Source organism: Actinomyces culturomici (assembly GCF_900499005.1).
GTDB classification, from domain to species: Bacteria; Actinomycetota; Actinomycetes; order Actinomycetales; family Actinomycetaceae; genus Pauljensenia; species Pauljensenia culturomici.
The window spans coordinates 1-230,686 of sequence record NZ_LS991316.1 but is presented as its reverse complement, the minus strand read 5'-3'; the positions used below and the strand labels follow the sequence as shown (position 1 = coordinate 230,686).

The 230,686-nt window shown below is 69.0% G+C and carries 194 protein-coding genes, 4 tRNA genes, 2 pseudogenes and 1 riboswitch (1 of these 201 cut by a window edge); of the genes and pseudogenes, 56 read left to right on the top strand and 144 right to left on the bottom strand.

What is annotated here, in order from left to right; translation table 11 throughout:
* The 9 genes from DY157_RS01010 to DY157_RS00970 form a co-directional block, all read right to left on the bottom strand.
* Positions 1-1,163 carry the 5' portion of a fumarate reductase/succinate dehydrogenase flavoprotein subunit gene (locus DY157_RS01010; RefSeq protein ID WP_115726811.1) on the bottom strand. 817 nt of this gene lie to the left of the window's left edge, so only the first 1,163 of its 1,980 coding nucleotides appear in the window; the start codon lies at positions 1,161-1,163; the stop codon falls past the left edge of the window.
* A 15-nt stretch (positions 1,164-1,178) separates the two neighbouring features.
* Positions 1,179-1,880: a succinate dehydrogenase cytochrome b subunit gene (locus DY157_RS01005; protein WP_115726809.1), complete on the bottom strand. Its 702-nt coding sequence runs from the start codon at positions 1,878-1,880 to the stop codon at positions 1,179-1,181.
* A gap of 190 nt (positions 1,881-2,070) precedes the next feature.
* Positions 2,071-2,622, bottom strand: coding sequence for a ribosomal protein S18-alanine N-acetyltransferase (gene rimI, locus DY157_RS01000; RefSeq protein ID WP_235827028.1), 552 nt, complete (start codon positions 2,620-2,622; stop codon positions 2,071-2,073).
* Positions 2,619-3,314 carry a tRNA (adenosine(37)-N6)-threonylcarbamoyltransferase complex dimerization subunit type 1 TsaB gene (tsaB, locus tag DY157_RS00995; RefSeq protein ID WP_115726808.1) on the bottom strand — a complete coding sequence of 232 codons (696 nt, stop codon included), beginning with the start codon at positions 3,312-3,314 and terminating at the stop codon, positions 2,619-2,621. The genes rimI and tsaB overlap by 4 nt, the downstream gene beginning before the upstream one ends.
* 10 nt (positions 3,315-3,324) lie before the next feature.
* A complete protein-coding gene (gene tsaE / locus DY157_RS00990; RefSeq protein ID WP_115726807.1) occupies positions 3,325-3,906 on the bottom strand; it encodes a tRNA (adenosine(37)-N6)-threonylcarbamoyltransferase complex ATPase subunit type 1 TsaE in 582 nt (193 codons plus the stop codon).
* Positions 3,903-5,228 carry an alanine racemase gene (gene alr, locus DY157_RS00985; RefSeq protein ID WP_115726805.1) on the bottom strand — a complete coding sequence of 442 codons (1,326 nt, stop codon included), beginning with the start codon at positions 5,226-5,228 and terminating at the stop codon, positions 3,903-3,905. Before alr ends, tsaE begins: the two co-directional genes overlap by 4 nt.
* A gap of 8 nt (positions 5,229-5,236) precedes the next feature.
* Positions 5,237-6,919: a bifunctional ADP-dependent NAD(P)H-hydrate dehydratase/NAD(P)H-hydrate epimerase gene (locus DY157_RS00980; protein ID WP_115726803.1), complete on the bottom strand. Its 1,683-nt coding sequence runs from the start codon at positions 6,917-6,919 to the stop codon at positions 5,237-5,239.
* 146 nt (positions 6,920-7,065) lie between these two features.
* Complete coding sequence (locus DY157_RS00975; RefSeq protein ID WP_115726802.1) at positions 7,066-8,274, bottom strand: IS110 family RNA-guided transposase; 1,209 nt, start codon at positions 8,272-8,274, stop codon at positions 7,066-7,068.
* A 652-nt stretch (positions 8,275-8,926) separates the two neighbouring features.
* Entirely contained in the window at positions 8,927-9,973 is a 1,047-nt protein-coding gene (locus DY157_RS00970; protein ID WP_235827027.1) for a hypothetical protein, read from the bottom strand.
* A 129-nt stretch (positions 9,974-10,102) separates the two neighbouring features.
* Between DY157_RS00970 and DY157_RS00965 the strand changes: the two genes are divergently transcribed.
* The 3 genes and pseudogenes from DY157_RS00965 to DY157_RS11930 all read left to right on the top strand — a co-directional run.
* A complete protein-coding gene (locus DY157_RS00965) occupies positions 10,103-10,480 on the top strand; it encodes a sterol carrier family protein (RefSeq protein WP_115726800.1) in 378 nt (125 codons plus the stop codon).
* Positions 10,381-10,998: an NAD(P)-binding protein gene (locus tag DY157_RS11935; RefSeq protein WP_407923449.1), complete on the top strand. Its 618-nt coding sequence runs from the start codon at positions 10,381-10,383 to the stop codon at positions 10,996-10,998. The genes DY157_RS00965 and DY157_RS11935 overlap by 100 nt, the downstream gene beginning before the upstream one ends.
* Positions 10,902-11,171: pseudogene (locus DY157_RS11930) on the top strand (NAD(P)-binding domain-containing protein); the annotation flags it as partial. The gene DY157_RS11935 and the pseudogene DY157_RS11930, both read left to right, overlap by 97 nt.
* A gap of 556 nt (positions 11,172-11,727) precedes the next feature.
* Here the strand turns inward: DY157_RS11930 and DY157_RS00950 are convergent.
* Positions 11,728-11,985, bottom strand: a complete 258-nt coding sequence (locus DY157_RS00950) for a DUF4235 domain-containing protein (RefSeq protein WP_115726796.1) — start codon at positions 11,983-11,985, stop codon at positions 11,728-11,730.
* A gap of 141 nt (positions 11,986-12,126) precedes the next feature.
* On the opposite strand from DY157_RS00950, the gene DY157_RS00945 reads away from it, so the two are divergent.
* The 3 genes from DY157_RS00945 (at position 12,127) to DY157_RS00935 (ending at position 14,483) form a co-directional block, all read left to right on the top strand.
* Positions 12,127-13,254 (top strand): type 2 periplasmic-binding domain-containing protein, encoded by a 1,128-nt coding sequence (locus tag DY157_RS00945; RefSeq protein ID WP_115726794.1) that lies wholly within the window; start codon positions 12,127-12,129, stop codon positions 13,252-13,254.
* 81 nt (positions 13,255-13,335) lie between these two features.
* A complete protein-coding gene (locus DY157_RS00940) occupies positions 13,336-13,782 on the top strand; it encodes a hypothetical protein (protein WP_115726793.1) in 447 nt (148 codons plus the stop codon).
* Entirely contained in the window at positions 13,782-14,483 is a 702-nt protein-coding gene (locus DY157_RS00935; RefSeq protein ID WP_115726791.1) for a hypothetical protein, read from the top strand. Before DY157_RS00940 ends, DY157_RS00935 begins: the two co-directional genes overlap by 1 nt.
* A 16-nt stretch (positions 14,484-14,499) precedes the next feature.
* On the opposite strand, the gene DY157_RS00930 is transcribed toward DY157_RS00935, so the two are convergent.
* A complete protein-coding gene (locus tag DY157_RS00930) occupies positions 14,500-15,819 on the bottom strand; it encodes a DUF4921 family protein (RefSeq protein WP_115726789.1) in 1,320 nt (439 codons plus the stop codon).
* 65 nt (positions 15,820-15,884) lie between these two features.
* Here DY157_RS00930 and DY157_RS00925 point away from each other — a divergent pair, with 65 nt between their 5' ends.
* A complete protein-coding gene (locus DY157_RS00925; RefSeq protein ID WP_115726786.1) occupies positions 15,885-17,009 on the top strand; it encodes an oxidoreductase in 1,125 nt (374 codons plus the stop codon).
* A 54-nt stretch (positions 17,010-17,063) separates the two neighbouring features.
* Here DY157_RS00925 and DY157_RS00920 read toward each other — a convergent pair whose 3' ends face one another.
* The 4 genes from DY157_RS00920 to DY157_RS00905 form a co-directional block, all read right to left on the bottom strand.
* A complete protein-coding gene (locus DY157_RS00920) occupies positions 17,064-17,474 on the bottom strand; it encodes an ACT domain-containing protein (protein WP_115726785.1) in 411 nt (136 codons plus the stop codon).
* Positions 17,475-17,590: 116 nt separating this feature from the next.
* A complete protein-coding gene (locus tag DY157_RS00915; protein ID WP_115726783.1) occupies positions 17,591-18,439 on the bottom strand; it encodes an aldo/keto reductase in 849 nt (282 codons plus the stop codon).
* 197 nt (positions 18,440-18,636) lie between these two features.
* Positions 18,637-20,637 (bottom strand): ABC transporter ATP-binding protein, encoded by a 2,001-nt coding sequence (locus tag DY157_RS00910; RefSeq protein WP_115726781.1) that lies wholly within the window; start codon positions 20,635-20,637, stop codon positions 18,637-18,639.
* A complete protein-coding gene (locus DY157_RS00905; RefSeq protein WP_115726780.1) occupies positions 20,634-22,373 on the bottom strand; it encodes an ABC transporter ATP-binding protein in 1,740 nt (579 codons plus the stop codon). Before DY157_RS00905 ends, DY157_RS00910 begins: the two co-directional genes overlap by 4 nt.
* Positions 22,374-22,503: 130 nt before the next feature.
* Here DY157_RS00905 and DY157_RS00900 point away from each other — a divergent pair, with 130 nt between their 5' ends.
* From DY157_RS00900 to DY157_RS00890, 3 genes are all read left to right on the top strand, one after another.
* Positions 22,504-23,157 (top strand): hypothetical protein, encoded by a 654-nt coding sequence (locus tag DY157_RS00900; RefSeq protein ID WP_115726778.1) that lies wholly within the window; start codon positions 22,504-22,506, stop codon positions 23,155-23,157.
* Positions 23,158-23,535: 378 nt separating this feature from the next.
* Positions 23,536-24,135 (top strand): PadR family transcriptional regulator, encoded by a 600-nt coding sequence (locus DY157_RS00895; RefSeq protein WP_115726777.1) that lies wholly within the window; start codon positions 23,536-23,538, stop codon positions 24,133-24,135.
* Positions 24,132-24,845, top strand: a complete 714-nt coding sequence (locus DY157_RS00890; RefSeq protein WP_115726775.1) for an ABC transporter ATP-binding protein — start codon at positions 24,132-24,134, stop codon at positions 24,843-24,845. Before DY157_RS00895 ends, DY157_RS00890 begins: the two co-directional genes overlap by 4 nt.
* A gap of 2,983 nt (positions 24,846-27,828) precedes the next feature.
* Here the strand turns inward: DY157_RS00890 and DY157_RS00885 are convergent.
* From DY157_RS00885 to glmS, 5 genes are all read right to left on the bottom strand, one after another.
* Positions 27,829-28,383, bottom strand: a complete 555-nt coding sequence (locus tag DY157_RS00885; protein WP_115726773.1) for an RNA-binding S4 domain-containing protein — start codon at positions 28,381-28,383, stop codon at positions 27,829-27,831.
* Positions 28,384-28,711: 328 nt separating this feature from the next.
* On the bottom strand, positions 28,712-29,581 hold the full coding sequence (locus tag DY157_RS00875; protein WP_115726770.1) for a MerR family transcriptional regulator: 870 nt from the start codon (positions 29,579-29,581) through the stop codon (positions 28,712-28,714).
* A 119-nt stretch (positions 29,582-29,700) separates the two neighbouring features.
* Positions 29,701-30,540, bottom strand: coding sequence for a sulfite exporter TauE/SafE family protein (locus DY157_RS00870; RefSeq protein ID WP_218938032.1), 840 nt, complete (start codon positions 30,538-30,540; stop codon positions 29,701-29,703).
* A gap of 875 nt (positions 30,541-31,415) precedes the next feature.
* The gene (locus DY157_RS00865; protein ID WP_115726769.1) at positions 31,416-32,315 is read right to left on the bottom strand and encodes a GRP family sugar transporter; all 900 of its coding nucleotides are present in this window, start codon (positions 32,313-32,315) and stop codon (positions 31,416-31,418) included.
* Between the two features lie 288 nt (positions 32,316-32,603).
* Positions 32,604-34,517 (bottom strand): glutamine--fructose-6-phosphate transaminase (isomerizing), encoded by a 1,914-nt coding sequence (gene glmS, locus DY157_RS00860; RefSeq protein WP_115726767.1) that lies wholly within the window; start codon positions 34,515-34,517, stop codon positions 32,604-32,606.
* Between the two features lie 267 nt (positions 34,518-34,784).
* Between glmS and coaA the strand changes: the two genes are divergently transcribed.
* Positions 34,785-35,777: a type I pantothenate kinase gene (coaA, locus tag DY157_RS00855; protein WP_115726766.1), complete on the top strand. Its 993-nt coding sequence runs from the start codon at positions 34,785-34,787 to the stop codon at positions 35,775-35,777.
* A gap of 253 nt (positions 35,778-36,030) precedes the next feature.
* Here coaA and glmM read toward each other — a convergent pair whose 3' ends face one another.
* From glmM to rpsL, 47 genes are all read right to left on the bottom strand, one after another.
* Positions 36,031-37,392 (bottom strand): phosphoglucosamine mutase, encoded by a 1,362-nt coding sequence (glmM, locus tag DY157_RS00850; RefSeq protein WP_115726764.1) that lies wholly within the window; start codon positions 37,390-37,392, stop codon positions 36,031-36,033.
* Positions 37,393-37,755: 363 nt separating this feature from the next.
* Complete coding sequence (gene rpsI, locus DY157_RS00845) at positions 37,756-38,247, bottom strand: 30S ribosomal protein S9 (RefSeq protein WP_115726762.1); 492 nt, start codon at positions 38,245-38,247, stop codon at positions 37,756-37,758.
* A 44-nt stretch (positions 38,248-38,291) separates the two neighbouring features.
* Positions 38,292-38,735: a 50S ribosomal protein L13 gene (gene rplM, locus DY157_RS00840; protein WP_115726760.1), complete on the bottom strand. Its 444-nt coding sequence runs from the start codon at positions 38,733-38,735 to the stop codon at positions 38,292-38,294.
* Between the two features lie 276 nt (positions 38,736-39,011).
* On the bottom strand, positions 39,012-39,989 hold the full coding sequence (gene truA / locus DY157_RS00835; RefSeq protein WP_115726758.1) for a tRNA pseudouridine(38-40) synthase TruA: 978 nt from the start codon (positions 39,987-39,989) through the stop codon (positions 39,012-39,014).
* On the bottom strand, positions 39,977-40,726 hold the full coding sequence (locus DY157_RS00830) for an ROK family protein (protein WP_115726756.1): 750 nt from the start codon (positions 40,724-40,726) through the stop codon (positions 39,977-39,979). The genes truA and DY157_RS00830 overlap by 13 nt, the downstream gene beginning before the upstream one ends.
* A 79-nt stretch (positions 40,727-40,805) precedes the next feature.
* A complete protein-coding gene (locus tag DY157_RS00825) occupies positions 40,806-41,852 on the bottom strand; it encodes a LacI family DNA-binding transcriptional regulator (RefSeq protein WP_115726754.1) in 1,047 nt (348 codons plus the stop codon).
* The gene (locus DY157_RS00820) at positions 41,849-43,219 is read right to left on the bottom strand and encodes a glycoside hydrolase family 13 protein (RefSeq protein ID WP_115726752.1); all 1,371 of its coding nucleotides are present in this window, start codon (positions 43,217-43,219) and stop codon (positions 41,849-41,851) included. Before DY157_RS00820 ends, DY157_RS00825 begins: the two co-directional genes overlap by 4 nt.
* 1 nt (position 43,220) lies before the next feature.
* Positions 43,221-44,057: a carbohydrate ABC transporter permease gene (locus DY157_RS00815; RefSeq protein ID WP_115726751.1), complete on the bottom strand. Its 837-nt coding sequence runs from the start codon at positions 44,055-44,057 to the stop codon at positions 43,221-43,223.
* On the bottom strand, positions 44,054-44,938 hold the full coding sequence (locus tag DY157_RS00810) for a carbohydrate ABC transporter permease (protein WP_115726749.1): 885 nt from the start codon (positions 44,936-44,938) through the stop codon (positions 44,054-44,056). The genes DY157_RS00815 and DY157_RS00810 overlap by 4 nt, the downstream gene beginning before the upstream one ends.
* A 29-nt stretch (positions 44,939-44,967) precedes the next feature.
* The gene (locus DY157_RS00805) at positions 44,968-46,242 is read right to left on the bottom strand and encodes an ABC transporter substrate-binding protein (protein ID WP_235827024.1); all 1,275 of its coding nucleotides are present in this window, start codon (positions 46,240-46,242) and stop codon (positions 44,968-44,970) included.
* Positions 46,243-46,335: 93 nt separating this feature from the next.
* Positions 46,336-48,009: a glycoside hydrolase family 13 protein gene (locus DY157_RS00800; protein WP_218938031.1), complete on the bottom strand. Its 1,674-nt coding sequence runs from the start codon at positions 48,007-48,009 to the stop codon at positions 46,336-46,338.
* 351 nt (positions 48,010-48,360) lie between these two features.
* Entirely contained in the window at positions 48,361-48,870 is a 510-nt protein-coding gene (rplQ, locus tag DY157_RS00795; protein ID WP_115726746.1) for a 50S ribosomal protein L17, read from the bottom strand.
* A 42-nt stretch (positions 48,871-48,912) separates the two neighbouring features.
* Complete coding sequence (locus DY157_RS00790) at positions 48,913-49,911, bottom strand: DNA-directed RNA polymerase subunit alpha (protein WP_115726745.1); 999 nt, start codon at positions 49,909-49,911, stop codon at positions 48,913-48,915.
* 189 nt (positions 49,912-50,100) lie between these two features.
* Positions 50,101-50,511: a 30S ribosomal protein S11 gene (rpsK, locus tag DY157_RS00785; protein ID WP_115726743.1), complete on the bottom strand. Its 411-nt coding sequence runs from the start codon at positions 50,509-50,511 to the stop codon at positions 50,101-50,103.
* A 61-nt stretch (positions 50,512-50,572) separates the two neighbouring features.
* The gene (rpsM, locus tag DY157_RS00780; protein ID WP_115726742.1) at positions 50,573-50,947 is read right to left on the bottom strand and encodes a 30S ribosomal protein S13; all 375 of its coding nucleotides are present in this window, start codon (positions 50,945-50,947) and stop codon (positions 50,573-50,575) included.
* Between the two features lie 148 nt (positions 50,948-51,095).
* Positions 51,096-51,209 carry a 50S ribosomal protein L36 gene (gene rpmJ / locus DY157_RS00775; protein ID WP_003790577.1) on the bottom strand — a complete coding sequence of 38 codons (114 nt, stop codon included), beginning with the start codon at positions 51,207-51,209 and terminating at the stop codon, positions 51,096-51,098.
* Between the two features lie 41 nt (positions 51,210-51,250).
* Complete coding sequence (gene infA, locus DY157_RS00770) at positions 51,251-51,472, bottom strand: translation initiation factor IF-1 (RefSeq protein WP_115726740.1); 222 nt, start codon at positions 51,470-51,472, stop codon at positions 51,251-51,253.
* A gap of 904 nt (positions 51,473-52,376) precedes the next feature.
* On the bottom strand, positions 52,377-53,288 hold the full coding sequence (locus DY157_RS00765; protein ID WP_115726739.1) for a type I methionyl aminopeptidase: 912 nt from the start codon (positions 53,286-53,288) through the stop codon (positions 52,377-52,379).
* A gap of 1 nt (position 53,289) precedes the next feature.
* Positions 53,290-53,889 (bottom strand): adenylate kinase, encoded by a 600-nt coding sequence (locus DY157_RS00760; RefSeq protein ID WP_115726737.1) that lies wholly within the window; start codon positions 53,887-53,889, stop codon positions 53,290-53,292.
* Positions 53,886-55,178: a preprotein translocase subunit SecY gene (secY, locus tag DY157_RS00755; protein ID WP_115726736.1), complete on the bottom strand. Its 1,293-nt coding sequence runs from the start codon at positions 55,176-55,178 to the stop codon at positions 53,886-53,888. Before secY ends, DY157_RS00760 begins: the two co-directional genes overlap by 4 nt.
* 204 nt (positions 55,179-55,382) lie before the next feature.
* Complete coding sequence (rplO, locus tag DY157_RS00750; RefSeq protein ID WP_115726734.1) at positions 55,383-55,859, bottom strand: 50S ribosomal protein L15; 477 nt, start codon at positions 55,857-55,859, stop codon at positions 55,383-55,385.
* Between the two features lie 2 nt (positions 55,860-55,861).
* On the bottom strand, positions 55,862-56,047 hold the full coding sequence (gene rpmD, locus DY157_RS00745) for a 50S ribosomal protein L30 (protein WP_268876479.1): 186 nt from the start codon (positions 56,045-56,047) through the stop codon (positions 55,862-55,864).
* Positions 56,044-56,739: a 30S ribosomal protein S5 gene (gene rpsE, locus DY157_RS00740; protein WP_115726731.1), complete on the bottom strand. Its 696-nt coding sequence runs from the start codon at positions 56,737-56,739 to the stop codon at positions 56,044-56,046. Before rpsE ends, rpmD begins: the two co-directional genes overlap by 4 nt.
* 29 nt (positions 56,740-56,768) lie before the next feature.
* Positions 56,769-57,140, bottom strand: coding sequence for a 50S ribosomal protein L18 (gene rplR, locus DY157_RS00735; RefSeq protein ID WP_115726729.1), 372 nt, complete (start codon positions 57,138-57,140; stop codon positions 56,769-56,771).
* A complete protein-coding gene (rplF, locus tag DY157_RS00730; RefSeq protein ID WP_115726728.1) occupies positions 57,140-57,676 on the bottom strand; it encodes a 50S ribosomal protein L6 in 537 nt (178 codons plus the stop codon). The genes rplR and rplF overlap by 1 nt, the downstream gene beginning before the upstream one ends.
* Positions 57,677-57,691: 15 nt before the next feature.
* Positions 57,692-58,090: a 30S ribosomal protein S8 gene (gene rpsH / locus DY157_RS00725; protein ID WP_115726727.1), complete on the bottom strand. Its 399-nt coding sequence runs from the start codon at positions 58,088-58,090 to the stop codon at positions 57,692-57,694.
* Between the two features lie 63 nt (positions 58,091-58,153).
* The gene (locus DY157_RS00720) at positions 58,154-58,339 is read right to left on the bottom strand and encodes a type Z 30S ribosomal protein S14 (protein WP_005962231.1); all 186 of its coding nucleotides are present in this window, start codon (positions 58,337-58,339) and stop codon (positions 58,154-58,156) included.
* A gap of 3 nt (positions 58,340-58,342) precedes the next feature.
* Positions 58,343-58,888, bottom strand: a complete 546-nt coding sequence (gene rplE, locus DY157_RS00715; RefSeq protein WP_115726725.1) for a 50S ribosomal protein L5 — start codon at positions 58,886-58,888, stop codon at positions 58,343-58,345.
* A gap of 2 nt (positions 58,889-58,890) precedes the next feature.
* Positions 58,891-59,325, bottom strand: a complete 435-nt coding sequence (rplX, locus tag DY157_RS00710; RefSeq protein WP_115726723.1) for a 50S ribosomal protein L24 — start codon at positions 59,323-59,325, stop codon at positions 58,891-58,893.
* Complete coding sequence (gene rplN, locus DY157_RS00705) at positions 59,325-59,693, bottom strand: 50S ribosomal protein L14 (RefSeq protein ID WP_115726722.1); 369 nt, start codon at positions 59,691-59,693, stop codon at positions 59,325-59,327. The genes rplX and rplN overlap by 1 nt, the downstream gene beginning before the upstream one ends.
* Positions 59,694-60,592: 899 nt before the next feature.
* The gene (gene rpsQ / locus DY157_RS00700; RefSeq protein WP_115726721.1) at positions 60,593-60,859 is read right to left on the bottom strand and encodes a 30S ribosomal protein S17; all 267 of its coding nucleotides are present in this window, start codon (positions 60,857-60,859) and stop codon (positions 60,593-60,595) included.
* Positions 60,860-60,864: 5 nt separating this feature from the next.
* Complete coding sequence (gene rpmC / locus DY157_RS00695; RefSeq protein WP_115726720.1) at positions 60,865-61,098, bottom strand: 50S ribosomal protein L29; 234 nt, start codon at positions 61,096-61,098, stop codon at positions 60,865-60,867.
* Positions 61,098-61,517: a 50S ribosomal protein L16 gene (gene rplP, locus DY157_RS00690; protein ID WP_115726719.1), complete on the bottom strand. Its 420-nt coding sequence runs from the start codon at positions 61,515-61,517 to the stop codon at positions 61,098-61,100. Before rplP ends, rpmC begins: the two co-directional genes overlap by 1 nt.
* A 5-nt stretch (positions 61,518-61,522) precedes the next feature.
* Positions 61,523-62,323 (bottom strand): 30S ribosomal protein S3, encoded by an 801-nt coding sequence (gene rpsC, locus DY157_RS00685; protein WP_115726718.1) that lies wholly within the window; start codon positions 62,321-62,323, stop codon positions 61,523-61,525.
* A 1-nt stretch (position 62,324) separates the two neighbouring features.
* On the bottom strand, positions 62,325-62,696 hold the full coding sequence (gene rplV, locus DY157_RS00680) for a 50S ribosomal protein L22 (RefSeq protein WP_115726717.1): 372 nt from the start codon (positions 62,694-62,696) through the stop codon (positions 62,325-62,327).
* A 29-nt stretch (positions 62,697-62,725) separates the two neighbouring features.
* On the bottom strand, positions 62,726-63,007 hold the full coding sequence (rpsS, locus tag DY157_RS00675) for a 30S ribosomal protein S19 (protein WP_005962242.1): 282 nt from the start codon (positions 63,005-63,007) through the stop codon (positions 62,726-62,728).
* A 16-nt stretch (positions 63,008-63,023) separates the two neighbouring features.
* Positions 63,024-63,860 (bottom strand): 50S ribosomal protein L2, encoded by an 837-nt coding sequence (rplB, locus tag DY157_RS00670; RefSeq protein WP_115726716.1) that lies wholly within the window; start codon positions 63,858-63,860, stop codon positions 63,024-63,026.
* 24 nt (positions 63,861-63,884) lie between these two features.
* Positions 63,885-64,190, bottom strand: a complete 306-nt coding sequence (gene rplW, locus DY157_RS00665; protein WP_115726715.1) for a 50S ribosomal protein L23 — start codon at positions 64,188-64,190, stop codon at positions 63,885-63,887.
* Complete coding sequence (rplD, locus tag DY157_RS00660; RefSeq protein ID WP_115726714.1) at positions 64,187-64,831, bottom strand: 50S ribosomal protein L4; 645 nt, start codon at positions 64,829-64,831, stop codon at positions 64,187-64,189. The genes rplW and rplD overlap by 4 nt, the downstream gene beginning before the upstream one ends.
* Before the next feature lies 1 nt (position 64,832).
* Positions 64,833-65,495, bottom strand: coding sequence for a 50S ribosomal protein L3 (rplC, locus tag DY157_RS00655; protein WP_115726713.1), 663 nt, complete (start codon positions 65,493-65,495; stop codon positions 64,833-64,835).
* An 11-nt stretch (positions 65,496-65,506) separates the two neighbouring features.
* Positions 65,507-65,815, bottom strand: a complete 309-nt coding sequence (gene rpsJ / locus DY157_RS00650) for a 30S ribosomal protein S10 (protein ID WP_003790631.1) — start codon at positions 65,813-65,815, stop codon at positions 65,507-65,509.
* Between the two features lie 467 nt (positions 65,816-66,282).
* Complete coding sequence (locus DY157_RS00645) at positions 66,283-69,270, bottom strand: hypothetical protein (RefSeq protein WP_115726712.1); 2,988 nt, start codon at positions 69,268-69,270, stop codon at positions 66,283-66,285.
* A 152-nt stretch (positions 69,271-69,422) separates the two neighbouring features.
* Entirely contained in the window at positions 69,423-74,906 is a 5,484-nt protein-coding gene (locus DY157_RS00640; protein WP_160159385.1) for an MSCRAMM family protein, read from the bottom strand.
* Between the two features lie 353 nt (positions 74,907-75,259).
* Positions 75,260-76,447: an elongation factor Tu gene (gene tuf / locus DY157_RS00635; protein WP_115726710.1), complete on the bottom strand. Its 1,188-nt coding sequence runs from the start codon at positions 76,445-76,447 to the stop codon at positions 75,260-75,262.
* A 161-nt stretch (positions 76,448-76,608) separates the two neighbouring features.
* Complete coding sequence (gene fusA / locus DY157_RS00630; RefSeq protein ID WP_115726709.1) at positions 76,609-78,732, bottom strand: elongation factor G; 2,124 nt, start codon at positions 78,730-78,732, stop codon at positions 76,609-76,611.
* A gap of 91 nt (positions 78,733-78,823) precedes the next feature.
* Complete coding sequence (gene rpsG, locus DY157_RS00625; RefSeq protein WP_115726708.1) at positions 78,824-79,294, bottom strand: 30S ribosomal protein S7; 471 nt, start codon at positions 79,292-79,294, stop codon at positions 78,824-78,826.
* Positions 79,294-79,668 (bottom strand): 30S ribosomal protein S12, encoded by a 375-nt coding sequence (gene rpsL, locus DY157_RS00620; RefSeq protein ID WP_026460007.1) that lies wholly within the window; start codon positions 79,666-79,668, stop codon positions 79,294-79,296. Before rpsL ends, rpsG begins: the two co-directional genes overlap by 1 nt.
* 1,131 nt (positions 79,669-80,799) lie before the next feature.
* Between rpsL and DY157_RS00615 the strand changes: the two genes are divergently transcribed.
* The gene (locus DY157_RS00615; RefSeq protein WP_115726707.1) at positions 80,800-81,846 is read left to right on the top strand and encodes an endonuclease domain-containing protein; all 1,047 of its coding nucleotides are present in this window, start codon (positions 80,800-80,802) and stop codon (positions 81,844-81,846) included.
* A gap of 402 nt (positions 81,847-82,248) precedes the next feature.
* On the opposite strand, the gene DY157_RS00610 is transcribed toward DY157_RS00615, so the two are convergent.
* The 12 genes from DY157_RS00610 to DY157_RS00555 form a co-directional block, all read right to left on the bottom strand.
* Entirely contained in the window at positions 82,249-86,148 is a 3,900-nt protein-coding gene (locus DY157_RS00610) for a DNA-directed RNA polymerase subunit beta' (protein ID WP_115727857.1), read from the bottom strand.
* Between the two features lie 15 nt (positions 86,149-86,163).
* Positions 86,164-89,640 carry a DNA-directed RNA polymerase subunit beta gene (gene rpoB, locus DY157_RS00605; protein ID WP_115726706.1) on the bottom strand — a complete coding sequence of 1,159 codons (3,477 nt, stop codon included), beginning with the start codon at positions 89,638-89,640 and terminating at the stop codon, positions 86,164-86,166.
* 332 nt (positions 89,641-89,972) lie between these two features.
* Positions 89,973-90,049: transfer RNA gene (locus DY157_RS00600), tRNA-Ile, on the bottom strand.
* A 270-nt stretch (positions 90,050-90,319) separates the two neighbouring features.
* The gene (locus DY157_RS00595; RefSeq protein WP_115726705.1) at positions 90,320-91,033 is read right to left on the bottom strand and encodes a DNA alkylation repair protein; all 714 of its coding nucleotides are present in this window, start codon (positions 91,031-91,033) and stop codon (positions 90,320-90,322) included.
* A gap of 352 nt (positions 91,034-91,385) precedes the next feature.
* The gene (locus DY157_RS00590) at positions 91,386-92,666 is read right to left on the bottom strand and encodes an MFS transporter (RefSeq protein WP_115727856.1); all 1,281 of its coding nucleotides are present in this window, start codon (positions 92,664-92,666) and stop codon (positions 91,386-91,388) included.
* Between the two features lie 223 nt (positions 92,667-92,889).
* Positions 92,890-93,330 carry a CPBP family glutamic-type intramembrane protease gene (locus DY157_RS11260; RefSeq protein ID WP_160159384.1) on the bottom strand — a complete coding sequence of 147 codons (441 nt, stop codon included), beginning with the start codon at positions 93,328-93,330 and terminating at the stop codon, positions 92,890-92,892.
* A gap of 291 nt (positions 93,331-93,621) precedes the next feature.
* A complete protein-coding gene (locus DY157_RS00580; protein WP_115726703.1) occupies positions 93,622-94,131 on the bottom strand; it encodes a MarR family winged helix-turn-helix transcriptional regulator in 510 nt (169 codons plus the stop codon).
* A gap of 254 nt (positions 94,132-94,385) precedes the next feature.
* A tRNA-Ala gene (locus DY157_RS00575) sits at positions 94,386-94,461 on the bottom strand.
* Positions 94,462-94,525: 64 nt separating this feature from the next.
* Entirely contained in the window at positions 94,526-95,629 is a 1,104-nt protein-coding gene (locus tag DY157_RS00570; RefSeq protein WP_115726702.1) for a hypothetical protein, read from the bottom strand.
* A gap of 124 nt (positions 95,630-95,753) precedes the next feature.
* On the bottom strand, positions 95,754-96,617 hold the full coding sequence (locus DY157_RS00565; RefSeq protein ID WP_328587393.1) for a GNAT family N-acetyltransferase: 864 nt from the start codon (positions 96,615-96,617) through the stop codon (positions 95,754-95,756).
* Between the two features lies 1 nt (position 96,618).
* Positions 96,619-97,848 carry a molybdopterin molybdotransferase MoeA gene (locus DY157_RS00560; protein WP_115726701.1) on the bottom strand — a complete coding sequence of 410 codons (1,230 nt, stop codon included), beginning with the start codon at positions 97,846-97,848 and terminating at the stop codon, positions 96,619-96,621.
* The gene (locus DY157_RS00555) at positions 97,848-98,774 is read right to left on the bottom strand and encodes a UTP--glucose-1-phosphate uridylyltransferase (RefSeq protein ID WP_115727854.1); all 927 of its coding nucleotides are present in this window, start codon (positions 98,772-98,774) and stop codon (positions 97,848-97,850) included. The genes DY157_RS00560 and DY157_RS00555 overlap by 1 nt, the downstream gene beginning before the upstream one ends.
* 35 nt (positions 98,775-98,809) lie before the next feature.
* On the opposite strand from DY157_RS00555, the gene DY157_RS11625 reads away from it, so the two are divergent.
* Positions 98,810-99,727: a 5-formyltetrahydrofolate cyclo-ligase gene (locus DY157_RS11625; protein WP_235827022.1), complete on the top strand. Its 918-nt coding sequence runs from the start codon at positions 98,810-98,812 to the stop codon at positions 99,725-99,727.
* Between the two features lie 1,007 nt (positions 99,728-100,734).
* Here the strand turns inward: DY157_RS11625 and mscL are convergent.
* From mscL to DY157_RS00495, 10 genes are all read right to left on the bottom strand, one after another.
* The gene (gene mscL / locus DY157_RS00545; RefSeq protein ID WP_115726700.1) at positions 100,735-101,130 is read right to left on the bottom strand and encodes a large conductance mechanosensitive channel protein MscL; all 396 of its coding nucleotides are present in this window, start codon (positions 101,128-101,130) and stop codon (positions 100,735-100,737) included.
* Between the two features lie 30 nt (positions 101,131-101,160).
* On the bottom strand, positions 101,161-101,784 hold the full coding sequence (locus DY157_RS00540; RefSeq protein WP_115726699.1) for a CpaB family protein: 624 nt from the start codon (positions 101,782-101,784) through the stop codon (positions 101,161-101,163).
* 286 nt (positions 101,785-102,070) lie between these two features.
* A complete protein-coding gene (locus DY157_RS00535) occupies positions 102,071-102,316 on the bottom strand; it encodes a toxin (protein WP_115727852.1) in 246 nt (81 codons plus the stop codon).
* Positions 102,317-102,420: 104 nt separating this feature from the next.
* The gene (locus DY157_RS00530) at positions 102,421-106,512 is read right to left on the bottom strand and encodes a prevent-host-death family protein (RefSeq protein ID WP_115726698.1); all 4,092 of its coding nucleotides are present in this window, start codon (positions 106,510-106,512) and stop codon (positions 102,421-102,423) included.
* Between the two features lie 948 nt (positions 106,513-107,460).
* Positions 107,461-107,533, bottom strand: a tRNA-Arg gene (locus tag DY157_RS00520).
* 90 nt (positions 107,534-107,623) lie between these two features.
* A complete protein-coding gene (locus DY157_RS00515) occupies positions 107,624-108,484 on the bottom strand; it encodes a purine-nucleoside phosphorylase (RefSeq protein WP_115726696.1) in 861 nt (286 codons plus the stop codon).
* Positions 108,477-109,952: a purine-cytosine permease family protein gene (locus DY157_RS00510; protein ID WP_115726695.1), complete on the bottom strand. Its 1,476-nt coding sequence runs from the start codon at positions 109,950-109,952 to the stop codon at positions 108,477-108,479. Before DY157_RS00510 ends, DY157_RS00515 begins: the two co-directional genes overlap by 8 nt.
* A gap of 224 nt (positions 109,953-110,176) precedes the next feature.
* Positions 110,177-111,109 carry a universal stress protein gene (locus DY157_RS00505; RefSeq protein ID WP_115726694.1) on the bottom strand — a complete coding sequence of 311 codons (933 nt, stop codon included), beginning with the start codon at positions 111,107-111,109 and terminating at the stop codon, positions 110,177-110,179.
* 130 nt (positions 111,110-111,239) lie between these two features.
* Entirely contained in the window at positions 111,240-112,013 is a 774-nt protein-coding gene (locus DY157_RS00500; protein ID WP_115726693.1) for a C40 family peptidase, read from the bottom strand.
* A 7-nt stretch (positions 112,014-112,020) separates the two neighbouring features.
* Positions 112,021-112,182: riboswitch (cyclic di-AMP (ydaO/yuaA leader) on the bottom strand.
* Positions 112,183-112,311: 129 nt separating this feature from the next.
* A complete protein-coding gene (locus DY157_RS00495; protein ID WP_115726692.1) occupies positions 112,312-112,989 on the bottom strand; it encodes a metal-dependent transcriptional regulator in 678 nt (225 codons plus the stop codon).
* A gap of 263 nt (positions 112,990-113,252) precedes the next feature.
* Between DY157_RS00495 and serC the strand changes: the two genes are divergently transcribed.
* The 3 genes from serC to DY157_RS00480 all read left to right on the top strand — a co-directional run bounded on the left by serC (position 113,253) and on the right by DY157_RS00480 (position 117,331).
* A complete protein-coding gene (gene serC / locus DY157_RS00490; RefSeq protein WP_115726691.1) occupies positions 113,253-114,386 on the top strand; it encodes a phosphoserine transaminase in 1,134 nt (377 codons plus the stop codon).
* 255 nt (positions 114,387-114,641) lie between these two features.
* Positions 114,642-115,505, top strand: coding sequence for a TetR/AcrR family transcriptional regulator (locus DY157_RS00485; RefSeq protein WP_115726690.1), 864 nt, complete (start codon positions 114,642-114,644; stop codon positions 115,503-115,505).
* Positions 115,506-115,519: 14 nt separating this feature from the next.
* Positions 115,520-117,331 (top strand): MDR family MFS transporter, encoded by a 1,812-nt coding sequence (locus tag DY157_RS00480; RefSeq protein WP_115726689.1) that lies wholly within the window; start codon positions 115,520-115,522, stop codon positions 117,329-117,331.
* Between the two features lie 344 nt (positions 117,332-117,675).
* Here the strand turns inward: DY157_RS00480 and DY157_RS00475 are convergent.
* The 5 genes and pseudogenes from DY157_RS00475 to DY157_RS00455 form a co-directional block, all read right to left on the bottom strand.
* Positions 117,676-118,965 (bottom strand): annotated as a pseudogene (locus DY157_RS00475) (IS3 family transposase).
* 630 nt (positions 118,966-119,595) lie between these two features.
* Complete coding sequence (locus DY157_RS00470) at positions 119,596-120,912, bottom strand: MFS transporter (RefSeq protein ID WP_115726688.1); 1,317 nt, start codon at positions 120,910-120,912, stop codon at positions 119,596-119,598.
* A 165-nt stretch (positions 120,913-121,077) separates the two neighbouring features.
* Positions 121,078-122,541: an NCS2 family permease gene (locus DY157_RS00465; RefSeq protein WP_115726687.1), complete on the bottom strand. Its 1,464-nt coding sequence runs from the start codon at positions 122,539-122,541 to the stop codon at positions 121,078-121,080.
* Positions 122,542-122,653: 112 nt separating this feature from the next.
* Positions 122,654-123,529: a DUF3027 domain-containing protein gene (locus DY157_RS00460; protein WP_115726686.1), complete on the bottom strand. Its 876-nt coding sequence runs from the start codon at positions 123,527-123,529 to the stop codon at positions 122,654-122,656.
* The gene (locus DY157_RS00455; RefSeq protein WP_115726685.1) at positions 123,522-123,899 is read right to left on the bottom strand and encodes a cold-shock protein; all 378 of its coding nucleotides are present in this window, start codon (positions 123,897-123,899) and stop codon (positions 123,522-123,524) included. Before DY157_RS00455 ends, DY157_RS00460 begins: the two co-directional genes overlap by 8 nt.
* A gap of 277 nt (positions 123,900-124,176) precedes the next feature.
* Between DY157_RS00455 and DY157_RS00450 the strand changes: the two genes are divergently transcribed.
* Both DY157_RS00450 and DY157_RS00445 read left to right on the top strand, forming a co-directional pair.
* On the top strand, positions 124,177-126,120 hold the full coding sequence (locus DY157_RS00450) for a TPM domain-containing protein (protein ID WP_115726684.1): 1,944 nt from the start codon (positions 124,177-124,179) through the stop codon (positions 126,118-126,120).
* A gap of 142 nt (positions 126,121-126,262) precedes the next feature.
* A complete protein-coding gene (locus DY157_RS00445; protein WP_115726683.1) occupies positions 126,263-126,979 on the top strand; it encodes a PspA/IM30 family protein in 717 nt (238 codons plus the stop codon).
* Positions 126,980-127,057: 78 nt separating this feature from the next.
* Here DY157_RS00445 and DY157_RS00440 read toward each other — a convergent pair whose 3' ends face one another.
* The 3 genes from DY157_RS00440 to DY157_RS00430 form a co-directional block, all read right to left on the bottom strand.
* Positions 127,058-127,630 carry an NYN domain-containing protein gene (locus DY157_RS00440; RefSeq protein ID WP_115726682.1) on the bottom strand — a complete coding sequence of 191 codons (573 nt, stop codon included), beginning with the start codon at positions 127,628-127,630 and terminating at the stop codon, positions 127,058-127,060.
* Positions 127,631-127,785: 155 nt separating this feature from the next.
* On the bottom strand, positions 127,786-129,312 hold the full coding sequence (gene glpK, locus DY157_RS00435) for a glycerol kinase GlpK (protein ID WP_115726681.1): 1,527 nt from the start codon (positions 129,310-129,312) through the stop codon (positions 127,786-127,788).
* 99 nt (positions 129,313-129,411) lie between these two features.
* Positions 129,412-130,194 (bottom strand): MIP/aquaporin family protein, encoded by a 783-nt coding sequence (locus tag DY157_RS00430; protein WP_115726680.1) that lies wholly within the window; start codon positions 130,192-130,194, stop codon positions 129,412-129,414.
* A 423-nt stretch (positions 130,195-130,617) separates the two neighbouring features.
* On the opposite strand from DY157_RS00430, the gene DY157_RS11460 reads away from it, so the two are divergent.
* The 5 genes from DY157_RS11460 (at position 130,618) to DY157_RS00410 (ending at position 135,258) form a co-directional block, all read left to right on the top strand.
* Positions 130,618-131,562 carry a sugar-binding transcriptional regulator gene (locus DY157_RS11460; RefSeq protein ID WP_115726679.1) on the top strand — a complete coding sequence of 315 codons (945 nt, stop codon included), beginning with the start codon at positions 130,618-130,620 and terminating at the stop codon, positions 131,560-131,562.
* The gene (locus tag DY157_RS11455) at positions 131,559-132,080 is read left to right on the top strand and encodes an amino-acid N-acetyltransferase (RefSeq protein ID WP_174232107.1); all 522 of its coding nucleotides are present in this window, start codon (positions 131,559-131,561) and stop codon (positions 132,078-132,080) included. Before DY157_RS11460 ends, DY157_RS11455 begins: the two co-directional genes overlap by 4 nt.
* A 141-nt stretch (positions 132,081-132,221) precedes the next feature.
* Positions 132,222-133,010 (top strand): (Fe-S)-binding protein, encoded by a 789-nt coding sequence (locus tag DY157_RS00420; RefSeq protein ID WP_115726678.1) that lies wholly within the window; start codon positions 132,222-132,224, stop codon positions 133,008-133,010.
* Entirely contained in the window at positions 133,010-134,599 is a 1,590-nt protein-coding gene (locus tag DY157_RS00415; RefSeq protein WP_115726677.1) for a LutB/LldF family L-lactate oxidation iron-sulfur protein, read from the top strand. Before DY157_RS00420 ends, DY157_RS00415 begins: the two co-directional genes overlap by 1 nt.
* A complete protein-coding gene (locus DY157_RS00410; RefSeq protein ID WP_115726676.1) occupies positions 134,596-135,258 on the top strand; it encodes a LutC/YkgG family protein in 663 nt (220 codons plus the stop codon). Before DY157_RS00415 ends, DY157_RS00410 begins: the two co-directional genes overlap by 4 nt.
* 26 nt (positions 135,259-135,284) lie before the next feature.
* Here the strand turns inward: DY157_RS00410 and DY157_RS00405 are convergent, their stop codons facing one another.
* Entirely contained in the window at positions 135,285-136,019 is a 735-nt protein-coding gene (locus tag DY157_RS00405) for a TetR/AcrR family transcriptional regulator (protein ID WP_115726675.1), read from the bottom strand.
* A 132-nt stretch (positions 136,020-136,151) separates the two neighbouring features.
* On the opposite strand from DY157_RS00405, the gene DY157_RS00400 reads away from it, so the two are divergent.
* Complete coding sequence (locus DY157_RS00400) at positions 136,152-136,805, top strand: uridine kinase family protein (RefSeq protein WP_175578446.1); 654 nt, start codon at positions 136,152-136,154, stop codon at positions 136,803-136,805.
* A gap of 132 nt (positions 136,806-136,937) precedes the next feature.
* Here the strand turns inward: DY157_RS00400 and DY157_RS00395 are convergent, their stop codons facing one another.
* The 3 genes from DY157_RS00395 to DY157_RS11250 form a co-directional block, all read right to left on the bottom strand.
* Positions 136,938-138,530 carry a lysine--tRNA ligase gene (locus DY157_RS00395; protein WP_115726674.1) on the bottom strand — a complete coding sequence of 531 codons (1,593 nt, stop codon included), beginning with the start codon at positions 138,528-138,530 and terminating at the stop codon, positions 136,938-136,940.
* A gap of 81 nt (positions 138,531-138,611) precedes the next feature.
* Positions 138,612-139,592 carry a hypothetical protein gene (locus DY157_RS00390; RefSeq protein ID WP_160159383.1) on the bottom strand — a complete coding sequence of 327 codons (981 nt, stop codon included), beginning with the start codon at positions 139,590-139,592 and terminating at the stop codon, positions 138,612-138,614.
* 417 nt (positions 139,593-140,009) lie between these two features.
* On the bottom strand, positions 140,010-140,831 hold the full coding sequence (locus DY157_RS11250) for a hypothetical protein (RefSeq protein ID WP_160159382.1): 822 nt from the start codon (positions 140,829-140,831) through the stop codon (positions 140,010-140,012).
* Between the two features lie 402 nt (positions 140,832-141,233).
* Here DY157_RS11250 and DY157_RS00380 point away from each other — a divergent pair, with 402 nt between their 5' ends.
* The gene (locus tag DY157_RS00380) at positions 141,234-142,205 is read left to right on the top strand and encodes an ATP-binding protein (RefSeq protein ID WP_115726671.1); all 972 of its coding nucleotides are present in this window, start codon (positions 141,234-141,236) and stop codon (positions 142,203-142,205) included.
* A gap of 190 nt (positions 142,206-142,395) precedes the next feature.
* On the opposite strand, the gene panD is transcribed toward DY157_RS00380, so the two are convergent.
* The 5 genes from panD to DY157_RS00355 all read right to left on the bottom strand — a co-directional run bounded on the left by panD (position 142,396) and on the right by DY157_RS00355 (position 146,935).
* Positions 142,396-142,830 carry an aspartate 1-decarboxylase gene (gene panD / locus DY157_RS00375; protein WP_115726670.1) on the bottom strand — a complete coding sequence of 145 codons (435 nt, stop codon included), beginning with the start codon at positions 142,828-142,830 and terminating at the stop codon, positions 142,396-142,398.
* Complete coding sequence (gene panC, locus DY157_RS00370) at positions 142,827-143,747, bottom strand: pantoate--beta-alanine ligase (protein WP_115726669.1); 921 nt, start codon at positions 143,745-143,747, stop codon at positions 142,827-142,829. Before panC ends, panD begins: the two co-directional genes overlap by 4 nt.
* A 169-nt stretch (positions 143,748-143,916) precedes the next feature.
* Positions 143,917-144,849: a Rossmann-like and DUF2520 domain-containing protein gene (locus tag DY157_RS00365; RefSeq protein ID WP_115726668.1), complete on the bottom strand. Its 933-nt coding sequence runs from the start codon at positions 144,847-144,849 to the stop codon at positions 143,917-143,919.
* Positions 144,846-146,456 (bottom strand): PH domain-containing protein, encoded by a 1,611-nt coding sequence (locus DY157_RS00360; protein WP_115726667.1) that lies wholly within the window; start codon positions 146,454-146,456, stop codon positions 144,846-144,848. Before DY157_RS00360 ends, DY157_RS00365 begins: the two co-directional genes overlap by 4 nt.
* Positions 146,453-146,935, bottom strand: a complete 483-nt coding sequence (locus tag DY157_RS00355; protein WP_115727851.1) for a PH domain-containing protein — start codon at positions 146,933-146,935, stop codon at positions 146,453-146,455. The genes DY157_RS00360 and DY157_RS00355 overlap by 4 nt, the downstream gene beginning before the upstream one ends.
* A 146-nt stretch (positions 146,936-147,081) precedes the next feature.
* Between DY157_RS00355 and DY157_RS00350 the strand changes: the two genes are divergently transcribed.
* From DY157_RS00350 to DY157_RS00330, 5 genes are all read left to right on the top strand, one after another.
* Entirely contained in the window at positions 147,082-147,792 is a 711-nt protein-coding gene (locus DY157_RS00350) for a response regulator transcription factor (RefSeq protein WP_115726666.1), read from the top strand.
* Positions 147,793-147,795: 3 nt separating this feature from the next.
* Positions 147,796-149,415: a sensor histidine kinase gene (locus DY157_RS00345; protein ID WP_115726665.1), complete on the top strand. Its 1,620-nt coding sequence runs from the start codon at positions 147,796-147,798 to the stop codon at positions 149,413-149,415.
* 78 nt (positions 149,416-149,493) lie between these two features.
* Positions 149,494-150,468 carry an HD domain-containing protein gene (locus tag DY157_RS00340; protein ID WP_115726664.1) on the top strand — a complete coding sequence of 325 codons (975 nt, stop codon included), beginning with the start codon at positions 149,494-149,496 and terminating at the stop codon, positions 150,466-150,468.
* A 730-nt stretch (positions 150,469-151,198) separates the two neighbouring features.
* Positions 151,199-151,489: a WXG100 family type VII secretion target gene (locus DY157_RS00335; protein ID WP_115726663.1), complete on the top strand. Its 291-nt coding sequence runs from the start codon at positions 151,199-151,201 to the stop codon at positions 151,487-151,489.
* Positions 151,490-151,580: 91 nt separating this feature from the next.
* Positions 151,581-152,096: a nucleoside triphosphate pyrophosphohydrolase family protein gene (locus DY157_RS00330; RefSeq protein ID WP_160159381.1), complete on the top strand. Its 516-nt coding sequence runs from the start codon at positions 151,581-151,583 to the stop codon at positions 152,094-152,096.
* 306 nt (positions 152,097-152,402) lie between these two features.
* Here DY157_RS00330 and groL read toward each other — a convergent pair whose 3' ends face one another.
* Both groL and DY157_RS00320 read right to left on the bottom strand, forming a co-directional pair.
* On the bottom strand, positions 152,403-154,028 hold the full coding sequence (gene groL, locus DY157_RS00325; RefSeq protein WP_115726661.1) for a chaperonin GroEL: 1,626 nt from the start codon (positions 154,026-154,028) through the stop codon (positions 152,403-152,405).
* A gap of 359 nt (positions 154,029-154,387) precedes the next feature.
* Positions 154,388-155,008, bottom strand: coding sequence for a LytR C-terminal domain-containing protein (locus DY157_RS00320; RefSeq protein WP_235827021.1), 621 nt, complete (start codon positions 155,006-155,008; stop codon positions 154,388-154,390).
* A 111-nt stretch (positions 155,009-155,119) separates the two neighbouring features.
* Between DY157_RS00320 and DY157_RS00315 the strand changes: the two genes are divergently transcribed.
* The gene (locus DY157_RS00315) at positions 155,120-155,818 is read left to right on the top strand and encodes a uracil-DNA glycosylase (protein WP_115726659.1); all 699 of its coding nucleotides are present in this window, start codon (positions 155,120-155,122) and stop codon (positions 155,816-155,818) included.
* A 175-nt stretch (positions 155,819-155,993) separates the two neighbouring features.
* Here the strand turns inward: DY157_RS00315 and DY157_RS00310 are convergent, their stop codons facing one another.
* The 9 genes from DY157_RS00310 to DY157_RS00270 form a co-directional block, all read right to left on the bottom strand.
* Positions 155,994-157,034, bottom strand: a complete 1,041-nt coding sequence (locus DY157_RS00310; RefSeq protein ID WP_115727850.1) for an alcohol dehydrogenase catalytic domain-containing protein — start codon at positions 157,032-157,034, stop codon at positions 155,994-155,996.
* Between the two features lie 161 nt (positions 157,035-157,195).
* Entirely contained in the window at positions 157,196-158,389 is a 1,194-nt protein-coding gene (locus DY157_RS00305; protein WP_115726658.1) for a thermonuclease family protein, read from the bottom strand.
* Between the two features lie 433 nt (positions 158,390-158,822).
* Positions 158,823-161,147 carry an alpha-galactosidase gene (locus DY157_RS00300; RefSeq protein WP_115726657.1) on the bottom strand — a complete coding sequence of 775 codons (2,325 nt, stop codon included), beginning with the start codon at positions 161,145-161,147 and terminating at the stop codon, positions 158,823-158,825.
* A gap of 10 nt (positions 161,148-161,157) precedes the next feature.
* Positions 161,158-162,618, bottom strand: a complete 1,461-nt coding sequence (locus DY157_RS00295) for a glycoside-pentoside-hexuronide (GPH):cation symporter (RefSeq protein WP_115726656.1) — start codon at positions 162,616-162,618, stop codon at positions 161,158-161,160.
* The gene (locus tag DY157_RS00290) at positions 162,609-165,065 is read right to left on the bottom strand and encodes a glycoside hydrolase family 2 protein (RefSeq protein WP_115726655.1); all 2,457 of its coding nucleotides are present in this window, start codon (positions 165,063-165,065) and stop codon (positions 162,609-162,611) included. The genes DY157_RS00295 and DY157_RS00290 overlap by 10 nt, the downstream gene beginning before the upstream one ends.
* Positions 165,062-165,658, bottom strand: a complete 597-nt coding sequence (locus DY157_RS00285; RefSeq protein WP_160159380.1) for a TetR/AcrR family transcriptional regulator — start codon at positions 165,656-165,658, stop codon at positions 165,062-165,064. The genes DY157_RS00290 and DY157_RS00285 overlap by 4 nt, the downstream gene beginning before the upstream one ends.
* Before the next feature lie 679 nt (positions 165,659-166,337).
* A tRNA-Thr gene (locus DY157_RS00280) sits at positions 166,338-166,413 on the bottom strand.
* Between the two features lie 80 nt (positions 166,414-166,493).
* Positions 166,494-167,351: a DsbA family protein gene (locus tag DY157_RS00275; protein WP_115726653.1), complete on the bottom strand. Its 858-nt coding sequence runs from the start codon at positions 167,349-167,351 to the stop codon at positions 166,494-166,496.
* 62 nt (positions 167,352-167,413) lie between these two features.
* Positions 167,414-169,477 carry a serine/threonine-protein kinase gene (locus DY157_RS00270; protein ID WP_235827095.1) on the bottom strand — a complete coding sequence of 688 codons (2,064 nt, stop codon included), beginning with the start codon at positions 169,475-169,477 and terminating at the stop codon, positions 167,414-167,416.
* 195 nt (positions 169,478-169,672) lie between these two features.
* On the opposite strand from DY157_RS00270, the gene DY157_RS00265 reads away from it, so the two are divergent.
* The 3 genes from DY157_RS00265 (at position 169,673) to DY157_RS00255 (ending at position 173,033) form a co-directional block, all read left to right on the top strand.
* On the top strand, positions 169,673-170,803 hold the full coding sequence (locus DY157_RS00265) for an ABC transporter ATP-binding protein (RefSeq protein WP_115726651.1): 1,131 nt from the start codon (positions 169,673-169,675) through the stop codon (positions 170,801-170,803).
* A 90-nt stretch (positions 170,804-170,893) separates the two neighbouring features.
* Positions 170,894-172,150: a DUF4032 domain-containing protein gene (locus DY157_RS00260; protein WP_115726650.1), complete on the top strand. Its 1,257-nt coding sequence runs from the start codon at positions 170,894-170,896 to the stop codon at positions 172,148-172,150.
* Positions 172,151-172,280: 130 nt separating this feature from the next.
* Entirely contained in the window at positions 172,281-173,033 is a 753-nt protein-coding gene (locus DY157_RS00255) for a glycerophosphoryl diester phosphodiesterase (RefSeq protein ID WP_115726649.1), read from the top strand.
* Positions 173,034-173,174: 141 nt separating this feature from the next.
* Here DY157_RS00255 and DY157_RS00250 read toward each other — a convergent pair whose 3' ends face one another.
* The 6 genes from DY157_RS00250 to DY157_RS00225 form a co-directional block, all read right to left on the bottom strand.
* Complete coding sequence (locus tag DY157_RS00250) at positions 173,175-174,365, bottom strand: hypothetical protein (protein WP_115727849.1); 1,191 nt, start codon at positions 174,363-174,365, stop codon at positions 173,175-173,177.
* 235 nt (positions 174,366-174,600) lie between these two features.
* Positions 174,601-176,307: a glycoside hydrolase family 13 protein gene (locus tag DY157_RS00245; protein ID WP_115726648.1), complete on the bottom strand. Its 1,707-nt coding sequence runs from the start codon at positions 176,305-176,307 to the stop codon at positions 174,601-174,603.
* Positions 176,308-176,310: 3 nt separating this feature from the next.
* The gene (locus DY157_RS00240) at positions 176,311-178,506 is read right to left on the bottom strand and encodes a glycoside hydrolase family 31 protein (protein WP_115726647.1); all 2,196 of its coding nucleotides are present in this window, start codon (positions 178,504-178,506) and stop codon (positions 176,311-176,313) included.
* Between the two features lie 97 nt (positions 178,507-178,603).
* Entirely contained in the window at positions 178,604-179,869 is a 1,266-nt protein-coding gene (locus DY157_RS00235) for an ABC transporter substrate-binding protein (RefSeq protein ID WP_115726646.1), read from the bottom strand.
* Positions 179,870-179,903: 34 nt separating this feature from the next.
* On the bottom strand, positions 179,904-180,725 hold the full coding sequence (locus DY157_RS00230) for a carbohydrate ABC transporter permease (protein WP_115726645.1): 822 nt from the start codon (positions 180,723-180,725) through the stop codon (positions 179,904-179,906).
* Complete coding sequence (locus DY157_RS00225) at positions 180,718-181,623, bottom strand: carbohydrate ABC transporter permease (RefSeq protein ID WP_235827020.1); 906 nt, start codon at positions 181,621-181,623, stop codon at positions 180,718-180,720. Before DY157_RS00225 ends, DY157_RS00230 begins: the two co-directional genes overlap by 8 nt.
* 137 nt (positions 181,624-181,760) lie before the next feature.
* Here DY157_RS00225 and DY157_RS00220 point away from each other — a divergent pair, with 137 nt between their 5' ends.
* Together DY157_RS00220 and DY157_RS11925 are read left to right on the top strand one after the other, a co-directional pair.
* Positions 181,761-182,897, top strand: a complete 1,137-nt coding sequence (locus DY157_RS00220) for an ROK family transcriptional regulator (protein WP_115726644.1) — start codon at positions 181,761-181,763, stop codon at positions 182,895-182,897.
* A gap of 98 nt (positions 182,898-182,995) precedes the next feature.
* Positions 182,996-183,385: a hypothetical protein gene (locus DY157_RS11925; protein ID WP_115726643.1), complete on the top strand. Its 390-nt coding sequence runs from the start codon at positions 182,996-182,998 to the stop codon at positions 183,383-183,385.
* Here the strand turns inward: DY157_RS11925 and DY157_RS00210 are convergent.
* From DY157_RS00210 to DY157_RS00200, 3 genes are all read right to left on the bottom strand, one after another.
* Positions 183,352-183,963, bottom strand: a complete 612-nt coding sequence (locus tag DY157_RS00210; protein WP_115726642.1) for a class I SAM-dependent methyltransferase — start codon at positions 183,961-183,963, stop codon at positions 183,352-183,354. The two genes, DY157_RS11925 and DY157_RS00210, sit on opposite strands and share 34 nt — an antisense overlap.
* Positions 183,964-184,394: 431 nt before the next feature.
* A complete protein-coding gene (fbaA, locus tag DY157_RS00205; RefSeq protein ID WP_115726641.1) occupies positions 184,395-185,411 on the bottom strand; it encodes a class II fructose-bisphosphate aldolase in 1,017 nt (338 codons plus the stop codon).
* 134 nt (positions 185,412-185,545) lie between these two features.
* Entirely contained in the window at positions 185,546-186,247 is a 702-nt protein-coding gene (locus DY157_RS00200) for a TrmH family RNA methyltransferase (RefSeq protein WP_407923448.1), read from the bottom strand.
* Between the two features lie 46 nt (positions 186,248-186,293).
* Between DY157_RS00200 and DY157_RS00195 the strand changes: the two genes are divergently transcribed.
* The 4 genes from DY157_RS00195 to DY157_RS00180 all read left to right on the top strand — a co-directional run bounded on the left by DY157_RS00195 (position 186,294) and on the right by DY157_RS00180 (position 189,862).
* Entirely contained in the window at positions 186,294-186,812 is a 519-nt protein-coding gene (locus DY157_RS00195) for a PH domain-containing protein (protein WP_115726639.1), read from the top strand.
* Positions 186,813-187,059: 247 nt separating this feature from the next.
* Positions 187,060-187,884 (top strand): HAD-IIA family hydrolase, encoded by an 825-nt coding sequence (locus DY157_RS00190; protein ID WP_115726638.1) that lies wholly within the window; start codon positions 187,060-187,062, stop codon positions 187,882-187,884.
* 115 nt (positions 187,885-187,999) lie between these two features.
* Positions 188,000-188,569, top strand: coding sequence for an orotate phosphoribosyltransferase (gene pyrE, locus DY157_RS00185; RefSeq protein WP_115726637.1), 570 nt, complete (start codon positions 188,000-188,002; stop codon positions 188,567-188,569).
* Between the two features lie 237 nt (positions 188,570-188,806).
* Entirely contained in the window at positions 188,807-189,862 is a 1,056-nt protein-coding gene (locus DY157_RS00180) for a DUF559 domain-containing protein (RefSeq protein WP_115726636.1), read from the top strand.
* A gap of 99 nt (positions 189,863-189,961) precedes the next feature.
* Here the strand turns inward: DY157_RS00180 and DY157_RS00175 are convergent, their stop codons facing one another.
* Positions 189,962-190,735 carry an SDR family NAD(P)-dependent oxidoreductase gene (locus DY157_RS00175; protein WP_115726635.1) on the bottom strand — a complete coding sequence of 258 codons (774 nt, stop codon included), beginning with the start codon at positions 190,733-190,735 and terminating at the stop codon, positions 189,962-189,964.
* 165 nt (positions 190,736-190,900) lie between these two features.
* Between DY157_RS00175 and DY157_RS00170 the strand changes: the two genes are divergently transcribed.
* Both DY157_RS00170 and DY157_RS00165 read left to right on the top strand, forming a co-directional pair.
* A complete protein-coding gene (locus DY157_RS00170; protein WP_115726634.1) occupies positions 190,901-193,783 on the top strand; it encodes a hypothetical protein in 2,883 nt (960 codons plus the stop codon).
* Between the two features lie 4 nt (positions 193,784-193,787).
* Positions 193,788-194,585, top strand: coding sequence for an exodeoxyribonuclease III (locus tag DY157_RS00165; RefSeq protein ID WP_115726633.1), 798 nt, complete (start codon positions 193,788-193,790; stop codon positions 194,583-194,585).
* Between the two features lie 30 nt (positions 194,586-194,615).
* Here the strand turns inward: DY157_RS00165 and DY157_RS00160 are convergent, their stop codons facing one another.
* The 5 genes from DY157_RS00160 to DY157_RS00140 all read right to left on the bottom strand — a co-directional run bounded on the left by DY157_RS00160 (position 194,616) and on the right by DY157_RS00140 (position 200,579).
* Positions 194,616-195,416 carry a serine hydrolase domain-containing protein gene (locus tag DY157_RS00160; RefSeq protein WP_115726632.1) on the bottom strand — a complete coding sequence of 267 codons (801 nt, stop codon included), beginning with the start codon at positions 195,414-195,416 and terminating at the stop codon, positions 194,616-194,618.
* A gap of 279 nt (positions 195,417-195,695) precedes the next feature.
* Positions 195,696-198,344, bottom strand: coding sequence for an ATP-dependent chaperone ClpB (gene clpB / locus DY157_RS00155; protein ID WP_115726631.1), 2,649 nt, complete (start codon positions 198,342-198,344; stop codon positions 195,696-195,698).
* A 462-nt stretch (positions 198,345-198,806) separates the two neighbouring features.
* Complete coding sequence (locus DY157_RS00150) at positions 198,807-199,412, bottom strand: type III secretion system chaperone family protein (RefSeq protein WP_115726630.1); 606 nt, start codon at positions 199,410-199,412, stop codon at positions 198,807-198,809.
* Positions 199,409-199,876 (bottom strand): type III secretion system chaperone family protein, encoded by a 468-nt coding sequence (locus DY157_RS00145; protein ID WP_115727847.1) that lies wholly within the window; start codon positions 199,874-199,876, stop codon positions 199,409-199,411. Before DY157_RS00145 ends, DY157_RS00150 begins: the two co-directional genes overlap by 4 nt.
* A gap of 82 nt (positions 199,877-199,958) precedes the next feature.
* On the bottom strand, positions 199,959-200,579 hold the full coding sequence (locus DY157_RS00140; RefSeq protein ID WP_235827019.1) for a DUF4287 domain-containing protein: 621 nt from the start codon (positions 200,577-200,579) through the stop codon (positions 199,959-199,961).
* Positions 200,580-200,854: 275 nt separating this feature from the next.
* Between DY157_RS00140 and DY157_RS00135 the strand changes: the two genes are divergently transcribed.
* Positions 200,855-203,119, top strand: a complete 2,265-nt coding sequence (locus DY157_RS00135) for a prolyl oligopeptidase family serine peptidase (protein ID WP_115727845.1) — start codon at positions 200,855-200,857, stop codon at positions 203,117-203,119.
* Between the two features lie 221 nt (positions 203,120-203,340).
* On the opposite strand, the gene DY157_RS00130 is transcribed toward DY157_RS00135, so the two are convergent.
* The 3 genes from DY157_RS00130 to DY157_RS00120 all read right to left on the bottom strand — a co-directional run bounded on the left by DY157_RS00130 (position 203,341) and on the right by DY157_RS00120 (position 206,550).
* Positions 203,341-204,303, bottom strand: coding sequence for a hypothetical protein (locus tag DY157_RS00130; RefSeq protein ID WP_115726629.1), 963 nt, complete (start codon positions 204,301-204,303; stop codon positions 203,341-203,343).
* A 175-nt stretch (positions 204,304-204,478) separates the two neighbouring features.
* Entirely contained in the window at positions 204,479-205,216 is a 738-nt protein-coding gene (locus DY157_RS00125; protein WP_115726628.1) for a type 1 glutamine amidotransferase, read from the bottom strand.
* Complete coding sequence (locus DY157_RS00120) at positions 205,213-206,550, bottom strand: MurT ligase domain-containing protein (RefSeq protein WP_174232105.1); 1,338 nt, start codon at positions 206,548-206,550, stop codon at positions 205,213-205,215. The genes DY157_RS00125 and DY157_RS00120 overlap by 4 nt, the downstream gene beginning before the upstream one ends.
* Before the next feature lie 111 nt (positions 206,551-206,661).
* Between DY157_RS00120 and DY157_RS00115 the strand changes: the two genes are divergently transcribed.
* Positions 206,662-207,360, top strand: a complete 699-nt coding sequence (locus DY157_RS00115; protein WP_115726627.1) for a hypothetical protein — start codon at positions 206,662-206,664, stop codon at positions 207,358-207,360.
* 44 nt (positions 207,361-207,404) lie between these two features.
* On the opposite strand, the gene DY157_RS00110 is transcribed toward DY157_RS00115, so the two are convergent.
* The 4 genes from DY157_RS00110 to dnaK form a co-directional block, all read right to left on the bottom strand.
* Positions 207,405-207,950, bottom strand: coding sequence for a heat shock protein transcriptional repressor HspR (locus DY157_RS00110; protein ID WP_115726626.1), 546 nt, complete (start codon positions 207,948-207,950; stop codon positions 207,405-207,407).
* Between the two features lie 2 nt (positions 207,951-207,952).
* Positions 207,953-208,975: a DnaJ C-terminal domain-containing protein gene (locus DY157_RS00105; RefSeq protein ID WP_115726625.1), complete on the bottom strand. Its 1,023-nt coding sequence runs from the start codon at positions 208,973-208,975 to the stop codon at positions 207,953-207,955.
* Positions 208,976-209,054: 79 nt separating this feature from the next.
* Entirely contained in the window at positions 209,055-209,726 is a 672-nt protein-coding gene (locus DY157_RS00100) for a nucleotide exchange factor GrpE (protein WP_235827018.1), read from the bottom strand.
* Positions 209,723-211,576, bottom strand: a complete 1,854-nt coding sequence (gene dnaK, locus DY157_RS00095; protein WP_115726624.1) for a molecular chaperone DnaK — start codon at positions 211,574-211,576, stop codon at positions 209,723-209,725. Before dnaK ends, DY157_RS00100 begins: the two co-directional genes overlap by 4 nt.
* 303 nt (positions 211,577-211,879) lie before the next feature.
* Here dnaK and DY157_RS00090 point away from each other — a divergent pair, with 303 nt between their 5' ends.
* From DY157_RS00090 to DY157_RS00055, 8 genes are all read left to right on the top strand, one after another.
* Entirely contained in the window at positions 211,880-213,049 is a 1,170-nt protein-coding gene (locus tag DY157_RS00090; protein WP_115726623.1) for a methyltransferase domain-containing protein, read from the top strand.
* Between the two features lie 20 nt (positions 213,050-213,069).
* Positions 213,070-213,657 carry an HD domain-containing protein gene (locus DY157_RS00085; protein WP_115726622.1) on the top strand — a complete coding sequence of 196 codons (588 nt, stop codon included), beginning with the start codon at positions 213,070-213,072 and terminating at the stop codon, positions 213,655-213,657.
* Positions 213,658-213,742: 85 nt separating this feature from the next.
* Positions 213,743-214,216 carry a GtrA family protein gene (locus DY157_RS00080; protein WP_115726621.1) on the top strand — a complete coding sequence of 158 codons (474 nt, stop codon included), beginning with the start codon at positions 213,743-213,745 and terminating at the stop codon, positions 214,214-214,216.
* Between the two features lie 52 nt (positions 214,217-214,268).
* Entirely contained in the window at positions 214,269-214,814 is a 546-nt protein-coding gene (locus DY157_RS00075; protein ID WP_115726620.1) for a shikimate dehydrogenase family protein, read from the top strand.
* Positions 214,814-215,302, top strand: a complete 489-nt coding sequence (locus DY157_RS00070; protein WP_160159379.1) for a heme-binding protein — start codon at positions 214,814-214,816, stop codon at positions 215,300-215,302. Before DY157_RS00075 ends, DY157_RS00070 begins: the two co-directional genes overlap by 1 nt.
* A gap of 171 nt (positions 215,303-215,473) precedes the next feature.
* The gene (locus DY157_RS00065; protein WP_115726618.1) at positions 215,474-216,616 is read left to right on the top strand and encodes a phosphodiester glycosidase family protein; all 1,143 of its coding nucleotides are present in this window, start codon (positions 215,474-215,476) and stop codon (positions 216,614-216,616) included.
* Positions 216,613-217,854, top strand: a complete 1,242-nt coding sequence (locus DY157_RS00060) for a bifunctional glycosyltransferase family 2/GtrA family protein (protein ID WP_174232103.1) — start codon at positions 216,613-216,615, stop codon at positions 217,852-217,854. Before DY157_RS00065 ends, DY157_RS00060 begins: the two co-directional genes overlap by 4 nt.
* 54 nt (positions 217,855-217,908) lie before the next feature.
* Positions 217,909-218,361 (top strand): GNAT family N-acetyltransferase, encoded by a 453-nt coding sequence (locus DY157_RS00055; protein ID WP_115726617.1) that lies wholly within the window; start codon positions 217,909-217,911, stop codon positions 218,359-218,361.
* An 87-nt stretch (positions 218,362-218,448) separates the two neighbouring features.
* Here DY157_RS00055 and DY157_RS00050 read toward each other — a convergent pair whose 3' ends face one another.
* A complete protein-coding gene (locus DY157_RS00050) occupies positions 218,449-219,297 on the bottom strand; it encodes an aldo/keto reductase (protein WP_115727842.1) in 849 nt (282 codons plus the stop codon).
* Positions 219,298-219,333: 36 nt separating this feature from the next.
* On the opposite strand from DY157_RS00050, the gene DY157_RS00045 reads away from it, so the two are divergent.
* Positions 219,334-220,632: a M18 family aminopeptidase gene (locus DY157_RS00045; RefSeq protein ID WP_115727841.1), complete on the top strand. Its 1,299-nt coding sequence runs from the start codon at positions 219,334-219,336 to the stop codon at positions 220,630-220,632.
* A 138-nt stretch (positions 220,633-220,770) separates the two neighbouring features.
* Here the strand turns inward: DY157_RS00045 and DY157_RS00040 are convergent, their stop codons facing one another.
* The 3 genes from DY157_RS00040 to DY157_RS00030 all read right to left on the bottom strand — a co-directional run bounded on the left by DY157_RS00040 (position 220,771) and on the right by DY157_RS00030 (position 223,563).
* The gene (locus DY157_RS00040) at positions 220,771-221,208 is read right to left on the bottom strand and encodes an Ohr family peroxiredoxin (protein WP_115727840.1); all 438 of its coding nucleotides are present in this window, start codon (positions 221,206-221,208) and stop codon (positions 220,771-220,773) included.
* 151 nt (positions 221,209-221,359) lie between these two features.
* Positions 221,360-221,899, bottom strand: a complete 540-nt coding sequence (locus DY157_RS00035) for an NUDIX hydrolase (RefSeq protein WP_115726616.1) — start codon at positions 221,897-221,899, stop codon at positions 221,360-221,362.
* A gap of 95 nt (positions 221,900-221,994) precedes the next feature.
* On the bottom strand, positions 221,995-223,563 hold the full coding sequence (locus DY157_RS00030; RefSeq protein ID WP_115726615.1) for an aspartate:alanine exchanger family transporter: 1,569 nt from the start codon (positions 223,561-223,563) through the stop codon (positions 221,995-221,997).
* Positions 223,564-223,682: 119 nt separating this feature from the next.
* Between DY157_RS00030 and DY157_RS00025 the strand changes: the two genes are divergently transcribed.
* A complete protein-coding gene (locus DY157_RS00025; RefSeq protein WP_115726614.1) occupies positions 223,683-224,624 on the top strand; it encodes a hypothetical protein in 942 nt (313 codons plus the stop codon).
* A 3-nt stretch (positions 224,625-224,627) separates the two neighbouring features.
* Here the strand turns inward: DY157_RS00025 and DY157_RS11545 are convergent, their stop codons facing one another.
* A complete protein-coding gene (locus tag DY157_RS11545) occupies positions 224,628-225,365 on the bottom strand; it encodes a TetR/AcrR family transcriptional regulator (protein ID WP_160159378.1) in 738 nt (245 codons plus the stop codon).
* Between the two features lie 112 nt (positions 225,366-225,477).
* Here DY157_RS11545 and DY157_RS00010 point away from each other — a divergent pair, with 112 nt between their 5' ends.
* Together DY157_RS00010 and DY157_RS00005 are read left to right on the top strand one after the other, a co-directional pair.
* On the top strand, positions 225,478-228,267 hold the full coding sequence (locus tag DY157_RS00010; RefSeq protein WP_115726612.1) for an MMPL family transporter: 2,790 nt from the start codon (positions 225,478-225,480) through the stop codon (positions 228,265-228,267).
* Entirely contained in the window at positions 228,264-230,681 is a 2,418-nt protein-coding gene (locus tag DY157_RS00005) for a YhgE/Pip domain-containing protein (protein WP_115726611.1), read from the top strand. The genes DY157_RS00010 and DY157_RS00005 overlap by 4 nt, the downstream gene beginning before the upstream one ends.
* Positions 230,682-230,686: the final 5 nt, after the last annotated feature.

Below are 230,686 nucleotides of genomic sequence, written 5' to 3'. Positions count from 1 at the left end.
GCCTTGCCCATGCGCCCGATCGCCTCGGCGAAGTCGAGGTAGACGCCGCGGGCGACGCCGTTGATCTTCGGGCCGACGCCGCGGCCCTCGTCGCACATGTTCTTCGCCTGGCGGCTCGCGATGTCGCGGGGCACGAGGTTGCCGAACGAGGGGTAGATGCGCTCGAGGTAGTAGTCGCGGTCCTCCTCGGGGATCTCGCGCGGATCCTTCGAGCAGTCCTCGGCCTTCTTCGGCACCCAGATGCGGCCGTCGTTGCGGAGCGACTCGGACATGAGGGTGAGCTTCGACTGCTGATCGCCGTGCTGCGGGATACAGGTCGGGTGGATCTGCGTGAAGCAGGGGTTGCCGAAGTAGGCGCCCTTGCGGTGCGCGCGCCAGATGGCGGTCGCGTTGCAGCCCATGGCGTTCGTCGAGAGGAAGAAGACGTTGCCGTAGCCGCCGGTCGCGAGGACGACGGCGTCGGCGACGTAGGTCTCGAGTTCGCCGGTCGCCATGTTGCGGGCGATGATGCCGCGGGCGCGCCCGTCGGACACGATGAGCTCGACCATCTCGTGGCGCGAGTGCTCCTTGACGGTGCCCGCCGCGACCTGGCGCTCGAGCGCCTGGTAGGCGCCGATGAGGAGCTGCTGCCCGGTCTGGCCGCGCGCGTAGAAGGTGCGGGAGACCTGGACGCCGCCGAAGGAGCGGTTGTCGAGGAGGCCGCCGTACTCGCGGGCGAAGGGGACGCCCTGGGCGACGCACTGGTCGATGATGTTCGCGCTGACCTCGGCGAGGCGGTAGACGTTCGTCTCGCGGGCGCGGTAGTCGCCGCCCTTGACCGTGTCGTAGAAGAGGCGGTAGACGGAGTCGTTGTCGTTGCGGTAGTTCTTCGCCGCGTTGATGCCGCCCTGGGCGGCGATCGAGTGGGCTCGGCGGGCCGAGTCCTGGTAGAAGAACACGTCGACGTTGTAGCCCATCTCGCCGAGCGAGGCTGCGGCCGCGCCGCCGGCGAGGCCGGTGCCGACGATGATGACGCGCAGCTTGCGGCGGTTCGCGGGGTTGACGAGGGCCGCGGAGAACTTGCGCTGCTCCCAGCACTGGGAGATCGGGACGTCGAGGGGCGCCTTGGTGTCGGCGATCTTCTCGCCCTCGCGGTAGAGGCCCTGGATGAGGGTGTCACTCATTGTTTTCGACCTTCCTCAGGAGATGAATCCGGCGGCGATGGCGAGCGGCGGAGCCATGAACATCACGAAGATGATCGCGCCGACGATGCCGGAGAGGACGAGCATGAACTTCCGCGTCCCGGGGCGCACCCAGCCGAGGGTCTGGAACATCGACCAGAAGCCGTGCGACACGTGGAGGCAGGCGAGGCCGACGAACAGGGCGTAGACGATGACGAGGAGCGGCGACTGGAACGACGCGACCATGCGCTCGTACGGCGTGGAGTCGGCGGTGAAGCCGGTCTTCACGGTACCGGTCGTGAAGTGCAGGATGTGGAAGATGAAGATGAGGAGGATGAGGACGCCCGACATGCGCATGGTGCGCGCGGCGTAGGAGTCGGTGACCGACTTCTTCACGACGTAGCGGCTCGTGCGGGCCCTGCGCGAACGCTTCCAGGTGTAGGCCGCCGCGAACAGGTGGATGACGAGCATGAGGATCATCGCGGCGCGGAAGACCCAGATGAATCCGCCGTGCGGGAAGATCGGCACGAACGCCTCGTTCTTCAGCCAGTGGGCGTAGTTGTCGTACGCCTCCTGTCCGAGGAACATCTTGAGGTTGCCGTAGGAGTGGAAGAGGAGGAAGAAGACGAACACGAAGCCCGAGATGGCCATCAGCTGCTTCACGAACACGCTGGTGGTCCACGCACGGCGCCTCTTCGTCGCGACGTTTGTTGTGGCCATGTTGCACAGCTTATGCGCGAGGACTTCCGGCCCTCTGGGACTCAGGACCGAGGACCCTGGCCCGTTTCGGGACGCGGTGTCGTTTTCCGCGTGATCGCGCGATTTCCCGCGAATGCGACGCGCGCCACGAATGTCCTCCCCGATCCGCTTCGAGAGCCCCGCCGAGGTGCGCGCGCAGATGTTTTCACCATCACATGTTTGCGGATTTCGCGGAACCGTCCGACGGCGCCGTTCCGCACCGATCGACGAGGCCGGCGCGCATCGCGATCGCGTCCTCGGTCGGGCGGCGGAAGTACCGGCGGATCCGCCCGACCTCGACGAATCCGGCGCGCTCGTAGAGGCGTCGGGCGGGCCCGTTCGATTCGCGCACCTCGAGGAAGCAGGCGGACGCCCCGCGCGCGGCGGCGAGGTCGAGGAGGCGCTCGAGGATCGCGGCCCCGAGGCCCCGCCCGCGCGATTCGGGCACGACGCCGATCGTCATGATGTCGGCGCCCTCGCCGACGATCCTCACTCCCCCGTATCCGCACACCGCACCGGCCTCGTCGATCCCGGATCCGGGCGGCGCGGCGGCGTCGCCTTCGAGCGCGAGGAGGTAGACGGAGTAGGCGGAGGCGAGTTCCTCGCGGATCATCGCGGCGGTCCACGGATCCTCGGGGAAAAGCGTCTCCTCGAGGGCGAGGAGCGTCGCCGCGTCGCCGGGTCCGGCGGGGATGAGACGGATCCCGGCGGGCGAGAGCGTCACATGCGCTCCATGGGCTGCCCTTGAATCTCCGGGCGGCGCAGGTAGAGGGGCTCGGTGCCGAGGACGGACTCCTCGCCGCGGGCGAGGCGGGCGTCGACGATGCGCGTGAGGATCGCGGGGTCGAGTTCGACCTCGGGGCCGCGCGGGACCTGCGCGAGGACCTGCTCGGAGTGCGCGGGCGCGGGTCCGGCGGACACGAGGAGCGCGTCGATGTCGCGCATCGAGTTGACGAGGGTCTGCGCGGTTCCGACCTCGAGGCGGTCGACGAGGCGCACGTCGTCGGGGCCCTCGGCGACGAAGTGGCCCCAGTAGAGCTCCTTGCGGCGCGCGTCGGAGATCGCGACGACGTGCGCGTCGGGGGCGAGGAGGTCGAGGGCGGCGCGGGCGACGAGGTCGAGGCTCGAGGCGCCGTAGACGGGGACGGAGCAGGCGCGCGCGAGGACGCGCGCGGAGACGAGTCCGGCGCGCAGGCCCGTGAAGGGGGCGGGGCCGGTGCCGACGAGGACGCGGTCGAGTCCGGCGACGTCCGCCTGCGCGGGCAGGCCGGCGGCCTCGAGGGCCTCGCGGACGAAGACGGTGATCGACTCGGCGTGGTGGCGCGAGGAGTCGTTGCGGGCGCGTCCGAGGACCTCGCCGTCGCGCACGACGGCGACGACGGTGGCGGCGGAGGTGTCGAGGGTCAGATCAGTCACGGTGCGGATCCTACTCGGGGTCGGCGTCGGCGCCCTGCGCGGCGGAGTCGTACTGCCGGGCGAGTTCGGCGGCACGTGCGAGGACCGGCTCGAGGACGCCGTCCCAGCGCGAGCCGTGGGGGTGGAGTTCGAGGACGCGCGCTCCGTCGTCCATGGTTTCGAGGTCGACGGCCCCGTCCTCGTGGGCGATGTCGCCGCCGGTGGCGCGCACGACGTCGATCTCGAGACGCTCGTCGGACATCGCCTCGGTCTTGCCCTCGCCCCATTCGACGACGGTGACGGAGCCGGCGAGCGAGGAGTCGAGGTCGAGGGTCTCGAGGTCCTCGAGGTCGCGGATCCGGTAGGCGTCGGCGTGGATGAGGTCCGGTCCGCCGTGGGTGCTCGGGTGGACGCGGGCGACGATGAAGGTCGGAGAGGCGACGCGGCCGCGCACGCCCATCCCCTCGCCGATGCCCTGAGTGAGTGTCGTCTTGCCGGCGCCGAGGCCGCCACGCAGCATGACGAGGTCGCCGGCCTTCAGGACCTCGCCGAGCGCGCGCCCGAGGGCGCGGGTCTCGTCGGCCGAGGAGGTCGGCATGGACAGTGCGGTCATCGCAGGGTCTCCTTCGAGGGGTCGTCGTTCGCGGCTGCGTCGTCGAGAGGGGCGCCGGCGGAATCGTCCCCGGTGTCGGGCCGCGTCCGCGCCGCGGGCAGGTGCGTACGGGGGATCCGCTCCCCCAGTCGCGAGACGACCTCGTAGTTGATCGTCCCCGCCTTCGCCGCCCACTCGTCGGCGAGCGGCGCGCCCGCCGCGGGATCGCCGAAGAGGACCGCGAGGTCGCCGACGCGGGCGGGCGGCTCGGGCGTCCGGGCCGTCGGTGTGCCGGGCTCGGCGTCGGCGGGCCCGAGGTCGATGATGAACTGGTCCATGCAGATCCGCCCGACGACGCTCGTGCGGATCGGCCCCTCGGGGGAATCGACGAGGACGGGGGCGCCGTTCGATCCGGCGCGGAGGATCCCGTCGGCGTAGCCGAGAGGAACGAGCCCGAGCCAGCGGCGCGAGGGCGTCCGCCAGGTGCCGCCGTAGGAGGCGGGGACGTCGGCCTCGACGACCTTCACCGAGGTGAGGGGCGCCTGCAGGGTCATCGCCGGGCGAAGGCCGAGCTCGGCGGCGGTCGCGACCGACGGGTCGGGGCTGAGGCCGTACATGCCGATGCCGGCGCGGACCATGTCGAAGTGGGCCTCGGGGTGCCAGAGGATCCCGGAGGTCGCCGACAGGTGACGGATCCGAGGGGTGACGCCGGCGGCCGCGAGGACCTCGAGACCGCGGGTGAAGATCTCGACGTGGGAGGCGGTCGAGGCGTTGCCCTCGGGGCTCGGGTCGTCGCCGCGCGAGAGGTGGCTCCAGACGCCGACGACCTCGACGAGGCCCGCGTCGGAGGCCGTGCGGACGGCGGCGGCGAGGGCGGGCAGGTCGGCCGGGGTCGATCCAGCGCGCGACATTCCGGTGTCGATCTTCACGTGGATACGGGCGCGGATCCCCGTCTCGCGCGCGGCGGCGCAGATCTCGGCGAGCACCCAGGTCCAGGAGACCGACAGGTCGATGCCGGCGCGCAGGGCCTCGCCCCAGTCGGCACCGCTCGGGGCGATCCACGCGAGGATCGGGGCGGCCTCGCGAGTGATACCGGCGGCGTCGAGTCCGGCGCGCAGTTCGAGGGCCTCGGCGAGCTGCGCGACGCCGAGCCATTCGGATCCGGCCTCGAGCGCGGTGAGGGCGACGGGGAGGATGCCGTGGCCGTAGGCGTCCGCCTTGACGACCGCCATCTGCAGGGAGCGCGGAGCTGCGGCGCGCAGGACCGCGAGGTTGTCGGCGATCGCGCCGAGGTCGACGATCGCGCGTCCCGGATAGGCCGAGGGGGTGTGGACGGAGGGCATCACGCGACTCAGTATCCCACCGGCTCCACGGCCTCGTCGGCCCCGGCCAGAAAGCGGCCGATGACGGCGGGGACGGCGCCGGCGATCTCGTGCGCGCCGATGGGCGCGCCGAGGGGCCCGTGGCGCCGGGCCGCGAACGCACCGGCCTTCGCGTGAAGAAGAGCGCCGACGGCGAGGACGGTCGCGAAGTCGGCGTGCGGGCGATCGCTTTCGACGCGGGCGCGCCAAGTGGCGGCGAGACCGGTGAGGAGACCCGCGAGGACGTCTCCGGCGCCGGCGACCCCCGTCCAGCCGAGCCCCGCGGGGATCGCGACGAGCGAGCCGTCCGGGGAGGCGAGGACGCAGGCCGCGCCCTTGAGAAGGACGCGCGCGCCGGTCGCCGACGCGATGATCCGCGTGGCCTCGGCGGGGTTCTCCTCGATCCACCAGCGCGGCCGCGACTCCCCGAGGGCGGAGAGGAGCGCCGCGGCCTCCCCCGCGTGCGGCGTGAGGACGCAGGTGTCCGCGAGCCCGGTGCGCGCGAACTCGGGGACGAGGGCGAGGGCGCCCGCGTCGACGACGAGGGGAAGGCCCGAGCTCAGGCAGAATCGGGCGAGGTCGCGGACCGATTGCTCGCGGGTCTCGTCCATGCCAGGGCCGACGAGCCCCGCCTGGATGCGCCCGCCCTCGGTGACGATCCCGGGGATGCGGGCGAGCGCGAGGTCCTCGACGCGTCCGGGCGCGTCGAGGCGGATCATGCCGGGGCCCGCCGCCTGCGCACCGAGGCACGCGAGGACGCCCGCGCCCGGGTAGGAGTCGGAGCCCGCGACGAGGCCGGCGACGCCGCGCGTGTACTTGTGGTCCGAGGGGTCCGGCACGCCGAGGACCTCGGCGACATCGGCGTCCTCGACGACCCGGACCGTCGAGTCCGGAAGGTCGAGCCCGAGGTCGTGGACGGTCACCGCGCCCGCCCTGTGGAGGGCGGGCGGCAGGACGAGCGCGGACTTGAGACCGCCCATCGTCACCGTGCGGTCGGCGGCGAGGACGGGTTCGGTGACGGCGCCCTCGTCGGACAGGGCGCCGGAGGGGACATCGACGGCGACGACGCGGGCGCCCTTGGCGATGCGGAGCGCCTCGAGTTCTCGGATCCAGGAGCGCGCGGGCTCGCGCGGCGCGCCCTCGAGCCCGGTGCCGAGGATCCCGTCGATCCACACTCCGGCCCGCAGGGCCGCCGCGATCCGCGGGTCGTCGGCGAGCGCGGGGACGAGGGCGGACCCGGACCCCGACGAGGCACGCGACGCGACGGCGCCGTCCTGCTCGGCGGTGTCGTCCTGCTCGGCGGTGTCGTCCGAATCGGTCCGCGCGCCCGGAACGGGCGCGCGCAGGATCTCGACGCCGGCCTCGCGCGCGGCCGCACTCGCCCGCTCGTGGATGCGCTTGTGGAGGCCGAGCGCGATGCAGGGGATCCCCGATTCGGCGAGGAAGGAGGCGGCATAGAGCGCGTCCCCGCCGTTGTCCCCGCCTCCGGCGAGCGCGAGGACGGCCGGGGAGCCGTGAGAGCGGGGGTCGTCTCCGAGCGCGTCGAGGACCGCGTCGGCGACGGCGCGGGCGGCCGAGCGCATGAAGTGGTCGGGGTCGCCGGCACTCGCCGCCTCGGCGACGAGGGCGGATTCGGCGGTGCGGACGAGCGCGCGCGGGTAGGCGGGGATCATGCCCCGATCCTCTCACCCCCGCCCGCCGAGAGCATCACCTTGCTCCGCCGAGAGCATCACCTTTGGGCGCCGAGAGCATCACCTTGCTCCGCCGAGGGGATCTCTTTGCTGACACGAGCGAAGGGGGGTGCCCCCTATGTGGTGTGTCAAGCGGCTGTTGGCAGGTGTGTTGTCGGGTTGGGGTTGTAGAGGGCTCCGTCTCGGATCATGGCGTGGAGTGTGAGGATGCGTCGGTGGGCGAGGGCGATGAGGGCTTGGTTGTGGCGTTTGCCTTGGGTGATCTTGCGGTCGTAGTAGGCCCTTGAGGTGGGGTCTGAGCGTAGGGATGCGAAGGCGGACAGGAACATTGCTCGTTTGAGTCGTTTGTTGCCTGCGTGGGAAACGTATTCGCCTCGGATGGAGGATCCTGATCTGCGGGTGACTGGTGTGAGGCCTGCGTAGGAGGCCAGGTGGGCTCCGGTTTCGAAGGTGCGCCCGAGGGTCTCGGCGATGAAGACGGCGGCGGTCCTGACCCCGATGCCGGGCATGGAGGTCAGGACCTCGTAAAGAGGGTGGGCCTCCACCAGGGCCTCAACCTTCGCGGCGACGTCCGCCCTCTGGGCGTGCAGGGCTGCGAGCTGGCGCGCCAGGTGCGGGAGCACCACGCCAGCGGCGTCGGTGCCGACGACCACCACGCTCTGGGAGTCCAGGGCGTCGATGATGGCGTTCGCCCAGGTGGTGTGGCGTCTGGCGCCGTGGGCCTCGAGCTTGGCGTCCACGCTGCCTCGTCCGGCCTTGCGCAGGGCGGCGGGGGTGGGCCAGGAGGCGATGACCTCCAGGACGGCGTCGTGCTCGAGCCAGGGCCCCAGGACCTTCTCCAGGGCGGGGTGGATCTGGGTGTACAGGCCCCGGATCCGGTTAGAGATCTGGTTGACCTGACGGGCCAGGTCCAGGTCGAAGCCCGTGAGCATACCCAAGGCCGCGGCGTCCTCGTCCGAGGAGCTGATCGCTCGCAAGGTATGGGGCATGGTGCGGGCCGCCTCGGCGATGACCGCGGCGTCCCTCGCGTCGGTCTTGGCATTGCCCGGAGTCAGGTCGGCGATCCTGCGCATGGACAGGCCCGGCAGGTAGCCCACCGCCAAGCCCTCGTCCTGGGCGACAGCGACGGCCAGGGCGCCGATGGTGGCGGGCTGGTCCACCACCACCAGCACCCGCCCATGGGAGCCGAGACGGTCGTAAAGATCACGCAGGCGGGCCTCGTCGTTAGGGAGAGCCCGATCAAAGAGCTTCTTCCCGTCTCGGGTCAAGGCGGTCGCCCAGTGGTCGGACTTGCCCACGTCGATGCCGATGAACACGTCGATGTCGTCGGTGACCATGTCGTCATCCCGTCCGTCGTAGGGGTGGACGGCCAGCGTCCCTTGAGCTGGTCGCCCCGCACCCACGTTACGAAAGACCTCGACAGTCACGTCTTCGGGGCGTTCCCCTGATCAGCGGTCACCACCAGCCGCGCGGATGGTCGGTGACAACACCCCCGGATCATTGAGTAGACAGGGGCAAGACATCATGCCGACCACCGCTGGCCCAGCCGCCAACACTTCNACTCGACGCCCGTGCCCGCCCACAGAGCGCGCCGAGACGGCGAAGTAGGTCATGCGGGCCGCCGATTCCGGGCGCTGGGCGACTTGGATCGCACACTCGACGCCCGTGCCCGCCCACAGAGCGCGCCGAGACGGCGATGCAGGTTGTGCGGGCCGCCGATTCCGGGCGCTGGGCGACTTGGATCGCACACTCGACGCCCGTGCCCGCCCACAGAGCGCGCCGAGACGGCGATGTAGGTCGTACGGGGCAGCAGCAGCCGAGTACACCCCCAACTGGGAAGAGCCAGTAGTGCTCTCGGCGGACAAAGGTAATGCTCTCGGCGGACGAAGGTGATGCTCTCGGCGGGCGGGGAGATCCCCTCGGCGAGCGAAGGGGATGCTCTCGGCGGGAGGGGCGCGGGGGGGGGTGCGAGCGCAGGGCCGGAGAGAGTCAGGCGACCGCGACGAGCTCGCGAGCGACGACGACATCGCGACGCCAGCGCGCGGCCTCGAGGCCGATCGCCCCGATGATCATCGCGCCGACGAACACGAGGACGCTCGGCGGGCAGTCCTTCCCGTGCGCCATGAAGTAGACGTAGGGCGCGAGGAAGGTGACGACCGTGACGACGAGGCCGGCGATCCGGGTGAGGACGGTGCGCCCCGCGACCATGGCGAGCACGCCCCAGGTGTAGGGGATCGCCGTGACGACGTCGATCGTCCAGAGGACCCACACGCGGCCGGTGAAGCCCGGGACGAGCGCGACGGGCAGGGCCCGCAGCGCCGAGTAGACGAAGACGACGAGGTAGGCGAGGAAGCGCGGATCGATGGCGAGGCGCGCGAGGCGCGAGCGCTCGCGGATCGCGACGCCCGCCCGGCGCAGCGCGTCGACGACGGCTCTCGGCGCGCGCAGCGAGTCCGCGTCGTGGAGGATGCGCCGAAGGAACGCGGCGCGCTCCGGATCGGCGGACCAGGCCTCGACGAGGCGCAGCGGATTGAGGGCGACCGGGATCGAGCCGTCCGGGCCGGGCGCTCCGGCGACCGCGACGGCGCCCTCGCCGAGAAGGTCGGAGAGCCGGGGGAGCGAGGCGGGGGAGGCGGTCGAGAGCCACAGCGGGCAGCGGGGTTCGACGGCGTCGCGCAGGCGGTGCCCGAGGGCGCGCCCCCAGGCGCTCGGGCGCTGGAGGCAGTCGCGGGACTCCTGGGCGAATTCGTCGAGCCCCTCGATGAAGGAGACCTTGCCGGCGGGGATCTCGCCGACCCGGTCGGCGCCCGCGAGCTCGCGGAGGACGTCGGGGTCCCAGGAGGCGGAGCGCGCCTCGGGGAAGTCGGCGAGCGATCCGGCGACGAGGAGGCGCTCGTGGAACGGGAGCCGCCCGCGCGCGAGGCGGGCGGGCGCGCCGATCGACGGCCCGCGGGTGGTCGGGCGCGCGAGGGGCTCTTCGGCGCCCGCCGTTCCGGTCGCCCGTTCGTGCGAATGCGCCGCCACGACCTCGTTCATGCCCCTCCTTCGCCGTCCGACGGCGCCGCGGGAACGGCGCCCCTCCCACTCTGCCGGAGCGCAGGGCAACAGCATATGGGGGAGGACCCGCATTCTCCCCGGAACCCGCGACGCGCCTACGATCGTGGCATGCCGAAGAGACGAATCCCCGCCGCCGAGGGGCTCGGCGCGCTCGCGACCTGGGCGCGCGAGGGGGCGCAGACCCCGCGGCCGGTGCTCCTCGCCGCCGTGCGCTTCACCCTCGAGGAGATCGGCGCTCTCCATCCGGGCCGATCGGTCGAGGTGCGCGTGCCCCCGGCGGGCGCCGTCCAGATCCTTCCGGGCACGACCCACCGGCGCGGGACGCCGCCCGCGGTCGTCGAGACGACGATGGAGACGTGGCTCGGCCTCGTCACCGGCGCCGTCACGTGGGAGGAGGCCGCCGGGGACGGCCGCGTCCAGGCGTCCGGCGAGCGGGCCGACCTCTCGCCCTACTTCCCCTTCCTCGCGCCTCGGGTCGTCCCGTGAGTGAGGGGCTCCCGGTGAGCGGGGCCGGGGCGCGGATTCCCGACCCCATCGACCTGGTCGTCATCGGCGCCGGTCAGGCGGGCCTCGCCGCCGCGGGCGAGCTCGTCCATCGCGGGATGCGCCCGAGCGTCGACTTCCTCGTGCTCGACGCCGAGGAGGGGCCGGGCGGCGCGTGGCGCCATCGCTGGGACTCGCTCACGGTCGGGAAGGCGCATCGATCTCCGACCTCCCGCACCTCAATGCCGGCCCGATGGACGAGGATCGCCCGTCCTCGCAGGTCGCCGCCGAGTACTACGGCCGCTACGAGGAGGCCTTCGACCTCGCCGTCGTCCGGCCGGTGCGCGTGCGCTCCGTCCGCTCCTCCGCCGTGCTCGCGACGCCGCTCGTCCTCGGGTCCTCGTCGATCGACGAGGCCGGGGCGGTGCGCCCGCCGGAGGGGATTCGTCGCGACACCCTCCTCGAGATCGAGTGGGAGCGCGCGGACACGGGGGAGACGGGGCTCCTGCGCGCCCGGATGATCGTCAACGCGACGGGCACGTGGACCCGCCCGTACCGGCCGTCGATTCCCGGCGCCGACTCGTTCCGGGGCCGGGTCCTCGATACGACGCAGTACGTGAGGGCGCAGGATTTCGCGGACGAGCGGGTCCTCGTCGTCGGCGGCGGCCTGTCCGCCGTCCAGTTCCTCCTCGAACTCGCGCCGGTCGCGGCGTCGACGGCGTGGGCGACCCGCAGGCCGCCGAACTTCACGGCCCTCGACTTCGACGCCGTGTGGGGCGCGGAGGTCGAGAGGGCGGTCGACGAGAGGACGGCGACCGGGGCGGCGCCCGCCTCGGTCGTGCGGACGACCGGCATTCCGAGACTCCCCGAGTACCTCGAGGGCGTCCGCTCCGGGGTGTTCGTCAGCCGCGGGATGTTCGACCTCATCGGCGCGTCCGGCGTGAGGTTCTCGCCGCGCGCGACCCTGTCGGACCCCGGGGCGCTCGGGCCGAGCGGGCGCAGAGCTCCCTCCGGCGGGCTCGTCGAACCGGACTCGTGGAGGCCCTTTCCGACGGACACGTGGGTCGAGGTCGACACGATCTTCTGGAATACCGGGTTCCGCGCGTGCTCCTCGTCGGCTACGGTTCGGGGGCGTCGACCTTCGGCGCGACGCGCGCCGGGCGCGAGGCGGGACGGATCGCGATGGCCCGGCTCACGGGCGCGGCGAAGCGCGCCCTCTGAGAGAGCGCGCTATCGGGAGATCCGGGGCCTCAGGCCTCGAGCTTCTTCGGGGCGGGTCCGTACCACTTCTTCGCCGAGCGGATCGCGTAGCGCTGCGCCACCGCGACGATGGCGGCGGAGGCTGCGGCGAAGAGGATGAGCGAGACGAGCGCGACTTCGTCGTCGTCTTCGCGGGGGATGTCGCGTCCGGTGACGAGCTTCCATCCGGCCTCGGCGACCTTGCCCGCGCCCATCGCGGAGATCGCCATCGCGCCGGCGCTCGCGAGCTTCCAGCCGAGATCCTCCATGGTGCACTCCCTCCTCGGTTCGGGGCGACGCGCCCCACTCGTCCCATCATGCCGTACGCGGGGCTCGCCCCGCAGGTCCGGCCGCTCAACTCGTCGCGCCTTAGACTGAATCGAGTTCCGCCCGCCCTCGAAGGAGCGCCCATGTCGTCGATCCACCGGCCCGCGGCGATGGCCGCGGCCCTCGCCGCGACGGGCCTTCTCGCCGCCTGCACGCCGTCCGTCGGAGCCTCGACGGGCGCCGACCCCTTCGCCGAGCCGATCGTCCCGACGGGAGCCGTCGACGAGGTCCAGTCGGCCATGCCCGGCGCGCTCGGCGCCCCGGAGCCCGACCGCGGATCGGGGACGGTGAAGGTCGCGGTTCTCGACGGCGCCCAGCTCCCGACGGAGGTCGTCGACGCCTTCTACCGGGCGACGGGCTTCGACCTCGACCAGGACGCGGTCTCCTCTGCCTCCGAGATCTCGGGAGTCGGAGCGGATGTCGCCCTCGGGCTCGGCGCGGGCGACGTCCTCGCCGCGAAGGACGCCCTCGCGGCCTCGGCCCCCTTCGAGGTCTCCGCCCCCGAGGGAACGGCGATCGCCGGTGTCGACTCGGAGATCGCCTTCGGGCGCGACGACGTCTGCGTCCTCGCCGACAAGGCGTGGATGTCGGCGAACAAGCGCGCCCTCCCGACGAGCCTCGGCGACCTCGCGAAGGCGGAGAACGCCTCCCTCCTCTCGATCCCCGATCCGCGGTCCTCCCGCGTCGGAGCCCTCTTCGTCGAGGGCGCGGCCGAGCGCCTCGGCGAGGGCCTCGGCGAATGGGCGAAGGCGCTGAAGTCCGGCCAGGCGCTCATCGCGGACTCCGCAACGGCGAACTCGGCGTGGACGGCGCTCGAGGCGCCCCAGTCCGGCGACTCGAGCGCCGCGAACCGGCCCCTCCTCGTCGCGCCGATGAGCGCGATCTCCCGGACGACCTCCGAGCCGGGCGTCGAGGCCTCGGCCGAGGCGCTCGCCGGCACCTGCGTCCAGCGCGTCCTCTACGCCGCGCCCGCCGCGGGCGCGAAGAACGAGGACGGGGCGCGGGCCCTCCTCGCCTGGCTGCTCTCCTGGGAGGGGCAGCACGATCTCGCGAGCGCGGGCCTCGTCTACCCGCTGGACGGCACGGCGCTCGAGGGGACCGCGGCCCACTGGTTCCTCGCGCCCCTGGCCGATGCGCAGGCGATCTCCGAGGACGCCCTCGCCGCGTCCGCCGAGCGGATCGCGATGTGGGAGGCCGGGCTTCAGGGCTGATGCCGTCCGGCGCGGCCGTCCGCGGAACTCGGTGTCAATAAAATATTGACACTAGATCATGCGTCAAGATATTCTTGACGCATGGAGATCGCCGATCCCGCCGCCGGGGCGGGCCGAGCGGATTCCGCAGGCGACCCGGCGTCTCAGAGCCCCTCCTCGGCGGGCTCGCCCGCCGAGGGCTCCCGCGCCTCGGGGCGCGCCGCGCGCCCGGAGGAGTCGCGGATCCTCTACTCGTCGACCGCGGCGCCCGCGTCCTCCTCGCGGCCCCTCGCCCTCGCCGGGGGACTGATCGCCGTCCTCGGAGGGCTCGTCGCCGTCCTCGCCGCGCTCATCCCCCTCCTCTCCTCGCCCGACCGCGACGCCTTCTCTCTCGGGCTCGGCATCGGCGCGGGATTCGTCATCGGGATCGTCCTCGTCGCCATCGCGGCGTCCGTCGCGAAGTCGAAGTCCTCGTCGCGGAAGGACTCCGCGACCGCGGCAGCGGGCGCGGACGACGCAGACGCCGATCACGGGACCGAGGGCGCCTGATGAGCGCCGAACGGAACGCGGCGCCCGAATCCGCCGACTCCTCGCGCTTCGACGAGGGCGTCCGCGCCCGCGTCCACGAGGAGCTCGCCGCCCTCGTCGCGCGCCTCGACCCCGCGCTCCTCGCGCGCCTCGACGACCCCGAGGCGCGCGGGGAATCCGGGACCGACCTCGTGCGGGCGACCGGCGTCGTCGCCGACGAGGCCCAGGAGCTGCTGCGCTCCGCCGTCGCCGCCGCCCGCGACACCGGCGCCTCCTGGGCGACGATCGGCCGGGTCCTCGGCATCTCCCGCCAGGCCGCGCAGCAGCGCTTCGGCAAGGAGGAGGACGCACGCAGCGCGCCCCCCTCGAGCGGCTCCGGCGAGTCCGACGCCCCTGCCCCGACCTCGTCGATGAACGACCCCTGGACCGCGGACGACGGACGGATCTGGAGGATGACCCCCGTCGACGCCTTCGACGAGCTGCCCCGACTCGAACGGGCCGGGCGGCGCGGCTGGCGCTCGATCGGCTACGGGATCCTCTACCACGACCTCGTTCACACGGACGTCCAGTGGGAGCACAAGCGCGTCACCGCGCTCAACAACCCGCGCGCCCGACTCGAGGCCGAGGGATGGCGGGTCATCGGGACGAGCTGGTTCCCGTGGGTCTACTACGCGCGGCCGACCGATCGGCCCGCCGAGGGCGACGGGTCGATCCCCGAGTAACCCGAACAGGCGGCGCTCAGTCCTCGAGCATCTCCGGGGTCACGCGGCACTCGGCGCCGATCCGCATCGGCGCGATCCGGCCGGAGGCGCGCATCTCCTCGAGCCGCGGCACGAGCTTGTCGACCACGGTCCACGGATCGATCGTGTTGAGGTAGATGCGGGTGCCGCCCTCGAAGCCGGCGAGCGTCGAGATCCTCCACTTGAGGAGGATCCTCCACCGCATCGGCGTGCGGACCGTCGGCGGACGGTGGTACCACTCCTCGTTGCACGGGACGTCCGTGCCGGTCGCCGCGTGCATCGCGTGGAGGAGGTCGGAGACCGCGCGCATCTGCTCGGGCGAGACCTCCCACGGGTTGCGCGGCGCGTGAAGCGGCCAGATCGCGACGCCGGGGAAGCGATGGCCGAACCCGGCCATCGCGAAGGCGTGGTCGTTCTGCGCGATGAGCAGCTTGCGCGTCGCCCCGACCTTGAGGATCTCGTCGTAGATGTCCGGCTGGGAGCGCAGGCGGTCGAGCTCGGCCTCCGTCTGCACGGAGAAATCGTCGATCGCGACGAGCTGCTTGTGGAGGTGGTCGAAGGACGCGCCCGCCGGCTTCAGCCAGTTCTGGAAAGTCGCGACGTAGCGGACGTGACGGTCGAGCCCGTAGAGGTCCTCCATCGTCCGCGCCGTGAAGTCCGTGTACCGGTAGTGCTCCTCGGGGGTGAGCGTCCCCGAACCGGCGAGGTCGGTCGTGTCGCGCGCCCCATCGACGAAGTGCCGCTTCGCGACGATGAGGTCGTGCCCGCCGGAGAAGAAGCCGTTCGCCTGCTGGAGCTTCTCCGAATCCGTCATCGCGTCGAAGTCGGCGTCCGAGACGCCCGACGCCCTGAGGCGCGCGTGAACGACCCGCATGATGTGGTCGTAGCCCTTGGGGGAGGCGAGGTACTCCGCCATCCGGCGGTGCTCCGCCTCGGAGGGCATGTGCCCGTGATTGAGGTGCCAGTAGTTGTAGGAGACGATCTCGAAGAGGTTCGGGATCCTCCGGAACTCGGCGGTCGTGTCCGACAGCTTCTCCGCCGGCAGCCCGGAGAGTTCGCGCCAGGCCCCGTCCTCGTCGATGACGAGGCGCGACTTCTCCGGCGGCGTCTCAAGGTAGCGCTTCTCGCAGAACGCGCAATGGCAGCCGTCCTGCGAGTGATCGATCGGACGGGGATCGGGGTGCGGGGCGGAGAGCGGGCGATTGCCGCGCCCGGGAACGGTCCACACCTCGGTTCCGGTCAAGAGGTTCTGCTGTTTGACGGTGCCGTCCGCCAGCCTGACGATCGCGCGATCCGTCCGCGAGAGCTCCTTTGCCATAGGGACCATCGTACCCTCCGACCTGCTCGGAAGCGCCCCGCCGAACCTGGGGATACCCTGGGCGCATGACCGCTCCGCGCCTGTTCGCGCCCCTGAAGGTCGGCTCCGTCGAGGCGCCGAACCGCCTGTGGATGCCCCCGATGTGCCAGTACTCCGCCGCCCCCGCGGGCGACGGCCTCGGCCGCCCGACCGACTGGCACCTCGTCCACTACGGCGCCCGCGCCCTCGGCGGCGTCGGCGCGGTGATCGTCGAAGCGACCGGCGTCGTCCCCGAGGGCCGCATCTCCGTCGGCTGCCTCTCGCTCCACGAGGACTCGCGGATCCCCGACTTCGCGCGCCTCGCCGACGTCGTTCACGAGGGCGGGGCGAAGGCCTTCATCCAGCTCAATCATGCGGGCCGCAAGGGGTCGAGCCGAGTCCAGTGGGAATCGGACCGCGGACCCGCTCCGGTCGACGAGGGCGGGTGGGAGACCGTCGCGCCCTCGCCGATCCCCTTCGGACCGGACGATCCTTCGCCGCGGGCGCTCGAGGCCGAGGAGATCGAGGGGATCACCGACGCATTCGCGGCCGCCGCCCGCCGGGCCGTCGACGCCGGATTCGACGGCGTCCAGATCCACGGGGCGCACGGGTACCTCCTCCACCAGTTCCTCTCCCCGGACTCGAACCGCCGGTCCGACGAGTGGGGCGGCTCCTTCGAGGGGCGCTCGCGCCTCATCCGGGAGGTCGTGAGACGGGTCCGCGACTCTATCGGAGACGCGGCGCTCCTCGTGCGCCTCTCGGCGACGGACTGGCTCGAGGACGACGCGCGGCCGGGCGCGCGCTCGTGGACGCTCGCCGACACGACGCGCCTCGCGCCGCTCCTCGTCGGCGACGGCGCCGACATGCTCTGCCTCTCGACCGGCGGGAACGCGCTCGCCCCCATGCCGATCGGCCCGGGCTACCAGGTCTTCGCAGCTCGCGCGGTGCGCCGGGCGCTCGCGGACGCCGGGCTCTCCGCGCCGGTGTCGACGGTCGGACTCATCCGGTCGGCAGAGCAGGCCGAGCAGATCCTCCTCGACGGGTCCGCCGACGTCGTCGAGATCGGCCGGGACCTCCTCGCCGACCCCATGCTCCCGCGGCTCTGGGCGGCGCGGCTCCGCGCCGAACTCCCGATGCCCCCGCAGTACAACCGGGCGCATCCGCGCCGATAGCGCTCGCGGCCGTCGACCCGGGGGTCGACGGCCGCGCGAGGTGAATGCGGGGACTCAGTTCTTCGGGAGCCACCCGCGCGCGTTGCGGCCGAGATCGGCGAGGAGCTGGGCGGCCTCGTCGGCGCGATCGGCCTGAACGAAGAAGTGGTCGTGGCGCGCGCACGCGATCGGGTTCGCGACGATCGAGCGGGCCGAGAGGATCTGGGCGATCGTCGCGGTGACGCCGATGGAGTCGAGGTCGGCCTGGAGGCCGAGCGAGAGATGCGCGTAGGTCTTGTCGACGGGAAGGCCCGCCGCCTCGGCCTCGGACTTCTCGAGGACGACGGTGAGCTTGTCCTCGTCGCGGATGACGGCGAAGGGGTGCGTCCCCGCCGGCACCTCGTCGACGAGGGCGAAGACGTACTCGCCCTGCGGAGTCGGGGCGAGGGTGGCGAGCATCTGATCAAGGGCCTGAGGATCGGACATAGGGGCGAGCGTAGACCCCCGCCGCCCGCCGGTCACCCGCCGTCCTCCACGTGGACACCGCGAAAACCGCCGGATTCAGCCGATCCGCTGACGGAGTCGGCGGCCGGCGGCGCGTCTCACACGAGGTTCTTCCGATTCGGGTGCGATCCGGTGCGCCCGGCCTCGCCCTCGTCGAGGGCGTCGACGAGCGCCATCTCGGCGGGGGAGAGGACGAAGTCGAAGACGTCGAGATTCTCTCGCTGGCGCGAGGGGGTGACGGACTTCGGGAAGACGACGTCGCCGCGCTGGAGCGCCCAGCGCAGGGCGACCTGGGCGGCCGAAGCTCCGTAGGGCTCGCCGATGCGGGCGAGCGTCGGATCCTTCGCCGCGCGGCCGCGGGCGAGCGGGGACCACGCCTCGACGACCATGCCGAGCGTGCGGGCGTGCTCGCGCACCGCGTTGTTCGGGAGGAAGGGGTGGGCCTCGATCTGGAGGACGTGCGGCGGGACCTTCGCGATGTCGAGGACCTTCTCGATGTGGGCGATCTCGTAGTTCGACAGGCCGATCGCGCGGGCGCGGCCCTGGGCGAAGAACTCCTCGAGGACGGGCCAGGGGAGGGCGACGTCGCCGCCGTAGCTCGCGGGCAGCGGCCAGTGGATGAGGAAAAGGTCGACGTAGTCGGTCCGCAGGTCATCGAGGGTCCGCTCGAAGGAGGCGCGGGCGACGTCCGGCTCGTGGTTGCCGTTGTCGAGCTTCGAGGTGAGGAAGACGTCCTCGCGCGGGATCCCGGACTCGGCGATCGCGCGGCCGACCTCGGCCTCGTTGCCGTACATCTGCGCGGTGTCGATGTGACGGTAGCCGAGTTCGAGGGCGGAGGACACGGCCTCGTAGACGCCCTCGGTCACCTTGAAGGTGCCGAAGCCGAACTGGGGGATGGGGTTCCCGGTCGGCAGGAGAAGGTCGGGGATCTCGGTCGCGGCGTTCACGGTGCTCCTTCTCGACGGCGCCCCAGCCGGGGCGATGCGGGACCATCCTCCCACGCGCCGCCGCGCTCCGCGCGCGTCCCGCGGACTGCGCGCCTCCCGCGGACAGCGCGCACGAGGCCGGGGCGGTGGGCCCGAGGAACGGGGGAGCCGCCCGCGGGGACTCCCCACGGGCGGCTCGCCGAAGCGGCTGGGCGCCGTCAGATCGCGTCGGCCTCCTCGGGGCCGGCGAACTGCGCGTTGTAGAGGCGCGCGTAGGCGCCGTCCTTCGCGAGGAGCTCCTCGTGGCGGCCCATCTCGACGACGTCGCCCTGCTCCATCACGAGGATGAGGTCGGCGTCGCGGATCGTCGAGAGGCGGTGGGCGATGACGAAGGCCGTGCGGCCCTCGCGCAGCGCGTCCATCGCCCGCTGGACGAGGACCTCGGTACGGGTGTCGACCGAGGAGGTCGCCTCGTCGAGGATGAGGATGTCCGGGCGCGACACGAAGGCGCGAGCGATCGTGAGGAGCTGGCGCTCGCCCTGCGAGATGACGTCCGCCGAGTCGGAGACGTGCGTCTCGTAGCCCTTGGGGAGCTGGCGGATGAGGCGGTGCGAGGCCGTGGCCCGCGCGGCCTCGACGACCTCGTCGTGGGTCGTCCCGTCGGCGCCGAAGGCGATGTTCTCCTCGATCGACCCGTCGAAGAGCCACGTGTCCTGGAGGACCATGCCCATGTGCGAGCGGAGGACGTCCTTGTCGAGGTCGGCGATGTCGGCCCCGTCGAGGGTGATCCGCCCGGAGTCGAGCTCGTAGAACCGCATGAGGAGGTTGACGAGCGTCGTCTTGCCGGCGCCCGTCGGCCCGATGATCGCGACCATCTGACCGGGCTCCACCGTGAGGGAGAGGTCCTTGATGATCGGCGTGCCCTCGACGTAGGAGAAGCGGACGTGATCGAAGACGACGCGACCCGAGACGCGCTCGTCGTCGACGAGGGCGTCGCGGGAGGTCTCGCCGCGCGAGCCCGCGAGGGACTTCGCGCCGTTCTCGGGCGCCATCTCCTCGGCGTCGAGGAACTCGAAGACGCGCTCGGCCGAGGCGACGCCCGACTGGAGGGAGTTCGCCATCGAGGCGAGCTGGCCGACCGGCTGGGTGAACTGGCGCGAGTACTGGATGAAGGCCTGGACGTCGCCGAGGGTCATCGTGCCGCCGGCGACCATGAGGCCGCCGCCGACCGCGACGATGACGTAGGAGATGTTCGAGACCATGTTCATCAGCGGCATCACGAGGTTCGAGATGAACTGGGCGATGAAGCTCGACCGGTAGAGCGACGAGTTCGACTTCTCGAAGTCGGTGTCGAAGCGGGAGTCGAGTCCGTAGAGGGCGAGGACCTCGTGGCCCGAGATCGTCTCCTCGACGAGGTCGGAGACCTCGCCGGTGGAGCGCCACTGCTCGCGGAACTGCGGCTGCGCCTTCCCCATGAGGACGCCCGCGAGCGCGGCGCCGAGGGGGATGACGACGAGGGCGAGGAGCGTGAGCTTCCATGAGAGGGTGAGCATCATGACGAAGATGCCGACGATCGTGAGAATCGCCTGGAACAGCTGCGAGAGCGTCTGGTTCATGATCTGGGCGACGTTGTCGACGTCGTTCGAGACCCTCGACATGAGGTCGCCGCGCGAGTGGGAGTCGAGGTAGGAGAGCGGGAGCCGCTCGATCTTCGACTGGACCTTGTCGCGCAGGCGCCACCCGAGGTTCTGGACGGCGACCCGCAGCACCCAGCCCCCGAGGAAGGAGACGAGGGCGGAGGCGGCGTAGATGCCGACGCAGAGGAGGAGCACCTTGCCGAGGGCGTCGAAGTCGATGCCCTGGCCGGGGGTGACGTCCATCGAGCTCAGCATTGTCGCGAGGTCGTCCTGGCCCTTCGCCTGGAGCGCGGCGACCGCCGCTTCCTTCGACGGGGCCTTCGCGATCATCTTCCCGATGACGCCGTTGAAGATGAGGTCGGTGCCGCGGCCGAGGACGCGCGGGGCCGCGACGTTGAATCCGACGGAGATCGCGGCGCCGAGGAGGGCGAGGGCGACGAGCCACTTGTCGGGGCGGAGCTCCCCGATGAGTCGCTTGAGGGAGCCCTTGAAGTTCTTCGACTTCTCGACGGGGCGGCCCATGCCGCCGTGGGGGCCGTGGCCGCGCGGGGCGGTGCGCAGTCGTGCGTCTCGGGTGCTCATGCGGCCTCCTCCTCGCTCATCTGGGACGCGACGATCTCCTTGTAGGTCTCGCACGAGGCGAGGAGTTCGGCGTGGGTGCCGCGGCCGACGATCCGGCCCTCGTCGAGGACGAGGATCTCGTCGGCGTGGCGGATCGTCGCGACGCGCTGGGCGACGATGAGGACCGCCGCGCCCTCGGTGTAGCGCGGGAGCGCGAGACGGAGCTTCGCGTCGGTCGCGTAGTCGAGCGCGGAGAACGAGTCGTCGAACACGTAGAGGTCGGCGGCGCGGTAGAGCGCGCGGGCGATCGCGAGGCGCTGGCGCTGGCCGCCCGAGAAGTTCGAGCCGCCGGGCTCGACCTCGTGATCGATGCCGTCGGCGAGGGCCGAGACGAACTCGGTCGCCTGCGCGCCGTCGAGCGCCCACTGAACGCGCTCGCGCTGGGCGGCGTCGGGCTCGGCGACGCCGGCGACGGTCGAGGCGATCGTGCCGGAGAAGAGGTAGGCGTGCTGGGGGATCATCGCGATGCGCTCGCGGACCGTCTTGACCGGCAGGTCGCGCAGGTCGACGCCGGAGGCGCTGATCCGCCCGCCGGTCGGGTCCATCATGCGGGGGAGGAGGTTGACGAGGGTCGTCTTGCCGGAGGCGGTCGCGCCGATGACGGCGGTCGTCGTGCCTGGGGCGAGATCGAGGTCGACGTCCTCGAGGACGGCCTCCTCGGCGCCCGGGTAGCGCAGGGACGCGCCCTCGAGCGCGAACTCCCAGCGGCCGGCGGGGGCCTGCGCGGGCGACTTCGGATCGGTGATCGTCCACTCGTGATCGAGGATCGCGGCGACGCGGCCGGCGGCGACGTTCGCGCGCGGGATCATGATGAAGATCATCGCGGCCATCATGACCGCCTGGGAGATCATCGCGACGTAGTTGATGTAGGCGATCATCGCGCCGATCTGGAGGTCGCCGGAGTCGATGAGCCGCGAGCCGTACCAGAGGACGCCGACCGTGCCGACGGAGATGACGACCATGACGGCCGGGAACATGAGGGCGAACCACGTGCCGATCGACAGGGCGACGGAACGGAGGCGGTCGTTCGCGTTCGTGTAGCGGTCGCGGATGAAACCCTGACGGATGAACGCGCGGATGACGCGGATGCCGGTGAGCTCCTCGCGCAGCGCCGTGTTCATCGTGTCGATGCGGGTCTGCTGGACGGCGAAGAGGGGCGAGAGACGGCCCATGATGAGGCCGACGACGAGCGCGAGCGTCGGGACAAGCACGAGGAGGACGACGGAGAGCTTGACGTCCTGGCGCAGGGCCATGATGACGCCGCCGACGCCCATGATCGGCGCGCCGATCATGACGGAGAAGGAGAGCATCATCGTCATCTGGATCTGCTGGACGTCGTTCGTCGAGCGGGTGATGAGCGAGGACGCCCCGAACTCGTGGAAGTCCTGGGCGGCGAAGCCGTGGATGTGCTGGAAGAGGCCGGAGCGCAGGTGCGCGCCGAGGGACATCGCGAGGCGGGCGCCGAGGTAGACGGCGACGGCCGTACATACCATCTGGACGGCGGCGATGGCGAGCATCTCGCCGCCGAGGCGCCAGATGAGGGCGGTGTCGCCGGCGGCGACGCCCTCGTCGATGATGCGGGCGTTGAGATCGGGGAGTTCGAGTGCGGCGATCGTCGCGGCCGTCTGAAGGACGACGACGGCGAGGACCTCCCACACTCGCGCCTTGAAGTGGCGCCATGCGAGGGAGAAGAGCATTGAGCCCTCTCTTCGAAGAAGTATTTTCAGGTTCCTGAAAAGCGTAGGGTGGGAGGTGATACCGTGTCTTCTCCAGCACCCGGAAAGGGTGGGAGTTCACAGCCGCGCGCCTCCCGCATACAGTGGCGGCATGGCCCCCGCACCGAAGCCCCGCACCGCGGCGTTCACGCCCGAGCAGATCGCCGCGGGCTTCTGGCTCATCGCCTCCGCCGTCCACGAGCGCCGACTCGAGATCGACGAGGACCGGACCGACGAGGCACTGCTCGCCGAACTCGAACCGCTCGTCGGCGCGCACGGCCTGCGCCTCCTCGACGTCAAACGCGCTATCCCCCGGATCCTCGCCGCCCGCGAGGCCGCCGAGCGCCACGAGCTCCCGACGGTCGCGGCCGCGAAGTGCGACGCCGCGCGCGCCCGCATCCTCTCCGACCGGGGCGCCGAGTCCTCCAAGGGGGCGCTGCTGTGGCCGACGGCGTCGCGCACGATCGCCGTGCGCCTCGGCGGCGGCAATTGGAACGCGGCGCTCGCCTCGCTCGGGCTCGCCCCCGCGGGTCGCGGGCGCGCGCAGGGCTCGGGCCGCTTCGACGAATCCGGGGTCGCCGCCGTCCTCGCCGAGTACGTCGCCTCCCGCGAGGCCGCGGGAGCGGCCGCCACCATTGGGGGCTACGGGGAGTGGGCGAGGGCCCGGCGCGCCGAGGGCCGCACCGACGTCCCCTCGGCCGCGACGATCCGCCAGCGCTACGGCGCCTGGGGGCGCGCCCTCGAGGCCGCGGCCGCCGCCGACTGAACCGCCTGAACCGCGCGCCTCCCGCGCGCCGGCGCTCGCCCTCCCCGCGCGTCCCCCAGCGCTCGCCTCGCGCCCGCCGAAAGTAATGCTCTCGGCGCGCGAACGTGATGCTCTCGGCGCGCAAAGGTAATGCTCTCGGCGAAGATCGGCGAGAGCATTACCCGACTTCCGCCGACGGCATTCCCCCTCCTTCACCGAGAGCATCACCTTGCTCGATCGAGGGGATGCGTTCTCCCCTCCTGCAACGCACCGCCTCGCCCTCGTCGATCCCGCGCGAAGGGCGGAAATGTGGCGAAGCGCACGCGACAGCGCGCCCCGGGCGGAGAAGAGTTCCGGGTCAGTAGGGGCGCCCGCCCCGCCGTCGTTCATTGGAGCAGCATGTCCGTTCGCAACGCCCTCCTCGCACTCGTCGCCCAGCAGCCCGCCGGGGTCTACCGCCTCAAGCAGATGTTCGAGGACCAGACCTGCGGCGCCTGGCCGCTCAACATCGGCCAGGTCTACCAGACGATGCAGCGGCTCGAGCGCGACGGCTCGGTCGTCTCCCACCAGGAGACCAACGCGGGATGCGACTCCGAAGTCTTCGAGATCACCGAGGCCGGCCTCGCGATCCTCGACGAGTGGTGGGCGTCCCCCGTCGCCCGCGAGAACCCCGAGCGCGACGAGCTCGTCATGAAGCTCGCCGTCGCCGCCGCGGACCCGACCGTCGACGTCACCGCGCTCATCCAGACGCAGCGCCGCTCCACCCTCTCCGCTCTCCGCGACGTCACCCGCCTCAAGGCCGGCGCCGACGAGGACGAGCTCGCGTGGAAGCTCATCCTCGAGCGCCACATCTTCGACCTCGAGGCCGAGCTCAACTGGCTCGACCACATCGAGTCCGGCGCCATCTCCGAGGCCGCGCGCAGCGCCGCCTTCGCCGCCTCCAAGAAGCGCGCACCGCGTCAGCTCGCCAAGAAGACCGCGGGTACCCGAGTGCGATGAGCCTCGGCCCCGCTCCGGTGAGGCTGGTCGGCGTCAGTCACGGCTACGGCGCCGGCAACACGAGGGTCCAGGCCCTGAAGAGCGTCGACCTCGAAGTCGGGGTCGGCGAGCTCGTCGCGATCATGGGGCCCTCCGGCTCCGGGAAGTCGACCTTCCTCGCCATCGCCGGCGGACTCGAACGCCCCGACGAGGGCGCCGTCCTCATCCACGGGGCCGACATCTCGACCCTCGACGCCGCCGAGCGCGCCGCCGTGCGCCGCCGCTCGATCGGCTACGTCTTCCAGGACTTCAACCTCATCCCGACCCTGACGGCCCTCGAGAACGTCGCCATGCCCCTCGAACTCGACGGGGCGCCCGGGAAGAAGGCGCGCCTCGCCGCCCGCGCCGCCCTCGAGGAGGCCGGCGCCTCCGACATCGCCGACCGATTCCCCGACGGCCTGTCCGGGGGCGAGCAGCAGCGCATCGCCATCGCCCGCGCCCTCGTCGGTCGCCGCTCGATCATTATGGCGGACGAACCGACCGGAGCCCTCGATTCGAACTCCGGCGAGAAGGTGATGCTCGCGCTGCGCAACCGCATCGACTCCGGCGTCGCCGGCATCCTCGTCACCCACGAGGCGCGCTTCGCCGCATGGGCCGACCGCACCGTGTTCCTCCGCGACGGACGGATCATCGACTCCTCTCGCTCCGACCGCGTCGAGGACCTCCTATGAGCCGACGGACGCCGCGCGTCCTCGAGACCTTCCTCGAGGCGCGGCGCCGCTGGAGAGTCGCCAGGCGCATCGCCCGACGGACGATCCGCGTCGACGTGAAGCGCTCGATCGCGGCCGTCGCCATCATCGCCCTACCGGTCGTCCTCATCATCACCGGCGTCACCGCCTGGACCATCACCTCGTCCCCGCGCTACGTCGCCGCCCAGTGGCTCGGCGACCGTCCGACCACGCAGGCTGTCGCGGTCCGCATCGCCCGCTCGTCCATCGCCCAGGATCCGCTCGGCTCCATGAACTCCTCTCTCGGTGGGAAGGACGTGACCGACGACGACGTGGCGGAGACCCTCGAGGCGTGGGTCCCGAACGGGGACCGGCTCGAGATCGTCGAGACCGTGCATCGGGCGAGCGTCACCCGCGTCGGCGCCGCGAAGTCGACATCGGTCGAGGACGTCCTCCAGACCGCCTCCCTCGACGCCCCCGAAGTCGGCGTGCCCGGCGGGACCGGGAAGCTCGCGGCCGGGCGGGCGGCGATCAGCGACGACCTCGCCGACGAACTCGGCGTGTCGGTCGGCTCCTCCCTCGTCGTCTCGACCGCGGCGAACGCCGCCGACGGCGCGTCCACGCAGAAGGCGAGCGTCGTCGTCGACTCGGTGTTCGAGGGCGAGCGGCGCCTCGTCATCGGGGAGGGCACCCTCGACCTCGCAACCTACCCGGTCGGCGGCGGATCGACGAGCGCCTTCTACGTCGTCGGGAGCGCGCCCGTCACCTGGGAGAAGGTCCTCGCGCTCAACTCCTCCGGGTTCCTCGTCATCTCGCGAGCCGTCCTCGCCGATCCTCCCGCGCACTTCGCCCTCGAAGGACAGGAGCCGGCCCTCGCGCGGTCCGAGATGTGGCGGCCCTTCGTCATCGTCGTCGGCTCGCTCCTCGTCCTCATCGAACTCGTCCTCCTCGTCACCCCGATCTTCGCCGTAGCCCAGAACCGAGCGATCCGAACCGCCGCGACGATCCTCGCGATCGGCGGAGACCACGCCGACCAGGGGCGCCTCACGACGGCGATCGGGCAAAGGATCGGACTCCTCTCGTCCGCGGTCGCAGTCGTCCTCGTGGCGATCGCCGACCTCGCATTCGGGTTCGGCTACGGCCTCGGATTCTCGATCGTCCCCTGGCAGTCGCTCGCCGCCGCGGCCCTCCTCCCGCTCGTGCTGTCGATCGTCGCGTCGATCTCACCGGCACGCGACCTCGCCGCGATCGATTCGGTCGCCGTCATCATGGGGAAGGCGCGAGCGCCCTCGAAGCTCGTCCGCCGCACGCCCGTCTACCCGATCGCCCTCCTCCTCGCCGTGCCGACGACGATCGCCGCCGCGATCATCGGCTCGCTCATCCTCCTCGCCCTCGGCGTCGGGCTTCTCGAGGCCGGCCTCATCGGGTCGGCCCCGTACGCGATCTCGAAGCGCTGGCGGGTGAGGGACGCGACTCCGATCGGCGTGCGCCTCGCCCTGCGCGACGCCGTCCGCAACGGGCACCGCACCCTGCCCGCGATGGCGTCCCTCATGACGACGACCTTCATCGCCGCGGGACTCCTCATCACCCTCACCTCCGCGAACGAGGCCGCCTGGAACGCCGAGGCCCACCTCGGCCCGCGCGGCTCCGTCCTCGTATCCGACGCGGACGCCTCGGACTCGACCGTGCAGGCGCGCGCGAAGCAGAACGCGGCGGCCGCCGCGGTCGCCGACGAACGGAGCGTCAAGGACTCGGCGACGCTCAGGGGCATGCCGTGGGCGTCGAGTACGAGCAACGGCCCCGCCCTCGTCGTCGAGGCCGTGTCGCCCAACGGCGGTGAATCGCTCTCGCTCAACGTCGCGAACCCGGCGATCGCCGAGATGGACCTCGCCTACATCGTCGACGACGGCACCTTCCTCGCGACCTCGGGGATCCTCTCCGACGACGCGATGGTGCGCGCGGTGACGACGCTGACCGCCGGCGGGGCGATCCTCCCCGACGAGAGGTACATCGACTCCGACGGGACCGCCGAGCTGCGCGCCCACGACATGACCGACGCGCTCGCCGCCGAGTCGAACGGGGATCCCGACGCCCCCGACCCGACGATCACCGCGACGACGCGCGTGCCCGCGACCGCGCGGTCGGAGGTCGACGTCATCGTCCTCTCGCCGAAGGCCGCGGCCGCCCTCAGCCTTCCCGCGAAGCCGATCGGGGAGCTCCTCGTCCTCGACCGCCCCGTGAGCGCCTTCAGCGCCCAGGCCCTCTCGGCCCGCGTCGCGAAGGCGGTGCCGGGCACGACGGCCCGCGTCATCCAGCAGCCGGTCGGCCCTGCTCATTCCGCGCATCGCGGCCTTCGTCGCCCTCATCGCCGCCGCGGGCACGGTCGCTCTCGTCGTCGTCCTCTCCGCGACCGACATGCGCCCCGACTTCGAGACCCTCGAGGCCATGGGCGCGACCTCCGAGCTGCGCTCGCGCGTGAGCGCCTACCAGGGCATCGGGCTCGCGGTCGCGTGCGTCCCGGTCTCCGTGCTGTCCGGTCTCTTCGCGGGAGTGCTCGCCGTCGTCGCGATCGCCCGTTCGGGCGCCTTCCCCGAACTCGTCGGCCTGTCCCCGGTGATCCCCTGGGCCGAACTCGTGCTCGTCCTCGTCGGCGCGCCGCTCGTCGCCGTCGTCGTCGCACGCGCGGTGACCCCGCGGGGTGCGGCGAAGCGGGAACGGGTGCTCTGAGCGAGGCGCCGGTCGTCGGACGGGGCGCCGGTCGTCGGACGGGGCGCCGGGCGGGGCGTCCGCCGCGTTCACGCCGCGTTCGCGACAAGTGGAGGGGTTCGCGTCAAGTGGAGGGGTTCGCGTCAAGTGGAGGGGTTCGCGTCAAGTGGAGGGGTTCGCGTCAAGTGGAGGGCCCATACCCCCTCCGATTGTCGTCAACCACTCCAATGACGAACCGGGACCCAGCCGCGCGACGCCCCTCCCGATCCCGGCGCGCGGATCACTCCTCGAAGTCGAACCCGAGATCGCCCGCCCGATCGAGGCGCGCGTGGTCGTGGGAGTCGCGTCCGCGCAGGCGGTCGAGTTCTCGCCGCTCCTTCTTCGAAGGGCGGCCCGTCCCGCGTTCGCGCTGCGCGACGGGGATGACGACGCGGGGCCGCTCGGGAGTGAGGTCCTCGTAGCAGACGCGCGCCTGTGGGGCCCCGACCCGCTTGACGAGGAGCCGCCGAACGACGAGCACCTGGTCGAATCCCCCGACGCGGAGCCTGACCTCGTCGCCGACTCGCACCTTCTGCGCCGCCTTGACCGTGTCGCCGTTGATCTTGACGTGCCCGGCGCGCGCGGCCGAGGTCGCCTGCGACCGTGACTTCGTCCGCCTGATCGCCCACAGCCAGGTGTCGACGCGCACCGAGTCCGAGTCGGCGAGCGCCCCGCGCGGGATCTCGGGCTCCGGCTCGCCCGGGTGCGCGAGGCCACCCGCCGCGGGCGTTCCGCCGTCGGCTTCCGCGCTCGTCGGTAGGGGGATGGACGAGGTCGGGGCGGTGGAGTCGGTCATGGGGTAGATGCTAGGCGCGGGCATCCGATCGGGCGACCTTCCGCGCGCAGTCATGCGCCTCGCGCGGCGAGGTCACGCGCCGTGGGCCGCGAAATCATACGAGTCCCGACGCGACGTCATGCGCTGAGATCCCCTCGGCGGGCGAAGGTGATGCTTTCGATGAGGAAAGGTAATGCTTTCGGTGAGGGGGGACTCAACGAGAGGCGGCCAGCACTCGGACTGCCAGCACTCGGACTGCCAGCACTCGGACTGCCAGTACCCGGACTGCCAGCACTCGGACTGCCAGTACCCGGACTGCCAGCACCCGCAGGGCTGGCCGCCCGGCGGCTCAGGCCCAGGCGGCCGTCTCGGGGTCGACGCCGTGGGCGAGCGCGTTCGCGTCGATGATCGCCTTGAGGTACTCCGCGAGTCCGGGCGCGACCGCCTCGTAGCGGGCGTGGAATCGCGGATCCGATACGTACATGCGCGCGAGGATCGCATGCTTGCCGGGCGTCACCTCGAACCAGTCGAGGGCCGCGCGGTGCGCGTCGGCGAGCGCGTTGGCCTTCTCGGTGCCGGGCTCGACGCCGGCGCGCATGGCGTCGGCGATGCGGGCCTCGACCTCCTCGAGGCGCTTCGCGGCCGCGGCCTCGCCCTCGGGACCCCTGGCGGAGCGGCGACGCTGAGACTCCGCCCAGTCGTCGGTCTCGCCGTAGCGGTCCTTCGCCTCCTCGTAGTACGGGTCCTCGGTCCAGTCGCGGCCGAGGATCGTCGATCGTTCTTCGGGGCTCATGGTCATGTCCTTCTCCTCCTTGTCGATGAGCGCGTCCACGGAGCCGACCATCGCCTCGAGCCGGGCGATGCGTTCGACGAGGAGCGCGCGCTGCCTGCGCAGATGCTGCGCCGGGGCGTCGAGCGAGTCGAGCGCCTCGGCGATGTCCGCGAGCCCCATCCCCGTCTCCCGATAGACGAGCGCGCGCTGGAGGCGCGCGACGTCCTCGGCGGAGTAGAGGCGGTAGCCCGCGGGCGAGCGCCGCGACGGGACGACCACGCGCTCGCGCTCCCAGTGGTGGAGCGTGCGCACGGTGACACCGACGAGGTCCGCGACCTCGCCGATGGTGTAGAGCGACGAGGCCGGGGCTCCGGCCCCGATCGGTCGGGGGACGTCCGGGCTCCCGGTCCGCTGCGTCGTCTCGTCCTCGCTTCGTCCGGCGTTCATGGGATCATCGTGCGCCCTGACGTCGCGTGAGGGTCAAGTCGTGGGCGATGGGGAGTTCGGTCCGCGGGGCGGCGGCTCATCGGTCGTCCTTCTCGGGGAGCGGCTCCGGCCTCGTGCGCCTAGGCGACGAGCTGCGAGGCGAGCTTGACGAGGAGCGCGAGGACGACGATGACGAGGACGCGGCGGATGAAGCGGGCTCCGAGGCGGGTCGCCCAGCGGGCGCCGGTGTAGCCGCCCGCCATGTTCGCGGCGGCCATCGCGAGCCCGAGCGGCCAGTCGATCGCGCCGTGCGCGCCGAAGAAGAGGAGCGCGCCGAGGTTCGTCGCGGAATTGACGATCTTCGTCAGCGCGGTCGCGCGCAGGACGTCCATCTGGGCGGCGCCGATGAACGCCATGAGGAGGAACGAGCCCGTCCCCGGCCCGAGGAGCCCGTCGTAGAGGCCGACGATTCCTCCGAATGGGACGGTGCGCGCGATCAGGGCGCCGATCGGCAGTCCGGAGCGCTTCGAGGCGAAGAGCTGCGGCTTCGCGATCGTGAGGACGAGGACGACGAGGAGCGCGCCGATGACGAGCGGGGTGAAGGAGTTCTTCGGGATCCTCGAGGCGAGGCCCGCGCCCCCGGACGCGGCGAGGAACGCGAGGAGCGCGGTCGGGGCGGCGATGCGCAGGTCGGAGCCGATCCTCCGCGAGTAGGCGACGGCGGCCGTGCCGGTTCCGGCGAAGCTCGCGAGCTTGTTCGTCGCGAGCGCGGTGACCGGTGCGATGCCCGGGACGAGGAGGACGGCCGGAAGCTGGATGAGTCCGCCGCCGCCGACGACGGCGTCGACGGCGCCGGCGAGGAAGGCGGCGCCCAGAAGGACGAGGAGGTGCGGGGCGACGCCGAGCGAGCCGAGCGTCGGCACCGTCTCGACGGCGATGCGCTCGATCGAATCGATGAGGGCGGCGGGGTCGAACGGCACGATGAGACTCTAGTCCGCCCCGTGGGCGCTTCCGTCCTGCGTCCGCCCCCCATTCGCCGAGAGCATTACCCGACCCCCGCCGACGGCATTACCCGGTTCCCGCCGACGGCATTACCCGGCCCCGCCGAGAGCATCACCTTCGCGCGCCGAGGGGATCTCTTTGCTGACACGAGCGACGGGGGCGCCGCCCGCCCCTCATTTGCCGAAGGCATTACCCGACCAGCACCGAGAGCATTACCGGCTCTTCGCAGTCGGGGGTGTAGCCGGTTGTCAGTGCCCTACACGACCTGCATCGCCGTCTCGGCGCGCGTGGTGGGTGGGGAGGGGCGTCGAGTGTGCGATCCACGTCGCCGCACGCCCGGGAGCGGTGGCCCGCACGACCTGCATCGCCGTCTCGGCGCGCGTGGTGGGTGGGGTGGGGCGTCGAGTGTGCGATCCACGTCGCCGCACGCCCGGAATCAATGGCCCGCACGACCTGCATCGCCGTCTCGGCGTGGATGGTGGGCGGGGAGGGGCGTCGAGTGTGCGATCCAAGTCGCTCTGCGCACGGGATCGGTGGCCCGCATGACCTGCATCGCCGTCTCGACCTGCTTCGGTGGGCTTCCGTCGGAGTGCTCGGCGGCTTTCACGACGTTTGATGGCGTTCGGCGCCGTTCGGCGGCGAAATCCCGGCGCCTCGTATCGCCGCCGAACATGAGGAAAGCCACCACACGCGCCGAGAAGGACCGCAGCACCGGGAGGCTCCAGACCGCCGCCTCACCCGACCACACCCCCAGATCGTGAAGAGCCGCATTACCCGACCCCCGCCGACGGGATCTCCCCCCTCGATCCGGCGCGCCGCCCCGACCTCGTCGATCGGGAGAAGGAGCGGAAACTCAGGCGGCGTCGATCGCCTTCGCCGCGCCCGCGAGGAACGCGCCGAGGATGACGAGCGCGACGCCCATCGCCGTCCAGCGCAGCTCGCGTTTCGTGCGGTGCTCGCCGAGCAGGAGGATCCCCGCCGGAGTCGAGATGAGGATGCCGAGCTGCGAGAGCGTGAACCCGGTCGCCACGCCGACGCGCCCCGCGGAGACCTGGAGGATGAGGACGGCGCCGCCCCACATCATGCCGGGGAGCAGCTGACGCAGAGTCGTCCTCGACCATCGAGTATCCGCCGGCCCGTCCCACGGGGTGAAGCGCGGCGAGGTGAGGACGAGCGCGACCGTCATGTACCCCAGCGCCTGCGGAAGCAGCGCGGTCTGGCCGTCGACGCCGAACCAGCGGACGAAGAGGAGGTAGACGACGAGCCCGAAGGTCGACGTGAGGAGCAGTCGAAGCCCGCGCCCCCAGTCGAGGTCGAGGGCGTCCTCGGCGGAGCGGGCCTCGTGGCGGGAGACGAGCCACACGCCGAGGACCAGCGCGAGGATCGCCGCACCGCCGTAGAGCGGGGACGCGCCGCGGCGCCACTCGCCGAAGAGGAGGACCCCGCCGAGCGACATCGCGACGAGCTGCATGCCCGTCGAGGTCGGCATCGTCCGCGAGACTCCGAGGACGCGCAGGCAGATCGTCTGGTCGAACAGGCCCCACCCGAGGAGCAGGCCGGAGAGGTAGGCGACGACGACCGACTGGGGCGTCCAGTGGACGTGGAGGAAGGGCGTCGCGATGAGGGCGGTGACGAACCCGCCGGCCATGAGCCCGAGAATCCGCTGCCGGTCGTCGCCGCCGAGGACGACGAGCAGGACGGACATCGTCCCGAAGACGAGTGAGGAGCTCAGAGCGAGGAGGAGGTCGGCCACGGGGAAAGCGTAGCGGCGCGGGCGGGGCTCCCCCGCATCCGGTCGTCGCGCCCGCGGTGAGTTCGCGCACGAGGCCGGGGCGGGGCGCTCGCCGCGAGGAGTCGATGCGCGCTCGTCGACCGACGAGGCCGGGGCGGGGCGCTCACCGGGAGGAGTCGATGCGCGCTCGTCGACCGACGAGGCCGGGGCGGGGCGCTCGCCGCGAGGAGAAGGGACGGGCCCGCGGGTTCGACGAGAAGGCGCCCGCCCCGTTCCCCGGGGCGGGCGCCTCTCAACCGATCGAGGCCGTCACTCGACGGTGACGGACTTCGCGAGGTTGCGCGGCTGGTCGACGTCGAGGCCCTTCACGGTCGCGAGCTCGCAGGCGAAGATCTGGAGGGGGACGACGGTGAGGAGCGGCGCGTAGAGCGTCGGGATCGGCGGGACGCGGAAGACGACCTCGGCGAACTCGTCGACCGAGTGGTCGCCCTCCTCCGCGACGACGATCGTGCGTGCGCCGCGGGCGCGGACCTCCTGGATGTTCGCGAGGACCTTGTTGTGGAGTTCGGGGCGACGCGGGGTCGGGACGATGATGATGACCGGCTGGCCGTCGTCGACGAGGGCGATCGGCCCGTGCTTGAGCTCGCCGGCGGCGAAGCCCTCGGCGTGGATGTAGCAGATCTCCTTGAGCTTGAGCGCGCCCTCGAGGGCGACGGGGAAGCCGACGTGACGGCCGAGGTAGATGACCGAGGTCGCGTCCGACATCGTGCGGGCGAACTGACGCACGGTCTCGCCCTGGTCGAGGACCTGCTGGATCTTCGCGGGAGCCTCGGCGAGCTTGTCCATGTAGTCGGCGATCTCGTCGGAGTACTTGTTCCCGCGGACCTGGGCGAGGTAGAGGCCGAGGATGTAGCAGGCGGTGACCTGCGAGGTGAAGGCCTTCGTCGAGGCGACCGCGATCTCCGGGCCGGCGTGCGTGAGGAGGACCGCGTCGGACTCGCGCGAGATCGTCGAGCCGGGGGTGTTGACGATCGCGACGACCTTCGCGCCCTGCTCGCGGGCGTGGCGGATCGCCTGGATGGTGTCCATGGTCTCGCCGGACTGGGAGATGGCGACGACGAGGGTTTTCTCGGTGACGACGGGGTCGCGGTAGCGGAACTCGGAGGAGAGTTCGACCTCGACGGGGATGCGGCACCAGTGCTCGATCGCGTAGCGGGCAACCTGCCCGGCGTAGGAGGCGGTGCCGCAGCCGATCATGATGATCTTGTCGATGCCGCGGAGGACCGATTCGGGGATGCGGACCTCGTCGAGGGCGAGGCGCCCGTTCGAGTCGACGCGGTCGGCGAGCGTGTCGGCGACGCCGCGGGGCTGCTCGTGGATCTCCTTCTCCATGAAGGTCGGCCACCCGGCCTTGGTCGCGCGGTCGGACGCGAAGTCGACCTCGTACTCCTTGAGGGGGACGGGGTCGCCGTCGTGGCCGATGACGACGACGCCCTTCGCGGTGACGAGGACGGTCTGGTCCTGGTCGATCTCGACGGCGCGCGAGGTGTGCTCGACGAAGGCGAGGACGTCGGATCCGAGGAAGTTCTCGTTCTCGCCGAGTCCGATGACGAGCGGCGAGGACCGGCGCGCCGCGACGATCGCGTCGGGCGCGTCGGCGGAGACGACGAGGAGTGTGAAGGTGCCCTGGAGGCGCGCGGTGACGGCTCGGAGGGCCGCGACGAGGCGGCGGGCCGCGCGGGCGGCGTCGCCTTCGAGGCCGGCGGCGTCGCCGTCCCATTCGGCGAGGTCGGCGGAGTCGTAGGCCCTCTGGACGAGGTGGACGACGACCTCGGTGTCGGTGTCGGAGGCGAAGTTCACGCCGGCGGCGCGCAGCTCGGCGCGCAGGGCGTCGGCGTTCTCGATGATGCCGTTGTGGACGAGGGCGAAGCGGCCGTCCTCGGACGAGTGGGGGTGGGCGTTCGCCTCGGTCGGGCGGCCGTGGGTCGCCCAGCGGGTGTGGCCGATGCCGGCGGTGGCGTCGGCGGGGGCGTCCGCCGCGATGGCGTCGGCGAGGTTGGTGAGTTTGCCGACCGCGCGGACGACGTCGAGCCCGTCCTCGGTGACGAGGGCGATCCCGGCGGAGTCGTATCCGCGGTATTCGAGGCGGGCGAGGCCGCCCATGACGACCTCGCGCGAGCGCTGCGAGGCCTGGCATCCGATGTGTCCGACGATTCCGCACATGGCGCCAATTCCACCACACGCGCGCCTCCGCCGCCCGTCCCACGGCCCCTTCTCCCCGACTTTGCGCGCTTGTTCACGCTCGACGGATCCACACTCCCCGCAATTCCGCACACAGTTTCGGCGCTGCCGACGCCCGACGAGCAGGGCCTCGCACCAAAAGTCCTGGTCACAGGGTTTCGATGCGGGCAACGGTCAAGAAACTGTGTGCGTTTCTGCGGGTCGGCGACGGGAGGGCCGGGGCTCGGGCGCCCGCGAGGGCCCGGTTCGATGCGAGAACGACGCCGAGTGCGGCACAATGCGGCAGTGACCTCCCGTACGGACCTTCGCGCCATCAGCCCCTTCGCCCGCTTCGAACGCGCGGAGTGGGACCGCCTCGCCGATCGCACTCCCCTGCCGCTCACGCAGGCGGACATCGACCGGATCGCCTCGCTCGGCGACCCGATCGACATGTCGGAGGTCGACGCGATCTACCGTCCGCTGTCGGCGCTCCTCCAGCTCTACGTCGATGGCCGCCGCCGCACGGCCCGCGAGCGCCGCGACTTCCTCGGCGAGGACCGCGCGGTCGACACGCCCTTCGTCATCGGGATCGCGGGTTCGGTCGCGGTCGGCAAGTCGACGGTCGCGCGCCTCCTCCAGCTGCTCCTCCAGCGCTGGGCGCACACGCCGCGCGTCGACCTCGTGACGACGGACGGTTTTCTCTACCCGAATGCGGTCCTCGAGTCGAAGGGCATCCTCGCGCGGAAGGGCTTCCCCGAGTCCTACGACCGCCCCGCGCTCCTCGAGTTCCTCGCGGCCGTGAAGTCAGGAGCGCCGGAGCTCGAGGTCCCGGTCTACTCCCACGTCGTCTACGACATCGTCGAGGGCGAGACGCTGAAGATCCAGTCCCCCGACATCCTCATCGTCGAGGGCCTCAACGTCCTCCAGCCGCCGCGCGTCCACCCGGGGGCGCGCGGCGTCGCGGTGTCGGACTACTTCGACTTCTCGATCTACGTGGACGCCGAGGAGCCGGACATCGAGCAGTGGTACGTCGACCGCTTCCTCGAGTTGCGCCGCACGGCATTCTCGCGCGAGGACTCGTTCTTCCGCACCTACGCGGGCCTCACGGACGAGGAGGCGGAGACGACCGCCCGCATGGTGTGGTCGGCGATCAACCTGCCGAACCTGCGCGAGAACATCGCGCCGACGCGCGAGCGCGCGACGATGATCTTCAAGAAGGACCGCTCCCACCGGGTCGAGTCGCTGCTCCTCCGCAAGGACTGACCTCCCCTTCGCCGTCCCCCTCGCCTCGCCCTACTCCGTCCCCTCCCCTCGCCGAGAGCATTACTTTCGCGCGCCGAAAGCATCACCTTGCTCCGTCGAGGGGATGCGGCGCCCGCCCTCAGCGCACGCGACGCCCGCCCGGCGCCTTCCCACGTCCGCTCCCGATCGACGAGGACGCGGCCCCGCCCTCGTCGATGGGAAAACGGAAGCGGCGCCGCCCCGCAGGGCGACGCCGCGAACCGGGGGTCGGATCTCAGAGGGAGAGGTTCTCCTTGACGACGTCCGCGAGGCGCTGGGCGACGCCGTCGGCCTGCTCCTGGGTGGCGGCCTCGACCATGACGCGGACGAGGGGCTCGGTGCCCGAGGGGCGCAGGAGGACGCGGCCGGTCTCGCCGAGCTCCGCTTCGGCGGCGGCGACCGCCGACTGAACGGCGGAGTTCGTTCCGGCGGCGGCCTTGTCGACGCCCTTGACGTTGATGAGCGTCTGCGGGAGACGGGTGACGATCGAGGCGAGTTCGGCGAGCGACTTGCCGGTCCGCTTCATGCGGGCCGCGACGCGCAGCGAGGTGAGGACGCCGTCGCCAGTCGTCGCATGGAGCGAATCGATGACGTGGCCGGACTGCTCGCCGCCGAGCGTGTAGCCGCCCTGAAGCATCTTCTCGAGGACGTAGCGGTCGCCGACGCCGGTCTGGACGGTGCGGATGCCGTGCTCCTTCATCGCGAGGATGAGGCCGAGGTTCGACATGACGGTGACGACGAGCGTGTCGGAGCCGAGCGTGCCGTCCTCCTTCATGCCGAGCGCGAGGAGGCCCATGATCTGGTCGCCGTCGACGAGGTTGCCCTCGGCGTCGACCGCGAGGCACCGGTCGGCGTCGCCGTCGTAGGCGACGCCCATGTCCGCGTGGACGGAGACGACGTAGTTCTGGAGCTGCTCGGGGTGGGTCGAGCCGCAGTCGGCGTTGATGTTGAGGCCGTCCGGGGAGGCGTTGATGACGATGACCTCGGCGCCGGCGGCGCGCAGGGCCGCCGGGCCCACGGAGGACGCGGCGCCGTTCGAGGCGTCGACGACGATGCGCAGTCCCGACAGGTCGGTGGCGACCGAGTCGACGAGGTGGTTGATGTAGTTCTGGTCGGCGACGGTCTCGCCCTTGATGACACGGCCGACGCCGGCACCGGTCGGGAGGTCGTCGACTGTGCCGAGGAGCGCCTCGATCTCGTCCTCGAGCGCGTCGTCGAGCTTATAGCCGCCGCGCGCGAAGAACTTGATGCCGTTGTCCTGGAAGGGGTTGTGCGACGCCGAGATGACGACGCCGAGGTCGATGTCCTGCGTCGCGGTGAGGTGCGCGATGGCGGGGGTCGGCAGGACGCCGACGCGGGTGACGTCGACGCCGGAGGAGGCGAGGCCCGCCGAGATCGCGTGGTCGAGGAACTCGCCGCTCGCGCGGGTGTCGCGGCCGACGATGGCGCGCGGCCGCCCGGAGCGCGAGCGCTTGCCCGCGGGCACGTCGCGCGTGAGGACGCGCGCCGCCGCCTGTCCCAGCTGGACCGCGAGCGCGGGGGTGAGGAGGTCGTTCGCGAGTCCGCGCACGCCGTCGGTGCCGAACATTCGAGCCATATGTCGTCCTTACTCGTGACTGGTCAGTCGCCGACGGCCGGGCCCCGAAGCCCGCGCCGGGCACTGCGCCCAGCCTACCCGCCCGGCCCGGCGATCGGCCCGTTGGTCGACGGGCGTCCTCCGCCGTCGCGCTCCTCATCGACGATCGACGAGGCCGGGGCGGTGTGTTGCAGGAGGGGAGAACACGTCCCCTCGATCGAGCAAGGTGATGCTCTCGGCGAAGACCGCCGAGAGCATCACCTTGCCCCGTCGAAAGCATCACCTTGCCCCGTCGAGAGCATCACCTTTCCCACGGAAACAGACCGCGGCCCCGCCCTCGTGAATCCGAGGAGCGGGGCCGCAGGTGCAGGAATCGGGCGCCGATCAGCGCTTCGAGTACTGCGGGGCCTTGCGGGCCTTCTTGAGGCCGGCCTTCTTGCGCTCGATGGCGCGCGCGTCGCGGGTCAGGAAGCCCGCCTTCTTGAGCGCGGGGCGGTTGGCGTCGCGGTCGATCTCGTTGAGAGCGCGCGAGATGCCGAGGCGCAGGGCGCCCGCCTGGCCGGAAATGCCGCCGCCGTTGATGCGGGCGATGACGTCGAAGCGGCCTTCGAGGTCGAGAAGGACGAAGGGCGACTTCACGAGCTGCTGGTGGAGCTTGTTCGGGAAGTAGTCCTCGAGGGTGCGTCCGTTGATCTTCCACTCGCCGGTTCCGGGAACCAGGCGAACGCGGGCGACGGCCTCCTTGCGGCGGCCCAGGCCCGCGCCGGGCGCGGTGATGGACTGGCCGGCGCCGACGGGCGCCGTCTCGGTCTCGGTCGTGTACGAGCTGGGGGCGTTCTCCTCATCCAGCTCGACGATTTCGGTGGTCTCAGCCACGGTTCTCCTCAGTGCTTATGTCGGTGCTCAGCGGCGCGAGGCGCTCACTGGGCCACCTGGGTGATCTCGTAGGGAACCGGCGACTGGCCGGCGTGCGGGTGCTCAGCGCCGACGTAGACGTGCAGCTTCTTGAACTGCGCGCGGCCGAGGCTGTTGTGGGGAAGCATGCCGCGGACGGCCTTCTCGACCGCGCGCTCAGGCGCCTTGGCCATGAGGTCGCGGTAGGAGGTCGCGGTCAGACCGCCGGGACGCCCGGAGTGGCGGTACGCCATCTTCTGCTCGAGCTTCTTACCGGTCAGAACGACCTTGTCCGCATTGATGATGATGACGTTGTCGCCCATGTCCATGTGAGGGGCGAACGTCGGCTTGTGCTTCCCACGGAGAATGGCGGCAACCTGGGCCGCCAGGCGGCCGAGGACGACATCGGTGGCGTCGATGACGTACCACTTCTTGTCCGCGTCCCCGGGCTTGGGTGAATAGGTGCGCACGGGCGTAACCTTCAATTCTTTCGGTCATGGAGCTGCGGACCTGATGTTCGATCCGCGCTCACGATGAAACGGTTCGCGCGAGGCGTCGGCCGCTGCTCGACGGCGAGTGGGAGACACCGAAGGAGCTGCTGACGCACAGCGTCAATCAGTCTATCCGGGGCGCGCCCGGCCGGTCAAAGCGCCGTGGGCACTGTGTCGGATCACTCAGAGGCGCTTCGGGGACGATGGCGGGGCGCGGAGCCGCATGACCGCCGCGCGCCGACGCGGACGCGCGGATCAGCCGCAACAGCCTCCGACTTCATCCCTGCGGGCGCGCGCACGGAGCGCCCTCGCCGCCCATTCCGCCTCGGGCGGATAGTCGACGCCCTCGAGGCTCAGTCCGTGCGCGGGCGCGATCGGCGCCGCCGAGATCCGGGAGCAGCCCGCCAGGAGCTCCCCCATCCACTCGGGGGCGCGCCTGCCGCGCCCGACTTCGAGGGCCGCCCCGACGAGCGAACGGACCATCGAGTGGCAGAAGGCGTCCGCCTCGACGCGGCATTCGATGATGCGCTCCGTGCGCGTGAACTCGAAGCGCGTGAGGGTCCGGATCGTCGTCGCGCCCTCACGGGGGCGGCAGTAGGAGAGGAAGTCGTGCTCGCCGAGCAGAAGGCGCGCGCCGGCGTTCATCGCCGCCGTGTCCAGCCCCCCGGGCGCGCTCAGCACATTGCGGCGCCGCTGAGGATCGGGCGCCCCGTCGGCCAGCCGGTAGCAGTAGCGCCTGCCGAGGGCGGAGAAGCGCGCGTCGAAGGCGGCGCTGACCGGGGTCGCGCTCACGATCACCGCATCCGAGGATCCGTGAGGCTCACGCAGGCCGTGCGCGCGCGCCCAGCGGGCGCGCGCCTGCCCCAGCAGAACGTTGAGCCTTCGCACCAGGCCCTCGCCGATCGCAGCCCCGTCGCCCGGCTGAGCCCGGCGCGGCACGAGGGCGCGCCACGCCTCCACCGGGAGGTCCATGTGCGCGACCTGGTGCCGGGCGTGAACGCCCGCGTCGGTGCGCCCCGCCACCGTCAAAGCGACGGGCCCACGAAGAACGAGGGCGAGGGCGGCTTCGAGTTCTCCTTGAACTGTACGGAGCCCGGGTTGTGCGGCCCATCCGTGGAAGTCCGTGCCGTCATAGGCGAGGTCGAGGCGGACGCGCAGGCTCGTCCCCTCCCCTTGGCCGAACGGAGTCCCGCCCTCGTCCCCCGGGATCGCCGTGACCGTCACTTCTCCCATGCGCGCACTCCCCCGATGATCCCCGCGTCGTTCGGGACGATGACGACGTCGTCGCCCAGCCTCGCCCGGTTCGCGGCGGTGATGCGCTTCGAATTGCCGCCGCCGATGTAAAGGCGGTCCCACATGTACATCGGGCGCAGACCGTCGACGATGCGACGCACGCGCCGCGACCAGTGGGCGTCGCCGAGCCGGAGGCGCTCATGCTCGCCGATGTAGTCGTCGTAGGTGAGGCCCCAACGGACGAAACCCTGGGAGACCTCGACGTGCGGGGCGAGGGCGCCCGCGTCGAAGACGGCGTTGCCCAGCCCCGTGCCCAGGGTGATGATCATTTCCAGGCCGGTGCCGGTGATGACGCCCGCACCGGCGACCTCCGCGTCGTTCCATACCTTCGTCGGCAGGCCGAGGCTGCGGCCGATCGCCCTCCCCATGTCGAAGTTCTTCCACTCCTCGACGAGTTCGGGCACGACCTTGGAGCGCGGGCCGGATCTCGTGATGTAGTGGGGCGTCGCGATGACGATGCCGTGCCGGATCATTCCCGGCATGCCCATCGTCACGCGGTCCGCGGCGGGCAGGCGCTCGGCTAGCCCGCGGACGGTGTCGACGAGCAGCGACGGCGGCAGCGGATACGGGGTCGGCACTCTGAGGGGCTTGGCGACCATCGTCCCGCGCGGATCGAGGACGGATCCCTTGATGCCGCCTCCGCCGCAATCGATGGCGAGGGTCATGGGTTCGGACATGCCCCCATGCTATCGGCGTGCGCGCCGATCCCCTCCTTTTCCTTTGCGCTTCAGCGTCCGCTCGCCGCACCTCGGGTTCTCAGGCGGCAGGTCCGGTCGAGTCCCTCACCAGAAGGGTCGTTTCAAGGACCTCTCGACGGGATCTTCCCTCTTCCCGGGACATCTCCTCAACGAGGAACTCCGCGGCGAGGCGCCCCTTGGTGATGATCGCCTGATGCACGGTCGTCAGTCCTGGCCGGACCGTCAGTGCTTCCCCGATGTCATCGAATCCGGAAACCGACACCTGTCCGGGCACGTCGACTCCCGCGCGGTGCGCCGCGTCGAGGACTCCGAGGGCGATGATGTCGCTGAAGGCGACGATCGCCGTGGGGCGATCGGTGCCGTTCCGTATTCTCTCGAAGGCTCGGACGCCGCCTTCGCGAGTCGAGGGGACTTGCAGAACCGAAATGCCTGGGGAGCGCAGCCCCATCCCTTCACTGCGGAGCACATCGGCGATCGCGTCGATCCTCTTCTTCACGGCGCCCCGCCATCGCGATTCATCGTCTCCCCGATCGGTGTCGATGACGAGGAATGCGAAACGCCGGTGCCCGAGGCGGAGGAGGTGCTCCATCAGCTGGCGGGTGCCCGATTCCTCATCGACGCCGATCGACGGGAATCCCTCGTGATCCTCCCCATCCACCATGACGGTCGGGATCCCCCTCTGCCGGAGGGCCTGCACCTCGCCGCGATCCTCCTCAAGACCGCAAACGATGAACCCGTCCACTGCAGCATAGGGAATCGCCTTGAGCATCGATCCCTTCAGCGGCGGAACAAGGAGCAGCGTACGGCCTTCACGCTGGCAGATCGTCCCCACTCCCTGGAGGAACATCGCGTAATAGGGGTTCTCGAGGGCGCGGTCGATCTGCTGCGGCAGGAGGACGCCGAAGGAGTCCGTGCGACGGGTCCGCAGCATCCGTGCGGCGGGATCCTGGGAGTACCCCAGCTCGCGGGCGGCCTCCATCACGCGTTCCACGGTGCTCTCCGAGAGCTGTTTGGAATCCCTGAAGGCGAGGGAGACCGTCGACTTCGAGACTCCGACGCGGTCGGCGATGTCCTTGTAGGTCGGGCGTTTCTGAGTCCGTCTCATCGCGCCCTCCCCCGTTTGAGGAATCGAGATCCCGCTCCTTGGAAGGTGACGCCGCCCTCGTGCAGCTCGCCCGAGTCTTCATCCGTCCAGGGCCCCGAATCGGCACTGGGCAATTCTCGGAGATCCACGCGCGTGCCGTGCCCGCGATGGACCAGAACAGCGAAATCTTCCTCCGCATGGCGCCTCATGATGACAAGGGTATCGGCATCGATCGCATGGAGACCCTGTTCGCCCCGGCGCAGAGCGATGCTGCGTCCTCTCATGCGCCCCAGGAAACGCACATGATCGAGGATCTTCGTGTTCCACTGAGCGATGTCCCAGACCATTCCTCCTCGGCATCCGGGGTCGTTCGCTCCGAGCATCCCCACTTCGTCGCCGTAGTAGAGCATCGGCGCGCCCTGGCAGGCGTACATGATGTCGTAGGCGATCAGTTCGGAGTCGGCATCGAGGCCGTGCCGGGTGAGGAGGCGCTCCGTGTCGTGGCTGCCCAAGAGGTTGAGCATTCCGTGATGGAATCCCTCGGGGATCCGATCGCGCAATTCATTGAGCCCCTTCGCGAGGGCGAAGGCGTCGACGCTCCGATCCGCGGTGAAGCCGAGGACCAGGTCGCGCAGGGTGTAATTCATCGTCCCGTCGGCGGTGTCACCGGCGAGCCAGGGTTCGGGCTCGCGCCATTCCTCGGCGACGATGTACAGGTCGTCGCACTTCGCCTTCACGGTCTGACGGAAGCGGCGCCAGAAGTTCATGTTGATGAAGTAGGGGACGTCGAGGCGCCACCCGTCGATCCCCCTGTCGATCCAGTACTCGGCGACGGAGAGGTGATGCCGCCGCACATCGGGATGATGGACATTCCACTTCGGCAGGTATTCGCATCCCGAGCAGGTCCGATAATTCGGTGTCGGCGCGTTCACGACGGGGAAGTCCTCGATGTAGTACCAATCGACGTACTCCGAGTCGGCTTCGCGCTCGACGGCGTCTAGGAAATAGGGGTGCGTCTTCCCGCAGTGATTGAGGACGGCATCGAGAACGACGCGGATCCCCCGTCGGTGGGCCGCCTCGATGAGGGAGGTGAAGGCGGCTTCGCCCCCGAGAGCGGGATCGATGGAGAAGTAGTCCTCGGCGTCGTAGCGGTGGTTGGTGCGGGCCTTGAAGATCGGCGTGAGGTAGAGGGCGTTGACCCCGAGCTCGCTGAGATGATCGAGCTTGCGGGTGATACCCGCGAGGTCTCCTCCGAAGAAGTTGTCCGGGGTCGGTTCGCTGTCCCAGGGGACGACTCCTCGCGGGTCGATGGAGGGATCGCCGTTGGCGAATCGTTCCGGGAAGATCTGATAGAAGACTGCATCATGAAGCCAATCGGGGGCGCTCATGTCACTCCTTCATTCCTGAGGCGGCGATGCCGCGGATGAGTGCTTTTTGGAAGAAGAGGAAGACGATCACTGTCGGGAGCGTAGCGGTGAGAGTCCCGGCCATGAGGTAGTTCCACGAGGTTCCGTACCGCCCGACGAATGCTTGCAAGCCGATCTGGATCGTCCGGTGCTCGTCCGTATTCGTGACGAGGAGGGGCCAGAGGAAGTCGTTCCAGGCGAAGAGGAAGCTGAAGATCGCGAGGGTCGCGAGCGCCGGACGGGACAGCGGGATGATGATCCGGCAGAAGACGGACAGGCGGCTGCATCCGTCGATGCGCGCGGCTTCCTCCAGCTCAACGGGTATCGAGGTGAAGAACTGCCTCAGAAGGATGATCCCGAAGACGTCTGCGAGGCGCGGGACGACGAGCGCCGTCATCGTATCGATCCAGCCGAGATTCGCCACGAGCGAGTACAGGGGGATCACCGTGACGAAGCTCGGGACCATGAGAAGGGCGAGGAATCCGACGAAGATCGCATCCTTCGCCGGGAAGCGAAGGCGCGCGAAGGCGTAGGCGGCCATCGAGTCGAAGGCCAAGTGGCCGATGACGATGCCGAGCGCCATCAGCGCGGAGTTGAGGTAGTACTGCGCGAATGGAGCGGCATCCCACGCCTTCGCATAGTTCTCCCAGTGCCACGAGGTCGGAAGGATCGAGGCATTCGTGTAGGTCTCGGCTCGGGTCTGCAACGAGGTTGTGAACATCCAGAGGAACGGCACGAGGACCGTTGCCGAACCGAGGATGAGCGCGGCGTGGCGGGCGAGGCGCCCGAGGATCGGTTTCTTGGAGCTATCGACGCTCATCGTTCCTCCTTCGAGGTGACCCGCCATTGGATCGCGGTGACCGCGAGCACGAGGGCGAGGGAGACGAAGGAGATCGCCGCTCCGTACCCGAAGCCATCGAGGCGGAATGCTTGTCGGTACATCAGCATGCCGAGCACATCGGTCCCGCCTCTGGGGCCGCCCTCGGTGAATACATACGCCAGGTCGAAGGACTGGAAGGCGGTGATGAGGGACTGGATCGAGACGAAGAATGTCATGGGCCGCAGGAGCGGAACTGTGATCCGCGTGAAGCTCTGCCATGCCGAGGCCCCGTCGAGTTGAGCGGCTTCATATACGGATACGGGGAGGGCCTGCATCGCCGTCAGGTAGAGGATCGCGTTGAATCCGATGTTCTTCCAGACTGTGAGAATCGTGAGGAGAAGCAGGGCGAGCCAGCGGTTCTGCAGCCAGTCGACCCCTCCGACTCCGACTGCGTCGAGGAGTTTGTTGACCAGTCCGGCGTCGTCGAACATGTACTTCCAGACGATCGCCGCCGCAGCCGATGAGGTGACGACCGGGAGGAAGAAGATCGTCCGGTAGATCGCTCGTCCTCGAATCGGGGCGTCCAGGAGCGCCGCGACCGTCAGGCCGGAGATGATGCTGAGGATGCAGACGCCGAAGGCGTAAACGATGGTGACGAGAAGACTGTTCTGGAATTCCGGGTCTGCGGCGAGCCTGGTGTAGTTGCCCAGGCCGATGAATTCCTTCGACGGCGTGAGCCCGTTCCAGGAGGTCAGGCTGAGGTAGCCGGCTGAGAGGATCGGATAGAGGGTGAATATCGCGAGAATGATGGTCGCTGGTGTGAGCAGACCCGCTGCGGTCACCGCTTCGTCCCGCCGAAATGCGTCGTGGCGAGCTTTCATTTCGTTCCTCCTCTCAGCCGGCTTCGGATTCAGCCGTTCGCGATCACGTCGTTGACTGCGCGCTCGGCGTTATCGAGGGCCTCCTGCGGAGTCGCTTCTCCGGCGAAGGCCTTCTCCATCTCCTTCGCGAAGGCGTAGGAGATCTTCGGGTACAGGGGCGTGTTCGGGCGCGTCCGCGCGTACTCCATCTGCTCGACGTAGGGCATGAGTCGGGGCTCGTTCTCCTTGACCCATGAGAGGTAGTCGTCGCTGGAGGCCATCGACTGGGTGACGGGGAGCATGCCGGTCGTCGTGCTCCAGTTCATGACCTGTTCGTCCTGCAGGAACCACTCGAGGAATGCCGCTGCTCCTTTCGCCTTGTCCGCCGAGTTGTTGAAGACGACCGCCTGTTCGCCTCCGAGGTTCGTCGCCTGGACGCCGCCCTCGGGAATGGGCAGCGGAGCGACGTCGAAGGCGAAGGGCGGATCGGGCGCCCAGATTCCGACCATCCAGGAGCCTTCCTGGGCGGAGCCTCCTGCTCCCTTCTCGAATTCTCCCCACCCCGCGTAGCGGCTCACTCCGGAATCGATGAGCGACTTCCAGAATTCGACGGCTTTCAAGCCCTCCGCGGTGTTGAAGGCAGCGGCGGAGTTGTCCTTCGTGAGGAATTCTCCTCCGGCCTGCCACAGGCTGACCTGGAAGTTCCAGGTGAGGCCCTCACCGTTGTCACCGGCCTCCGTCAAGAGGTCGTAGCCCGGCAGTCCCGTCTTCTCGGCGATGACGGCTCCTTGCTTCGCGAGCTCCTCCCAGGTCGTCGGCGGATCATCAGGATCGAGGCCCGCCCGGGTGAAGACGTCCCGGTTGTACATGTAGGCGAGATTGTTGGCGGAAACGGGCAGCGACACCTGTTTGCCCTCGATGCTGCCGTATTCGCGCAGGGCGGGGTTCACGTCGTCGATCACCGCGGAATCGACGAGGGGGGCGAGGTCTGCGAGTTCGCCGATCTGGGCCATCTGGGGGATCCACACGAGATCGCCGATGGCGATGTCGGGCAGGGAATTCGAGGAGGCCGAGGTCTTCAGCTTCGTGAGGAAGTCGGCGTTGGGCACGTTGGAGGTCGTCACTCGAACTGCGTCCTGGGAGTCGTTGTACTTCTGGACGAGCGCGTCGAAGGCGTCGGCGTTCGCGCCGTCCCAGTAGTGCCAGACCGTCACCTCCACGGGAGCGCCGTCGGCAGTCGACGTTGACTGCGCCGTGCCGCTGGTCGTGGTGCAGCCCGTCGCGAGGGCGAGAAGGGCCGCCGTTCCCGCGATGGCTGGAATCATGCGTTTCATGGTGCTCATCTTTCTTGTCGTGAATGTGTGGGAGATGCGCCGATCATGAGGATCGACTGCGGTGGTCGTCGATAAGCAGGCGGATCAGCTCTCGGCGGGGAGGCGTTCGAACCAGACGGTCGAGTCGCCTTCGACGAGGTCGCGCTCGGAGTCGTCGCTTCGGGCGATCACGCCTCCGAGTCCGCCGATCCGCTCGAAGGGGATCGGCGTGGAGCCGGTGTTCGTCACGCAGACGAAGGCCCCGTTGTCGAATGCGAGAGCATCCGTCTGCTCGAGGGGAAGCCATTCGAGATGGGTGATGCTGTGACGGTGTTCGTTCCGCGCCCGCAGGAAGCGCCGGTAGAGGGCGAGCATTGAGTGGGGGTTCAGGGCCTCCTCATCCCTCGTCATTCCTTCGTAGGTCTTGGGCTGGGGCAGCCAGGGATGCTTCCTCGCCTGCTCGGAGAATCCGAGCGAGGGCGCGCCGCGCTTCCAGGGCATGGGGATCCGGCATCCGTCGCGCCCGATCTGCATGCCGCCGGTCCGGTACCAGATCGGGTCTTGTCGTTCGTTCGGCGCGAGCTCGAGGTGCTCGGTCAATCCGAGCTCTTCGCCCTGGTAGACGTAGATGGTCCCCGGCAGGGCGGCCATGAGCGCCAGGGCCGCTCCGGCGCGCTTCGTTCCGAGGGTGAGGTCGACGGGTCCGGTTTTGCGGGCCGAGGCGAGCATGTCATCGGGAACGGGTTCCTCATTGACTTGCTCCTGCCCGTAGCGGGTGACTGCTCGGTGCACATCGTGATTCGCCAGGGTCCATGCGGGTCCTTCGACTTCGGATGCGAGTCCGATGCCCTTGTCGATGGCGCGGCGCAGTCTGCCGGCGATCCAGGGTTGAACGAGGAAATCGAAGGCGAAGGCCTGATGCAGTTCATCCTCAGCGGTGTAGTGCCGGAAGGAGCGGGGATCCGCCACCCACACTTCGCCGATCAGGTATCGCTTGGGCTCGTAAGCATTCGCGATCCCCCTCCAGCGCCGGTAGACCTCGTGCACTTCGGGTTGATTCCACAGCCCTTCCGCCGTTCCCGAGCTCGAGACTTCGCCCCGTGGAATCGGATCGGCTTTGACGAGTCCGTGCGCGACGTCGATGCGGAAGCCATCGACACCGCGGTCGAACCACCATTTGAGGACCGAGTTGAATTCCTCTCGGACTTCCTCGTTCCGCCAGTTGAAGTCCGGTTGCGAGGAGTCGAAGGCGTGGAGGTACCACTCCCCGTCGGCGCTTCCGGGGACACGGCTCCATGCGGGGCCTCCGAAAACGGACTGCCAGCTGTTCGGCGCTCCTTCGCCTCTTGCGCCGCGACCGGATTCGAAGTGAAAACGGCGTCGCGCAGGCGATCCGGCCTCCGCTCGAATCGCTTCCTGGAACCAGCGGTGCTGATCCGAGCAGTGGTTCGGAACGATGTCCATGAGGACCTTCAGCCCCAGGGAGTGCGCATCTTCGAGGAGACGGTCGAAGTCTTCGAGGGTTCCGTACATCGGATCGATGTCGCGGTAGTCGGCGATGTCGTATCCATGGTCGCGCTGGGGGGAACGGAAAATGGGGTTGAGCCATATCGCATCGCACCCCAGAGCCGCGATATGCCCGAGCCCTTCCCGGAGCCCATTGATATCCCCATTCCCGTCCCCGTCTGTGTCCTTGAAGGAGCGCAGATATACCTGGTAGACACAGGCGTTGCGCCACCAGTCGACTCCTGTCGAGGTCTCGATCGTCCGAGCCATCATCGCCGCACCCGTTCCTTCACGATTTCCTTCCTTCGCTCCGCACTTCCTCATGCGAAGCGGGACTGCAATCCTTCAGGAGTCGCGCGCGGCTCTGCGACGCGCCACCCTCCCGTCTTCGCTGACGATCAGGAGCTCGAATGTCTACTGGATCGATTTAATCATCTTGTGCACTCCAGGTCAAGAGGGAACGAAGATTCATGCGGGGAGATTCGGATCCGAACAACAACCCCTCCCGCAGGGCACGACGAAAGGGCGGGGAGGGAACATTCCCTCCCCGCCCTCGTCCGCCCTCAGGGGGCGATCAGCGGATCATCGCGTCCGGTTATGTGCGCCGAGCCGGACGCGGGTCGATCACTCGGCCTTCTCAGCCTCGGTCGTCTCCTCGGCAGCGGTCTCCTCGGCGGGAGCCTCGGCCGCTTCCTCGACCGGAGCCTCTTCGACCTTCTCCGCGGCCTTGGCGGCGGTGGTCTCAGCGGCCTTCACGACGGCCTTCTTCTCAAGCTTCTCGAGGACGATCTCGATGCGCATGAGAGGGGCGTTGTCGCCCTTGCGGTTGCCGACGCGGATCAGACGGGTGTAGCCGCCCTGACGCTCGGAGTCGATCGCCGGAGCGATCTCGTCGAAGAGCAGGTAAACGGCTTCCTTCGACGTAATCTTCTTGGCGACCGTGCGGCGGGCGTGCATGTCGCCGCGCTTGGCCTTGGTGACGAGCTTCTCGAAGTAGGGCTGGAGAAGCTTGGCCTTGGCCTCGGTCGTGGTGATCGCGCGGTGCTCGATGAGCTGGGTCGCGAGGTTCGCGAGGATCAGCTTCTGGTGCGCCGGGCTGCCGCCCAGGCGGGCGCCCTTCTTGGGAGTGGGCATTGTGTCTCCTACGGATTATTCGCGTCCATCGGACGCTCGGGGTCAGATGGACTGTTCGTCGCTGAACGTGATCGAGCCGGAGTCGGGCTCCCCGTACGACGGCATGACGGAGTCCTTGAGGGTCATGCCGAGCGCGGCGAGCGCGTCCTTGATCTCTTCGATCGACTTCGTTCCGAAGTTGCGGATGTCGAGAAGATCGGCCTCGGAGTGGGCGACGAGCTCGCCCACGGTGAGGATGCCACGACGGCGCAGCGCGTTGTACGAGCGCGACTGCAGGTTGAGGCTCTCGATCGGCAGGGCGAGGTCCGCGGCGAGGGTCGCATCCGTCGTGGACGGTCCGACCTCGATGCCTTCGGCTTCCTCGTTGAGCTCGCGCATGAGGCCGAAGAGCTCGACGAGGGTCTTGCCCGCGGAAGCGAGGGCGTCGCGCGGCGTGATCGCCGGCTTCGTCTCCACGTCGATGACGAGGCGATCGAAGTCGGTGCGCTGCTCGACGCGGGTCGCCTCGACCTTGTAGGTCACCTTGACGACGGGCGAGTAGATCGAGTCGATCGGGATCCGCGAGAGCTCGGCCTGCGGGTCCTTGTTCTGAGCGGCGGACACGTAGCCGCGTCCGCGCTCGACGGTCAGTTCGATCTCGATTCGGCCCTTGTCGTTCAGGGTGGCGAGGTGGAGCTCCGGGTTGTGGATCTCCACGCCGGCCGGGGGCTGGATGTCGCCGGCGAGAACCTCGCCGGGACCCGCCTTGCGCAGGTACATCACGACAGGCTCGTCCATCTCCGAGGAGAGGACGATCTGCTTGATGTTGAGGATGATCTCAGCGACATCCTCCTTCACGCCTTCGATCGTGCGGAACTCGTGCGCGACGCCGTCGATGCGGATCGAGGTGACCGCCGCGCCGGGGATCGACGACAGGAGGGTGCGACGAAGGGAGTTGCCCAGGGTGTAGCCGAATCCGGGCTCGAGGGGCTCGAGCGTGAAGCGCGAGCGGAATTCGCTGACCTTCTCCTCAGTGAGGATGGGTCGCTCTGCAATGAGCACGTCGTGGTCCTTTCTTCCCGGCGCCCGCCATATGACGCCGGACAGTCGTTCCCGCCTTCGCGGGACAGGGGGTGCGAGCCTGCCGATCGGCCGACTCGGACGTGGGGCGGGCGTTCACCCGGCTGCCCGTGGGCTCCTCGCGGATGCCCCTGGGCGTCGAGGGCGAAGCAGCCTGCCCGATGCGACGGATCAGACGCGGCGGCGCTTCGGGGGGCGGGCGCCGTTGTGGGCCTGGGGCGTGACGTCCTGGATCGAGCCGACCTCGAGGCCGGCGGCCTGGAGGGAGCGGATCGCAGTCTCACGGCCGGAGCCGGGGCCCTTGACGAAGACGTCGACCTTCTTCATGCCGTGCTCCTGGGCGCGACGAGCCGCCGCCTCGGCCGCGAGCTGCGCGGCGAAGGGGGTGGACTTACGGGAGCCCTTGAAACCGACCTGGCCGGAGGAGGCCCAGGCGATGACGGCGCCGGTCGTGTCGGTGAGGGACACGATGGTGTTGTTGAACGTCGACTTGATGTAGGCGTGCCCGTGGGTGACGTTCTTCGAGATCTTCCGGCGCGGCTTGCGAGCGGCACCGGAGCGCGAGGTCTTTGCAGCTGCCATGTTGCTTTACAGTTCCTTCTTCAGTCGTGTTCGGGCCCGTCGGGGGACGGGCCCCGAGGCCTTACTTGGCCTTCTTCTTGCCTGCGACGGTGCGCTTCGGGCCCTTGCGGGTGCGGGCGTTGGTCTTGGTGCGCTGACCGTGGACCGGCAGGCCACGACGGTGACGGAGGCCCTGGTAGGAGCCGATTTCGATCTTGCGGCGAATATCGGCCTGAACCTCGCGGCGGAGGTCGCCCTCGACCTTGAAGTTCGCTTCGATGTATTCGCGGAGCTTGACGAGATCCTCTTCGGTCGCGTCCTTGACGCGGACGTCCGGGCTGACGCCCGTGGCGGCGAGGGTCTCGGCGGCGCGGGTGCGGCCGACTCCGTAGATGTAGGTAAGCGCGATCTCCAGTCGCTTTTCACGAGGGAGGTCGACACCGGCAATACGTGCCATGTTGTTGGTGCTCCAGTTGTTCCTCGGAGGTCGTCATCGCGTCTTCCGGGTGAGCCACCCGGCCCCGGCCTCCGAACCGGGGGTCGCCTTGCGGCGGTCGACGTGATGCTGTCGGGCTATGGGCCCGTGGGTCGCCAGCGCGCGGGGCTCAGCCCTGACGCTGCTTGTGCCTGGGGTTGTCGCAGATGACCATGACGTTGCCGTGGCGACGAATCACCTTGCACTTGTCACAGATCTTCTTGACACTCGGCTTGACCTTCATGGTGGTTCCTCCACCGCCCGAGGGCGGTCAGTGTCGGTTTCTTACTTGTAGCGGTAGACGATACGGCCTCGGGAGAGGTCGTAGGGGCTGAGCTCGACGACGACCCGGTCCTCGGGGAGGATCCGGATGTAGTGCTGTCGCATCTTCCCCGCGATGTGGCCGAGAACAACGTGCCCGTTGTTCAGCTCCACGCGGAACATCGCATTGGGCAGGGCCTCGACGACCGTGCCTTCCATTTCGATGACGCCGTCCTTCTTCGCCATATCCTCCGTCTGTCCTCTACGTTCATCGGATGATGCGCGTCCCATGAGGGGCGCGGGGCGCTCGTCGGCGTACGGTGAAGCCCGGCGGCGACACGCCCGAGGATCAACCTTACGGGAAAGCGCCCCCGACGTGGTAGTCGAAGGGGCTGTCGACTGCCTCACCTTCGGCTCGTTCGTGCGTCGTTCGCGGATCGACGAGGCCGGGGCCGGGCGTCCACTCGAGGGAAGCGACTCGTCCCTGCGCCTCAACAGCAGGCCGTCCGAGCCTCGCCCACTTCGCCTGGAAAACGCCGCCCGAACAGGACGCCGTGTCGAGCTCGCCCTCCTGCGCCCTGAGACCGCGCCCGAACCGCACACCGCCCTGGCATCCCGTCCAACACGCGTTTGGCGGGTTTCCTGACGTTTGGCGGCGCAGATAGGCCCAAATATCGCCGCCAAACACCCACAAAGCCGCCAAACACGGACAGAGCACCACACTTCCCCAGTGGAGGAGTTCGCGACACGTGGAGGACCTCACCGGCCTCACCCCCACCCATTCCCGCTCCACACTTACCGAGTGGAGGAGTTCGCGACACGTGGAGGACCTACACCCCCTCCTCTTGTCGCCAACCCCTCCACCAGGCACCGGGCCCACCCATCCGCCCCGACATCCCGTCCAACACGCGTTTGGCGTGTTTCCCGACATTTGGCGGCGCAAATAGGCCCAAATATCGCCGCCAAACACCAACAACGCCGCCAAACACCAACAACGCCGCCACATGCGTGTTCACGAGGCCGCGGCCGGGAGTCCGATCGAGGGAGGTGGGCGGGCCTCCCCCACCGGATCCGCCGGCCCGTCCCCTCCGCCTGAACAGCGCGCTGCCCCGCCCTCGTCGATGAACGAGGACGGGGCGGTGGAGTGTCGTCAGTCGAGGCTGATCGGCGTGATGCCGTAGGGAGCGAGGCCCGCGGCGCCGGAGTCGGGCGCCGTGAGGACGGAGATCCCGTCGGGAAGGATCGCGATGGTGTGCTCCCAGTGGGCGGCATCGGATCCGTCGATGGTGCGGACGGTCCAGTCGTCCACCTCGGTGAGGGTGTCGATGCCGCCGGCGGTGAGCATCGGCTCGACGGCGAGGACCATGCCCGGCTTGAGCTTGGCGGAGATCCCGCGGGCGTTGAAGTTCAGCACCTCGGGGTCCTGGTGCATGGCGGTGCCGATGCCGTGGCCGGTGTACTCCTCGATGATGCCAGCCTCCCAGCCGTACTCCTCGGCGCGAGCGGCGACGACGTCTTCGACGGCGCAGCCGACGGCCGAAACGCGCCGTGCGCCCGACAGAGCGGCGAGCGCCGCCCACAGGGATTCGCGGGTGACGGCGTCGAGCTCGCGGCGGCGCCGCATCGCGGCATCCGAGACGCCGTCCGGGGTGCGTCCGATCCCCCGGACCCCCGCGGCGAAGTCCGCGTCGGAGACGAACTCGTCGCCGACGACGACGGAGAACGCGGCATCGCCGTGCCACTGGCGGCCGCCCTGCGGGATCCAGGCGCCGCAGTCGAAGCTCACGAGGTCGCCGGGCTCGAGGGGCCTCGAGTCCGGGATGCCGTGGACGACGACGTCGTTGACGGAGATGCACACCGTCGCCGGGTAGCCGTTGTAGTGGAGGAAGTTCGAGTGGGCGCCCCCGCGCGCGATGGCGTCCGCGGATACCTCGTCGAGCTCCTTCGTCGTGATGCCCGGGCGGACGGTGGCGCGCAGTGAGGCGTGGATATCGGCGACGACGAGGCCGGCGCGGCGCATCCACCGCATCTGCTCGACGCTCTTGAGTTCGATGCGGGCCATGTCAGCGCTCGGCGGACGAGGCGGCCGCGCCAGCAAGCGCGTCGAGGACCGCGAAGATCCGCTCCGTGACCTCGTCGATCGATCCGTTGCCGTCGACGACCTCGAGGAGGTCGGTGTCGGCGTAGTAGGCGGCGACCGGTTCGGTCTGGGCGTGGTAGACCTCGAGGCGGTGGCGCATGACGGGCTCGGTGTCGTCGGTGCGGTGCTGCTCCTGGGCGCGCTTGAGCATGCGGTCGACGACCTCGTCCTCATCGACCTCGATCTCGAGCACGAGGTCGACCTGCGTGCCGAGGTCCTCGCAGAAGTGCGCGAGCTCGTGGGCCTGCTCGACCGTGCGCGGGTAGCCGTCGAGGAGGAAGCCGCCCTGCGCGTCGGGCGCGGAGAGGCGGGCCTTCACCATCGCGTTCGTCACCGAGTCGGGGACGAACTCGCCGCGGTCCATGTAGGCGCGGGCCTGCTTGCCGATCTCGGTGCCCTCGGCCATGTTGGTCCGGAAGATCTCGCCGGTGGAGATCGCCGGGATTCCCAGTCGAGCGGCGATCCGAGTGGCCTGGGTGCCCTTGCCCGCTCCGGGAGGGCCGAGAAGAACGATGACTGTCATCGCAGGAATCCTTCGTAGTGGTGCTGCTGCAGCTGCGTGTTGATCTCCTTCACCGTCTGCAGGCCGACGCCCACGATGATGAGGAGGGTCGTCCCGCCGAACGGCATCTGATTGGACGACAGCTTGAGGGGGATGATGAGCAGCGACGGCAGGAGGGCGATGACGACGAGGTAGAGGGATCCGGCCGTCGTGATCCGGTTGATCACGTAGGTGAGGAACTCGGCCGTGGGACGGCCGGCGCGGTACCCGGGGATGAATCCGCCGTAGCGCTTCATGTTGTCGGCGACCTCTTCGGGGTTGAAGGTGATCGTCGTGTAGAAGAACGTGAAGAAGAGGATGAGGATCGCGTAGCAGGTGAGGTAGAACCACGAGCCCTGGTGGAAGTGCCCGGAGATCCACTGGACCCAGCCGTCGGTCGTCTGGCCGAACTGGGCGATCATCATGGGGAGCGCGAGGATCGACGACGCGAAGATGACGGGGATGACGCCCGACATGTTGATCTTCAGCGGGATGTACGTCGTGGTGCCGCCGTACTGGCGCCGGCCGACCATGCGCTTCGCGTACTGGACGGGGATGCGGCGCTGCGCCTGCTCGATGTAGACGACGGCGAGCGTGACGGCGAGGAGGAGCACGAGGATCGCGAGGACGGAGCCCCACTTGCCGGCCTGGCCGATGGCGAGCATCTGGGAGGGGAGGCGGGCGGCGATCGACGTGAAGATGAGGAGGGACATGCCGTTGCCGATGCCGCGCTCGGTGATGAGCTCGCCGAGCCACATGACGACGCCGGTGCCGGCCATCATGATGACGATCATGATGAGGAACATCCACCAGGAGTCGTCGGCGACGATCTTCGCGGTGCAGCCGGAGAACATGCGGCCCGAGCGCGCGAGCGTGAGGGTCGTCGTCGCCTGGAGGACGCCAAGGAAGATCGTGAGGTAGCGCGTGTACTGCGTGAGCTTCGCCTGGCCGGTCTGGCCCTCCTGGTGGAGGTCGTCGAAGCGCGGGATGACGACGCGGAGGAGCTGGATGATGATCGACGCGGTGATGTAGGGCATGATGCCGAGCGCGAAGATCGAGAGCTGGAGGAGCGCGCCGCCGGAGAAAAGGTTGACGAGGTCGAGCAGATTCGCCTCTGACTGCTGCGCGAGACAGGTCTGGATGGCCTTCGAGTCGACGCCGGGCGTGGGGATGTACGAGCCGAGTCGGAACATCGCCATGATGAACAGCGTGAACAGCAGCTTGCGGCGCAGGTCAGGCGTACGGAACGCCTGGGCGAATGCACTGAGCAAGACTTCCTCCTACTGGTGACGGGCATGCGGGGGCGCGAGCCCCTGCGACCGTGCCAGACTACCCGAACCTTCGGGCGCCTCGGCGCGCGGTCTTCCGATTGACGAGGGCGGGGCCGTCATTCCTGCTGGTCGGAGGGGATGGGCCCCGGTGTGGTGGGGACGCGAAGGGGGGTGGTCCGATTTTCGGACCACCCCCCGATCGTGTCAGCGGGCGGAGATGGTTCCGCCGGCCGCGGCGATCTTCTCGGCGGCGGAGGCCGACCAGGAGTCGACCTCGACCTCGAGCTTGACGGTGAGCTCGCCGGTGCCGAGCACCTTAACGGGCGCGCCGTCGCGAACCGCGTGCTTCGCGACGAGGTCCTCGACCGTCACCTTGCCGCCCTCGGGGAAGAGCTCCCCGAGCTTGGCGACGTTGACGACCTGGTACTCGACGCGGAAGGGGTTCTTAAAGCCGCGGAGCTTCGGCAGGCGCATGTGGATCGGCATCTGGCCGCCCTCGAAGCCTGCGGAAACCTGGTAGCGGGCCTTGGTGCCCTTGGTGCCGCGTCCAGCGGTCTTACCCTTCGAGCCCTCGCCTCGGCCGACGCGGGTCTTGGCCGTCTTGGCCCCGGGAGCCGGGCGGAGATGGTGCAGCTTGACGATCTGCGCCTTCTCGCCGGCGGCGTTCTTCGAGTCCGCCATGGTCAGTCGACCTCCTCAACGGTGACCAGGTGACGCACCGTGAGGATGGCGCCACGCACGGTGTCGCTGTCCTCGCGGACGACGGACTGGCCGATCTTGCGCAGCCCGAGGGTGCGCAGGGTGTCCTTCATGTTCTGCTTGGCGCCGATCGACGACTTGGTCTGCGTGATCTTGAGGTTCGCCATCACTCATTCACCCCCGCGGAGGCCTTCTCGGCCTCGGCCTGCTCGGCAGCGGCGCGCTTCTCGGCCTCGCCCTCCGCGCGGGCGCGGAGCATGGAGGCCGGGGCGACGCGCTCGAGCGAGAGGCCGCGGCGGGCCGCGACGGCCTCGGGCTGCTCGAGCTGCTTGAGCGCGTCCACCGTCGCGTGGACGATGTTGATCGCGTTGTCGGAGCCGAGGGACTTCGTGAGCACGTCGTGCACGCCCGCGGCCTCGAGGACGGCGCGGACCGGGCCGCCGGCGATAACGCCGGTTCCCGGGGCGGCCGGGCGCAGGAGGACGACGCCGGCGGCGTCGCGGCCCTGCACGAGGTGCGTGATCGTGCGGCGGATCATCGGGACGCGAATGAAGTTCTTCTTCGCCTCCTCGACGCCCTTGGAAATGGCCTGGGGAACTTCCTTGGCCTTTCCGTAGCCGACGCCGACGGTGCCCTCACCGTCGCCCACGACGACCAGGGCGGTGAAGGAGAAACGACGTCCGCCCTTCACGACCTTGGACACGCGGTTGATGGTGACGACGCGCTCGATGTATTCGTTCTTCTCATTGCCGCGACGGTTGTCGCGGTCGTTGCCGCGTCCGTTGCGGCGGTCGCGACGCTCGCCGTCGCCCGAACGCTCAGAGCCTTCCTGACCGTTCCTGGTTCGCTGCGGTGCAGCCATCAGTTGATCTCTCTTTCCTTCGATCCCGGTCAGAGCTCGAGGCCGGCCTCGCGGGCGGCTTCGGCGACGGCCGCGACGCGGCCGAAGTACTTGTTGCCGCCGCGGTCGAAGACGACCGCGGTGATGCCGACGGCCTTCGCGCGCTCGGCGATGAGCTCGCCGACCTTGCGGGCCTTGTCGGTCTTGGTGCCGTCCGCGTTCGCGAGCTCGGCCTCCATGTCCGACGCGGAGACGAGCGTGTGACCCACGGTGTCGTCGATGACCTGGGCGACCATGTGGCGGTTCGACCGGGTGACGACGAGGCGGGGGCGCTCGGCGGTGCCGTTGACCTTCTTGCGCAGGCGGAGGTGACGACGCTTGCGAGCGACGAACTTGCCCTTGCCCTTGACGGTGTAAGCCATCACTTACCAGCCTTTCCGACCTTGCGACGGATCGTTTCACCCACGTAGTGGATGCCCTTGCCCTTGTAGGGCTCCGGCTTCTTCAGCTTGCGGATGCGAGCGGCCGTCTCGCCGACGAGCTGCTTGTCGATGCCGTGGACCGTGAACTTGGTCTGCGACTCGACGGTGAACTCGATGCCCTCGGGGGGCACGACGGGGACGGTGTGCGAGAAGCCGAGGGAGAACTCGAGGTCCTTGCCCTTGGCGACGACGCGGTAGCCGGTGCCCGTGATCTCGAGTTCCTTCTTGTAGCCCTCGGTCACGCCGACGACCATGTTCGCGATGAGCGTGCGGGTGAGGCCGTGGAGCGAGCGCGAGGCGCGCTCGTCGTCCGGACGGGTGACGACGATCTGGCCGTCCTCGACCGCGACTTCGATCGGGGCGGCGACGACGTGCGTGAGCTCGCCCTTCTTGCCCTTCACGGTGACGTTGGAGCCGTCGATGACGACGTCGACGCCCGCCGGGATGGCGATGGGGTTCCTACCGATACGCGACATTGTTCAGCCTCCTGTTCACCAGATGTAGGCGAGGACTTCCCCGCCTACACCCTTGTCGGCCGCCTGGCGGTCGGTGAGCAAGCCGGAGGACGTGGAGAGGATCGCCACGCCGAGGCCGCCGCGGACCTTAGGCAGGTTGGTGGACTTGGCGTACACGCGCAGACCGGGCTTGGAGACGCGCTGCAGACCCTGGATGGCGGCCTCGCGGTGCGAGCCGTACTTGAGGGTCAGGGTGAGGGTCTTGCCCACTCGGGCGTCCTCGACGGAGGTCGAGGCAATGTAGCCCTCCTCGACCAGCATGTTCGCGATCGCGTTCTTGAGCTTCGAGTACGGCATGGAGACCGTGTCGTGGTGCGCGTGGTTCGCGTTGCGCAGACGCGTGAGCATGTCTGCGATGGGATCGGTCATTGTCATTTGGGGAGTCTCCCCTTCCTCGTCGCGGTTTCTCCGGTTCCCGGGACCTGCGACGTCAGATTCTTACCAGCTGCTCTTGGTGACGCCGGGGAGCTCGCCGCGGAGGGCGAGTTCGCGCAGGCACACGCGGCACAGTCCGAACTTGCGGTACACGGAGCGGGGGCGGCCGCAGCGGTTGCACCGGGTGTAGCCGCGAACGCCGAACTTCGGGGCGCGGGCGGCCTTGATCTTCAGGGACGTCTTGGCCATGTGTCAGTCCTCCTTGAACGGGAAGCCGAGGTGACGGAGGAGGGCGCGGCCCTCGTCGTCGGTGGCGGCCGAGGTGACGACCGTGATGTCCATGCCGCGGACGCGGTCGATGGAGTCCTGATCGATCTCGTGGAACATCGACTGCTCCGTGAGGCCGAAGGTGTAGTTGCCGCGTCCGTCGAACTGCTTGGCGGAGAGGCCGCGGAAGTCGCGGATTCGCGGAAGCGCGGTCGAGAGGAGGCGGTCGAGGAACTCCCACATGCGGTCGCCGCGGAGCGTGACGTGAGCGCCGATGGCCTGGCCCTCGCGGAGCTTGAACTGCGCGATGGACTTCTTGGCCTTGGTGGTCACGGGCTTCTGGCCGGTGATCGCGGTGAGGTCGCGGATGGCGCCCTCGAGAGCCTTCGAGTCGCGAGCCGCCTCGCCGACGCCCATGTTGACGACGATCTTGGTGAGGCCGCCGACCTGCATGATGTTCTCGTGCTTGAACTCGGCGCGGAGGGCGTCGCGGATCTCCGAGACGTACTTTTCCTTGAGACGCGGGGCCATGCTCAGATCTCCTTGCCCTGCTCGATGCCGCGCTTGGCGCCGCCGCGGGTCACGCGGACGCGGACCGTGCGGGTGCGGCCGTCCCGCTCGACGGTGTCCTCGCGGAAACCGACGCGCACGCGCTTCTTGGTGTCGGGATCGACGAGGGCGACCTTGGCGAGGGAGATCGGGGCTTCGATGGTCTCGATGCCGCCGGCCTGGCCCTGGGTCTGGCCCTGACGAACGTGACGGGTCTTGAGGTTGATGCCCTCGACGAGGACCTTGCCCTCGGCGGAGAAGACCTTGATGACGCGTCCCTGCTTGCCCTTGTCGCCGGGCTTGAGGGGCTCGAGCCCCTCGGCGGCGCGACGGGCGTTGCGCTCGGCGAGCTTCTTCTCGTCGGACGAGCGGCCGCGCACGACCTCGACGAGATCGCCCTTACGGATCTTGGCTGCCATCAGATCACCTCCGGGGCGAGCGAGACGATTCGCATGAACTTCTTGTCGCGCAGCTCGCGGCCCACGGGGCCGAAGATGCGGGTTCCGCGCGGTTCGCCGTTCGAGTTGATGATGACGGCCGCGTTCTCGTCGAAGCGGATGTAGGAACCGTCGGGACGGCGCGTTTCCTTGCGCGTGCGAACGACGACGGCCTTGACGACGTCGCCCTTCTTCACGGTGCCGCCGGGGATGGCGTCCTTGACGGTGGCGACGATGGTGTCGCCGATTCCCGCGTAGCGGCGAGCGGAGCCGCCGAGCACACGGATGGTGAGAATTTCCTTCGCCCCCGTGTTGTCGGCGACCTTCAGTCGCGACTCCTGCTGGATCATTTTCTATTGACTCCTGTCGTCGAGCCGGTTCTCTTGGGAGCATTACTTCCCGCGAGCCTTGCCGAACGTGCATTGACTATTGCGCATCGTTGCCGACAACAGTTCGAACGCACCACAGGTCGTGATGTTGCTCGCTCGCACTATCGACGACGGATGCAGTGCACCGCCGTCACGCAACCCGACTAGCCTACCGCCTCGGCGCAGGTGCGCGAAACCGCGATTCCGGTGATCTCCCCCATGCTCCCGGGCACCGAAACAGGGCGCCCGCCTCGGCAGAGCTTGCGACCGCGCATCGACAGGGCGCCCGCCTCGGCAGAGCTTGCGACCGCGCATTGACAGGGCGCCCGCCTCGGCAGAGCTTGCGCCCGCGCATCGACAGGGCGCCCGCCTCGGCAGAGCTTGCGACCGCGCATCGACAGGGCGCCCCGCTGCGTCCGTCCCCTCCCCCAACACGCGTTTGGCGGCTTTCCTGACGTTTGGCAGGTCAGGATCGCCGATTTTGCGCCGCCAAACACTCGAAAAGCCGCCAAACACCGCCATACCCGCCAAACACCGGCAAACCCGCCAAACGCGTGTTCCGGTTCGCCGATGACGGCGCCGAGAGAGCCGCGCCGCGCACCCTCTCCCGACCAATCGCCCGTCCCTATGCCTTCTCCCGAGCAATCACCCTTCCCTATTCCCTCTTATGGCGCAGCGCCGAGCCCACGTTCACCGCTACTACCTGGATCGCCGTCTCGGCGTACTCCCCGAGCGCCAACCCCCACCGAGTGTGCGATCCAGGTACCGCCAACGGACGAGGACGGGGCGGGGCGCCGACTTCGAGGGGAAAACGAAAGGGCCCGGCCCCCAGAAGGGGAACCGGGCCCGATCAGCCGATCAGTCGCGCCGAAGCGCGAGGATCACTTGGCCTTCTCGATGATCTCGACGACGCGCCAGTGCTTGGTCGCCGAGAGCGGACGAGTCTCCATGATGAGAACGAGGTCGCCAACGCCGCACTCGTTGTTCTCGTCGTGGACCTTGACCTTCTTGTTCTTGCGCATGACCTTGCCGTAGAGGGCGTGCTTCACGCGGTCCTCGATCTGGACGACGACGGTCTTGTCCATCTTGTCGGAAACGACGTAGCCACGACGGACCTTGCGGTCGTTGCGCGCGGTGGATTCTGCCATGTCGATCACTCCTCGGTGCTCGGGGCGGTGCGGTAGCCGAGCTCCCGCTCACGCGCGATCGTGTAGATACGGGCGATGTCGCGGCGCACGGTCTTCATGCGGCCGTGATCCTCGAGGGAGCCGACGGCCTGCGCGAAACGCAGGTTGAAGAGCTCGGCCTTGGCCTTCTCGAGTTCCTTGGACAGCTGGGCGTCGTCCATGGCATCGAGGTCGGAAGCGGTCAGACCCTTTTCCGCCATCAGATGTCACCACCCTCTCGGACCACGAAACGGGTCTTCATCGGAAGCTTGTGCTGGGCGCGGCGCATGGCCTCGCGGGCGAGGGACTCGTCGACGCCGCCCAGCTCGAACAGGATTCGGCCCGGCTTGACGGGGGCGACCCACCACTCCGGGGCGCCCTTACCGGAACCCATTCGGGTTTCGGCGGGCTTCTTGGTGAGCGGGCGGTCCGGGAAGATGTTGATCCACACCTTGCCGCCGCGCTTGATGTGACGCGTCATGGCGATACGCGCCGCCTCGATCTGGCGGTTGGTCACGTACGCGCCGGTGAGCGCCTGGATGCCGTAATCGCCGAACGCCAGCTCGGTGCCGCCGGAGGCGTTACCGGTGCGGTGCGGGCGGTGCTGACGGCGCCACTTGGTACGACGGGGAATGAGCATCGGGCTCAGGCCTCCGTTCCGGTTTCAGTAGCGGCGGGCGCGGCCTCGACCGGCGCCTGCTGCTGAGCGGTCTCCTGGTTCGGGCGTCCGCCGCGGCGCGGGCCGCGACGATCTCCGCGGCGACCGCCGCGGTTGGCCTGCTCGGCCTGCTGACGAGCGAACTCGCGCTCGGTGATGTCGCCCTTGTAGATCCACACCTTGACGCCGATGCGACCGAAGGTCGTGCGGGCCTCGTGGAATCCGTAGTCGATGTTCGCGCGGAGGGTGTGAAGCGGAACGCGGCCCTCGCGGTAGAACTCGGAGCGGCTCATCTCGGCGCCGCCGAGGCGGCCCGAAACCTGCACGCGGATGCCCTTGGCGCCGGCGCGCTGCGCGGACTGAATGCCCTTGCGCATGGCGCGGCGGAAGGAGACGCGGGCCGCGAGCTGCTCGGCGATGCCCTGCGCGACGAGCTGGGCATCCATGTCGGGGTTCTTCACCTCGAGGATGTTGAGCTGAACCTGCTTGCCGGTGAGCTTCTCGAGGTTCTGGCGAAGGCGATCGGCCTCGGCGCCGCGGCGGCCGATGACGATGCCCGGACGTGCGGTGTGGAGGTCGACGCGCACGCGGTCACGGGTGCGCTCGATGTCGACCTTCGAGATGCCAGCGCGCTCGAGGTTGTCGGTGAGATTCTTGCGGATCGCGACGTCCTCGGCCACGTAGTCCGAGTAGCGCTGTCCCTTGGTCGTCGAGTCGGAGAACCAGCGGGAGCGGTGATCCGTGGTGATTCCCAGGCGGAACCCGGTGGGGTTGACCTTCTGGCCCATGTCAGCGGTCTCCCTTCTTCTTGTCTTCCTTGGTGCCGACCACGACGGTGATGTGGCTCGTGCGCTTGAGGATGCGGCCTGCGCGTCCCTGAGCACGCGGGCGGAACCGCTTCATGGTCGGACCCTCGTCGACGTAGGCCTCGATGACCTGAAGATCGCCCTCGTTGAAGGTCTCCCCGGCCAGTTCGGCCTTGACCTTCGAGTTGGCGACGGCGCTGAGGAGCACCTTGCGGACATCGGCGGCGACGGCCTGCGGAGCGAACCGCAGGATATCGGCGGCCTCCAGGGCGGCCTTGCCACGAACCTCGTTCACGACACGGCGGGCCTTCTGGGGCGTGACGCGGACATAACGCGCCTGCGCCTTGGCTTCCATTGAATCTGCCTCTTCTTCCCAGGACCGGCTCAGCGCCGGCGTCCCTTTCGATCGTCCTTGTCGTGGCTGCGGAAAGTGCGCGTGGGAGCGAACTCGCCGAGCTTGTGGCCCACCATCGATTCGGTGACGAAGACGGGGACGTGCTTGCGGCCGTCGTGGACCGCGAAGGTCAGACCCAGGAAGTCCGGGGTGATGACCGAGCGGCGCGACCAGGTCTTGATGACGTTCTTCGAGCCGGATTCGTTCGCGGCGTCGACCTTCTTGAGCAGGTGGTCGTCGACGAACGGGCCCTTCTTCAAACTGCGCGGCATGCTAATCGACTCCTACTCAGCGGTTCTTGCCGGTCTTGCGACGGCGAACGATCAGGCGATCGCTGTCCTTGTTCGGACGGCGGGTGCGGCCCTCGGGCTTGCCCCACGGGCTGACCGGGTGACGGCCGCCGGAGGTGCGGCCCTCGCCACCGCCGTGCGGGTGGTCGACCGGGTTCATGACGACGCCGCGGACGTGCGGGCGCTTGCCCTTCCAGCGCATGCGGCCGGCCTTGCCCCAGTTGATGTTCGACTGCTCGGCGTTGCCGACCTCGCCGACCGTGGCCCGGCAGGTGATCTCGACGTTGCGGATCTCACCGGACGGCATGCGGAGCTGCGCGAAGCGGCCCTCCTTGGCGACGAGCTGGACGGACGAGCCGGCCGAGCGGGCGATCTTGGCGCCGCCGCCGGGCTTGAGCTCGACCGCGTGCACGACGGTGCCGAGGGGGATGTTGCGGAGCGGGAGGTTGTTGCCGGGCTTGATGTCGGCGCCGGCGCCGGCCTCGATGCGGTCGCCCTGGTTGAGCTTCGCCGGGGCGAGGATGTAGCGCTTCTCGCCGTCCGCGTAGTGGAGGAGGGCGATGCGGGCGGTGCGGTTGGGGTCGTACTCGATGTGAGCGACGACCGCGGGCACGCCGTCCTTGTCGTGGCGACGGAAGTCGATGACGCGGTACTGGCGCTTGTGGCCGCCGCCGCGGTGGCGGGAGGTCACGCGGCCGTTCGAGTTACGACCACCGGTCTTGTGCAGGGGGCGGACCAGCGACTTCTCGGGCTCGGAGCGGGTGATCTCGACGAAATCGGAGACCGACGCGCCGCGACGACCCGGGGTCGTGGGCTTGTACTTGCGGATTCCCATGTTTGTCCTCTACCTCTCCGGGTTTCAGGCCTGATCGCCGAAGATGTCGATGGCGCCTTCGCGCAGGGTCACGATCGCTCGCTTGACGTCCTTGCGCTTGCCCTGACCCGTGCGGGTCCGGTAGGTCTTGCCCTTACGGTTCTGAGTGGCCACCTGGCCGACCTTGACACCGAAGATCGCCTCGATGGCGACCTTGATCTCGGTCTTGTTGGCGCGCGGGTCGACCTCGAAGGTGTACTTGCCCTCATCCATGAGGATGGAGGACTTCTCGGTGACGACGGGCTTCAGGATGATGTCGCGAGGGTTCTTGCTCGCTTCGAGGGTGCTCACTTGGTCTCCTCCTTGGTGCCGAGGAAGGACTCGAGGGCGGCCTGCGTGAACACGATGTCGTCGGCGTCGAGGACGTCGTACGTGTTGAGCTGGTCGGCCCAGAGGACGTGGACCTCGGGGACGTTGCGCAGGGAGAGAGCGGTGAGCTCGTCCCCGCGGTCGAGGACGACGAGGGCCTGGCGGTCCTCGACGAGGGCGCGCAGCGCCTTGAGGGCGATCTTCGTCTTCGGGGTCTCGCCCTCGATGAGGGCGGTGACGACGTGGATGCGGCCGGCGCGGGCGCGGTCGGAGAGAGCGGAGCGGAGAGCGCCCTGCTTCATCTTCTTGGGGGTCCGCTGGTCGTAGTCACGGGGCTGCGGGCCGTGGACGATGCCGCCGCCGGTGAAGTGCGGGGCGCGGATCGAGCCCTGGCGGGCGTTGCCGGTGCCCTTCTGGCGGAACGGCTTCTTGCCGCCGCCGGAGACCATGCCGCGCGTCTTGGTGGCGTGCGTGCCCTGTCGGGCGGCGGCCAGCTGGCCGACGACGACCTGGTGCATCAGCGGAATGTTCGTGGGGACGTCGAAGATCTCGGCGGGAAGGTCGACCGTGGCGGTCTTCTTGCCCTGGAGATCGAGGACGTCGAGGGTCTGGACGTCAGACATTTCACGCACCCTTCACGGAGGAGCGAACCAGGACCACGCCGTTCTTCGGACCCGGGATGGCGCCGCTGATGAGCAGCAGGCCCTTCTCGGTGTCGACGGCCTGAACCTTGAGGTTCTGGACGGTACGACGGACGCCACCCATGTGGCCGGCCATGCGGAGGCCCTTGAAGATGCGTCCGGGGGTGGCGCAGGCGCCGATCGAGCCGGGCTTGCGGTGGTTGCGGTGCGCGCCGTGGGAGGCGGAGACGCCAGCGAAGCCGTGACGCTTCATGACGCCGGCGAAGCCCTTGCCCTTGGTGTTGCCGGAGACGTCGACCGAGGCGCCGGCCTCGAAGGTGTCGGCGGCGAGCTCCTGGCCGAGCTCGAAGGAGTCGGCCTCCGAGGTGCGGATCTCGGTGAGGTGGCGGCGCGGCTCGACGCCAGCCTTGGCGAAGTGGCCGGCGAGGGGCTTGGTGACCTTGCGGGCCGGGATCTCGCCGAAGCCGATCTGGACGGCGGTGTAGCCGTCGACGTCCTCGGTGCGGACCTGGGTGACGACGTTGGTGCCGACCTGCACGACGGTGAGGGGCACGAGGCGGCCGTCGGCATCCCAGACCTGGGTCATGCCGAGCTTGCGGCCGAGCAGCGCCTTGACGGGCGCGTGCTGCGTGTTGTCAGTAGTCATTGCAGATGTCCTCAGAGCTTGATCTCGATGTTGACGTCCGCGGGCAGATCGAGGCGCATGAGCGAGTCGACGGCCTTCGGAGTCGGGTCGATGATGTCGATGAGCCGCTTGTGAGTGCGCATCTCGAAGTGCTCGCGGCTGTCCTTGTACTTGTGGGGCGACCGAATGACGACGAACACGTTCTTCTCGGTCGGCAGCGGCACCGGGCCCACCACGGTGGCGCCCGCTCGCTGCACGGTGTCCACGATCTTGCGCGCGGAGCTGTCGATGACCTCGTGGTCATACGACTTCAGCCGGATGCGGATCTTCTGTCCCGCCATGCCGTCTTACCTCTTCTCGTACAGATTCGACCGGTCCCCGCGCTCGGGCGTGTCGCCTTTTCGGCGGCAGTCTTGCGCGGTTCCCCCTCTGGCGGAGGCGGACCGTTGTCTTGTCCAAAGATCACGGGCGTGAAGCCCGGTCCGCAGAAGTCCTGCGGAACCGCCCCGCGGGGTCGCGGGGCAACCGTTCCAGTCTGGCAGATTCGCGCGAGCCGCGGCAAGTTCGTCGCCCGCCGCGGGCGTGTGAATCCTCCGACATCGTCCGGATGATCGTTCGTCGCTCCCGTTCCGATTGACGAGGCCGGGGCCTCGCGCGTGCCGAGCGGGAGCGGCACCGGGTGACGAGTGTACCCGCACTCGGGCGTGTCGTCCAAGACGGGCATGTGAGAGCGTGAAGTACGTGTGGGGCACCGACTCAGGTCGATGCCCCACACGCGCGTGAGCGTTCAACAGAGACGCAGAGTGCCTCAGTCGCGCTTCTGGCGAACCGCAACTGCGCCAGCTGCAGCCAAGAGCAGCCCGAGTCCACCGACGAGTGCGCCGCTAAAGCCGGTCTTAGCGAGCGTTCGCGGCGTCGAAGGCGTCTTCGTCGTGTTCTTCGTGGGTTCAGTCGGCGTGGTCGGCTCGACCGGCTTGGTCGGCCCGACCGGGGCGGCCTTGTACTTCACGGTGTACGTGATACCCGGCTGAGTCTTCGCATCCCCAAGCCCAGTCTTCTGCTCACCAGTCCACGTGAAGTTGAACTGAATCTCACGACCACCCGTCGCAGCCGACTTCGACGCCAACGCAGCAAACGAACCCGACACCGAACCCTTCACGGTGTACTCCGTATCCGCCGACGACGCCGACGTGAACACCACACCAGCAACCGTCACCTGCAACGGAGACGCCACCGCATCAACGAGCGCCTTCAGATCCGCATACGTCCTCACCTTCGCCTTCGCCGCATCAGTCAGCGCGAACTTCACAGTCGCCGTCTGACCCGACACCACGACACTCGACACCTTGAAGTCATCCGACCCCGACAGCGTCGCAGACTTCGACGCATCCGTGTACGCCATACCCTCCGGCAACGTCAGCACAGCCTCGAAACCGAAATCCACATTCGACAAGGCAATATTCGCGAAATCAGGATTCGTCTGCGAATACTGCGTCTCAACTGCCGCCATCTGATCCTTGATCGGATCCGTGTACAACGCACCCGTCAACGACACAGGCGACGACTGACCCGCAGCCACCGCCACAGCATCATGCTCAGTATCAACAGCACCCGAATCAACAGCACCCAACAAATCCACAGGCAACGTCCCCGCCTGCGACACAGTGGTCGGCCCGACCGGGGCGGCCTTGTACTTCACGGTGTACGTGATACCCGGCTGAGTCTTCGCATCCCCAAGCCCAGTCTTCTGCTCACCAGTCCACGTGAAGTTGAACTGAATCTCACGACCACCCGTCGCAGCCGACTTCGACGCCAACGCAGCAAACGAACCCGACACCGAACCCTTCACGGTGTACTCCGTATCCGCCGACGACGCCGACGTGAACACCACACCAGCAACCGTCACCTGCAACGGAGACGCCACCGCATCAACGAGCGCCTTCAGATCCGCATACGTCCTCACCTTCGCCTTCGCCGCATCAGTCAGCGCGAACTTCACAGTCGCCGTCTGACCCGACACCACGACACTCGACACCTTGAAGTCATCCGACCCCGACAGCGTCGCAGACTTCGACGCATCCGTGTACGCCATACCCTCCGGCAACGTCAGCACAGCCTCGAAACCGAAATCCACATTCGACAAGGCAATATTCGCGAAATCAGGATTCGTCTGCGAATACTGCGTCTCAACTGCCGCCATCTGATCCTTGATCGGATCCGTGTACAACGCACCCGTCAACGACACAGGCGACGACTGACCCGCAGCCACCGCCACAGCATCATGCTCAGTATCAACAGCACCCGAATCAACAGCACCCAACAAATCCACAGGCAACGTCCCCGCCTGCGACACAGTGGTCGGCCCGACCGGGGCGGCCTTGTACTTCACGGTGTACGTGATACCCGGCTGAGTCTTCGCATCCCCAAGCCCAGTCTTCTGCTCACCAGTCCACGTGAAGTTGAACTGAATCTCACGACCACCCGTCGCAGCCGACTTCGACGCCAACGCAGCAAACGAACCCGACACCGAACCCTTCACGGTGTACTCCGTATCCGCCGACGACGCCGACGTGAACACCACACCAGCAACCGTCACCTGCAACGGAGACGCCACCGCATCAACGAGCGCCTTCAGATCCGCATACGTCCTCACCTTCGCCTTCGCCGCATCAGTCAGCGCGAACTTCACAGTCGCCGTCTGACCCGACACCACGACACTCGACACCTTGAAGTCATCCGACCCCGACAGCGTCGCAGACTTCGACGCATCCGTGTACGCCATACCCTCCGGCAACGTCAGCACAGCCTCGAAACCGAAATCCACATTCGACAAGGCAATATTCGCGAAATCAGGATTCGTCTGCGAATACTGCGTCTCAACTGCCGCCATCTGATCCTTGATCGGATCCGTGTACAACGCACCCGTCAACGACACAGGCGACGACTGACCCGCAGCCACCGCCACAGCATCATGCTCAGTATCAACAGCACCCGAATCAACAGCACCCAACAAATCCACAGGCAACGTCCCCGCCTGCGACACAGTGGTCGGCCCGACCGGGGCCGCGGGTGTCAAGCACGGGAGAGCGCTCATGTCGGAAGCAACCGGCGCGCTGAACGCGTCCATGCTGAAGGTCTGCAGGCCCATGCCCAACAGTCCATAGGTGCGGGACGGGTAGAATGAGACGGAGCCAGTGGCGGTGACATTCCTCGCAGCGATTGCTTTGGCTTCATCGGCCGAATTGGCGGCGATGGAGTAGGGAATCGTCACGTCGACCGTGTGAGCCGACGGGTTGGACGTATCCTGCTCGTAGGCCGCGTAGATCTCGGCCCAATTTACGTCGTTGAGCTTGATCTTGAATGTGTGGGTAAGGGAGTCGGAGCTCACCGCAGATTCAGTCACCGACGCGATCATCGACGAGGACTCCGAGGCACTCGCGGCCTGAACCGTCGTTCCCTGCGGGAAGGTCACGGTGTAGTAGAACGAGGCACTCGTCGACACCGTCTCCTTGTCCCACGGGAAGCGACCGGCATCTGCCTCGCTCTTCACCTGGGTTTCGAAGGGCTTGAGCAGCTCGGTCATTTGAAGCTTCGCGGCGAACGTGCCGGTGTACGTCGCCGGGGCCTGCTCGTTTGCTGCGCACGCACCCGAACCCGATACCGATGCGAACTGCGCGGCCGGCAGATCGGTTGCAGCGTGCGCGGCATCTCCTACCGTCGTCCAGCCGAGCGCAGCAAGCGCACCGACGCACGCCATCGCCACTCGCCGCCGCCAGGCGGGTTTTGTGATGTTCATGATTTCTCCTCGTTGATGTTCCTGCGGTCTATGGCTGGCGGATTGCGCTACTCGGCGAAAGCACGCCCAAGGGCTTCCCGCACTGTATTGATGACTGTGTCGGAGGGCACGCGCCACCGTGCTGGGTACTCCGCATGCCCTCCGAGCGGTGATTACGAAACTCGCCTGCGTCTGACACCGAGCAGAATACCTACTCCGATCGCGCCCACAAGACCTGCCAATCTCACAACTTCGGCGTCCATTCCGGTTCGCGCCAAGGCGGACTGGTCGACGACGAACTGATTCTCAATCGTCCCCGCATCGACAAACACGCCGTTTTGCGAGACCACAGCCGTGAGTCGGGTTTCAGAGAGTGCGTATCCGCGAGGCGCTCGCTCCTCGCGAATCGTGTAGGTTCCGTATTCGACGTCTTTGAAGGTAACGAGTCCGTCGGCGTCGGAGGTCGCCGTCGCGATCTGCTGACCTTCACGTTCAAGAGCAAACGTTGCTCCGGCGAGACCCGCGTGCGTTTGAGAATCGACCTTATGGGCGATGATGTCAGCGCGAATACGTTCGTTGTTCACGCGCCCCGCGTCAACGACTTGCCCGTCTGCACTGACCTTTGCCGAGATGGTGTCGGTGGATACCAGCCAGCCGGTGGGTGCGTTCGTTTCACGGATTTCATAATCGCCGACGGTGAGGTTTTCAAACGAGACGATGCCGTCTGCACCGCTGACCTGCGTATCGTTCGGTTCTTCGGCCACGGTTCCGTCCTCTTCGACTCGATAGATCGCGAAGGTCGCACCCGCAAGCGGATCGCCAGTCTTCGCATCGGTCTTGAGAAGCCGGATCGCACCACGCTCGGCGGTGTTGACAACCTGGCCGAGGTCAATCGTCGCTCCATCTGCGGTGACGACGACGCCAAGAGGCTTTTCCATCGTCAGGTACCCGGGCAGGCCCTTTGTCTCACGTAGTTCGTACATTCCGTAGCGCACGGAATCAAAGGAGACAAGGCCGTTGGCGTCGGACAGAGCCCGCATCGCGGGAACGTCTGCGACCGTCGTTGAACCGTCGGGTCCCTTGGTCACCGGGTAGAGGGCGAACTCGACGTCTGCAAGTGGCGTGCCGTCGTCTGAGGTCTTGGTGAGGATGACCTTGCCTGTGATCGGTCGGTCGGTGACGGTACCCGCTGCGACCGTCAGGTGTTGGGCGTCAACCGTCACGGTCAGCGCCGTATCAGACAGCGTGTAGCCTTCCGGCGCGGACGTCTCCTTGACCTGATATACGCCCCAGTGGACGTTCGTGAAGGTCGCGACCCCATCGGATCCGCTTGTGGCACTCATGACCGGCACCGACGCAGCGACGCCGGACGTATCAACCGGGAACAGACCGAAGGTCGCCCCTGCGAGAGCATCACCGGTTTCGTCGACCTTCTTTACCGACACCGTACCGTCGATCCGTTTGTTGACGACCGTACCGGCGTCAAAGCTGGGGCCTCCAAGCTCGAACGTCTTGAGATCGCCTTCGGCCTTGACGTATCCATCCTTTCCGGAAAGCTCCCGAAGGACGTACTTCGCCCACGGAACGTTGGTGAACTGGACTCGACCATCGTCACCTGTTGTTGCGTTGAACGCCGGAGTCGATGCGGTAGTACCGTTCGCGTCAACGGGGAAGAGGCCGAAAACGACTCCTGCGAGCGACTGCTGGTAGTCGTCGGTCTTCTTCACCGTCACCGTCCCCTCGGCGCGAGGATCGGCAATGGCAAGTGCGATGGGAGAAACAACGCCTCCGGTAATGGTGGCTCCCTCCGCGTCAATAGTGACGGTCTGATCCGCCACCCGCGCATAGCCCGTGAGCGGTTCGCCTTCGTGGAGGGTGTACGTGCCGTACGGCAGGTTTGCGAATGTGAGCGCGCCGTTCGCGTCGGTTGTTCCCGTCCACTGTGTCTGAGCCGGGTTAACGGTCTGCGTCGGCGCCTCTGAATCCAACCAGTCTTTGAATGTCAGAGTGAAGGCGACGCCCTCTTGGGCCTGCCCTGTGTCTTGTGCTGTCTTCGTGATCTCAAGATCACGCGTGCCAACAACTCCGGCGTATCTCGTTGCCGTGCGGGTCACGGGGTTGAGATCGAAGAGGTCCGTGCGTCCGTTCTCGTCCGCCGAGTTGACGACCGTTGCGTCACCCGGTGAGGTCGGCTTCGGCGACCAGCTCATCGCGTCGGGCTTGGTGAACGCGAGGGCATAGCTGCCACGCGGGTACACCGGCGATGAAGACAGTTCCGGATCGGCGAGTTGCAGGGTCGGGTCTGTGGAGGTGTGTGATCCGACGATAGTCACCGGCGCGGCGACGTCAACGGTCGTGTTCGGCGCTTCCTTGGCTTCGCGTCCGGGATTGGACGCCTCGGAACCGTCGTCCTTGACCAAGGTCCAGGACTGGTCCGGGAGGAAGCGCTCGCCAGCGTCCTTCACGCCGTTCGCGTTGAGGTCACGGAACACGGCACCGCGCGCACTGTAGCGATCCGTCGAGACGGTGACCTCGTTCGCCTCCAGATATGAGGCGCCTGAACCCGCGAGGGCGACGGAGGCCACAGCCAACTTTCCGTCCTTGAAGTTCGAGTTGAGCGTGGTCGCAGGTTGGACCGGAATCCGAGCCGGCAGGATGACCCGCAGCGTCTCCTTGGAGTCGAGCGCCTCCCCCGGCTTCAGGTCCGCCTTCACCGCGGTCACCGCAGTCCATCCTCCGTGCTCGGGGATCTCCTCAGCGGTGTACCACTGAGCATTGACGACCGAAGCAAGGTCAGTCCCCTGCTCTGTCACCGAATACAGAACAGTCACCCGGTCGGAAGCGTCTTTCGTGACCGTCCCGCTTTCGACGAGGACCTTAGAGGCAGGACCTGTCAGCGGCGTGCGGAACGCGGAGGAATGTCCGCTCAGCGCCGTCTCGCCGTCGGTCGCCGTCGACTCCCAGTCGCGGTGAGCATATGTGCCGTCCCTGTCGGAAACGATCTTGTGGTCTGTCGTACTGGGCAGGACGGAGAGCAAGCTCACCGTCGAAGTTGGCGTCAACGAGTTGTTCATGACGCTCAGCCGGTAGTAAACGGGCGAACCCAGATCCTGTGCCGGCGCCGACAGCGTCCAGTCCGATTCTCCGTTGAGAGAGGTCTCCATCTTGCCGATGATCTCCGACGGCGCGATGAGCCGTACTCCGTACGTCGTGTGCGATACCTTGTCATCGGTCGCACCGTCGTCATCGAAATCACGGGAATCGATGAGAGCCGTGTCGGCCGTCGGTTGAACGGACTCTGGTCCGTCCCACACCGTGTATGCGTCGAAGGTGTTGACACCGAAGTTCGCATAGAGGGTCATATCGACGGTGACGAAGGTCGCCACGCTGTTCGCGAGCCCGTAGTCGGGCTGCGTGTAGTCGATGTCGCCGTAGGAGTAGATGAGCGCCGTCCGACCCGTGCCCTTGTAATCCTTCACGATCTTCGGTGTTCGCGCGGTCGCGTCCAGATCGCGCGCGATCTGGGTGCTGTCAGTGCGGACGTAGTTGACTCCGGGGGGAAGGAGAAGGACTTGGCGAACATTCTTCAGAGTGCGCGTCACGCTTCCCCAGTCTGGCTTCGGATAACTGGAAATCTGAAGATTCTTCAGTCGAGAGCATGTCTTCGGGGTGAGGTTGTCGGCTGCCACGCCGTTGCAGCGCGAATACGTCGCCTCTCCATCATCCGTCGTCCACCACGGGCCGCTCCACCAATCGGGGTCCCCGTTGCTGGGCGGATTGACGTCCGCACGCGCAGGCGTCCTAAGCGTAGTGCCGACTTTGGGCGTGAGCGGCCACACGACGGCGTTGTTGTCCGACTTCTGACTGTCCCACATTTCGGCGCCGTCTTTCAGGGACTGCACGACCTGACCGTCGGCGCTCCCCTGTGTGACGGTCGACGACATGTCATTCGCGTACAGTTGCTTCTCGGTGTAGTAGCCGCTGTTCCACTTCGCCAGCTCCGCATCCGTTGGGAACGCCCTGACGTAGAAAAAGGCGCGATAGTTGTCCAGTTCGAGCGGGGTATCGAAGACCAGTCGGAGCTTGGCGTACTCGCGGGCGGTGTCATTGATCGCGACGCGGTCGCCGTAGTCGAGGTCCTTTGCGATCTCCACCTCGGTGCCGTCCCGTTTGACGCCGTAGAGGTGGTTGCTGGTGGCATTGATCCGGGCTTTGATTTCATCCACGGTCAGCGCGGATTCGCCGCAATACAAGATATTCCTAGCATCTTGACGCGTGCTAAAGAAATCGAACTGCTGGTAATACAGACGCGGGTCGAGGTCCGTGTCGACGACCTCGTGGACGAAGTGGTGCGTTCCTCCGGTCTTATCCGCGTAGCCGGTACCATTATTGGACTGGCGGACGTCGAGTGCCCAGCGAAAGCCCGGGAGATCTTCAGGATACTCATCGGAGGCCATGACTCCGGGCGCGACACCCGTCACCTTGGACATCCGCGTGAGCAACCTGCCGCCCCAAGTGTAGTCGATAGTGTCGCCATCAATCGTCAGATGGCCGTCTGAGGCATTGTCGTAGTGCCAGTTCTCGTAGCTATGCCCAAAAAGCGCCTTACTTTGAAGAACGCTGGATGTCCCGTTGAAGGGGACGACCTGTTCGACGAAGATGTGGCTCAGCTGCGCGGTACCGGCGTCCTTCTCCGTCGCCAGTCCCATGTCGGCCGTGGCATGAACGACAGGTGTGTAACGATGAGCACTGCCATCAGCGTCGACGGTGGGTGCGTTCCTATAGATCAGCTCGTAGTCCCAATGATCATTATTCTTCTCGCACACCCACCAGTTACTATCGTACGAGCGAATAAGGCGTATGACCCGATGCGTGTCATCCACCCACGCCCACCCTTGGTTGAGCGTCGCTCCCACAGGTAGCGTTGCACTGACGTCAGCCCCCTCGGGGAGGGTGACATCGTACGTCATCGTATGGTACTGGTAATTGCCATGATTTGCGTCCGTTGACGCGGCCTTTGATGAGTGCGTGCACACGCCGAAGTACGTGGTGAGACCCGCCGCTGGCGTGTGGTCGGTCTGAGTCTCACTGTAAAACTTGGTGACCCCAATCTTCTGATTGTTCTCATCAAGGACATCCACGTTGTTGTCCTGAAGGTATTCCCCCATGGCGCGGAAGAGCTGGCGGACCTGATTGGCGTCACTCGACTTCGCGGTAAACGTGATCGACTTCGTATCTGTCGTGACCTCGCCGACCTTCAGCTCGATCGTCGGCGTTACAGTTGTCCCATTCGGCGTGATGCCATCAAGGAAGGAGAAATTGAAGGGCAGCTGGCTGAACTGACCGCCCTTCATGCTCGGGAACGTGTACGTCAGGATCCACGCATCCTCTGTTTCCGAGCGGGCCGTGCCGCCCCCGGCCTGCACAGCAAGCTCGGAATCCACGAACGCCGGGGTCGAAATCAGTAGCTTGCCCTCCGCGTCGCGCACCTTGGGAACCGTGAGGGTGAGTGCGACGTCTTGCGCGGTGGCCGAGTCCTCTCCCGATGCCGCGATCTGGGCGACCGCCGGGACTGACTCACCAGACCAGTAGTCCAACTTCTGCGTTGGATTCGGGTCACCGCTCGCATAGGCCTTGAGCCCATCGTAAGTTCCCAAGAATAGGTCGAGTTTGAGTCCGCCTGCGGCGACTGCGGCAGTCGAAAGCGCTCCCGACAGGAGCAAACTCAGAGATAGAAGTAGAGCCACAACCGATGGCACGAAACCGCGCCGTGCAAGACTGACAGAGATCACTCGGTAATTGTCGCAGAATGAGCACGCTCGACACAAGCGGCGAGTCTCCTGGACTTGAGGCCATACGCCCCGCACACAACGATCCACGATATGCGTACCCGGAAGAACGAAGAGGGCCGCCACCCCCTTTTCGGGGATGGCGGCCCTCTCAGGTCGCTTGACCTCAGGCGATCATCCGGTCCGACCGATCCGCGAGCGGTTCAGTCGGCCGGAAGGGATCACTTGATGATCTCGGTGACGCGGCCGGAACCGACCGTGCGGCCGCCCTCGCGGATCGCGAAGCCGAGGCCCGGCTCCATGGCGATCGGCTGGATGAGCTCGACGGTGATCTCGGTGGTGTCGCCCGGCATGACCATGTCGGTGCCCTCGGGGAGGGTGATGACGCCGGTCACGTCCGTGGTGCGGAAGTAGAACTGCGGGCGGTAGTTCGAGAAGAACGGGTTGTGACGGCCGCCCTCCTCCTTCTTGAGGATGTAGACCTGGCCCTTGAAGTTCGTGTGAGGCGTGATCGAGCCGGGGATGGCCACGACCTGGCCGCGCTCGACCTCGTCGCGCTTGGTGCCGCGGAGGAGGAGGCCGCAGTTCTCGCCGGCCCAGGCCTCGTCCATCGACTTGTGGAACATCTCGATGCCCGTGACCGTGGTCTTCTGGGGCTCGCGGATGCCGAGGATCTCGACCTCGGAGTTGATCGGGAGCTTGCCGCGCTCGACGCGACCGGTGACGACGGTGCCACGACCGGTGATCGTGAAGACGTCCTCGATCGGCATGAGGAAGGGCTTGTCCATGTCGCGCTCGGGGGTCGGCACGTAGGTGTCGACCTTCTCCATGAGCTCCTCGACCTTGGCAACCCACTCCGGGTCGCCCTCGAGGGCCTTGAGAGCGGAGACCTGGATGATCGGGGCGTCGCGGTCGAAGCCCTGCGACTCGAGAAGATCGCGGCACTCCTCCTCGACGAGCTCGAGCATCTCCTCATCGTCGACCATGTCGGCCTTGTTGAGGGCGACGAGGATCGTCGGAACGCCGACCTGGCGGGCGAGAAGAACGTGCTCGCGGGTCTGCGCCATCGGGCCGTCGGTGGCCGCGACGACGAGGATCGCGCCGTCCATCTGGGCCGCACCGGTGATCATGTTCTTCACGTAGTCCGCGTGGCCGGGGGCGTCGACGTGGGCGTAGTGACGGGCCTCGGTCTGGTACTCGACGTGGGAGACGTTGATCGTGATGCCGCGCTCGCGCTCCTCAGGAGCGTTGTCGACCTGGTCGAACGGCGTGAACTCGTTCAGCTCCGGGTACTTGTCGTGCAGGACCTTGGTGATCGCTGCGGTGAGCGTGGTCTTGCCGTGGTCAACGTGACCGATCGTGCCGATGTTGACGTGCGGCTTGCTGCGCTCGAACTTGGCCTTCGCCACTGGTGTCCTCCTGGACTCGGGTAGTTTTTCTAGCCTTTGGCTAGGTGTCACTCTAACACCCAGCCCGCATGAAACCTACAGGGATTCTCTTCGGTGTGAGGCGCCTCGCTGCGCCCTCGAAAAGCGGATTTACGAGGGCGCAGCCAGGCGTCGGGAAGGGCTCAGTTGCCCCGGGCCTTGCCGACGATCTCGTCGGCGACATTGCGCGGAACCTCCGCGTAGGAGTCGAACTCCATCGAGTACACCGCGCGGCCCTGCGTCTTCGAACGCAGGTCGCCGACGTACCCGAACATCTCCGAGAGCGGGACCTGAGCCTTGACGACGCGGACGCCGTGCTGCTCGTCCATCGAGGAGATCTGACCGCGACGGGAGTTGAGGTCGCCGATGACGTCGCCCATGTACTCCTCGGGGGTGCGGACCTCGACGGCCATGATCGGCTCGAGGAGGACCGGGTTCGCCTTCTTCGCGGCCTCCTTGAGGGCCATCGAACCGGCGACCTTGAACGCCATTTCGGACGAGTCGACCTCGTGGTACGCGCCGTCGAGGAGCGTCGCCTTGATGTCGACCATCGGGTAGCCGGCGAGGACGCCGGACTGCATGGCGTCCTGGATGCCCGCGTTGACCGACGGGATGTACTCGCGCGGGACGCGGCCACCGGTGACCTTGTCCTCGAACTGGTACTCCTCCTCGGAATCGGCCGGGAGCGGCTCGAGGGCGATGATGACGCGCGCGAACTGGCCGGAACCACCGGTCTGCTTCTTGTGCGTGTACTCGTACTTCTCGACCGTCTTGCGGATGGTCTCGCGGTACGCGACCATCGGCGCGCCGACGTTCGCCTCGACCTTGAACTCGCGACGCATGCGGTCGACGATGATGTCGAGGTGGAGCTCGCCCATGCCGCCGATGATCGTCTGGCCCGTCTCCGGATCGAGCTCGACCGTGAAGGTCGGATCCTCTTCGGCGAGCTTCTGAATCGCGACGCCCATCTTCTCCTGGTCGGCCTTCGACTTCGGCTCGACGGCGACCTGGATAACCGGCTTCGGGAAGGTCATCGACTCGAGGACGATCGGCTTGTCGATCGCGCAGAGCGTGTCGCCCGTCGTCGTGTCCTTGAGGCCGATCACCGCGTAGATGTGGCCGGCGTGCGCCTGATCGACCGGGTTCTCCTTGTTGGAGTGCATCTGGAAGATCTTGCCGATGCGCTCCTTCTTGCCCTTGGTCGAGTTGAGCACCTGGGCGCCCGACTCCACCTTGCCGGAGTACACGCGGACGAAGGTGAGCTTGCCGTAGAACGGGTGGGCCGCGATCTTGAACGCGAGCGCCGAGAAGGGCTCGTTCTCATCGGGCTTGCGGGACTCGGTCTCCTCCTCCGTGTCCGAACCGGGCTTGAAGCCGCGGACCGACTCGATGTCGAGCGGGGAGGGGAGGAAGTCGACGACCGCGTCGAGCACGGGCTGGACGCCCATGTTGCGCAGCGCGGTGCCGCAGTAGACCGGGAACGCCTTGCCGGCGACCGTGAGGGCGCGGATGCCCTCCTTGATCTGCTCGATCGTGAGCTCGCCGTTCTCGAGGTACGCCTCGGTGAGCTCGTCCGAGCCCTCGGCGGCGGCCTCGACCATGGCCTCGCGGTACTCCTCGGCCTTCGCCTGGAGGTCCTCGGGGATCGGGCCGCGGACGACGAGGGCGCCGAGCGTCGGCTCGCCCTTCTCGTCCTTCGCCGGGTAGCGGAGCGACTCCATGGTGAGAAGGTCGACCTGACCCTCGAAGTCGTTCTCCGCGCCGATCGGGAGCTGCATGACGATCGGGGTCGCGTGGAGGCGATCGCGGATCGTGCCGACCGAGAAGTAGAAGTCGGCGCCCATCTTGTCCATCTTGTTGATGAAGCAGATGCGGGGGACCTCGTACTTGTCAGCCTGACGCCACACGGTCTCGGACTGGGGCTCAACGCCCTCCTTGCCGTCGAAGACCGCGACGGCGCCGTCGAGCACACGCAGGGAGCGCTCGACCTCGACCGTGAAGTCCACGTGGCCGGGGGTATCGATGATGTTGATCTGGTTGCCGTTCCAGAAGGAGGTGACCGCGGCGGACGTGATCGTGATGCCGCGCTCCTTCTCCTGCTCCATCCAGTCGGTCGTCGAGGCGCCGTCGTGCGTCTCGCCGATCTTGTAGTTGATGCCCGTGTAGAACAGGATGCGTTCCGTCACGGTCGTCTTGCCGGCATCGATGTGAGCCATGATGCCAATGTTGCGGACCTTGTTGAGATCCGTCAGCACCTCAAGTGCCACGAGTGCGATTCCTTCGCTCGGAGTGATTAGGAAGTGCGCGGGTTGGAAGCGGATCGACGAGGACGACCGGGGTCGTCCTCGTCAATCTGCATCACCAGCGGTAGTGAGCGAACGCGCGGTTCGACTCGGCCATCTTGTGCATGTCCTCGCGACGCTTGACAGCGGCGCCGAGACCGTTGGACGCGTCCATGATCTCGTTCGCGAGGCGCTCCGTCATCGTCTTCTCGCGACGCTGACGGGAGAAGTCGACCAGCCAGCGCAGGGCCAGGGTCGTGGCGCGCGCGGGGCGAACCTCGACCGGGACCTGGTAGGTCGCGCCGCCGACTCGGCGGGAGCGGACCTCGAGGGCCGGACGGATGTTGTCGAGAGCGCGCTTGAGAACCGAGACCGGTTCCTGCTCGGTGCGCTCGCGCACGGTCTCCAGAGCGCCGTAGACGATGCGCTCGGCGACGGTCTTCTTGCCGTCGAGGAGGATGCGGTTGACGAGCTGGGTGACGACCTTCGAGCCGTAGACCGGATCGTCGACCAGGGGGCGCTTGGGAGCGGGGCCCTTACGAGGCATTACTTCTTCTCCTTCTTCGCGCCGTAGCGGGAACGGGCCTGCTTGCGGTTGCGGACGCCCTGCGTATCGAGGGAGCCGCGGACGATGCGGTAACGCACGCCCGGGAGGTCCTTCACACGACCGCCGCGGACGAGCACGATCGAGTGCTCCTGCAGGTTGTGGCCCTCACCGGGGATGTAGGCCGTGACCTCGATGCCCGAGGAGAGGCGCACGCGGGCGACCTTACGGAGGGCGGAGTTCGGCTTCTTCGGGGTCGTGGTGTACACGCGGGTGCACACGCCGCGACGCTGGGGCGAGCCCTTGAGCGCCGGGGTCTTCACCTTCGAGCGCTTCGAGCTGCGTCCCTTGCGGACGAGCTGCTGAATGGTAGGCACTGGGTCTCCAGTTTCTTTCCGTCGGCGGCCCCTCGCCTTCGGCTCAGGGCCCTTGTGGTCAGTCATCCGCGACTCGACGAATCCCCTCCGGACGCACGACGGTCCGTCTGGGGCCGGCGCGCCATGATAGCCGCTCCCCTTGCGGGGGCCGCTCGATCCTCCCTTGCGGGAGCCCGAACGGACTGGGCCAGAGAATGACGCCCGGAGCTCCGACGGACGGAGCCCGCTGTCGGCTCGCGCCGACGAAGAGAACCCGCGAGTGCACGGGAACCGTCCTCGAGTCTACGAGGGCCCGCCCAGTCGGGTCAAAGGCGTCGCACGTGACGTGCGACGCCTTGCGCGCTTGTTCAGCATCCGCATCCGGGGCGGCGAGGACCCGGCAGGGCGCCGCTCAGACGCCCCGGATCGCACACTCGGCGTGCACCCCGATCCCCGAACCCCGCCGAGACGGCGATCCAGGTCGTGAACCGCACCGAATCCGGGCACTACAGCACCCAGAACGCACACTCGACACACACCCCGACCTCCAGACCCCGCCGAGACGGCGATCCAGGTCACCAACCGCACCGAATCGGGGCACGGCAGCACCCAGAACGCACACTCGACACACACCCCGACCCACAACCCCCGCCGAGACGGCGATCCAGGTCACCAACCGCACCGAATCGGGGCACGGCAGCACCCAGAACGCACACTCGACGCGCACCCCAACCTCCTGACCCCGCCGAGACGGCGATCCAGGTCATGAAGCGCACCGAATCCGGGCGCTGCGGCACCCAGAACGCACACTCGACGCGCACCCCGACCCACAACCCCCGCCGAGACGGCGATCCAGGTCGTGAACCGCACCGAATCCGGGCACTACAGCACCCAGAACGCACACTCGGCGCGCACCCCGATCCCCGAACCCCGCCGAGACGGCGATCCAGGTCATGGGCGCGCGGCCAGGACCGTCCACACCAGCCTCTCCCCCGGCGGCCCCTCACGGTGAGAGTCGCTTGCACCCGTTCGATCGACGTCGGCGCTGCGTCCTCGTCACTCGAGATCCATCCACAGGGCAGCGCCCGCCTCTTGGCGGGAGAACGCTGGACCGGAAGACTCGCAGCACGACGCGCGAGAGGAACGACGACCATGCGAAGAGAACTGCTCGAGACCGTGCGAGATCAGATGATCCTCACCGGCTCGCACCGCAGGCTCCCCAAGACCGAGCGCGCCGGCCTCATCCGTATACACCGCGGGGCGTACCTCCCCGTGGAGGTCATCACGTCGCTTCGCAAGCCATGGGACCGGCGCGATGCCGTCATCGCCGCGCGCACCATCGCGGCCCTCCGAGCGAAACCGGGCTGCCGTCCCTTCGGCCGCACCGCCGCTTCGCTCGCCGGATTCTCGGCGATGGGCGAGGATCCGACGATTCACCTTCACGTCCCCGGCGGATCGACGGCCTCGCCTCATGCAATCGCCTTCGCCGAAATCTCGTGCAATGGCATGTTCGTCGCGCCGTCGACGACGACGGTGCACCACCGCGACCGAATCCTCATCCCGTCGGAGCCGGCATTCGAGCCACTCGATCGTGAGGGCATCGTCGGCGTGCTGCTCCAGTGCCTGGTCGCCGCACCGGGCGAGGAGTCCTTCGGATTCGCGTGCCAGGTGTTGAAGTTCCTCATTGGCTCGGACGCGGGACGCGGATCCGGCTGGCGACGACGCGAACGGGCCGTGCGGAAGATCCTGCTCGATGAGATCGAAAGGCTGCCACCGGGCACTCGCAATCGGCGACGCGCGCGATGGATCGTCGAGAATGCCTCAGGCGCCTGCGAGTCGGTTGCGGAGATGCGACTTCTGTGGATCCTTCGGTCCGCCGGGATCCGCGGAATCGACGTGCAGATCGAAGTCGCGGACACCTACGTCCACTACTTCATCGACTTCGGATTCCCCGATTTGAGGATCGCGATTGAAATGGACGGGCGCGTGAAATACGGCCTCACCGCGCAAGAGCAGCTTCACGCATTGGGCGCTCAGGAGGCGCGGCAGAGGGACCTCGAGATCCGAGGCTGGCACTTCATTCGATTCACCTGGGACGACCTCTCCGATCCTCAGTCGATCCTCTCGCGAATCGACACCGTCGTCCGATCGCGCGGCGGAGCAATTCACCGCGGCGCCCGATTCCCGCAGTCTGCATGATCGGCGCCTCGGCGGACTGCCGCGCCGATGTCCGCGGGAGCTGCTGACTCCCTCAATCGCACACTCGACGCACACCCCGACCCCCGAACCCCGCCGAGACGGCGAACCAGGTCACGAGGACGGGGCCAAGCACCCGTCGGACGCCCCAGATCGCACACTCGACGCACACCCCCACCCCCGAACCCCGCCGAGACGGCGAACCAGGTAAGGCGGAGGGATGCGGACCGGCAGTGACACGGCACCGGCAGGCGCGCGAGGGGGCGCAGCACAACGACGCGCATGCACCGGGGCCCGGCGACCGGATGGTCGCCGGGCCCCGTGCGCTCAACAAGCGCGGGTTGCTCGAGGAAGGAGCGTCAACAAGCGCGGAAGGCTTGAAGCGGATCCTTCAACACGCGCGGGTCACTCGTGGAAGGTCATTCCGAAATCGATCGACCCGAGGGCGTCGAGGAAGTCCTCGGACACCCCGCCGTCCTGGAAGTCCAGCTCCGTGTAGTTGGAGTTGGCGAGGGCCTCCGCGGTCGGCTCGACCGTCACGCGGTTGTAGCGCGACAGGCCGGTGCCGGCAGGGATGAGCTTGCCGAGGATGACGTTCTCCTTGAGGCCGACGAGCGAGTCGGACTTGCCGTTCATCGCGGCCTCGGTGAGGACCTTCGTCGTCTCCTGGAAGGAGGCGGCCGACAGCCACGAATCCGTCGCGAGCGACGCCTTCGTGATGCCCATGAGCATCTGGCGGCCGGAGGCCGGCTGCCCGCCCTCGGCGGCGACCTTGCGGTTCTCCGCGAGGTACGCCATGCGGTCGACGAGCTCGCCCGGCATGAAGGTCGTGTCACCCGGCTCGAGGATCGTCACGCGACGAAGCATCTGACGGACGATGACCTCGATGTGCTTCGAGTGGATGCCGACGCCCTGGTCGCGGTAGACCTTCTGGACCTCGTCGACGAGCTGCTTCTGGGCGACGGAGCGGCCCATGATGCGGACGACCTCCTTCGGGTCGAGCTGACCCTCGGTGAGGGGCGTGCCCGCCTCGATGTGCTCGCCCTCGGCGACCAGCGGCTTCTGGCGACGCGACACCTCGATGACGTCGTCCTCCTTCGCGTCGTCACGGGTGATGACGATGCGACGGACAGCGGGATCCTCGTCGTCGATGTGGACGCGGCCGGCGGCCTCGCTCATCTTCGCCTCGGCTTTCGGGGTGCGCGCCTCGAAGAGCTCCTGGACGCGCGGGAGGCCCTGCGTGATGTCCGCGGCCGACGCGGCGCCGCCCGTGTGGAACGTGCGCATCGTGAGCTGCGTGCCGGGCTCGCCGATCGACTGGGCGGCGATGATACCGACGGCCTCGCCGATGTCGACCTGCTTGCCGGTCGCGAGCGAGCGGCCGTAGCAGGCGGCGCAGGTGCCGACCTGGGACTCGCAGGTGAGGACGGAGCGGCAGGTGATCTCCTCGACGCCGGCGGCCGCGAGGGCCGCGAGCTCGTCGTCGCCGAGATCCGAGCCGGCGGGCATGACGACCTCGCCGTTCTCGTTGACCGCGTCGCGGGCGAGGTTACGGGCGTAGGCGGTCGTCTCGACGGTCTCGAGGGCCTCCCACTCGCCGAACTCGTTCTTCTTCGCGATCTTGATCTTCACGCCCTGGCGGGTGCCGCAGTCGGCCTCGCGGACGATGACGTCCTGCGAAACGTCGACGAGACGACGCGTGAGGTAGCCCGACTCGGCCGTACGGAGGGCCGTGTCGGCGAGGCCCTTACGGGCGCCGTGGGTCGCGATGAAGTACTCGAGGACGGTGAGGCCCTCGCGGTAGTTCGCCTTGATCGGGCGCTCGATGAGCTTCTGCTTCGGGTCGGACACGAGGCCGCGCATGCCGGCGATCTGCTGGACCTGCGACCAGTTACCGCGAGCACCCGAGTTCACCATCCGGTAGACGGTGTTGCGCTCGGTGAAGTTCGACCGCATGTCGTTTGCGACCTTCTCCGTGCACTCGAGCCAGAGCTTGACGAGCTCCTCGTAGCGGGTCTCCTCGAGGATGATGCCCGTGTCGAACTGATCCTGGATCTCCGCGGCGCGGGCCTCGTACTCGGCGAGGATCTCCTCCTTGCGGGGGGACGCCTGGATGTCGGAGAACGCAATCGTGATGCCCGACCAGGTCGACCAGTGGAAGCCGGCGGACTTGAGGGCGTCGAGCGATTCGGCGACGAGGACGTTCGGGTAACGCTGGGTGAGCGTGTTGACGATGCTCCCGAGCTGCTTCTTGCCGACGACCTCGTTGACGAACGGGTAGTCGACCGGGAGCTGCTCGTTGAAGATCGCGCGTCCGAGCGAGGTCTCGAGGATGACGTCGTCGCCGGGCTCCCAGCCCTCGGGGGCCTCCCAGCCGGCGGGCGGCACGATTCCGGTGAACCGGATGAGCGCCTTGGCGTTGAGGTCGAGGTCGCCGTTGTCGAAGGCCATGCGGGCCTCGGACGGGCTCGAGTACGCGGGGACGATCTCGTTGCCGTCGGCGTCCTTCGCGACCTCGACCGCCGGGTCGGGGTTCGAGGTGAGGTGGAACAGGCCGATGATCATGTCCTGCGAGGGCATGGCCACGGGGCGGCCGTCCGACGGCTTGAGGATGTTGTTCGTCGAGAGCATGAGGATGCGGGCCTCGGCCTGCGCCTCCGCGCCCAGCGGCAGGTGGACCGCCATCTGGTCGCCGTCGAAGTCGGCGTTGAACGCGCCGCAGGCGAGCGGGTGCAGCTGGATGGCCTTGCCCTCGATGAGCTGCGGCTCGAACGCCTGGATGCCGAGGCGGTGGAGCGTGGGGGCTCGGTTGAGGAGCACCGGGTGCTCGCGGATGACGTCGTCGAGGACGTCCCACACCTCGGGGCGCTGGCGCTCGACCTTGCGCTTCGCGGCCTTGACGTTCTGCGCGTAGTTCTTCTCGACGAGCCGCTTCATGACGAAGGGCTTGAAGAGCTCGAGCGCCATCTGCTTGGGCAGGCCGCACTGGTGGAGCTTGAGCTGCGGGCCGACGACGATGACCGAACGGCCGGAGTAGTCGACGCGCTTGCCGAGGAGGTTCTGACGGAAGCGGCCCTGCTTGCCCTTGAGCATGTCGGAGATCGACTTGAGGGGGCGGTTGCCGGGGCCGGCGACCGGACGTCCGCGGCGTCCGTTGTCGAACAGCGCGTCGACGGACTCCTGGAGCATGCGCTTCTCGTTGTTGACGATGATCTCGGGGGCGCCGAGCTCGAGGAGCCTCTTGAGTCGCGTGTTGCGGTTGATGACGCGACGGTAGAGGTCATTGAGGTCGGAGGTCGCGAAGCGGCCGCCGTCGAGCTGGACCATCGGACGGAGGTCCGGCGGGATGACCGGGATCTTCGTGAGGACCATCGAGGCAGGCGAGTTGCCGGTGATGACGAAGGCGTTGATCACCTTGAGGCGCTTGATCGCGCGGGCCTTGCGCGGACCGGAGTCCGACGCGATGGTCTGGCGGAGCGCCTCGACCTCGGCCTCGAGATCGAAGGTCTCAAGGCGCTTCTGGATCGCGGCCGCGCCCATGTCGCCCTTGAAGTAGGTGCCGTAGCGGGCGACCATCGCGCGGTAGAGCCGCTCGTCGCCGATGAGGGCGCCGACCTTGAGGTTCTTGAAGTTCTCCCACACGACCTCGAGCCCGTCGATGTCGCCGTCGAAGCGCTTGCGGATCTTCGCCATCTCCTTCTCGGCGTTCTTCCGCAGCTTCTCGCGCTCGGCGCCGGAGGCCCCGTCCGCCTCGAGGGCGGCGAGGTCGGCCTCGATCTTCTCGGCGTACTCGTTGATGGCGGAGTCCCTGTGGCCCTCCATCTGCTTCTTCTGAACCTCGAGCTCCGCGCGGAGATCCGCGAGGTCCTCGTCGCGGCCCTTCTCGTCGATCTCCGTGATCATGTACGCGGCGAAGTAAATGACCTTCTCGAGGTCCTTCGGCGCGAGGTTGAGCACGTAGCCGAGGCGCGAGGGCACGCCCTTGAAGTACCAGATGTGCGTGACCGGGGCGGCGAGGTCGATGTGACCCATGCGCTCGCGACGGACCTTGGAGCGGGTGACCTCCACGCCGCACTTCTCGCAGACGATGCCCTTGTAGCGGACTCGCTTGTACTTGCCGCACGCGCACTCCCAGTCGCGCGTGGGGCCGAAGATCTGCTCACCGAACAGGCCGTCGCGCTCGGGCTTGAGCGTGCGGTAGTTGATGGTCTCCGGCTTCTTCACCTCACCGTAGGACCACGTCGCGATGTCATCGCTCGTGGCCAGGGTGATCTTCAGGCTGTCGAACGTCTTGGCGTCCAGCAAAGTCATCTCTCCCTATCAGATCGCGTCGATGGTCGCCGCGGCGTTCGGGCGGGCATCCAGCGTGATGCCGAGCTCCTCGCGCGCGTTGAAGTCCTCGTCCTGGTCGCGCAGGTCGATGGCGTTGCCGGCCGCGTCGAGGGCTTCGACGTTGAGGCACAGCGAGCGCATCTCCTGGATGAGCACTCGGAAGGACTCGGGGATACCGGGCTCGGGGATGTCCTCGCCCTTGACGATCGCCTCGTACACCTTCACGCGGCCGGTCGTGTCGTCCGACTTGATCGTGAGGAGCTCCTGGAGGGCGTAGGCGGCGCCGTACGCCTCGAGTGCCCACACCTCCATCTCGCCGAATCGCTGGCCGCCGAACTGGGCCTTACCGCCCAGGGGCTGCTGCGTGATCATCGAGTACGGGCCCGTCGAGCGCGCGTGGATCTTGTCGTCGACGAGGTGGTGGAGCTTGAGCATGTAGGTGTAGCCGACCGCGATCGGGTACGGGAACGGCTCGCCGGAGCGCCCGTCGAAGAGGCGGGCCTTGCCCTGCTCGTTCGTCAGGCGGTCGCCGTCGCGGTTCGGGTTGACGTTGCGCAGCAGGCCGGCGAGCTCGTCGGCCTCGAGGCCGTCGAACACGGGGGTCGCGACGAGCGTCTCGGGCGCGGTCGTGATGCCGTCGGTCGGGAGGTGACGGGTCCACGCCTCGCCGGCCTCGACGGCCTTGGAGGCGTCCCATCCCTGGTGGGCGAGCCACCCGAGGTGGTACTCGAGCACCTGTCCGACGTTCATACGACCGGGGACGCCGAGCGGGTTGAGGATGATGTCGACCGGGGTTCCGTCCTCGAGGAACGGCATGTCCTCGACGGGCAGGATCTTCGAGACGACGCCCTTGTTCCCGTGACGGCCGGCCATCTTGTCGCCGATCGTGATCTTGCGGCGCTGGGCGACGTAGACGCGGACGGTCTGGCGGACGCCCGGGTTGAGGTCGTCCTCGTCGTCGTTGAACTCGCGGACGCCGATGACGATGCCCTCCTGGCCGTGGGGCACGCGCAGGGACGTGTCGCGGACCTCGCGGGCCTTCTCGCCGAAGATCGCGCGCAGGAGGCGCTCCTCGGAAGTGAGCTCGGTCTCGCCCTTCGGGGTGACCTTGCCGACGAGGACGTCGCCGGCCACGACCTCGGCGCCGATGCGGATGATGCCGCGCTCGTCGAGGTCGGCGAGGGACTCCTCGGACACGTTCGGGATGTCGCGGGTGATCTCCTCCTCGCCGAGCTTCGTCTCGCGGGCGTCGACCTCGTACTCCTCGATGTGGATCGAGGTGAGGACGTCCTCCTCGACGACGCGGCGCGACAGGATAATCGCGTCCTCGTAGTTGAGGCCCTCCCACGACATGTAGGCGACGAGGAGGTTCTTGCCGAGCGCGACCTCGCCGTGATCGGTCGCGGGGCCGTCGGCGAGGACGGACCCGACCTCGACGCGGTCTCCCTCGTCGACGATCACGCGCTGGTTGGTGCAGTTGCCCGGGTTCGAGCGCTCGAACTTCTCCAGTCGGTAGGTGTCGCGCCCGCCCTCGTCAGTCGAAACGACGATGAGGTCGGCGGAGACCTCGGAGACGACGCCGGAGTTCGCGGCGATGATCATCTCGCCCGAGTCCTGGGCGGCGCGGCGCTCCATGCCGGTGCCGACGAGCGGCGCCTCGGTCGTGAGGAGCGGGACCGCCTGACGCTGCATGTTCGCGCCCATGAGGGCTCGGTTCGCGTCGTCGTGCTCGAGGAAGGGGATGAACGCGGCCGCGACCGACACCATCTGGCGGGCGGAGACGTCCATGTAGTCGACGCGATCGCGGAGGATCAGCGTCGGATCCTCGCCGGCGACGCGGCAGAGGACGTGCTCCTCGACGAAGGTGCCGTCCTCGGTGAGCGGGGACGAGGCCTGCGCGATGAAGTGGCCGATCTCGTCGTCGGCGGTGAGGTACTCGACCTCGTCGGTCACCGTGCCGTTGCGGACGACGCGGTACGGCGTCTCGATGAAGCCGAAGGGGTTGATGCGCGCGAAGGTCGCGAGCGAACCGATGAGGCCGATGTTCGGGCCTTCAGGGGACTCGATCGGGCACATGCGGCCGTAGTGCGACGGGTGGACGTCGCGGACCTCCATGCCGGCGCGGTCGCGCGAGAGGCCGCCGGGGCCGAGGGCCGAGAGGCGGCGCTTGTGGGTGAGGCCCGCGAGCGGGTTGTTCTGATCCATGAACTGGCTCAGCTGGGACGTTCCGAAGAACTCCTTGATCGCGGCGACGACAGGGCGGATGTTGATGAGCGACTGGGGCGTGATCGAGTCCGCCTCCTGCGTCGTCATGCGCTCGCGCACGGTGCGCTCCATGCGGGCGAGGCCGTTGCGGACCTGCGCCTGGATGAGCTCGCCCACCGCGCGGATGCGGCGGTTGCCGAAGTGGTCGATGTCGTCGGACTCGACGCGCACCTCGACGGCCTGGCCGTTCCTGAAGCCCGCGAAGGTCTTCTCGCCCTTGTGGAGCGCGAGGAGGTACTTCACCGTCGCGACGACGTCCTCGATCGAGAGGGTCGAGGCCTTCGGATCGGCGTCGACGGCGAGCTTCTTGTTGATCTTGTAGCGGCCGACCTTCGCGAGGTCGTAGCGCTTGTCGTCGAAGTAGAAGTTGTTGAGAAGGGTCTGCGCGGAGTCGACGTTCGCGGGCTCGCCGGGGCGGAGCTTGCGGTAGATGTCGAGGAGCGCCTCCTCCTGGGTGTGGACCGTGTCCTTCTCGAGGGTTTCGAGGAGCACCGGGTAGTCGGCGAACTTCTCGCGGATCTCAGACTCGGTGAGGCCGATCGCCTTGAGGAAGTGGGTGACGGGCTGCTTGCGCTTGCGGTCGATGCGCACGCCGACCGAGTCGCGCTTGTCGATCTCGAACTCGAGCCACGCGCCGCGGCTCGGGATGACCTTCGCGCCGAAGGTCTCGCGGTCCGAGGAGCGGTCGGAGACGCGCTCGAAGTAGACGCCCGGTGAGCGGACGAGCTGGGAGACGACGACGCGCTCGGTGCCGTTGATGATGAAGGTGCCGCGGGGGGTCATGAGCGGGAAGTCGCCCATGAACACGGTCTGGCCCTTGATCTCGCCGGTCTCGTAGTTCATGAACTCGGCGGTGACGTACATCGGGGCCGAGTACGTGTAGTCCTTGGTCTTCGCCTCTTCGATCGTGTACTTCGGACGCTCGAGGCGGTGGTCGCGGAAGGAGAGGGACATCGTCTGGCCGATGTCCTCGATCGGGGAGATCTCCTCGAAGATCTCCTCGAGGCCCGAGACGTCGGGGACGTCGGTGCGCCCCTCCGCCTTCGCGGCGTCGACGCGGGCCTTCCACGCGTCGTTGCCCAGCAGCCAATCGAAGCTCTCCACCTGGAGCCCGAGGAGGTTCGGGGCCTGAAGCGGTTCGCGGAGCTTGGCGAATGAGATGCGGTTCCTGGGCTGGGTGGCAGTGCTACTGGCAGCCAAAGGGGATCCTTCCCTGCATTTTCGGTGCGCGCACACGCCTTCGCCCATTATCTGACACCGTCCAGACCCGCTCAGCGCCTTTCCAGCGGGTGGGTACGGTTCACCTCGGGCACGATAAGGCGCAACTAGTCATCCTAGGCACGCCCCCCGAAGCACTCAACACACCAGGGCATTTGTGTTGCGATTCACGAGGTCGGGGCTATGCTGCTCACTTCGCCCGCGCGCCCGCTCCCCTTGCGCGCTTGTTCACCGCTTCATGATCGCGCGCTTGTTCACCGTCTCCACTTTGCGCGCTTGTCCACCGACCGATTCTTGGACGCTCGTTCGCCGCCTGGTGCCCCAAGTCGGGCTTGAACCGACGACCGACGGATTATGAGTCCGCTGCTCTGACCGACTGAGCTATTGGGGCGCCCACAGCGTACCGGCCCTTGCGCGCTCGTTCACCCCGACACCCCCTCTCGGCCCCACNTCCCCGATGAGACGAAGGCGCTCCTTCGCGAGGTCCGAGCAACGATCCCGCGCGCCCGGAGGAGCTGAGCCGGGCCTCTTCTTGCGCGCTTGTTCACCGCTCTCCTCGAATCCGGCGCACCGCCCCGCCCTCGTTGATCCGCCGACCGATGACCGTGAACGATCGCACGGAACGACGTGCGGTGAACAAGCGCGCAAGAAGAGGCCCGGCTCAGCTCCTCCGGGCGCGCGGGATCGTTGCTCGGACCTCGCGAAGGAGCGCCTTCGTCTCATCGGGGATCCTGTAGGACTCGATCGCCTTCTGAATCGCCTTGCGCCGCACGTCCGGGGCGAGCCGATCCTCGACGAACCACGGGAGCGCCGCCTCGGGCTGGCGGGCGAGCGCCTCGGCGAAGTACCAGCCCTGCACCATGCGGATGTAGTACTCGCTCGAGTCGAGCGCGCCGACTAGGGCGGGGAATCGCGCATCGAACCGCTCGCCGAGGAAGTGCTGCATGAGCATGCACACCCCGAATCGGCGCGTGTAGAGGGCGTCGGATGCGAGCCAGCGCTCGACCTCGTCCTCGAGTCGCGTCAACGAGCGCGCGAAGCCGCCGGGGTTGAGCCCGTCGCACACCGCCCAGTTGTCGACGAAGGGGAGGAACGCCTCGGTGAGCGCGAACGAGCGCGCGGGATCCTTTTCGAACCCGAGGAGGAACGCGTGGAGCATGTTCTCGTCGTGGAGGCCGTGCGGGAAATCGGCGAGGAAGGCCTCGGCCTCTATCGGACGATCCCGACGCAGTTCCTTCGCGAGCGCCCGCAGCGCCGGATTGCGCGCGCCGACGACTCGCTCGAGGGGCAGCCCGGGGATGAGTTTCGCGATGAAGGTGGCGTTCCCCTCGTCGGCGAGGGCGAGGACGGAGGCGCGCACGGAAGGAATCGTCATGCGCCCAGTATGGCGGGCCGGGCGCGCTCGTCGCCTGGTCCGGCGCTTCTTGCCTTGCGCGCCCCAGATCGCCGTCTCGACGACACTCCCCCGCCCCAACCCACGCCGAGTGTGCGATCCGGGTCAACAACGGCCTCCGAACACACCCCTGCGCGCCCTGGATCGCCGTCTCGGCGACACTCCCGCACCTCAACACCCGCCGAGTGTGCGATCCGGGTCAACAACGGCCTCCGAACACACCCCTGCGCGCCCTGGATCGCCGTCTCGGCGACACTCCCGCACCTCAACCCACGCCGAGTGTGCGATCCGGGTTCGGACGGGGCACGAACTCCATCGAGTCCGCACACGCCGACTAGCGCGACCGCTTCTCCGCACGCCGCAGCAGCGCCGTCGGCACGAGGACGAGCACGCCGAGTGCCGCAGCGGCGAGGAAGATCCACGGCGTCGGGACCTGCTTGACGACGCCGAGGTCGACGTAGGTCTCATCGGCGCCCGAGATCACCGCCGCCCCGACGAACGGGCCGATCACCATCGGGATGAGCGTCGCGGCGATCATGCGGACGCCTTGAACGGAGCCGGCCCGCTCGGCGGGCGTGTGGTTGCGGACGGAGGCGGAGATCGCCGCGGTGCACAGCATGAAGCCCGACATCATGACGATGCCCGCGAGCGTGACGGGCAGCGCGTCGCGCGCGGCGAACATCGCCGACAGGCCGAGGACGTAGATCGCCAGGACGACGGGGATCGCCCTCGTCGCGCCGAAGCGGTCGAGCAGCCGCCCGCCGAGCGCGCTGATGATCGCCGCGCCGAGGAGCACCGAGCCGAGCACGAGCGGGTAGGCCGCGATCCGCAGGAACCTCTGGACGTAGATGATGAGGTACGGGAGGAAGATCTGGGTGCTCGTCGCGAAGACCGCCCAGGTCGCGAGGGCGAGATAGAGGGCGGGCTGGGCCCGCATCGTCGAGGGGCGCAGTCCTTTGAGGACCGATCCGAGGTAGGCGCCCTCGACCTCGTGAATCTCGCCGTCGCGCAGCCGCGCCCACGCGACGATGCCGACGAGGGCAGTCGCCGCGCCGATGATCCCGAAGAAGAGGCGCCAGTTCCCCTGCTGGGTGAGCGGGTCGAGCGCGCCGAAGATGAGGAGCATCGCGAGGAGCGGGAAGGTCGCGAGGACGCCCTCGACGCGCCCGCGGTTGGCCGGGGTCGTCGAGTCGGTGATCCACGCGTTGAAGGCGGCGTCGTTGGCGGTGGCGCCGAGCGCGCTCATCAGGCAGTCGAGCAGGACGATCGCGATGACGGCGATCGCGGCGGTCCCGGCGCCGACCCAGCCGAACGCGGCGGTTGACGCGCCCCAGAGGATGTAGCCGAGAGCGATGAACTCGCGGCGTCTCCCGACCCGGTCGGACCAGGCGCCGGCGAGGAGGGTCATGAGGGTCGCGCTCGCCGCGGACGAGGCGACGAGGACGGCGAGGACCTGCGGGTCGTCGGTGATCGTGTTGTAGACGAACACGTTGAGGTACATGTTCTCGACGGCCCACGCGAGCTGCCCGGTGAGCCCGAGGACGATCGCCCACGCCCACACGCGCCCGGGTACGGCGCTGGCGCGTTCTATGGTCGGGGGCGTCGGCGTCTCCATGCCGCTCAGCATACGTTTCGATCGACGAGGGCGTGGCCGCGCGCTTGTTGAAGCGGGGGCACCGAGTCTTGCGTGCTTGTTCACAACGCCGCCCAGCGCGCTTGTTGAAGGCGCCGCTTCGCGCGCTTGTTGAAGGTCCGTCGCCGCGTGCGCGCTCGTTCGAGCACGCACGCGGTGGCGCGGTGAACAAGCGCGCTTGTTCACCGCCCAAAGGAACCAGCCCTCAGACGAAGAGGACGAGCGTCGCCGTGAAGATGAGTACGTCCTGGCAGAAGTGGATGAACCAGGCCCAACCGATTCCTCGGGTGTCGAAGCTCGAGCGGGCGAGCACCCACGCGAGGAAGCCCGCCATGACGGCTCCCACCGGGCCGCCGGGGATCCCGAACCAGTGGATCGCCCCGAAGAGAACGGCCGAGGCGAGCGGGCCGAAGCGCGCCCAGTCCTCGGGCATCGCCGCAAGCACTCCCCATCGGGTGACGACTTCTTCAACAAGCGCGTTGGAGGCGGACAGGGGCAGCGCGACGAGGAGCGCGACCGCCCACGAGGTCCACGGGCGCGAGATCGCCTCTGCGCCGAACGCGAACCACAGGTAGACGCCAGTCGCGATCGAGGCGAGGACGGCGAAGGTCGCACCGACGCGCGCCCAGGATTCGCCTTCTCGCACCCGAGCAGGCGGATCGCCCGGGCGGGTGCGCGCAAGTCGCCGACGCCCGGCCGCTTCGCATTCACGAGGGCGCGGAGCACGAGGACGAGGACGCCCGCGATGACGAGTCCGATGCCCTGATAGGCGGCGTAGAGGACGAGACGGCCAGCTCCGTTCTGCCCGATGAGAAGCGTCGCGCCGAGCAGGCCGAGCGTCGCGACGAAGACGGCCGTGAGCGCGACGAGCCTGCGGACGAGACCTCCGGCCTCGCTCGCTTGTTCGCCAACAAGCGCGCGGGATGAAGCCGGGTCGTCAGGATGGAGGGTTCGAGCCTGCGGGATCGGTCGTGCGGTCATCGTCGGGCCCTTTCGAGAGTTCGGCGAGGAATCGTTCCGCGTTCGCGGTCAGCCGGTGGAGTTGAGCGGTGAGCTGTGGAATGTCGATGCCGTCCTCCAGGCCGCCGTCGGCGGTTTCGAGGTCGCGCCATGCCGCCTCGAGGAGCCTGCCGCCCTCGGCGGTGAGTCGGAGTCGCGAGGTCCGCGCGTCCTCGTCGGAGGGTTCGACGACGATGAGCCCGCGTTTGGCGAGCTCAGCGGTGCGCTGCGTGATCGACGCACGCGAGACCCCGAGCATCGCCGCGATCTCGGCACGGATCGGCCGATCGAGGCTGCCGATGAGCAGCAGCACGGAGAACAGGGGGTAGCCGATGCCGTAGCGCGTGACGAGGAACCGGTCCGCCGCCCGATCGACGAGGACGGTGGCGCGGTGCAGGAGGAAGGAGAGGCTCGAGGGGATCTCCTCGATGGGCGCTTGTTCACTCATATCGTTAAGCAGTTAACAATATCGGATGGTCGCCGTCAATATCCCGCCCATCGATCGGGCGCGCCCGTCGAACAAGCGCGTATGTTCACCGGCGCCGCGGACGTCGCCCAAGGCCGCTCGACGAGGACCCCGGGCCCAGGGTTCGGGGTTCAAGGGCCAAGGCTCAGGGTTCGCGATTCAGAGCGCATTCACCCGGCAGCCCTGCATGCACGAAAAAGCCGCCCACCCGGTTTCCCGGATGAGCGGCTCTTCACTGGTGGAGCTAGGGGGATTCGAACCCCCGACCTTCTCATTGCGAACGAGACGCGCTACCAACTGCGCCATAGCCCCAACTGCCCGACAAGCATAACACCGGGGTGCCCCGAAGTGCGAAATCGAGTCGGAGCGAGCTACCTCACTGCGCCCGGCGCGCGTCGAGCACGGCGTCGAGGTCGAGCGCCACCGCCTGATCGGCGACGACCTCCGAGGTCGAACGAGCGCCCGAAAGGGCGGAGGCGCGCACGGGCCGCGCGGGCACGCGCGCCTCGACCTTCGGGATGCCCCGCAGGTCGGTGTCGGGGTGGACCGAGCGCCCGGAGATCCGGCCGCGGATCGCGTAGGTGGGCGCGGGAACCGAGGCGACGTTCCACGTGCGGCGCTCGACGGGCGCGGTCTCGGCGATGGGGTCGACCTCGGTCGCCTCGGCCGAGACGGAGGCGTGCGCAGACTCGTCGCCCGCCGGAGCCTCGGCGGCTTCGACGAGTTCGGCATCGGCAGCGTCTTCCACGGGCGCCTCGGCCGTCCCCTCTTCGGCGCCATCGACGAGGACGGGAGCGGTTCCCTCATTCAGGGGGGCGTCGGAAGCCTCCGCCTGACGATCCCCCGCCCCGGCCTCGTCGATCGCGGAGGCGGAGTCGGCGGAAGCGGAGTCGGCGGAGGCGCGGGAGGCGGACGGCGAGACCTTCTCGCGCAGTTCGTTGAGGAGCTCGAGCTCTGCGGCGCCGATCTTCTCGGAGCGGACGGCGGCGACGCGCGACGCGACGAGCGAGACGGCGAGGAGCGCGCCCGGGATGAGGGTCCACGGCCAGGTGAGGGCGGTCGCGTAGGCGACGACGCCGACGACGAGCGTGAGGGCGGCGAGCGCGGTGGAGACGAGGAGGCGTCGGCGTCCGGCGGCGGCCTCGGCCGAGAGGCGGGCGGCGCGGCGGGCGCGCAGGCGCGCGATCTCCCGGACGGACTGGGTGGCCGCGCGGTCGACGCGGACCGGGCGGTGGGCGGGTGCCTGTGCCATGACGTCTCCGTTCGCCGTGAGGAGCGTCCGCTTGAGCGCGAGGATCGGCTGGGTCGACCTCTCGCAGGTCTCGGACGTCCGGGTGTCGTTCTCGAGGAGTCGGAGGCGCTGCGAGTAGCGATCGCCCTCACGGGTCTGCGTCATCGCGGTGCGTCGTGCGACGAGCAGCGGAATCATTCCGAACAGCGCGACCGCCGCCGCGATGATGATGATGCCGCCCAACTCCACGGTGCCACGCTAGGCGGTTTCCCTCCGCGCCGCGCCGAGTCCGGAGCGCGTGTTGGATGTCGCACGTCAGAGGGCATTCACAGTGTTCACATGCGTCACATTCGCCCCACGCGTCACGCGTCGGTTACTCCTCCGCGGACTCCTCGAGACGCGCCCGGACGAGCCCTCCGGGCGGCAGCGACTCCGCGTCGATCGAGAACGCGAGGTGATCCGCCCACGCGCCGTTGATGTGCATGAAGCGAGGACGAAGCCCCTCCTCGGTGAGCCCGAGCCGACGGCACAGCCCGAGCGAGGGCGCGTTCTCCGGACGGACGTCGACCTCGACGCGGTGCAGGCCGAGCTCGCCGATCACGAGGTCGATGACGAGCGCCGCGCCGAGCACGCCGAGCCCGCGCCCCGACCACGAGCGCGCGAGCCAGTAGCCGAGCATCCCCTGCGACATCGCGCCGCGCTGGACGTTGGAGAGGGAGAACTGACCGGCGATCTCGCCGTCGACCTCCGCGATCATGACGAGCGCTCGCCCGGCCCGCTGCTCGCGGTCCGTCTTCCGCGTGTATTCGGCGAGGTCGGGAAGGATCTCATTCGTCCCGGGCGGCAGGGTCGCCTCCCACGGCGACAGCCAGTCGGAGTTCGCGCGCCGCACCGCGTCGACGGCGGTGTGGTCGCGCCCCCACGCCGGCCGCAGGACGACGACGCCCGGCTCCACCTCCGCGGCGGACGAGGCCGGGGCCGCGCGCCTCGCGTGCCGGGCCGAACGAGCGCGCGAGCGAGAAGGGGGCGCCGGCCGCTCATCGAATCCGGGGGCCCGGTCGTCGGGGCCGGACGGGCGCACCGCCCCGCCCTCGTCGATCGATCCGCGAACGAGCGCGGGGCGCGGCGCGTGGAGCAGACCGCGGCCGACGGGGTCGCGGATCTCGAGGGTCAGCTCGCCGAGCGAGCGCCCCCAGACCCGGGCGAAGGGCCGGTACAGCCAGTCCGAGCCGCTCACGTCAGTCGAGCACCAGGCACTGGAGGAGGTCGCCCGCCTTCACGTTCGTCGTCGCCTCGGGGACGATCGCGAGGGCGTTCGACTCGGCGAGGGCCGAGAGGAGGAGCGACGCGGGCGCGCCCATGACCTTCGCCTGGTAGCCCGACTTCGGGTCGCCGACGAGGCGCACGCGGACGAACTCGCGGCGCCCGCGTGGCGAGTACCACGAGCGGTCGACGGCGGCGCGCACCGACGGGCGGGTGAGCTGCGTCCACCCCTGCATGTGGCGCAGGGCCGGGCGGACGAAGACCTCGAAGCACACCTGGGCCGAAACCGGATCGCCGGGCAGGCAGAAGATCGGGGTGCCGCCCTTCCCGTCCTCGTCCCCGCCGACGGTCCCGACGCCGAGGATGTGACCCGGCCAGGCGGCCACGTTGTCGAAGCGGACCGTGCCGAGAACCGAGAGGACCTCGCGGACCGTATCGCCCGACCCGTAGGAGATGCCGCCCGTCGTGAGGATGAGATCGGCGCGGACGAGCTGATCCTCGATGGTCTCGCGCAGGACCGTGCGCTCGTCGGGGACGGCGGCGACGCGGAAGGTCTGGGCGCCGGCGTCGGCGATCGCAGTCGAGAGGGCGTGGCCGTTCGCGTCGAAGACGGTGCCCGGGCGGGCGCGGCGACCCGGTTCGACGATCTCGTCGCCGATCGAGAGGATGACGACGCGCGGACGCGGATGGACGAAGACCCGCGAGCGCCCCACGCCGGCGAGGAGCGCGACCTGACGGGCGCCGACGCGCGAGCCCTTGCGGAGGACGACCTCGCCCTCCTCGACGTCCTCGGCCTTGCGGCGGATGTTCTCGCCGATCGCGGGCTGCGTGCGGACCTTCACCCGCGCGACGCCGTGGTCGGTGAAGTCGAGGGCGATGACGCAGTCCGCTCCGGCGGGCATCGGCGCACCCGACGCGATGCGGATCGCGGTCCCCGGCACGAGGGCCGCGGGGTTGACGTCGCCCGCGCGGATCTCCTCGGTGACCGGCAATTCGACGAGGGCATCCGGGCGCGCGCCGACGAGGTCCTCGGATCGGACCGCGTAGCCGTCGCAGGCGGCGAGGTCGGCGACAGGGAGATCGAAGGGCGCCTCGACGTCCTCGGCGAGCACGCAGGAGACCGCGTCGGCGAGCTGAACCTCGAGCGGGGGCTGCTGGGAGACGGAGGCGAGGCAGTCCTGATAGAACTCGGCGACGGTCCGCATCAGCCCTCGTTCAGTTCGGCGCGGAGGTACTCGCGCAACGCCGGCCCGAGGTCGGGGTCCTCGAGGGCGAGGGAGACGTTCGCCTCGAGATAGCCGAGCTTGTCGCCCGTATCGAAACGGCGCTCGTTGACGACGACCCCGTAGAGCCCGCCGCCCTGCTCGACCGGCAGGTCGATCATGCGCGCGTAGCCGTCGGTGAGCTGGTACTCGTTATTCGCGCCCGGCTCGATCCTCTCGAGGGCGTCGAACACGGCCGGATCGAGGAGGTAGCGGCCGATGACGGCGTACTCGGACTTCACCTCATCGAGCGGGGGCTTCTCGACGACCTCGTCGATGCGGACGAGCTCGCCCTCCTCGAGGTCGACGCCCTCGGGGATCGGGAGCACCGTGACAGCGGTCGACGCGTAGGCCGTCGCCTGCTCGGGCGTCACCTTGAGGAGCGCGACGACCGAACCGCCGAGCGCCTGGCGGACCTCGATCATCCGCTTGAGGAGCTGGGCGCCCGGCTCCATGAGGTCGTCGGGGAGCATGACGACGAAGGGCGCATCGCCGACGTGGCGCTTCGCCTGGAGGATCGCGTGGCCCAGGCCGAGCGGGTGCCCCTGACGCACGGCGTGCACGCGCGCGTACCCCTTGTACTCGTTGACGAGGTCGAGAGCGGCGGTCTTCCCGGACTTCGCGAGATCGGCCTCGAGACCGGGCTCGGCGTCGAAGTAGTCCTCGATCGACTGCTTGCCGGCGCGGGTGACGAAGAGGACGTCCTCGATGCCGGCATCGGTCGCCTCACGGACGATGTACTCGATCGAGGGCCGGTCGACGACCGGGAGCATCTCCTTCGGCACGGACTTCGTGATGGGGAGGAACCGGGTGCCGCGTCCTGCCGAGGGGACGACGGCGTGGACTACGGGCGTCTTCGCGTCTGTCATGATGTCCACAGTACCGAGAAGGGACGGGATTCGACGTGCGCGACGATGAGAAGGCGCGAATCCGGGCGCTGGCACGCGCCCGCAGGCGAGCACGCCGCGCGGCCGAGGCGGAGTTCCCCCTCGCGCACTCGTCGACCGGACCGCGCTCGTTGAGCGAGCCGGGCTTGTTGAGCGAGCCGGGCTTGTTGAGCGAGCCGGGCTTGTTGAGCGAGCCGGGCTTGTTGAGCGACCCCGGTGATCGTCCCCTCGCGCGCTCGTTCACCGATTCCGACGCCTCCGGCCCTGCGCGCTCGTTCACCGATACGAGCTCGGCGAGCCTCGACGCGACCGGAGCTCCCGTCCGCCCGTTCACCGGCTCACCCGACACTCACTCGACGGCGCGGAGCGTCTCGCAGACCGCGGAGGCCGAGGACCTCCGCAGGCACTGGTTCGACCTCCTCGCGGCACTCGGCATCGGGCGCGACTCCGCAACCGATGCGCCACTCCCCTACCTTCCGGCCCTCTTCCTGCCGACACCGCTCGAACCGGACATCCGGCTCGTCCTCTCCGACTCGCCACGACGCCTGCTTCCCGCCCTCGTCGATCGCGACGGACGCCCGCTCAGCGGTCCCGCGTGGACGCTCGAAGCGGAGACCTCGGATCGGTCCGACGAGTCGCCCGCGGAGGAAGGGCCTCACCGCCGGGCGAAGCACGTCCTCGGGCCCGAGGCCCTCGCCGACGCCGACGTCGTCCTCATCGCCGCGCTCGCCGTCGACGCCGCGGGCACGCGCGTCGGCCAGGGCGGCGGCTGGTACGACCGCGCGCTCGTTCATGCGCGCCCGGGCGTCCCGATCGTCGCCGCGATCTTCGACGACGAGTGGAGCGACCGTCCGCTCCCGCGCCTCCCCCACGACCGCCCGGTCGACGCGGTCGTCTCGCCCGGAGGATTCCGGCTCCTCGGCGCCAATCGCTGATCCGAACTCCCGCTCCTCGACGGGTCCTACGCTCCTCGACGGGTCCTACGCTCCTCGACGGGTCCTCCGCTCCTCGACGGGTCCTCCGCTCCTCGACGGGTCCTCCGCTCCTCGACGGGTCCTACGCCGCTCGGCGGGTCCTACGCCGCTCGGCGGGTCCTACGCCGCTCGGCGGGTCCTACGCCGCTCGGCGGGTCCTACGCCGCTCGGCGGGTCCTACGCCGCTCGGCAAACGTTAGGCGCGACGGCATGTGCGCCCAACTCCATGTTCGGCGGCAACTCAACGTTTGGCGGGTTTTCCAGCGTTTGGCGGCGAAAATCGCCCCGTATTGCGCCACCAAACACCAGGAAAGCCGCCAAACGCGTGTTGGGAAAGCGACCCGGATTCACGAGGCCGGGGCCGAGCGCCGGTCAGACCACGCACACCCGCGCTTGTTCAAAAGAGCCCCAACCTCTACGCCGAGAGCATCACCTTGCTCGATCGAGGGGATGTCCCCGCCCCAGAACGCACACTCGGCGCGTCCCCCGGACGACAAGACCCGCCGAGTGTGCGATCCGGGTTGCACCTCCCCTCGGCGTTCGTTGGACTCAACGACGTCTGGCGGGTATCTCAGCGTTTGGCGGGTTCTTTAGCGTTTGGCGGCGAAAATCGCCCCGTATTGCGCCGCCAAACACCAGGAAAGCCGCCAAACGCGTGTTGGGAAGGCGACCCGGCTTCACGAGGCCGGGGCCGGGCGCCGATCGATCGGTGAACAAGCGTGCTTGTTCGAGCAGGGCCCCAATCTCTCCGCCGAGAGCCTCACCTTGCTCGATCGGGGGATCTCCGCCGAGCACCAGCTCGGCCCGCACTCGGCGTGGAAAGCACTGCGCCCCATCGACCTCGGCTCGCCGCCGACCCGCTGGATGCACCGCCGCGCCCTCGTCGATGCGGACGCGAAAAGGGGCCCCGCGCAGTGCTGCGCGGGGCCCTTCGAACCCTCGACCGGACTGAGAAGTCCGGAACCGGATCAGTTGTTCTGCTTGGCGAGGAGATCGCGGATCTCCGAGAGGAGCTTGACGTCCTCGGTCGGCTCGGCGGCGGCCTCTTCAGCGGTCTCCTCCTTGGCGGTGCGCTCCTTGAGCTTGTTCATCGGAACGACGATCGCGAAGTAGACGGCGATGGCGACGAGGAGGAAGTTGACGATCGCGGTGAGGATCGTGCCGGGCTGGATCGGGTCGGAGCCGTTGATCGAGAAGGCGAGGACCGAGTCGAAGTTCGGCTGGCCGACGAGGGCGCCGATGATGCCCATGATGACGTTGGTGATGGCCTCGACGATGGGGGTGAAGGCGGCGCCGATGATGACGGCGACGGCGAGGTCGAGAGCGTTGCCCTTGGCAATGAACTCCTTGAAGCCCTGGATCATGATGAAGTCTCCTGTGTTGAGAGAGCCTCGCTAATCGATTCGGGATGAGGTCATCGCGAGGCTGAGTGTGCCGGTCCCGGCGTGACCCAGGACCTCTTCGGTATCCGCGGCGTCGACGATGAGGTCGATCCTCGCGGCAGGCGACGTCTCCCATGCGGGACCGTCGCTCACTGATATCGAGGATATTCGCGCTTGAGAACTCAACAAGATCGCGCTGCAGCCGTTTACGTCGCAGTTCTCCGGGAATCCCCACAAATCCGCAGAATCTCCCGGTTCTAGGGGTGGGACTTGTGTCCCATCCAACACGATGGAAACGACGCTCTTCCCCGGTTCAAGGGCGCGTCCGAGCGCGGATCCTGCGAGCGTCGACTCCGAGAGGACCGTTCCTGCCTTCGCGGGCTCGCCCGGCCAGCGCTTCGGAAGGGGTGCGTCGACGGGGAGAGCATCTCTCGGGCGCGCCGCCTCGGGGACGTCGATCGCGCGCACGGCGGCCGGCCCGAGTTCCTGCCCGCGGGCGACGTCGGCGGCGAGGACGAGGACGCGCGCCCGCCCGCGATCGGGCAGAACAGCGAGGGTGAGCGCGGCGACCGCGGCGAGAATCGCGGTGACGATGAGGATCCAGCGGATGAGCGGCCAGCGGTCGAGGTGGGTCATGCGCCCATTCGAGCGCGCGCCGCGATGCCGCGCACGCACCGGCCCGTAAGCCTGTGGACGGGAGTGCTCGCCTCTGCGCTGTGTGGACGCGGTTCTCGCGCGCTCGTTCATCGACGAGGGCGGGGCGGCAAGCGGACTCGGCCCAACGGATGGGGCGGCGCGCTCACCACGCGCGCTTGTTCACCGACGCCTCGGCACCCGGCTGCGGCTCCGTGAACGAGCCCGCAAGAAGGAACGCTGAACAAGCGCGCAAGACGGCGCCGCGCTCAAGGAGCGCGCGAGGAGCTCAGGCGCGGGCCTGGGCGTGCGGGGGCACGTTCTCCAACAAGCGCCGATCGTTCGCGCCGTCCCCGCGGTCCGAGGAGTCGCGCATCGACCCCGGCCGCCGATCCCCGTCGGTGACGCGGTCCTCCCACGAGGGTGCGACCCCGTGCTCGATGAGGCGACGATCGACGTCCGACACGTAGGTCGCGACGCGCCGGCGCTTCTTCCGAGCGGGCCGATCGACCGCGGCTCCCGGCCGCTCGGCCACACGCTCCGACGAGGCGCCCGTCGCGTCAACAAGCGCGCGAGAATCGTCCCCCTGCTCCCGCGGCTCCCCGGCGGCGTCGGTCCCACTCGACGAGGACGTCACGGTCACTCCGCCGAATCGGATTCGCCGGCCCCGGCCTCGTCGATCGGAGCGGCGGGCTCGGTGCGGCGGACGACGTTGCCGAGCACCGCGTCGGACTGGAACCCGCGGCGCGTGATGCCGAGGGCGGCGCGGAGCTCGTCGGCGGTCTCCTCGCGGGTGCGGGCGACGCCGTCGGAGCGGACCCAGTGGGCCATCTCGTCGAGCTGGTCGTCGGAGTAGGCGGCGAGCGGCAGGCCGGGGGCGATCGCCGGGCGCGGGCCCCGTTCGGCGACGGGTTCGGTCGCGACGACCACGTCGAGCATGCCGGTGTGAAGGTCGTCGGCGCGCTCGCGCGCCTCGGAGGTCGAGGCGACGAGATCGTCGAGCGCGGTGTCGCCCTCGATGATCGTCTCGGTCTCGGGCTCGAGCTCGACGACCTCGGGGACGTCGACGACAGGGGTCGCGGGGCCGTTCACCTCGTCGACGGCGTCGAGGACGAGCTGGACGATCGTCTCCGCCTCCTTGGCCGGGTCGATGAAAACGGCCATCGAGAGGGCGGTGTGGACCTTCCAGCCCTGAGCCTCGAGCATCGCGGGGCGCATCCGGTCGCGAACGCGGAGGGACGGCTCGGCGACGTAGGCGTCGTCGTCGGTGAGGACCGCGACGAGGAGGCGGCCGGGGACCTCGGGGTGGCCGATGGCAAGCGGGATGCGCATGCCGCCGGGAATGCCGATGTTGGGGACGACCTCGAGGCCCATGCCGTAGAGGCGGTCGGCGAGGTCGACGAGGAGGCGGTCGGGCTCGGCCTCGAGGACCGGCCAGCCGCCGTGGCCGAGGCCGGACTGGCCCTCGCCGATCTCGAGGAGGTCGAGGAGCATGTGGGCGCCCTCGGTCGACAGGCGCGAGCGGTCGACCTCGTCCGAGCGGAGCGAGGAGACGAGCGTGAGGTCGCCGCGCACCGCGCGCAGGACGTCGGCCATAACGGGCGCACCCTTCGGGGTGGAGAACTCCCCGAAGTCGTGGATGACGCGACCGTGCGGCGTCTTCGCGTAGCCGACCGTGAGGATGATCCGGTCGCGGCTGAACCCGCGCGCCTCCGAGGGGTCGACGACGACGAAGGGCTGCGCCGAGTTCGCATCGAAGAAGTCCGCGAGGCCCGGCTCCTCGGCGCGGGTGCGCGCGAGCGCCTGGCGGATCCGCTCGGCGTGGCGGGCATTGAGGGCGATGACGCCGAGCGAGCGCTCGGGCTGCTCGACCGCGTGGGCGACGACGAGGTCGACGACGGCCTCGACCTCGTCGAAGGTCGACTCGACGGCGTGCGCGCCGGGGGCCGGCATTCCCGAACCGACGCACCACACCGCGGTGATCGGCGCGGCGGCCGCGGTCCACGGGACGGGGACGCCCGTGTGGTCGACGCCGTGGCGGGCGAGGAGCAGCGCCACCTGATCGTTGAGGCGCGTCGGGGCGACGGCCATCCGCGTCGTCGGGAGCACGGTCGCGAGGGCGGTCGCGGCCCCGCCCTCGGCGGCGCCGGACAGATCGGCGAGGACGACGACCTGGCGGGCGCGAGCGACGATCGGGACGAGCTCGGCGATCGGGAGGTCGTCGACGTCGTCGAGGACGAGGAGGTCGACGTGATGGCCGGGCTTGACGAGCGCGGGGACGAGCGTCGGCACCGTGAACACGACGGGCACGAGGTGTCGGACGAGCGGCACCGCGGTGAAGAGCTCGATCGCGGACGTCGATTTGTCGACGAGTTCGGCGAGCTTCGCCTGCTGGTCGGGCCGCGTCGCCATCGCCTGGAGGCGAAGACGACGAAGCTGGCCGAGCGACTGCGGGGCGAGGGACTGCACCTGCTCGAGGTCGAGGGCTCGGCCGAGCGCGAGCGTCTCCTCGAGGTGGGCGGGGTCGAAGCCGCCGAGCTCCGGCTCGCTCGCGAGCATGAGCCCGAGGATCGACGCCCACCACGAGAGGTCGAGTTCCGCGTCGATGAGGTCGGGACCGACGTGGCGGTCGCGCAGGTCGTTCGCCAGCGGCGCGAGGCCGATCTCGCCGAGCTCCTTGAGGACGCCGACGCGCTTGGGAAGCTCGCGGGCGCCGTCCGGATCCGCGTCGAGCGAGTCGAAGAGGGCGCCGAGTTCGGCGACGCGCATGCGCGCGAAATCCCGGTGGGAGGTCGAGAAGACCGGCTCGAGGGCCTCGAGGTCCTCGCGGATCGACCGTGTAAGGGCGGCGGAGTCGTCGAGGCGCTGCGGGAGGGTCGGCCAGCCGTCGTCGTTCGTGCGGGCGCGCCAGGCCTCTCGACGGTCCTGAACTTTGAGGAGCTCGGCGTGGAGGTCGGCGACGTGCGTACCAGGGCGGACGAAGTCCTGGGCGCGCTTGACGAGGCGCACGCGCTCCGAGCGCTTCATCGTGATGCCGTGGGCGGCGCGCCACTGCTTGGGGGCGGTGGCGATCACCATGTCGGCGGCGGACTGCTCGAACACGTGGGGCTGGAAGATGTCGAGGACGTCGCGGACGCCCTCGAACATGTCGAGCTGCTCGGCCCACTCCTCGAGCGTCGTGGCCGGCGCGATGCCGGTTTCGCCGGCGACCGCGCCCATACGGACGCGCAGCTGCGGGAGGGACTCGCTCGCGAGTCGGTGAACGCGCGTCAGGACGTCGGGGACCTGCTCCTCGGAGCCGATGACGACGCCCTTCCACGCGGCGTGCGCCGTGGCCCTCGAGAAGATCCCGAGGTCGGAGGCCTCGTGGAGGAGGTCTCGGGCGCGCACGCCCTGGTCCTGTGCGACGGCGAGGAGCACCTCCTCGCGCAGTCGGACGCGGGTCGCGGGGCTCGGGTGGGCGCTCGTGAGATCGGTGAGGACCTGGAGCGCGTTGAAGGCGCTCACGCCGAAGGCGCGGAACGGCCGGTGGAGGGAGCCGGTGTACGAGGAGAGCCTCGCCCGCACGTCGCGCAGGCGCGTGCGCATATCGTCGACCTCGCGCGCGTCCGCGACCGCGGAGGTGTCCGTCATCGCCGTCCGCAGAAGGGCGCGGAGCTCCTCGCCGGAGGTCGTCGTCCCGTCGATGCGCGTCGCCGCCTCCATGAGGCCGAGTTCGCGCAGGCGGTCCTCGGCGCGCGTCGTCCGCGAGGGCGAGCCGCCGATGTGGAGCGTCTGGCGCCCGGAGGCGGCGGCGTCCGCGAGGATCGCGCCGACGAGGGCGGTGTCGTCCGCGCCGTGCGGGACGTCGACGAGGAAGGACCGGCCGGAGGCCGCCGCCTCGACGACGTCGAGCTGTCGGGGCGTGAGGTCGCCGGCGCCGCGCTCCTTCCACGGGTCGCGATCGGTCGGGTCGCCGGCGGGCAGGGGCGTGAGGGTCTCGGCGCGGGCGGCCCCGTCGCCGGCGAGCGCCCGGACGACGGGCGAGCCGAGGAGGTGCTCGGAGTGGGAGAACTCGCGCAGGAGCCCGGACGCCGGGTGCTCGAAGATTCCGAGGACGAGCTCGTCGCGCAGTTCGAAGCGGTCGAGCGCCGCGCCGACCCGGCGCAGATCGGCGAGGGCGCGCGAGGACGAGAACCCGTGAATCGACGTCGCCTGGGCGACGAGCTCCTCGGCGTCGACCTCGACGCCCCGATCGGCGAGGGCGGAGGCGAGGATCGGATCGAGCGCGTACCCGGGGAGCAGGGTGACGGTGATGTCGCCGCCGTTGTCGGTGAGGCGCGCGGGCCGCAGGAGCGCGGCGGAGGCGACCGCCTCGCCCGCCTCGAACCAGCGGGCGTGGCCGATGGACATGTGGACGAGCCCGACGCCGTGGCGCGCGGCGAGCTCGTTCGAGGTCGCGATGATCGTGCGCGCGCGCTCGATCGCGCGCTGATGCGAGTTCGGCTCGCGGATGAGCAGTGAGAGGCGCGTCGGATGATCCGTGTAGAGCTGCGCGAGGCCGCCGGGGTGCGGCTGGTTCATCGTGAGGCGCGGGGCGTCCTCGCCGTCGATGCGCGTGAGGCGCAGGAGGTCGTCCTGCCACGCGGCGAGCGCGGCCCCGAGATGCTCGGAGGACGCGCCCGCGGCGGGGGGAGTCGTCTGGGGCGCGGCGGCGCCGCGGGGAAGACGTGAGAAGAAACCATTGGCCACCCTCCCACGGTAACGGGCGCGAGCCCGCCTCCTCGGGAGGCTCCGCCGTGATCCGCGTCTTCCGCGCTCGTTCACCGCGGGGGCGTTGCGCGCTCGTTCACCGCGGGGCCGTTGCGCGCTCGTTCACGAGGCCGGGGCCGGGCGCCCATCGGTCGGCGAACAAGCGCGCATGGTGAAGTCCACCGTCTCTTCACTCCCCCGCGTCCGGCGCACCGCCCCGACCTCGTCGGTCGACAAGCGCGCGGACGTCCGTTCCCTCGAGGGCCGCATCGGGGCGGGCGCCTGGGCGTTCTCGGACGCGCTGCACCCGAAGTCGATCCAGACGACCACGAAGGACCTCCGTGTCGGAGCTGATGGGGCACCGACGCGGGTGCCGATCACGGTCACCACCTGGATCGCCGTCTCGGCGCAGTCGACCGACGAAGAGCACCGCGGAGTGTGCGATCCAGGTACCACCACCGGCGGATTCAGCCCCTCGCACAACCCGGATCGCCGTCTCGGCGCAGTCGACCGACGAAGAGCACCGCCGAGTGTGCGATCCAGGTACCACCACCGGCGGATTCAGCCCCTCGCACAACCCGGATCGCCGTCTCGGCGCAGTCGACCGACGAAGAGCACCGCCGAGTGTGCGATCCAGGTACCGCCGCCGGCGGATTCAGCCCCTCGCACAACCCGGATCGCCGTCTCGGCGCAGTTCGCCCGCACCAAAGGGCGCCGAGTGTGCGATCCAGGTTGAAAGGGCGGCCGACCGGCGACAGCATCTCGGTCCGACGAGCGATCTCGAGCCTTATCCGCCCGCGTCTGCGCGCCAACAGGCGCACGAGGAGCACAAGACGTGAGCGGTCGCGAAAGAACAACGCGCTCCAACGCACGCAGAATCCGCGTGGGAACGCCGAACGGGTACTCGGCACGACGAACGGGCGCCGCTGCGCGACGCCCGCCCGGATGTGCCCCCGAGACGATTCGAACGTCCGACACCCGCTTTAGGAGAGCGGTGCTCTATCCCCTGAGCTACGAGGGCCCGCTCGGCGTTGCCGAGCGGGCCCACTCTACCAGCCTCTTGTCGCTTCACGATCTGCCGGCCGGCTCCATGCCGGCGCCTCAGTCGCTCCTAGATGGCCGAGAGGCAAGTGGTGATCGCGGCTTCGACCTTCGGAGTCGCCACGGCCATCGCGCGCAGAACGTCCTCGTGCTCTGTGGGTGCAGGATCGAAGCTCAAGTCGGAGACGACGGAGAGCCCCGCCACTTCGACTCCGAGCTGATGCAGGGCGATCGCCTCGAGGATCGTGCTCATTCCGACGTTGTCGACGCCGTTCGCGGCGAGCATGCGCGATTCTGCGGCCGTCTGGAACTCCGGGCCGCGCAACAGGGCGTAGGTGCCCGTGCGGTCGACGATGCCGTTGAGCAGCGAGTTGAAGCGCGCCGACCAGATGCTCCAGATGTCCGTGAAGACCGGCCCCTCGAAGGGCGATGCCCCCGAGAAGTTGAAGTGGTCCTCGATCGCCATGAGCTCCCCGAGCTTCCAGTCCCGCAGACATCCGCCGGCGTTCGTGAGGAACGCCGCGCGGATTCCGGTCATCGCGCAGATCCGCACGAGCCGGCACACCTGCGAGGGCGTGTAGCCCTCGTAGAGATGCACTCTGCCCGTCGCGACGAGGACGCGCGCCTCGCCTCCGGAGGGCACTGCCACTCGCATCGAGAGGAGCTCCGCGCCGTGCCCCTCGACCGCCGGGACCGGAACCCCGGGAAGCTCGGAGAGCGGGATGCGCGCGTCGATCGACCCGATGCGGTCGAGGGCGTCGCGCAGGCCCGAGCCGAGGACGACGAGGGCGTCGTGGCGGTCCGCTCCGCTTCGCGAGGCGATGAGCCGAGCCGCCTGACGGATCGCGTCCGCGGCCGCGGGATCGTTCTGGCAGCAGTAGTCCAGGGCGTCCTCCCGCTCCGACGACACTGCTTCGGACGGCTCAGGCATTGGCGGACTCCTGCCGGCGGACCTTGGCGCGCGACATGAAGAAGTAGGCGATGAAGCCGATGATCAGCGCGAGGATGACGCCGATGTTGCCGTAGGCCCACGGGCCCTCCTTGCCGCCGAGCATCCACAGCAGGTAGCCCTGCCAGTTGTTCCAGGCCGCGGCCTCGGCGAAGCCGTTGATGACGAAGCCCCAGCCGATCACGCAGGAGAGCGCCATGATCGCCAGCGCGCCCCAGTTGACGGAGCCGTAGATGCCGGAGGCGTCGAAGAGGGACCTTTCGTCGTAGTCGCGCTTGCGCAGGGTGATGTCGGCCATCATGATGCCCGCCCATGCCGCCAACGGCACGCCCAGGGTGATGAGGAAGGACTGGAACGGTCCGATGAAGTCCGGGGAGAAGAAGACGACGAAGATCGTGCCCGCGGTGAGGATGACGCCATCGATGAGGGAGGCCAGCGGACGCGGGATGTCGATGCCCAGGGTCAGAAGGGTCAAGCCCGACGAGTAGATGCCGTTGATCGCGCCGGACAGGAGCGACAGGATCGCCGTCAGGAGGAAGGGGATGAGGAACCACGTGGGCAGGAGGTTCGCCAGCGCGCCGACCGGGTCTCCGCCGATCGCATCCGACAGGTCCGCGTCGGAGCCGGCCAGCATGAGGCCGAAGGAGATGAGGACGACCGGCCCCAGTGAGCCGCCGAAGGTGTTCCAGAAGACGATCGACTTGCCGTCCGCGTCGCGGGACTGGTAGCGCGCCCAGTCGGCCGCGATGTTCACCCATCCGAGACCCATGCCCGTCATGACCATGGTCGCGGCGCCGATCGTCGCGGCGAGGGAGCCGGAGGGAATGGACATGAGGGCCGCCCAGTCGATGTGCGGGACGACGAGGAAGACGTAGATGATCGTCGTGATGCCGGTGAGCCAGGTGAGGACCGCCTGCATCTTCATGATGATGTGGTAGCCAGCGACGGCGCCCAGAACGATGAGCGCCGCGACGACGATCGCCGCGACGATCTTGACCGTCGACCCCTCCTCAGTGGACCATCCCAGGCGCACGAACACCGTCGAGGTCGCGAGAACGGCGGTGATGGCCAGGGAGGTCTCCCAGCCGATCGAGGTGAGCCAGGAGAAGATTCCGGGAACCTTCGCGCCGTTGACGCCGAAGGCCGCGCGCGACATGACCATGGTCGGGACCGAGCCGCGCTTGCCGCCGAGGGCGATCACGCCGCAGATGATGAAGGAGACGACGACGCCGATCAGCGTGACGATGAGCGCCTGGACGAACGAGATTCCGAAGCCGAGGACCCATGCGCCGTAACTCATACCGAACACGGAGATGTTCGACGCGAACCACGGGAGGAACAGGTTGTGCGGCTTCGCCGTGCGTTCCTCGTCGCTGATGATCTCAATACCGGTCGTCTCGATGCCGGTCTTGGCTGACGCGCGCCCCGAAGGGCCTTCCTGACTTGTCATCGTCCTTGATGTTCCTTGTCTGTTGATGGATCGAGTGACACCGGGGACGCCGTCAACCGCGCTCGAATGCGGCGAGGAGGCGGACGCGCCCCGCTTCACGGAGCTCGAAGCTCCTTCCCGCTAATCCGGCCGGGGTCCGACGTTCTAACAATTCGCCCGCCCCCGATCGGGCGATCGTGGGCGGGCGACGAGGGCGAGAGGTCACGTCCTCAGAGGGGCCGTGCTCACCGGCGCTCCCACGTCGGTGCCTCGGCCGGAACGGCCTTGCCGAGGTGATCGGACGGCACGATCATCACCGGGCACGTCGAGTGGCTGAGGACCGTCTGCGACGTCGATCCGAGGAGGACGCCGGCGAGACCGCCGCGCGCCCTCGTGCCGACGACGACGAGGTCCACGGCGGTGGAGAACTCGATGAGGAGCGAGGCGGGCGACCCGTCGAGCGCGTGGCGGGCGATCTCCATCTCGCGCCCGTCGAGCGCCTGATCGATCGCGATGCCCATGCCCTTGCGGACGTCCTTCAGCAGGCTCGAGTGGTCGACGCCCGTCGGCGCCCACGTCATCATCGAGGTGCCCGTCGCGATCGGGACGGCGGACACGGCGGTGAGGCGGGCGCTCCACGTCGCGGCCTCGTCGATCGAGCGGCGCAGGGCCGAGGACGGGACGTCCGAGCCGTCGACGCCGACGACGATGCGCTCGATCGGCATGAACTTCTTGCCGGAGGTGTGGCGCGGGACGACGACGACCGGGCACTTCGCGTGGGCCGGCAGGGCCGAGGACACCGTGCCGAGCAGGCGGTCGGCGAAGGAGCCGCCCCCGCGCGAGCCGACGACGACGAGATCGACCTCGCGGGACATCTCGACGAGCACGCCCGCCGGATCGCCCGGTTCGATCGAGGCCGAGACGCGCTCGGCTCCGCGCTTCTTCGCGATCTCGACGGCCTCGTCGACGACCTGCTGGGCGCCGCGCTTGAGGGCCTCGTCGTCGAGGACGGCGTAGCCCCCATCGAGGGCGGCCGCCGAGTACGAGGCGAGGGCGTAGGTGCACAGGACGTGGACGCGGCCCCCGGTTCGGATTGCGCGATCCGCTGCCCATTTGACGGCGGCGAGGCTCTCCGTTGAGCCGTCGACTCCGACGAGAATGACTTCGGTGGAACCCATGATGGCCTCCTCGTGATGTGTGTCATGCTCATTGTGCCTCATCCGACGCGATTCGGGGAGTGGAAGACGAGGAGAACGAGAAAGTCGGCCGGGTCATCGACCCGGCCGACTTCCGAAGAGTTCGCGCAGCTCAGTAGCGGACGAAGTATCCGCCCGCGCGCACGGAGGAGACCTGCGAGAGGGCTCCGGGGACAGTCGCCTCGACCATCTGGCCGCCGCCGATGTAGATGGCGACGTGACCCGGGTAGGCGACGATGTCGCCCGGCTGGGCCTCGGAGGCGGAAACGACGGTGCCGCCGGCCGCCTGAGCCGACGAGGAGTGCGGAAGGGAGATACCGGCGGCCTGGTAGGCGAGCATCGTGAGGCCCGAGCAGTCGAGGCCGGCGTACGAGGCGCCCGCGTAGACGTAGGGGATGCCGGTGAGCGCGAGAGCCGCGGCGACGATCGACGAGCCGGCGGCGTTGTACGCGGCGGCGGTCGAGGCGGTCGAACTCGTGTCCGCCGAGGCCGAGGCGGAGGAGTCGGACGAGGTGACGTCCGCGCGGGTCTCCGAGCGGTTCGCGGCCGTGGTCTCCTCGACGACGGGCTCTTCGACGACGGGGGCCTCGGCGGAGGCCGTGACCTCGTCGGTGCTCCACGCGATGTCCGGGACGACGACGGTCGTCGCGGAGGACTGGGGGGCGGTGGTGGTGGTCGGAGCCGCGGCGGGCTCACCACTCTGGGATCCGGCAGTCGCGGCGTTCGCGGCGCCGCCGACGACGGCGGTGAGGGCGAGACCGGTGACCGACGCGATGGCCGCGGGGCGGACCGGGCTCAGCGAGGTGATCGTGTCCGCCAGATCGGCGATCGGCTTGAGCGGACGACGCGCCAGTCGGTGGCGCGGCGCGGGCTTGACGGTAGTCACGTGTTGTTGTTTCTCCTTGTGAAACCTTCGAGGTCAGCTGTCGGATTCGGGCAGGAGAGCCCGGCCTGGTCTCCCAGGCTTCACCCCAAGGCCTTGCGGCCGTATTCGGTTCCCCCGTGCCGAACCTGGGTGTCCACGCGCTTCACGGTTCGGCTTCGGTCGATGAAGTGCGGTCGGCCTCGTCGGCCGAGTGACACTGTAGACCGCGGCGACCCCGAATGTCACGCGAAGGTAACGATCGAGGACGAACTCACAGGTTCGGTTCACGATCCGGACGGGCGAGCGAGGACGGGAGGACCTATTCGGCCTCGACGAAGAGGTGCGGCGCGAGCGCCAGCGGAATGCGGAAACCCTCTTCGACCTCGCCGTTCTTCCCAACCGGTCGAATGCGGACGCGATCGCCCTCGTCCTCGAGAACGACGGAGGACCCCGGGCGCAGGTTCGCCGCGGCGAAGGCCGCGATGATCGCGTCGTCGGCCTGGAGGGGCTCCCCGATCCTCACGATCACGAGCGGACGGTCGGCGCGGGAGCGGACGGCGAGCTCGACGGACTCGGCGGGGCGCACGGGTCCGGCCCCGGGGATCGGATTGCCGTAGGGGTCGGTCGCCGGGTCCCCGAGGAGGGAGACGAGCCTCACCTCCACCTGATCCGACATCACGTGCTCCCAGCGACACGCCTCGTCGTGCGCGCGCTCCCAGTCGAGCCCGATGACGTCGATGAGGAGCCGTTCGGCGAGACGATGCTTGCGGACGACCTCGAACGCCTGCCTGCGGCCGCGCGAGGTGAGCTCGAGGCGACGATCGCCGAGGACGTGAAGGAGCCCGTCGCGCTCCATCCTCGCGACCGTCTGCGAGACGGTGGGGCCCGAGTGATCGAGGCGCTCGACGATGCGGGCGCGCAGAGGGGTGACGCCGTCCTCCTCCATCTCGAAGATGGTCTTGAGGTACATCTCGGTCGTGTCGATGAGGTCTCCCACGTCGACGCTCCTTCCCCGCTGCCCGATGGAACCTCCCCAAGGATATGGGCTGCCCCGGCGTTTCTCACGGCGACCGCGACGTCCGCCCGCATCTCGAACTCACGAGGCCGGGGCCGCGCGCTCGACGGGCCCCGGTCGACGAGCGCGCAGGACCTTCTCCTTCCCCTGCGCGCCTGTTCACCGCCCCGACCTCGTCGATCGGCCGGACGGCCGCGGGTCGGAAGCCCCTCGGGCGGACGTAGGCGAGGGGCTACCTTGTCCCCATGGAGACCTACCCGCCCGTTCCCGCCGAACTCCTCCCCGCCGACGGCCGCTTCGGATCCGGCCCCTCGCGCATCCGCCCCGAGCAGATCGAGGTCCTCTCCCAGCCCCTTCTCATGGGCACCTCCCACCGCAAGCCGCCGGTGAAGGCCGTCGTCGGATCGATCCGGGCGGGGCTTCGCGAGCTCTTCTCCCTTCCCGAGGGGTACGAGGTCATCCTCGGCAACGGCGGCGCGTCGGCCTTCTGGGACGTGGCGGCGACCTCGCTCGTCCGCGAGCGCGCGGCCTTCGCGACATTCGGCGAATTCGGCGCGAAGTTCGCGACCGAGGTCGACAAGGCGCCCCACCTCGACGCCGCGATCCGCGTCGTCGGCGAGGCCGGGACGGTGTCCCGACTGAGCGGGGACGAGACGTCCGAGGACGGACTCGCCCCCGACGTCTTCGCGCACCCGCATCACGAGACCTCGACGGGGGCGGTGAGCCCCGTGACCCGCATCGGCGGCGAGGACGCTCTCACGCTCGTCGACGCGACTTCGATCGCGGGCGCCGTCGGCGTGGACGTCGCACAGACCGACGCCTACTACTTCTCGCCGCAGAAGGCCTTCGCCTCCGACGGCGGATTCTGGGTCGCGCTCCTCTCGCCCGCCGCGATGGCGCGCGCCGAGGAGCTTCACTCGGCGACCGACCGGTGGATGCCGACCTTCCTCGACCTGTCGGTCGCGGTGAAGAACTCGCTGAAGGACCAGACGCTCAACACCCCGGCGATCGCGACGCTCATCATGCTCGAGCGCCAGGTCGCGTGGATGCTCGAGAACGGGGGCCTCGCCGGGATGGAGGCGCGCTCGCGCGCCGCTTCGGACCTCCTCTACGCCTGGGCGGACTCGTCCTCGGTCGCGCGCGCCTTCGTGTCCGAGCCGCAGTGGCGCTCCCCCGTCGTCGTGACGATCGAGTTCGACGAGGCGGTCGATGCGAGGGCCCTCTCGGCGGGCCTGCGCACCCAGGGCGTCGTCGACATCGACCCCTACCGCGGAGTCGGCGGGAACCAGCTGCGGATCGCGACCTGGCCGTCGACCCCGACCGAGGACGTCGAGGCGCTCCTCGCGTGCTTCGACTGGATCCTCGAGCGGGCGCTCTGAGGACCCTCCCCTTCGCGGCGGTGGCCGCGCGTCCGGGAGGACGCGCGGCCACCGCCTCTTGCGCGCTTGTTCACCGGCATCCCTCGCGCGTTGAGCCGGGCACCCCTCGCACGCTGAGCCGGGCAACCCTCGCACGCTGAGCCGGGCAACCGCGCATGCACGTCCGTGCGAACAAGCGCGGCGAACAAGCGCGGGTGCCGCACCCCACACTTCTTGCACTTGGTGCATCTTTGCACCGAGTGCATACTTATCGACGTGTCAATCGATGATCCGAAATCCGCCGACCCGGCCGCGAGCGCATCCGGGTCCGCCGACCGCCCCGGCCCGCGCCACGATCTGCGCGCCGAGAAGGCCGAGCGCACCCGCGCCCTCATCCACTCGAGCGCGATGCGCCTCGCCGCCGAGCGCGGCTACGACGCGATGACGATCGACGAGGTCGCGGCCGATGCCGGAGTCTCCCGGCGCACGGTCTTCAACTACTTCCCCGCGAAGGCCGACCTCGTCCTCCTCGGACCGACGGTTCCCCCCGCGGACGCCGTCGAGGCCTTCGCCGCCTCGACGGGCGACCTCCTCGACGACCTCGGCGAGTTGATGAAGGCCTCGGAGCCCCGCCGCCGCGAGGACGCCGAGGACTTCCGCCTCTTCCGGCGCCTCCTCCGCGAGACCCCCGAGCTCACGACCGCCCTCCAGGCCCGACTGCGCGAATACGCCGACGCGATTCGCTCGGCGCTCGCGCGCCGCTTCAACGCCCCGATCGACGACCCGCGGGTCATCGCCGCCTACGGCCTCGCCCAGGGGATTCAGAAGGCCGCCATCGACCTGTGGGCCGGCGCCTCGCACCGGGCGTGCGAAGCCGCGGACGGCCCGTCGAGCGAGGGCGCGGCGGCGAACGAGCGCGCGGGCGGATCACTCCCCTCGAGCGGACCCGCCGGCCCCGACCTCGTCGATGAATCCGCGGCGCACGACTCCGCGGAAGCGCCGCCTTCCCCCACCGAGGAGCCCGACGCCCCCTACTCGGTCGCCGAGGGAATCTCGATCATCATCAGCAGCCTCCGCGAGGTCCTCGCGGCGCGCCCCGACGCGGCGCCCGCCGACCCGCGATCCGAAACGCAGCACTGAAGAAAGGAGTCCGCATGAACGCGACCTCCACCACGGCCGACGCCGCCGCCCCCGCGTCCGCCGAGAACACCGCGCCCGCCGACGCGATCCGAGCGGCGCGCGCCCGAGTCGAGGAGACCCCGAACGATCCCTCGACCACCGCGGCCTTCCACCCCGACCGCCGATTCTGGGCGGTCTACGCCTCCCTCCTCGTCGTCATGTTCCTCTCCGCGATAGACCAGACGATCGTCGGGACGGCCCTGCCGACCATCGTCGGCGACCTCGGCGGCGCGAGCCACATGGCGTGGATCATCACCGCCTACACGCTCGCGATCACCGTCACCATGCCGATCTACGGGAAGATCGGCGACCTCGTCGGGCGGAAGAATCTCTTCCTCGTCGCGATCGCCCTCTTCCTCATCGGGTCGGCCCTCTGCGGCACGGCCTCCTCGATGGGTGAACTCATCGCCTACCGCGCCCTCCAGGGCTTCGGCGGCGGCGGCCTCATGATCTCCTCGCAGGCGATCACCGGCGACCTCATCCCGCCGCGCCTGCGCGGCACCTACATGGCCCCGATGGGCGCGATGTTCGGCATCGCCTCGATCCTCGGGCCGATCATCGGCGGCTGGCTCACCGACTCCGTCTCCTGGCACTGGGTCTTCTGGGTGAACCTCCCCCTCGGCGTCGCCGCATGGATCGCCGTGTGGGCGATCCTCAAGCTCCCCACCCACTCGTTGAAGTCCCGGATCGACTGGCTCGGACTCGCGCTCATGAACCTCGGCGCCGTCCTCATCGTCCTCGTCGCGACCTTCGGCGGGAACGAGCTCGACTGGTCGAGCCCGTGGGTCATCGTCATGATCGCGGGCGCGCTCATCTCCTGGGGCCTCCTCCCCCTCGTCGAGTCGCGCGCCTCCGAGCCGATGCTCCCGGTCCCCGTCATGCTCAACCGGACCTTCATCCTCACGACCGTTCAGGGCATGCTCGCGATGGGCGGCATGGTCGGCGCGAACCTCTACCTGCCGACCTATCTTCAGATGAGCTACGGCTACTCGGCGACCGAGTCCGGACTGCTCCTCGTCCCGATGACGCTCGGCATGCTCGGCGCGGGCATCGGCTCCGGCGTCCTCGTCACGCGCACCGGCCGCTACCGCCTCTACCCGATCGTGGGCCCGCTCGTCGCGGCCGCCGCCCTCCTGTGGATGTCGACCTTCGACGTCGAGACCGCCGTTTGGGAGATCTCGCTCGCCGTCTTCGTCCTCGGCGCCGGCATCGGCCTGTTCTTCCAGCTCCTCATGACGCTCGTCCAGAACGACGTCGACGCCCGCGATCTCGGCACGGCCACCTCCGGCAACAACTTCTTCCGCGAGGTCGCCGTCTCCCTCGGCGCGTCCCTCATCGGCGTCGCCTTCTCGAACAACCTCGCCGATCACCTGACGGAGAAGCTGACGGCCCTCGCAACCTCGAAGGATCCGTCGGTCCTCCAGGCCCTCGGCCAGCTCTCGGGGTCCGGCTCCGGGTCGACCTCCTCGCTCACGCCGGCGGTCGTCGCCCAGCTCCCCGAGGTCCTGCGCACGGCGATCACGGCTTCGTACGCCGAGGCGCTCTCCCCGATCTTCCTCATGATGGTCCCGGTGTTCCTCCTCGCCGCCAGCGTCGGCCTCCTCTACAAGGAGACGCCGCTCTCCCACCAGAGCGCCCTCGAGCAGATCGCCGCCGAGGAGGCCGCGGACGCCGGACTCGCCCAAGCCTCCCCCTCGGGGGCGGCGACCGCCGCGCGCTCATTCATCGACGAGGACGGGGCCGAGGCGTCCGACGGGTCGGAGATCAGTAAGGTCCCCGTCGGCTGAGTCCTTGCGCGCTTGTTCACGCCCTTCGCGCGCTCGCGCGCTCGTTCGAGCCCCGCGTTTGTTGAGGGCTCGCACTTGCTGAGCCCCTGCGCACTTGCTGAGCCCCTGCGCACTTGCTGAATCCCAGCGCGCTTGTCCGACGGAGGCGCGCCTATTGAACGGATACAACCGTTCGCGCACCGAGGCCGGCCGCCTACCCCGACCGCCAGATCGCCTCACGACCCGCACCACCAGAAGCAGTCTTCTCATCCGTCATGGTCATCATTGTCAGTCCCTCCAAGAGGGCTTACACAAACCATTGAACAGGCTCTCTCTGTCAAGCCCTGGGTTTTGTGGAGGCTCGTTTATCTGGTTGTGGTGGTCTCGGTAAGGGGCCGGTCAGCGGTATCGAGGTCTTCGATCTCGGCCCCGGTTCGGGCGTGGTAGGCGAGCTCATGTTCGACGGGGGTGAGCATCCCGATCGCGGAGTGAGGTCGCACGGTGTTGTACCAGTGGACCCACTCGGCAGTGGCGACCTCGACGTCGTCGATGGACGTCCAGGGGCCCTTGTTGCGGATGAGCTCGGCCTTGTACAACGAGTTCAGCGCCTCGGCGAGAGCGTTGTCGTAGGAGTCGCCCTTGGACCCCACCGAGGCCACCGCCTGGCAGTCCTCAAGGGCCTGCCCGTAGCGGACGGAGCGGTACTGCACCCCACGATCCGAGTGGTGGACGAGGCCGGCCAGGTCGGCACCGTCCCTGCGGCGCTGCCACACGCCCATGTTCAGGGCGCCCAGCGCCAGGTCGGTGTAAAGGCTGGTGGAGGTCTGCCAGCCCACGATCCGACGCGAGTTTACGTCGGTGACGAATGCGACACACCCACCCCGAGAACGTTCGGACGTAGGTGATGTCGGCGACCCACAGCTCATTGGGGCGCAAGGCCGAGAAGTGGCGGTCCACGAGGTCCGCGGGGCACTGCTCACGCGGCGCAGAGCGCGTCGTGTGGGGCGTCCTTGGCCCGCCGGATACCCCGCAGCCCCAGGCAGCGCATGAGGCGCTCGATCGTGCAGCGGGCCACGTGCCCCTGCCCGTGGCGCTCAGCGACCACGGGCCGGTTCAGCATGACGTGCATCTTGCGGGCCCCGAACGCCGAGTAGTTCTCAGCATGCACGGCACGGATCTCGTCCTTGAGGACCTCGTCGCGCCTGGCGCGTGGTGAGGGCGGGCGGGTCCTGGCCGCGTAGACGGTGGATGGGGCGATCGTGATGCCGGCGCTAGGCAGCGTCTTGCAGATCGGCACGGGCCCCGAACTCGTCCTTCTTGGACTCCACGTAGCGGCAGATCATCGGGATGGGCGGTCGAGCTCCGCCGCGAAAAAAGCTGAGGCGCTCTTCAGGATCGCGTTGGCCCGCCGAAGCTCGCGGACCTCCTTCTCCAGCTCCTTGATCCTCTCGGCCTCCCCCGTGGTGGTGCCGGGGCGGGTGCCCTGGTCCACCTCGGCCTGCCGCACCCACGTACGCAAAGCCTCCGGATGGACCCCCAGCTCGTCGGCGATCCTCTTGACCGCCCCCCTTAGCCCTGGCCGGGTCGGCCAGCGCCTCCAGCGTCATCCTCGTCGCCCGCTCACGAAGCTCCAGCGGGTACCTCCTCTGTCCCATGCGCAGTGATCCTTCCTGTCATCACTGCCTCCATCAAACCCGGGACGCAACACTCACCTACCCCGACCGTGGTCGCACGGTTTCCGTCTTCGCACCCCCTCAACACGCGTTTGGCGGCTTTCCGGGTGTTTGGCGGCGATAGTGCACCGAGATTTCGCCGCCGAACACCACGAAACCCGCCAAACAGGACGAAACCCGCCAAACGCCACGACGGACGGCCATTCGAGCACGCCGAAACGGCGATCCAGGTCACGCAAGCCACCGAATCCGGGCACGGAACCACCTAGAACGCACACTCGACACCCCACCCCACCCGCCAACCACGCCGAAACGGCGATCCAGGTCACGCAGGCCACCGGTTCCGGGCACCGAACCACCTAGAACGCACACTCGACACCCCACCCCACCCGCCAACCACGCCGAGACGGCGATCCAGGTCATTCGGGAAACCGAATCCAGCAATGCCACTACCTGGATCGCACACTCAACGCCCCTCGCCACCCGCCAACCACGCCGAAACGGCGATCCGGGTCTGCTGATCGAGCGCCGCGGTGAACAAGCGCGCAAGAACCACGCCCGGTGAACAAGCGCGCAGGGACGAGCGCGAGGGCCCATAGGCGGGGGAAGACGTCAGTCGGCGGTCTGGGCGCGGCGCTCGCCCTCGGCGAGGCGCTGCTCGATGCGGGCGCGCTCGAGCGGGCCCTCGAGTTCCACCGGGTGAGCGGAGACGTGGAATCGGACCTTGTAGTCCCAGTGGACCATCGCCCAGAGCCCGGCCGCGACGGCGATGAGGAGCGACGCGATGCCGCCGACGAGGATCGACCAGCGGGCGCCGAAGGATTCGCCGACCCATCCGATGATCGGCGAGCCGATCGGGGTCGATCCCATGAAGATCATCGAGTAGAGCGCCATGACGCGCCCCCGCATGCGCTCGTCGGTGGTGATCTGGATGGTGGCGTTCGCCGAGGTGATCATCGTGAGCATCGCGAGGCCGGTGGGGATCGAGAGGAGCGCGAATGCCTCGTAGGAGGGGGCGAGGCCGAGGAGGATCTCGAGGAGCCCGTACATCCCGGCGCCGGCGACGATGAGTCGGAGGCGCGGAACGCGGCGGCGGGCTGCGATGAGGGAGCCGGTGAGGGCGCCGACGGCCATGAAGGAGCCGAGGATGCCGTACTCGCCGGCCTGCTTGTGGAAGACCTCGGTCGCCATGAGGGCGCTCGTCATCTGGAAGTTCATGCCGAGTGCGGAGACGATCGCGACGACGCAGAGGATGAGGATGATGTCGGGGCGGGCCTTGACGTAGGCGACGCCCTCTCGGATCTGGCCGGGCGAGCGAGGGACGATGCGCCGGGGGACGAGTTCCTCGGCGCGCATGATCGCGAGAGCGGTGACCGGCGCGAGGAAGAGGAGCGCGTTGAGAACGAAGACCCATCCGATCCCGACGGCCTCGATGAGGAGGCCGGAGACCGCGGGTCCGATGAGGCGCGCGGTGTTGAAGGCCGTCGAGTTGAGGCCGACGGCGTTGGGGAGGGAGTCGGCGGGGACGAGCTCGGAAACGAAGGCCTGGCGCGCGGGCGAGTCGATGGCGGAGGCGACGCCGCCGATGAGGGCGAGGAGGTAGACGTGCCAGAGGGCGGCGGTCCCCGTGAGGACGAGGACGCCGAGGACGAGGCCGAGGAGGGCGTTCGTCAGCTGGGTGCACTGGAGGAGCTTGCGGCGGTCGAGGCGATCGGCGAGGACGCCGGCCCAGGCCGACATGAGGAGGATCGGGAGGAACTGGAGGGCTGTGACGACGCCGATCTGCGTGCCCGAGTGGTTCGTGAGGACGGTGAGGACGAGCCAGTCCTGGGCGACGCGCTGCATCCACATCCCGGTCGAGGCGATGATGTTGCCGAAGAACCACAGCCGGAAGTTGTGGATGCTCAGGGAGTGGAAGGTGCGGGACACGCGTGGATGCGCCTCCTTCGGATCGGTGCGGCGTACTCGGGTGGGACTGCGGTGCGACTCCAGATATTTCCAGGGGTCTGAGAAAGGGACGCGTCCAGGATACGGAAACCCCGCGGGAGTCGCCTCCCGCGGGGTTTCCGATTCCGCTCTTTCGTGACCGATCGATCAGCCGAGGAGCGACTGGATCGGGCCGAGGAGGAAGTAGACGATGAAGAGGGCCGACACGAGCCACATGAGGCCGTGGATCCTCTTCGCCTCGCCCTTGGCGATGCGGATGACCGTGTAGGTGATGAAGCCGATGCCGATGCCGACGGTGATCGAGTAGGCGAAGGGCATGAAGGCGATGGTGAGGAACGCGGGGATCGCGATCTCGGCCTTCGTCCAGTCGATGTCCGCGACCTGCATCATCATGAGGAAGCCGACGAAGACGAGGGCGGTGGACGCCGCCTCCGTGGGGACGAGGGCGACGGCGGGCGCGAGGAAGGTCGACAGGAGGAAGAGGACGCCGGTGACGACCGAGGCAAGGCCGGTGCGGGCGCCCTCGCCGACGCCGGCGGAGGACTCGATGTAGGAGGTGTTCGAGGAGACGCCGCCGAGGCCGCCGGCGATCGCGGCGAGGGAGTCGGCGAGGAGGATCTCGCGGGACTTCGGCGGGTTGCCGTGCTCGTCGAGGAGGTGGGCCTCGCCGCCGATGGCGACCATCGTGCCCATGGTGTCGAAGAAGTCGGCGAGCATGAGCGAGAAGATCATGAGGATGACGGCGATGGGGCCGAGCTTGGCGAAGGCGCCGAACATGTCGACCTGGAAGAGGGATCCGAAGCTCGGGAGGGAGACGATCGAGCCGGAGAGCTCGGGGATCGTCTGGCCCCAGCCGGTCGCGTTGACGACGGCGCCGGTGGCGTCCTTCATCGCGGGGATGTGGAGGATCGCCTGGAGGATCATCGCGACGACGGTCGAGGAGAGGAGGCCGATGAGGATGGCGCCCTTCACCTTGCGGACGTAGAGGATGATCGTGAGGAGGAGGCCGAACACGAAGACGAAGGCCGGCCAGCCGGCGAGCGAGCCGTTGACGCCGAGCTGGACGGGGGTGCCGCCGGGGCGGATGATGCCGGCGTCGACGAGGCCGACGAAGGCGATGAAGAGGCCGATGCCGACGGAGATCGCCGTCTTCAGCTGGCGGGGGACGGCCTTGAAGACCGCCTCGCGGAAGCCGGTGAGGACGAGGACCGTGATGAGGATGCCCTCCCAGACGATGAGGCCCATGGCCTCCTGGTAGGTGAGGCCGGCGCCTCCGACGAGGGAGTAGGCGACGACGGCGTTGAGGCCCATGCCGGCGGCGAGGGAGAGCGGGAAGTTCGCGACGACGCCCATGAGGATGGTCATGAGACCGGCGATGAGGGCGGTGCCCGCGGCGATGTCGGCGAATCCGAAGCCCGCGTCCTTGGGGAGGGTGGCGGACAGGATGATGGGGTTGACGACGAGGATGTAGGCCATCGCGAAGAACGTGACGAAGCCGCCGCGCACTTCCTGGCCGATGGTGGATCCCCGCTCGGTGATGTGGAAGAACTTATCGATGGACGAGGGCGCGGCCGCGGATTGGGATGACGCGGCCCGATTCTGTGTGCTCACGCACTTATCGTGCCTTTCGTGAACTCTCGGGCGCAAAATTCGTGCCGCGGTGCACACTCGCGCGATGAAACGTTGACATTATGTCAATTTTCAACGCTGCGAGCGGTGAACGTCACTCGCCGTCGGAGGTCTCCTCCGGCTCCGCGCCGGCGGAGCCTTCAGGAGCCGGAGCCGGAGCGGAAGCGGCCGGCATCGGCTCAGCGTCGATCGCGCCGTCGTTGATCCGCGAGGGGCGCACGGGCCACTGAGTGCCCTGCTTGGGGACGTCGGTCTCCGAGTGCGCGCCGCAGGTGTGGTCGAGGCTGACGACGCGGCCGTCGTCCGGGGCCCACTCGTTCGCGCACACGCCGAAGACGGTGCGCATCGAGCCGGACATCTTCACGAGGAACCCGCAGGTCGAGCACGAGTTGCGCGGGGCGCGCCCCGGCTTGGGCCCCTGCTCGGACTGGTACCAGCGGTCGATGGCGGCCTGTCGGCCCTCGTCGGAGAGGACGCGCTTGCGGCCGAGCCCGATCTCCTTGAGCTCCGGGAGGTCGGGGTCCTCGCCGGTGTCCTCGAAGGACTGCTCGAGGCGGGCGTCGTCGGCCTGGTAGGGCAGGGCGTCCTCGCGCGAGAGGTCGCCGGGACGCAGGCGGTCCTCCCACGGCACCCATTCGGGGGCGAGGAGCGCCCCCTCGCGCGGGATCATGTCGACCTCGCAGACGGTGGCGGTGCGGCTGCGCGGGACGCGGGCGACGGTGACGGCCCACGCCCAGCCGGCGTACCCGGCGTCGGTGGCGGCGAACCAGTGGGTGCCGAGGCGCTCGGCGTCCATCGTGAAGCCGAGGTGCTCGCCGACGGGGCGCGGGTGCGCGAGCGCCTCCGCCGCCTCGCGGGCGAGGTCGACGGCCTGGGAGAGGACGGCATCGGCGCGGGGGGCGCGGGTGCGCGTCGCGGTCGAGGCGACCGCGGGGGTCGAGGCAGCGGACGAGGTCGTGGTCTCAGGCATCGAACTCCTCCGCCACGGCTCGGAGCACCTTCGCGATCTGCGCGGAGTTCTCGGGGTACTTGCCGGCCCTCAGCGAGCCGGAGGATCCGTCGAGGAGCTTGATGAGGTCCTCGACGACGGGGACCATCGCTTGGGGCTTGCGCCTGCGCGCCGCGGACACGGACTTCGAGGGCGCGAGGACGCGAACAGTGAGGGCCTGGGGGCCCTTGCGGCCGTCAGCGACGCCGTACTCGACGCGCGTGCCGGGCTTGGGGGCGGGTGCGCCTTCGGGGAGGGCGGAGGCGTGGAGGAAGACCTCGACGCCGTCGTCGCCGCCGATGAAGCCGAAGCCGCGCTCGGCGTCGAAGAACTTCACCTTTCCAGTGGGCACAGCGATTCTCCTTGCGGGAAGACAACGATCCGGGAAGCGGATCTCGGTCCATCCTAGTGGTCGCCGCGGCCCCGTGCTCGCCCCGCCCCCTCGCCTCCTCGTGCGCGCACGTTCACCGCCTCGCCCAGCGCGCTCGTTCACGAGGGCGCGCCGCACTCCGCTCCCCCTCCCCCGGCGCGCGGCCCCGGCCTCGTCGATCGAAGAGCGCCGCCGGAAGCGGGCGGATGGCAACGAGAGGCCGTAGGCTGAAACGCAGGACGACGACCCAGGAGGACACGTGTCGAGAAGGACCATCATCCGCGCCCTCGCCGCGAACGCGGCGGCGACAGGAGCGCTCCTCCTCGGGGGAGCGGCGTTCGCGACCTCCCCCGTGACGATCTCCGACACCGTCACCGACCCGAATGCGTGGCTGAGCTCGAGCGAGAAGGCGCGGATCGTCGAGGCGGCCGACGCCGCGGGCGCGAAGGGCCTCGACGTGTACGTCGTCGTGGTGCCCGATCTCTCCGGCCAGGACGGCGTCTCCTGGTGCCAGACGGCGGGCCTCGACTCCGGCCTGTCGAACCAGTCGATCGTCTACGTCATCGCCTACGAGCAGCGCCTGCACGCCTCCTGCGGCAACGCGGGGGAGCAGATCGTCACCGACTCCGACCTCACGCGCGCGACGGCCGCCGCGAAGTCGGTGCTCGCCGAGGCGAACCCGCTCGACGCCGCGACCGCGACGAAGGCGGCGACGACCTTCATCGAGACGACGACCGAGGCCGCCTCGTCCACCGGTTCCTCGACGGGCACGACCGCATCGAGTGCGAGCGGGGCGGAGGACGGCTCGAACCTCCTCGTCACCGCCGCTCCCGTCGTTCTCATCGGCGGCGCCGGATTCCTCGTGTGGCGCTCGGCGAAGCGCAAGCGGAACCTCAAGGACTCGGTCGCCCGGGCGAACTCCCGCGACGCGGCCTCGGTCGCCCGGCGGGTCGAGGACGCGAACACGCGCCTCCTCCACGCCGACGAGCTCGTCCGCTCGGCCGCCGACGAGCTCGACTTCGCACGCGCCCAATTCGGCCAGAGTCGCACCGACGACTACGCCCGCGCCCTCGACCGCGCGAAGACGACCGTCGCGAACGGCTTCGACCTGCAGAAGCGGATGAACGCCGCCGAGGACCTCGCCGAGCGCGACGGACTCGCCATGCAGCTCATCACCTCGCTCGACAACGTCATGCCCGAGCTCGTCTCCCGTCAGCGCGAGTTCGCCGAGCTGCGCAATCAGGAGGCCGGCGCCGACGCCCAGCTCGCCGACGTCCGCGCGCGGATCGACGAGGCCGAGGCCGCGCTGCCCACCCTCGACGCCGAACTCGATTCCCTGCGCTCGCTCTACGGGGCGCGGACGATCGCCTCTCTGACGGACAACCCCGGTCAGGCGAAGGCCCTCCTCGCCTCGGCGAGGGAGGCCGCCGACCGGGCCGCCTCCCTCCTCGAGACGGACAAGCAGGGCGCCCTCGTCGCCCTCGACACCGCCCGACGGGCCCTCGCGATGGCCGGCCACCAGGCCCAGGCGATCCTCACGGCGAAGGATGACCTCTCCCGCGTCGATGAGACCCTCGCGAACGCCATCGCGTCGATCACCTCCGACCTCGCCGACGTCTCCCGTCTCGGCGCCGACCCGACAGCCTTCGCGCCGCTCGTCCAGGGCGCCCAGTCGGCCGTCGCGGCGGCCCAGTCCGCCCGATCGGGGTCGGGCGACCCCCTCGCCGCCCTCGAAAACCTCCGCCTCGCCGAGTCGGCCCTCGACGCGGCCCTCGAACCGCTGCGCACCGCCGAGGAGGCGCTCGAGCGCAAGCGCGTCACCGCCCGCGGCAAGGTCGCCGAGGCCGAGTCCGAGGTCCAACGCGCCGAGGCCTTCGTCCAGGCGCGTCGCGGCGTCATCACGCTCGACACCCGTTCGGCGCTCGCCCAGGCGCGCTCCGACCTCTCGCGCGCGACCGAACTCGTCGAGACGCAGCCCGATTCGGCGATCACCTTCGCGACCTCGGCGAAGAACCTCGCGAGCACGGTCCTCGCGACTCCGCAGCCCGAGGACGAGATGCCGTCCTATCCGGCGCAGCGCCGAGGCGGCCTGCCTGGGACGGGGACCTCGCTCGGCGACATCCTCCTGTGGTCCGTCCTCCTCGGCGGAGGCGGCTTCGGAGGGGGCGGCGGCTTCGGAGGCGGCCGTTCCGGCTCCTTCTGATCCGTCGATCCTGACCGCTCGAAGAGTTTTCCAGTCACTTTTCCGCAACTATTGGGCGGACGCGCAGGCGCATCGATAGGATCGAGGCGTCCGGAATGACGACCTGAGCAACCACGACCGGGCCCCCTGGAAAGGAACGACCATGGCAGAGAAGCAGTCCATCCTCGGGCGCATCGCCCAGCTCGCGAAGGCGAACATCAACGCGCTCATCGATCGCGCCGAAGACCCGCAGAAGATGCTCGACCAGCTGATCCGCGATTACACGAACTCCATCGCCGACGCCGAGAACGCCGTCGCGCAGACCGTCGGCAACCTCCGCCTCGCCGAGAAGGATCATGAGGAGGACGTCGCCGCTGCCGCCGACTGGGGCCGCAAGGCGCTCGCCGCCTCGCAGAAGGCCGACGAGCTCCGCGCCGCGGGCGACACCGCCGGCGCCGACAAGTGGGACGGCCTCGCGAAGGTCGCCATCGGCAAGCAGATCTCCTTCGAGCAGGAGGCCTCCGAGGCCGAGCCGATCATCGCCTCGCAGACCGAGGTCGTCGAAAAGCTGAAGACCGGCCTTGCGCAGATGAAGGACAAGCTCGAGGAGCTGAAGACGAAGCGCGACCAGCTCGTCGCCCGTCAGAAGACCGCCGAGGCGCAGTCGAAGGTGAACGACGCGATCTCGTCGATCAACGTCCTCGACCCGACCTCCGAGCTTTCCCGGTACGAGGACAAGGTCCGCCGCGCCGAGGCCCTCGCCCAGGGCAAGGCGGAGGTCGCCGCGTCCTCGATCGAGGCCCAGTTCTCCGAGCTCGAGACCGACGCCTCTCAGATCGAGGTCGAGGAGCGTCTCGCCGCCCTCAAGAACAAGAACTGAGCGCACGCGCTGACTGCGGGGTGGGCCCGGGATCTGAAGATCCCGGGCCCACCCCGCAGTCGCCGTTGAGAAGAAGGGTCAGAGGTAGTCGAAGGGGTTGAACTCGTCGACGTCGATGATCCGGAGCCTCGGGAGTGTGACCTGGAAGGCGTGGACGTCGTACTCGAGGTCGATGATCTCGAGGCCCTTGTCCTCGAGCTCGTGGAACGCCGAGGAGAGGAACTCCTTGAAGCACATGACCGCGACGCGGCGGCCCATGTCGAGGAGGTTCTCGACCTGCGGGACGAAATCGGCGTCGTGGCTGGCGAGGATCACCGCGCCCGAATCGAGTTCGGCGATCGCGTCCATCGTCCGCTGGAGGCCGACGTCGACGACCTTGACGTCCTCGGGGCCCGAGAGCGGGATCACCGAGTAGTCCATCGCGGTGAGCGCCTGGACGAAGCCCATCGGGAGGATCCCGGACGAGCCGTTGAGGAAGAAGAGGCCCTTGGCGGGCTCTCCCCACTGCCTGCCGGCGCCCTCGAGAACGCGGTCCCAGCGGGGCCGCTCCTCCGGGTTCGGCCGCCGGTCGAGAACGGAAAGGCCGAGAGTCGCGTCGATGTTCTCGCCGTCGACGATCAAGTACGTTTTCTCATTAGTCGGATTACCCATGGCACCAGCCTAGTGAGTCCGGCGCGCACCGACTCGGACACGGCGACTCGAACACGGCGACGAGCGACGAGGACGCCTGCGGCCGGACACGACGAAGGGGCGCCGCTCGGCCTTGCGGTCGGGCGGCGCCCCCGAGGATGAGGCTCCTCAGAGCGTCACTTCACGTCCTCGTCGACCCAGTCGAAGGTCCGCGTGACGGCCTTCTTCCAGAGGCGGTAGGTGCGGTCGCGCTCGGTGGCGTCCATCTTGGGCGTCCAGCGCTTGTCCTCCTGCCAGTTGGCGATGACGTCGTCGGTGCCCGACCAGAAGCCGACGGCGATGCCGGCGGCGTAGGCGACGCCGAGGGCGGTCGTCTCGGCGACGACCGGGCGGATGACGTCGACGCCGGAGATGTCGGCCTGGAACTGCATGAGCAGATCGTCGGCCGTCATGCCGCCGTCGACCTTGAGCTCCTTGAGCGGGACGCCGGCGTCGGCGTTCATCGCGTCGATGAGCTCGGCGGACTGGAAGGCCGTCGACTCCTCGACCGCGCGGGCGATGTGGCCCTTGTTCACGTAGCGGGTGAGGCCGACGATCGCGCCGCGGGCGTCGTCCTTCCAGTACGGGGCGAAGAGGCCGGAGAACGCCGGGACGAAGTAGACGCCGCCGTTGTCCTCGACGGTCTGCGCGAGGGCGCCGATCTCCGAGGACTTGGTGATCATGCCGAGGTTGTCGCGCAGCCACTGAACGAGCGAGCCGGCGACCGCGACGGAGCCCTCGAGGGCGTACACGGGCTTCTCATCGCCGAGCTTGTAGAGCACGGTGGTGAGGAGGCCGTTGGTGGAGAAGACCGGCTCCTCGCCGGTGTTCATCAGCGTGAAGCAGCCGGTGCCGTAGGTGTTCTTCGCGGTGCCCTTGTCGAAGCAGGCCTGGCCGAAGGTCGCGGCCTGCTGGTCGCCGAGGATGCCGGCGATCGGAACACCCGCGAGGAGGCCGTTCGGGCGGCCCTCGCCGTAGATCGCGGCCGAGGCCTTGATCTCGGGGAGCATCGACATCGGGATGCCGAAGTCCTTGCAGATGTCCTCGCGCCAGACGAGCTCGCGGACGTCCATGAGGAGCGTGCGGGAGGCGTTGGTGACGTCGGTGGCGTGGACGCCGCCGTTGACGCCGCCGGTGAGGTTCCAGAGGACCCAGGTGTCCGGGGTGCCGAAGAGGAGGTCACCGGCCTCGGCGCGCTCACGGGCGCCCTCGACGTTGTCGAGGATCCACTTCACCTTGGTGGCCGAGGGGTACGTCGAGATGTTCTCGCCGGTGATCTGGCGGTAGCGCTCGGTGCCGAGCGGATCGCCGTCGGCGATCTCGTGGACGATGTTGCCGGTGCGGACGTCCTGCCAGACGAGGGCGTTGTAGACGGGCTCGCCGGTGTTCTTGTCCCAGACGATCGTCGTCTCGCGCTGGTTGGTGATGCCGACCGCGGCGAGGTTGTCGGCGTTGATCTCCGCCTTCTGGAGGGCCTCGGCGACGACGGCGCGGACCGACTCCCAGATCTCGACCGGGTTGTGCTCGACCCAGCCCGGGTTCGGGAAGATCTGCGTGAACTCCTTCTGACCGACGGCGACGATCTCGCCGGAGTGGTTGAAGATGATCGCGCGGCTGGAGGTCGTGCCCTGGTCGATCGCCAGGACGAACTTCTCATCGGACATTGGATGTTCCCTTCTGGTCACTTCGTTGTGGTTCAGACAGTCGCGGGGCCCCGGACGAGTCCGACCGGGACCCCGCGACTGCTTGGTGGGGTGCGTCTATCAGGCGAGGCCGCAGACGTAGACGATGATCGTCGCGACGATGGCGCCGATGATCGGGCCGACGATCGGGACCCAGGAGTAGGCCCAGTCGGACCCGCCCTTGCCCTTGATCGGGAGAACGGCGTGCGCGACGCGCGGGCCGAAGTCACGGGCGGGGTTGATGGCGTATCCGGTGGGGCCGCCGAGGGAGGTGCCGATGACGACGATGATGAGGGCGACGCCGAGCGGGCCGACGGCGGTCTCGGTGTAGCCGGAGACGAAGACCCAGATGATGAGGACGGCGGTGCCGATGGCCTCAGTGAGGGTGTTCCATCCGTAGGAGCGGATCTCCGGGGCGGTCGAGAAGACGCCGAGCTTGAGGGCCGGGTCGCAGTCCTCGTCGAAGTGCTGCTTGAACGCGAGCCAGGCGATCACGGCGCCGACGAAGGCGCCGAGGAACTGGGCGACGATGTAGATGATGACGTTCGCCGCGGTGACGGCGACGCCGGGGGCGAGCTCGACGGAGGAGTCGAACATGTGGGCGACGACCTTGGCGATCGTCACGGCCGGGTTGAGGTGGCCGCCCGTGTCGTACGCGACGTAGACGCCGGCGAGGACTGCGAGACCCCACCCCCAGTTGATCATGAGCCAGCCGCCGCCCTTGCCCTTGGACTTGGGCAGAAGGTTCGTGGCGACGACGCCGGCACCGAGCGTGAGGAGGATCGCGGTGCCGAGGAACTCCGACATGAAGATGTGAGTCGCCGTCAGCTCGTGCGGTGCCAGAGGAAGAAGTGTTGCGAGCATTTTTCCCTATCTTTCTCCGACGCGTCATCGCGCCGGATCTCCGGGCGATCTCCCGCCCGTATGTTCCGATGACGAAGGGGCGATGCGTTTTCGCCATCGTCCCGATGCTAGCGCGTTGATCAGGCGTTGAACTGGGAAAAGACAACGTCTTCTTCGACGCGGGCCCGGGACGTGGAACCACCGGTGGACTCGGCGGCGCACGACCGTCTTCGCTTGGACAGCACCCAGTATGGCAGTGGGTGCACATCGATCCTGACCACTTGGACGATTGTGCAGCGTCCGAAATGTGGCCCTTCTCATACGTGTGGGCAGTTCACCGGCGGTTTACCAGGTGCACGCGGAAGACATCGCGACTGCACGCCTGTGCATGGCACACTAGGGGCCGTGACGATTCGTGACGAGCAGGCGCATGAGGCCGCCTCGATGTACTACCTCCAGGGGCAGACCATGGAGACGATCGCCCGCCACCTCGGCGTCTCGCGGTCCTCCGTCTCGCGTCTTCTCTCCTACGCGCGCGAGACCGGCCTCGTGAGGATCTCGGTCTCGGCCGCTCCCGGGAACAAGGGGACGCTCGCCGGACAGATCTCCGATCTCTTCGGCGTTCAGACCTCCGTCGTCCCCGTTCACGACGTCCACACCGAGGTCAACCGCCTCCACAACGTCGCCCTCGTCGCCGCCGAGCGCCTCATCGACATGCTCCAGCCCGGCTCCACGCTCGGCATCGCCTGGGGCAACACGACCTCCGAGATCACCCGGTGCATGCCGCGCGTCAACTTCCCCGGCTCCACGGTCGTCCAGCTCAACGGCGCGGCGACCGCCACCGAGTCCGGCATGCCCTACGCCGACGCGATCATCTCGCGCGCCGCGCGCGCGATCGGCGGTCGCATGGTCCACTTCCCCGTCCCCACGTTCTTCGACTACGCCGAGACGAAGGACGCCCTGTGGCGCGAGCGCTCCGTGCGCGCGGTCCTCAAGACGATCGACGACTGCGACATCGCCCTCTTCGGCGTCGGCTCCCTCTCCGCGCGCCTCCCCTCGCACGTCTACTCCGGCGGATTCCTCGACACCGAGGAGATCGCCGCCGCCCAGCGCGACGGCGTCGTCGGCGACGTCTGCACCGTCCTCATCCGAGAGGACGGCTCGACCGACATGGAACTCAACTCCCGCGCCTCCGGCCCCCTGCCCGAAACCCTGCGGAAGATCCCGCGCCGCCTTTGCGTCGTCGCCGGCGCCTCGAAGGCCCTCCCGCTCCTCGGCGCCCTGCGCGCGAAGGTCGCCACCGACCTCGTCCTCGACGACGGCGCCGCCCGCGAACTCCTCGACCTCGTCCGCACCCGCGCCGCCCAGGCGAGGGGCGCGCAGCGATGACCTTCCACATCCGCAACGCGCGTCCGACGGACGTGCGGGTGATCGCGGACCTCGTCCGCCCCTACGCGATGCGGCGGATCCTCGTCGTCAAGGAGCTCATCGCCTACTTCGAGGACGTCCAGGAGTTCATGGTCGCCGTCGACGACGAGACGAACGGGATCATCGGCTGCGGCGCACTCCACGTCATGTGGGACGACATCGCGGAGATCCGCACCCTCGCCGTCGCCCCGGAGTTCATTCACCACGGCGTCGGCTCCGCGCTCCTGCGCGGCCTCCTCGAGCGCGCGCAGAACCTCGGCCTGCGCCGCGTCTTCTGCCTCACCTTCGAGGTCGACTTCTTCGCCCGCCACGGCTTCTACGAGATCGAGGGCACGCCCGTCGGCGAGGACGCCTTCCTCGAGATGGTCCGATCCCACGACGATGGCGTGAAAGAGTTCCTCGACCTCGCCTCCTACAAGCCGAACACCCTCGGCAACACGCGGATGATGCGCGACCTGGAGCCGATCGCCGCCCTCTGACGCCCCCACGGTCGTCTTCACGGGGCCGGGGCCGCGCACCGAGGAGGGGCGTTCGTCGAGGGGCTTCCCACGGCGAGTCCGCGGTCGCCCGCCCGATCGGCGTATCGTCGAGGCGACACCGGTACGACGACAAGGACGTCCATGCGAATCTCGCTCTTCGCCACCTGCATCGGGGACCTCATGTTCCCCCAGGCGCCCCAGGCGACCGTCCACCTCCTCGAGAGGCTCGGGCACGAGGTCGTGTTCCCCGAGTCCCAGGGCTGCTGCGGGCAGATGCACATCAACACGGGCTACTTCCGCGAGGCCCTCCCCCTCATCGAGAATCACGTGAGGACCTTCGAGCCCGTCCTCGACGGCGAATGGGACGCGATCGTCGTCCCCTCCGGCTCGTGCACGGGATCGCTGCGCCACCAGCCCGAGATGGTCGCGGCATCCGAGGGGATGCCCGGCATGGCGAAGCGCGCCGCGCGCATCGCGGAACGGACCTACGACCTCTCCGAGCTCCTCGTCGACGTCCTCGGGCTGACCGATGTCGGCGCCTACTTCCCCCATCGCGCCACCTACCACCCGACGTGCCACTCGCTGCGGATCGCCAAGGTCGGCGACCGCCCCTACCGTCTCCTTCGGAGCGTCGAGGGCCTCGACCTCGTCGATCTTCCCGAAGCGGAGTCGTGCTGCGGATTCGGCGGCACGTTCTCGATGAAGAACGCGCAGACCTCGACGGCGATGCTCGCCGACAAGATGGCGAACGTCCTCGCGACGAAGGCGGAGGTCCTCGTCGCGGGCGACTACTCGTGCCTCATGCACATCGGCGGCGGCCTCTCGCGTCAGCGGGCGGGCGTGCGCGTCATGCACCTCGCGGAGATCCTCGCGGGCACGCGCGAGGAGCCGTGGGAGGCCCCGGAGACGACGACGAAGGTGGGAGCGTGATGATCGAACGGACGGATGCGGCGCGCGGATGGTCGCCCTCGGCGCCGACCCCGCGCCAGCCCCTCCAGTGGGGCGAGACCTTCCCGAAAGCCGCGGCCCGGACGCTGCGCAACACGCAGATGCGCCGCAACCTCGGGCAGGCGACCTCCGCGATCCGCGCGAAGCGGGGCCTGCGCGTCGCCGAGATGCCCGACTGGGAGGCCCTGCGCGCGGCGGGATCGGCGATCAAGAACCGGGCGATGAGCGAGCTCCCCGAGCTCCTCGAACGGCTCGAGCGCAACGTCGAGGCGCGCGGCGGCGTCGTCCACTGGGCCGCCGACGCCGCGGAGGCGAACGCGATCGCCTATGGGATCGCCGCGTCGAAGGGCGTCGACGAGGTCGTCAAGGTGAAGTCGATGGTCACCCAGGAGATCGGCCTCAACGAGTACTTCGCCGAGCGCGGCATCGCCGCGTGGGAGACCGACCTGGCCGAGATGATCGTCCAGCTCGCCGACGACATGCCGAGCCACATCGTCGTCCCCGCGATCCACCGCAACCGCTCCGAGGTCCGCGCGATCTTCAAGGCGCGCATGGGGGACGCCCCGGCCGACCTCGGCGACGAGCCCGTCGAGCTCGCGGCCGCCGCCCGCGCCCACCTGCGCAAGAAGTTCCTCTCGGCGAAGGTCGCGATCTCCGGGTCGAACCTCATGATCGCCGACACCGGGACGCTGACGGTCTTCGAGTCCGAGGGGAACGGCCGCATGTGCCTCACCCTCCCGGAGACGCTCATCTCGATCGTCGGCATCGAGAAGGTCGTCCCCACCTACCGCGACGCCGAGGTCATCGCCCAGCTCCTCCCCCGCTCCGCGACCGGCGAGCGCATGAACCCCTACACCTCGATGTGGACGGGAGTGACGCCGGGCGACGGGCCGCAGGAGTTCCACCTCATCCTCCTCGACAACGGGCGCTCGAAGGTCCTCGCCGACCCGGTCGGCCGCCAGGCGCTCCACTGCATCCGCTGCGGCTCGTGCATGAACGTCTGCCCGGTCTACGAGCACGTCGGCGGCCACGCCTACCAGTCCGTCTACCCCGGGCCGATCGGCGCGATCCTCACCCCGCAGCTGCGCGGCTCCTTCGATCACTCCGATCCGGGGTCGACGCTCCCCTTCGCCTCGTCTCTCTGCGGGGCCTGCTTCGAGGCGTGCCCGATGCGGATCAACATCCCCGAGGTCCTCGTCGAGCTCCGCCATCGCGCCGTCGAGGCGCAGCGCGGCGGGCTTCCCTCCGGCTGGGACCTCGCGATGGCGGCGGCGAAGGTGCCGATGTCCTCCGGTCCGCTCATGCGGGCGGCCGGACGCCTCATGCCGATCGGCCGCGCCCTCGCGGGCTCCGACCGGCGCATCGTCTCGCTGCCGTGGCCGGCTTCCGCGTGGTCGACGTCGCGCGACGTCCCCGCGCCGCCCGCGCAGACCTTCCGCCAGTGGATGGCGATTCACGAGGCCGGGGCCGCGTCCCCTGCGAGTGGGAGCGACTCGGGCGCCGAGCGAGATCCCGGGACCGGCGCCGCGACCGCCCGGTCCGTCATCGATGAGGAAGGGGCCCAGCTGTGAGCTCGCGCGAATCGATCCTCTCGACCCTGCGGGCGGCCCGCGACGCCTCTCAGCCCTTCGCGCCTTCGACCGAGGTGCCGCGCGACTATCGCGTCGAGGGCGCCGACGCGCCGGGGTCCGCGCCCGTCCTCGGCGAGTTCGTCGAGATGCTCGAGGACTACAACGTCGAGGTCCGCCGGGTCGCATTCGCCGGTGTCGCCGCCGCGATCGACGAGGCACTCTCCTCCCGTTCGGCCGCCTCGGTCGTCGTGCCCGCCGGACTCCCCGACGCGTGGAAGGAGGCCGCCGGCGCATCGGGTCGGACGCTGCGCGTCGACTCGGCCGCCGAGCCCCTGTCGAAGGAGGTCCTCGACGCGACGGCCGCGGTCGTCACCGGCGCGCGGACGGCCGTCTCCCTGTCGGGGACGATCATCCTCGACGCCGGACCCGATCAGGGGCGGCGAATCCTCACGCTTCTCCCCGACCTCCACGTGTGCGTCGTCGCGGCCTCATCCGTTCAGCCGACCGTGCCGCAGGCGGTCGCGATCCTCGGCGAGCACCCGGAGCGCCCCACGACGTGGATCGCGGGCGGCTCGGCGACCTCGGACATCGAGCTCGTCCGCGTCGACGGGGTCCACGGTCCGCGCACGCTCGTCGTCGTCCTCGTCGAGGATCTCTGACCGCGTCTCCCGCACGGGGAGGAGGATCAGCGGGCGTCGAGCAGGGCGCGAAGGCCCGCGAGGATCGCGTCGATCTCGAAGTCGAACTGGCGGTCGGACGACCAGTTCTCTCGCGGCGCGAGCCCGCCGACCTCGCCGGAGACGAGCCGGTGGATCAGAGGGAAGTCGTCCGGGGACTGCGCGGCGAAGGCGAGGAAGCTCGTCCCGCCCCGATGCGGCCCGGCGTCCCGCTCGGAGCGCGCGCGAGCCCGCGCGTCGGCCTTTCCCGCGTGGACGGCCGCGTGGGCGACGAGCGTGAGCGCCCGCGCCGCGGTCTCGAGGTCGAAGCCGGCCTCGACGAGAGCCTCGAGGATCCGCTCGATCGGCCCCATGTAGGCGAAGGCCGCGGAGGAGTCGTACTCGAGGTGCGGGGCGAGCGGGCCGATCGACCCGATCGAGGTCCGCATCGCGACGGCGAAGGCGCGCAGGCGCTCGTCCCACGGCCCCTCGGTCGGTTCGGCGGCGAAGCGAGCGGCGGCCGTCCGCGCCCGGTCGAGGGCGACGAGGCGCATGAATCCGGCCCGCCCGCCGACGTGGTAGTTGAGGGCGGTCGGATCGACGCCGAGGACTTCGGCGACCCCCTGCATCGTCACCCGCTCGGGCGGGAGGGTGCGCGCGGCCTCAACGATCTTCTCCGCGTCGATGCGCGGGGGACGACCCTTCGTCCGCTTCCTCGCGGTCGTCGCCGACGGCGGTTCCTGGCCGTCCTTCGCCGTTCCCATCGCCCGCTCCTTCAGCGCTCGTTCGTCGCGTCGAGTCTATCCGATTTTCTCCGGGGCCTGAAAATCAGGGGCCGCCCTCGTCGATCGACCGCGTGCGCATGACGGACGCGCGCCGGTCGTATCCTGTCATTCATGGCCCCGTCCCCCGCGCCCCGCGCCCGCGTCATCGTCCTCGCCGGACCGTCCGGATCGGGGAAGACATCGCTGTCGACGAGGACCGGAATCCGCTCACTCTCCCTCGACCACTTCTACAAGGACGACACCGACGAGGGGATGCCCCGCTTCCCCACCGGCCTCATCGACTGGGACGACCCCGCGTCCTGGCACCGCGACCAGGCGCTCGAGGCCCTCATCGAGCTCTGCACGACGGGGACGGCGACGATCCCGATCTACGACATCCCGACGAACCGGCGCACCGCGGAGCGCAGCTTCGCCCTCGACCCCGAGGAGAAGGTGTTCATCGCCGAGGGAGTCTTCGCCTCGACCCTCGTCGAGGACCTGCGCGAGGCGGGAGTGCTCGCCGACGCGATCTGCATCGCGCGCAGCCCCCTGCGGAACATGTGGTTCCGCTTCCTCCGCGATCTCGGCGAGGGTCGCAAGGCCCCGCACGTCCTCGTCGTCCGCGGCATCCACCTCGCCCGCCAGGAGCCGAAGATGGTCCGCGGATGGATCGACTGCGGATGCCGCCCCGTCGCGAGCCTCGACGAGGCCGAGGCCGCCCTCATCGCCGCCGCGAAGTCCGCGGAGGGCGCGCGCACGAGCGCCCCGGAGACCGGCGCGAGCTGAGACCGGGCCGCGCTCTGGCGCTCCTCGGGTCTGCGACACCGAGTCGTTCCCCTCGATGACGCGCAGTGCCCCGCCCTCGTGAGAGGGCGGGGCACTGCTGTGCGACGCCGGACGGACGGGCCGCCGGCCGCCTCAGAGCTTCTTGACGAGCGGGAACGTGATCGTCTCGCGGATTCCCTGGCCGGTGAGGGCCATGAGCAGGCGGTCGAGGCCCATGCCCATACCGCCGGCCGGCGGCATGCCGTACTCCATCGCCATGAGGAAGTCCTCGTCGAGGACCATCGCCTCCGGGTCGCCGTTCGCGGCCGCGAGCGCCTGCGCCTCGAAGCGCTCGCGCTGGATCACCGGGTCGACGAGCTCCGAGTACGCGGTCGCCAGCTCGAAGCCGCGGACGTAGAGGTCCCACTTCTCGACGACGCCCTTCTTCGTGCGATGACCGCGCGTGAGCGGGCTCGAGTCCTCCGGGTAGTCGCGGACGAAGGTCGGCTCCCACAGGTCGTCGCCGACCGCGGCCTCGAAGATCACCTCGGCGACCTTGCCCGGGCCCCAGTGGTCCGCGACGTCCTCGCCGAGCTCCTCGGCGATCTTCACGAGCTCCGGCAGCGGCGTGTCGACCGTGAACTCGCGGCCGAGGGCCTCGGCGGTCGCCTCGAACATCGAGATCTCGCGCCACGAACCGGACAGGTCGTAGGTCGAGCCGTCGGGCAGGGCGACGACCTCCGTGCCGAGGGCGTCGCGCGCCGCCTTCTGAATGAACTCGCGCGTACGGCGGGCCATCGTGTCGTACGAGCCGTAGGCCTCGTACGCCTCGAGCATCGTGAACTCGGGGCTGTGCGAGGAGTCGGCGCCCTCGTTGCGGAAATTGCGGTTGATCTCGAAGACCTTGTCGACGCCGCCGACCACCGCGCGCTTGAGGAAGAGCTCCGGAGCGATGCGGAGGTAGAGGTCCGTGTCGTACGCGTTCATGTGCGTCGAGAACGGGCGGGCCGCCGCGCCGCCGTGGAGGTTCTGAAGCATCGGGGTCTCGATCTCGATGAACCCCGCCTCGTCGAAGTACTGACGGAGGGACTTCACGACGTTCGCGCGCATCCGAACCATGTCGCGGGCAGCCGGCCGCACGATCATGTCGAGGTAGCGACGGCGCACGCGCATGTCCTCCGAGAGGCTCATCTCGGTGCCGTCCTCGGCCGTGTAGGTCTTCGGGAGGGGGCGGACGGACTTCGCCGCGATCTCCCAGGCCGGGACCGGATCGCCCTCGGCGATGCCGGGGGTGAACAGACCGGCGGGGGCGGTGCCCGGGCGGGCGAGGATCGAGAGCTCGCCACGGCGCGAGGAGATCACGCGGCCGTGGACGAAGAGGTGGTCGCCGAGGTCGACGTCCGCCTTGTACTGGGCGAGCGACTCGGGCCCGACCTCCGCCGCCGAGAGCATCACCTGAATGCGGTTGCCCGCGCCGTCCATGAGGGTCGCGAAGCAGAGCTTGCCGCCGTTGCGGGCGAGCATCACTCGGCCGGCGATGCCGACCTCGTCCTCGGTCTCCTCGCCGGCTTCGAGGTGCGCGTACTTCTCGCGGACCTCGGCGATGGTGGAATCGATCGCGAGGACGACCGGGTAGGCCTCGCGACCTTCGGCGAGGAGCCTCGCGCGCTTCTCCTGGCGGACGCGGACCTGCTCGGGGGCGTCGTCCGCTTCGGGGGCTGGGGCATTCGTGTTCACGTCAGTCACGCGTCCATCGTAGCGGCAGGGCGGAAGGCGGTTTCCCGCCCTTCGTCCGGGCGGGTCCGAGATCATCGACGAGGGCGGCGCCTAGTTCGTCTTCGTGTTCGTCAGATGGCGGCCGATGTAGCCGACGACGACCTGGCCGAGGTCCGCGGTTCGATCCTCGAAGTAGAGGCGCGGGCTGATCGAGCCCCGGGTCTGGATCTCGACGTGCTTGAGCATGCAGAGCCATCCCGAAGACGAGATCTCCGTGGGGACCTTGAAGTCGCGTTCCCCGCCCCACTGGCTCATTGTCGTCCTCGACTCTGCGGATCGGTATCTCTCGACGGGGAAGACGTGTCGGCCCGCGGAAGCATCGTCGGTCAGGTACTTCTTAAGATCCCCGCGAAAGCTCCGCCCTTCCTTCGTATTCCTGAAAGCGGCATACTCATCGAGCGTCTTGAGAATCGTGAGGGTGGTCCGCAGCCAAGCAGCTGACTCCGGCTGGCTTTCAAGTTCGAACGTCGGCTTCCAATCCTGCGGAGGCACGAGATGCGTGAAGGCATCGGAGAAGAAGACCTTCAACTCCTCCCAGCTGTTGATCTCGAAGTCGGAGTAGGGGTCATGCGGCGACGCGTAGCTCGCGGACGCATTCAGGCCATTCTCTTTGAGGAGCCGCTGGGCCTCTTTGAGTCGATACTCCGCTTCGCGCTTCCTCTTCTCGGCGCGCTCGGTCTCCTTCTTCCCCTCTTCGATTTCGAGGGTGGCGTACTCGAGTTCTTCGCGGAGGCCGCTGATCCGGTCCTCGTACTCGTCAGCCTGATCCTGGAACCTCTCGAGGTCCTGGTCGCCCTGTTCGGCGAGCCGGCGAGCGACGATCTCCTCAAAGCGCGCCTCATGTTCATCGAAGCGCCGAGCGAGTTCGTCGATGCGGCTCAGAAGCGCGTCGGTTCTTTGAGCGTTCTCGGCGGCCTCCCGCGTCAAGCGCTCGTTCTCGTTCTCGATCCGCTCGATTCTCTCGTCGTTCGCAGGAACAAGCGGAAGTGGAGGAGTAGGAGAGAGGACAGGCGGCGTGTTCGGAACGGGCATAGCCGAAATGCGTCGCATTTGGGGCGTCGAGGCTTCGGAAACGGGACGTGGAGACAGTGATCGTGCAGGGAACTTCGAAGCGGATGCCGCCGCGGATTCTCGATGCGAGGGCGCGCCTTTGCGATCCTTCTGGGCCTCAGCATCCGTTCCTTCGGTGGTGGACACCTTTTCCTTCCAGGAGGCCGAGGCGTCGGGACCCACGAGCTCCTGCTTCGCCCCTGGGATCCGCTTCCGCGTGGGGGTAGCCCCCTTCGGGGAGGCCCCTTCGCGTTCCGGAACCGCCTCGGGCGCCGACGCCCTTAACGGATGATCGGTCCGGAACATCGCACGATCAAGTTCCGCAGAGGCGAAGGCGTCGAGGCGCCGAACGTAGCGGTCCTGGGGTACCTCGAGCGCATGAATCCGACAGAGTCTCCCCTAGAATGCCTTCAGCTCGCCCTTCCTTTTCGAAAGGAGCGTCGCCGGCGCAAGAAATCGATGACGAAGACCGTCCTCGGGCGCACCGAGTCGAACGCCCGGCTTGAACGTGCGGATCGAGTAAGGACGCAGGCGATGTCCCTCCGAGACACGAGGATGCGCGTTGTAGCGTTCCGTCATCGGCGCGTCGAGGAGGAACACCGAGGCCTGACCCGAGCACTCGGAAGTGATCTCATCGAGGATCCCGCACCATTCGGACTCTTCGACACTCCCGTCGGTTCCGCACGCGATGATCAGACCTCGTCGTCCCGGATCCTCCAAAGCGTTGAGGAAGGCTTCGATCTGTTCCTCGTCGTGGACTCTGATCGGATCGTCGGAGATCTCGACGCCCATGTCGAAGCAGGCGAATCCATCCAAGATGTTCTTCACGAGCAAGGGGCGATTCGCGAAGCGCGGGGAGCCCGGCCTCGTAGGATCTTCGGGCACATCCAATTCGATAGAGACGACGACTTTGTGCAGATCCTTCGGACGAGCCCCCACCAGGAGAGTCGTCACCCATTGCTCGTCCCCCTGCGGCGGATCAAAGTAGACGAATTTCCCGTACTCATCACCCGAAGGAGTGCTCCCCTTCCCGAAGATGGCCCGTCCTCCGTTGGACAGTGGAGTCTCCTCCCAACTCGGAATTGTGTCGATGTCCCTTACACCCTTCTTCTCCCGGATCCACTGGGAGACCTCGCGCAAGACGACGTCGACGGCCTCTTTTCGCGAAATAGTCGCGGAACGATCAACGTCGATTTCGAAGACTGTCCTGTACCCGAGCACCTTCGCTCCTTCCCTCGCGATTAAGGATCGTAGAGGGCACAGGCATTTGCATCCCATTCGTGCAACGACGCACTCCGCCTCGCTCCGAGCAAGAGAACGCCCCGCAATGTCCCGACTCATTCGAGAGTGCTCCAGCGAGGGCTCGGCCAAGGAGGATCCAAGGAGCGGCCGTCAAGCTCGTCGATACATCTCGTTCTGTGCCCAACCGTTACCCATCACCGACTTCGATGACGCCGGTCGGCACTTCGTCGCACTCGAGGTTCGGCCCGCGTCCTCACATCCGGTGACGTTCAACGGCGCAGCGTTCATTCGAGTGGGCTCGAGCACGACCGCACTGGCCAGAGGATCCGCCCGCGAGAGGGAGCTCTGGATCCGTCTGCAGAACGACGACTTCGAGACGCGATGAGCGATCTCACGACATCGGACCTCGTCGGATTGCTTGAAATCAATGACTACTTCGATCTCCTTGATCTGCGACGTCCGAGCACGATTGACACCGCGCTCATCCCACTCAGCGAGCAGCACCTCATCAGGCGCGAGGACAACGGGCGCTTCGCGGTCACCAACCTGGGGGCGATTCTCCTCGCTCGCCGCCTTTCCGATTTTCCCAGCCTCCTCAAGCGACCAGTCAGGGTGGTCCGATTCGCCGGCGACGCGAGCTTCGAGATCCTCGACGACAAGTCGTTCGATTTCGGCTACGCCCGCGCGATTCCCACAGCGGAGGAGTTCATTCTGTCCCGGCTGCCCGCCAGGGAAGTCTCAGAAGGAGCGTTCCGCAAAGTCGCCCACAGGTACCCGCGCCGCGCCATTCGGGAACTTCTCGTGAATGCCGTCATCCACCAGGACTTGACGAATACGCACGCAGGTCCGCGTGTCGATGTCTTCGACTCCAGGATCGTCTTCTCGAACCCTGGTGCGAGCCTCGTGCCCGTTCCCCGCATGTTGAATGCGCAGCCACGAACGCGCAACGTCCGTCTGGTCAGGCTCCTCCGGCAGATGGACCTCTGCGAGGAAGGAGGAACCGGCTGGGACATCATCGTCGACGCCTGCGAACGCGCGCACCTGCGATCTCCTCGAACCACGAGCGAGGAAGCGCTCGGTACCACTGTGACCATCTTCAGCCACGCGGACTACTCGAAGATGTCGAAGACCGAGCGCCACGACGCGGTGTACTGGCATGCCTGTCTCAAGTTCGCTCAAGGGGAATCGATGAGCAACCAAACGCTGAGGGACCGGTTCCGCTTGACCCCTGAACAGAAGAACGTCGTCGCGATCTCACGCCTCATCCGGGAGTGCTGCACGGACGGCATCATCAAGGAAGAAGATCCGAACGTCGGCCCCAAGTCGCGGCGCTACGTCCCCGCTTGGGCGTAGGTCGTTGTTATCACTGAATAACAATCAAGGTACTGCGGCACACGCAGAATAGCGATTGATCTGTCAAGACTCCCATCATCCAACCGATCGTGCCGACCGCATTCCTTATCAGTCGGCAATGCCCGCATGGAAGCGACACGGTCCTGGATGCCGCTCATCCCGTGGACCGATCCTGACAACGCCCCCGCGCTCAGCGCCCCGACGACTTGAGGCCGAGCTCGCGGGCGCGCTCGGAGTCCTCGGGCACCCTCCCGGGATTCTCGCCCGTCTCGACGAGGCGGTTGTCCGCGTCGACGAAGGCGACGGCCGGCGTCCACGAGCGCACGAGGGACTCGGGCACCTGGCAGTACGCCATGATGATGACGAGGTCACCGACGCTCACGAGGTGCGCGGCGGCGCCGTTGAGCTGGACGACTCCGGAGCCGCGCTCGCCCGCGATCGTGTAGGTCGTCAGACGGTTGCCGTTGTCGACGTCGGCGATGTCGACCTGCTGGCCGGGGACGATATCGGCGGCGTCGAGGAGGTCCTCGTCGATGGTGACGGATCCGACGTAGTGGAGGTCGGCGCCGGTGACGGTCGCGCGGTGGATCTTCCCCTGGATCATCGGGCGGAGGACCTCGCTCATCGGCGGCCCTCCTCTCGCAGGACGCCGGGCATGTTGTCGATGAGCCTCGTGGTCCCGACCTTCGCGGCGAGGAGCAGGCGGCACGCGCGCCCCTCGGGCGCAGCGGTCGCGGGGCGGCGGCGGTCCTCGGGGACGAGGTCGACCCCGGCCGTTCCGGCGAGGACGTCGAAGGTCCCGTCGTCGACGAGGGCGACGTAGTCGATGTCGATGCCGCCGGTCTCCTCGAGCACGCCGACGACGGCCTCGACGGCCCCATCGGCGGTGGCCCCGGCCTCGGCGGCGGCGATCCCGGCGCGCAGTCCGGCGCTGAGAGAGCGCGCGCGGACGCGCTCGTCCTCGGAGAGGTAGCGGTTGCGGCTCGAGAGGGCCACGCCGTCCTCGTCGCGGACGATCGGGACGCCCTCGACGCGAACGGGGACGTCGAGCTGGCGGAAGACGTGGCGCAGGACGGCGAGCTGCTGCGCGTCCTTCTCCCCGTAAAGGGCGACGTCGGGGCGGACGAGGCCCATGACCTTCGTGCAGACGAGGGCGACGCCGGCGAAGTGGGTGGGGCGGGTGACGCCCTCGAGGACCTTCGCGATGGGGCCCGGATCGATCGTCACATCGACGGGCTCGGGGTAGGCGTCGTCGGGGCTCGGCGCCCACACGACGTCGGCGCCGACGCTCGCGAGGGCGTCCATGTCGGCCTCGAGCGTGCGCGGGTAGGCGTCGTAGTCCTCGCCCGGCGCGAACTGGGTGGGATTGACGAAGATCGTGACGACGACGTGATCGCCGAGCTCCTTCGCGCGCTCGACGAGCGCGAGGTGCCCCTGGTGGAGGGCGCCCATCGTCATGACGAGGGCGCGCGTTCCGGACAGGTTCGCGAGGGCCTCGGCGAGTTCGGCGCGGGTGCGGGTGAGGACGGGACGGTGCGTCATGCCCCTATTGTCCTGCGAATCGGGGGGCATTCCCATTCCGGGCGGAGTTCAGTGGGCCACTCCCGAACACGCGTTTGGCGGCTTTTCCGACGTTTGGCGGCGCCTTTTCGGCGTTGTTGACCCGCCAATCAGCACGAAAGCCGCCAAACGCGTGTTGAGGGCGGGAGGGTCAGGAGTCGAGAAGGGCGGCGCGGAGCGCGTCGACGTCGCGCTCGGACAGGCGGCCGCGCTCGGCGAGGAGGGCGACGGCCTCGCGCGCCCGGGCGGCGTAGACGGCGACCGCCGAGGTCTCCCGGGCGGCCGCGGACTTCCCGCCTGCAGTCGGATCGACGAGGCCGGGGCCGGCATCGAGCCGGGCGAGAGCACGGATGTGCGCGCGGACCGCGTCGGCGTCACCACTGGAGAAGGGGGCGGAGAGCCCCCGCTCCGACTCGTCGAGGGCGAGCTCGGCGCCCTCGGTGAACAAGCGCGCGGCGAGGAGGGAGGGGTTCTCGACCCCGGCGAGCGAGAGCGTCTCGAGCGAGCGGGCGATCGAGGCGACGACGCCGGCGAGCCCGGAGGCGAGCGCGGCGTCGACGGCCGCGCGGCGGTCCTCCTCGACGACGAGGGGCTCGCCGCCCATCTCGACGACGAGCGCCTGCGCGATCGGGAGGAAGGCCGCCGGAGCGCTGACGAGGAAGGGCGCGCCGACGAGGCGCTGAACGTCGACCGACCAGCCGGTGAGCCGCACGACAGGGTGGATGGCGAGCCCGATCGCTCCCGCGGCCTGCGCGGGCGCGAGGATCGAGGACCCGTACGGTCCGGCGAGATGGATGACGATCTGGCCCATCCGCCAGGCGCCCAACTCGGCGAGGCCGGCGACGAGCCCGTCGATCTCGGCGTCGGGGACGGCGAGGACGACGACTTCGGAGCGCTCGACGAGCGTCTCGATCGGGAGGACCGGGGCCCCGGGAAGGACGGCGTCCGCCCGTTCGATAGCGTCCGCGGACTGCGCGGCGACGCCGACGATCGAGTGCCCGGCGGCGCGCAGGGCGGACCCGATGACCGGACCCGCCTTGCCCATGCCGATGACGCCGATGCCGAGTCGGCCGTGCGCGGTCATCGCGCCCCGTCCTCGTCGTCCTCTCGGGCGTCGAGGCGCTCCTCGATCCGGGTCATCCACTTCTCCGGGGGCTCAGAGGCTCGGCGCACCCGCGACTTCTCGCGCAGCGCCTCGAGGAGCGACGCTCCCATCCCCGCGTCCATGTGGTGGGCGATGTGCGGCGTCTCGCCGGGAACGATCTCGGCGTGGACGTCGACGAGGTCGAGTGTGCGCTCCCAGGGGCCCTGCGAAATCTCGAGGGACTGGAGGCGCTCGACGGGGATCACCGCGGTGTCGTGGGTGAGCCAGCCGTCGCGGACGACGAGGCAGGTGTCGGTGAGCGCGACGGCCCTGCGCCTGCGCGCGAAGGGGTCGAGGACCTTCGCCCGGTCGGGGACGGGGACGAACCCGCCGCCCTCGCCGGAACCGCGCAGCGCCGTCTCGAGGAAGGCCTCGGGGTCGGCGACGCCGAGGTCGCGGACGACGAGCCAGAGGGCGAGCTCGGCGTCGGCGCGCGAGCCGACGGGCAGGAGCACGTCGACCGCGGACTTCTGCTTCTCGTTGCGCTCGTTGCCGCCCGAGCCCGCGTAGCCGGCCTGGGTGATCGTCACCCGGTACCAGCCGAGGAAGCGCCAGAGCCACGGCTGGACGATGCGCACGGCGTGGACGCGGCGCGGCGGGATCGTCTGCGAGCGGGTCTCGAGGAGCCCGGCGCGCGTGCGGATCCCGTCCGGGGAGACGGCCGCGGTGAAGTTGAACTCGCCCGCGAAACGCGTCCACACGATCGAGACGACGGCGATGCCGCCGAAGACGAGGGAGGCGAAGCCGGAGATTCCCTGCGGTCCGAGCTTGACGATCGCGATGATCGACCCGACGACCATCGCGAGGCCGAGGAGGACGCCGATGATCATGCCGCCGTTGAGGACGATCGAGCCGAGGAGGCGGCCGATCGGCACCGTGTAGAGGGGGCGCTCGGGGGCGACGGGGACCGCGATCCGGGGCGCGGGCCCGGCGGCCGGGCTCCCCGGGGCGGCGGCTCCGTCCTCGTCGATCGACGAGGACGCGGCGGGGGCGTCAACGAGGACGCCGGCGGCTCGGGCGAGGATCTCGGCGCGGATGTCCTCGAGCTGGGCGGTCTTGAGGTAGCCGAAGGCGAGGTTCGAGTCGCCGCCGCCCGCGACCTCGATGTTGATGCGGCCGAGGCCGAAGAGGCGCCCGAGGAGCGGGTGGTGGATGTCGACGGCCTGGATGCGCTCGAGGCGCGCCTGCTTGAGGGTGCGCATGAGGATGCCGGAGCGGTAGTAGACGCCCGTTCCCGTGATCGCGAAGCTCGCGGCGCGCCAGGCGAGCCACGAGTAGAGGACCGTGATGAGCACGACGGCGAGGACGACCCCGCCGCCGATGAGGAGGACGAGGGCGATGCCGAGGTCATGAGCGGTATCGGACTTGAGGAAGTCGACGAGGATCTCGGCGTTCTGGTAGACGAGGAAGGCGACGAGGACCGCGAGCGCCTTCCACGCGTTGATCACCGGGGAGATCGGATGGAGGCGGCGCCACAGGTCCTCGGGCACGCCCCCCTCGGCGGCGCGGACGCGGGGCTCAGTGCCCTCGGCGCGGCGGGGGCTCACAGGCCCGCCAGTTCCGCGCTGCCGCGCTCGGCGAGCATGTCGCGCAGGCGCGCCGCCTCCTCGGCGGGCACGCCGTTGAGGGTCGCGTCCGTCTCGGCGGAGGCGGTGTGGAGCTTGATCTCGGCGATCCCGTAGGCGCGGGCGATCGGGCCCTCGGAGACCTCGACGTACTGGATGCGCCCGTAGGGGATGAGGGTGAGGCTGCGGAACATCACGCCCTTGCGGACGAGGAACTCCTCCGGGCCGATGCCATAGGCCATCGCGCGGACCTGGCGCGGGATGAGCCAGAGGACCCAGACGGTGAGCGCGGCGACGACGGCGAACGCGATCCACAGCCACTTCGTGAGGAGGACCGCCGTAACGGCCGCGGCGATGAGGAGGGGGGCGAAGCCGATGAGGGACGACACGACGCGCACCGTCGCGAGTTTGGGCGAGACGGGTCGGAACTCGGCGTCGGGCGGGGACATCGGGTCGGTCATCGGCGGCCTTTCGATCGGGTGCACCTCGTGGTTGAGCGGGTTCATCGTCTCACACGAGCACTCACATGACACCGGTTCTCAACTTGAGCGCGGCGCTCCCACCTGCCATTCAGGCAACATCCAGGAACGTGCCCGACGATGAGCGCATGCCGCGCCACGCCTCTGATGGAGAAGCCCACCTCCTCGTCGTCGACGACGAACCGAACATCCGCGACCTCCTCGCGTCCTCGCTCCGCTTCGCCGGATTCGAGGTCTCGACCGCCGAGGACGGCCAGTCGGCCTACCGGACCGCCATGGACGAGTCGCCCGACCTCATCGTCCTCGACGTCATGCTCCCCGACATGGACGGCTTCACCGTCACGCGCCGACTCCGCGAGGCGGGCGTCCAGATCCCCGTCCTCTTCCTCACCGCCCGCGACGACATGCGCGACAAGATCCAGGGTCTCACCGTCGGCGGCGACGACTACGTGACCAAGCCCTTCGGCCTCGAGGAGGTCGTCGCCCGCATCCGCGCGATCCTGCGACGGACCATCGGGACGGACGAGGACGACGGAAAGCTCCGCGTCGGCGACCTCGTCATCGACGAGGACGCCCACGAGGTGACGAGGGCCGGCGTCGAGATCGACCTCAGCCCCACCGAGTTCAAGCTCCTCCGCTACCTCGTCATCAACGAGGGGCGCGTCGTCTCGAAGATGCAGATCCTCGACCACGTCTGGGAGTACGACTGGGACGGCGAAGTCGCGATCGTCGAGTCCTACATCTCCTACCTGCGCCGCAAGCTTGCCGTCGAGGGCGCCTCCGGCGAACTCATCCACACGAAGCGGGGCGTGGGCTACATCCTGCGCGCCGAGGACTGAGCGATGGGATCCGGCCCGCTCGGCCGCCTGCGCGAAGGATGGGAGAGGCGCCCCCTCTCGACCCAGCTCGTCGCCCTCATCACGACCCTCCTCGCCCTCGGGCTCGTCATGTCGGGCACCGTCATGCTCGGCCTGCTCCAGCGCCACCTCGTCTCCCAGGTCGACGACCAGCTGCGCGCGGCCTCGACCTCGGTGATCGGGACGAACGGGCAGACGATCCAGACCGGCGAATCCGCGCTCCCCACCCTCTACTACATCCGCGGATCCTTCGCGGGACAGGCCGACACGACCTACTACTACCCGGCGACGCTCACAACCTCGGGCACGCCCCGAATCCCGGCCCTCCTCGAGATCGGCCAGATCCCCGACACGGACGACGGGATCACCCGCCCCGTCACGGTCTCCTCGACGAAGACGGGCTCGAACTGGAGGGCCATCGCCTTCCCCGTCTTCTCGACCTCGTCCTCGAAGCCGATCGGCGTCATGACGATCGCCCTGCCCCTCACCGACGTCCAGCGAACCCTGCGGACGACCGCCGCCTACTTCTCGATCGCGGGTTTCGTCATCGTCGTCATCGGCGCCTCCCTCGGGTCGACCCTCGTCCGACGCTCCCTCCTCCCCCTCCGATCGATCGAGTCGACCGCCGGGAAGATCGCCGCGGGGGACCTCACGCAGCGCGTCGCCCCGCAGCCGCCGACGACCGAGGTCGGATCCCTCGCCCTCTCGCTCAACGCGATGCTCACCCAGGTCGAGCAGTCCTTCGAGGCCCGCCAGGCGTCCGAGCGGAAGATCCGCCGCTTCGTCTCCGACGCCTCCCACGAACTCCGCACGCCGCTTGCGGCGATCTCCGGCTACTGCGAGCTCTATGCGATGGGCGGCGTCCCCGCCGAACGAGTCGATGAGGTGATGGGCCGCATCCAGTCCGAGTCGACGCGCATGGCCGCCCTCGTCGAGGACCTCCTCACCCTCGCGCGCCTCGACGAGGGGCGCCCGCTCGACTTCGAGGAGCTCGACCTCGTCAAGCTCGCCGACAACGCGGTCTTCGACCTCCAGGCCCTCGACCCGACGCGCACCGTCGGCCTGCGCTCGCTCGCGGGCCACAAGCCCCCCATGACGCTCGTGACGACCGCGGACCGCGACCGCATCCAGCAGGTCTTCACCAACGTCATCGGGAACATCGTCCGCTACACGCCCGCCGGCTCCCCCGTCGAGATCGCCCTCGGGAAGGTCGGATCGGCCGCCGTCGTCGAGTTCCGCGACCACGGCCCGGGCATCGCCGACGCCGACCGCACGCGCGTGTTCGAGCGCTTCTACCGCGCCGACACCTCGCGCGCCCGCTCCCACGGCGGATCGGGCCTCGGCCTCGCGATCGTCGCGGGAATCCTCGCCGCCCATAAGGGCACAGCGACCCTCACGAAGACGAAGGGCGGCGGGCTCACCGTCCGCATCGAACTGCCGGTGACGAACGGCGCGGACTCCGAGCGCTCCCGTCCGTCCGATGCGCGGCCCGAATCCGCCGATCCCGCCCCCGCGTCCGGGGCGCCCGAGACCTCCCCCTCGGCGGACGCATCGGCCGCGACCTCGGAAACCGAGGAGAAGAACGGCGGTTCCGCGCGCGCGTGAGAAGCGCCACCCGAAGTGCCCTTCTCCTCCCGAGTGGCTACGATTTCGGCCGTATTCCCGAAACAGGAGTGAGTCGTTATGGGTGCTGAAGCGCCGCAGTGGCTGTTCAGTTCTTTCACCGACACGATGCAGGAGATCGGCGCCACCGCTCCCGTCGCGCAGCTCGAGGCCGAGGCCGGAGAGCTCGTCGCGCGCTGGTCGGACGAGGGCCGCCGCCTCCACAACACGCGGCACCTCATCAACGTGCTCGCCCACATCGACGAGCTCGCCGCGACCGCCCACGACCCGGACGTGCTCCGCGTCGCCGCCTGGTACCACGGCGCCGCCCTCAACCGCTGCCTCTCCGTCAAGCTCAAGGGCGCCGACCCCGTCTCCGCCGCCGGCGTCTGCGTCGACGTCACCCGCGAGCGCCTCACCGCCCTCGGCGTCAGCGAGGACGTCGTCGACCGCGTCGCCGAACTCCTCACCTTCCTCGCCCGTCACCGCGCCCCGCGCACCGACGTCGACGCACAGGTCCTCGTCGACGCCGACCTCGCGATGCTCGCGGTCTCGCCGCAGGAGTACAAGAAGTTCCGCGAGAACCTCCGCGCCGAGATCTCCGACGTCGACGAGATCCCCTACCTCGAGGCGCGCCGCGCCGTCGTGAAGAAGCTCCTCTCCTTCGACCCGCTCTACCAGTCGCCGCTCGGCGAGGCCTGGGAGTCCGCCGCCCGCGCGAACCTCGAGGTCGAGCTCGCGAAGCTCGACTCCGCCCTCTGCGCCTGCGGTGCGGCCACCGCCGACTGCGACGACGAGACGACCGAGGACGACGACCTCCCCGATACCGTCCACGATGAGGACGTCACCGCGACCGGCACGATCATCATCAAGCGGCGCCACCTCAAGAAGAACGTCTGCCAGGACGTCCCCTCCGACGAGTTCACCTCGACCGGCGTTCTCCCGAAGCTCGCGCCCGTGGAGCCCGCGCCCGCGGTCTCCACGGAGAAGGATTCGGCCTCCTCCCTCGAGATGGCGATCGAGGCGCTCGACCTCCCGTCGACGCCCGCCAAGTAGGGGTTCTCCCGGCGAAGCCCGCCAAGTAGGGGTTTCGCACTCCCCCTCCCTTTCCCCTCCGCAACACGCGTTTGGCGCCTTTTCGAGCGTTTGGCGGGTTTTCAAACGTTTGGCGGGTCAAATCGCCCCGTTTTTCGCCGCCAAACACCGGGAAAGCCGCCAAACACCACGAAACCCGCCAAGTGCCGTGGACGCCGCTGCGCACTCCGGCGAACCGGCGAGGGAGCACGCCGAGACGGTGATCCACGTCATGCGGGACACCGAACCGGGCCGTAGCGATACCCGGATCGCACACTCGACACCCCTCCCCACCCCGAACGCACGCCGAGACGGCGATCCACGTCATGCAAGGCACCGAACCGGGCCGTAGCGATACCCGGATCGCACACTCGACACCCCTCCCCACCCCGAACGCACGCCGAGACGGCGATCCACGTCATACGAGGCACCGAACCGGGCCGTAGCGATACCCGGATCGCACACTCGACACCCGACCCCACCCCGAACGCACGCCGAGACGGCGATCCAGGAGATGCACCTCATCGGCGGCTGCCCTCTCCTGATCGTCAAGAGCCTGATCCCGGTCCCAGGGAAACTCGTCCACAGCCGAGGCTTCTCTCCTCCCCCGTCCACAGGCGCGCGGGCCCGCCCTCGTCGATCCTGCGCCGCACCCCGTAGCGTCGCGCACGAGGCCGGAACCGTCGGCCCGCCGAGACGAAGGGATGAAACCATGGCGATGTACGCGGTCGATTCGAGCGAGGTCGCGGCGGCCGCCGCGCGAGTGGGCGCGACGAGCGCCGAGATCCGGGAGCGGGTGCAGGCGCTCATGGCCGACCTCCTCGCCCTCGAGGGGTCGTGGACGGGCGCCGCGCAGGCGAACTTCCAGGCGTGCGTCGACGGGTGGAGGGCGACGCAGGTGCGGGTCGAAACGGCCCTCGACGCGATCGGAACGCAGATGAATGCGGCCGCCGAGGTCTACGCGGACGCGGAGGCCCGGTCGGCCTCGCTCTTCGCGGGGTGAGGCGCGCAGCCTTTCGATGCGTTCGCCCCTACCGGACCGGCGCAAGCGCGCATGCCGCGGGCGGTAGCATCAAGCGGGAAAGGGAGATCAGATGACGACACCGAGCCTTCCACGCATCAACAAGCACGCAGATCGTATTGGTCGCATTACGGCAGAAGCCGCCGGGATTGGTGGCGTCCCGCATGGCGATTACGAGTTTCTTGCTTCGCTCGCGGGGACGGTGGGAGGCGCTGCTCTCGCAACGGAGCCGCATCAAGCACTCGAACGCTGGGGCAGACTCGCCACCGTCGCATCCACCGCCATCCTATGGGTCGGCGACCACTTCAACGCCGAACCCGAAGACGTTCGCCGTCAGATCGTGGACGAGTACGTGCGCGCCGACCGCGAGCACAACGGCAACACCCCGTACAACCCCCAGATGAGCGACGAGCACAGGCTCGCCATCCTCATGGAGGAAGTCGGAGAAGTCGCCCGGTGCCTCACGCCGGACGCGAACACTGGGATCGGTCACGCGGGCGACCTTGAAGAAGAACTGATTCAGACGGCCGCGATGGCGTTCGCCTGGGCGATGCGCATCGTGGACGACATGGAAGGGTATTCAGAATGAGCGGCCTCGACAGGGCGCCCGCCCTGATCGAGACCGCGGCCCCGAGCGGCAACTGCATCCGGGCGGGTCAAGCCGCTCATGACTGCTTGCCTGACTAGGCACTTGCCGGTGGAAGGAACCGGCACTTGCAGCGAAGACGCCCGCTTCCTCGAAGTCGAGGACTCCGCACCCGAGGGAGCAGTCCGTATCTACCTCCGGCGGTGCGCAAAACCGTACTAATACAGCACGCAGTGGGGACCGATCTCCGAAGAGATCGGTCCCCACGTGGCTCTGATCAGGCCGAACGCCTGATCTTCAGCGGTCGGCTCAGTACATGCCGCCCATGCCCGCGTCCTCGCCGCCGGCCGGGGCCGGGGGCTCGGGCTTGTCGGCGACGACGGCCTCGGTGGTGAGGAACATGCCGGCGATGGAGGCAGCGTTCTGCAGAGCGGAACGGGTGACCTTCACCGGGTCGGAGATGCCCTCGGCCATGAGGTCGCCGTACTCGCCGGTCGCGGCGTTGAGGCCGTGGCCGGCCTCCATCGAGGCGACGCGGTCGGCGACGACGCCGCCCTCGAGGCCGGCGTTCTCGGCGATCTGCTTGAGCGGCGCGGAGATCGCGACGCGGACGATGTTCACGCCGGTCGCCTCGTCGCCCGTGAGCGAGTCGAGGGCGCCGAGGGCGCTATTGGCCGCCTGGATGAGCGCGACGCCGCCACCGGCGACGAGGCCCTCCTCCGAGGCCGCGCGCGCGTTGCGGACGGCGTCCTCGATGCGGTGCTTGCGCTCCTTGAGCTCGACCTCGGTGGCCGCGCCGGACTTGATGACAGCGACGCCGCCGGCGAGCTTGGCGAGGCGCTCCTGAAGCTTCTCGCGGTCGTAGTCGGAGTCGGTGTTCTCGATCTCCTGGCGGATCTGGCGGACGCGGCCGTCGATCATGGCCGGGTCGCCGGCGCCCTCGACGATCGTCGTCTCGTCCTTGGAGACGACGACCTTGCGGGCGCGGCCGAGGAGCTCGAGGTCGGCGTTCTCGAGGGTGAGGCCGACGGTCTCGGAGATGACCTGGCCGCCGGTGAGGATCGCCATGTCCTGGAGCATCGCCTTGCGGCGGTCGCCGAAGCCGGGGGCCTTGACGGCGATCGACTTGAAGGTGCCGCGGATCTTGTTGACGACGAGGGTCGCGAGGGCCTCGCCCTCGACGTCCTCGGCGACGATGAGCAGCGGCTTGCCGGTCTGCATGACCTTCTCGAGGACGGGGACGATGTCCTTGACGTTCGAGATCTTCGAGTCCATGAGGAGCACGTAGGCGTCCTCGAGGACGGCCTCCTGGCGCTCGGTGTCGGTGACGAAGTAGGCCGAGAGGTAGCCCTTGTCGAAGCGCATGCCCTCGGTGGTCTCGAGGGTGGTGTCGAAGGAGTTGGTCTCCTCGACGGTGACGACGCCCTCGGCGCCGACCTTCTCGAAGGCCTGGGCGATGAGCTTGCCGATCTCCGGGTCGTTCGCGGAGATGGAGGCGGTGGCGGCGATCTGCTCGGTCGTTTCGACCGGCTTGGCGTCGGCGTGGAGCTGGGCGACGATCGCGGAAACGGCCTGGTCGATGCCGCGCTTGAGGGCGATCGGGTTCGAACCGGCGGCCACGTTGCGCAGGCCCTCGCGGACGAGCGCCTGGGCGAGGACGGTCGCGGTGGTGGTGCCATCGCCGGCGACGTCGTCGGTCTTCTTGGCGACCTCCTTGACGAGCTCGGCGCCGATGCGCTCGAACGGATCCTCGAGGTCGATCTCCTTGGCGACGGAGACGCCGTCCTTGGTGATCGTCGGGGCGCCCCACTTCTTGTCGAGGACGACGTTGCGGCCCTTGGGGCCGAGGGTGACCTTGACGGTGTCGGCGAGGAGGTTGAGGCCGCGCTCCATGCCGCGGCGGGCGTCCTCGTCGAAGTGGATGATCTTGGACATTCTGTCTGTTTCCTTCCGCGATGCGGATCGGGGGCGGTGCCCGCGACGGACGGAGCGCCTGCTCGCGGCCCTGTGCCGCGCCTCGGCTCCCCTCACCGACCCGATGGTCTTGTCACTCTGCCTGGGCGAGTGCCAACGCCAAGTCTGGCACTCGGCCCATGCGAGTGCAAGACGAGGCCGCCCTCGTCGGGATCGACGAGGGCGGGGCGGGGCATCGGTCGGAAGGAAGGGATTCGGCCGGTATTCCGGACGGAACGGCGGAGCGGCCGACCGGGGAGTCCCGGTCGGCCGCTCCGCTCGCTCATCGTGTTCGCCGTCGGCGCAGCGCGCCGCGGGCGAACGGTTCGGTCGAGGTCAGTTCATCGGAGGATGACGACGACGTCAGGGGCGCCGAGCCCGGTCGTCGACTGGACGTTCGTGATGCCGAGGGCCTCGCCGACGGCCTCGGCGCTCGCCTTGAGGTTGGGGTCCTCGTAGTAGACGGTGGAGACCTGGGTGACCCAACCCTCGGCGTTGGCAGCGGACGCGCCGGGGAAGCCAGCGTCGGCGAGCTCGCTCACCTTCTGCGCGGCGAGGCCGTTCGTGCCCGTGCCGTTGAGGACGGAGATCTTGACGTTGTGATCGACGATCGTGTTCTCATCCTGCGAGGACTGCGCGGTGTCCGCGCTCGTCGACTCCGACTGGGTCGTGTCGGTCGCGGCCGCCGTCGACTCCGACTGGGCCATGGCCGTCTGGTCCGACTGAGCCGCGGAGGAGGATGCGGACTGGGCGGTCGAGACGCTCGCGCTCGACTGGCCGGCAGTCGAGGTGTCGCGCATCGTGAGGAGGGCGCTCGCGCCCCAGCCGAGCAACGGCCCGATGACGAGGATCGCGAGGAACGGCCAGACGGACTTCCAGCGCGACGGCTGCGGACGGTGCATGCCGACCGGCATGTCCTCGCCGGCGACGTCGAATTCATCCCGAGGGTACTGAGAACTCACCCCACCAGACTAACCGCCCGAACGCCCGCACCGCGCGCATCGCCTCGGGCGAGCCTCGGGCGAGCCTCGGCGACCCGTCGCGCATCGGGACGCCCGGACTACCCTGGCCGGGTGACCGATATCGAGCCCCAGCCCCTCTCCGCCCTCGTCGATCCGGGATGGGCCGCCGCCCTCGCCCCCGTGGAACCTCGGATCCACGAACTCGGCGCGATGCTCCGCGAGGAGATCGCGAACGGCTTCAACTACCTCCCTGCGGGCACGGACGTCCTGCGCGCCTTCACCTACCCCTTCGACGGGGTGAAGGTCCTCATCGTCGGCCAGGACCCCTACCCGACGCCCGGACATGCGATGGGGCTCAGCTTCTCCGTGAAGCCCGGCGTCGCGATTCCCCGCTCGCTCCAGAACATCTTCACCGAGATGGAATCCGATCTCGGAGTGCCGCGGCCGACCTCGGGCGACCTGTCGAAGTGGTCGCGCGAGGGCGTGTGCCTGCTCAACAGGGTCCTCACCGTCCGCCCCGGCAACCCGGGTTCCCACCGGCGCCGCGGATGGGAGGAGGTGACTGAGCGCGCGATCGACGCCCTCGTCCACCGCACCGACGAGTCCGGGAGACGCCGCCCGCTCGTCGCGATCCTCTGGGGCAAGGACGCGCAGACGCTCGAGCCGCTTCTCGCGGGCATCCCGATCGTCAAGTCCCCGCATCCCTCGCCGATGTCGGCGCGCTACGGCTTCTTCGGGTCGCGGCCCTTCTCCCGCGCGAACGCGCTCCTCGTCGAGCAGGGCGCGGAGCCGGTCGACTGGAGCCTCTGACCGCCGGAGCGATCCGCCGGGGAGTTCGAGGGGCGGCCGGGGCGCCGGAGGAGCCCCCGTCTCCCCGCGCGCACTGCTCCCCACTGCTTGCTTCACGCCCGTTTCCCACGCGCGAGCGTTCGAAAGACCCCGTGAAGCAAGCACTGGGAGCGCCCTCGTCGATGAACCCGCGGACCTACCGCGGCGCGACGGCGATCTTCAGGCCGGCGCGGTCGCGGACGGCGGCGAGCGCCTCGTCGAAGCGGTCGAGCGGGAAGACATGCGAGACGATGTGGTCGACGGACAGGGAGCCGGAGGCGAGGAGGTCGACGGCGCGGCGCACGTCCGAACGGCGCGCATTCGACCCGCCGGTCACCTGGATCTCCTTGTAGTGAATGAGGTTCGGGTCCATCTGCGCCATCGACCCCTTGGGGAAGCCCGCGAAGTAGCTGACGCGCGAGGCGATGCCCGCGATCTCGAGCGCGTACTCGGCGAGCTCGAGCGCGCCGACCGCGACGATGACGACGTCGGCTCCCGCCGGAAGGAGCCGCTTGACCTCGGCGACCATCTCCGGCCCCTCGAGCCCGATGACGTCAGTCGCGCCCGCCTTCGTCGCCGGTTCCAGGCGCCCGGGGCGGCCGACGCCGATGATGCGGGTCGCGCCGCTCGCCTTCGCGAGCGCGATGTGGAGGAGCCCGATCGGTCCCGTGCCGAGGACGACGACCGAATCCCCGGGCCGCGTCGCCACGAGGTCGGCGCCGTTGAGGACGCAACTCAGGGGCTCGGCGAGGGCGAGGAGCGTCGGCGCGAGCTCCCGCGGCGCCATGACGAGGTTCCCGCGGGCGACCGCCTCGGCGGGAACGAGGAGATAGTCGGCGAGGCCGCCGTCGATCTCGTAGCCGATGAGCCGGAGATTCTCGCACAGGTGCTCGCGCCCGATGAGGCAGGGCCCGCACCGCCCGCACGACAGGACGATCGAGCAGGTCGCCTGGCGTCCGACCTCGTACCCGGTGACGCCCTCGCCGATCGCGGCGATCCGCCCGGCGAACTCGTGACCCATGATGACGCCGGGCCGCACGCCCGCCGTCTTCGCGCCCGAGATGATCCGCAAATCCGTCCCGCAGATCGTGTTCGCCTCGATCTTCAGGAGGACCTCGCCCGGCCCCGGCTCGGGAACCTTTCGAGTCTCGAGCCCGACATCGCCGATTCCGCGGAGCACCGCCGCCCTCATGTCCATGCCCCGCACACTAGCGAGCCCGCCCCGCCCCGGCGCCCGAGCGCTCCTATTCGCATTCGTGTGCAACCCGGCGCGCAGTCGCCTGCGCGCTTTCGCCCGCGGTCCGCCGCTCTCGGGGTGGATCGACGAGGCCGGGGCCGGCGTCGGAAGGAGGGAAGGGATCAGATCGGCGCCTTCGTGGTGCAATCGATCTTCGTGTACGGCCTCCCCTTCGAGTCGATCGCATTCGGCGGGTACCCGCCGCCGTAGGCGCGGCAGCCCGTGTACGTGTCGATCGAAGCGCCGCCGGAGGAACCTCCAGACGTTCCTCCCGAGCTCGAAGATCCACCTTCGGATCCCCCACTGGACGTTGAGCCCTCCGACCCGCCTCCACTTGATCCGCCGCCCGAGTAGTTCTCAGCGGCCTCGGAGGCCTGACGCTGTTGTTCGGCGATCCGCGCGGCCTCCGCCTGGCGCGCCTCCTCGGCGAGACGCGCCTCCTCCGCTTTCCGCGCCTCTTCGGCCAAGCGGGCCTCTTCTGCCTTCCGAGCCTCTTCCGCCTTCCGTTCTTCCTCCGCCTTCACCACGAGATCCGCGCGCTGCGCCGCGAGCCCGTTGTCGACGGACGTGGACTTGCGCTCAATCGAGGCGAACTCGTCGATCCCATCGAGGTCCCCGAAGGCGAATCGACTAAAGGACTCGGCGGAGTTGACAGCGGAATACGCCGCTCGATAAGCGGCGATTGCCTTGATGATCGCGTTGACATCCGCACGTCGCGTGTCCACGGCGGCAATAGTCTCGCTGGTCGTCCCCGTCGCAATTGCTGCAGTCGTCAGCTGCGTGAGCGCAGCCGACTGGGCCTGTGCGAATGCCTGCGGGGTGCACTCGACGGAGTCGGCGTAGATGCCTGCCTTTGAAGTCTTCGCGTCAGCGTTCGCGGCCTCGATTGCGGCGCGGAATTTCGTGTTCGGCTCGATCGTCATGGGAACTCCGAGTCCCGCACGAGCGAGGTCCTCGTTGACGAAGTCGCTTCCGACGTAGACGCCGGCGAGCAGGCGGCCGTAACGGTCCCGCTTCTCGCGGTCGGTCTTCAGTTCGACTCGGGTGCCGGCGGGGAGTACGGACTCCGTGAACTCCTTCGCCTCTTGGCCGAGGCAGGTCTCGGGTTGCTCACCATGGAGCTCCGGGGCGTTGACATTGAGGAAGCGGACACGCTCTTCGCCCCCCGTGTCCAACGTGACGACGATCGTGTCTCCGTCGGTCACACTCTTGACGGTCGCCATCTGTGGCCCGAGCAGCGAAACACCGACCACTCCACCGACAACGGCTGTCGCTGCGGCTGCGGCGATGGCAATGAGCGGCTTAACAGCGGGCATTTCTCTCCTTCGAGGTCAGCCTGATTCGCACCGAACAAGAGTAGTTCCGCGCCTTGGCATTTTCGTCCCAAATCGACGGGGCCGGGGCCGAGCGCCGGTTGGGCGGGGATGAGATCCCCCTCGATGAGGCGACGTGTGACCGATTGCGGCATGTGCGCCCGAATCCGCTGGGGTGTCGGCCGACTTCGGACGCACAGCGAACGGAACGAGCCCGATTCCGGGCTAAGTGCCCGATCCTGCAGGGGTACGGGCCGGTTTCGGGCGCACTGCGGATCGCGCGTGCCCGAATCCGACGAAAGTGCCCGAATCCGCCGGGGTACGGGATTCCCCCGGCGAATGAGCGAGAACGCGACGGACCGGAAGGGTGGAGAGGAGATCCCCTCGACGCGCGAAGGTGATGCTCTCGGTGAGGGGGCGGGGCGGAGAAGGCCCGTCAGGGGAGGCGCTCAAGGAGGTGGATCCGCGCCGAGTTGTCGGGCATTGCCCGCATCCCGTCGGCGAATCCGGTCCCCGTGAAGCGCTGGGGCAGCCGCAGCCCGGCGCTCATGAGGAGGGCGCCCGAGGCCTCGACCTCGAAGGCCTCGGTCGTCATGAGCTTGTGTCGGACGACCGCGCGAACGAGCGCGCCCTCGTGGTCGACCTTCACCGGCCGCGCCTGATTGAGCAGAGACCCGAAGACGCGGGGGTCGAGGGACTCCCGGCGCGTCGTCACGCGGTAGCGGGCGGCGGCGTCGAGGCCGCGCAGGCGCAGGGGCGTCTGGTCGGAATTGGGCCGGACGCGCCCGACCATCTCGAGGACGGCCGCCTTGCCGAGGTCGGGGGCGACGACCATCCACGCGCACTCGTCCCCGTCGAAGGGCGAGCGGAGCCGGTGCCACTCCCCGAACTGGAGGAGTTCGCGGTGCTTCCGGTAGAAGTCGATCTGGGCGCGCACGGCGCGGCGCTCGGCGGGCGCGAGGGCGCCGAGGTCGAGCTCGTACCCGAGCAGCCCGAAGGCGGCGACGTCGAAGCGGGCCTCGATGCCGGAGACTCGGAGCGTCTGGTGGTTGGGCGAGGCCGACACGTGCGAGCCCCACACGGACTGCGGGTAGGCGTAACTCGCGCCCGATTGGATGCGCGCCCGCTCCCACGCGTCGGTGTCGTCGGAGAGCCACACCTGCGGCATGTAGGCGAGCATCCCGAGGTCGACGCGGTTGCCGCCCGAGGCGCACGATTCGAAGAGGACGTCCGGGTGGGCGCCGGTCACCTCGCGCAGGACCCGGTAAAGGCCGAGCGTCCACGCGACGTCGAGGCGCCCCTGTTCGGCAAGGGCCGCGCTGAACCTATCGGAGTGGTGCCGGTTCATGTCCCACTTGACGTAGCGGATCGGCCCGGAGTCGAGGAGCTCACCGATCCGGGCGATGACGTGGTCCTGCACCTCGGTCCGGCACAGGTCGAGGACGAACTGGTGGCGGCTCGGGGAGGGTTCCACCCCGGGCGAGGCGAGGATCCAGTCGGGATGGGCGTCGAAGAGCGCGGAGTCGCGGCTCACCATCTCCGGTTCGACCCACAGGCCGAAGTCGAGTCCCCGCTTGCGCAGGCGCGCGCCGAGCCCGTCGAGCCCGGAGGGCAACCGGGAGCGATTGACGTCGAAGTCGCCGAGCCCCCGCTCGTCAGAGGTCCGCCGCCCGAACCATCCGTCGTCGAGGACGAAGAGCTCCGCCCCGACTTCGGCCGCGGACTTCGCGAGGGCGTCGAGGCGCTTCTCGGAGACGTCGAAGTACGTCGCCTCCCAGTTGTTCACGAGGACGGGGCGGGCGGCCCCGGCGAATCGGGAGGGGACGACGCGGCGTCGAACGAGCGCGTGGAGGCACTGGCTGAGCCCGTCAAGGCCGGCGTCGGAGTAGGCGAGGACGGCGGCGGGGGTCTCGAAGGACTCGCCGGGGGCGAGCGTCCAGGCGAAACCCTCCGTCTGGATGCCGGCCGTGACGCGCGTGGAGGCGTAGGGGCCGGCCTCGACGATCGCGGTGTGGGAGCCCGACCAGACGAGGTTGAACCCGTAGGCGGCGCCGTGCTCCTCGCCAGCCTCGGGCGCGCACACGGCGAAGAAGGGGTTGCAGTAGTGCGAGGAGACTCCCGAGCGCGACCCCAGGACGATCGAGCCGGCGTCGAGCCTCGCCCGATGCGGCGCGAACTCGCGCACCCACGCGCCTGTGAAGGAGAGGACGTCCCATCCGGTGCCGGGAAGATCGAGCTGATAGGTGAGGGCGCGCTCGAGACGCAGATCCCCGGCGCCCCCGTTCGTCACGCGGGTCCGCACGACGATCGCGTCGCAATCCTCGGCCGGGGCGTAGAACCGTTCGACGAGGGCGCTCGCGCCCGACCGGACGCGCACGGCGAGCGTCTGACCGAGTCCGCGGACCTCGGGGAGGTCCGCGGACTGGGGCCACTGCGGGAGGACCTCGATCGACTCGAGCCGCAGATCGTGGACGCCCGAGCCGTCGGGCCCGCGCATTTCCAGCATCGGCGTCCGGAAGTCGCCCTTGTCGAGCGGGGAGACCTCGAGTCCGAGGTGGAGGAGGGAGAGGTTCGGATCCGCCGATTCGTCGTGGACGACGTCGGTGCCCATCGCGACCGCGATCGGCGCGCGCAGCGCCTCAAGGCTCGGCTCGAGTCGAGCCCCGTAGTGGAGGTGCTCGACGAGGGGCCCGCGCTCGGCGAGGTAGTAGCCGGTGCGCTCGGTCTCGACGCACCAGACGCCGTCGACGAATCGGATCATGCCCGGCTCCTCACTCCCCCGTCACGGTTTCCGGCGCGGACGCGCCGGCCCCGGCCTCGTGAACATCCTTCCCGATGGCCGCGCCGATGCGGGCGAGTTCCGCCTCGTCGAGGCGGTAGCGGCGGCGGAGGAACACGAGGGCGAAGGCGATGCCCGCGATCGGGACGATCATCATGAGGACGCGCAGCCCCATGAGCGTCCCCGCGGTCTGCGTCGCCGCGGCCGGGTCGAGGCCGATGACGTCGAGGCCGACGCCCGCGAGGAGCACCGACACGGCGGAGGCGAGCTTGACGACGAAGGTCTGCATGGAGAAGATCACGGCCTCGTCGCGACGGCCCGTCTTGTACTCGCCGTAGTCGACCGAGTCGGCGAGGAACACCGTCGTCAGCACCGTCGCCAGGCCGAAGCCGATGTAGATGATGAAGGCGCAGAGAGCGAGGGCCGCGATCTGGCGGACGCCCGCGAGCGACATCGCGAAGAGGAGCAGGTAGCCGAGGATCGTGATCGAGATCGAGCCGGAGAGGATCGTCTTCGCGCTCCACTTCTTGCGCAAGAGCGGCAGGGACGCCATCGAGAGGATCTGACCGGCGCCGCCGACCGCGCCGAAGAGGCTGACGAGGTCCGAATTCCCCATGTCGTACTTGAAGAAGTACACGGCGAGCTGGGTCGTGAGGTAGAGCGACGCGTTGAAGACGACGATGCCGATGACGACGACCATCGCCTGATCGTTCGCGAGGAGGGCGCGAAACATCTCGGAGATGCGCGGGGAGCGCTCGGGCTCGGCGGCACCCGAGATCGCGGCGGGCGCGGCCCCGGGAGCGCCGTCGGCGTCGGTCTTCGCTCCGACGTCCTCCTTCACGAGGACGACCATGACGAGCTCGGCGACGACGAAGAACACGGCGACCGCCGCGGCGAAGAACGCGAAGCCGTCCCGCTCGCCCGACCCGACGCGGACGACGACGAGCATCGTCGCGATCGTCGGGACCGCGAAGCCGAGGGCGGCGAAGGTGCGGCCGATGACGGCCATCGCCTCGCGCTCCTTGCCGGGCCTCGTGATCGCCGGGATCATCGACCAGAAGGGGATGTCCATCAGCGTGTAGGTGATGCCCCAGAGGAAGTAGGCGACCGTCATCCACGTGAGGAGCGCGGAGCCCTCCATGCCCTTCGGCACGGCGAACATCGCGTAGAGGACGAGGGCGTTCGTCAGCGTGCCCGTGAAGATCCACGGGCGGAAACGGCCCCAGCGGGTCCGGGTCTTCTCGACGATGACGCCCATGATCGGGTCGTTGAACGCGTCGAAGACGCGGGCCGCCATCATCATGACGCCGATGAAGGTGCCCGAGGCCCCGAGGACGTCGTTGTAGAAGTAGAGAATGAACCCGGAGACGAGGGCGTAGACCATGTCCTTGCCGACGGCTCCGACGCCGTAGCCGAACTTCCTGCCCCTGCCCGTCCGTGTCGTCAGTTCCATGTCGGCGCCCCCTCGCGCTCGATGGTGAAGTCGATCGAGACCGGTTCGGCCCCGTCGCAGCTGAGGGTGAGGCGTGCACTCCCCGCGCGCCCGAGGGTCCTCACGTAGGTTCCGGCCCCGCCTCCGGCGAGGTCGATGACGTCGGGACCGACGAGCGCGGCATCCCCCTCGAGGGAGATCCGCACGACGCGGCGCGCGTAGGTGCGCGGGGCGCCGTACTCGTCGATCGCGCGGATCCTCACGGTCGCGAGGTCCCAGGTCTTCCCGTCGACGAGGCGCGTCGTGTCGACGTCGGCGACGAGTTGCAGCTCGTTTCCCGGCGCCCGCCGCGCCGAGGCGACGACCAATCCGTCCTTGACTGCGTCGAATCGCCAGACGACGGCCTCGCCGCCCCAGGAGGCCATCCAGCGGTTGTAGAGGCGGGTGCCCTCGTCGAGGGTGAAGCCCTTGGCGGTCATGAGCCACGCGGCGGTCGCCATCGTCGCGGGCGGGAGGCCCGCGGGCCCGTACTTGGCGGCGTCGCGCAGAACCTTCTTGATCTGCTCGGACGTCCGGTGATCGAGGCCCTCGTGGCGCTCGAGGAGTTCGCCGACCGTGTCCTCGATGAGGACGGGCGGGTGCGGGAGGGCGCCGTAGCGCTTCGGGTCCGGGGCGAACTCCCCGACGAGATCGTCATTGCGGTAGAGGCGCACCGAGTCCGCGTTGGTGAACACGGCGATCGTTCCGAGCGCGCCGCCCGGGTGCTCGCCGATGTCCATCGACGAGGACGGGACGAGAATCGCCTCCTCTCCCTCGGCGAGATCGGCCTGGCTCGCGTAGAGCGCGGCCGCGAGCTTCGGGTTGCGGAACTGATCGAGGACGCCGTGGTGACACACCCGGTCGCCCGACCCGAAGTCCCGGTGGGTCTGATAGTCGGCGAAGCACCAGCCGATCGCCCCGGAGATCCCCTCGCCGGCCGCCGCGTCGTTCTGAACGCGCGCGTGCCGCAGCGCCTGGGAGAGGCGGTGCTCCTCGTCGTCCCAGGCTTTCGTCGGGTACATGTGCCCGTTGTGCTCGGAGATGAGGTAGCCCTTCGACGCGTCCGGCGTCACGCGCTTCTTCGGGTCGCACCCGCGGTTGCCTCCCGAGTGGACGAAGTCGTTGTACGCGTACACGTCCTCGAGGAGGTGCGACTTCTGGAAGTTCCGGATGCCCGTCGTCGGCCGCGTCGAGTCGAGCTCATGCGCCGCCGCGTTCGTCCGCTCGTAGAGGGCGTCGTCGTCCGCGCTCTCGTTGATGCGGACGCCCCACGCGATGATCGACGGGTGGTTGCGCCACTGGAGGACCATGTCGCGGACGTTGCGCACCGCCCGGTCCTTCCACGCGTCGCCGCCGATGTGCTGCCAGCCCGGCAGCTCAGTGACGACGAGGAGCCCGATCTCGTCGCACCGGTCGATGAAGTGGTGCGACTGCGGGTAGTGGCTCGTCCGCACGACGGTGCAGCCGAGCTCGTCCTTCACGATGTCCGCGTCGAGCCGCTGCGCGCGGGCGGGCGCCGCGTACCCCATGTACGGGTACGACTGGTGCCGATTGAGTCCGCGCAGGTGGACCCGTTCGCCGTTGACGTAGAGCCCGTCGGCCGCCCACGCGATCGTCCGGAACCCGAAGCGCGTGTCGCGCGCGTCGAGCTCGCTTCCATTCGCATCGACGAGGGCGCAGCGCAGCACGTGAAGAGTGGGATCCTTCGGGCTCCAGGCCCGGGCGTTCGGCACGCGCAGGTCGAGGGAGAGCGTCGAGACGGCGCCTGTTTCAGCTCCCTCCTTCGGCGCCTGCGCCCCGGCCTCGTCGATCGGCGTGCGCGAGGAGGCGAGAACCGCGCCCGAGGCGTCGACAACGGACGCGAGGAGGGCGAGGCCGGGCCGGGCGTTCGCGACGGCGACCTCGGCGGTGAGGGCGCCGCGATGGTCGGCGCGCACGAATACGTCGGCGAGGCGCTCGCGCGGGGTCACCTCGAGGTGCGCCTCGCGGTAGAGGCCGCCGTACGCGAGGTAGTCGACGACCCCGCCGAAGGGCGGCTGGTCGAGGGTCTCGCGCGAATCGAGGCGCACGGCGAGGACGTTGCGGCCGGGCTCAAGGTGCGCGGTGAGGTCGAATTCGGCGGCGGTCCACCCGCACTCGTGGACGCCGACGAGCGCCCCGTTGCAGAAGACCTCGGCGCGGTGGGCGGCGCCGTCGAGGACGAGGCGCACGGTCCGGTCGGCCCACGACGCGGGGACGTCGAGGGCGCGGACGTAGCCGGAGAGGAGCTGGAAGTCGTGGTCGTCGAAGGAGTCGAGCGGGAGTTCGGCGACGGTGTGCGGCAGGCGGACGGGCTCGAGGCCCTCCGCGTCCGCGGCGTTCGCGCCGAGAAGCGCGTCGTCCCAGGTCGGGGTGAACTTCCAGTCGTCGTTGAGCGCGTAGCGGGTCATGCGTCCTCCTCGGCATCGGACTCCCCGGGGCGCGGGGCGAGGCCCCCGATGATGAGGTCGATCATCGCGTCGAGGGTGCGCGTCCAGTCGGCGCTCGTCTCGGGGCGAGCGAGGAGGCGCTCGAACGCGCCCTCGATGACGCCCCGGGCGACGTCGAGGTCGACGGGGCGGATCTCCCCCGCCTCGATGCCCGCGCGCAGCAGGTCGAGCGTCGGCTCCCACCCGGATTCGAGGCGATCGAGGACGCGGCGGTGGACCTTGGGGTGCTTGAGCGCGCTCGGCGCGACATCGGCCCAGGCGATCGTCCGATGCCCCGGCGGCTGAACGACGATGACGCGACGGACCTTCTCGAGGGTCGAGAGCGTCGGGTCGTCGATGATCGCCCGCTCGGCGCGCTTGACCTCGTCGAACCAGTGGTCGACGGCACTGGCGAGCAGGTCCTCCTTATCGGCGAATTCGACGTAGAGGGTCTTCTTCGAGATCCGCAGGCTCGTCGCGAGCTCGGACATCGTGAACCCGGCGCCCTTCTCGATCCACAGATCGATCGCGGCGACGAGGATTCGTCGGCGCAGTTCCTCGGCATCGGACGACACGGCCACCTCCTTGTGGAAACCGAAACCACGCATACGGGTTTCCGGATGAGGAGAGGCTAGCGCGCCGCGCCCCGCCGATCAAGGGGTTCCGACCTCCTATCCGCTCCCCCTTTGTCCGCACTCCCCTCTCACCGAGAGCATCACCTTGTCCCGTCGAGGGGATCTCCTTGCTGACGCCCACTGATCCGGGCGCCGCCCGATCGGTCGTGTAACGCCGGACCGGTTGGCGTGTCGATGGAGGTGTTGATACGTCACTGAACTGCTCTCGACTCGGCCCTTCCGCTTCTTTGCCTTCTCCCTCGTTCGTCGGGAGCCACACCCCGACGGAACCGGGCACATACGCCGGAACCGGGCACACACCACCCACAAAGCGCCCGAAACCGCCCCACACCCCGACGGAACCGGGCACATACGCCGGAACCGGGCACACACCACCCACAAAGCGCCCGAAACCGCCCCACACCCCGACGGAACCGGGCGCATACGCCGGAACCGGGCACACACCACCCACAAAACGCCCGAAGAATGCCTCACATCCGGGCCGGCATCCCGCGAGCGCGAGGGCGCTGCTCCCCGCTCATCGCTTTCCGGGTACCGATGGGTACGGCCCCCGCGATCCAGCCCGCATACGAGAGCGGCCCCGCCCTGACTTTTGCCAGGTGCGGGGCCATTTCCGCATTGGAGCCACCTATCGGGCTCGAACCGATGACCTGCTGTTTACAAGACAGCTGCTCTACCAACTGAGCTAAGGCGGCGGACCCGGCAGTGCGGGCGAGTGCCCACAGTCTGCCATGGGCTCCGGGGCCCCGACGAATCGCCGGGGCCCCGGAGGAGCTCACCTGGACTGCGCGGAATCCGATCCCGACTGGGCGGTGGAGGACAGGCCCATCCCGGTGCGCAGGGAGGCGAGAATGCTCGACGCGTCATTGCCCGAGAGGGTGATGCGCGTCGAGTGGTCCTTGACGAACTCCGGGGTGCCGAGCCCGTTACGGTCGGCGATGTTCGCCGCCTTCCACGCGGCGGTCGAGGTCGAGAGGTAGTCCGTGACGACGTTGACCGGGAAGGTTTTGACGACGTCGGAGGGAACGCCCGCCTCGGTCGCGAGGGTCTTCACCTGCTCCCAGGACTTCTGCTGATCCTGAATGACGGTGCCCTTGCCAGCGTTGAACTGAGAGCGGAAGTACGAGAGCAGCGAGTGGTGGAACGCGATCCAGTGATCGGGATCCTTCTGCGCGACGATGAGGGAGGCGGAAGTCGCGGGATTCGCGTACGCCATTCCGACGGTCGTGACGGGCTGGAACTCGATGTTGTACTCGCCGTTCTTCGCGTCGTCGGAGACTGTCTGGCCGATGAGGACGTCGATGTTCGCGCAGGCGTGGCACGAGTAGTCGAAGTACTCGGTGAGCGTGGGGAGCGAGTCGTCGACCTTGCCGATGCCGAGGTGCGAGTAGAGGACCGGCGCACCTCCGGCGTATTCGCCGAGGGTCGTCGTCGGGTCGGCGGTCTCGGCCTCGTTCTTCGCCTTGAGCTGGTTGCCGATGACGATGGCGACCGTCACGATGACGGCGAGGACGACGACTGCGACGATCGACACGACGATCGCGCGGTTCCTCTTATCCGCCTTCTCCTGCGCCTCGCGCATCTGCTGGGCCTTGAGGCGGACGGAGGCGTCCGCGTTCTTCTTGGCGGCCATGGGCCCCCCTTCTCTTGTGAGGTCTGCGCCCCACACTAGCGAGGGCGCGGCGAGGGCGACACCTACGCGGGTCCCCCTGTGACGATGAACCATGTGGCGACGACCACGCCGGCGCACAGGAGTCCCGCGATGAAGCGGATCCACGTCGGACCGAGGAGGGCGGTGGCGAAGCGACTCGTCCCGTCGCGCAGGTCGACGGCGGTCGGCATGAGCCATGTGAGCGCGAGGGCCGCCCACACGGCGACCCAGAGGGCGATCGACCAGATGGGGTCGGTGACGAGGGGGTCGGCGCCGAGGGTGGGCCGCGACGAGGCGACGATTTCGATGATCCGCCTCCACGGCGCGCCGTCGATCCCGCCGGCCGCGTATCCGATCCACGCCACGTAGGGGATGATCGCGCCGAGGGCGAAGCTGAGGACGAGGCCGCCCGCGGCCTTCAGCAGAAGGAGGGGCGAGGCCGCGAGCATGGCCGCCGTGTCGGAGCCCTTCGGACCGGCGTTGCGGACGCGCCGCATCTCCCGGTGGCGCAGGCAGGCACCGACGAGGGCGAGGAGCAGGAGGGCCGTGCCGACCGCGATCGATCCGATGGCGCCGAGAAGGATCGGGAGCATCGCGAGCGGCATGAGGAGCGCCGGCCCGAGGATCCACGTCGTCCGGGGGAAGTTCGGGATGAAGGTGGGCGCGGGGAGCGCCGTCCACGGGGAGGGGGCGGGTTCGGTCCATTGCCCGTCGGCCCGGTACGGGGCGAGCGCCCCGTCGGTCGGCGCTGCGCCGGGCCGCGCGGCCATGGGTCCCCAGGCCGCGCCGGGTTGGGGGGACGAGGACGAGGGCGCCTGCGCCCACTCGGCCCCGGCGACCGGGCCGCCCGGCCAGGGCGGCTGCACGGCCGCGCCATCGGCGGTCCCGGCCCGTACGGCCCCCGACGACGGAGCGGCGGACCAGGGGGCCCCCGCGTCCGCAGCGGACCACGGGGGCTGGATCGCGGTCGCATCCGCGCCCTGCCCGTACCCGGCGGGAGCTCCATCGGGCGCGAACCCCGGGTCGGCCGGACCGAGCGCGCCCACGGGCGGCGGGTACGAGGGCTCGGGCGGAGCGAGTCGCGCGGTCGGCTGGGAGCTCGGGAGGGGACGGGTCGGGGGAACGCCGTCCCCGTCGAACGGCGCTCCCGACGAGGAGGGGGAACGAGTCGACGACCCCGCGGCGCCGGCGGGGCCCTCTGCCGAGGCTCCGACCGGGGCGTCGGCACCGGGCGCGCGCAGCGCCTCGGTCCTCGCGGCGTCGGCGGCCCGGGCGAAGAGGGCGCCCCAGTCGAGGACGTCGAGGGAGGGCGCGCCGCCCGGCAGGCCCGCGGCGCCGACGAGCGCGGCGACGACCTCGGCGGGGGCGGGTCGTGAGGTCGGATCGGGAGAGAGGCCCCGGCGGAGCACCTCCGCGATCGGCGCGTCGACGCCCGCGAGGTCCGGGTCGCCGGTGAGGACCCGCATGATCACCGCCTGGACGTCGCCCGTCCCGTAGGGCGGGCGCCCCGTCGAGGCGGACAGCAGCGTCGCGCACCACGCCCACCAGTCGGTCGCGTCGTCGGCCTCCTGGGCGCGCAGCAGTTCGGGCGCCGTGTATCCGGCCGTTCCCGACACGAGGCCCGTGCGCGTGAAGTGCTCGTCCCCGTCGTTCATCGCGATGCCGAAGTCGATGAGGACCGGGCCCGTGGTCGAGCAGATGATGTTCGAGGGCTTGATGTCGCGGTGGACGATCCGCGCCTCGTGGACGGCCCGAACCGTCGAGACGAGATCGGCCGCGAGCGCCGCGACGAGCGAGGGCTCGAGGGGCCCCGAACGGATGAGGGACGCGAGCGTCGGCCCCTCGACGTACTCGGAGGCGATGAACGGCTGCGAGGCGTCGGTCTCGACGTCGACGACGTGGGCGACGCGATCCGAGCGCACGGAGTTGACGGTCGCGGCCTCGCGCTCGAGGCGGCGCCTCGCCCCTTCCGACGCCGCGAGCGCGGGATGGACGAGCTTGAGCGCGACCCTTTGGCCGCCCCCGTCCTCGGCGAGCCACACCGTGCCGGCGCCGCCCGAGCCGAGTCGGCGAACGAGCGCGTAGCCGCCGATCTCCTCGCCCTCCATCACGCCGCCAGACTACAGGCGCCCCGGGCCGTTTCCGGGCCCGAGACGCGGATCACTGTCCATTCCCGAACGGCGGTGATAGGTTGGCACCAGCCGTCCGCGCTCGCGGCTCGGCCCTCGGCGATGCCGCCGGGGACAACGCAACCCACTCGGATCGTCCGGCACGTACCTGCCGGTGGGAAGGAATATCGAATCATGGCTACCGTCACCTTCGACAAGGCGACCCGCATCTACCCGGGCAATGACAAGCCCTCGGTCGACCAGCTCGACCTCAAGATCGAGGACGGCGAGTTCCTCGTTCTCGTCGGCCCCTCCGGCTGCGGCAAGTCGACCTCGCTCCGCATGCTCGCGGGCCTCGAGGACGTCAACGCCGGCCGCATCTTCATCGGCGACAAGGACGTCACGGACGTTCCCCCGAAGAACCGCGACATCGCGATGGTCTTCCAGAACTACGCGCTCTACCCGCACATGACCGTCCGCGAGAACATGGGCTTCGCCCTCAAGATCGCCGGCACCCCGAAGGACGAGATCAACCGTCGCGTCGACGAGGCCGCCCGCATCCTCGACCTCGAGCCCTACCTCGACCGCAAGCCGAAGGCCCTCTCCGGCGGCCAGCGCCAGCGCGTCGCCATGGGCCGCGCGATCGTCCGCAAGCCGCAGGTCTTCCTCATGGACGAGCCGCTGTCGAACCTCGACGCCAAGCTCCGCGTCCAGACCCGCACGCAGATCGCCTCGCTCCAGCGCGAGCTCGGCGTCACGACCGTGTACGTCACGCACGACCAGACCGAGGCCCTCACGATGGGCGACCGCATCGCGGTCCTCAACAACGGCCTCCTCCAGCAGGTCGGCACGCCGCAGGAGATGTACGAGCGCCCGGCGAACGACTTCGTCGCAGGCTTCATCGGCTCCCCCGCCATGAACCTCGGCAAGTTCCAGATCGACGGCTCCACCGCGATCCTCGGCCCGGCCCGCGTGCCGCTCTCGCAGGCGACCCTCGACGCCATCGTCCCCGAGGACGGCGGCAAGATCACGATCGGCTTCCGCCCCGAGGGCCTCGAGCTCGTCGACGAGACCGTCGAGAACACGATCCCGATCGAGGTCGACTTCGTCGAGGAGCTCGGCTCCGACGCGTACATCTACGGCCACCTCGCCGGCGCCGCCCCCTCCGAGGGCCTCGGCTCCTCCGAAGAGGGGTCGGCGAAGCAGATCATCGTCCGCGTTCCCCCGCGCACGGCGCCCGCTCGCGGCGGCGTCGTCCACGCGCGCATCATCCCCGGCCAGCAGCACAACTTCTCGGCCTCGACCGGTATGCGCCTTCCGGAGTGATCCTCCCGGTTCCCGGCCCCGTCCTCGTGCGCGAGGGCGGGGCCGGCCCGCGTCCGAAGCCCCTCTCGCAGCGAATGAGAGAATGACGCCATGCCCGAAGCACTCGAGATCATGGCCGCAACCGTCGACCCCGCACTGCTCGACCTCCCCTGGGAGGTCGCCCTCGAGGAGTGGCCGGAGTCCCTGCTCGCCGCCCTCCCCCGCGGCATCTCGCGGCATGTCGTCCGATTCGTCGAGCTCTCCGACCGCGTCATCGCGGTGAAGGAGATCGGCCCGACCGTCGCCCACCACGAGTACGAGATGCTCCGCGACCTCTCGCGCCTCGACGCGCCCTCGGTCCTCCCGACCGCGGTCATCACCGGCCGGCGGACCCCCGAGGGCGAGGAGCTCAACGCCGTCCTCGTTACCGAGCACCTCCAGTTCTCCCTCCCCTACCGGGCGCTCTTCAGCCGGCACATGACCCCGGACACGGCGACTCGCCTCATCGACGCGCTCGCCGTCCTCCTCGTCCGCCTCCACCTCCTCGGCTTCTACTGGGGCGACGTCTCCCTGTCGAACACCCTGTTCCGTCGCGACGCGGACGCCTTCTCCGCCTACCTCGTCGACGCCGAGACCGGGGAGCTCCACCCCGCGCTCACCCCCGGTCAGCGCGATTACGACGTCGACCTCGCGCGCACGAACATCATCGGCGAGCTCATGGACCTCCAGGCCGGCACCTTCTTCCCCGAGGACGCCGACCCCATCGAGATCGGCGACCGGATCCGCACCCGCTACGAGGACCTGTGGACCGAGCTCACCGGCACGGAGATCATCGAGGCCGACCAGAAGTGGCGGGTCGCCAAGCGCATCGAGCGCCTCAACGACCTCGGCTTCGACGTCGGCGAGCTGAAGATGGCCTCCGTCGCGGGCACGGCCGAGATGCGGATCCAACCGAAGGTCGTCGACGCCGGCCACCACCACCGCAAGCTCATGCGCCTCACCGGCATGGACGTCGGCGAGAACCAGGCGCGACGCCTCCTCAACGACATCGAGACCTACCGGGCGACGACGGGCCGTGGCGGCGCGCCCCTCGAGATCGTCGCCCACGAGTGGCTGAACAACGTGTTCGAGCCCGTCATCGCCGCGATCCCGCCGGAGCTCGCCGGCAAGCTCGAACCCGCCCAGGTCTTCCACGAGTTCCTCGATCACCGCTGGTACCTCGCCGAGCAGGCCGGCCACGACGTCCCCCTCGACGAGGTCATCGCCTCCTACGTCGAGAACGTCCTCCCGACCAAGCGCGACGAGGCCGTCTTCATCGAGGAGGAGGCCGACGGCCCCACCCCGACCGATCACCCCGATCTCTGGTAGGCGCCCCCTCCCTCCCCTTCTCGGACGCCCGGCCCCGGCCTCGTCCCCGATCGGGAGGCGACCCGCGACCGCGCCGCCCCACGGCCCGCCGGCCGACCCCGACCACCCGCTTCGACGACAAGGAGTCGACATGACCGAATACCCGAGGATCTACGCCCACCGCGGCGCCTCCTCCCTCGCGCCCGAGAACACCATCGCGTCCTTCGCGAAGGCGATGGAGGTCGGCGCCACCTGGTTCGAGTTCGACGTCGACATCATCGGAGACGGCTCGCTCATCGTCATCCACGACGACCGGCTCGACCGCACGACGACCGGCAAGGGCGGCTACTACACCCTCGGCTTCTCCGACATCCGCAAGCTCGACGCGGGCAAGTGGTTCTCCCCCACTTACCGTTTCGAGCGGATCCCCGAGGCCGCCGACGTCATCGCCTTCGCGAACGCCCAGCAGATGGGCATGAACCTCGAGATCAAGCCCTGCCGCGGCGGCACGCGCCTGCGCGAGAAGCTCATCGAGAACCTCGCGGTCGCCGTCGACGCGGTCGCCGATCCGTCACGGCTCATCGTGTCCTCCTTCGACCACGACCTCCTCGCCGACTTCCACGCCGCCCGCCCGTCGATCGCCCTCGGCTGGCTCTTTGAACGCGAGGGGCAGCCCGGCCCGACGTGGGACGAGGGCGCGGCCGCGCTCGGATGCGCCGCCATCCACCCCGACGACACGGGTCTCACGGCCGAAGAGGTCGCCCGCATGCGCGACGCCGGGTTCGAGGTCAACGTGTGGACAGTCAACGACCTCGATCGGGCCCGCGAGCTCGCCTCGTGGGGCGTGGCCGGCATCTTCACCGATCGGCCGCAGGACTTTCCCGCCGAGGCGCTCGCCCGCTGAAGCCGCCGTTGGAGGCATGGCCGCGCAGGGTCATGCCTCCCGGGCCGAACAGGACGTTCGCAGATCCCCTCGACGCGCGAAGGTGATGCTCTCGGTGAAGAGCTGAACGGGAGGCGATGCGCTCCAGCGGGAGAGCCCCGGTCAGTCCTCCGCGCGCACGCCGTGACGGCGGCGCAGATAGCTCGACAAGGAAAGCTCTGCGACTGAATCCACCAGGAGGATCCCACCGAGCACGCCACCCGCCTTCACCCAACCCGACCGCGGCGAGTCCGCGCGCACCGCGAGCGTAAGCAGGGCCGTGCCGACGACCGCCTCAACCGACGCAACAGTCCGGACGATCCACGGCTTGTCCACCGCGACCGACTGATAAGTGTTCCACAACGGCTGCGCAGGAGAATCCGGCTCGGAGAGCATGATGTCGACGCTGCGGCCGATCGCGTTCGAGATGCCGCGCGCGAGGTGCATCTCGGCGCCCTCGACCTCGGAGGCCGAGATCCGGCCGAGGAGGAAGGCGGCCGTGCCGGTCGGCAGGCCGAGGGCCTTGACGACCTTCCACACGGCGTCCTCGCCGGACGAGGTGACGGATTCAAGAAGGGCGTCGAGGTCGGCGCCGGGCACCGCCGCCGCGATCGCCGTGAGCTCCGGCCGATCGCCAACAAGATCAATAACGGCCTCCGACACCTCGGAAGCATCCTCGTGGGCCCCAGCGACGACAAGCGCATCCATCCCCCAGTTATGGGTAACGACATGCTCGAGGTGGTCGTCGGTGACGAGGAACACCTGGAACTCGCCGTCGGCGCGCGACAGGGTGACGAGCGGGAGCTCGCCGAAGTTCCATCCCGCCTTCTCCGGCGGGAGCTCCGCGTAGAGGGCCCGGTGGCCGTCGGCGAGTTCGACATCCGCGAGGTCGATGCCCTCGAGCGCGGCGAGGAGCGGAACGGACGACGCAGGGGTGCGACCTATCTCGACGATGCGGGACGCGACCTCGTCCTCGTCGATCTCCTCGTCCTCGTCCCAGGTGTCGGCGAGCGGCGACTCGCCCTCGGGGAGGCGGTCGGCGTCCGCCTTGCCGATGCGGACCTCGGCGTCGAAGAGCGTCGCGAGGTCGTCGGCGAGCTCCTCGGCGGTCGGACCGGGCTCGGCCTCGTCGCCCGTGAGCACCGCGACGCGGCCGTCCGCGACGGCGACGTTGACTCCGAGCAGCTGCGGGGAGGAGGGGAACCATTCGAGCTGGGCGAGAACCGCGCGTTCACGCAGTTCGGCGGCGACTTGAGCGGGATCGAGATCGCGCCCGATGATCATCCCCTCGACTCGCGTCCACACCTGTTCCATGACGATCCACCCTTCCACGTTGAGGTCCTCTAATCACACCACGTTTCCGCCCTCCGCGTCACTCGATGCCGCCCCTTCCGCGCCGATCGGCACGGATTCGCAAGGCCCGTGAACGCGCACGACGCCCTTAGAACATCTTCCATGTGTCCTGCTTCAGCCCAGCACGCCGCCGGCCGGGCACCAGGACCGGTGGCACGGCCGCTTCGCGCGGAGCGAGGTTCGCGCAGCCGCGCCTTCACTGTTTGAGGAGCTGACTCTCTTGAAGTGCGATGACACGCGACTCCCAAGGCGCGAGTTCGTCGAGACGACGGACTTCATGAGTAGCGAGGAGGACTTCCCCGACGATTCGGCAATCATCTGGCAAAGAGCAGGGACTGCTCGACATGTTTGCCACAACCAAGATCGAGCCCATGCCCTCGAGCTCACGCATATAAGCGAAGATCTGTTCGTCATCTGGATGGAGGAGAGTGAACGCGCCATCGCGCACCACAGCGTTCGTGTGGCGCAACTCAATGAGGCGCCGATAGTGGTGGAAGACCGAGTTCGCATCTGCCCTCGCTGAGGCCGCATTCACCTCAATGTGATTCGGATGCACCGGAAGCCACGGATCGCCGCTTGTGAAGCCCGCCTGTTCGGAATCGTCCCAGCTCATCGGGTAGCGAGCATTGTCTCGGCCCTTCGCTTGGTAGGCGCGCAACAGCGCCTGCTCATCGGCGCCCGACGCCATCGCCTCAGCGTAGTGATTGAGGGTCTCCACGTCGCGGTACTGTCCGATCGAAGTGAACCCTGCGTTGGTCATGCCGATCTCTTCGCCCTGATAGATGTACGGCGTTCCCTTCATCATATGGAGGACCGTCCCGAGAGTCTTCGCCGAGTTCACCCTATGCTCGACCGAGTCGTTACCCCAACGACTCACGATTCGCGGCTGGTCATGGTTGTTCCAATAGAGCGAGTTCCACCCCCGCCCCTCCAGACCTTCTTGCCAGCGCGCCAGGCTCGCCTTGAGATCAGGCAGGTACAACGGTTTGAGAGCCCATTTGCCCTCTCCCGGCCGCTCATCCAACTCCATGTGCTCGAATTGGAAGACCATGTTGAGTTCTTCACGTGCCGGATCGCTGTATCGAGATGCCTGTCCGATGCCGATTCCAGGGCATTCGCCCACAGTTAGGAGATTTCTTCCCTTCAGTACTCGTTGGTTCATCTCATGGAGGAATTCATCCATCCTCGGGCCATCCACGTAGCAGCTTCCCGGGCTGAGAATCTGAGCGGGAGCGATCGAAGCATCAGCAATCGGCAGACGTTTGCTGAGCAAGTTGATGACATCCATTCGGAATCCGTCAATACCTCGGGCAACCCATCGGCGCATCATTTCGTAGATCGCTTCGCGTACCGAGGGATTCTCCCAATTGAGGTCAGGCTGCTTGCGATCGAAGAGGTGGAGGTAGTACTGGCCTCGACGCTCGTCAAATTGCCAAGCCGAGCCGCCAAAGACGCTCTTCCAATTGGTCGGTTCCGCACCCGGAGTATTCGCTTCACATCCAGGTCGTGGATCTGCCCACCAGTACCAGTCAGCCTTTGTCGATCCAGCGTCGCGCGATTCCTGAAACCAGGGATGCTCATCCGAGGTGTGGTTGACCACCAGATCCATCACGAGCCTGATGCCGCGACCATGCAATCCCTCGATCAGCTCGTCTAGATCAGCCAAGCTACCGAAGACCGGATCGATGTCCTCATAGTCGCTGATGTCGTATCCGTTGTCGGCCTGCGGGCTACGGTAGACCGGGCTCAGCCACACGACGTCGACGCCCAACGCGACGAGGTGATCAATGTGCCCGAGGATTCCCCGAAGATCACCGATGCCATCGCCGTTGCCATCGGCGAAGGAGCGCGGATAGATCTGGTAAACAACTGCAGACTTCCACCAGTCGGTGGCACGTTCCACTGCTCAAGCCTTTCGATACACGGGAATGACATACCAGTCAACGGATCGAGTGACGACGCGACCGCCCTCAAGCAGGTCTCCGGACCAGTAGTCCTCCCAGCTCCCGGCCGGCAGGTAGGTTTCCCACGTAGTCGCACCGGCCTCCGTCACCGGATTGATGAGCAAGTCGTCGCCAAGCAGATACTGCCTGGGATGGTTCCAGATCTCAGGATCAGCACCGTAGTCGTAGAACATCGCTCGCATTAGCGGCTTACCGCTCTGCAGGCATCGATGGATCTGATCTGCCAAGTAGGGCCGTATGCCTTCACGGACATGCGTGTAATAGCGGGCGAGATCGATGAGCTCGTCACAACCAGTCTGATCGGCAACATTCCAAGGCGTACGGTCGCGCAATGGCGGCCGGTGATGATTGAACTCTGAGTGGTATTGCATGACCGGCATGAAGGTCGCTGCAGCGAAGGCACGGGCGTAGAGTTCCGGGTCGGGAACTGGGCCGGAGAATCCGGCGAGGTCCCAACCCCAATAGAAGATCCCGCTGGCTCCAGCGGTCAAGCCGGCAGTAATGGAAGAGCGGAATGCCTCCCACGTAGAATCTTCATCTCCAGCCCAGAACAAGCCGTTGGCTTGAGAGCCCGTGAACCCGGAACGGCTGAAGGTAACTGGGGCTTTCCCTGCCGAGCGGAGCAGATCGCCATACGCCCGGGCGTAGTTGACTGGATATAGGTTGTTGCCCTCGTCGCCTCGGCGACCATCTTCATAACGTAGGTCGTGGCCCCAGGCATGCTCGCCACCGTCAGTCTTGAACCCATCGATGTCGAGGTCCTCGACTAGGTATCGACGTTGTTCGGTCCACCATCGTCGACCGGCTTCGGTCGACAGATCCGGCATGAGGGCCTTCGGGAACCACCAGCCGCGGTTTTCGTAAGGGGTACCATCAGCTTCTCGGACGAAATGGCCGGACGCGATCAGTGCATCACGTTGTGACTGTGCCTGCTGCCCGAGATCCTCATCGCACTTCTGCAAGGGGATTTGCCAAAGGACTACCTTGATCCCCCGAGCGTGCAGCTCGCGTATCATCCCGGCAGGGTCTGGCCAGGCCCCATCGCGCGGATAGCTGAAGTCAACAGCGCGGTGCGGCTCTCCACCGTTCGGTGCATAGATGGCGTCGCGGAAGATCGTAAACCCTTCCTCGTCGCTCCAAGCTTCAATGACGAGCACGGAGATGGGAATGTCTTCGCTCTGGTGACGATCCATCTGCTTCATCACGAGGCTCTGCGTGTTCCACTCGTTTCCGGAAGCCCACAGGCCAAAGACCCATTCTGGCAACTCGCTCGGTCGGCCCGCGATGTCGAGGAAGCCGTTGAGTACGTCCGCGGGAGAGCCCTTCCACGTGTTAACACGCACGGATGGCTCGGATCGTGCTTCAAGACCGAGGTCGACCTCGACAAGGATTCGATCGGCCGCGGCGACCCCGACGTCGTACCAAGTTCGACGTGTTGTCTCGACGTGGAAACCCCACGCTTGACCGGTCTTATCGATCACCTGGGCGAACGGCATGGGCAGGTACGTGCGGTGGTACTTCCCCTGAGCTTTGTATTGCTCGAAGACAACGGCGTCGAGACGACGACCACGTTGGTCAAGCTGGTCGTAGCGCTCACCAAAGCCGACCACGTGCTCCTCTTCCGCAATTCGAAGGGCGAAGCGGGCCCGGTGGACACCGACGCTACTGACCAGCCACGATTCGCTACCTGGAATGAACCGATCGCTTTCGATGTCAACGCGCCCTAGCGGCTCTTGGCTCCAGTGCGCAGGTGCAAGGGAGAATTGAGCGGACGTCTCGTTGCGCCCATCGAGGGTGGTTGCCTCGAAGTAATAGGTGGCCTCAAGGTCAGGCAGGCAATCGACAACCGCCTGCCATCCATTGTCGGCATTCAGCGCAGCCTCTTGAGCCGCCGCCAAGTGTCCATCGCCTCCCGCGAGGAGTGCCGCATCGCTGTCCAGGCCGCTGACCGGCGCCATTTCGAAGCGCTGCTCATGATCCGGCCAGGCAACAATGCACTCGACCCGACTGCAGGGCGCAGCAGTGATTGCCCCGATAGCCAGCTCCTGTCCGGCAATCGGAATGGCTGGGAACAGCTGGTCGAGGGAACGGGCATAAGGATGCTCGATGCCTCGCGGGCGGTGAGTGATCAGGGGCATGAGATTCTCTCCAGGATCGAAGCGTATTGATACGTTTGAGCGCGAGCGCAGTCCCTCGGCGGTGCGACTACCGACGCAGCCGCACCGCCGAGCAAGGTCACTGATTGATAAGTGCGTCAACCGCTGCGGCGGCGTCGGACAGCGCGTCCTCAACCGACTTGCGTCCCGATGCTGCTGCGGTCAGCTCCTGAGTGACGGCGTCCTGCATCTCCTGCTGTGATTCGATGACCGGCGGAAGAACCGTCTTGTCGAGGCTGTCGAGCACAGCGCGACGATTGGCCGGCTTCCCCTTTTCGAGATATGAAGCGAATACCGCGTCATCAGCGACCGGAGGCAGTTCCCACGAAGAGGAGAGCCGAATATCGCTCATTGTCTTCGAGCTCGTCAAGTAAGTGACCCACCTGGTCGCGGCCTCAACATTGTGCGACTTGGCATTGACCACTGCGCCATTCGTGAACATCGCCGACGCCTTGGTGGTATCCCCCGGTTCGACGACGATGTCCCAGTCGAACTGGACGTCCTTCAGACCATCGAACATCCAGATACCCGAATGCCACATTGCAAGCTTGCCGGTTTGGAACAGCTTCGAATCGAAATCCGGGGTGCCGGCACCGTCGGCCTCAGTCGGCATCGTCTTTCCAGACTTCTCGACGAGCCAAGTCGCCGCCTTCACGCCTTCTGGCGAGTTGAACGCGGTCTTCTTACCGTCGTCCGCCATGAATTTCCCACCGGTTTGCGCAAGAGCCTTATAGAACTCGTGGAAAGTCACCGGCTGATAGTCGCCCCACGTCCCGTTGGCTGTGTCCGTGAGTGCTTCGGCAGCATTCTGCTCGTCCGACCAGGTCCAGTCCGCAGTTGGCTCAGCAACGCCCTTCGCCTTAAAGAGGTCCTTGTTGTAGAAGAGAACGACATTACTGAAGCTCTCAGGCAAGCCGTACTGCTTCCCATCGACCATGAACGCATCGACCAACGACTTCCGGTACTCGCTCGCATTGACTCCTTCAAGTCCTGCCAACGAACCGTTTGCCGCATACGTCACAAAATTCTCGTAGTTGAGTTCGAACGCGTCAGCAGCGGTGCCGCCAGCAACCGCGGTTTGCAGTTTTGCGAAGTAGGAATCGTAGGGGATGGTTTCGATCTTGACAGTGATGTTCGGATTCTCCTGATGGAATGCGTCGGCAATAGCCTGAAGATCCTTTTCATGACCGCCATTAGCGGAGAAGTTCATGTATGTGACAGTTTGAGCCCCGGAGGGATCGCTGCCACCACTCCGAGTGGCCGAACCTTGCGAGCACGCTGCGAGCGAGAGAATCGCGCCGAACAGCGCGAGGCCCGAAAGGGCACGGCGGATATTGCGGGACATCTTTCTTTGCCTTTCTGAGAAGGGGATACTGCTACTACTTGAGGCCCGTGTGGGTCACTCCGGTGATGATGTGTCTCTGGGCAAACAGGTAGACGACCATGATCGGAATGATGGAGACGACCGACCCGGCCATCACCACATCCCATTGAGTCGTGAACTGTCCGTGCAGGCTCGCCAGACCGAGAGGAAGTGTCTGAAGCTCAGGGGAACGGATGACGACTAGAGGCCATAGGAAGCTGTTCCAGGTCGCCATGAACGCGAGGATTCCAACGGTGGCCAAGCTCGGGGTGATGAGCGGGAGGATAATTCGCGCGAAAATGCGCAGGTGCCCCGCGCCGTCGATGATTGCGGCCTCGTCGAGTTCCCGAGGCACCGCCTGAACAGCCTGTCTGAGCATGAACGCTCCGAAGGCGGAAGCCACCGTGGGGGCAATAAGCGCGAAATAGGTATCGTGCAGGTGCAAGTCTTTAAACAGGATGAAGAGCGGGACGACCAACACCTGCAGAGGAATCATCATCGTCGCCAGATACAGCGCGAACACGACATTCTTTCCGGGAAAGTCAAGCCTCGCGAATGCGTAGCCGGCCATGGAGCCCGTCATCAACTGCAGAGCGGTCGAAACCAGTGCTACCAGGAGCGAGTTGGCAACAATCCGCCCCATTGGCAACACATCGGAGAGGGATCGGTACGCGTCCAGAGTGGGATGCTCCACGATCAGGGAGGGACCACCTGCCAGGGATCCCTCGGGCGTTATCGACGTAATGAGCATCCACAGGAATGGAAACATCATCATGAGCGCGCCGACAGCCACTGTCACCACCAGCACTACCCGCCCTGAAGTCATCTTCTCACGCATAATGCACCCATTTCTTCTGACCCCACATTTGCAGGAGGGTGACAAGCAAGATCACCGCGAACAACAGCCACGACAGCGCCGAAGCCTCACCCGCCCTGCCATAGCGGAACGTCAGGTCGTAGATCTGCCCGACCACGACCTGCGAAGAACCCTGCGGCCCTCCGCCGGTCATGACGAACACTTGGTCGAACACTTGAAATCCGTTGATCAGACTGATGACCAGCACGAAGAAGCTCGAAGGGGTGAGGAGGGGCAGAGTGATATGGCGTAGCTGCTTCCAACGCGACGCCCCGTCGATTCGTGCGGCCTCGTACAACTCGGTAGGGATGTTCTGCAGACCGGCGAGCAGGATGACCATGACGAAACCCAGGTCTTTCCAGGCCGAGGCGAGAACAACTGAGGCCATGGCCCACTGTGGATCTGTCCACCACCCTGGCTCAGGAAGTCCAACTGCACCGAGGAGAGCATTGACAATGCCATTCGAGGGATTGAGGAGCCACTTCCAGACCAGAGCTACAACCACCCACGACGTAATGACCGGGAGGAAGTAGACGGCACGAAAGAAGCCGCGGGCCGGCAGACGCTGGTTCAACGCGACCGCAAGCACCAGACCGCCAACATAGACCAAAGGCAAGTAGCCCACTACGAATGCCAACGTATGCCCAAGAATCCTCCATGTCTCAGGATCCGCGAGCAGCTTCGCGTAGTTCCCGAGACCGACCCAGGTGGGAGACGAGATGAGATTCCACTTGTGCAGGCTGATCCAGACCGACTGAATCATCGGCCAGAACGTGAAGGCAGCCAAAGGCACGAAGCTGGGCGCCAAGAACACGATGGCCCAACCAGTCTGACTTCGGCGAACGGCTGGACTACGCCGCTTTCTCGGCATTGCATCCATCAGCAAGCTCCATTGCTTTGACGACTTTCTTTAGTCATAAAGTAAGCCTGCTGCTACTCCCTTGTCAAGGGATACGATCCAAGATGGACTTCAACAACAGATCCGTCGACTAACCCACCCCCAAGAAGGATGTGAACATGGGAGGAAAGCTGGCGAGTCGCGACTATGGCGCCGCCATCATTAGCCTTATCGGCACCCGAGGCCCCATGTCGCGATCGGACGTCGCACGCGAACTCGGGGTCTCCCCCGCCACAGTCACCAACGCAACCAAAGCGCTGCTCTCTCAGGGGGCACTTGTCGAGTCCGGCGCACGACCTTCCAATGGCGGACGGCCGCGCGTCCTCCTCGACGTTGTCCAGCATCGCCGCTATGCACTCGGCGTCAAGCTGACTCCCAACCACTTGACAATGGCCGAGGTTGATATCAATGGAACTCCGTTCCCTGGCTTGTCAATCAATCTCGACATGCGCGCACCCGAAGCCTTCGCCCGCATCACCGATGCTGTCCGAACCCAGGTTCGCGACCGGACGGGGGTTTTGCTCGGCATCGGCCTGGCAATCCCGGGCTACAGCGACCCGAAGAACCCAGACGTCGTCACCGCCCCGACGTTGGGATGGAACGCAATCAACCTCGGACAGGCTCTGCGCGAGGCCACCGGACTGCCAGTGATCATCGACAACGATGTCAACACTCTCGCCGTGGCCGATCGTCTCTACGGCGACAACCAAGCCGATGAAAGCCTGCTCATCACCATCGGGTATGGCATAGGCGCTGCCATTACCACCGGCGGACGCGTCTTGCGCGGTGCGCACGGAGGAGCTGGAGAACTCGGGCATTCCATGATCCAAACAACCGATATCCAGTGCGCCTGCGGCCTGCGCGACTGCCTCGAGACACTGATCAGCGACAACGCGCTCGTGCGCCGAGCCCGCCAGAATGGATCACTCGAAGCACACGAGGGCAAGGACCGGCTCAACCGGCTCGCCGAAGCTGGCCACCCTGGCGCCCGAGCCCTCTTCCACGACGCAGGCACTAGCCTCGGACTCGCTGTCGCAAACGTTGTCCACCTGTTCGACCCCCAAACCATCACGATCTCCGGCGAGGGAGTCGACATGTGGCACCACTGGGAGGCGGGATTCCTCGAAGGTCTGCGCGCCAGGATCCCCGAGAATCGCCGGACCACCCCCATCAGCGTCCACCACTGGACCGACGACACCTGGGCTCACGGAGCCGCATCCCTGGTCTTTGCAGCCCCTTTGGCGTACCGCGACTGAGATTACTCCCATGTGATTCAAGAAGACCCCTTGCCCCCCGCAGGCGACAGGCTTACTATGATACCATAGTAATTTTAGCGCTGAAATAAGGAGTTGCCATGTCCATTTTCGCGCGCCTTCGCCCTTGCTCCTTGCTCGCCATACTGCTTCTGACCATCGGTTTGACATTAGCTTCACTGCCAGCCCATGCAGGAACCCTGTCCGGGGTCTTCCACGACCCCTACGGATTCGACGAGCAGTACACCACCCAACCGACCGAACGGGCGCCCCGAGACCCAATGACTGGCGACGCTGTGTGGCTGTCAAGCCCCGGGTTTTGTGGAGGCTCGTTTATCTGGCTGCTGTGCGGACATCGTCGGCGCAGCGCGGGGTGCAGTCCTCTCGGAATCCGAGATCGATCCGACAAGCCATTCGCTCACCGCCATTCGGCGCTCTCTATTCCAATCGGAAGCCATCAGCGCAAGTCGGAACGCGAGCATTCCGCATAGTCGACGCGGATACGCGTCGGCAGAAGACGGCTCATCATCACCGTCCACCCATTCGCCGCCAGGAACTCCTCGTAGGAGTCGCGCGTCCACTCGTGCTCGAAGCGCACACCAGCGAGACGCAAAATGCGCTCGCGGAGTCGACCGATGCGCGAGGAAGCGCCGTGAACGAAGTTCGGGGCGATCAGGATGCCGTCGGAGCGCAAGACGCGCGCCGCCTCTCCGAGGGCCGCCTCCGGGTCGGGCATGATGTGCAGAGCATTGGCGATGATAACGACATCAAAGGAGGAATCCGGATACGGAAGTGCGGTGGCGTCAGCGACTTCGAAGCGCAGATGATCCGCATGAGGGTGCGATCGCGCCTGGCGGATCATTCCCGCGGAGAAGTCGGTCGCGATCATTTCCCGACACGTTGGAGCAACCTCACGCGCAAGAGTACCCGGGCCCGCCGCCACCTCGAGGACGCGTTTGCCCTCGATGAGGTGGCGGATACGCGCATATGCAGGCGCGTAAGCTCGTTCATCGGACCGCGTGAAGAATGCGTAGAGCGGCGCATAAAGATCCCAAATGCGAGTTCCCATGATGTCCTCACCTCCTGCGTCTTCAATAACCGACGTGCTACCACGTTTTCTCGGAAGCCGATCATCATTCCAAGAGACAGCCCTCGCAGCGGCCGCTCCGACGACCGCTCTCTCCGTCGAATTCAGAACACATCGGCGGATCACCACCAATTGAACCCCCCCTCGACCACCGACGCGCCCTCGCACTCCACGCCATGATTCGAAAAGGAGCCCTCACGCTCCAACACGACAACACACCCGCCCTCAACCGGTGAGGAGCCAGCCTGGGACACTCCGCCTCAATTGTCCCCTCGGGAATCGCCGCAACGCCAGAGCACGGAAACGGGGGTGGGACCCGGAGAGAATCCTCCGAGTCCCACCCCCATGCGGGTCCAGCCGATGAGATCAGCCGAGACCGTCAATCCAGCGATGCTGATCGACGGATCGACTGCTCACTTCATCTTGGTGCCGACCGAGCCGAGGCGCTGGCACGCCTCGACGACGCGGGCGGCCATGCCGGCCTCGGCGGCCTTGCCCCACGAGCGCGGGTCGTACTGCTTCTTGTTGCCGACCTCGCCGTCGATCTTGAGGACGCCGTCGTAGTTGCGGAACATGTGCTCCACGACCGGGCGGGTGAACGCGTACTGCGTGTCGGTGTCGACGTTCATCTTGATGACGCCGTTGGCGACCGCGGTGGCGATCTCCTCGGCCGACGAGCCGGAGCCGCCGTGCATGACGAGGTCGAACGGGCGGTTGTTCTTCCACCCGATCTTCTCGGCGACCTCTTCCTGGATGGTGCCGAGGATCTCCGGGCGGAGCTTGACGTGGCCCGGCTTGTAGACGCCGTGGACGTTGCCGAAGGTGAGAGCGGTGAGGTAGCGGCCGTTCTCGCCCATGCCGAGCGCCTCGACCGTCTTGAGAGCGTCCTCGGTGGTCGTGTAGAGCTTCTCGTTGATCTCGCCGACCACGCCGTCCTCTTCGCCGCCGACGACGCCGATCTCGATCTCGAGGATGGTCTTGGCCTTCACCGAGAGGGCGAGGAGCTCCTTCGCGATCTCGAGGTTCTCGGCGAGCGGAACAGCAGAGCCGTCCCACATGTGCGACTGGAAGGTCGGAAGGTCCTGGGTGGCCTCGATCTCCATGAGGGGGCGGATCCAGGAGTCGATGTTCTGCTTCGCGCAGTGATCGGTGTGGAGGGCGATGGTGACGCCGTAGTTCTTCGCGACCTCGGTCGCGTAGGCCGCGAGGGCGAGGGAGCCGGTGACGCGGTTCTTGATCGTCGAACCGGAGGCGTACTCGGCGCCGCCGACGGAGATCTGGACGATGCCGTCGGACTCGGCCTCGGCGAAGCCCTGAATGGCGGCGGTGACGGTCTGGGAAGAGGTCACGTTGATCGCGGGGTAGGCGAACTTGCCTTCCTTCGCGCGATTCAGCATCTCGGCGTAGACCTCAGGGGTTGCGATAGGCACAGGAGCCTCCTATTCGAGCGACAAGTCTGTCGGGGTCGATTCTCCCACATCGGGGCCTTCCGCCGCGAGGATGGAAGTCCCGCATAAGTGCACGTTCGTCTTCCCCCGATGGGCGCCTTTTCGGGCCTTCGCGGTCACTCCCGCGACCGCATCTCCTCGAGCGACCGCGCGTGCGCCCACATGACGATCGCCGCGGCATGCCCGACGTTCATCGAGCGCGTCGACCCGCGCTGCGAAACTCGCACGACGAGCGCACACTCGGCGAGCATCTGCGCGCTCAGCCCGCCCGACTCCTCCCCGAAGACGAGGCACGCGCGCGCCGGCAGCTCCGTCGTCTCGAGAGGCACCGCCCCCTCGACGTTGTCGACGCCGACGAGGACGAGGTCCCGCTGCGCGCACGAGGCCGCGAGCGCGGCCGCGTCCTCCAGATGATCGACCTCAAGGTACCGGTCCGTCACCATCGCCCCACGCCGATTCCATCGCCTGCGCCCGACGATGTGCACCCTCGAGGCGCCGAGCGCGTTCGCCGTCCGCACGATCGACCCGATGTTGAAGTCGTGCCCGGGGTTCCCCACCGCCACTTCGAAGGGGAGCGCCCTCCTCGCGATGTCGGCGCGGATCGCGTCCATCGTCCAGTAGCGGTAGCGGTCCTCGACGTTGCGGCGGTCCCCGTGCGCGAGAAGCTCGGGATCGAGGCGCGGGTCCTCGGGGACGGGCCCCTCCCAAGGGCCGACGCCGTTCTGCGCCGCGCCCTCGCGCACCCGATCGGACTCGTCGACGACGCCGCCCCCGCCCATCCGGGCCGGGGCCCCGCCCTCGTCGATCGCGTCACTCATCGGCCTCACGATAGTGCGCGGGCCGCCGTAATGGCACGATGGGGGCATGGCCCCGCGACACACAATGCTCTCCAAGGACGAGGTCGTCGTCCGCCGCATGCGCACCCACGTCAAGGCGATCCTGCCGAACATCCTCGGCGAGATCCTCCTCATCATCGCGGGGATCCTCGCGTCGGTGTACCTCCCCTACGAGTGGGCGCCCTACAGCCACGCGTTCGTCTGGGCCGCGGTCGTCGTCGCGACGATCCCGCTCCTCATCGTCCCCTTCCTCAAGTGGACGACGACGACCTTCACGCTCACCTCGAAGCGGATCATCACCCGCCACGGGATCTTCAACAAGAAGGGTCACGACCTGCCCCTCACCCGGATCTCCGACGTCGCGATGGACCGCGACCTCGTCGACCGGATGCTCGGCTGCGGCACGCTCACCCTCCAGACCAGCGCGAACGACCCGCTCGTCCTCGCCGACGTCCCGCACATTGAGTACGTCCAGCTCGAGATCACGAACCTCCTCTTCCACGACGTCCAGGGCGCCGTCGACGCCGACCCCGAGCAGGCCGATTGACGAGGTCGACCCGACCGGGTTCGTACCCGGCGGCATTGCGGCCCCGAGGCTCCCCGTCTCGGGGCCGATCTCTTTCCCGGGGGTTCCGCTCGCGCTCCCCCGCCCTGCGTCGTCCGTTCGGCGCCGCTTCCCCGAACGTTCGGACGGCGTTCACGAGTGGCGGAAACCGCGCTCCCAGGCCGGTTTCACAGGCTCCTGAGGACGCTCGGACGGTGACCGCGGAGGGCCCGCCGCCTACGATGGAGGCATGACGTTGAACGACAATGCACCCAAGGCCCTCACCGAGATGCCTCCCGTGTCCGCATGGCTGTCCGACATGGACGGGGTCCTCGTCAAGGAGAACCGCGCCCTCCCCGGCGCCGAGCAGTTCCTCGACGCGCTGCGACGCAAGGGCTACCCCTTCCTCGTCCTCACGAACAATTCGATCTTCACCAACCGCGACCTGTCGGCCCGCCTCGCGAACTCCGGGCTCGACGTCCCCGAGGACAACATCTGGACCTCCGCGAACGCGACGGCCGCCTTCCTCTCCCAGCAGTCGCCCGACTCCTCCGCCTTCGTCATCGGCGAGGCCGGCCTGACGACCGCCCTGCACGGCGCGGGCTACATCATGACCGACCAGAATCCTGAGTACGTCGTGCTCGGCGAGACCCGCAACTACGACTTCAACGCGATCACCCGCGCGATCCGCCTCATTGAGGAGGGTGCGAAGTTCATCGCGACGAACCCCGACGTCACCGGCCCCTCCGACGACGGCACCCTCCCGGCCACCGGCGCGATCGCCGCCATGATCACCGCCGCGACCGGCAAGCGCCCCTACTTCGTCGGCAAGCCGAACCCCGTGATGATCCGCGCCGGCCTCAACAAGATCGGCGCCCACTCCGAGCACGCCGCCATGGTCGGCGACCGGATGGACACCGACATCCAGGCGGGCGTCGAGGCTGGCCTGCGCACGCACCTCGTCCTCTCCGGCTCGACCTCGCTCGAACAGATCGAGCAGTACCCGTACCGCCCCTTCGGCATCCACGAGGGGATCGGCGAGCTCATCGAGCTCGTCGAGGCAGTCGTCGACTGACCCTCATCTCGTCTTCTGGAGGGGGCGGCCCGGCGGGGCCGCCCCCCTCCTCGCGAATCGCGCGGACGGGCGCGGGGAGGACGGGACTCCGCGGGCGGGCCGCTACTCTGAGGGCATGACGAACGACTCCCACAAGGCCCGTCTCGCCGAACTCGTCAAGGAGCTCTCGGTGATCCATGAGAAGGTCACCCTCGCGTCGGGCCGCGAATCTGATTTCTACGTCGACATGCGTCGCGCGACCCTTCATCATGAGGCCGCCCCCCTCATCGGACACGTCATGCTCGACCTCCTCGAGGAGTCCGGGTTCGCCCCGGGCGAGGACTACGTCGCCGTCGGCGGCCTCACGATGGGCGCCGACCCCGTCGCCGCCGCGATGCTCCACGCGGCGGCTTCGCGCGGGCTCTCCCTCAACGCCTTCGTCGTCCGCAAGGCCGCGAAGGAGCACGGGATGAAGCGCCGCATCGAGGGCCCGGACGTCGCGGGCAAGCGCGTCGTCGTCCTCGAGGACACCTCGACGACCGGCGGCTCGCCGCTCGAGGCCGCGCTCGCCCTCAAGGAGGCGGGCGCCGAGGTCGTCGCGGTCGCCGTCATCGTCGATCGCGCCACGGGCGCGAAGGAGCGCATCGAGGCCGAGGGCTTCCCCTACTTCCACGCCCTCGGGCTCGAGAATCTCGATCTCGCCTGATCGGAGCCCTTTTGATCTGAGCATTCGACGAGGCCGGGGGGCCGGGCGCACCGCGCCCGGCCCCCCGGCCTTCGACCGAGACATGCTCCCAGTGCTTGCTTCACGGGGGTCTTTGAGACGAATCGTTCGAGAAGGCGCCGTGAAGCAAGCAGCGGGAGCACCCCTTTTCCATCCACTCCGTCCACAGGCCGCAACCCCCTCCTCCCCGAATTCCACGAGGACCCATTCAATGAGTCCATGGAGGCTTTCGGACTGAGGATCGAAGCTGCAGCAGCATCGATTCGCCTGGGAACGCGCAGTAACCAGCACGCGATTCGACGTGCCGTCGACGGGCAGCGACTCCTTCGCATCTACAGGAACGCCTACGCGCCTGTGGCCGTCGTTGCCGGACTCGGCGGCTGGGAGCTCGCCGACACGGTTCTCGCCCTGAGGATCGCAGCGGTATCGCTGGTCCGGGGCCCATCGGCTCCGCTCTCGCATTCATCAGCGCTCATCGCGCACGGAGTCGAACCACTTGCCGACGACCACCGAGAAATTCATCTGCTCGCTCCACGGGGAAGCGCGCGAGCGGACGAACTGCCGCATGTGACCCTCGGCGGAGACCTTCTTTCACCGGGAATTCCGATCATTTCCCATCAGACCGATTCGCTGCCGCGCTCGCTGTCTTTTCCCCTCAGCGACATCGCCTCCGTGGAGCCCCGACTGGCGGCGGCCCAATGCGCCGCCGATCTCCGTCCGGATCGTGCGGTGCAGTCCGTCTCCGCCGCACTCCGATTGCTCTCCCGGTTCGATCGGTTCTCACTCGCGGACAGCAGGGAGCGCGAGGAGTACGAGCGCAGACGAATCCTCGACGCCATCGAAGAACGACGATCAGGGCGCGGGCGCTCGCGCGCGCGGGTGGTCCTCGCCGCCGCCGACGCGGCGTGCGAGTCGGTCCAAGAGCGCAGGCTGCTCTGGATTCTCAAGGCGATGGGATTCCGGAACGTCCGGACCCAGGTGGAGCACTCAATCGCCGGGCGTCGCCTCTTCGTCGACTTCGAGATCAACCGCGGACGGGTGCGCCTCGTCATCGAGTTCGACGGGAAGGCGAAGTATGGAGACTCGCCGGGGCGCATTCTCTCGTCGCTGACGGAGCGCGATCAACGCGAGAAGCTCCTCGTTGCCGAGGGACTCACCGTCCTTCGATTCGAGTCCTTCGAACTCGAAGATCCCGAGAGGGTCGCGCGCGAGGTCGCCACCGCGCTTCGAATGACGGCACCTCCGCACCCGCAGCGCGCGCTCCTGCCCCTTTGAGTGCGTGGGTTTGCTCCCACTGCTTGCTTCAGCGGCATTCTCGGCACCTTCAGTGCCCAAAGGGTTCGCCAAGCAAGCAGTCGGAGCACTCGGTTTTCACTACATGTGCGGCACGGAGCGCATCGCCCGGCGAACGACCCAGCGCGGCGCGAGCTTCATCGCCGCCATCGCCGCCTTGTAGGTCGGGGTCGGCGTCACGAGGACGCGGCCCGCGCGCACCGCGTCGAGCGCCTCGGTGACGACCTCCTCGGGCGTGCAGTAGAGGGCATCGGGCGTGCGCGACATGTCGACGCCCGCCTTCTCGAAGAACGGGGTGCGCACGGGTCCGGGGCACACTGCGGTCGCGGTGACGCCCGTGCCGCGCAGCTCCTCGGAGAGCCCCTCGGTGAAGGCGACGACCCACGCCTTGTGCGCCGAGTAGGTGCCGGCCCCCGTCCGCGACGCGACGGACGCCGTGTTGAGGATCGCGCCGCGCCCCCGCGCGCGCATCGCGCGGACCGCGTGGTGGGCGAGGACCATGACGGCCCGGACCATGACGTCGAGTCCGTTGAGCTCGGCGTCGAGGTCGTTATCCGGGAAGGGGGCGCCGAGGGCGAAGCCGGCGTTGTTGATGAGGAGGCCGATCGGGGAGCGTCCGTCCTCACCGGTCGCGTCGAGTCGATCGGCGACCTTCGCGAGCGCCTCGGGGTCGGAGAGATCGGCGACGAGGACCTCGGCCTTCACGCCGGCGATCGTCCGGAGCTTGTCGGCCAGCTCCTCGAGCTTGCGCTCGTTCCTCGCGACGAGGACGAGGTCGTGGCCGGCGGAGGCGAGCTGCCAGCAGAATTCTTCGCCGAGGCCGGAAGCGGCCCCCGTGATCAGCGCGGTTCCCATGGGGACAAGGGTAGGGCCGCTCGCGCGCCGTAGCGCGCGAGCGGCCCCGGTTCGGTCTCCATCCACAGGCCCCGCCCTCCCCTGTCGCACCGAGATCGATTCCCGATACAATCGCGAGGACGACAGCCCGACCGCATTCGAGACGACAGCCGCCGAAGGAGACCCGTGCTCACTCCCGACGAGACCTCCCGCTCCACCCCGGATCCCGGTTCGCCCGCTCCCGTCGGGGCGTCCGGGTCGTCGACCTCCGCGTCTGCGGCCGCCGCCCCCGCGTCGGTCGCCGACCTCGCGGCGCTCGCGCGCGAAGTCGAGCGACTCGGCCGCGAGATCGACCGGCTCTCCAGGGTCGTCGCGGCAGGTGGCGCTCCGAACGGGCGCGCCGTCCCGATTCACGACCGCAAAGCGGGCGCGCCGAACCTCCCCCAGCCGGTCACCGGACCGATTCCCGGGGCCGATCCCACCAGAACGGCACCGACGACCGCGTCCGTCCCGGCCCCGGTGAATCCATGGAACGGCGCTCCGGCTCCCTCGCGCCCAGCGCCGCGGCTGCGCCTTCGCCGCGCCGGGCGCGGGGCTCCTCCGGACGGGAATCCGCAGCCGGAGATGGCGCCCCTCGCTCCCGGCACCGCCACTGGCGGCGAACCGGCTCGGATGCAGCCGGTGAACTCGACGCGCGCCCGCGAGTCCCGCTTCAGCGCCTACGCCCTCGCGATCGCCGCCGCGCTCCTCGTCTTCCTCGCCGCCTCGAGCCTCGTCGTGCTCCTCTGGGACCGTGTAGCGGACGAGGCGAAGATCCAGATCGTCGGCGCGTTGGCGGTCGTCCTCACAGCGGTGGGCGCGGCCCTCGGCGCTCGGACGCGAACAGAGTCGCCGTGGCGAAACGCCCTGCCCGCCGCGACGGCGCTCGGAACAGGCGGGGGGCTCGGCTTCGTCGCCCTCATCGGCGCGGTGCTTCTCGGCGTCGTCGACGACGCGCCTCTCGTCCTCTCCCTCCTGTCGATCTGGGGCCTGGCCCTCGTCGGTCTGGGGACGTGGACTCGACTGCCGATCACCTGGCTCATCGCCGCGATGGGCGGGGCGGCGACGGTGATCCTCACGGCCCAGTACGCGCGGATGCGCCCCGAGTCCGCCCTGCTCGGGCTCATCGCGGTCCTCGCGCACACCGCGATCCTCACTGTGCTCACGACGGTCGCGGCGCCGCGCTGCACGAGCGAGGAGCGCCGCCCTGTCTATCTGCTCGCCGCGCCGGTCGTCGCCTTCACCGCGATCGCGAACGCGCCGATCGAGCAGGCCGCGTTCGACGGCGAGCTCGTCGCCCTCCTCGCCTATGCGGCCTTCGCGACGCTCGCACTCGCCCAGGGACTCATCGTTCTCGTCGCCGCGAAGCGGACCCGCTCCGACAGGATCGTGTGGAACGTCGTGTGGACGGTATGGATCGTGCTCGTCGCCGGGATCGTCGCCCTTCGAGTCCACGACTGGGAGTTCGCGCGCGCCTCAGGCTTCCTCCAAGGAGAGGCGCCCGTCGCGTCGGTCGGGGCGACGGTCCTCGTCCTCCTCTCGATTCTCGGCTGCGCCCTCGCCGCAGCCCTGCTCCCCCTCGCCGCGTCGTACCGCCGGGTCACGGCGCACGCCCTCTCCTTCGCCGTCGTCCTCGTATTCATCGTGCGCGCCGAGGGCTCTCCGCTCGGTCTCATCGGGCCGATCCTCCTCGTCCTCGTCCTTCTCGCGACGGCGGCTCCGGCCGTCGTCGACGGGCACGGCGATCACGCGCTGACGGTGCCGATCCTCGCCGCGCCGACGGTGCTCGCGATGACGGCTGAGAGCCCGGTCGCGGCGTGGACGGGGATCGTGCTCGGAGTCCTCCTCATCGTGGGCGTCGCGCTCATCGATCTCTCCTCCCGGCGCGCCGCCTCCGACTCTCCGCTGAGCCTCGAGCAGTCCGCCGTCGCGCGGGCGGCGGCGTTCGCTCTCGCCTTCGCGGCCCTCGCCCTCCTCGTCGTCGAAGTCGATCGGCTCTGCCGGTTCGCCGACATCGAGACGGCGTGGCGGGAGACGCTCGTTCAGGGCCTCGTCCTCACCTTCCTGTCGCTTCTCGCGCTTCTCGGATTGGGGACCGGTCGCCTCTCTCCCGCCGATCTCATCATGGGGCGAGGCCTCGCCGCGAGGGTCGAGCTGCGGGTTCCGCGCACCCGGATCCACCCCGTTGCGACGCCGCCGGTCGGCACTCCCGGCGCGGCGGGCGGACCCTCGGGGCGGGCCGCCCCGCCCGAGCCGGTCGTCCCACTCGAGCCGGTCGTCCCGGCGGCGCCGATCATTCTCGCCGCGGCGGGCGTCCTCGCGGTCTCCTCCATGGGGATGACGACGATGTGGTTCCAGTCCTCCGCGGCCGCGGGCTCCGCCGCTCGCACCGGCATCGCGTGCCTCCTCATCGCCGTCCTCGCAACCGCCCTCGTCCGGATGCTCCTGCCGATCATCAGCCGCCCCGCGGCGGGCGTCGCCACCGGATTCCTCCTCACGAGCGCGGCCGTCATGGTCGTTCTCCTGCTCTCCTCGGACGCCTTCCGGATGTGGACCTTCAACCTCGCCCTCTTCCTCGCGAGCGCGGCGTGCATCCTCACGGGCTTCTTCATGGGCGCGCGGCACCTGCGGCTGTTCGGGCTCGTCGTCATCGCCTTCGCGCTGGCGAAGATCGTTCTCGTCGATATCGGAGCGCAGGGCTCGGTCATCCGAATCGGGGCCCTCCTCATCGCGGGGATCGTCTGCTTCGGCTTGGCTCTCGTGTACTCGCGGAACGCCGCGCGGCCCGATGGGGACGGCGGGCTCGACTCGGCGGGCGCCGCCGACCGGGTGGCGAGGGCGTCGATGGCTCGCCCGAGCGGATCCGTCAATCCGCCCGTGAGGCGGCCGCGGGCCGAGCCGCTCCCACAGACCGACCCGCTCCCGCGAACCGGGAGCTCGACGCCCGCCACCCCCGACCCGCTGCCCGCCTCCTCACCGCACGAGCCCTGGGCGCCGCCTCGAACCCCGGAGGATCCTTCTCTAGGCTGAGCCCATGAGATTCGCGACCTGGAACGTCAACTCGATCCGCACCCGCGTCGACCGCGTCATCGCCCTCCTCGAGCGCTCCGACGTCGACGTCCTCGCGATGCAGGAGATCAAGTGCCGCCCCGATCAGTTCCCGCGCGAGCCCTTCGAGGCCGCCGGCTACGAGGTCGCGGTCCACGGACTCAATCAGTGGAACGGGGTCGCCGTCGCGTCTCGACTCCCGATCGTCCGCATCGAGGATCACTTCGCCGACCAGCCCGGCTTCGGCGACCCTGAGGTCGTCGAAGCTCGCGCTCTCGGCGTCACCGTCCGGGCGCCCTCGGGAACGGAGACAACGATCTGGAGCCTCTACGTGCCCAACGGCCGGGAGCTCGACCACCCGCACTACGCGTACAAGCTCGCGTGGCTGGCGGCGCTCAAGGCGGACGCGGCCTCGTGGCTCTCGGCCGATCCGGCCGCCCGCATCGCCCTCGTCGGCGATTGGAACGTCGCGCCCTACGACGAGGACGTCTGGGACATGAGCGTCTTCGAGGGCGCGACCCACGTGTCGCCCCCCGAGCGCGCCGCGTTCTTCGCCTTCGCAGAGGACGGATGGACCGAGGTCACCCGCGACCGCGTCACGAACTACACCTACTGGGACTATCAGAAGCTGCGCTTCCCGAAGAACGAGGGCATGCGCATCGACTTCGTCTACGCCTCCCCCGCGCTCGCCGCCTCCGTCGAGGCGGTCGCGATCGACAGGAACGAGCGCAAGGGGAAGGGCGCTTCGGACCACGTGCCCGTGCTCGTCGACGTCGCGGACTGACCGCGGATCGACGAGGGCGCGGCGGGGCGCCTATCGGGCGGCGAGGGCGAGGAGCTCCTCGTTGAGCACGCTCCAGTGCTCCTTGTGCCAGGGCCCGAATTCGCGGTCGCCGAGGAACGCGGCGCAGGCGTCGTGCTCGCGATCGACCCAGAGGAATGATCCGGAGACGCCGAAGTGGCCGAAGGTCGTGGGCGGCGCCGAGGGCGCGGTCCAGTGCGGGGACTTGGCTCCGCGGATTTCGAGTCCGAGTCCCCACGGGCATGGCGTGTGCCGCCCGTAGCCGGGGACGACGCCGGCGAGTTCGGGGAATTGAACGGTCGCGGCCCTCTCCGACAGATCGGCGGAGATGAGGCGGGGGCAGAGCATCTCGGCGCCGAGGGCGAGGAGATCCTCGACGCTCGCGAATCCCGAGGCGGCCGGCGAGCCCGGGACTTCGGCGGTCGACATGCCGAGGGGTTCGAAGACGGATTCCTCGATCCAGCGGCCGATCGGGGTGCCGGTGGCTTCGGCGACCGCCTCGCCGAGGACATCGAATCCGGCGTTCGAGTAGATGCGGCGCTTGCCGGGCGCGCACTGCGGTTCGCGCGAGTCGAAGGGCAGGCCGGAGGCGTGGGCGAGGAGGTGACGGATGGTCACGCCCTCGGGGCCGGCGGGATCCTCGAGGGCGATCAGCCCCCGGTCGATCGCGACGAGGGACGCCCACGCGGCGCAGAGCTTCGTCACCGAGGCGAGCGGGCGGACGGCGCTCGCGTCCCCCTGGGAGTGGACGACCTCGCCGTGGACGAGGAGCGCGAGGGAGTGCGCGAAGGGGATGTCGAAGGGGAGCGCCACGAGGGTCCTTCCGCCGGCCGGTGCGTGCCCCTCCACGATAGCGGCGCGCACGACCCCACGGCCCCGCCCCCGGCCCGGCCGAGAGCATCACCTTCCCTCGTCGAAAGCATCACGTTGCGCCGTCGAGGGGATGCGGCCCACGACGACGCCACCCGTCGAGTCGCAAGTTTCGCGGAGTCGCGGTCCCGGCAGCGGACGCCCCATGTCGCCCGTGCGAAGGGGGCGGGCCGGCTGGTGCCGGCCCGCCCCAGGGCGCATGACCTCGCGAGACGGCGGAGGTCAGCCGAGGTCGGCGAGTTCCTCGTCCGGATCGGACGCGGAGTCGACGACCCTCATCGTCAGCCCGTCGAGGTTCTCGGAGATGTCGACTCGGACCGTGCGGCCGTCTTCGACCTCGCCCGCGAGAAGCATCTTCGCGAGGCGATCCCCGATCTCCTTCTGGATGACGCGGCGCAGCGGACGCGCGCCGTACGCCGGGTCGTAGCCGACGCGGGTGAGCCACCCGCGGGCCGGCTCGGTGACGTCGAGCGAGATCCGACGATCCTTCAGCCGCTTCGCCATGTCGGCGACCATGAGGTCGACGATGCCGGCGAGGTCGTCCGAACTCAGCGGCTCGAACATCACCGTCTCGTCGAGGCGGTTGAGGAACTCCGGCTTGAAGGCGCGGCGGACGGCCTCCATGACGGCGGCCCTGCGCTCCTCGTCCCCGAGGTTCGAGTCCGCGAGGAACTGCGACCCGAGGTTCGACGTGAGGATGAGGATCGTGTTGCGGAAGTCCACGGTCCGCCCCTGGCCGTCGGTGAGCCGCCCATCGTCGAGCACCTGGAGGAGGATGTCGAAGACCTCCGGATCGGCCTTCTCGACCTCGTCGAGGAGGATCACGCAGTACGGGCGACGACGAACCGCCTCGGTGAGCTGACCGCCCTGCTCGTAGCCGACGTACCCCGGAGGGGCGCCGACGAGCCGGGCGACCGAGTGCTTCTCCGAGTACTCGGACATGTCGATGCGGACCATCGCGCGCTCGTCGTCGAAGAGGAACTCCGCGAGCGACTTCGCGAGCTCGGTCTTGCCGACGCCGGTCGGGCCGAGGAACAGGAACGAGCCCGTCGGCCGGTTCGGGTCGGCGATGCCCGCGCGCGAGCGGCGCACGGCGTCCGACACGGCGGCGACCGCGGCGCGCTGCCCGATGAGGCGGCGGCCGATCTCGTCCTCCATGTGGAGGAGCTTGTCGGTCTCCGTCTGCAGGAGCTTGCCCGTCGGGATGCCGGTCCACGACTCGACGACCTCCGCGATCTCGGCGGGGCCGACCTTCTCGGCGATCATCGGCTCGGAGGCCGTGCCGTCGGCGTCCGAATCGGCCGCGGCCTCGGCCTCGGCGATCTGCCGCTCGATCGCGGGGATCTCGCCGTTCTGCAGCCGCCCGGCCTCCTCCCAGCGGTTCTCGCGGATGGCGAGGTCGAGCTGCGTGCGCAGCTCGTCGAGCGTCACGCGCAGGTCGCCGACCTTGTTGTGCCCGGCCTTCTCGGCCTCCCAGCGCCCGGTGAGCGCGGTGAGCTCCTCCTGCTTGTCGGCGAGGTCGGCGCGCAGTCGCTCCAGCCTCTCGGCGGTCGCCTCGTCGGCGGAGTCCGGATCGGACTCCGCGAGGTAGGACTCCTCCATCCGCAGGCGGTCGACCTGTCGACGCAGCTCGTCGATCTCGACGGGGCTGGAATCGAGCTCCATCCGGAGCCTGGACGCGGCCTCGTCGATGAGATCGATCGCCTTGTCGGGAAGCTGCCGACCGGTGATGTACCGGTCGGAGAGCTGCGCGGCGGCGACGAGCGCGCCGTCGGAGATCGTCACCTTGTGGTGGGCCTCGTACTTCGGGGCGATGCCGCGGAGGATCGCGACCGTGTCCTCGACGCTCGGCTCGCCGACGAACACCTGCTGGAAGCGGCGTTCGAGGGCGGGGTCCTTCTCGATGTTCTCGCGGTACTCGTCGAGCGTGGTCGCGCCGACCATGCGGAGCTCGCCGCGGGCGAGCATGGGCTTCAGCATGTTGCCGGCGTCCATGGCGCCCTCGGAGCCGCCGCCCGCGCCGACGACCGTGTGGAGCTCGTCGATGAAGGTGATGACCTGCCCGTCGGAGCGCTGGATCTCGGCGAGGACCGCCTTGAGGCGCTCCTCGAACTCGCCGCGGTACTTCGCGCCCGCGACCATCGAGGCGATGTCGAGGGCGACGAGCTTCTTGTCGCGCAGCGATTCGGGGACGTCCCCGGCGACGATGCGCTGGGCGAGGCCCTCGACGACGGCGGTCTTGCCGACGCCGGGTTCGCCGATGAGCACCGGGTTGTTCTTCGTGCGGCGCGAGAGCACCTGGACGACCCGTCGGATCTCGGCGTCTCGGCCGATGACGGGGTCGAGCTTGCCCTCGCGGGCGACCTCGGTGAGGTCGCGCCCGTACTTCGCGAGCGCCTCGAAGGATCCCTCGGGGTCGGCCGAGGTGATCGGTTCGGGGCGCAGCTTCGCGAGGGCCTGGGAGAGGGCCTCGGGGGTGGCGCCGGCGCTCGAGAGGATCCTGCCCGCATCGGTGCCGGAGCCGGCGAGGCCGATGAGGAGGTGCTCGGTCGAGACGTAGTTGTCGCCGCCGTCGGTCGCGAGCTTCTTCGCGGCGTTGACGACGTCGAGGAGCGCTCGCGCGGTCTGCGGCTCGGACGCGGTCGCGCCGGTCGTCGACGGCAGTGCGACGAGGGCGTTGCGGGTGCGCGCGCCGATGGCGCGCCGGTCGGCACCGACGGCGTCGATGAGCGCGGTGGCGATCCCCTCGTTCTGCTCGAGGAGGGCCCCGAGGAGGTGGATCGGTTCGACATTGGGGTTGCCGGCGGCGTGGGCGCTCTGAAGCGCGGACGCGATCGCCTCCTGGGCCTTGGTGGTGAATTCGTTCGTCATGTGTCCTCCTGCGACGCAGGGCGTCGCGATGTCGTGCGCGCCGGGGGCTCCCGGGCGCGATCTGAACATTTCAACGTCAACGAACTTGAGTCTATTCCACTCAACTTTGGTTGTCGCGCGGAATGCGGCACACTGCACCGCCGCTGCGGGGAAGGATCGACGAGGCCGGGGCCCGGCGCCGAAGGAGGGAGGCGGACGGGCGCCTGGGCGCGAGCGAGCCCGCGGGCGTATGCGCAGCAGGCGCGGACGAGCGCGGGTACGAACGAGCCCGCGGCCGCGAGAAGGTGGAGGCGCGCTTGCGGCGCCGCTCGGCACTCGCCCGCCCTCCATCGAGAGCATCACCTTCGCGCGTCGAGGGGATCTCTGCGAGCGTCCTCGCTGAGAGAAGCTCATGACTCAGCGGCGGGCGGACCTCTCCCCAGGTCAGCTCAAAGCCAGAGACGCATGACCTCGAGGATCCGATCAGTCGGACGCTTCGGACCCGTCCTCGTCGTCGGGGCGGCCGAAACGCTTATCGAGGTCCTCGAAGAACTGGAGCGAGGTCGCGATCGCGCAGCGGCACTGAAGGAGGAGCTGCTCGTCGGTCGCCCCCATCTCGAGGTCGACGTTCAACTCGGCCATCGCCTGGAGGGAGTCGCCCTCGGCCTCGCGGAAGTAGCACTTCGGCCACAGGTGATCCCGGTGCCAGTCCTCGATCGCGAAGAGGAGTTCCGACCGGTTCTCGGCGCCGATCGGGCCGCGGCGGAAGACCATGACGTTGAGGACTTCGCGCTTCTCGCCGGTGAGACGGAAGTAGAACATGTGGGAGTCCCAGCCCGATGCGAGGTCGCCCTCGTCGTCGAGATCCCACTTCCACCCCTCGGAGTCGAAGAGGAGACCGATGCGCTCCACGGTCACGGGACGGACCTCGGAGGAATCTCCGATGCCGTGGGCCTCGTCGAAACGCGAAGAGGCGGAAGAGTCGGCTCCGTCGACGACCTGGCCGTTCGACGCCGATCCGTCGTCGACGTTCGCCGGCTCGGGGTCGCCGCCGAGCACCTTGCGGAACCAATCGCCGATGCCGCTCATAGGGCGAGCTCCTCAATGAGGGCCTCGTAGAAGCCGTTCGCGGTGCCGAGCGCACAGTCGATCTGCTGGAGGAGCTGCGCATCCGTCGCACCGAACTCCCAGTCGACCGTGTTCTCGACCTGAAGGCGGATCTCGCCCGAATCGGTGATCCGGTGGGTGATCTTCGGCCAGAGCTTCTCGCGGTGCCACCACAGGATGAACTCGCGCAGATCGTCGAGCTTGTCCATCGAGATCGACCTGTTGAAAGTCCCGTAGACCTGGAGGATCGTCTTCTGCCCGCCGACGAGGAGGAAGTAGAAGGTGTTGCCGTCCCACATACCGCCGAGATCGCCCTCGTTATCGACGAACCAACTCCACCCGCGCGAGTCGAGCAGAGCCTTGAGGCGATCCTGGGTCACCGGAGGCAGCGCCGATGAGGCGCTCGGCAGCGGCGTCGCGCCGGACGCGTTCTCTGATGTGCTCATCATTCCCCTCCTTCGGTCCTTCGAGGATACCCGAACCCTCCCCGATTCGGTCCCCGGCCCGTTCCTCCGAACGCGAACGCCCTCAGTTCTGCAGCGCGGCCCGCGCGATATCGGGGCCGGCGAAGGCGACAATCCCCTTCGCGAGCTCGGAAGCCGCGGCCTCGTCGATCGGCCAGCCACCCTCGGGAGGGACGACGAACGCGACGTGGGTGGCCTGCGCGAAGTTCTTCGCCAGCTCGAATGCCGGGTCGAGGGGCGCGCCCTCGCGCAGGCGGATGCCGATCTGGAGGCGGCCGCGCGTGCCGGGGCCGACGGCGACGAACTGAGTCGTGCGGACGAGCGAGGTGCAGGCCGAGCGCGGCTGAATCTCAGAGTCCTCGCTCATCTCGAGGGCGAGCGCGATCGCCGCGTCGTGGAGGGGCCGCAGGACCGCCTTCGTGCCGGAGAACATCACGTCGGCGTACTCGGCGGCGGTGGGCTCGCGCCAGCCGGCGTTCTCGGCGGCGCGGCGGGCGATCGCCCATTGGGAGTTCTGCGCGAGGCCGTGCTCGGCCTTGAGCCAGCGCCGCACGGCGTTCTGGTCGAGGGGGTCGATTCCGGATTCGGCGGCGACGAGCGCCACCCATTCCTCGACGGTTCGGCCGGTGCGCTCTTTCATAGAGATCTCGACGGCGGCCATCATCTCGGAGGGGCTCTTCGGCATGCCCCCATCCTGCCGCAGGAGCGCTTCGTGCGCAGGGCGGTCCTCACCCGCTCCGTCCCGATCGACGAGGGCGGGGCTCCCCCTCTCGAAAGGGCTGGGACTTGGGCGGTGAAGTCGTGCGTCGTCGGCTGCGGAGTCGCGCGCAGAGATCCCCTCGACGGCGCAACGTGATGCTTTCGGCGCACGAAGGTGATGCTCTCGGCGGAGGGGCGGAGGCCGAAGAGGGCGAAAGAGTTGGAGGGCGCGAGGACCCGAGGGGCGGGACAATGGCGGGCATGAGCGAACCGAACGTCTTCTCCCTGCCGATCGACGAGCGCCGCGCCCCCGAATGGCTCGACGAGATCCGCGGCGAACGGGCCCTCGAGTGGGTCCGCGAGCGCGACGCCGAAGCGGAGCGCGCCCTCGCCGGCCCGATCCGCTCCGCCCTCGAGGCGCGGATCCACGAGGTCCTCACGAGCCCCGATCGGATCCCCGGCGTCACGATCCGCGGCCAGTGGGCGTACAACTTCTGGACCGACGCCGAGAGGCCGCGCGGCGTGTGGCGCCGCCAGCTCCTCTCCGACTACCTCGCGGGCGCGCCCGAGTGGGACGAGCTCATCGACGTCGACGCCCTCGCCGCCGCCGAGGGACGCTCCTGGGTGTGGCACGGCGCGTCCGTCCTGCGGCCCGATGACGACCGGGCGCTCATCGACCTGTCCGAGGGCGGCGAGGACGCCGACGAGACCCGCGAGTTCTCCCTCACCGAGCGCCGCTGGATTCCCGCCGACGAGGGCGGATTCGCCCGCGCGACCTCGAGGGGCTCGCTCAACTGGGCCGGTCCCGATCTCGTGTGGCGCCTGAGCTCGGCGGACGGCGCGGTGTCCGACTCCGGCTACCCGCTCGAGGCACGACTCGTCCCGCGCGGCGCGGATCCTGCTCCGATCGCGCCCGTCGTCGTCGGCGCGCCCTCCGACCTCGGCGTCTTCATCGGCGTCGATCGGACCCCGGGCTTCGAGCACTCGATCGTGACGATCGCCCACGACTTCATCCACTCGTCCACCTGGCACATCCCGCACCCGATCGCTCCGGGCAATCGAATCGAGGACGGCCGCACACTGCCCGTGGGCGCCGTCCGAATCGACGCTCCCGCCGACGCGGGGATCGGCTCCTGGCGCGAGTGGCTCCTCGTCACGCCGCGCACCGACTGGAAGGTCGGCGGGAGCCTCCGCCCGGGCGGCTCGCTCCTCGTCTTCCGCCTCGAGGACTTCCTCGCGGGCTCGCGCGATCACGAGGTCCTTTTCGCCCCCGACGCGCGCAGCGCCCTGCGGGGCATGACAGCGACCCGGTCGCGCCTCGTCGTCTCCACCCTCGAGGACGTGCAGACGCGACTGCGCGTCCTCGCCCCTCCCTCGGGCCCGGACGGCAGGTGGACCTCCGCCGCGCTCGAGGTCTCCGCGCTTTCCCTCGTCCCGACGCCCGGCTCCGCCCTCGTCGATGCGCACGAGGCCGGGGCGGCGAAGCCCGCGGACGGAGAGGATTCGGCAGCGCGACTGACGATCCCGCCCCTCTGCACGATCTCGGCGGGCGCGGCGGCGCCCTTGGACGACGACCGATTGTGGCTCACGGTCTCCGGCTTCACGACGCCGACAACGACGCTGCTCGCCGATCTCGCCGGCACCGACGCCGATGCTTCGGCGGATGCCCGCGCCTTCGTCCCCGAGTCCGCGCTCCTCGTCCGGCGGGCGCCCGAACTCTTCGACGCGACCGGAGTGGAGACCGTCCAGCGCTGGGCGACCTCGGCGGACGGGACGCGCATCCCCTACTTCCTCGTCGGGCGGCCCGTCGGCTCGCCCGGCCACCGCCCGACCGCGCCGACCCTCCTCTACGCGTACGGCGGCTTCGAGCACACGACGCTCCCCCACTACTCCGGCGTCATCGGACGAGCACTCCTCGAGAAGGGCGGCTCCTACGTCGTCGCGGGCATTCGCGGCGGCGGCGAATTCGGGCCCGCCTGGCACGAGGCGGCGCGCGGGCTCTCCAAGGAGAAGTCCTACGAGGACGTCGAGGCGGTCGCCCGCGACCTCGTCGAGCGGGGGACGACGACGCCCTCGAGGCTCGGCGTCCGCGGAGGATCGAACGGCGGGCTCATGGCGGCGAACATCTACGTGCGCTCTCCCCTACTCATCGGCGCGGCAGTCGTCCAGGCGCCCCTGCTCGACATGAAGCGCTATTCGCATCTGTCGGCGGGGTCCTCGTGGATCGCGGAGTACGGCGACCCGGACGACCCCGGGCAGTGGGAGACGATCCGGCGGTTCAGCCCCTTCCATCAGTGGGACCCCTCGCTCAACTACCCGCCGATCCTCCTCACGTCCTCGACCGCCGACGACCGGGTCCACCCGGCGCACGCGCGCTCCTTCGCGTGGCTGCTGCGCGAGGGTCTCGCCGACGTCACGTACTACGAGAACATCGAGGGCGGTCATTCGGGCGCTGCCGACGCGCGCGACCGCGCGCGCGTCGAGGCGCTCGTGTGGGCGTTCCTCTGGCAGACCCTCGGAAGCTGATCGGAATCGAGCGTCTCAACGGGCGTGGCCCCCGGCGGATGCCGGGGGCCACGCGCCGTTCACGGCGCCAATGCCGGGCGTCGCAGGCGATCGATTCCATTCGACCCACGAAAACGCACACAGTTTCGGCCTTCTCGAGCTCCATCGATCACCCGATTCCGCAGAATCCTGCGGTTCTCGATTTCGGAGGATCGGAAACTGTGTGCGTTCTTGCGGGCGGGTCACCAGGAGGAGCCGTAGGCGCGCCTCTGAATCTCCTGGCGCTTGCGGTTGACGCGGACGAGCCACACGATGCCGACGATGAAGAGGACGACGCCGAGCAGACCGACGACCGTGCCCCAGATGAGGCCGGACATCCCTGCCTTGGTGATCGAGTCGGCCGACAGGCCGGTGATGCCGTAGAGCTGCGAGGTTCCCTCGCCCTCGCAGGTGAGGGTGTACGAACCGGGCTCGAGATTCGAGGAGTAGAAGGTGCCTTTGCCGACGCCCTCCATCTGGTGCACGCCGCCCGCGCCGTCGAGGGAGCAGGAGTAGACGTTGGTCGATTCCGTCGCGACGAGGTAGGAACCCGACGAGTCGACCGTAACCGTCGAACCGGAGGACACCTGGTCCATCGACTCGATGAGGGAGCCGATGTTCATCCCGCCGAGCACCCCGAGGAACAGGGCGACGGGCGCGATGATGAGCGCGACGACCACGCCGCCGATCATCGTGAGGATCGGTCCAACGCGCCCCGGGAGAGGAGCGGCGGGGGCTGGGTATCCGGGGCCGCCCGCCCGCGGGTAGCCGTAGCCGGGAGCACCGTACGGGCTCTGCCCGTAGGGCTGCGAGGGAGCCTGAGCGCCATAGGGGCCCTGCGGGGCGGTGCCGGCCTGCGGATTCTGCGCGCCGTAAGCGCCCTGCTGGTAGGGGTTCGCGCCCTGAGCGGGCTGAGCGGACTGACCGGTCTGGCCGTATTGCCCGTAAGCGCCGCCCTGCCCGGATTGTCCCGAAGCCGGGCCCGTCGCGCCGGAGTAGGAACCGTAGGCGGGATTCGCAGGGGCCTTCACTTGGCCGTACTGCGGCCAGGGAGTCGAGCCGGACGCGGGGCCGGTCTGCCCCTGCGCGCCGGTCCCGGGGTTCGTTCCGGGCTGGGCGTCCGAGCGCCTGCCGTATCGCGGTTCGTTGTCCATCTCGGATGCCATGGGGTCCTCCAGAAGAGCGGGATCGGTGCGTCCAGCCTATCGGGCGCGCCCTGCGAGCGCCTCGGAGGGAACCCTGATCCTTCCCCGAATCCGCTCCCCGGAAGTCGGCGCCGGGGCCCGGCCTCGTGAACGAGGAGCCGGACGGACCGGCCGTGGAGGTCCGGGACGCGGGGCCTCAGCGGCCGGAGTGCGCGAGCCTCTCGCGGCGCAGCTCCTCGACGCCGGGGACGGCGAGGGCGGCGAGGTCGGTCCCGATCGCGCGGGTGAGCAGGAGGTCCGCGAGCTGGGGGTTGCGCGCGAGGGCGGGGCCGTGCATGTACGTCGCGATGATCGACCCCTGGACGGCGCCGTCGTAGGCGACGGGGCCCGGCTCGACCCCCTCGGGGACGCCGTTGCCCGTGCCCGCGAGGACGCGACCGAGCGGCTTCGCCTCGGGGCCGAGGACGGTGCCGCCCCCGTGATTCTCGAAGCCGGTGAGCGGCTCTGTGAGTCCTTCGAGGAGCGGCTCGGAGACGAGCTCCCCGATCGAGCGGTGCCCCTGCGGGTCGGTCGTGATGTCGAGGACGCCGAGCCCGTCGACACGGACATCGCGCGCGTCGCGGTACCAGTGGCCGAGGACCTGGAGGGACGCGCAGATCGCAAGGAGCGGGCGGCCGGCGTCGAGGGCGCGCAGGAGTCCGGAGTCCTCGCGGAACTTCTGGGCCGCGAGCGACTGAGCGGTGTCCTCGCCGCCGCCGAGCGTGTAGACGTCGAGCGAATCCGGGATCGCGTCGGCGAGGCCGACCTCGACGATCTCGGCCGGGATTCCGCGGCGGCGCGCCCGCTCGGCGAGGATCATGGCGTTGCCGGTGTCCCCGTAGGTGCCGAGCACCTCGGGCATGAGGACGCCGATCCGGAGCGTCGATTCGGTCATCGGTTCCCCTCCCTCGCGTCGAGGATGGTCTTGAAGTCGCGCAGGGCCGTGTAGTTGAGGAGCATCTCGACCTTCCCCGGTTCGAGGAGGCCGAGGGCGTCCATCGGCCGATCCGCGAGCGCGCAGTGGATGTTCGCGTACTCGAGGCGGACGGCGAGGTCGGCGCCGCGCTCGCCGCAGGCGATGACCGTGCGCGGGGTCTCGCCCTCGGGGCGCGAGAGGGCGGAGAAGTCGACGTCCCACAGCCACGAGAGGTCCTGACCGTCGGGGACCTGCCCGTTGACCGCGATGACGACCTGGTCGACGCGCGGGTCGATCATCGTCATCGCCTCCTGCCAGCCCGCCGGGTTCTTCGCGAGCATGATCCGCGCGAGGCGCCCGTCGACATCGTGGACTGAGTAGCGTCCGGCGACCTCGCGGACCTCGCCGATCGCGCGGGCGGCGGCGACCGGGTCGACGCCGAGTGCGGCCGCGGCGGCGATCGCCTGCGCGGCATTGCCGAGGTTCGCCCGGCCGGGCAGGCGAAGGGCGAGGTCGACCGAGCGTCCGCCCGGGCCGAGGAGCCGCGCGCGCGGGCCGTCGGCGGCTTCGGGCATGAGCTCGACGTCCTCGATCGTCCAGTCGGGGGTCGGGCGCTCGCGCAGCGTCGGGAGCTCCTCGCCCGGATGGGAGGGGATGAGGCGCCACGAGCCGTTCTCGCGGACGACGCGCCCGCCGCGCGGGTAGGCGGCCGAATCGCCGCCCCAGCCGGCGCCCGCGGCGACCCACACGACGTTCGGAGACTCGCAGGCGGCCGACACGATGAGCGGGTCGTCGCAGTTCGCGACGACGACCGCGTTCGGGTGGGCGGCGACGGCCTCGCGGAGGCGCCGCTCGACCGAGCCGATCTCGCCGACGCGGTCGAGCTGATCGCGCGAGAGGTTGAGGAGGACGAGGACGGCGGGCTCGACGTCGGCGGAGACGAGGGGGACGTGCATCTCGTCGACCTCGAGGGCGGCGAGGCGCGCGTCGGGGTCGTTCATGAGGGCGGTGACGACGCCGGAGGTCATGTTGTCGCCGTTCGTGTTCGACGCGACCGGTCCGAGCGTCTCGAGGGCGGCGCGCACCATCCGCGTCGTCGTCGACTTCCCGTTCGTGCCCGACACGATCGCCGCGCGCATCGGGGCGGCGAGATCGGCGAGGAGGCGCGGGGCGATGCGGAGAGCGACCTCGCCGCCGATCATCCCGCCCGAGCCCCGTCCGAGGGCTCTCGAGGCGGAGCGGGCGGCGCGCCCGGCGAGGACCGCGAGGCGCGTCCTGGCCGAGAGCCGGTGCCGTGGGGAGTCGGAAGTCATGGGGTCACACTAGCGCGGGCGCGGCGCACGGGCGTTCGAAGCCCTCCGAGCGCCCCGCCCACTCCGATAGTGTCGGAGTCGGGACGACGACGATCCGAAGGGAGAACCGTCATGCGCACGCGAGTCATCTCCTCCCTCGCGGTTCTCGGGGCGATCGCGCTTCTTCCGGCCGGGTGCGCGCAGGATCCGACGGTCTCCGGACGAGGGGACGCCGCCCCGCCCTCGTCGATCGGATCGCAGTCGTCGGGAGCGACGACGGACGGGACGACCAACGGCCGCACGACGGAGGATCCGCAGTCCGGGACGCTCGTGCGCGACGGCGTGACGCTCGTCGACGCGCACCTCTACTCGCTGCCCGCCACCGACTACTGGAGCGACTATCAGGGCTACTGGTTCGCGAACGCCGACCACACGGTCGTCTGTTACGTCCTCGACGCCACGAATCTCATCACCGAACCGCACGTCTCCTGCAACCTCACCGAGGAGGTCCCCCTCGAGCCCACGGCCGAGGAGACGAAGATCTGCGAGGACACCGCCGGCGCATGGGCGGGGTGGACGAACTCCCTGTTCACCGACCGCGCGCAGATCGGCCAGTGCCAGTCGGACATCCCGATCGGCGTGCTCTGCCACCAGGACCCCTCGGCGTCCGACTACTGCGCGGAGAACTGGTTCGGCGTCCCGGTCCTCGAGGAGGGGACCGCGATCAACAACGGGAGGTTCCGCTGCGAGGCGCGCTCCGGCCGCTTCTACTGCACGTCGAAGGGCGCGCGACTCGCGGTCGCCGACGGGTGGGCGACGACCGACTGGTGAGGGGCGGGTGGGCGCGGGTGGCGCCCACTGGACTCGGGCGGCGCCTACTGGACGACCGAGACGGTCCCGTCGACGACGCGGACTCCGTGCGGGCCGGCCTCGATGACCGCGCGAATGCGCCGCTCGGGCCGGTACTGGGTCTGCGCGCGCCAGGGCCGCCACACGTCGAGTTCACCGCCGCTCCCCTGGGCATCGCCGGTCGACCACGGGCGCTCGCCGCGTCGGATCGGCGAGACGACGCCGGTCGGAGAGGCCGCGAAGACGCGGTCGCGCCTCGCCTCGACTTCTTCGAGGCGATCGCGCAGGGCCTCCCGCTCGGCCTCGAGGCGCTCGACGCGCCGCTCGAGCTCGAGGATCCGCTGGATGCCGGCGAGGTTGATGCCCTCCTCCTGGCTCATCCGCTGGACGTCGCGCAGGCGCTGAATATCGCGCTTCGTGTAGCGACGCCCCCGGCCCTTCGCGCGCGCCGGGGAGACGAGTCCGAGGCGGTCGTACTGGCGGAGCGTCTGCGGGTGCATGCCCGCGAGCTCCGCCGCCACCGAGATGACGAAGGTGAGCGTCTCCTCCGCTCCGCCGCTGCGCCTCGCCATGACTACTCTTTCGCCGCGGCGAGCAGGCCCGAACGCGGGTCGGCGTCGCCGAGGGCGTCGGCGAGCGCCTTGACGGCGTCCTTCTGAGCGCCCGACAGCTTCTCCGGGACGGCGACGCGCACGTCGATGAGGAGATCGCCGGTCGTCTTCGCCGTCTCGACGCCGCGCTTGCGGACGCGCAGGACAGCGCCCGACTGGGTGCCGGCGGGAACCTTCACCGTCACGGTCGTGCCGTCGATGAGCGGGACCTCGATCTTCGCGCCGAGCACCGCCTCGGCGAAGGTCACCGGGACCGTCACGCGGAGGTTGTCGCCGTCGCGCGTGAAGACGGGATGCGCGTCGACCCGGATCGTCACCTCGAGGTCGCCGGGCTCGCCGCCGTTGATCCCGGGACGGCCCTTTCCGCGCAGGCGGATCCGCTGACCGTCCTTCACGCCCTTGGGCAGGCGGACCTTCTGCTTCTTCGAGTCGATCGTCATGACGACCTCGGTACCGGCGAGCGCCTCGCGGAAGGTGATCCGCGCGGTCGCCCGACGATCGTCGCCCTTGCGGGCGCGCGGCGTCCGCGACGCCCCCGCCCCGAAGGGCGAGCCGCCCGAGAAGCCCTGGGCGCCGAAGCCCTGAGAGGCGCCGCCGAACATGCCGCCGAGGATGTCGGACAGATCGGGACCGCCGGCCCCGGAGCCGGAGAAGTTCATCCGGATGTTCGAGCCGCCGAAAGCGCTCCCGAACAGATCGGAGAGGTCGGGGCCGCCCGCGCCCGAGCCCGCGGCGAAGCGGGCGCCGCCCCCGGCCATCCGCCGGATCGCGTCGTAGCGGGCGCGCTGCTCTTTGTCGGAGAGGACCGAGTAGGCCTCGCCGATCTCCTTGAACTTCTCCTCCGCCTTCGCATCACCCGGATTCTGATCCGGGTGCCACTGGCGGGCGAGCTTGCGATACGCCTTCTTGATCGCCGCGTCGTCGGCGTCCTTCGCGACGCCGAGGACCGCGTAGAAGTCCTTGTCGAACCATTCCTGTTCGCTCACACCACGTCACCTCCTTCTCAGCGGGCCGGGGCCGCATGCGCGGCCCCGGCCCCGGGTGCTGCTGAATTCGCCGGTCGATTCAGGCCGGATTGTCAACCATCACCTTCGCCGCGCGGAGGATCCTCTCGCCCCGGCGGTAGCCGGGCTGAAGGACCTTCGCGACGAGCGGGCGGTCGACCTCGGGATTCGCGTTCGCGAGGAGCGCCTCGTGGAGCGCCGGATCGAAGTCCTCGCCCTCGGCGCCGTAGCGCTCGAGCGAGAAGCGCGACTCGAGCGTCGACTCGAGCTTCGTCGCGATCGCCGCGAAGGGCCCGTCGGCGAGGTCGCCGTGGGCGCGGGCCGCGTCGATGTCGTCGAGGACGCCGATGAGCGCCTCGATGACCTCGCTCTGGCCGGAGTCCCGGTGCCCGGGCGCCGCGTCCTTCGCGCGGCGCACGTAGTTCGAGTACTCCTGGTTGAGGTTGTAGAGGTCCGCGTGGGCGCGGGCGACCTGGTCCTCGAGCTCGGCGATCCGCGACAGGGCGTTCGCGAGGTCGGAGTCGCCGACCTCGGCCTCGAAGGCCGTCATGTCGACGTCCCCGGTTCCTCCCTCGGCGCCCGCCTCGACGGAGTCCGCCGCCGCGGCGTCCGACGAGGCGGGACCGACGGGCTCAGACGGGGTCGGCTCGGCCGGGGCCCCGGGGGCCGACTCGACGGAGTCGGCCCCGAGGTTCTCGGCGCCGGGCTCGAGGCCCTGGTTGTCGTCGGTCACTTGTTCTCGTCCTCGTCCACGATCTCGGCGTCGATGACGTCGTCATCGGCCGGGGTCTGCGCGGAGGCGGGCTGCTCGCCGGCGGCCTGCTCGGCCTGCTGGGCGGCGTAGACCTCCTCACCGATCTTCATCGCGGAGTTGTTGAGCTTCTCGAGGGCGGTCTTCACGGCCTCGGTGTCCTCGCCCTTCAGGGCTTCCTTGACGGCGTCGACATCGGCCTGGACCGCGGTGCGGGTGCCCTCGGTGACCTTGTCGGCGTTGTCCTTGAGGAGCTTCTCGATCGAGTAGACGACCTGCTCGGCCTGGTTGCGGGTGTCGGCGTCCTCGCGGCGCTTCTTGTCCTCGGCCGCGTGCTCCTCGGCCTCCTTCACCATGCGGTCGATGTCCTCCTTGGGGAGGGCCGAGCCGCCGGTGATGGTGACGGACTGCTCCTTACCGGTACCGCGGTCCTTCGCCGACACGTGGACGATGCCGTTCGCGTCGATGTCGAAGGCGACCTCGATCTGCGGAACGCCGCGGGGGGCCGGGGCGATGCCGGAGAGCTCGAAGGTGCCGAGGAGCTTGTTGTCGCGGGCGAACTCGCGCTCGCCCTGGTAGACCTGGATGAGCACGGAGGGCTGGCCGTCCTCGGCGGTCGAGAAGACCTCGGAGGCCTTCGTCGGGATCGCCGTGTTGCGGTCGATGAGCTTCGTCATGATGCCGCCCTTGGTCTCGATGCCGAGGCTGAGGGGCGTGACGTCGATGAGGAGGACGTCCTTGCGGTCGCCCTGGATGACGCCGGCCTGGAGGGCCGCGCCGACGGCGACGACCTCATCGGGGTTGACGCCCTTGTTCGGCTCGCGGCCGCCCGTGAGCTCCTTGACGACGTCGGTGACCGCGGGCATGCGGGTCGAGCCGCCGACGAGGACGACATGGTCGATGTCGGACACGGAGATGCCGGCGTCGCGGATGACGTCGTGGAACGGCTTCTTCGTGCGGTCGAGCAGGTCGGAGGTCATCTCCTCGAACTTCGCGCGGGTGAGCGACTCGTCGAGGTGGATCGGGCCGTCGGCCGTCATCGAGAGGTACTGGAGGGAGATGTTCGTGCTCGTCGCGCTCGAGAGCTCCTTCTTCGCCTGCTCGGCGGCCTCCTTGAGGCGCTGAAGGGCGACCGGGTCCTTCGAGAGGTCGGCGCCGGTCTTGGCCTTCACCTGGGAGATCAGCCAGTCGACGATGCGCTGATCCCAGTCGTCGCCGCCGAGGCGGTTGTCCCCGGCGGTCGCGCGGACCTGGATCGTGGAGAAGCCGTCGTCGTCCTTGCCGATCTCGAGGAGGGAGACGTCGAAGGTGCCGCCGCCGAGGTCGAAGACGAGGATGAGCTCGTCCTCCTTGCCCTTCTCGAGGCCGTAGGCGAGGGCCGCGGCGGTGGGCTCGTTGACGATGCGCTGGACGTTGAGGCCGGCGATCTGGCCGGCGTCCTTCGTCGCCTGGCGCTGGGCGTCGTTGAAGTAGGCGGGGACGGTGATGACCGCGTCGGTGACGGGCTCGCCGAGGAAGGCCTCGGCGTCCGCCTTGAGCTTGGAGAGGATGCGAGCGGAGATCTCCTGCGCGGTGTACTTCTTGTCGTCGATGGTGACGGTCCAGTCGGTGCCCATGTGGCGCTTGACCGAGGAGATCGTGCGATCGACGTTCGTCACCGCCTGACGCTTGGCGATCTCGCCGACGAGGACCTCGCCGGTCTTGGAGAAGGCGACGACGGACGGGGTCGTCCGCATGCCCTCCGCGTTCGCGATGATGGTGGGCTCGCCGCCCTCGAGGACGGCGATGGCCGAGTTGGTGGTACCGAGGTCGATGCCGACTGCGCGTGCCATGATGGTTCCTTTCGTCCGGTCGGGAGGGGAGTGACCCTCGCGGGCCGCCCGATCGGTGGAGTGTTGCGTTCGATGTTCTGGTGGACTCGCGTCTCCTTGAGTCCGTCGGGCTCAACTCTAGGACCTGCCCTCGAAGCGCGCAAGACGAGCGACGGGGAATTGAGTCGATGTCGCTCAACTCATGGCGAACGCACAGCTTCGCCCGTTTCCATTCACGAGGGCGGGGCCGCGTCCTCGTCGAGGGGAAGCCGCCGGACTCCCGAGCCTTTCGCATTCGCCCGCCCCGCGTGGGACGATCGAGGCATGCGCTGCGAGCACTACGACTCGGGGGCCTGCCGCTCCTGCTCCCTCCTCCCCGTCCCCTACGACGACCAGGTCGCCGACAAGCAGGAGGCGGCGCGCGCCGCGCTCGCGGATCTCCCCTGGGCGCAGGACCTCGCATGGCTCGAGCCGGCGCGCTCGCGCGAGTCGGGCTTCCGCACGAGCGCGAAGCTCGTCGTCGGCGGCACGCGGCGCCGCCCCACCCTCGGGATCCTCGGCGCGGATCGCCGCGGCGTCGATCTGCCGGGCTGCCCGATCCAGCACCCCGCGATCAACGCGGCGACGCCGGGCCTCAAGCGCTTCATCCGCTCGCTCGACCTCGCGCCCTACGACGTGCCGACGAAGCACGGCGAGCTCAAGTACGTCCTCCTCACGGTCGGCGCGGACGACGCGCTCATGTGCCGCTTCGTCCTGCGCACGCGCGACCGGGTCACCGACATCCGACGCACCCTCCCCCTCCTCCACGAGCTCGTCCCGGGCCTCGCGGTCGTCACCGCGAACATCCACCCGACCCACGAGGCGATCGTCGAAGGCGACGAGGAGATCGTCCTCACGAAGCGGCGCCTCCTCCCCCTCGAGATCGGGGGCGTGCGCCTCGCCCTCGGCCCCCGCTCCTTCGCGCAGACGAACGCGGGGATCGCCGCCACCCTCTACCGGCAGGCCGCCGCCTGGGCGTCCGCGCCGCTGGGGGACGAGGGCGCGCCCGCGACCCTGTGGGACCTCTACTGCGGCGTCGGCGGCTTCGCCCTCCACACCGCGGCCGCCGGGATCGAGCGGGTCGTCGGCGTCGAGGTCTCCGATCAGGCGATCGCCTCGGCGATCGGCACCGCCCACCAGCTCCGCCTGCCCCGGCGCGCCGCGGAGTTCATCGCGGCCGACGCGACGCGGTGGGCGGCCGAGAGGGGTGCGGACGAGCGCCCCGACGTCCTCGTCGTCAACCCGCCGAGGCGCGGCATCGGCGAGGACCTCGCCGACTGGATCGAGGGCTCGGGCATCCCGCGCGTCGCCTACTCCTCGTGCAACCCGGCATCCCTCGCGACCGACCTCGCGCGCATGCCGTCCTACGCGGGGCGCGAGGCCCGGCTCTTCGACATGTTCCCCCACACCCCGCACGCCGAGGTCGCTCTCGTCCTCGAGCGGGCGAACGACTGACTCGAATCCAGGAGGGTCCGATGGACGATCGCCTCGCACGCCAGCTCGACTTCATCCTCACCGTCGACCAGGAGAAGAACGTCCTGCGCCAGACCCACCTGTCGGGTCACGGGCGACGGGAGAACGACGCGGAGCACGCCTGGCACATGGCGGTGATGGCGTACGTCCTGCGCGAGTACGCGAACGAGCCGATCGACGTCGGGCGGACGCTCCTCATGTGCCTCGTCCACGACATCGTCGAGATCGAGGCCGGCGACACCTACGCCTACGACACGGAGGGGCTCAAGACGCAGAAGGCCCGCGAGGAGGCGGCGAAGGAGAGCCTCTTCTCGCGGCTCCCGGACGACCTCGCCGCGGAGCTCGCCGGCGTCTTCGACGAGTTCGAGGCCCAGTCGACCCCGGAGGCGCGCTTCGTCCGGGCGATGGACAACCTTCAGCCGCTCCTCCTCAACGATTCGAACGACGGGGGCGATTGGAAGGAGCACGGCGTGACGGCCGAGCAGGTCTACGGGCGCCAGCGCCGCACGCGCCCGGGTTCGGAGGCGCTGTGGCGCCTCACCGACGCGATCCTCCAGGGGCACATCGCCAAGGGGAACCTCCCCGAATAGGCGGCCCGGCCGCTCCCCGCGCTCTCACAGGCGGCGCACAGGCGAGCCCGAAGGCCCCCATGGGCCCGACGCCCATGCTTCGAGCATGACCACCGCACGGCCCGCCCGACTCCTCGCCCGTTTCACCCGGCAGCTCCGCTACCTCGCGTCCTCCCTGTCGTCGACGGCGCTCGACTACGCGATGCTCCTCGCGCTCAACGCGCTCGTCGGCGGGATCCTCCTCCCGGTGGTCGTCGCGCGGATCTCCTCGTGCACGATGAACTACCTCATCAACCGCCGGGTCTTCGAGGCGCGCGGGAGGGTCCTCCTCACGGGCCTCACGTACGCGGCCTGGGAGGCGACGATCATGCTCCTCGCCTACCTGTCGATCACGGGTCTCGTCGCCGCCGGGCTCCCCCTGTGGATCGCGTCGATCGGGGCGAACTCCTCCCTCTTCGCCCTCAACTACCTCGGGCAGCGGACCCTCGTCTTCGGGTCGCGCGAGCTCCTCGCCGCCGACGTCGCGCGCCTCGCCTCCGTCCTTCGCGTCTCCCCCACGAGGGCGCTCGCGCGGGCCTAGGCTGGAGGGGTCGAGCGCCGTCGCGGCGCTCCGGGGCGAAGGAGCCGCGCGCATGCCGAAGAACTACCGCGCCGAACTCACCGGGGTCTTCGGCGACCCCGTCGACGGCAACCCCACGGGCGCGATGGAGGAGGCCGGCTACGCCGCGCTCGGCCTCGATTTCCGCTACATCACGGCGCGCGTGACGCCCGAGGACTTCGAGGACGCGATGCGCGCCCTCCGGGCCCTGCACTTCCGCGGCGTCAACCTCACGATGCCCCACAAGATCACGGTCCTCCCCCACCTCGACGAACTCTCCGAGGCCGCCGCGATCATCGGCGCGGTCAATACGGTCGTCGTCCGCGAGGACGGGACCCTCTTCGGGGAGAACACCGACGGCAAGGGCTTCGTCGAGGCCCTGCGCGCCGCCGGCGAGACCCTCGAGGGCCGACGCGACACCCTCTTCCTCGCGGCGTGCGCCGAGCGCGGCGCGAGGACCCTCGACGGCCTCGACATGCTCGCCCACCAGGGCGCGCGCAACTTCACCCTGTGGACCGGCGTCGACGCGCCCCTCGACGTGCTCGAGGCCGCCCTCGCCCGCGAATTCGAGGAGCAATGATGGACCACTCCGATATCGAGATCCTCAAGCGCCAGGAGGACGCCCTCCGCTTCGAGCGCTTCACCCGCCGGGACGCCCTCGCCCTCGGCTCCCTCATGGTCGAAAGGGGCGCGGGCCTCGGCCTCGTCGTCGCCTGCTCGATCCGCCTCGCGAGCGGCGCCGTCGTCTACCAGTACCTCCCCGATGGCACGAACCTCCTCAACGACCTGTGGATGGCGCGCAAGCTCCGGACGGTCCTCACCTGGGAGTCGAGCTCGCTGCGCGCCGCCCTCGAGACGGAGGAGAAGGGCGAGGTCCTCCTCGACCACGGCCTCGACGTCCGCGACTACGCGCTGTGCGGCGGCGGGTTCCCGATCCGCCTCACGGGGAGCCACGACGTCCTCGGCGCGGTCATCGCCTCGAACCTCGATCACATCGCCGACCACGAGTTCGTCGTCGGGGCCCTGCGCGAGTTCCTCGACGTCGAGGTCCCCTCCTTCGCGGGGTAGTTCGCCGGGGTCGGGCGGCCCCGCTCTCCTCCGCCCCGCTCCCGATCGACGAGGGCGGGGCCGGCGTCCGATTCACGCGCGCCTCGAACCTGTGAGCCCCGGTCGGCCTCCACAGCCCGACCACAGGCCCGCCACACGGCCGCCATGAGGGGCCCGGGTTGAGTGTGTCCCATGAACGCACGCACCCCCTTCGACGGCCCGGACGCCACCGCCGAGCCCCTCGACTCCGCATCCGCCGACGCCGAGCGCGTCGACTCCACCGCCTACGTCGCGCCGACCTACGTCGAGCCCGCCGCCCAGCACGGGCGGACGAGGAAGTCGCACAAGGTGCGCAACTCCGTCATCGCGGGGTCGCTCGCCCTCGCCCTCGGCGGATCCGCCGCCTGGGCGCTCGATCGCTTCGTCATCCAGCACGTCGAGATCTCCGACGTCTCCGCCTACGAAGCCGAGCAGACCGGGACCTCGAGCGAATCCGACTCGACGGCCGCGTCGTCCTCGTCCTCGTCGACCACCGCGAGCTCGACGTCCACGAGTTCGACGGCGACGGCGACGACGACCTCACTCACCGACACGAGCTACACGTCCTCGGACGGCACCTCGATCACGATCTCCCAGGGCACCTACGGCTCGGGGTCGGAGGCGGCCACCTACTACGTCGCCGACGTCCAGCTCTCCGACGCGACGACCCTCCAGTCCGCCTTCGCGAACAACGCCTTCGGCGAGAACATCACCGACCTCGTCTCGAACATCGCGACCGAGAACAACGCGGTCTTCGCGATCAACGGCGACTACTACGGGTTCCGCGACTCCGGCATCGTCATCCGCAACGGCGTCATCTACCGCGACGACGGCGCCCGCGAGGGCCTCGCCATCTACAAGGACGGCACGATGAAGGTCTACGACGAGACGACGACCGACGCCCAGACGCTCGTCGACGAGGGCGTCTGGCAGACCCTCTCCTTCGGACCCGCGCTCGTCGAGGACTCGCAGATCGTCGACGGCATCGACTCCGTCGAGGTCGACACGAACTTCGGCAACCACTCCATCCAGGGCGACCAGCCCCGCACGGCGATCGGCATCATCGACGACAACCACTTCGTCTTCGTCGTCGTCGACGGCCGATCCGACTCCTCCGCGGGCGTCTCGATGAGCGAGCTCGCCCAGATCATGGTCGATCTCGGCGCGACCACCGCCTACAACCTCGACGGCGGCGGCTCCTCCGAGATGTGGTTCAACGGCCAGGTCGTCAACAACCCGTCGAACGGCGGCGAGCGCGCCACCAGCGACATCCTCTACATCGGGAGCGCGTCATGATCGTCCTCATCCCCGCCTACCAGCCCGACACCCGACTCGCCGGACTCGTCCTCGACCTCCACCGCGCCGACCCCTCGATCGAGACGATCGTCGTCGACGACGGCTCGGGCCCGAACTACCGCGTCTACTTCGACGCCGCCCGCGCGGCCGGCGCGGACGTCGTCTCCTACGAGACGAACCGCGGCAAGGGGCACGCCCTCAAGACGGGCCTGCGCCGCGCCCTCGCCGCCCACCCCGGGAAGGTCGTCGTCACCGCCGACGCCGATGGCCAGCACGCGGTCTCGGACGTCCTCGCCGTCGGGCGGCGCTGCGAGGACACCGGCGACATCGTCCTCGGCGTCCGCGAGTTCGTCGGCGAGGTCCCGCTGCGCTCACGCTTCGGCAACTCCCTCACCGCCGTCCTCTTCCGCGCCGCGACGGGCGTCAAGGTCACGGACACCCAGACGGGGCTGCGCGCCTTCCCCGCCGCCGACCTCGCGTGGCTCGCCGAGGTCGAGGGCGACCGCTACGAGTACGAGCTCTCGGTCCTCCTCCAGGCGGCCGAGTCCGGCCTCCCCCTCGTCCAGGTCCCGATCGCGACGATCTACGAGGACGGGAACGCGACCTCGCACTTCCGCCCGCTTCAGGACTCCGCGCGCATCTACGCGCCCCTCCTCAAGTTCTCGGCGGCCTCGCTCGCCGGGTTCGTCGTCGACTACGTCTCGGTCCTCTCGCTCCACGCCCTGCTCGGCGGGCTCCTCGTCCCCGTCGTCGGCGCGCGCGTCATCTCCGCCTCGGTGAACTACGCGCTCAACCGCCGCGTCTTCAAGGCGCGCCGCGGCACCGTCGCCCGCACCGCCGCCCGCTACGCGGCGCTCGCGGTCGCGCTCGTCGCCGCCTCCTACGCGGGGCTGTGGGCGCTGACCGGCCTATCGGTCCCGCTGTGGCTCGCCAAGCCCGTCGTAGACGTCGCGCTCTACCTCGCCTCCTATCGGATCCAGAAGAAGTACGTCTTCACGGAGTGCGAGGGCGGGGCCGCGCGCGAGGAGGCGGAGTCGACTCCCCTCGACGCGCTCGCGGCGCGCGCCGTGTCCTCCGCTCACCCCCTCGCCACCGCGACCACCGACCGCGCGGAGGCGGCCGCGAGGACCGCCGACGCCTCCGTGCGGAACGCGTCCGCCTCCGACCTGCGCCGACCGAGCGGGCTCGCGCAGCTGCGCCGGCTCCTCGACTCCCATAGGCCCGCGAGCGCCCGCTGAACGGCAGTGGGCCGTAGAATCGGGCGGACCGAGAAGCTGAAGAAGGAGCCCCTCATGAGCATCGAGCTCGTCACCGAATCCACCCCCGAGCTCGTCGACGCGATGGAGCGCCTCATCCCCCAGCTCTCCCGCTCCGCCACGCCCCTCGACGCCGAGGCCTGCGCCCGCTTCGTCGCCCAGCCGGGCGTCCACCTCTTCGTCTTCCGCCCCGACGAGGCCGACGTCTCCGGCGAGCGCCCGATCCTCGGGATGCTCTCCCTCGCGACCTTCGAGATCCCGACCGGCGTGCGCGCCTGGGTCGAGGACGTCGTCGTCGACGGCGCCGCCCGCGGTCAGGGCGCTGGCCAGGCCCTCGTCGAGGCGGCCCTCGACCACGCGAAGAGCGTCGGCGCCCGCACGGTCGACCTCACGAGCCGTCCCTCGCGCGAGGCGGCCAACCGCCTCTACCGCCGCGCCGGATTCGTCCAGCGCGAGACGAACGTCTACCGCGTCGCACTCGACGACTGAGTCGGACCGGCGCTCGGCGGTCCGGCCCGCGACGGGCTCATCGCCCCCGCTCGTCCGACGCCGGCCCCGACCTCGTGAGAATCGGGATCAGAACTCCTCGTAGACGGCCGGATCCTGGCCCGCCTGGCGGCCGTCGGGGCGGGCGAGCGACGAGACGCGCGACATCTGCTCCTCGGTGAGCGAGAAGTCGAAGACGTCGAGGTTCTCCGCCTGCCGCTTCGGCGTCGCCGACTTCGGGAGCGGGATCGTCCCGAGCTGAACGTGCCAGCGCAGGACGACCTGCGCGACCGTCCGGCCGGTCTCGGCGGCAAGCTCGGCGAGGATCGGCTCGTCGACGACGCGGAGCTTGCGCGCGAGAGGGCTCCACGACTCCGTGCGCACCCCGAGGGCCTCGTGGGCGGCGAGCTGCTCGGCCTGCGGGAAGTAGGGGTGGAGCTCGATCTGGTTGACGCTCGGAAGCTCCCCGACCTCGTCGCGGAGACGCTCGAGGTGGGCGGGCAGGAAGTTCGATACCCCGACCGAACGGATGAGGCCCTTCGCCTTGAGGTCGACGAGCGCCTGGAACGCCTCGACGTAGAGGCCCTGACGCGGGTTCGGCCAATGGATGAGATAGAGGTCCCAGTAGTCGAGGCCCGCCCGGTAGAGGGACTCCTCGACCGTGTACACGGCCTCCTCGTAGCGGTGGTGGCGGCCCGGGAGCTTCGATGTCAGCCGCAGCTCCTCGCGCGGAACGCCGCAGGTGCGGACCGCCTCGCCGAGGACACCCTCGTTCTCGTAGTTGAACGCGGAATCGAGGAGACGGTATCCGGACCGGATCGCGCTGCGCATCGCCTCGACGCCCTCCGAGCCGCGCACGCCGTAGGTGCCGAGGGCGATCGCGGGGACCGCGAGACCGTCGTTGAGGACGTATTCGGGAACGGGGGTCGGCGTCGACATGCCCTCCAGCATAGGCGCCCGCCTACCATGGGACTCATGGGCTATTACGAGTACGACGAGACCACGCTCCACGCGATCGACTACCAGCACTTCCTCCTCGACTCCCCCTCCCCGTACCACGCCGCCGACCTCGTCGCGCAGCGCCTGGTCGACGCGGGATTCACCCGGCAGGACGAGCGCGAGCCCTGGGACGCCTCCCCCGGCGGGCACGTCCTCGTCCGCGCGGGCGCCGTCGCCGCGTGGGTCGTGCCCGAAACGGTCGCCGAGGACGCGGGCTTCCGCATCGTCGGGGCCCACACCGACTCCCCCGTCTTCCGGATCAAGCCCTCCCTCACGACGACGACGCCCGACGGCTGGGGCCTCATCGACGTCGAGGTCTACGGCGGAATGATCTGGAACTCCTGGCTCGACCGGGAGCTCGCCATCGCCGGGCGCCTCCTCATGCGCGACGGCCGCCAGGTCCTCGTCCGCACGGGCGCCCTCGCCAGGATCCCGCAGCTCGCCATCCACCTCGACCGCTCGGTCAACCCGGACGGGCTCACCCTCGACCCGCAGAAGCACCTCCACCCGGTGTGGACCGTCGACTCCGAGGCCGACCTCCTCTCCGAGGTCGCCAAGTACGCGGGCGTCGAGGCGGCCGACATCGCCGCGCACGACCTCATCCTCATCCCCCAGCAGGGCCCGGGGACCTTCGGGGACCGCGGCCAGTTCTTCGCCGCCGGCCAGCAGGACAACCTCTCCTCCGTCCACTCCGGACTCACCGCCCTCGAGCGCCTCGCGAAGGAGGGGACGCCCGCCGACGGCGACGTCCGCGTCTTCATGTGCTTCAACCACGAGGAGATCGGCTCCGAGACCCGTTCCGGCGCCGCCGGCCCGATCCTCGAGACCGTCCTCGAGCGCACCGCCGCGGCCCTCGGCCGCGACTTCGACGGACGCGCACGGATGCTCGCCGCGTCCTCGTGCGTGAGCGCCGACGCCGCCCACTCCGTCCACCCGAACTACGCGGACCGCCACGACCCCGCGACGCGCCCGGTCATGGGCCGCGGGCCGGTCCTCAAGATCAACGCGAACCAGCGCTACGCGACCGACGGCGAGGGCATCGCCCTGTGGGCGCGGGCGTGCGAGGCCGCAGGGGTGAGGAGCCAGGACTTCGTCTCGAACAACGCGATGCCCTGCGGGTCGACGATCGGCCCGATCACGGCGACGCGCCTCGGGATCCTCACCGTCGACGTCGGCGTCGGACTCCTCTCGATGCACTCGGCCCGGGAGATGAGCCACATCGACGACCTCGTCGGAATGTCGAAGGTCCTCGAGGCCTACTGGGCCGGGGCCTGATCCCCCGATCCGGCGCCCCGCCGCGGCCTCGTCGATCGGGGAGGAGACGGCGAACCGCGCCCGGCCGCGCGAGGGCGCGGAGACGAACGAGCGGCCCCGACATCGCCGTCGGGGCCGCTCGCGTTCGGGGTCGCCGAGTCAGTCCTCGAAGGACTCGACCGCGGTGACGACGACGGGAACGTTGCCGCGCGTCGCCTTCGAGTAGGGGCAGAGCTCGTGCGTCCGGTCGAGGAGGCGCTGGGCGTCCTCGAGCGCAACGCCCGGGATCACCGCCCGAATGTCGACCGAGATGGCGAAGGACTCGCCCTCCGGGCCGATGCCGACGGTCGTGCGGACGACGGAGTCGGCGGTCGAGATTCCGAGCTCCTTGCCGGCGAGGCCCATCGCGCCCTGGAAGCAGGCGCCGTAGCCCATGGCGAAGAGCTGTTCGGGGTTGGCGCCGCCGCCCGGGCCTCCGAGCTCGGGGGGCATGCGCATGTCGAGTTCGAGCGCGGGATCGTCGGTGACGGCGCGGCCGCCGCGGCCGCCCGTCGTGTGCGCGGTGACGGTATAGGCGATGCTGTTTGGCGTGTTCATGACGTCCATCACACCACAGGGACTTCAGTCCCACAAGCGGAAGCCAGGAGGCGGCCGCAGGTGGCCGGGGAGATCCCCTCGGCGGCCGAAGGTGATGCTTTCGGCGCGCGAAGGTGATGCTCTCGGCGAAGAGAGAACGGGGCGGGGCGGGCTACTCGGAGAAGTCGGCGATGACGGATCCGGAGAGGGCCTTGACGATCGTGCGGGTGAAGCGCTCGTTCATCTCGGGAAGCCGGTCGGCGCGGACGAAGGTCGCCTCGATGTTCTCGCCGTCCGCGGGGTTCGGGTCGCCCGAGAGCCACTCGAGGACGAAGGAGGTGTCGAGGTACGAGGCGACGTCCCCATTGTCGCAAGTGACGGGGCCGACGACCTCGACTCCGATGAGGCGATCGACGCGCGCCTCGACGTCGGCCTCCTCGAGGGTCTCGCGCCGGGCGGCGCGCGCCGGATCCTCGCGCGGGTCGACGATGCCGGTGATCGGCGTCCACGCGCCGTTGTCGGTGCGGCGCACGCAGAGGACCTCGACGCTGCGGACGTCGTCGATCTTGCGCGACCAGCCGCGCGGCGCGTCGGCGGGCTCCCCGGATTCGGGGTCGATCGGGCGCAGGACGACGGCGGTCGTGCCGGGGAGCCAGAGCTCGGCGTGGCCGATCCTCTCGCGGAGGTCGAGGACGAACTGAGGAGTGGTCATGCGCCCACACTACGGCCCACCGCACCCGCCAAGAGCATCGGAGGTCCCGGTCCGCCCCGGACGTGACGCGTCGAACGCGCGACCGCCCGCGCCGGTCAGATCGACCAGATGAAGGGGACGAGGAGGATCTTCACGACGATGGAGAAGGCGAAGAGGGTCGCGTAGGCGGCCTCGATGCGCTCGTCGACGACGCGGGCGTCGGCGGCCTGGAGGACGGCCGGCTGCCCGAGGAACCCGGCGACGCCGCCCGCGCTGCGAGCGGCGGAGAGCCCGGCGAACCGTCCGGCGAGCGCCTGCGCGCCGCAGCACAGAAGAGTGAGGAGCGCGGCGAGGAGCGCGGACTTCGGGCCGTTCGAACTGGTGAGCAGCGAGGTGAGGGCGGGGCCCGCGTTGAGCCCGAGTCCGGCGAGGAAGAGGAGGAGCCCGATCTGGCGGATCGTGAGGTTCGCGGAGGCGGGAAGGGACCAGACGAGCGGCCCCGTCCGGCGCAGCGCCCCGAGGAGCATCCCGACGATGAGCGGACCGGCCGCGGATCCGAGGGAGAAGGTCGCGCCGCCGGGCATGGGGAAGGGGACGGCGCCGAGGAGCATCCCGAGGACCATGCCGATGCCGAAGGCCATGGCATCGACCTCGGAGACGCGCTTCTCGGAGTCGCCGAGCCAGTCCTGAATGGCGTCGAGCTCATCGGTCGGGACGACGACGGCGACGTGGTCGCCGAGCTGGAGGTCGAGGTCGTCGCGGGCGAGGAGATCGAGGTCGCCGCGGCGCACGCGCGTGATGACGGCTCCGAATCGGGTGGTGACGTTGAGCGAGGAGATCGACCGGCCGGCGAGGTCGGGGTTCGAGACGACGATCCGCTCGAAGGCGACGTCCGATCGGTCGTCCTCGAGATGGTGGTCGACGGGCTCGCCGACCTGGAGGGCGGCCTCCTCGATGTTCGCGGGGTCTCCGACGACGAGGACGAGGTCGCCGGCGAGAAGGTCCTCGCCGGGGACGACGACCCGGGTGACGCCGTCGCGACGCAGGTAGGACATGCGCACGCGCTGGTCGCGCCAGGCCTCGATCCGGCGGGTGTTGACGGTCTCGGCGACCCGGACGGTGACGGTCTCGAGGCTCTTCCCCGCGAGCGAGGGGGTGTCCTTCGCGCCGAGCCACTTCCGGGTGACGGTCATCGTGACGACGATGATGCCGACGACGACGCCGATCGGGTAGCCGAAGGCGTAGCCGACGGCCGCCTGCGGATCCCCGGTGACCCGGGTGGCGGCGTCGAGGGCGGGGGCGGCGGTGAGGGCGCCGGTGAACAGTCCGAGGGTGAGGCCCTTGGGGAGGTGGAGGAGGTTCCCTCCGACGAGCGCGGCGACGGCGCCGATGACGCAGACGAGGGCGCAGGACGCGAGGAGCGCGGTCTGCTTGCGCAGGTCCTGGAAGAAGGTCGCGCCCGCGGAGACGCCGACCGTGTAGACGAAGAAGGCGAGGCCGATCTGCTGGACGATCTCCATCCCCTGCCCGATGTCGGGGTTCCACGCGGAGACGGCGAGCCCGACGAAGAGGGCGCCCGCGGCGCCGAAGCGGAGCGGCCCGAAGCGGATCGCCCCGAGCGCCGCGCCGACCCCGACGACGAGGAAGAGCGCGAGCAGGTGGTTCGTCGTGAGGAGGGAGGCCATGCCACCAGCCTAGTTCGGGCCCCCGACGCCCCTCCATCGCCTCCGCGTGCGACGTGCCACGGGCTCCACTCGGGGCTACCGTGGGAGGAGCGGCTCGGACCGCGGAACGGGAGGCGGGGATGACTCTTCGAGGGGCGATCGGGCGCTCGCAGGCGAGTGACGCCGAGGTCGAGCGGTTCGAAGCGCGTCTCGACGCGCTCCTCGCCGACCCCGGGCGCTTCCTCGTCCCGGTCGGCGACGCCTACCCCTCGGGCTGCATGGACGGGCGCCCCTTCCGAGTCCCCGTCCTCGACGTTCCCGGACGCGCCTTCGTCGTCCCGCCGCACCGCGTCCGGATCGCCGGCGCGACGCTGGCGACCTGGGCGGCCGACCTCCTCGGCGCCGGCGTCTTCCGCCCGGCGCCGTTCACCGCGTGGTCCGAGGGCGAGGGCGCCGGCGCGGGCTCGTGCGTGCGCGAATGGGCTCCGGCCTGGCTCTCCCTTCTGTGCTCGGCGATGCGCGAGCGCGGGCTCGAGGTCTCCTGCCACACCTCCGAGCACGTCGAGGGGCACGACGCGGGATGCGGCGCGATGGACTCCCTGCCGACCGTGTTCGGCCTGCTCGCCGAGGAGCGGGACGTCATCGGCGATGTCCTCGAATCCTGGGGGATCGATCCGCGCGCGCTCCCGGCGGGGGCCGTCGAGCGCGCGGCGCGCTTCTCGCTCTCCCTGCCCACCGGCTCGGAGATCTCGGCGCTCGTCTCCGGTTACGCCGCCGCCCCGATCCCCGTCGCGATGGGCGCCCACGCCGAGGTCGCGGCGCTCGCGAACCGCGTCCCCGGCACGACCGTCGACTCCGACGCGCTGACGGAGGCGCTCGGCGGCCAGGCCTTCGTCGTCGACGTCTGGGCGTTCGGCGCGGTCGCGGATCTCCTCCTCGACGAGGCCGGGGCGAGGGGCGTCGATACGGCGGCGACCCGGGAGGGACTCGTCGCCCTCGTCGCCGCCTTCACCGTGGCGGGACTCCTCGCGCTATCGGGACCGAGGATGATCGTCCGGACGATCGAGGCGCCCGCGCGCTGAGTCTCAGCGGGTCTTCGCCTCGGCGACGCGGCGCCGCACGAATTCCCCGAGGTGCCCGAGTGCCGGGCACCTGGGATCGGCGCACCGACCGGCGGCCTCCGCTTCCGGCGCCCTCGCCCCGGCCTCGTCGATCGGCTCGGAGAAGGCGACGATCACCGCGTCGACGACGTCGCACAGAAGGGCCGCGTCGGCGTCGATCGTCCGCGAGGGCGAGAAGGAGTCGAGGTAGAAGGTCGTGAGGATCGACGCGATCGTCCCCGTCGGGAAGAGCGGGCGGCGACCCATGCGCGCGAGGATCTCGGCGATGATGCCCGAGACGGCCTCCTCGAGGCGCGCCTTCTCGGCGACGGGGAATCGGGAGTCCTCGCCGACGAGTTCGGGGTGGCGGAGAAGGTAGAGGTTGTACTCGCTCGTGAGGACGTACATCGTTCGGCCGTCGGCGGCGAAGGTGTCGAGGACGGCCATGACGGCGTCGACGTCGGGGGTGCCGGAGAGGTGGGCGAAGGCATCCTCGACGGTCGCGAGGATCCGGGTCGACCGCTCGACGAGGACGTCGCGGATGAGTTCGGCCATCGAGGAGTAGTTCGAGTAGAAGGCGCCGCGGGTGAACCCGGCGGCCTTGACGACGTCGTCGATGCGCGCGCCCTCGAACCCCTTGGCGACGAGGACGTCGGCGCCGGCCTCGAGGAGCCGCGCACGGGTGTTCTCCCGTTTGCGCAGGTCGCGCGCTTCCTCCGCCATCAATGACTCTCCTTCCCGGGCTGTCCGGAGCATCACTCTAGCCCGATAGTCAATACGATAGTGAATCGAATACAGTTTCATATTGAAACGATCCCCATCGAAAGGACTCGCCGTGTCCTCCCTCCTCCACCGCGTCGGGCGCTGGTGCGCCGACCACGCGGGCCGCGTCCTCGCGGCGTGGGCCGCCGTCATCGCGCTCCTCGCGGTCTCGGTGTCCTTCCTCGGCATGAACCTCTCCGGCTCCTTCACAATCGCCGAAGCCGAGTCGATGACCGGCCTCGAGATCCTCGGCGAGCGCCTCCCCCAGGCCGCCGGAACCTCCGAGCAGGTCCTCTTCACCGCGTCCGACGGCGACATCGCCGCCCACAAGACCGCCGTCGAGGACTTCGTCGAGAAGTCGGGGAAGATCGACGGCATCGCGATGGTCTCCGACCCCTTCGCCGAGACGACGAACACCGTCTCGAAGGACGGCGCCCACGTCCTCGTCCAGGTGCAGGGCGACACGTCCGTCGGCTCCATGGCGAGCGGCGAGACCTCCGCCGCGAAGTCCGTCGCCACGCACATCGACGAACTGCGCGATCAGGCCGAGGCCACCGACCCCGCCCTCACCGTCCAAGTCGGCGGGAACATCGGCAAGTCCGTCAACATCGGCCTCTCGGCCACCGAACTCATCGGCGTCCTCATCGCCGCGATCGTCCTCTTCGCGACCTTCGGCTCGCTCGTCACCGCCGGCGCCCCGATCCTCTCCGCCTTCATCGGCGTCGGAACCGGCATGCTCGCCCTCCTCGTCGCCGCCTCCGCCGTCCAGATCAACTCCGTCACCCCCGTCCTCGCCGTCATGATCGGCCTCGCCGTCGGCATCGACTATGCCCTCTTCATCATCTCGAGAGCCCGCGAATACCTCGCCAAGGGCATCGAGCCGAAGGAGGCCGCCGCCCGGGCGAACGCGACCGCCGGCTCCGCCGTCGTCTTCGCCGGCGGCACCGTCATCGTCGCCCTCTGCGGACTCGGCGTCGCGGGCATCCCCTTCCTCACCGTCATGGGCGTCTCCTCCGCGGCCGTCGTCGGCATCGCGGTCCTCGTCGCCCTCACCGCCGTCCCGGCACTCCTCGGCCTCATCGGCGCGAAGGCGACCCCCAAGCGCCGCGCCCGAGCCTCGGCGGCCGCGGCCGCCGCCCCGGCCTCGTCGACCTCCCCGAAGGCCCCGACTCCGGCGCCTAAGAGGCGCTCCTTCGCCGCCCGCTGGATCGACCTCATCACCCGGATCCCCGCGCTCACCGTCCTCGTCGTCATCGCGATCCTCGGGCTCGCGACCCTGCCCGCGACCTCCATGCGTCTCGGCCTCACCGACAACGGGTACGAGGCGAAGAGCACCGAGATGCGCCAGACCTACGATGCGATCGAGAAGGCCTACGGCCCCGGCTACAACTCCCCGATCATCGTCATCGCCGACATCTCCCAGTCGAACGACCCCGTCGGCGTCGTCGACAAGCTCTCCGACGACCTCGCCAAGCTCGACGGCATCGAGAAGGTCGCCCTCGCCACCCCGAACCAGGATGCGACGATCGCGTTCGTCGAGATCATCCCCTCGGCCGGGCAGACCGACCCCGCGACCACCGCCCTCGTCAAGGAGATCCGCGCCGACGCGCCGACCCTCGAGAAGGACCTCGGCATCCGCGACGTCATGGTGACCGGCCAGACCGCCGTCGCCATCGACATCGCCAGCCAGCTCGACGCCGCCCTCGTCCCCTTCGGAGTGGTCGTCGTCGGACTGTCGATCCTCCTCCTCATGATCGTCTTCCGGTCCATCGCGGTGCCGCTCACCGCGACGATCGGCTACCTCCTCTCCCTCGGAGCCGGATTCGGCGCCGTCGGCCTCGTCTTCGGGCAGGGCGTCTTCGCCGACGCTCTCAACGTCACGAAGGTCGGCGTCGTCATCTCCTTCCTCCCCGTCATCGTCATGGGCGTCCTCTTCGGCCTCGCGATGGACTACGAGGTCTTCCTCGTCTCCCGCATGCGCGAGGAGTGGATCCACTCCCACGACGCCAAGCGGGCCGTGCGGCGCGGATTCATCGGCTCCTCCACCGTCGTCACCGCCGCAGCGATCATCATGACCGGCGTCTTCGCCGCGTTCATCCCCCACGGCAACGTCTACATCAAGCCGATCGCGACCGCCCTCACCGTCGGCATCGCCGCGGATGCCTTCCTCGTCCGCATGACGCTGATCCCCGCCCTCATGGCGCTCCTCGGGAAGTCCGCCTGGTGGATCCCCGGGTGGCTCGACCGCCTCCTCCCCGTCGTCGACGTCGAGGGTGAAGGGCTCGCCCGCTCGCTCGAGCACCAGGACTGGGTCGCCGCCAACGGCGAGTCCGCCGTCCGCCTCGAGGGCGTCCGCGTCCGCGAGGGCAAGGACGTCGCCTTCACCGGCCTCGACCTCGTCCTGCGCGCCGGCGAGATCGGCGTCGTCCGGTCCGATGACCCCGTCGCCCGCGCCGCCCTCGCCGCCGTCATCGGCGCGCGCCTGCGCCCGACCCGCGGCCGCGTCGTCATCGGCGACCGCGTCCTCCCCGACGGCACGTCCTTCGTCCAGCGCCAGACCCTGCGCCTCCACGAGTACTCGGACCCGGTCCCCGCGCACACGCGCGTCGTCGTCATCGACGACCCGGGCGCGCGCCGATGGAAGCGCGTCCGCGAACTCGCCGCCTCCGGCGTCGCCGTCGTCGTCACCGGCCCGACCACGCTGCAGGTCCCCGCCGACCTCGAGGTCGCGGCCAGCGCGCTCCTCTCCCCCGAGGACGTCGCCGCCTCGCCCGACTCCCGCAACTCCGCGGCCCCCGCCGCCTCCGTCATCTCCGAGGGCGGCCCCGCCCTCGTCGCCCCCTCGAAGGAGACCGACCGATGAAACGTCACTCCATCCTTCTCACCCTCATCCTCCTGCTCCCGGCGATCCTCGGGCTCACCGCCCTCCTCGGAGTCTCCGGCGCCCAGGCGAACTCCGACCGCGTCGCGGCCGCCATCGTCAACGAGGACGAGATCGCGATGATGTCGGACGGCACCCAGCTGCCCGGCGGCCGCCAGATCATCGCCTCACTCACGAAGGACGACGCCTCCGGGAAGGAGTCCCTCGACTGGTCGGTCGTCACGGCCGACACCGCGAAGAAGGGCCTCGCCGACGGCACCTACGAGGCCGTCGTCACGATCCCGAAGGACTTCTCGTCGACCCTCGTCGACGTCCTCACGAAGAACTCCGGCACGGTCCCCTCGCTCGACGTCGAGGTCGCCGACGGATCCTCCGCCGCGTCCGGCGCCGTCTCCGCCGCCCTCGTCGACGCGGCCGCCAAGGACTTCGGGACGACCCTCACGGTCTCCTACCTCACGAAGTCGCTCGAGGCGACCGGCACGATCGCCTCGTCGATCGCGAAGGCCGCCGACGGCGCGACGAAGATCGCCGACGGGCAGTCCTCCGCAGCGGCCGGAGCCTCCCAGCTCGCCGACGGCACCTCCTCGCTCGCCTCCGGGGCCGGAACGCTGGCCTCCGGCGCGTCGACGCTGTCCTCGGGCGCCTCGCAGATCGCCGACGGCGTCTCCCAGCTCTCCTCGGGCTCCTCCTCCCTCGCCTCCGGCGCCTCGTCGCTGTCGGACGGCGTCTCCAAGGTCTCCACCGGCGCGGGCTCGCTCGCCTCCGGCGCCTCCGCCCTGTCAGACGGCGTGTCCGGCGTCGCGTCCGGCGCCTCCTCCCTCGCGTCGGGCGCCTCCGCCCTGTCCGATGGCGCGTCCGGCGTCGCGTCGGGCGCCACCGACCTCGCGTCGGGCGCTTCGTCGCTGTCCGACGGCGTCACCAAGGTCTCGAACGGCGCCACCGCCCTCTCGGCCGGCGCGACCTCCCTGGATGCGGGCGTCGACCAGTACGTCGCCGGCGTCGAACAGGTCTACGCGAGCATCACGCAGGCGCAGAACGGCGCCCCGCTCAGCCTCCAGGCCGCGGCCTCCGCCGTCGCATCCGGCCTCACGACGATGCAGCAGCAGCTCGCCGAGGCCGACACCTCCTCGCTCGCCTCCCTCCCGACGCAGCTCGGCACCGCCTCGGCCGCCGCTGGCTCGATCGCGACGAACGCGCAGACCCTCGAGCAGCTCATCGCCGCCTGCCAGGCGGGCAGCGCCCAGGCCTGCGCGGGAGCGACCCAGTACGCGCAGGGCATCGCCTCCGGCGCCTCCACTCTCTCCCAGCAGCTCGCCGCCGGCCAGCAGGCCGCCCAGACCGGCGCCGCGACCCTCTCGAGCTCCCTCACCGCCCTCTCGGGCGGCCTCGCCCAGGCGCAGACCGGCGCTGCGGGCGTCTCCTCCGGCATCGATCAGCTCGTCGCCGGAATGGAGCAGGGGCTCGTCGGCGACAAGGCAGCCGAGCTCACGGCCGGCTCCCAGCAGGTCGCCGATGGCGCGGCCGATCTCGCGTCCGGCGCCTCCCGGGCCTCGACGGGCGCGGCGACGCTCTCCTCGGGCGCAACGGACCTCGCGTCCGGCGCCTCCCAGGCCGCCACGGGCGCGGCGACGCTCTCCTCGGGCGCAACGGACCTCGCGTCCGGCGCCTCCCAGGCCGCCTCCGGCGCATCGACCCTCGCCTCGGGCGCAACGGACCTCGCGTCCGGCGCCTCGCAGGCGGCCTCCGGCGCCTCCTCCCTCTCGAGCGGCGCTGCGACGCTCTCCTCGGGCGCGGCGACCCTCGACGGCAAGATGCCGGAGTTCACCTCCGGCGCCTCCCAGCTCGCCTCCGGGTCGAAGACCCTCGCCGACGGAACGACCTCCCTCGACTCGGGCGCCCAGTCCCTCGTCTCCGGCCTCGACGAGCTGACCTCCGGGTCGAAGACCCTCGCCGACGGCCTGGCGAGCGCGGGCGACCAGATCCCGACCTACACGTCCGACGAGGCCTCCGCCTCCGCCAAGGCGATCGCCACCCCGATCGCCGTCGACCAGACGAACTCCGCGAAGCCGACGACGACCACCTGGGCGCCCACCGCCGCGGTCCTCGCCCTGTGGCTCGCCGCGATGGTCGGCGCACTCGCCTTCGGCGCGCTCAACCGCAAGCGCGTCGATTCGGCCGCCACCCCGGCGGCGCTCGCCTGGTCGTCGCTGTGGCCGAACCTCGTCGTCTCCGGCATCGCGGCGCTGCTCCTCGGCGGCGCGTTCCTCGCCGCGGGCGTCTCGAGGACAGGGTCGCCCGTATCGCCACTGTCACGGATCAGACGCGCATCGTCAAAGGTCGAGACGAGTCTGCCCTTCGCTTGCTCAGAGGCTTTGAGGGAGAGCACTTTGGCGTAGGCCGT

What these genes read in the sequence shown, in the direction of transcription:
- DY157_RS00070 (WP_160159379.1), top strand. Translation starts at nt 214,814, where the DNA reads ATGGACCACTCCGATATCGAGATCCTCAAGCGCCAGGAGGACGCCCTC.
- DY157_RS00815 (WP_115726751.1), bottom strand. Translation starts at nt 44,057, where the DNA reads ATGAGCGTCGATAGCTCCAAGAAACCGATCCTCGGGCGCCTCGCCCGC.
- DY157_RS00335 (WP_115726663.1), top strand. Translation starts at nt 151,199, where the DNA reads ATGGCGATGTACGCGGTCGATTCGAGCGAGGTCGCGGCGGCCGCCGCG.
- mscL (WP_115726700.1), bottom strand. Translation starts at nt 101,130, where the DNA reads ATGATCCAGGGCTTCAAGGAGTTCATTGCCAAGGGCAACGCTCTCGAC.
- truA (WP_115726758.1), bottom strand. Translation starts at nt 39,989, where the DNA reads ATGGGAGAAGTGACGGTCACGGCGATCCCGGGGGACGAGGGCGGGACT.
- DY157_RS00950 (WP_115726796.1), bottom strand. Translation starts at nt 11,985, where the DNA reads ATGGAGGATCTCGGCTGGAAGCTCGCGAGCGCCGGCGCGATGGCGATC.
- rpsJ (WP_003790631.1), bottom strand. Translation starts at nt 65,815, where the DNA reads ATGGCGGGACAGAAGATCCGCATCCGGCTGAAGTCGTATGACCACGAG.
- DY157_RS00065 (WP_115726618.1), top strand. Translation starts at nt 215,474, where the DNA reads ATGAACGCACGCACCCCCTTCGACGGCCCGGACGCCACCGCCGAGCCC.
- rpsK (WP_115726743.1), bottom strand. Translation starts at nt 50,511, where the DNA reads ATGGCAGCTGCAAAGACCTCGCGCTCCGGTGCCGCTCGCAAGCCGCGC.
- rplF (WP_115726728.1), bottom strand. Translation starts at nt 57,676, where the DNA reads ATGTCGCGTATCGGTAGGAACCCCATCGCCATCCCGGCGGGCGTCGAC.
- DY157_RS00350 (WP_115726666.1), top strand. Translation starts at nt 147,082, where the DNA reads ATGCCGCGCCACGCCTCTGATGGAGAAGCCCACCTCCTCGTCGTCGAC.
- rplO (WP_115726734.1), bottom strand. Translation starts at nt 55,859, where the DNA reads ATGGCGGACTCGAAGAACGCCGCCGGCGAGAAGGCGCAGATCGTCAAG.
- DY157_RS00805 (WP_235827024.1), bottom strand. Translation starts at nt 46,242, where the DNA reads ATGATTCCAGCCATCGCGGGAACGGCGGCCCTTCTCGCCCTCGCGACG.
- DY157_RS00200 (WP_407923448.1), bottom strand. Translation starts at nt 186,247, where the DNA reads ATGAGTGACGCGATCGACGAGGGCGGGGCCCCGGCCCGGATGGGCGGG.
- DY157_RS00760 (WP_115726737.1), bottom strand. Translation starts at nt 53,889, where the DNA reads ATGACAGTCATCGTTCTTCTCGGCCCTCCCGGAGCGGGCAAGGGCACC.
- DY157_RS00250 (WP_115727849.1), bottom strand. Translation starts at nt 174,365, where the DNA reads ATGGAACAGGTGTGGACGCGAGTCGAGGGGATGATCATCGGGCGCGAT.
- pyrE (WP_115726637.1), top strand. Translation starts at nt 188,000, where the DNA reads ATGACGAACGACTCCCACAAGGCCCGTCTCGCCGAACTCGTCAAGGAG.
- DY157_RS00905 (WP_115726780.1), bottom strand. Translation starts at nt 22,373, where the DNA reads ATGCTCTTCTCCCTCGCATGGCGCCACTTCAAGGCGCGAGTGTGGGAG.
- DY157_RS00935 (WP_115726791.1), top strand. Translation starts at nt 13,782, where the DNA reads ATGAGCGCCGAACGGAACGCGGCGCCCGAATCCGCCGACTCCTCGCGC.
- DY157_RS00230 (WP_115726645.1), bottom strand. Translation starts at nt 180,725, where the DNA reads ATGCGTGAGAAGATGACTTCAGGGCGGGTAGTGCTGGTGGTGACAGTG.
- DY157_RS00885 (WP_115726773.1), bottom strand. Translation starts at nt 28,383, where the DNA reads ATGACCGACTCCACCGCCCCGACCTCGTCCATCCCCCTACCGACGAGC.
- DY157_RS00380 (WP_115726671.1), top strand. Translation starts at nt 141,234, where the DNA reads ATGAGCGATCTCACGACATCGGACCTCGTCGGATTGCTTGAAATCAAT.
- DY157_RS11460 (WP_115726679.1), top strand. Translation starts at nt 130,618, where the DNA reads ATGTACTACCTCCAGGGGCAGACCATGGAGACGATCGCCCGCCACCTC.
- DY157_RS00480 (WP_115726689.1), top strand. Translation starts at nt 115,520, where the DNA reads ATGAACGCGACCTCCACCACGGCCGACGCCGCCGCCCCCGCGTCCGCC.
- DY157_RS00110 (WP_115726626.1), bottom strand. Translation starts at nt 207,950, where the DNA reads ATGGCGAGGCGCAGCGGCGGAGCGGAGGAGACGCTCACCTTCGTCATC.
- DY157_RS00210 (WP_115726642.1), bottom strand. Translation starts at nt 183,963, where the DNA reads ATGGGAACTCGCATTTGGGATCTTTATGCGCCGCTCTACGCATTCTTC.
- rplP (WP_115726719.1), bottom strand. Translation starts at nt 61,517, where the DNA reads ATGCTCATTCCCCGTCGTACCAAGTGGCGCCGTCAGCACCGCCCGCAC.
- DY157_RS00890 (WP_115726775.1), top strand. Translation starts at nt 24,132, where the DNA reads ATGAGCCTCGGCCCCGCTCCGGTGAGGCTGGTCGGCGTCAGTCACGGC.
- rplC (WP_115726713.1), bottom strand. Translation starts at nt 65,495, where the DNA reads ATGACTACTGACAACACGCAGCACGCGCCCGTCAAGGCGCTGCTCGGC.
- rpsQ (WP_115726721.1), bottom strand. Translation starts at nt 60,859, where the DNA reads ATGGCAGAATCCACCGCGCGCAACGACCGCAAGGTCCGTCGTGGCTAC.
- DY157_RS11925 (WP_115726643.1), top strand. Translation starts at nt 182,996, where the DNA reads ATGTCCATTTTCGCGCGCCTTCGCCCTTGCTCCTTGCTCGCCATACTG.
- DY157_RS00800 (WP_218938031.1), bottom strand. Translation starts at nt 48,009, where the DNA reads ATGATGGCTCGGACGATCGAGACCTCGACAGGAGTCGACTGGTGGCGC.
- DY157_RS00130 (WP_115726629.1), bottom strand. Translation starts at nt 204,303, where the DNA reads ATGGCATCCGAGATGGACAACGAACCGCGATACGGCAGGCGCTCGGAC.
- DY157_RS00125 (WP_115726628.1), bottom strand. Translation starts at nt 205,216, where the DNA reads ATGACCGAATCGACGCTCCGGATCGGCGTCCTCATGCCCGAGGTGCTC.
- DY157_RS00260 (WP_115726650.1), top strand. Translation starts at nt 170,894, where the DNA reads ATGCCCGAAGCACTCGAGATCATGGCCGCAACCGTCGACCCCGCACTG.
- DY157_RS00975 (WP_115726802.1), bottom strand. Translation starts at nt 8,274, where the DNA reads ATGGTCACCGACGACATCGACGTGTTCATCGGCATCGACGTGGGCAAG.
- DY157_RS00830 (WP_115726756.1), bottom strand. Translation starts at nt 40,726, where the DNA reads ATGTCCGAACCCATGACCCTCGCCATCGATTGCGGCGGAGGCGGCATC.
- DY157_RS00050 (WP_115727842.1), bottom strand. Translation starts at nt 219,297, where the DNA reads ATGTCGACGCCGACCCCCGTTCCCGAATACGTCCTCAACGACGGTCTC.
- DY157_RS00090 (WP_115726623.1), top strand. Translation starts at nt 211,880, where the DNA reads ATGCGCTGCGAGCACTACGACTCGGGGGCCTGCCGCTCCTGCTCCCTC.
- DY157_RS00240 (WP_115726647.1), bottom strand. Translation starts at nt 178,506, where the DNA reads ATGCCCCTGATCACTCACCGCCCGCGAGGCATCGAGCATCCTTATGCC.
- DY157_RS00400 (WP_175578446.1), top strand. Translation starts at nt 136,152, where the DNA reads ATGGCCCCGTCCCCCGCGCCCCGCGCCCGCGTCATCGTCCTCGCCGGA.
- rplB (WP_115726716.1), bottom strand. Translation starts at nt 63,860, where the DNA reads ATGGGAATCCGCAAGTACAAGCCCACGACCCCGGGTCGTCGCGGCGCG.
- DY157_RS00150 (WP_115726630.1), bottom strand. Translation starts at nt 199,412, where the DNA reads ATGAGCGGCATCGGCGATTGGTTCCGCAAGGTGCTCGGCGGCGACCCC.
- DY157_RS00560 (WP_115726701.1), bottom strand. Translation starts at nt 97,848, where the DNA reads ATGCGGACCGTCGCCGAGTTCTATCAGGACTGCCTCGCCTCCGTCTCC.
- infA (WP_115726740.1), bottom strand. Translation starts at nt 51,472, where the DNA reads ATGGCGAAGAAGGACGGCGTCATCGAAATGGAAGGCACGGTCGTCGAG.
- glpK (WP_115726681.1), bottom strand. Translation starts at nt 129,312, where the DNA reads ATGTCCGATGAGAAGTTCGTCCTGGCGATCGACCAGGGCACGACCTCC.
- DY157_RS00225 (WP_235827020.1), bottom strand. Translation starts at nt 181,623, where the DNA reads ATGGATGCAATGCCGAGAAAGCGGCGTAGTCCAGCCGTTCGCCGAAGT.
- rpsM (WP_115726742.1), bottom strand. Translation starts at nt 50,947, where the DNA reads ATGGCACGTATTGCCGGTGTCGACCTCCCTCGTGAAAAGCGACTGGAG.
- DY157_RS00300 (WP_115726657.1), bottom strand. Translation starts at nt 161,147, where the DNA reads ATGATCCGATTCGTCGACGGCGTCTGGTGCGTCGAGACCGAGCGCACC.
- DY157_RS00515 (WP_115726696.1), bottom strand. Translation starts at nt 108,484, where the DNA reads ATGCCTGAGCCGTCCGAAGCAGTGTCGTCGGAGCGGGAGGACGCCCTG.
- rplD (WP_115726714.1), bottom strand. Translation starts at nt 64,831, where the DNA reads ATGTCTGACGTCCAGACCCTCGACGTCCTCGATCTCCAGGGCAAGAAG.
- DY157_RS00365 (WP_115726668.1), bottom strand. Translation starts at nt 144,849, where the DNA reads ATGACCGCGCACGGCCGACTCGGCATCGGCGTCATCGGCATGGGCAAG.
- DY157_RS00305 (WP_115726658.1), bottom strand. Translation starts at nt 158,389, where the DNA reads ATGCCCGCTGTTAAGCCGCTCATTGCCATCGCCGCAGCCGCAGCGACA.
- glmM (WP_115726764.1), bottom strand. Translation starts at nt 37,392, where the DNA reads ATGGCTCGAATGTTCGGCACCGACGGCGTGCGCGGACTCGCGAACGAC.
- rpsS (WP_005962242.1), bottom strand. Translation starts at nt 63,007, where the DNA reads ATGCCGCGCAGTTTGAAGAAGGGCCCGTTCGTCGACGACCACCTGCTC.
- DY157_RS11455 (WP_174232107.1), top strand. Translation starts at nt 131,559, where the DNA reads ATGACCTTCCACATCCGCAACGCGCGTCCGACGGACGTGCGGGTGATC.
- DY157_RS00035 (WP_115726616.1), bottom strand. Translation starts at nt 221,899, where the DNA reads ATGACCACTCCTCAGTTCGTCCTCGACCTCCGCGAGAGGATCGGCCAC.
- rplE (WP_115726725.1), bottom strand. Translation starts at nt 58,888, where the DNA reads ATGGCCCCGCGTCTCAAGGAAAAGTACGTCTCGGAGATCCGCGACGCC.
- DY157_RS00310 (WP_115727850.1), bottom strand. Translation starts at nt 157,034, where the DNA reads ATGGACATGAGGGCGGCGGTGCTCCGCGGAATCGGCGATGTCGGGCTC.
- DY157_RS00145 (WP_115727847.1), bottom strand. Translation starts at nt 199,876, where the DNA reads ATGAGCACATCAGAGAACGCGTCCGGCGCGACGCCGCTGCCGAGCGCC.
- DY157_RS00910 (WP_115726781.1), bottom strand. Translation starts at nt 20,637, where the DNA reads ATGAGCACCCGAGACGCACGACTGCGCACCGCCCCGCGCGGCCACGGC.
- DY157_RS00420 (WP_115726678.1), top strand. Translation starts at nt 132,222, where the DNA reads ATGCGAATCTCGCTCTTCGCCACCTGCATCGGGGACCTCATGTTCCCC.
- panC (WP_115726669.1), bottom strand. Translation starts at nt 143,747, where the DNA reads ATGACGCACCGTCCCGTCCTCACCCGCACCCGCGCCGAACTCGCCGAG.
- rpsC (WP_115726718.1), bottom strand. Translation starts at nt 62,323, where the DNA reads ATGGGCCAGAAGGTCAACCCCACCGGGTTCCGCCTGGGAATCACCACG.
- DY157_RS00590 (WP_115727856.1), bottom strand. Translation starts at nt 92,666, where the DNA reads ATGGAGACGCCGACGCCCCCGACCATAGAACGCGCCAGCGCCGTACCC.
- DY157_RS00265 (WP_115726651.1), top strand. Translation starts at nt 169,673, where the DNA reads ATGGCTACCGTCACCTTCGACAAGGCGACCCGCATCTACCCGGGCAAT.
- DY157_RS00645 (WP_115726712.1), bottom strand. Translation starts at nt 69,270, where the DNA reads ATGAACATCACAAAACCCGCCTGGCGGCGGCGAGTGGCGATGGCGTGC.
- groL (WP_115726661.1), bottom strand. Translation starts at nt 154,028, where the DNA reads ATGTCCAAGATCATCCACTTCGACGAGGACGCCCGCCGCGGCATGGAG.
- DY157_RS00930 (WP_115726789.1), bottom strand. Translation starts at nt 15,819, where the DNA reads ATGGCAAAGGAGCTCTCGCGGACGGATCGCGCGATCGTCAGGCTGGCG.
- DY157_RS00615 (WP_115726707.1), top strand. Translation starts at nt 80,800, where the DNA reads ATGCGAAGAGAACTGCTCGAGACCGTGCGAGATCAGATGATCCTCACC.
- rplQ (WP_115726746.1), bottom strand. Translation starts at nt 48,870, where the DNA reads ATGCCCACTCCCAAGAAGGGCGCCCGCCTGGGCGGCAGCCCGGCGCAC.
- DY157_RS00445 (WP_115726683.1), top strand. Translation starts at nt 126,263, where the DNA reads ATGGCAGAGAAGCAGTCCATCCTCGGGCGCATCGCCCAGCTCGCGAAG.
- coaA (WP_115726766.1), top strand. Translation starts at nt 34,785, where the DNA reads ATGCGAGAACGACGCCGAGTGCGGCACAATGCGGCAGTGACCTCCCGT.
- alr (WP_115726805.1), bottom strand. Translation starts at nt 5,228, where the DNA reads ATGCCCTCCGTCCACACCCCCTCGGCCTATCCGGGACGCGCGATCGTC.
- DY157_RS00030 (WP_115726615.1), bottom strand. Translation starts at nt 223,563, where the DNA reads ATGGCCTCCCTCCTCACGACGAACCACCTGCTCGCGCTCTTCCTCGTC.
- DY157_RS00005 (WP_115726611.1), top strand. Translation starts at nt 228,264, where the DNA reads ATGAAACGTCACTCCATCCTTCTCACCCTCATCCTCCTGCTCCCGGCG.
- DY157_RS00045 (WP_115727841.1), top strand. Translation starts at nt 219,334, where the DNA reads ATGGGCTATTACGAGTACGACGAGACCACGCTCCACGCGATCGACTAC.
- DY157_RS00820 (WP_115726752.1), bottom strand. Translation starts at nt 43,219, where the DNA reads ATGAGCGCCCCCGATTGGCTTCATGATGCAGTCTTCTATCAGATCTTC.
- DY157_RS00510 (WP_115726695.1), bottom strand. Translation starts at nt 109,952, where the DNA reads ATGACAAGTCAGGAAGGCCCTTCGGGGCGCGCGTCAGCCAAGACCGGC.
- serC (WP_115726691.1), top strand. Translation starts at nt 113,253, where the DNA reads ATGGAGACCTACCCGCCCGTTCCCGCCGAACTCCTCCCCGCCGACGGC.
- rplN (WP_115726722.1), bottom strand. Translation starts at nt 59,693, where the DNA reads ATGATCCAGCAGGAGTCGCGACTGAAGGTCGCCGACAACACGGGGGCG.
- DY157_RS00115 (WP_115726627.1), top strand. Translation starts at nt 206,662, where the DNA reads ATGCGCACGCGAGTCATCTCCTCCCTCGCGGTTCTCGGGGCGATCGCG.
- DY157_RS00970 (WP_235827027.1), bottom strand. Translation starts at nt 9,973, where the DNA reads ATGAACGAGGTCGTGGCGGCGCATTCGCACGAACGGGCGACCGGAACG.
- DY157_RS00025 (WP_115726614.1), top strand. Translation starts at nt 223,683, where the DNA reads ATGACTCTTCGAGGGGCGATCGGGCGCTCGCAGGCGAGTGACGCCGAG.
- rplV (WP_115726717.1), bottom strand. Translation starts at nt 62,696, where the DNA reads ATGGAAGCCAAGGCGCAGGCGCGTTATGTCCGCGTCACGCCCCAGAAG.
- DY157_RS00810 (WP_115726749.1), bottom strand. Translation starts at nt 44,938, where the DNA reads ATGAAAGCTCGCCACGACGCATTTCGGCGGGACGAAGCGGTGACCGCA.
- panD (WP_115726670.1), bottom strand. Translation starts at nt 142,830, where the DNA reads ATGAGCGAGGTCCTCCGCCCGATGATCCAGGGGAAGATCCACCGCGCG.
- glmS (WP_115726767.1), bottom strand. Translation starts at nt 34,517, where the DNA reads ATGTGCGGAATCGTCGGACACATCGGATGCCAGGCCTCGCAGCGCTCG.
- DY157_RS00040 (WP_115727840.1), bottom strand. Translation starts at nt 221,208, where the DNA reads ATGAACACGCCAAACAGCATCGCCTATACCGTCACCGCGCACACGACG.
- DY157_RS00340 (WP_115726664.1), top strand. Translation starts at nt 149,494, where the DNA reads ATGGGTGCTGAAGCGCCGCAGTGGCTGTTCAGTTCTTTCACCGACACG.
- DY157_RS01005 (WP_115726809.1), bottom strand. Translation starts at nt 1,880, where the DNA reads ATGGCCACAACAAACGTCGCGACGAAGAGGCGCCGTGCGTGGACCACC.
- DY157_RS00580 (WP_115726703.1), bottom strand. Translation starts at nt 94,131, where the DNA reads ATGAGTGAACAAGCGCCCATCGAGGAGATCCCCTCGAGCCTCTCCTTC.
- DY157_RS00135 (WP_115727845.1), top strand. Translation starts at nt 200,855, where the DNA reads ATGAGCGAACCGAACGTCTTCTCCCTGCCGATCGACGAGCGCCGCGCC.
- DY157_RS00595 (WP_115726705.1), bottom strand. Translation starts at nt 91,033, where the DNA reads ATGACGATTCCTTCCGTGCGCGCCTCCGTCCTCGCCCTCGCCGACGAG.
- DY157_RS00920 (WP_115726785.1), bottom strand. Translation starts at nt 17,474, where the DNA reads ATGTCCGATCCTCAGGCCCTTGATCAGATGCTCGCCACCCTCGCCCCG.
- DY157_RS00765 (WP_115726739.1), bottom strand. Translation starts at nt 53,288, where the DNA reads ATGGCCCGCATCGAACTCAAGAGCGTCGAGCAGATGCGGTGGATGCGC.
- DY157_RS00940 (WP_115726793.1), top strand. Translation starts at nt 13,336, where the DNA reads ATGGAGATCGCCGATCCCGCCGCCGGGGCGGGCCGAGCGGATTCCGCA.
- rpsE (WP_115726731.1), bottom strand. Translation starts at nt 56,739, where the DNA reads ATGGCTGCACCGCAGCGAACCAGGAACGGTCAGGAAGGCTCTGAGCGT.
- DY157_RS00190 (WP_115726638.1), top strand. Translation starts at nt 187,060, where the DNA reads ATGACGTTGAACGACAATGCACCCAAGGCCCTCACCGAGATGCCTCCC.
- DY157_RS00965 (WP_115726800.1), top strand. Translation starts at nt 10,103, where the DNA reads ATGCCGAAGAGACGAATCCCCGCCGCCGAGGGGCTCGGCGCGCTCGCG.
- DY157_RS00875 (WP_115726770.1), bottom strand. Translation starts at nt 29,581, where the DNA reads ATGAACGCCGGACGAAGCGAGGACGAGACGACGCAGCGGACCGGGAGC.
- DY157_RS00330 (WP_160159381.1), top strand. Translation starts at nt 151,581, where the DNA reads ATGACGACACCGAGCCTTCCACGCATCAACAAGCACGCAGATCGTATT.
- rplX (WP_115726723.1), bottom strand. Translation starts at nt 59,325, where the DNA reads ATGGCAGCCAAGATCCGTAAGGGCGATCTCGTCGAGGTCGTGCGCGGC.
- rpsG (WP_115726708.1), bottom strand. Translation starts at nt 79,294, where the DNA reads ATGCCTCGTAAGGGCCCCGCTCCCAAGCGCCCCCTGGTCGACGATCCG.
- DY157_RS00945 (WP_115726794.1), top strand. Translation starts at nt 12,127, where the DNA reads ATGTCGTCGATCCACCGGCCCGCGGCGATGGCCGCGGCCCTCGCCGCG.
- DY157_RS00085 (WP_115726622.1), top strand. Translation starts at nt 213,070, where the DNA reads ATGGACGATCGCCTCGCACGCCAGCTCGACTTCATCCTCACCGTCGAC.
- DY157_RS00270 (WP_235827095.1), bottom strand. Translation starts at nt 169,477, where the DNA reads ATGGAGGGCGAGGAGATCGGCGGCTACGCGCTCGTTCGCCGACTCGGC.
- DY157_RS00055 (WP_115726617.1), top strand. Translation starts at nt 217,909, where the DNA reads ATGAGCATCGAGCTCGTCACCGAATCCACCCCCGAGCTCGTCGACGCG.
- DY157_RS00235 (WP_115726646.1), bottom strand. Translation starts at nt 179,869, where the DNA reads ATGTCCCGCAATATCCGCCGTGCCCTTTCGGGCCTCGCGCTGTTCGGC.
- DY157_RS00120 (WP_174232105.1), bottom strand. Translation starts at nt 206,550, where the DNA reads ATGACTTCCGACTCCCCACGGCACCGGCTCTCGGCCAGGACGCGCCTC.
- DY157_RS00440 (WP_115726682.1), bottom strand. Translation starts at nt 127,630, where the DNA reads ATGGGTAATCCGACTAATGAGAAAACGTACTTGATCGTCGACGGCGAG.
- DY157_RS00165 (WP_115726633.1), top strand. Translation starts at nt 193,788, where the DNA reads ATGAGATTCGCGACCTGGAACGTCAACTCGATCCGCACCCGCGTCGAC.
- DY157_RS00060 (WP_174232103.1), top strand. Translation starts at nt 216,613, where the DNA reads ATGATCGTCCTCATCCCCGCCTACCAGCCCGACACCCGACTCGCCGGA.
- DY157_RS00345 (WP_115726665.1), top strand. Translation starts at nt 147,796, where the DNA reads ATGGGATCCGGCCCGCTCGGCCGCCTGCGCGAAGGATGGGAGAGGCGC.
- DY157_RS00075 (WP_115726620.1), top strand. Translation starts at nt 214,269, where the DNA reads ATGCCGAAGAACTACCGCGCCGAACTCACCGGGGTCTTCGGCGACCCC.
- rpmJ (WP_003790577.1), bottom strand. Translation starts at nt 51,209, where the DNA reads ATGAAGGTCAAGCCGAGTGTCAAGAAGATCTGTGACAAGTGCAAGGTG.
- dnaK (WP_115726624.1), bottom strand. Translation starts at nt 211,576, where the DNA reads ATGGCACGCGCAGTCGGCATCGACCTCGGTACCACCAACTCGGCCATC.
- DY157_RS00195 (WP_115726639.1), top strand. Translation starts at nt 186,294, where the DNA reads ATGGCCCCGCGACACACAATGCTCTCCAAGGACGAGGTCGTCGTCCGC.
- DY157_RS00295 (WP_115726656.1), bottom strand. Translation starts at nt 162,618, where the DNA reads ATGGAACTGACGACACGGACGGGCAGGGGCAGGAAGTTCGGCTACGGC.
- DY157_RS00220 (WP_115726644.1), top strand. Translation starts at nt 181,761, where the DNA reads ATGGGAGGAAAGCTGGCGAGTCGCGACTATGGCGCCGCCATCATTAGC.
- DY157_RS00175 (WP_115726635.1), bottom strand. Translation starts at nt 190,735, where the DNA reads ATGGGAACCGCGCTGATCACGGGGGCCGCTTCCGGCCTCGGCGAAGAA.
- DY157_RS00390 (WP_160159383.1), bottom strand. Translation starts at nt 139,592, where the DNA reads ATGCCCGTTCCGAACACGCCGCCTGTCCTCTCTCCTACTCCTCCACTT.
- DY157_RS00505 (WP_115726694.1), bottom strand. Translation starts at nt 111,109, where the DNA reads ATGGGTTCCACCGAAGTCATTCTCGTCGGAGTCGACGGCTCAACGGAG.
- DY157_RS00290 (WP_115726655.1), bottom strand. Translation starts at nt 165,065, where the DNA reads ATGACCCGCTACGCGCTCAACGACGACTGGAAGTTCACCCCGACCTGG.
- tsaE (WP_115726807.1), bottom strand. Translation starts at nt 3,906, where the DNA reads ATGACCGCACTGTCCATGCCGACCTCCTCGGCCGACGAGACCCGCGCC.
- rplR (WP_115726729.1), bottom strand. Translation starts at nt 57,140, where the DNA reads ATGGCTTACACCGTCAAGGGCAAGGGCAAGTTCGTCGCTCGCAAGCGT.
- DY157_RS00140 (WP_235827019.1), bottom strand. Translation starts at nt 200,579, where the DNA reads ATGCCGAAGAGCCCCTCCGAGATGATGGCCGCCGTCGAGATCTCTATG.
- DY157_RS00415 (WP_115726677.1), top strand. Translation starts at nt 133,010, where the DNA reads ATGATCGAACGGACGGATGCGGCGCGCGGATGGTCGCCCTCGGCGCCG.
- DY157_RS00540 (WP_115726699.1), bottom strand. Translation starts at nt 101,784, where the DNA reads ATGACCCACCTCGACCGCTGGCCGCTCATCCGCTGGATCCTCATCGTC.
- DY157_RS00900 (WP_115726778.1), top strand. Translation starts at nt 22,504, where the DNA reads ATGGCCCCCGCACCGAAGCCCCGCACCGCGGCGTTCACGCCCGAGCAG.
- DY157_RS00180 (WP_115726636.1), top strand. Translation starts at nt 188,807, where the DNA reads ATGGAGGCTTTCGGACTGAGGATCGAAGCTGCAGCAGCATCGATTCGC.
- DY157_RS00895 (WP_115726777.1), top strand. Translation starts at nt 23,536, where the DNA reads ATGTCCGTTCGCAACGCCCTCCTCGCACTCGTCGCCCAGCAGCCCGCC.
- DY157_RS11545 (WP_160159378.1), bottom strand. Translation starts at nt 225,365, where the DNA reads ATGGCGGAGGAAGCGCGCGACCTGCGCAAACGGGAGAACACCCGTGCG.
- DY157_RS00405 (WP_115726675.1), bottom strand. Translation starts at nt 136,019, where the DNA reads ATGGGAACGGCGAAGGACGGCCAGGAACCGCCGTCGGCGACGACCGCG.
- rpsH (WP_115726727.1), bottom strand. Translation starts at nt 58,090, where the DNA reads ATGACAATGACCGATCCCATCGCAGACATGCTCACGCGTCTGCGCAAC.
- DY157_RS00080 (WP_115726621.1), top strand. Translation starts at nt 213,743, where the DNA reads ATGACCACCGCACGGCCCGCCCGACTCCTCGCCCGTTTCACCCGGCAG.
- DY157_RS00255 (WP_115726649.1), top strand. Translation starts at nt 172,281, where the DNA reads ATGACCGAATACCCGAGGATCTACGCCCACCGCGGCGCCTCCTCCCTC.
- DY157_RS00460 (WP_115726686.1), bottom strand. Translation starts at nt 123,529, where the DNA reads ATGCCTGAGACCACGACCTCGTCCGCTGCCTCGACCCCCGCGGTCGCC.
- DY157_RS00275 (WP_115726653.1), bottom strand. Translation starts at nt 167,351, where the DNA reads ATGGCCGCCAAGAAGAACGCGGACGCCTCCGTCCGCCTCAAGGCCCAG.
- DY157_RS00720 (WP_005962231.1), bottom strand. Translation starts at nt 58,339, where the DNA reads ATGGCCAAGACGTCCCTGAAGATCAAGGCCGCCCGCGCCCCGAAGTTC.
- rpmC (WP_115726720.1), bottom strand. Translation starts at nt 61,098, where the DNA reads ATGGCGGAAAAGGGTCTGACCGCTTCCGACCTCGATGCCATGGACGAC.
- DY157_RS00825 (WP_115726754.1), bottom strand. Translation starts at nt 41,852, where the DNA reads ATGAGACGGACTCAGAAACGCCCGACCTACAAGGACATCGCCGACCGC.
- DY157_RS00980 (WP_115726803.1), bottom strand. Translation starts at nt 6,919, where the DNA reads ATGATCCCCGCCTACCCGCGCGCGCTCGTCCGCACCGCCGAATCCGCC.
- DY157_RS00925 (WP_115726786.1), top strand. Translation starts at nt 15,885, where the DNA reads ATGACCGCTCCGCGCCTGTTCGCGCCCCTGAAGGTCGGCTCCGTCGAG.
- DY157_RS00355 (WP_115727851.1), bottom strand. Translation starts at nt 146,935, where the DNA reads ATGACCGACCCGATGTCCCCGCCCGACGCCGAGTTCCGACCCGTCTCG.
- DY157_RS00430 (WP_115726680.1), bottom strand. Translation starts at nt 130,194, where the DNA reads ATGCTCGCAACACTTCTTCCTCTGGCACCGCACGAGCTGACGGCGACT.
- clpB (WP_115726631.1), bottom strand. Translation starts at nt 198,344, where the DNA reads ATGACGAACGAATTCACCACCAAGGCCCAGGAGGCGATCGCGTCCGCG.
- DY157_RS00555 (WP_115727854.1), bottom strand. Translation starts at nt 98,774, where the DNA reads ATGACAGACGCGAAGACGCCCGTAGTCCACGCCGTCGTCCCCTCGGCA.